This window comes from Telluria sp. PB2R4 (assembly GCF_059685695.1).
On the sequence record NZ_JCASIC010000004.1, the window covers coordinates 1 to 230686 of the forward strand.

At 65.8% G+C, this 230686-nt stretch carries 198 protein-coding genes, 1 tRNA gene and 1 pseudogene (1 of these 200 cut by a window edge); 111 read left to right on the top strand and 89 right to left on the bottom strand.

Features of this window, described 5'->3' with window-relative positions; translation table 11 throughout:
* Positions 1-544 (top strand): transposase (locus tag AC56LU_RS08430; RefSeq protein WP_497175143.1); only part of this gene is annotated, 544 nt, incomplete at its 5' end.
* A gap of 25 nt (positions 545-569) precedes the next feature.
* Here AC56LU_RS08430 and AC56LU_RS08435 read toward each other — a convergent pair.
* Genes AC56LU_RS08435 through AC56LU_RS08445 form a run of 3 tightly spaced genes read right to left on the bottom strand, consistent with a single transcriptional unit; the run spans position 570 to position 2861 of the window.
* The gene (locus tag AC56LU_RS08435) at positions 570-1217 is read right to left on the bottom strand and encodes a response regulator (RefSeq protein ID WP_497175144.1); all 648 of its coding nucleotides are present in this window, start codon (positions 1215-1217) and stop codon (positions 570-572) included.
* A complete protein-coding gene (locus AC56LU_RS08440) occupies positions 1210-2667 on the bottom strand; it encodes a sensor histidine kinase (protein WP_497175145.1) in 1458 nt (485 codons plus the stop codon). Before AC56LU_RS08440 ends, AC56LU_RS08435 begins: the two co-directional genes overlap by 8 nt.
* Positions 2664-2861, bottom strand: a complete 198-nt coding sequence (locus AC56LU_RS08445) for a hypothetical protein (RefSeq protein WP_497175146.1) — start codon at positions 2859-2861, stop codon at positions 2664-2666. The genes AC56LU_RS08440 and AC56LU_RS08445 overlap by 4 nt, the downstream gene beginning before the upstream one ends.
* Before the next feature lie 58 nt (positions 2862-2919).
* Here AC56LU_RS08445 and greB point away from each other — a divergent pair, with 58 nt between their 5' ends.
* The 3 genes from greB (at position 2920) to AC56LU_RS08460 (ending at position 4620) form a co-directional block, all read left to right on the top strand.
* Positions 2920-3489 (top strand): transcription elongation factor GreB, encoded by a 570-nt coding sequence (gene greB, locus AC56LU_RS08450; protein WP_497175147.1) that lies wholly within the window; start codon positions 2920-2922, stop codon positions 3487-3489.
* A gap of 7 nt (positions 3490-3496) precedes the next feature.
* Positions 3497-4093: a biliverdin-producing heme oxygenase gene (locus AC56LU_RS08455; protein WP_497175148.1), complete on the top strand. Its 597-nt coding sequence runs from the start codon at positions 3497-3499 to the stop codon at positions 4091-4093.
* Positions 4094-4194: 101 nt separating this feature from the next.
* Entirely contained in the window at positions 4195-4620 is a 426-nt protein-coding gene (locus tag AC56LU_RS08460) for a YciI family protein (protein ID WP_497175149.1), read from the top strand.
* A gap of 27 nt (positions 4621-4647) precedes the next feature.
* Here AC56LU_RS08460 and AC56LU_RS08465 read toward each other — a convergent pair whose 3' ends face one another.
* The 7 genes from AC56LU_RS08465 to AC56LU_RS08495 all read right to left on the bottom strand — a co-directional run bounded on the left by AC56LU_RS08465 (position 4648) and on the right by AC56LU_RS08495 (position 12433).
* Positions 4648-5034, bottom strand: a complete 387-nt coding sequence (locus AC56LU_RS08465; protein WP_497175150.1) for a VOC family protein — start codon at positions 5032-5034, stop codon at positions 4648-4650.
* 73 nt (positions 5035-5107) lie between these two features.
* Positions 5108-5602, bottom strand: a complete 495-nt coding sequence (locus AC56LU_RS08470; RefSeq protein WP_497175151.1) for a hypothetical protein — start codon at positions 5600-5602, stop codon at positions 5108-5110.
* A 104-nt stretch (positions 5603-5706) separates the two neighbouring features.
* Positions 5707-7920, bottom strand: coding sequence for an O-linked N-acetylglucosamine transferase, SPINDLY family protein (locus AC56LU_RS08475; RefSeq protein ID WP_497175152.1), 2214 nt, complete (start codon positions 7918-7920; stop codon positions 5707-5709).
* 241 nt (positions 7921-8161) lie between these two features.
* Positions 8162-10402 (bottom strand): RelA/SpoT family protein, encoded by a 2241-nt coding sequence (locus AC56LU_RS08480; RefSeq protein WP_497175153.1) that lies wholly within the window; start codon positions 10400-10402, stop codon positions 8162-8164.
* A 65-nt stretch (positions 10403-10467) separates the two neighbouring features.
* Positions 10468-10671 carry a DNA-directed RNA polymerase subunit omega gene (gene rpoZ / locus AC56LU_RS08485; RefSeq protein ID WP_193688750.1) on the bottom strand — a complete coding sequence of 68 codons (204 nt, stop codon included), beginning with the start codon at positions 10669-10671 and terminating at the stop codon, positions 10468-10470.
* A 69-nt stretch (positions 10672-10740) separates the two neighbouring features.
* Entirely contained in the window at positions 10741-11385 is a 645-nt protein-coding gene (gmk, locus tag AC56LU_RS08490; RefSeq protein ID WP_497175154.1) for a guanylate kinase, read from the bottom strand.
* Positions 11386-11545: 160 nt separating this feature from the next.
* Positions 11546-12433, bottom strand: a complete 888-nt coding sequence (locus tag AC56LU_RS08495; RefSeq protein WP_497175437.1) for a YicC/YloC family endoribonuclease — start codon at positions 12431-12433, stop codon at positions 11546-11548.
* An 89-nt stretch (positions 12434-12522) separates the two neighbouring features.
* Here AC56LU_RS08495 and AC56LU_RS08500 point away from each other — a divergent pair, with 89 nt between their 5' ends.
* From AC56LU_RS08500 to hemW, 5 genes are all read left to right on the top strand, one after another.
* Positions 12523-13500 carry a serine/threonine protein kinase gene (locus AC56LU_RS08500; RefSeq protein WP_497175155.1) on the top strand — a complete coding sequence of 326 codons (978 nt, stop codon included), beginning with the start codon at positions 12523-12525 and terminating at the stop codon, positions 13498-13500.
* An 8-nt stretch (positions 13501-13508) separates the two neighbouring features.
* Positions 13509-14447 carry a PP2C family protein-serine/threonine phosphatase gene (locus tag AC56LU_RS08505; protein WP_497175156.1) on the top strand — a complete coding sequence of 313 codons (939 nt, stop codon included), beginning with the start codon at positions 13509-13511 and terminating at the stop codon, positions 14445-14447.
* An 11-nt stretch (positions 14448-14458) separates the two neighbouring features.
* The gene (gene rph / locus AC56LU_RS08510) at positions 14459-15193 is read left to right on the top strand and encodes a ribonuclease PH (RefSeq protein ID WP_497175157.1); all 735 of its coding nucleotides are present in this window, start codon (positions 14459-14461) and stop codon (positions 15191-15193) included.
* Positions 15194-15280: 87 nt separating this feature from the next.
* Complete coding sequence (gene rdgB / locus AC56LU_RS08515; protein WP_497175158.1) at positions 15281-15865, top strand: RdgB/HAM1 family non-canonical purine NTP pyrophosphatase; 585 nt, start codon at positions 15281-15283, stop codon at positions 15863-15865.
* Positions 15866-15875: 10 nt separating this feature from the next.
* The gene (gene hemW / locus AC56LU_RS08520; protein ID WP_497175159.1) at positions 15876-17123 is read left to right on the top strand and encodes a radical SAM family heme chaperone HemW; all 1248 of its coding nucleotides are present in this window, start codon (positions 15876-15878) and stop codon (positions 17121-17123) included.
* 158 nt (positions 17124-17281) lie between these two features.
* On the opposite strand, the gene AC56LU_RS08525 is transcribed toward hemW, so the two are convergent.
* The 4 genes from AC56LU_RS08525 to AC56LU_RS08540 form a co-directional block, all read right to left on the bottom strand.
* Positions 17282-18079, bottom strand: a complete 798-nt coding sequence (locus AC56LU_RS08525; RefSeq protein WP_497175160.1) for a M28 family peptidase — start codon at positions 18077-18079, stop codon at positions 17282-17284.
* 151 nt (positions 18080-18230) lie between these two features.
* Positions 18231-19670 carry an efflux transporter outer membrane subunit gene (locus tag AC56LU_RS08530; RefSeq protein WP_497175161.1) on the bottom strand — a complete coding sequence of 480 codons (1440 nt, stop codon included), beginning with the start codon at positions 19668-19670 and terminating at the stop codon, positions 18231-18233.
* The gene (locus tag AC56LU_RS08535; protein WP_497175162.1) at positions 19667-22828 is read right to left on the bottom strand and encodes an efflux RND transporter permease subunit; all 3162 of its coding nucleotides are present in this window, start codon (positions 22826-22828) and stop codon (positions 19667-19669) included. Before AC56LU_RS08535 ends, AC56LU_RS08530 begins: the two co-directional genes overlap by 4 nt.
* Positions 22829-22868: 40 nt before the next feature.
* On the bottom strand, positions 22869-24089 hold the full coding sequence (locus tag AC56LU_RS08540; protein ID WP_497175163.1) for an efflux RND transporter periplasmic adaptor subunit: 1221 nt from the start codon (positions 24087-24089) through the stop codon (positions 22869-22871).
* Positions 24090-24240: 151 nt separating this feature from the next.
* Between AC56LU_RS08540 and AC56LU_RS08545 the strand changes: the two genes are divergently transcribed.
* The gene (locus AC56LU_RS08545; RefSeq protein ID WP_497175164.1) at positions 24241-24861 is read left to right on the top strand and encodes a TetR family transcriptional regulator; all 621 of its coding nucleotides are present in this window, start codon (positions 24241-24243) and stop codon (positions 24859-24861) included.
* Positions 24862-24895: 34 nt separating this feature from the next.
* On the opposite strand, the gene tal is transcribed toward AC56LU_RS08545, so the two are convergent.
* From tal to pgi, 6 genes are all read right to left on the bottom strand, one after another.
* A complete protein-coding gene (gene tal / locus AC56LU_RS08550) occupies positions 24896-25837 on the bottom strand; it encodes a transaldolase (protein ID WP_497175165.1) in 942 nt (313 codons plus the stop codon).
* Between the two features lie 131 nt (positions 25838-25968).
* Positions 25969-26469, bottom strand: a complete 501-nt coding sequence (locus AC56LU_RS08555; protein ID WP_497175166.1) for a GAF domain-containing protein — start codon at positions 26467-26469, stop codon at positions 25969-25971.
* 66 nt (positions 26470-26535) lie between these two features.
* Complete coding sequence (locus tag AC56LU_RS08560) at positions 26536-27390, bottom strand: SIS domain-containing protein (RefSeq protein WP_497175167.1); 855 nt, start codon at positions 27388-27390, stop codon at positions 26536-26538.
* 15 nt (positions 27391-27405) lie between these two features.
* Positions 27406-28875 carry a glucose-6-phosphate dehydrogenase gene (gene zwf, locus AC56LU_RS08565; RefSeq protein WP_497175168.1) on the bottom strand — a complete coding sequence of 490 codons (1470 nt, stop codon included), beginning with the start codon at positions 28873-28875 and terminating at the stop codon, positions 27406-27408.
* Between the two features lie 138 nt (positions 28876-29013).
* Complete coding sequence (locus tag AC56LU_RS08570; protein ID WP_497175169.1) at positions 29014-29916, bottom strand: SMP-30/gluconolactonase/LRE family protein; 903 nt, start codon at positions 29914-29916, stop codon at positions 29014-29016.
* An 18-nt stretch (positions 29917-29934) separates the two neighbouring features.
* The gene (gene pgi, locus AC56LU_RS08575) at positions 29935-31578 is read right to left on the bottom strand and encodes a glucose-6-phosphate isomerase (RefSeq protein ID WP_497175170.1); all 1644 of its coding nucleotides are present in this window, start codon (positions 31576-31578) and stop codon (positions 29935-29937) included.
* A gap of 306 nt (positions 31579-31884) precedes the next feature.
* On the opposite strand from pgi, the gene edd reads away from it, so the two are divergent.
* The 3 genes from edd (at position 31885) to AC56LU_RS08590 (ending at position 35001) form a co-directional block, all read left to right on the top strand.
* A complete protein-coding gene (gene edd / locus AC56LU_RS08580; protein WP_497175171.1) occupies positions 31885-33804 on the top strand; it encodes a phosphogluconate dehydratase in 1920 nt (639 codons plus the stop codon).
* A complete protein-coding gene (eda, locus tag AC56LU_RS08585) occupies positions 33801-34424 on the top strand; it encodes a bifunctional 4-hydroxy-2-oxoglutarate aldolase/2-dehydro-3-deoxy-phosphogluconate aldolase (RefSeq protein ID WP_497175172.1) in 624 nt (207 codons plus the stop codon). Before edd ends, eda begins: the two co-directional genes overlap by 4 nt.
* 64 nt (positions 34425-34488) lie before the next feature.
* On the top strand, positions 34489-35001 hold the full coding sequence (locus tag AC56LU_RS08590) for a Rhs element Vgr protein (protein WP_497175173.1): 513 nt from the start codon (positions 34489-34491) through the stop codon (positions 34999-35001).
* Between the two features lie 41 nt (positions 35002-35042).
* On the opposite strand, the gene AC56LU_RS08595 is transcribed toward AC56LU_RS08590, so the two are convergent.
* Genes AC56LU_RS08595 through AC56LU_RS08615 form a run of 5 tightly spaced genes read right to left on the bottom strand, consistent with a single transcriptional unit; the run spans position 35043 to position 39438 of the window.
* Positions 35043-35825 (bottom strand): hypothetical protein, encoded by a 783-nt coding sequence (locus AC56LU_RS08595; RefSeq protein ID WP_497175174.1) that lies wholly within the window; start codon positions 35823-35825, stop codon positions 35043-35045.
* Complete coding sequence (locus AC56LU_RS08600; protein ID WP_497175175.1) at positions 35822-36277, bottom strand: GNAT family N-acetyltransferase; 456 nt, start codon at positions 36275-36277, stop codon at positions 35822-35824. The genes AC56LU_RS08595 and AC56LU_RS08600 overlap by 4 nt, the downstream gene beginning before the upstream one ends.
* The gene (locus AC56LU_RS08605; RefSeq protein WP_497175176.1) at positions 36270-37493 is read right to left on the bottom strand and encodes an ABC transporter permease; all 1224 of its coding nucleotides are present in this window, start codon (positions 37491-37493) and stop codon (positions 36270-36272) included. Before AC56LU_RS08605 ends, AC56LU_RS08600 begins: the two co-directional genes overlap by 8 nt.
* The gene (locus AC56LU_RS08610; protein WP_497175177.1) at positions 37490-38224 is read right to left on the bottom strand and encodes an ABC transporter ATP-binding protein; all 735 of its coding nucleotides are present in this window, start codon (positions 38222-38224) and stop codon (positions 37490-37492) included. Before AC56LU_RS08610 ends, AC56LU_RS08605 begins: the two co-directional genes overlap by 4 nt.
* Entirely contained in the window at positions 38221-39438 is a 1218-nt protein-coding gene (locus tag AC56LU_RS08615) for an efflux RND transporter periplasmic adaptor subunit (RefSeq protein WP_497175178.1), read from the bottom strand. Before AC56LU_RS08615 ends, AC56LU_RS08610 begins: the two co-directional genes overlap by 4 nt.
* 166 nt (positions 39439-39604) lie before the next feature.
* On the opposite strand from AC56LU_RS08615, the gene rpiA reads away from it, so the two are divergent.
* Positions 39605-40282 carry a ribose-5-phosphate isomerase RpiA gene (gene rpiA, locus AC56LU_RS08620; RefSeq protein WP_497175438.1) on the top strand — a complete coding sequence of 226 codons (678 nt, stop codon included), beginning with the start codon at positions 39605-39607 and terminating at the stop codon, positions 40280-40282.
* A gap of 11 nt (positions 40283-40293) precedes the next feature.
* Positions 40294-40641: a hypothetical protein gene (locus tag AC56LU_RS08625; RefSeq protein ID WP_497175179.1), complete on the top strand. Its 348-nt coding sequence runs from the start codon at positions 40294-40296 to the stop codon at positions 40639-40641.
* A 191-nt stretch (positions 40642-40832) separates the two neighbouring features.
* Here the strand turns inward: AC56LU_RS08625 and AC56LU_RS08630 are convergent, their stop codons facing one another.
* Together AC56LU_RS08630 and argA are read right to left on the bottom strand one after the other, a co-directional pair.
* Positions 40833-41108 (bottom strand): oxidative damage protection protein, encoded by a 276-nt coding sequence (locus AC56LU_RS08630; RefSeq protein ID WP_497175180.1) that lies wholly within the window; start codon positions 41106-41108, stop codon positions 40833-40835.
* A gap of 64 nt (positions 41109-41172) precedes the next feature.
* Complete coding sequence (argA, locus tag AC56LU_RS08635; RefSeq protein WP_497175181.1) at positions 41173-42486, bottom strand: amino-acid N-acetyltransferase; 1314 nt, start codon at positions 42484-42486, stop codon at positions 41173-41175.
* 55 nt (positions 42487-42541) lie between these two features.
* On the opposite strand from argA, the gene hrpA reads away from it, so the two are divergent.
* Positions 42542-46543, top strand: a complete 4002-nt coding sequence (hrpA, locus tag AC56LU_RS08640; protein WP_497175182.1) for an ATP-dependent RNA helicase HrpA — start codon at positions 42542-42544, stop codon at positions 46541-46543.
* A gap of 118 nt (positions 46544-46661) precedes the next feature.
* On the opposite strand, the gene AC56LU_RS08645 is transcribed toward hrpA, so the two are convergent.
* Positions 46662-47336 (bottom strand): PRC-barrel domain-containing protein, encoded by a 675-nt coding sequence (locus AC56LU_RS08645; protein WP_497175183.1) that lies wholly within the window; start codon positions 47334-47336, stop codon positions 46662-46664.
* 378 nt (positions 47337-47714) lie between these two features.
* Positions 47715-48134, bottom strand: a pseudogene (locus AC56LU_RS08650) (SDR family oxidoreductase); the annotation flags it as partial.
* Between the two features lie 71 nt (positions 48135-48205).
* Here AC56LU_RS08650 and AC56LU_RS08655 point away from each other — a divergent pair.
* Positions 48206-48820 (top strand): TetR/AcrR family transcriptional regulator, encoded by a 615-nt coding sequence (locus AC56LU_RS08655; protein ID WP_497175184.1) that lies wholly within the window; start codon positions 48206-48208, stop codon positions 48818-48820.
* A 223-nt stretch (positions 48821-49043) separates the two neighbouring features.
* On the opposite strand, the gene AC56LU_RS08660 is transcribed toward AC56LU_RS08655, so the two are convergent.
* From AC56LU_RS08660 to AC56LU_RS08670, 3 genes are read right to left on the bottom strand one after another with little or no spacing between them, the layout of a single operon-like run.
* Entirely contained in the window at positions 49044-51899 is a 2856-nt protein-coding gene (locus tag AC56LU_RS08660; RefSeq protein WP_497175185.1) for an Hsp70 family protein, read from the bottom strand.
* 15 nt (positions 51900-51914) lie between these two features.
* Positions 51915-53771, bottom strand: a complete 1857-nt coding sequence (locus AC56LU_RS08665) for an Hsp70 family protein (RefSeq protein WP_497175186.1) — start codon at positions 53769-53771, stop codon at positions 51915-51917.
* Positions 53768-54175, bottom strand: coding sequence for a DUF2760 domain-containing protein (locus AC56LU_RS08670; protein WP_497175439.1), 408 nt, complete (start codon positions 54173-54175; stop codon positions 53768-53770). Before AC56LU_RS08670 ends, AC56LU_RS08665 begins: the two co-directional genes overlap by 4 nt.
* Between AC56LU_RS08670 and AC56LU_RS08675 the strand changes: the two genes are divergently transcribed.
* Positions 54090-54392: a hypothetical protein gene (locus AC56LU_RS08675; protein ID WP_497175440.1), complete on the top strand. Its 303-nt coding sequence runs from the start codon at positions 54090-54092 to the stop codon at positions 54390-54392. The two genes, AC56LU_RS08670 and AC56LU_RS08675, sit on opposite strands and share 86 nt — an antisense overlap.
* A gap of 108 nt (positions 54393-54500) precedes the next feature.
* Here the strand turns inward: AC56LU_RS08675 and AC56LU_RS08680 are convergent, their stop codons facing one another.
* Positions 54501-56018 carry a BCCT family transporter gene (locus AC56LU_RS08680; RefSeq protein ID WP_497175187.1) on the bottom strand — a complete coding sequence of 506 codons (1518 nt, stop codon included), beginning with the start codon at positions 56016-56018 and terminating at the stop codon, positions 54501-54503.
* A gap of 330 nt (positions 56019-56348) precedes the next feature.
* On the opposite strand from AC56LU_RS08680, the gene AC56LU_RS08685 reads away from it, so the two are divergent.
* Positions 56349-56513: a hypothetical protein gene (locus AC56LU_RS08685; RefSeq protein WP_497175188.1), complete on the top strand. Its 165-nt coding sequence runs from the start codon at positions 56349-56351 to the stop codon at positions 56511-56513.
* Positions 56514-56642: 129 nt separating this feature from the next.
* Positions 56643-57035 (top strand): VOC family protein, encoded by a 393-nt coding sequence (locus AC56LU_RS08690; RefSeq protein ID WP_497175189.1) that lies wholly within the window; start codon positions 56643-56645, stop codon positions 57033-57035.
* Between the two features lie 15 nt (positions 57036-57050).
* On the opposite strand, the gene AC56LU_RS08695 is transcribed toward AC56LU_RS08690, so the two are convergent.
* The 3 genes from AC56LU_RS08695 to AC56LU_RS08705 form a co-directional block, all read right to left on the bottom strand.
* Complete coding sequence (locus tag AC56LU_RS08695) at positions 57051-57950, bottom strand: DUF2145 domain-containing protein (protein WP_497175190.1); 900 nt, start codon at positions 57948-57950, stop codon at positions 57051-57053.
* Positions 57951-57961: 11 nt separating this feature from the next.
* Positions 57962-58426: a hypothetical protein gene (locus AC56LU_RS08700; RefSeq protein WP_497175191.1), complete on the bottom strand. Its 465-nt coding sequence runs from the start codon at positions 58424-58426 to the stop codon at positions 57962-57964.
* A 296-nt stretch (positions 58427-58722) separates the two neighbouring features.
* Positions 58723-58884 (bottom strand): hypothetical protein, encoded by a 162-nt coding sequence (locus tag AC56LU_RS08705; RefSeq protein ID WP_497175192.1) that lies wholly within the window; start codon positions 58882-58884, stop codon positions 58723-58725.
* A gap of 215 nt (positions 58885-59099) precedes the next feature.
* Here AC56LU_RS08705 and AC56LU_RS08710 point away from each other — a divergent pair, with 215 nt between their 5' ends.
* A complete protein-coding gene (locus AC56LU_RS08710) occupies positions 59100-60239 on the top strand; it encodes an endonuclease/exonuclease/phosphatase family protein (protein WP_497175193.1) in 1140 nt (379 codons plus the stop codon).
* Here the strand turns inward: AC56LU_RS08710 and hepT are convergent.
* Positions 60200-60616: a type VII toxin-antitoxin system HepT family RNase toxin gene (hepT, locus tag AC56LU_RS08715; RefSeq protein WP_497175194.1), complete on the bottom strand. Its 417-nt coding sequence runs from the start codon at positions 60614-60616 to the stop codon at positions 60200-60202. The genes AC56LU_RS08710 and hepT overlap by 40 nt on opposite strands.
* A 13-nt stretch (positions 60617-60629) precedes the next feature.
* Positions 60630-61868 (bottom strand): putative Na+/H+ antiporter, encoded by a 1239-nt coding sequence (locus AC56LU_RS08720; protein ID WP_497175195.1) that lies wholly within the window; start codon positions 61866-61868, stop codon positions 60630-60632.
* 230 nt (positions 61869-62098) lie between these two features.
* Here AC56LU_RS08720 and imuA point away from each other — a divergent pair, with 230 nt between their 5' ends.
* The 3 genes from imuA (at position 62099) to AC56LU_RS08735 (ending at position 64984) form a co-directional block, all read left to right on the top strand.
* Positions 62099-62848 (top strand): translesion DNA synthesis-associated protein ImuA, encoded by a 750-nt coding sequence (imuA, locus tag AC56LU_RS08725; RefSeq protein ID WP_497175196.1) that lies wholly within the window; start codon positions 62099-62101, stop codon positions 62846-62848.
* Positions 62778-64304: a Y-family DNA polymerase gene (locus tag AC56LU_RS08730; RefSeq protein WP_497175197.1), complete on the top strand. Its 1527-nt coding sequence runs from the start codon at positions 62778-62780 to the stop codon at positions 64302-64304. Before imuA ends, AC56LU_RS08730 begins: the two co-directional genes overlap by 71 nt.
* Before the next feature lie 227 nt (positions 64305-64531).
* Positions 64532-64984 carry a response regulator gene (locus tag AC56LU_RS08735; protein ID WP_497175198.1) on the top strand — a complete coding sequence of 151 codons (453 nt, stop codon included), beginning with the start codon at positions 64532-64534 and terminating at the stop codon, positions 64982-64984.
* Between the two features lie 13 nt (positions 64985-64997).
* On the opposite strand, the gene AC56LU_RS08740 is transcribed toward AC56LU_RS08735, so the two are convergent.
* Both AC56LU_RS08740 and arfB read right to left on the bottom strand, forming a co-directional pair.
* A complete protein-coding gene (locus AC56LU_RS08740; RefSeq protein WP_497175199.1) occupies positions 64998-65714 on the bottom strand; it encodes a GNAT family N-acetyltransferase in 717 nt (238 codons plus the stop codon).
* A gap of 15 nt (positions 65715-65729) precedes the next feature.
* The gene (arfB, locus tag AC56LU_RS08745; RefSeq protein ID WP_497175200.1) at positions 65730-66125 is read right to left on the bottom strand and encodes an alternative ribosome rescue aminoacyl-tRNA hydrolase ArfB; all 396 of its coding nucleotides are present in this window, start codon (positions 66123-66125) and stop codon (positions 65730-65732) included.
* Between the two features lie 179 nt (positions 66126-66304).
* Between arfB and AC56LU_RS08750 the strand changes: the two genes are divergently transcribed.
* The gene (locus tag AC56LU_RS08750; protein ID WP_497175201.1) at positions 66305-68689 is read left to right on the top strand and encodes a sensor domain-containing protein; all 2385 of its coding nucleotides are present in this window, start codon (positions 66305-66307) and stop codon (positions 68687-68689) included.
* An 8-nt stretch (positions 68690-68697) separates the two neighbouring features.
* On the opposite strand, the gene AC56LU_RS08755 is transcribed toward AC56LU_RS08750, so the two are convergent.
* Positions 68698-69807 carry a metallophosphoesterase gene (locus AC56LU_RS08755; protein ID WP_497175202.1) on the bottom strand — a complete coding sequence of 370 codons (1110 nt, stop codon included), beginning with the start codon at positions 69805-69807 and terminating at the stop codon, positions 68698-68700.
* A 213-nt stretch (positions 69808-70020) separates the two neighbouring features.
* On the opposite strand from AC56LU_RS08755, the gene AC56LU_RS08760 reads away from it, so the two are divergent.
* The 4 genes from AC56LU_RS08760 (at position 70021) to AC56LU_RS08775 (ending at position 74266) form a co-directional block, all read left to right on the top strand.
* Positions 70021-70476, top strand: coding sequence for an Hsp20 family protein (locus AC56LU_RS08760; protein ID WP_497175203.1), 456 nt, complete (start codon positions 70021-70023; stop codon positions 70474-70476).
* 184 nt (positions 70477-70660) lie between these two features.
* Complete coding sequence (locus AC56LU_RS08765) at positions 70661-72193, top strand: Do family serine endopeptidase (protein WP_497175204.1); 1533 nt, start codon at positions 70661-70663, stop codon at positions 72191-72193.
* A 46-nt stretch (positions 72194-72239) separates the two neighbouring features.
* Positions 72240-72902 (top strand): response regulator, encoded by a 663-nt coding sequence (locus tag AC56LU_RS08770; protein WP_497175205.1) that lies wholly within the window; start codon positions 72240-72242, stop codon positions 72900-72902.
* Positions 72899-74266 (top strand): ATP-binding protein, encoded by a 1368-nt coding sequence (locus AC56LU_RS08775; RefSeq protein ID WP_497175206.1) that lies wholly within the window; start codon positions 72899-72901, stop codon positions 74264-74266. Before AC56LU_RS08770 ends, AC56LU_RS08775 begins: the two co-directional genes overlap by 4 nt.
* Here AC56LU_RS08775 and AC56LU_RS08780 read toward each other — a convergent pair.
* Together AC56LU_RS08780 and AC56LU_RS08785 are read right to left on the bottom strand one after the other, a co-directional pair.
* Positions 74256-75044: a LytR/AlgR family response regulator transcription factor gene (locus AC56LU_RS08780; RefSeq protein ID WP_497175207.1), complete on the bottom strand. Its 789-nt coding sequence runs from the start codon at positions 75042-75044 to the stop codon at positions 74256-74258. The genes AC56LU_RS08775 and AC56LU_RS08780 overlap by 11 nt on opposite strands.
* Before the next feature lie 2 nt (positions 75045-75046).
* Positions 75047-76168, bottom strand: a complete 1122-nt coding sequence (locus AC56LU_RS08785; RefSeq protein WP_497175208.1) for a sensor histidine kinase — start codon at positions 76166-76168, stop codon at positions 75047-75049.
* A gap of 123 nt (positions 76169-76291) precedes the next feature.
* On the opposite strand from AC56LU_RS08785, the gene dacB reads away from it, so the two are divergent.
* The 5 genes from dacB to AC56LU_RS08810 all read left to right on the top strand — a co-directional run bounded on the left by dacB (position 76292) and on the right by AC56LU_RS08810 (position 82097).
* Positions 76292-77776 (top strand): D-alanyl-D-alanine carboxypeptidase/D-alanyl-D-alanine endopeptidase, encoded by a 1485-nt coding sequence (gene dacB / locus AC56LU_RS08790; RefSeq protein ID WP_497175209.1) that lies wholly within the window; start codon positions 76292-76294, stop codon positions 77774-77776.
* Positions 77773-78462, top strand: coding sequence for a transglycosylase domain-containing protein (locus AC56LU_RS08795; protein WP_497175210.1), 690 nt, complete (start codon positions 77773-77775; stop codon positions 78460-78462). Before dacB ends, AC56LU_RS08795 begins: the two co-directional genes overlap by 4 nt.
* 19 nt (positions 78463-78481) lie before the next feature.
* Positions 78482-80641, top strand: a complete 2160-nt coding sequence (locus tag AC56LU_RS08800; protein WP_497175211.1) for a TonB-dependent receptor plug domain-containing protein — start codon at positions 78482-78484, stop codon at positions 80639-80641.
* Positions 80642-80705: 64 nt separating this feature from the next.
* Positions 80706-81833, top strand: coding sequence for a branched-chain amino acid ABC transporter substrate-binding protein (locus tag AC56LU_RS08805; protein WP_497175212.1), 1128 nt, complete (start codon positions 80706-80708; stop codon positions 81831-81833).
* 12 nt (positions 81834-81845) lie between these two features.
* Positions 81846-82097 (top strand): antitoxin Xre/MbcA/ParS toxin-binding domain-containing protein, encoded by a 252-nt coding sequence (locus AC56LU_RS08810; RefSeq protein ID WP_497175213.1) that lies wholly within the window; start codon positions 81846-81848, stop codon positions 82095-82097.
* Positions 82098-82204: 107 nt separating this feature from the next.
* On the opposite strand, the gene AC56LU_RS08815 is transcribed toward AC56LU_RS08810, so the two are convergent.
* The 8 genes from AC56LU_RS08815 to AC56LU_RS08850 form a co-directional block, all read right to left on the bottom strand.
* Positions 82205-82369 carry a hypothetical protein gene (locus tag AC56LU_RS08815; RefSeq protein ID WP_497175214.1) on the bottom strand — a complete coding sequence of 55 codons (165 nt, stop codon included), beginning with the start codon at positions 82367-82369 and terminating at the stop codon, positions 82205-82207.
* Positions 82370-82458: 89 nt separating this feature from the next.
* Entirely contained in the window at positions 82459-84186 is a 1728-nt protein-coding gene (locus AC56LU_RS08820; protein ID WP_497175215.1) for a response regulator, read from the bottom strand.
* Complete coding sequence (locus AC56LU_RS08825; protein WP_497175216.1) at positions 84173-85663, bottom strand: ATPase domain-containing protein; 1491 nt, start codon at positions 85661-85663, stop codon at positions 84173-84175. Before AC56LU_RS08825 ends, AC56LU_RS08820 begins: the two co-directional genes overlap by 14 nt.
* Before the next feature lie 162 nt (positions 85664-85825).
* A complete protein-coding gene (locus tag AC56LU_RS08830; protein WP_497175217.1) occupies positions 85826-88258 on the bottom strand; it encodes a TonB-dependent receptor plug domain-containing protein in 2433 nt (810 codons plus the stop codon).
* 113 nt (positions 88259-88371) lie between these two features.
* Complete coding sequence (locus AC56LU_RS08835; RefSeq protein ID WP_497175218.1) at positions 88372-88899, bottom strand: PH domain-containing protein; 528 nt, start codon at positions 88897-88899, stop codon at positions 88372-88374.
* Positions 88900-89032: 133 nt separating this feature from the next.
* Positions 89033-90862 carry a M61 family metallopeptidase gene (locus AC56LU_RS08840; protein ID WP_497175219.1) on the bottom strand — a complete coding sequence of 610 codons (1830 nt, stop codon included), beginning with the start codon at positions 90860-90862 and terminating at the stop codon, positions 89033-89035.
* 182 nt (positions 90863-91044) lie between these two features.
* On the bottom strand, positions 91045-91509 hold the full coding sequence (locus AC56LU_RS08845) for an RcnB family protein (protein ID WP_497175220.1): 465 nt from the start codon (positions 91507-91509) through the stop codon (positions 91045-91047).
* 102 nt (positions 91510-91611) lie between these two features.
* Complete coding sequence (locus AC56LU_RS08850; protein ID WP_497175221.1) at positions 91612-92394, bottom strand: PhzF family phenazine biosynthesis protein; 783 nt, start codon at positions 92392-92394, stop codon at positions 91612-91614.
* A 98-nt stretch (positions 92395-92492) separates the two neighbouring features.
* Between AC56LU_RS08850 and AC56LU_RS08855 the strand changes: the two genes are divergently transcribed.
* From AC56LU_RS08855 to AC56LU_RS08870, 4 genes are all read left to right on the top strand, one after another.
* Positions 92493-95675 (top strand): error-prone DNA polymerase, encoded by a 3183-nt coding sequence (locus AC56LU_RS08855; protein WP_497175222.1) that lies wholly within the window; start codon positions 92493-92495, stop codon positions 95673-95675.
* 79 nt (positions 95676-95754) lie between these two features.
* The gene (locus tag AC56LU_RS08860; RefSeq protein WP_497175223.1) at positions 95755-96129 is read left to right on the top strand and encodes a COG4315 family predicted lipoprotein; all 375 of its coding nucleotides are present in this window, start codon (positions 95755-95757) and stop codon (positions 96127-96129) included.
* Positions 96130-96241: 112 nt separating this feature from the next.
* Entirely contained in the window at positions 96242-97840 is a 1599-nt protein-coding gene (locus tag AC56LU_RS08865; protein WP_497175224.1) for a DUF4139 domain-containing protein, read from the top strand.
* A gap of 113 nt (positions 97841-97953) precedes the next feature.
* Positions 97954-98505, top strand: a complete 552-nt coding sequence (locus tag AC56LU_RS08870) for a cytochrome C (protein ID WP_497175225.1) — start codon at positions 97954-97956, stop codon at positions 98503-98505.
* A 51-nt stretch (positions 98506-98556) separates the two neighbouring features.
* On the opposite strand, the gene AC56LU_RS08875 is transcribed toward AC56LU_RS08870, so the two are convergent.
* Both AC56LU_RS08875 and AC56LU_RS08880 read right to left on the bottom strand, forming a co-directional pair.
* Positions 98557-100830, bottom strand: a complete 2274-nt coding sequence (locus tag AC56LU_RS08875) for a penicillin-binding protein 1A (RefSeq protein ID WP_497175226.1) — start codon at positions 100828-100830, stop codon at positions 98557-98559.
* A gap of 214 nt (positions 100831-101044) precedes the next feature.
* Positions 101045-102742 carry a methyl-accepting chemotaxis protein gene (locus AC56LU_RS08880; protein ID WP_497175227.1) on the bottom strand — a complete coding sequence of 566 codons (1698 nt, stop codon included), beginning with the start codon at positions 102740-102742 and terminating at the stop codon, positions 101045-101047.
* 253 nt (positions 102743-102995) lie between these two features.
* On the opposite strand from AC56LU_RS08880, the gene pyrG reads away from it, so the two are divergent.
* From pyrG to ftsB, 4 genes are all read left to right on the top strand, one after another.
* A complete protein-coding gene (gene pyrG, locus AC56LU_RS08885; protein ID WP_497175228.1) occupies positions 102996-104699 on the top strand; it encodes a CTP synthase in 1704 nt (567 codons plus the stop codon).
* Entirely contained in the window at positions 104696-105550 is an 855-nt protein-coding gene (gene kdsA, locus AC56LU_RS08890; RefSeq protein ID WP_497175229.1) for a 3-deoxy-8-phosphooctulonate synthase, read from the top strand. Before pyrG ends, kdsA begins: the two co-directional genes overlap by 4 nt.
* A 76-nt stretch (positions 105551-105626) precedes the next feature.
* A complete protein-coding gene (gene eno / locus AC56LU_RS08895; protein WP_497175230.1) occupies positions 105627-106913 on the top strand; it encodes a phosphopyruvate hydratase in 1287 nt (428 codons plus the stop codon).
* 49 nt (positions 106914-106962) lie between these two features.
* Positions 106963-107304: a cell division protein FtsB gene (gene ftsB, locus AC56LU_RS08900; RefSeq protein ID WP_497175231.1), complete on the top strand. Its 342-nt coding sequence runs from the start codon at positions 106963-106965 to the stop codon at positions 107302-107304.
* Between the two features lie 67 nt (positions 107305-107371).
* On the opposite strand, the gene AC56LU_RS08905 is transcribed toward ftsB, so the two are convergent.
* Positions 107372-107794: a PAAR domain-containing protein gene (locus AC56LU_RS08905; protein WP_497175232.1), complete on the bottom strand. Its 423-nt coding sequence runs from the start codon at positions 107792-107794 to the stop codon at positions 107372-107374.
* 260 nt (positions 107795-108054) lie between these two features.
* Here AC56LU_RS08905 and AC56LU_RS08910 point away from each other — a divergent pair, with 260 nt between their 5' ends.
* Positions 108055-108327: a hypothetical protein gene (locus tag AC56LU_RS08910; protein ID WP_497175233.1), complete on the top strand. Its 273-nt coding sequence runs from the start codon at positions 108055-108057 to the stop codon at positions 108325-108327.
* Between the two features lie 49 nt (positions 108328-108376).
* On the opposite strand, the gene AC56LU_RS08915 is transcribed toward AC56LU_RS08910, so the two are convergent.
* The gene (locus AC56LU_RS08915) at positions 108377-108883 is read right to left on the bottom strand and encodes a Dps family protein (protein ID WP_497175234.1); all 507 of its coding nucleotides are present in this window, start codon (positions 108881-108883) and stop codon (positions 108377-108379) included.
* Between the two features lie 192 nt (positions 108884-109075).
* Here AC56LU_RS08915 and AC56LU_RS08920 point away from each other — a divergent pair, with 192 nt between their 5' ends.
* The gene (locus AC56LU_RS08920) at positions 109076-109804 is read left to right on the top strand and encodes a hypothetical protein (protein WP_497175235.1); all 729 of its coding nucleotides are present in this window, start codon (positions 109076-109078) and stop codon (positions 109802-109804) included.
* A gap of 37 nt (positions 109805-109841) precedes the next feature.
* Here AC56LU_RS08920 and hslO read toward each other — a convergent pair whose 3' ends face one another.
* The gene (hslO, locus tag AC56LU_RS08925; RefSeq protein ID WP_497175236.1) at positions 109842-110807 is read right to left on the bottom strand and encodes an Hsp33 family molecular chaperone HslO; all 966 of its coding nucleotides are present in this window, start codon (positions 110805-110807) and stop codon (positions 109842-109844) included.
* A 3-nt stretch (positions 110808-110810) separates the two neighbouring features.
* The gene (locus AC56LU_RS08930; RefSeq protein ID WP_497175237.1) at positions 110811-111335 is read right to left on the bottom strand and encodes a gamma carbonic anhydrase family protein; all 525 of its coding nucleotides are present in this window, start codon (positions 111333-111335) and stop codon (positions 110811-110813) included.
* A 163-nt stretch (positions 111336-111498) separates the two neighbouring features.
* Here AC56LU_RS08930 and AC56LU_RS08935 point away from each other — a divergent pair, with 163 nt between their 5' ends.
* The 8 genes from AC56LU_RS08935 to bamC all read left to right on the top strand — a co-directional run bounded on the left by AC56LU_RS08935 (position 111499) and on the right by bamC (position 118433).
* The gene (locus tag AC56LU_RS08935; protein ID WP_497175238.1) at positions 111499-112392 is read left to right on the top strand and encodes an alpha/beta fold hydrolase; all 894 of its coding nucleotides are present in this window, start codon (positions 111499-111501) and stop codon (positions 112390-112392) included.
* A 26-nt stretch (positions 112393-112418) separates the two neighbouring features.
* Positions 112419-113246 carry a 3',5'-nucleoside bisphosphate phosphatase gene (locus tag AC56LU_RS08940; protein WP_497175239.1) on the top strand — a complete coding sequence of 276 codons (828 nt, stop codon included), beginning with the start codon at positions 112419-112421 and terminating at the stop codon, positions 113244-113246.
* A 215-nt stretch (positions 113247-113461) separates the two neighbouring features.
* Positions 113462-114337, top strand: coding sequence for a protease HtpX (htpX, locus tag AC56LU_RS08945; RefSeq protein WP_497175240.1), 876 nt, complete (start codon positions 113462-113464; stop codon positions 114335-114337).
* Positions 114338-114357: 20 nt separating this feature from the next.
* Positions 114358-114981 (top strand): L-threonylcarbamoyladenylate synthase, encoded by a 624-nt coding sequence (locus AC56LU_RS08950; protein ID WP_497175241.1) that lies wholly within the window; start codon positions 114358-114360, stop codon positions 114979-114981.
* A 90-nt stretch (positions 114982-115071) separates the two neighbouring features.
* Entirely contained in the window at positions 115072-115725 is a 654-nt protein-coding gene (locus AC56LU_RS08955) for a site-2 protease family protein (protein ID WP_497175242.1), read from the top strand.
* A 2-nt stretch (positions 115726-115727) separates the two neighbouring features.
* On the top strand, positions 115728-116297 hold the full coding sequence (locus AC56LU_RS08960; RefSeq protein WP_497175243.1) for a class I SAM-dependent methyltransferase: 570 nt from the start codon (positions 115728-115730) through the stop codon (positions 116295-116297).
* 57 nt (positions 116298-116354) lie between these two features.
* Entirely contained in the window at positions 116355-117236 is an 882-nt protein-coding gene (gene dapA, locus AC56LU_RS08965) for a 4-hydroxy-tetrahydrodipicolinate synthase (RefSeq protein ID WP_497175244.1), read from the top strand.
* Positions 117237-117278: 42 nt separating this feature from the next.
* On the top strand, positions 117279-118433 hold the full coding sequence (bamC, locus tag AC56LU_RS08970; protein ID WP_497175245.1) for an NlpB/DapX family lipoprotein: 1155 nt from the start codon (positions 117279-117281) through the stop codon (positions 118431-118433).
* A 154-nt stretch (positions 118434-118587) separates the two neighbouring features.
* Here the strand turns inward: bamC and AC56LU_RS08975 are convergent, their stop codons facing one another.
* The 3 genes from AC56LU_RS08975 to AC56LU_RS08985 form a co-directional block, all read right to left on the bottom strand.
* Positions 118588-118872 (bottom strand): hypothetical protein, encoded by a 285-nt coding sequence (locus AC56LU_RS08975; protein ID WP_497175246.1) that lies wholly within the window; start codon positions 118870-118872, stop codon positions 118588-118590.
* A gap of 270 nt (positions 118873-119142) precedes the next feature.
* Positions 119143-119634, bottom strand: a complete 492-nt coding sequence (locus AC56LU_RS08980; protein WP_497175247.1) for a DUF7931 domain-containing protein — start codon at positions 119632-119634, stop codon at positions 119143-119145.
* Between the two features lie 12 nt (positions 119635-119646).
* Positions 119647-120768 carry a JmjC domain-containing protein gene (locus tag AC56LU_RS08985; protein ID WP_497175248.1) on the bottom strand — a complete coding sequence of 374 codons (1122 nt, stop codon included), beginning with the start codon at positions 120766-120768 and terminating at the stop codon, positions 119647-119649.
* Between the two features lie 92 nt (positions 120769-120860).
* Between AC56LU_RS08985 and AC56LU_RS08990 the strand changes: the two genes are divergently transcribed.
* Positions 120861-121397 carry an FKBP-type peptidyl-prolyl cis-trans isomerase gene (locus AC56LU_RS08990; protein ID WP_497175249.1) on the top strand — a complete coding sequence of 179 codons (537 nt, stop codon included), beginning with the start codon at positions 120861-120863 and terminating at the stop codon, positions 121395-121397.
* A gap of 17 nt (positions 121398-121414) precedes the next feature.
* Here AC56LU_RS08990 and AC56LU_RS08995 read toward each other — a convergent pair whose 3' ends face one another.
* Both AC56LU_RS08995 and mutS read right to left on the bottom strand, forming a co-directional pair.
* Complete coding sequence (locus AC56LU_RS08995) at positions 121415-122386, bottom strand: hypothetical protein (protein WP_497175250.1); 972 nt, start codon at positions 122384-122386, stop codon at positions 121415-121417.
* Complete coding sequence (gene mutS, locus AC56LU_RS09000; RefSeq protein ID WP_497175251.1) at positions 122386-125049, bottom strand: DNA mismatch repair protein MutS; 2664 nt, start codon at positions 125047-125049, stop codon at positions 122386-122388. The genes AC56LU_RS08995 and mutS overlap by 1 nt, the downstream gene beginning before the upstream one ends.
* Before the next feature lie 229 nt (positions 125050-125278).
* Between mutS and AC56LU_RS09005 the strand changes: the two genes are divergently transcribed.
* Positions 125279-125992, top strand: a complete 714-nt coding sequence (locus AC56LU_RS09005) for a hypothetical protein (RefSeq protein WP_497175252.1) — start codon at positions 125279-125281, stop codon at positions 125990-125992.
* A 35-nt stretch (positions 125993-126027) separates the two neighbouring features.
* On the opposite strand, the gene AC56LU_RS09010 is transcribed toward AC56LU_RS09005, so the two are convergent.
* The 4 genes from AC56LU_RS09010 to AC56LU_RS09025 are packed head-to-tail and all read right to left on the bottom strand — an operon-like array spanning position 126028 to position 132265.
* Entirely contained in the window at positions 126028-126603 is a 576-nt protein-coding gene (locus AC56LU_RS09010) for a DUF3617 domain-containing protein (RefSeq protein ID WP_497175253.1), read from the bottom strand.
* 40 nt (positions 126604-126643) lie between these two features.
* Positions 126644-127501, bottom strand: a complete 858-nt coding sequence (locus tag AC56LU_RS09015; RefSeq protein ID WP_497175254.1) for a MaoC/PaaZ C-terminal domain-containing protein — start codon at positions 127499-127501, stop codon at positions 126644-126646.
* Positions 127501-130071, bottom strand: coding sequence for a cyanophycin synthetase (gene cphA / locus AC56LU_RS09020; protein ID WP_497175255.1), 2571 nt, complete (start codon positions 130069-130071; stop codon positions 127501-127503). The genes AC56LU_RS09015 and cphA overlap by 1 nt, the downstream gene beginning before the upstream one ends.
* Positions 130072-130087: 16 nt before the next feature.
* Positions 130088-132265, bottom strand: coding sequence for a cyanophycin synthetase (locus AC56LU_RS09025; protein ID WP_497175256.1), 2178 nt, complete (start codon positions 132263-132265; stop codon positions 130088-130090).
* A 280-nt stretch (positions 132266-132545) separates the two neighbouring features.
* Here AC56LU_RS09025 and AC56LU_RS09030 point away from each other — a divergent pair, with 280 nt between their 5' ends.
* From AC56LU_RS09030 to ahpF, 12 genes are all read left to right on the top strand, one after another.
* Positions 132546-134825 (top strand): cyanophycin metabolism-associated ABC transporter, encoded by a 2280-nt coding sequence (locus AC56LU_RS09030; protein ID WP_497175257.1) that lies wholly within the window; start codon positions 132546-132548, stop codon positions 134823-134825.
* Entirely contained in the window at positions 134826-135293 is a 468-nt protein-coding gene (locus AC56LU_RS09035; RefSeq protein ID WP_497175258.1) for a cyanophycin metabolism-associated DUF1854 family protein, read from the top strand.
* A gap of 57 nt (positions 135294-135350) precedes the next feature.
* Positions 135351-136418: an SDR family oxidoreductase gene (locus AC56LU_RS09040; RefSeq protein ID WP_497175259.1), complete on the top strand. Its 1068-nt coding sequence runs from the start codon at positions 135351-135353 to the stop codon at positions 136416-136418.
* Between the two features lie 105 nt (positions 136419-136523).
* Positions 136524-137060 (top strand): pyridoxamine 5'-phosphate oxidase family protein, encoded by a 537-nt coding sequence (locus tag AC56LU_RS09045; RefSeq protein WP_497175260.1) that lies wholly within the window; start codon positions 136524-136526, stop codon positions 137058-137060.
* A gap of 8 nt (positions 137061-137068) precedes the next feature.
* Complete coding sequence (locus AC56LU_RS09050; RefSeq protein ID WP_497175261.1) at positions 137069-138316, top strand: glycosyltransferase; 1248 nt, start codon at positions 137069-137071, stop codon at positions 138314-138316.
* A gap of 76 nt (positions 138317-138392) precedes the next feature.
* Complete coding sequence (locus AC56LU_RS09055; protein WP_497175262.1) at positions 138393-140960, top strand: excinuclease ABC subunit UvrA; 2568 nt, start codon at positions 138393-138395, stop codon at positions 140958-140960.
* A 136-nt stretch (positions 140961-141096) separates the two neighbouring features.
* Complete coding sequence (locus tag AC56LU_RS09060; RefSeq protein ID WP_497175263.1) at positions 141097-144594, top strand: response regulator; 3498 nt, start codon at positions 141097-141099, stop codon at positions 144592-144594.
* A gap of 50 nt (positions 144595-144644) precedes the next feature.
* Complete coding sequence (locus AC56LU_RS09065; protein WP_497175441.1) at positions 144645-145436, top strand: CheR family methyltransferase; 792 nt, start codon at positions 144645-144647, stop codon at positions 145434-145436.
* Between the two features lie 26 nt (positions 145437-145462).
* Positions 145463-146050: a chemotaxis protein CheB gene (locus AC56LU_RS09070; protein WP_497175442.1), complete on the top strand. Its 588-nt coding sequence runs from the start codon at positions 145463-145465 to the stop codon at positions 146048-146050.
* A complete protein-coding gene (locus AC56LU_RS09075) occupies positions 146047-147261 on the top strand; it encodes a hybrid sensor histidine kinase/response regulator (RefSeq protein WP_497175264.1) in 1215 nt (404 codons plus the stop codon). The genes AC56LU_RS09070 and AC56LU_RS09075 overlap by 4 nt, the downstream gene beginning before the upstream one ends.
* Before the next feature lie 338 nt (positions 147262-147599).
* On the top strand, positions 147600-148163 hold the full coding sequence (gene ahpC / locus AC56LU_RS09080) for an alkyl hydroperoxide reductase subunit C (RefSeq protein ID WP_497175265.1): 564 nt from the start codon (positions 147600-147602) through the stop codon (positions 148161-148163).
* 88 nt (positions 148164-148251) lie between these two features.
* Entirely contained in the window at positions 148252-149835 is a 1584-nt protein-coding gene (ahpF, locus tag AC56LU_RS09085) for an alkyl hydroperoxide reductase subunit F (protein ID WP_497175266.1), read from the top strand.
* A gap of 89 nt (positions 149836-149924) precedes the next feature.
* Here the strand turns inward: ahpF and AC56LU_RS09090 are convergent, their stop codons facing one another.
* A complete protein-coding gene (locus tag AC56LU_RS09090) occupies positions 149925-150836 on the bottom strand; it encodes an SMP-30/gluconolactonase/LRE family protein (RefSeq protein WP_497175267.1) in 912 nt (303 codons plus the stop codon).
* 455 nt (positions 150837-151291) lie between these two features.
* Here AC56LU_RS09090 and AC56LU_RS09095 point away from each other — a divergent pair, with 455 nt between their 5' ends.
* From AC56LU_RS09095 to AC56LU_RS09115, 5 genes are all read left to right on the top strand, one after another.
* Positions 151292-151960 (top strand): class I SAM-dependent DNA methyltransferase, encoded by a 669-nt coding sequence (locus tag AC56LU_RS09095; RefSeq protein ID WP_497175268.1) that lies wholly within the window; start codon positions 151292-151294, stop codon positions 151958-151960.
* A complete protein-coding gene (locus AC56LU_RS09100) occupies positions 151957-152502 on the top strand; it encodes a GNAT family N-acetyltransferase (RefSeq protein WP_497175269.1) in 546 nt (181 codons plus the stop codon). The genes AC56LU_RS09095 and AC56LU_RS09100 overlap by 4 nt, the downstream gene beginning before the upstream one ends.
* Before the next feature lie 343 nt (positions 152503-152845).
* The gene (locus tag AC56LU_RS09105; protein ID WP_497175270.1) at positions 152846-154552 is read left to right on the top strand and encodes a RecQ family ATP-dependent DNA helicase; all 1707 of its coding nucleotides are present in this window, start codon (positions 152846-152848) and stop codon (positions 154550-154552) included.
* A gap of 14 nt (positions 154553-154566) precedes the next feature.
* Positions 154567-155643, top strand: a complete 1077-nt coding sequence (locus tag AC56LU_RS09110) for a ligase-associated DNA damage response exonuclease (protein WP_497175271.1) — start codon at positions 154567-154569, stop codon at positions 155641-155643.
* Positions 155636-157273: an ATP-dependent DNA ligase gene (locus AC56LU_RS09115; protein ID WP_497175272.1), complete on the top strand. Its 1638-nt coding sequence runs from the start codon at positions 155636-155638 to the stop codon at positions 157271-157273. Before AC56LU_RS09110 ends, AC56LU_RS09115 begins: the two co-directional genes overlap by 8 nt.
* On the opposite strand, the gene AC56LU_RS09120 is transcribed toward AC56LU_RS09115, so the two are convergent.
* Positions 157260-157496, bottom strand: coding sequence for a hypothetical protein (locus AC56LU_RS09120; RefSeq protein ID WP_497175273.1), 237 nt, complete (start codon positions 157494-157496; stop codon positions 157260-157262). The genes AC56LU_RS09115 and AC56LU_RS09120 overlap by 14 nt on opposite strands.
* A gap of 276 nt (positions 157497-157772) precedes the next feature.
* Between AC56LU_RS09120 and AC56LU_RS09125 the strand changes: the two genes are divergently transcribed.
* From AC56LU_RS09125 to AC56LU_RS09135, 3 genes are all read left to right on the top strand, one after another.
* A complete protein-coding gene (locus AC56LU_RS09125) occupies positions 157773-160244 on the top strand; it encodes a ligase-associated DNA damage response DEXH box helicase (protein ID WP_497175274.1) in 2472 nt (823 codons plus the stop codon).
* The gene (gene pdeM / locus AC56LU_RS09130) at positions 160241-160906 is read left to right on the top strand and encodes a ligase-associated DNA damage response endonuclease PdeM (RefSeq protein ID WP_497175275.1); all 666 of its coding nucleotides are present in this window, start codon (positions 160241-160243) and stop codon (positions 160904-160906) included. The genes AC56LU_RS09125 and pdeM overlap by 4 nt, the downstream gene beginning before the upstream one ends.
* Positions 160907-160993: 87 nt before the next feature.
* Positions 160994-162082: an outer membrane lipoprotein gene (locus tag AC56LU_RS09135; protein WP_497175276.1), complete on the top strand. Its 1089-nt coding sequence runs from the start codon at positions 160994-160996 to the stop codon at positions 162080-162082.
* 150 nt (positions 162083-162232) lie between these two features.
* On the opposite strand, the gene AC56LU_RS09140 is transcribed toward AC56LU_RS09135, so the two are convergent.
* The 3 genes from AC56LU_RS09140 to AC56LU_RS09150 form a co-directional block, all read right to left on the bottom strand.
* Positions 162233-163027: a Crp/Fnr family transcriptional regulator gene (locus tag AC56LU_RS09140; protein WP_231057377.1), complete on the bottom strand. Its 795-nt coding sequence runs from the start codon at positions 163025-163027 to the stop codon at positions 162233-162235.
* Between the two features lie 425 nt (positions 163028-163452).
* The gene (locus AC56LU_RS09145) at positions 163453-164097 is read right to left on the bottom strand and encodes a response regulator (protein WP_497175277.1); all 645 of its coding nucleotides are present in this window, start codon (positions 164095-164097) and stop codon (positions 163453-163455) included.
* A gap of 79 nt (positions 164098-164176) precedes the next feature.
* Complete coding sequence (locus tag AC56LU_RS09150; protein WP_497175278.1) at positions 164177-164644, bottom strand: universal stress protein; 468 nt, start codon at positions 164642-164644, stop codon at positions 164177-164179.
* Positions 164645-165012: 368 nt separating this feature from the next.
* Here AC56LU_RS09150 and AC56LU_RS09155 point away from each other — a divergent pair, with 368 nt between their 5' ends.
* The 20 genes from AC56LU_RS09155 to AC56LU_RS09250 all read left to right on the top strand — a co-directional run bounded on the left by AC56LU_RS09155 (position 165013) and on the right by AC56LU_RS09250 (position 187791).
* Positions 165013-165870 carry a protein phosphatase CheZ gene (locus AC56LU_RS09155; RefSeq protein ID WP_497175279.1) on the top strand — a complete coding sequence of 286 codons (858 nt, stop codon included), beginning with the start codon at positions 165013-165015 and terminating at the stop codon, positions 165868-165870.
* A complete protein-coding gene (locus AC56LU_RS09160; protein ID WP_497175280.1) occupies positions 165870-167750 on the top strand; it encodes a chemotaxis protein CheA in 1881 nt (626 codons plus the stop codon). The genes AC56LU_RS09155 and AC56LU_RS09160 overlap by 1 nt, the downstream gene beginning before the upstream one ends.
* A gap of 257 nt (positions 167751-168007) precedes the next feature.
* A complete protein-coding gene (gene leuC / locus AC56LU_RS09165) occupies positions 168008-169408 on the top strand; it encodes a 3-isopropylmalate dehydratase large subunit (RefSeq protein WP_497175281.1) in 1401 nt (466 codons plus the stop codon).
* 43 nt (positions 169409-169451) lie between these two features.
* Positions 169452-169586 (top strand): hypothetical protein, encoded by a 135-nt coding sequence (locus tag AC56LU_RS09170; RefSeq protein ID WP_497175282.1) that lies wholly within the window; start codon positions 169452-169454, stop codon positions 169584-169586.
* A 33-nt stretch (positions 169587-169619) separates the two neighbouring features.
* Complete coding sequence (gene leuD / locus AC56LU_RS09175) at positions 169620-170267, top strand: 3-isopropylmalate dehydratase small subunit (RefSeq protein WP_497175283.1); 648 nt, start codon at positions 169620-169622, stop codon at positions 170265-170267.
* 21 nt (positions 170268-170288) lie between these two features.
* A complete protein-coding gene (gene leuB, locus AC56LU_RS09180) occupies positions 170289-171359 on the top strand; it encodes a 3-isopropylmalate dehydrogenase (RefSeq protein WP_497175284.1) in 1071 nt (356 codons plus the stop codon).
* Between the two features lie 23 nt (positions 171360-171382).
* Positions 171383-172513: an aspartate-semialdehyde dehydrogenase gene (gene asd / locus AC56LU_RS09185; RefSeq protein ID WP_497175443.1), complete on the top strand. Its 1131-nt coding sequence runs from the start codon at positions 171383-171385 to the stop codon at positions 172511-172513.
* A gap of 288 nt (positions 172514-172801) precedes the next feature.
* On the top strand, positions 172802-175990 hold the full coding sequence (locus AC56LU_RS09190) for a motility hub landmark protein FimV (protein WP_497175285.1): 3189 nt from the start codon (positions 172802-172804) through the stop codon (positions 175988-175990).
* On the top strand, positions 175987-176787 hold the full coding sequence (gene truA, locus AC56LU_RS09195) for a tRNA pseudouridine(38-40) synthase TruA (RefSeq protein ID WP_497175286.1): 801 nt from the start codon (positions 175987-175989) through the stop codon (positions 176785-176787). The genes AC56LU_RS09190 and truA overlap by 4 nt, the downstream gene beginning before the upstream one ends.
* Before the next feature lie 8 nt (positions 176788-176795).
* Positions 176796-177488 (top strand): phosphoribosylanthranilate isomerase, encoded by a 693-nt coding sequence (locus AC56LU_RS09200; protein WP_497175287.1) that lies wholly within the window; start codon positions 176796-176798, stop codon positions 177486-177488.
* Positions 177472-178713, top strand: coding sequence for a tryptophan synthase subunit beta (gene trpB / locus AC56LU_RS09205; protein ID WP_497175288.1), 1242 nt, complete (start codon positions 177472-177474; stop codon positions 178711-178713). Before AC56LU_RS09200 ends, trpB begins: the two co-directional genes overlap by 17 nt.
* A 53-nt stretch (positions 178714-178766) precedes the next feature.
* Positions 178767-179564 carry a tryptophan synthase subunit alpha gene (gene trpA, locus AC56LU_RS09210; RefSeq protein WP_497175289.1) on the top strand — a complete coding sequence of 266 codons (798 nt, stop codon included), beginning with the start codon at positions 178767-178769 and terminating at the stop codon, positions 179562-179564.
* A gap of 111 nt (positions 179565-179675) precedes the next feature.
* On the top strand, positions 179676-179975 hold the full coding sequence (locus AC56LU_RS09215) for a hypothetical protein (protein ID WP_497175290.1): 300 nt from the start codon (positions 179676-179678) through the stop codon (positions 179973-179975).
* A 285-nt stretch (positions 179976-180260) separates the two neighbouring features.
* Positions 180261-181133 carry an acetyl-CoA carboxylase, carboxyltransferase subunit beta gene (gene accD, locus AC56LU_RS09220; RefSeq protein ID WP_497175291.1) on the top strand — a complete coding sequence of 291 codons (873 nt, stop codon included), beginning with the start codon at positions 180261-180263 and terminating at the stop codon, positions 181131-181133.
* Positions 181134-181213: 80 nt separating this feature from the next.
* Positions 181214-182512 carry a bifunctional tetrahydrofolate synthase/dihydrofolate synthase gene (gene folC, locus AC56LU_RS09225; protein WP_497175292.1) on the top strand — a complete coding sequence of 433 codons (1299 nt, stop codon included), beginning with the start codon at positions 181214-181216 and terminating at the stop codon, positions 182510-182512.
* A 14-nt stretch (positions 182513-182526) separates the two neighbouring features.
* Positions 182527-183429: an SPOR domain-containing protein gene (locus AC56LU_RS09230; RefSeq protein WP_497175293.1), complete on the top strand. Its 903-nt coding sequence runs from the start codon at positions 182527-182529 to the stop codon at positions 183427-183429.
* A gap of 28 nt (positions 183430-183457) precedes the next feature.
* Positions 183458-183946 carry a CvpA family protein gene (locus AC56LU_RS09235; RefSeq protein ID WP_497175294.1) on the top strand — a complete coding sequence of 163 codons (489 nt, stop codon included), beginning with the start codon at positions 183458-183460 and terminating at the stop codon, positions 183944-183946.
* Positions 183947-183994: 48 nt separating this feature from the next.
* On the top strand, positions 183995-185518 hold the full coding sequence (gene purF / locus AC56LU_RS09240; RefSeq protein ID WP_497175295.1) for an amidophosphoribosyltransferase: 1524 nt from the start codon (positions 183995-183997) through the stop codon (positions 185516-185518).
* A 10-nt stretch (positions 185519-185528) separates the two neighbouring features.
* Positions 185529-186767 (top strand): cystathionine gamma-synthase family protein, encoded by a 1239-nt coding sequence (locus tag AC56LU_RS09245; RefSeq protein WP_497175296.1) that lies wholly within the window; start codon positions 185529-185531, stop codon positions 186765-186767.
* A gap of 256 nt (positions 186768-187023) precedes the next feature.
* On the top strand, positions 187024-187791 hold the full coding sequence (locus AC56LU_RS09250) for a tetratricopeptide repeat protein (RefSeq protein WP_497175297.1): 768 nt from the start codon (positions 187024-187026) through the stop codon (positions 187789-187791).
* Between the two features lie 61 nt (positions 187792-187852).
* Here AC56LU_RS09250 and lexA read toward each other — a convergent pair whose 3' ends face one another.
* On the bottom strand, positions 187853-188485 hold the full coding sequence (gene lexA / locus AC56LU_RS09255; protein WP_497175298.1) for a transcriptional repressor LexA: 633 nt from the start codon (positions 188483-188485) through the stop codon (positions 187853-187855).
* A gap of 217 nt (positions 188486-188702) precedes the next feature.
* On the opposite strand from lexA, the gene rpsF reads away from it, so the two are divergent.
* The 7 genes from rpsF to AC56LU_RS09290 all read left to right on the top strand — a co-directional run bounded on the left by rpsF (position 188703) and on the right by AC56LU_RS09290 (position 193604).
* Positions 188703-189098, top strand: a complete 396-nt coding sequence (rpsF, locus tag AC56LU_RS09260; RefSeq protein ID WP_497175299.1) for a 30S ribosomal protein S6 — start codon at positions 188703-188705, stop codon at positions 189096-189098.
* 35 nt (positions 189099-189133) lie between these two features.
* Positions 189134-189424, top strand: a complete 291-nt coding sequence (gene priB / locus AC56LU_RS09265) for a primosomal replication protein N (RefSeq protein ID WP_497175300.1) — start codon at positions 189134-189136, stop codon at positions 189422-189424.
* Between the two features lie 37 nt (positions 189425-189461).
* A complete protein-coding gene (gene rpsR, locus AC56LU_RS09270) occupies positions 189462-189752 on the top strand; it encodes a 30S ribosomal protein S18 (RefSeq protein ID WP_091874943.1) in 291 nt (96 codons plus the stop codon).
* A 36-nt stretch (positions 189753-189788) separates the two neighbouring features.
* Entirely contained in the window at positions 189789-190241 is a 453-nt protein-coding gene (rplI, locus tag AC56LU_RS09275) for a 50S ribosomal protein L9 (protein WP_497175301.1), read from the top strand.
* A gap of 217 nt (positions 190242-190458) precedes the next feature.
* Entirely contained in the window at positions 190459-191844 is a 1386-nt protein-coding gene (locus AC56LU_RS09280; protein ID WP_497175444.1) for a replicative DNA helicase, read from the top strand.
* An 87-nt stretch (positions 191845-191931) separates the two neighbouring features.
* Positions 191932-192558, top strand: a complete 627-nt coding sequence (locus tag AC56LU_RS09285; RefSeq protein WP_497175302.1) for a DUF47 domain-containing protein — start codon at positions 191932-191934, stop codon at positions 192556-192558.
* Between the two features lie 35 nt (positions 192559-192593).
* Positions 192594-193604 carry an inorganic phosphate transporter gene (locus AC56LU_RS09290; protein WP_497175303.1) on the top strand — a complete coding sequence of 337 codons (1011 nt, stop codon included), beginning with the start codon at positions 192594-192596 and terminating at the stop codon, positions 193602-193604.
* A gap of 92 nt (positions 193605-193696) precedes the next feature.
* On the opposite strand, the gene AC56LU_RS09295 is transcribed toward AC56LU_RS09290, so the two are convergent.
* Complete coding sequence (locus tag AC56LU_RS09295; protein ID WP_497175304.1) at positions 193697-194737, bottom strand: collagen-binding domain-containing protein; 1041 nt, start codon at positions 194735-194737, stop codon at positions 193697-193699.
* Between the two features lie 422 nt (positions 194738-195159).
* Here AC56LU_RS09295 and pulA point away from each other — a divergent pair, with 422 nt between their 5' ends.
* Complete coding sequence (gene pulA, locus AC56LU_RS09300; protein WP_497175305.1) at positions 195160-198279, top strand: pullulanase-type alpha-1,6-glucosidase; 3120 nt, start codon at positions 195160-195162, stop codon at positions 198277-198279.
* 57 nt (positions 198280-198336) lie between these two features.
* Here pulA and AC56LU_RS09305 read toward each other — a convergent pair whose 3' ends face one another.
* Both AC56LU_RS09305 and AC56LU_RS09310 read right to left on the bottom strand, forming a co-directional pair.
* Positions 198337-200715: a GspE/PulE family protein gene (locus AC56LU_RS09305; RefSeq protein ID WP_497175306.1), complete on the bottom strand. Its 2379-nt coding sequence runs from the start codon at positions 200713-200715 to the stop codon at positions 198337-198339.
* Positions 200712-201644: an MBL fold metallo-hydrolase gene (locus tag AC56LU_RS09310; RefSeq protein ID WP_497175307.1), complete on the bottom strand. Its 933-nt coding sequence runs from the start codon at positions 201642-201644 to the stop codon at positions 200712-200714. Before AC56LU_RS09310 ends, AC56LU_RS09305 begins: the two co-directional genes overlap by 4 nt.
* Positions 201645-201855: 211 nt before the next feature.
* On the opposite strand from AC56LU_RS09310, the gene AC56LU_RS09315 reads away from it, so the two are divergent.
* From AC56LU_RS09315 to AC56LU_RS09335, 5 genes are all read left to right on the top strand, one after another.
* Positions 201856-203487 (top strand): GAF and HD-GYP domain-containing protein, encoded by a 1632-nt coding sequence (locus AC56LU_RS09315; protein WP_497175308.1) that lies wholly within the window; start codon positions 201856-201858, stop codon positions 203485-203487.
* Between the two features lie 14 nt (positions 203488-203501).
* On the top strand, positions 203502-205769 hold the full coding sequence (locus AC56LU_RS09320) for a CHASE2 domain-containing protein (protein ID WP_497175309.1): 2268 nt from the start codon (positions 203502-203504) through the stop codon (positions 205767-205769).
* Between the two features lie 199 nt (positions 205770-205968).
* On the top strand, positions 205969-207588 hold the full coding sequence (locus tag AC56LU_RS09325; RefSeq protein ID WP_497175310.1) for a ShlB/FhaC/HecB family hemolysin secretion/activation protein: 1620 nt from the start codon (positions 205969-205971) through the stop codon (positions 207586-207588).
* A gap of 10 nt (positions 207589-207598) precedes the next feature.
* A complete protein-coding gene (locus AC56LU_RS09330) occupies positions 207599-212206 on the top strand; it encodes a two-partner secretion domain-containing protein (RefSeq protein WP_497175311.1) in 4608 nt (1535 codons plus the stop codon).
* The gene (locus tag AC56LU_RS09335) at positions 212172-212966 is read left to right on the top strand and encodes a FecR family protein (RefSeq protein WP_497175312.1); all 795 of its coding nucleotides are present in this window, start codon (positions 212172-212174) and stop codon (positions 212964-212966) included. Before AC56LU_RS09330 ends, AC56LU_RS09335 begins: the two co-directional genes overlap by 35 nt.
* 54 nt (positions 212967-213020) lie before the next feature.
* On the opposite strand, the gene AC56LU_RS09340 is transcribed toward AC56LU_RS09335, so the two are convergent.
* The 9 genes from AC56LU_RS09340 to AC56LU_RS09380 all read right to left on the bottom strand — a co-directional run bounded on the left by AC56LU_RS09340 (position 213021) and on the right by AC56LU_RS09380 (position 220005).
* Positions 213021-214304 carry an RNA polymerase sigma factor gene (locus AC56LU_RS09340; RefSeq protein WP_497175313.1) on the bottom strand — a complete coding sequence of 428 codons (1284 nt, stop codon included), beginning with the start codon at positions 214302-214304 and terminating at the stop codon, positions 213021-213023.
* Positions 214304-214738, bottom strand: a complete 435-nt coding sequence (locus tag AC56LU_RS09345; RefSeq protein WP_497175314.1) for a VOC family protein — start codon at positions 214736-214738, stop codon at positions 214304-214306. Before AC56LU_RS09345 ends, AC56LU_RS09340 begins: the two co-directional genes overlap by 1 nt.
* A gap of 35 nt (positions 214739-214773) precedes the next feature.
* The gene (locus AC56LU_RS09350; protein WP_497175315.1) at positions 214774-215142 is read right to left on the bottom strand and encodes a YciI family protein; all 369 of its coding nucleotides are present in this window, start codon (positions 215140-215142) and stop codon (positions 214774-214776) included.
* A gap of 103 nt (positions 215143-215245) precedes the next feature.
* On the bottom strand, positions 215246-215602 hold the full coding sequence (locus AC56LU_RS09355; protein ID WP_497175316.1) for a YciI family protein: 357 nt from the start codon (positions 215600-215602) through the stop codon (positions 215246-215248).
* Between the two features lie 33 nt (positions 215603-215635).
* A complete protein-coding gene (locus tag AC56LU_RS09360; protein ID WP_497175317.1) occupies positions 215636-216421 on the bottom strand; it encodes a hypothetical protein in 786 nt (261 codons plus the stop codon).
* 78 nt (positions 216422-216499) lie between these two features.
* On the bottom strand, positions 216500-218308 hold the full coding sequence (locus tag AC56LU_RS09365) for a PhoH family protein (RefSeq protein WP_497175318.1): 1809 nt from the start codon (positions 218306-218308) through the stop codon (positions 216500-216502).
* Between the two features lie 230 nt (positions 218309-218538).
* The gene (locus AC56LU_RS09370) at positions 218539-219009 is read right to left on the bottom strand and encodes a peroxiredoxin (RefSeq protein WP_497175319.1); all 471 of its coding nucleotides are present in this window, start codon (positions 219007-219009) and stop codon (positions 218539-218541) included.
* A 165-nt stretch (positions 219010-219174) separates the two neighbouring features.
* Positions 219175-219549, bottom strand: a complete 375-nt coding sequence (locus AC56LU_RS09375; protein WP_497175445.1) for an SMR family transporter — start codon at positions 219547-219549, stop codon at positions 219175-219177.
* A gap of 72 nt (positions 219550-219621) precedes the next feature.
* Positions 219622-220005: an Mth938-like domain-containing protein gene (locus AC56LU_RS09380; RefSeq protein WP_497175320.1), complete on the bottom strand. Its 384-nt coding sequence runs from the start codon at positions 220003-220005 to the stop codon at positions 219622-219624.
* A 189-nt stretch (positions 220006-220194) separates the two neighbouring features.
* On the opposite strand from AC56LU_RS09380, the gene AC56LU_RS09385 reads away from it, so the two are divergent.
* The 3 genes from AC56LU_RS09385 to AC56LU_RS09395 all read left to right on the top strand — a co-directional run bounded on the left by AC56LU_RS09385 (position 220195) and on the right by AC56LU_RS09395 (position 225747).
* Positions 220195-223002, top strand: coding sequence for a DUF4214 domain-containing protein (locus tag AC56LU_RS09385; RefSeq protein ID WP_497175321.1), 2808 nt, complete (start codon positions 220195-220197; stop codon positions 223000-223002).
* 160 nt (positions 223003-223162) lie between these two features.
* Positions 223163-224389: a pyridoxal phosphate-dependent aminotransferase gene (locus AC56LU_RS09390; protein WP_497175322.1), complete on the top strand. Its 1227-nt coding sequence runs from the start codon at positions 223163-223165 to the stop codon at positions 224387-224389.
* Between the two features lie 38 nt (positions 224390-224427).
* Positions 224428-225747 (top strand): homoserine dehydrogenase, encoded by a 1320-nt coding sequence (locus AC56LU_RS09395; RefSeq protein ID WP_497175323.1) that lies wholly within the window; start codon positions 224428-224430, stop codon positions 225745-225747.
* A gap of 123 nt (positions 225748-225870) precedes the next feature.
* Here AC56LU_RS09395 and AC56LU_RS09400 read toward each other — a convergent pair whose 3' ends face one another.
* Complete coding sequence (locus AC56LU_RS09400) at positions 225871-226053, bottom strand: hypothetical protein (RefSeq protein WP_497175324.1); 183 nt, start codon at positions 226051-226053, stop codon at positions 225871-225873.
* A 267-nt stretch (positions 226054-226320) separates the two neighbouring features.
* Between AC56LU_RS09400 and AC56LU_RS09405 the strand changes: the two genes are divergently transcribed.
* The gene (locus tag AC56LU_RS09405; RefSeq protein WP_497175325.1) at positions 226321-228216 is read left to right on the top strand and encodes an MFS transporter; all 1896 of its coding nucleotides are present in this window, start codon (positions 226321-226323) and stop codon (positions 228214-228216) included.
* Positions 228217-228276: 60 nt separating this feature from the next.
* On the opposite strand, the gene AC56LU_RS09410 is transcribed toward AC56LU_RS09405, so the two are convergent.
* The 4 genes from AC56LU_RS09410 to AC56LU_RS09425 form a co-directional block, all read right to left on the bottom strand.
* Positions 228277-228353, bottom strand: a tRNA-Pro gene (locus AC56LU_RS09410).
* Positions 228354-228474: 121 nt separating this feature from the next.
* The gene (locus tag AC56LU_RS09415) at positions 228475-229647 is read right to left on the bottom strand and encodes a glycosyltransferase family 9 protein (RefSeq protein WP_497175326.1); all 1173 of its coding nucleotides are present in this window, start codon (positions 229645-229647) and stop codon (positions 228475-228477) included.
* A complete protein-coding gene (locus AC56LU_RS09420; RefSeq protein WP_497175327.1) occupies positions 229644-230207 on the bottom strand; it encodes a D-glycero-alpha-D-manno-heptose-1,7-bisphosphate 7-phosphatase in 564 nt (187 codons plus the stop codon). The genes AC56LU_RS09415 and AC56LU_RS09420 overlap by 4 nt, the downstream gene beginning before the upstream one ends.
* 58 nt (positions 230208-230265) lie before the next feature.
* Positions 230266-230686, bottom strand: the final stretch of a protein-coding gene (locus AC56LU_RS09425) for a glycosyltransferase (RefSeq protein ID WP_497175328.1). Its footprint extends 971 nt past the window's final position; only the last 421 of its 1392 coding nucleotides appear in the window; its start codon lies beyond the right edge, outside the window; it ends in the stop codon at positions 230266-230268.

The window sequence follows — 230686 nt, forward strand, 5'->3', positions numbered from 1 at the left end:
GCAGAACCGCAGGGAGAAATCTGTCATCGGTCGAGCGCCAAGCGATGTGCTCGTGTCGATTGATGAAACGATTGAATTTCTCAACATCCAGTTAAAAGCGATCCGGAAGAAGATCAAGGCACATATCGACCGCCATCCCGATCTCAAAGACGACATGAAGCTCTTGACCAGCATTCCTGGCGTCGGATCGGAAACAGGGCACCATATGCTGTCAGTAATGCATACGCATCAATTTCGCTCAGCCGAACAACTAGCTGCCTATCTTGGCTTGGTGCCCGTGGAGCGCCAATCGGGTACTAGCCTTCACGCTCGACCCAAACTCTCCAAGGCCGGACCAAAGACAATACGCGCCGCCCTGTACATGCCCGCTATTACGGCCTTGAAGTGGAATCCACATATACGAGCACTCAAGGAGCGGTTGACCGCCAAAGGCAAGACGCCGATGGCGATCGTCGGTGCCGCTATGCGCAAGCTTGTACACCTCTGCTTCGGTGTGGTGAAGACGAGAACGAGGTATACCCCGGATCACGCCCAGGCTGCTTGACACCCGAGACGGTATCTACAAACGATCACCCCACGAGCTGGTTGCGGATCGCGTAATGCGTCAGTTCCGCGCTGTTCTTGAGCTTCATCTTGGCCAGCAGCCGCGCCCGGTATTCGCTCACCGTCTTCACCGACAGCGACAGTTCGCGCGCGATGTCGCTGACCGACATCCCGGAGGCGATCATGGTCAGGGTCTGGTATTCGCGGTCGGACAAGGCGTCGTGCGGCGGCGCCTCGTGGTCTTCGCCGACCTGGGCCGCCAGGGTCTGGGCCAGTGCGGCGCTGACGTACTTCTGGCCGGCCGCCACCTGGCGGATCGCGGTCACGAGTTCGCGCGGGGCGCTCTGCTTGGTCATGTAGCCGGCCGCGCCGGCCTTCAGCGAACGGATCGCGTACTGGTCTTCGCGGTGCATCGACAGCATCAGCACCGCCAGGTCCGGCTTGTCCTTCTTGATCTGCTTGAGTACCTCGATGCCATTGCGGTCGGGCAGGGAGATGTCGAGCAGCATTACGTGCGGCCGCGCCTTGCCGACCAGCTTGACGGCATCGATGCCGGTCTCGGCTTCGCCCGCGACGATGATGTCGCGCTGCTCGGCCAGGATCTGCTTCAGGCCCTCGCGCACGATCGCATGGTCGTCGGCGATGAATACCCGGATTGTTGCTTTGTCACTCATTCTGGTCTGGTTTGGCAGGGTGTGCCAGCCTGGTCTTGATGGTCACCATCGTGCCACCTCCGGGCGCGGACGACAAGGCCAGCGTTCCGCCGAGCGCCTTGGCGCGCTCGCTCATGCCGCGCAGGCCGAACGAGTGCGGCTTGAGGCGGTCGCCCGGAACGATGCCGCGCCCGTTGTCGCAGATGTTCAGGGTCAGGTGGGCGCGCTGGCGCCGCAATGCCACCGTGACCCGGGTGGCGCCGGCGTGCTTGGCGATATTGGTCAGCGCTTCCTGGAAGATGCGGAACAGGGCGGTGGCATGGTCGTCGTCGAGCACGATGTCGGTCTCTGGACAGCGGAAGATGCAGGCAATGCCCATCTGCTTCTCGAATTCCCTGGCCTGCCATTCGAGCGCCGCCACGATGCCGAGGTCGAGCATGGTCGGGCGCAGGTCGAGCGAGATGCGGTGCACCGCCTCGATCGTGCGGTCGACCAGGTCGTCGAGATAATGCGCCTTTTCCAGCACGGCCGGCTGGCTGTCCGGCAGGCGCGCGGCCAGCATGGCGAGGGCCATCTTGATGGCCGTGAGGTTGCCGCCGAGGTCGTCGTGGATCTCGCGCGCGATGCGCGCCCGTTCCTGTTCCTTGACCTGTTCGATGTGGTCGGTCAGCTCGGCCAGGCGCGCGCGCGAGCGCACCACTTCCTGCTGCTCGCCCTTGCTGGCGGTGATGTTGGTCATGATGCCGTCCCACTGCACCGCGCCGCCGTCGATGGGGTGCGGGGTGGCGCGCAGGTTGATCCACTTGACGTCCTTCCAGGCGTCGATCCAGATCCGGCCTTCCCAGTTCCAGCCCGACATGGCGGCGCGCGACGCCGCCATCGATTCCAGGTAGCCCTTGCGGTCCTCCGGCAGGATCAGGCGCTCGAACAGGGTGGCGTCATGCTGCAGCTCCAGGACCGACAGCCCGAGCAGCGCCGAGCAGCCTTCGCTCAGCCAGGGAAAATCCGACTGCCCGTCGGGGTGCAGCACGAATTGGTACACCAGCCCGGGGGTATTGCGCACGATGGCGTCGAAGCGCGCCTGCGACTGGGCCAGCGCCTGCGCCGAGGCTTGTTCCAGGCTGAGATCGTCGGCGATCGCCAGCAGCAGCGAACGCCCGTCGCGCACGATGCGCAGGAAACACAGCCGCACCGGATAGCTGCTGCCGTCGGCGCGCCGCAGGCGGGTGCGCAGGCTGACCTGGGCGCCGATGTCGTCGCCCAGCCCGTCCAGCAGGCCGGCCAGCGCCGCGCGGTCGAGGCTGGGTGCGAGGACATGGATGTCCATTGCCGCAAGCTGGACGGCATCCATGCCGAGGTTCAGGCGCGCAGCCTGGTTGGCGTCGATCACCGCCAGGGTGGCGCCATCCAGCAAATAGATTTCCGAAGCGGCCGCCTGCATTTCGGCGGCCAGGAAAGGTGTCGGGCTCATGGGTTTTCTGTTTCAGACTGGCCCTGGCGGCGCGCCCGCGAGCGTATCGTGAGCCGTCCGAGCACGCGGACCAGGTGGCCGGGCTGGCGCCCCAGGCGGCGCAGCAGCACGCGCAGGCCGCGGCGCCCGGACGCGAAGGCGGCGCGCAGCGCGCGCACCAGGATCGGGGGGATTGGCGGATTTGCTCGGCTCATGCTGAGCATGATACGGCAAGCGATGCGATGGGGGCGCCGCTGCCGTTACAATAGGGGCATGAACAAGGCATTCGTTAAAGAATCGGACAATGACGACGACGACGCGGAGGCGTTGGCGCTGGCCCAGGCCATTCCCGCCGGCGCCAAGAACTACATCACGCCCGCCGGCTACAAGGCCATCAAGGACGAGCTGCTGCAGCTGATCGACGTCGACCGCCCCGAGGTCGTGAAAGTGGTGCACTGGGCCGCCTCGAACGGCGACCGTTCGGAAAACGGCGACTATATCTACGGCAAGCGCCGCCTGCGCGAGATCGACCGCCGCATCCGCTTTCTCACCAAGCGCATGGATTCGGCCTTCGTGGTCGATCCGAGCGTGCATTACGGCAACGACCAGGTCTTCTTCGGCGCCACCGTGGCCTACCTCAACAAGGCGGGCGAGGAACATACCGTGACCATCGTCGGCATCGACGAGCTCGACCCGCTGCGCGGCAAGATCAGCTGGGTCTCGCCGGTGGCGCGCGCCCTGACCAAGGGGCGCGAAGGGGATGTCATCAGCTTGCAGACCCCGCTCGGTACGGACGAGCTGGAGATACTGTCCGTCGATTATCCGGAACCCATCACGGACTAATGCCTTCATGAACCGTTCCAACGACGCAGTGCGCGACACCGATGTCCTGGCCGCGCTGCGGACTGCCACTGCCTCGCGGCACGAGCGGCTCGACAGCGGCCTGCCCTTGTCCGCAGCCCATCCTTCCCTCGACGATTACGCCGCGCACCTGGTCATGCTGCGCGACTGGCTGGCGCCGCTCGAGCGCTGGCAGGCCGGTTTCACCGACGGCCCCCAGGCCGAGCCCACGCTGCCGGCCACGGCGCGCCTGGGCCTGATTCAGGCCGACCTTGCCGAGCCCGGCATGCCGGAGCCGGCGCCCCTGCGTCCTGCGGTCGACTGGCCGCTGGAAGCCAGCGCCGCCTACCGCTGGGGCGTCGCCTACGTGATCGAAGGTTCGCAGCTGGGCGGTGCCGTCCTGTACGCCAGGCTTTCCACGCCGCTGGCGCCGCACCCGCTGCGCTACCTGCACGGCGAGGAGGGCGGCCCGGGCCCGCGCTGGCGCGCCTTCATGCTGGCCTTGCGCGAGCGCGTCACCACCCCGCAGGAGATCGCCGAGGCCTGCGCCGGGGCCTGCGCGGCGTTCGACGCCATTTTGCTGTCCGCACCGCTGAAAAAACATTAAAAAAAGCCGGCGCGCGGTGTCGATTCCACCTTGCGCCGATCGTCGTCGTATCAAACGGCGGCACACGCTGCCATTCCTGACCACACACCACGGAGGATGCAATGCGATTCATGATTTTGCTGAAAGCGGACAAACACAGTGAAGCCGGCGAGATGCCCGACGAAAAGCTGCTCACGGACATGGGCAAATTCAATGACGAGCTGATCAAGGCCGGCGTGATGGTGTCGGGCGAGGGCCTGCATCCCTCCTCACGCGGCGCGCGCGTGCACTTCGGCAAGGACGGCGCGGTGCGCGTGGTCGACGGCCCCTTCGCCGAGACCAAGGAACTGCTGGCCGGCTTCTGGATCTGGCAGGTGGCATCGAAGGAAGAGGCGATCGACTGGGTCAAGCGGGTGCCGATGCCGATGCTCGGCGGCGAAGCCGAGATCGAGATCCGCCAGATCTTCGACTTGGAAGACTTCGGCGACGCATTGAGCCCGGAACTGCGCGAGCAGGAAGAGCGCCAGCGCGCGGCGCTGGCAGGCTGAGCGTTTGCGCTTCGCGCCCGCAGCGGCTCACTGCCCCGCGGGCGGCTCCCACAGCTCGACCTTGTTGCCCTCGGGGTCGATTACCCAGCCGAACTTGCCGAATTCGGAATCGTCGGCTTTCTCCAGCACATGGCAGCCTTCATCGCGCAAGGCCTGCAGCAGGGCGTCCAGGTCGGCGACCCGGTAGTTGATCATGAAGTTCGCCGTGCCCGGGGAAAAGTGCCCGTTGCCGGCCTGGCCGATCGACCAGACGGTGACGCCCCCATCCGGCTTGCGCGCCTCGTCCGACCACGTGAGTGCGGCGCCGCCCCAGTCCTGCACGTCGACGCCGAGGTGGCGCGCATACCAGGCGCGCAGCGACACCGGGTCTTGCGCGTGGAAGAAGATGCCGCCGATGCCAGTGACCCGTTTCATGATGTTCTCCGATCTGTAGAGAACGGCAACATTATCATTGGGTGCTTCCTGTTGGCAAACCCGAATGTGCCGCTTACTCGAAATAGGTAATTTTTCCGTTTAATTTGATCGTGCCGGCACCAGTTGCCATGTCCTCGCCGCCGGTAAAGCCGCCGCCGCCCGACGCCCTGAAATAGCGTCCGGTGCCGCCGGTGATCTGGAAGCTCGCATTACTGAACACGTATTTGGTTCCTTCGCCAGTGGGCACAAACTGTCCGGCGTAGTTTGCGAAGATAAGTTCACCAGTCTTGGTGACGATGGTGATGCGACCGTCGGTAAAGTTGAACAGCGGGCCGCTGGGCGTGATGCAATCGGTACCGATGAAGACAACGGGTCCAATCGCCGGATCGCCGCCGTGCCCGGTGATCGTGCCGCCCATCTTTGAGGCGCAGCGTAGCGATGGGCCGACCACCTCCTGCACGACGCCGGCGATGACCAGGGGTTTCGTAACGAAGGATTTGGCCGACGCGGAGAACGATGCGCCCAGCATCAGCGAGGCAGCGGCGAGGCGGAGGAACGATTTGTTCATGTGACGCTTTCTTGGGTAAGTAACATCTGCATCGTAATATGGACAAAAAGATAAGCGCGCACGAATGGATGAGCCGGCCCTTGTCCAAGGGCCGCTACCAGGTCTTAGGAGGATGCCGGTGGCGCGCCCGAGGGAGGCGCTGTCGCTGGCATGAGGTCGAGCGCCGCGGCCGGCAGACCAGCGCACCAGCGCTCCCACATCAGGCGCAGCGCGTGCTCGAGACCATCGACGATGCGCGGCACGGTGTCCGCCTGCCACAGCGGCGAACTGGTGCGCAGTCCGGCGCGCAGCTCGGCCAGCGCTGCCAGGTCCCGGCTCGCCGCGATGCCTTTGCGGACGAAGTCGTCGCCATCCTCGGCGACAAATTGCGCCAGGCCGCTGTGCTCGAGGACGGATACAGTCTGCCGTCCGACCATCGTATTGCCGGCCAGCGTCAGCGTGGGCACGCCCATGTACAGTGCGTGGATGCTGGTGGTGCCGCCTGAATACGGGAAGGTGTCGAGGCACAGGTCGATCGCGTTGTACATGGCGAGGTAGTCGCCCATCCCGGCGCGAGGATGAAAGCGGACGCGGTCCATGTCGACGCCTTCGTCCCGCAGCCAGCCGCGCAGTCGTTCGTGCCCGCTGCCGCCCTCGGGCATGCCGGCCAGGATCAGGCGCGCATCGGGCAGCGCGCGCAACAGCCTCCCCCACACGGCGACGACTTCAGGGCTGAACTTGCTGAGCCGGTTGAAGCTGCCGAAAGTCATGAAACCGTTCTTCAGCGCGGGCGGCGGCACGGGCGCGGGCGCGTTCGGGGCTGGTCCGAACGCAAACGCCATGGGCAGTGACACCAGCTTTTCCGTGAACTGCTCGTCGAAGCGTCCAGGCGGCGCCAGGTGCCGGTCGGTCAGCAGGTAATCCATCGTGGCCAGGCCGGTCGTGCCCGGGTAGCCGATCCAGGTGGCCTGCAGCGGCGCCGCCCTTCGTGCGAATACCGGCAGGCGGTTGAAAGCGGTCGGACCGGACAGGTCGATCAGGATATCGATGCCGTCGGCGCGGATCAGGCGCTCGACCGCGATGTCGTCGAGCTCGGCGATGTCGCGCCATTGCGGCACCAGGGCGCGCAGCTGCGCCGTGATGTGGTCGTGCGCCGGAAAATTATAGTAGGCGTACAGGCTCAGTCCCGGGCGCCCGGCAAGCTGCTCGAGTACGGGCTTGATGAAGCTGGCCACTGCGTGGTGGCGGAAGTCACCCGACACGAAGCCGATCCGCAGGCAGCGTCCAGCCTCCCGCGGATTGGCCCACGCTGGCGGAACGCCCAGGGTGGCGGCCTGCGCCTCCAGCAGTTGGCCGTAACGGCGGTGTTCATGGAACAGCTCCGCAGGCGGGACGCCCACCGTATGGCTCAGGCAGAACAACAGGTTGCAGCGTGTGTCGAGATGATCAGGTTTCCTCGCCAGTACGCGGCGGTAGGTGGCGACCGCCTCGTCGGTCTTGCCTTCCAGTTCATAAATCACGGCAAGCAAGTGCCACGCGTCGAGCGAGTCCGGGCTGAGTTCCAGCGCTGTCCTGATGCTGGCATGCGCCTCGTCCAGCAGCCCGAGGTCGGCCAGGGTGCCGGCGAGGCGGGTGTGCGCATCGGCGTTCTCCGGAAGCAGCGCGATCGACTGTTCCAGCACGCTCTTCGCTTCCTGGTACTGCCCGGAGCGCTTGAGCAGCAGGCCGAAGTTGCACAGCGTTTCAGCATCGTCCGGCGCATAGTGCACCGCCCGTCGCATCGCCTGCATGGCATCGTCCAGGTCGCGCTTCTTGTACAGCACGGCGGCAAGCAGCTTCCAGCCGAAACCGTGCTGGGGAAAGCGTTCGGTCAGTGCGCGCGCCGCGTCGCCGGCCGCTTCCAGTTGTCCTTGCGCATACAGGGCAGCGGCGGCCTCGACTTCGCCAGGATCCGGCTCGCCGCCGGCGTCGAGCTGGCGCTCCAAGGCGTCGATCTCCGGGCCTTCCAGTCCGTGCTGGCGGCCGAGCCCGATCAGTTCGGCCGCGGTGCCGAACTGGCGTGCTTCCATCAAGGTGTCGATGTAGGCCAGCCAGTAAGCGGCTTCGCCGGGCGCCGCCTGCAGTGCACTGGCGAAATGGGGGATCGCCGCGCCCGCGTCGCCGGCCCGGCGTTCGAGCAGGCCCAGCCCGAAATGGGCCTGGGCACTTTCCGGTTGGAGGGCGAGGACTGCACGGTACAGCTCGCCCGCCTGGGCGGGCCGGTCGGCATCCGCTTCGTGCAGCGCGGCTTGCAGCGCTTCGTTGGCGAGCCTCTGGATTTCGTCGTTCGACGCTGACATTCTTGGTTCCCGCACGGAAGGCTGGCGACAATGGCTCGGGTTTCTGGCCGTTAAGATAGTCCATGCCCCTGCCACCGTCAAGAATGGGGCTTGGCTTGCATCCTGGTGTCAGGCGCCGCGCTGCCGGGAGAGGAGCACGTTATGGCTTGCAACGAGCGCACGAATGGGTGAGTAGTGCCTTGGGCGTGCAGGCTGCGTGCGGGCCCGGGCGAGGTTCCCGGCCGCCGCTGCCCTTTCACAATCAGGAGCGTTCGCGCTCGACCCGGTTGACCCCCGCCACCCTGCGCAGGTTGCGGATCAGCTGCGCCAGGTGCACCCGGTCTTTCACCTGGATGGTGAAGCGCAGCTGGGTCATCATGTGTTCGTCGTCCTCGTCCATGCCGACGTAGGTGATGTTGGCGTCGGACTCGCCAATCTCGGCCGCCACGCGCGCCAGGATGCCCTTCTCGTTGTTGATGAGCAGGCGGATGCGGCAGTCGAAGCGGCGGTTCAGTTCTTCGCCCCACTGGACGGCGATCCAGCGGTCCGGTTCCTTGGCGCGCACGCGCTTGGCCGGCAGGCAGTCGCCGGTATGCACCACCAGGCCCTGGTCGCGGCGCAGCTGGCCCAGGATCTGGTCGCCCGGGATCGGCAGGCAGCACGGCGCCAACTGCACCGACACGCCTTCGCTGCCGTAGATCGTGACCGGGTCGATGTCGGCGGCGGGCAGGGGCAGGCTGGATGGCTTGTGATCGGGATCGGCGTCCATCAGGCCGAAGATGTGGCGCGCCACCAGTTGCGGCATACGCTTGCCGATGCCGATGTCGGCATACAGCTCTTCCATCGACTTGGCGGACGACTCGGCCAGCAGCTTCTCGACCGTCGCTGGCGGCAGCTCCGGATTGATGTTGCGCGCGGCCAGGGCGCCGGCCAGCAGTTCCTGGCCCAGCTCGACCGATTCGTTGACGTTCACCGTGCGCAGGTAGTGGCGGATCGCGGAGCGCGCCTTGCCGGTGCGGACATAGCTCAGCCAGGTGGGGCTCGGGCGCGATTCCGGATCGGTGACGATCTCGACGATGTCGCCGTTGTGCAGCTCGTTGCGCAGCTGGGCGGGCTCGTTGTTGATCTTGACCGAGACCGTATGGTCGCCAATCCCGGTGTGGATCGAATAGGCGAAGTCGAGCGCGGTGGCGCCGCGCGGCAGCGCGATGATTTTCGATTTCGGCGTGAACACGTAGACCGAATCCGGGAACAGGTCGACCTTGACGTGCTCGAGGAATTCGGCCGAGTCGCCGGTTTGTTGCTGGATGTCGAGCAAGGACTGCAGCCACGCGTGGGTGCGTTGCTGCAGGTCCGACATGTTCGAATCGCCGGTCTTGTACAGCCAGTGCGCCGCCACGCCGGACTCCGCCGTGCGGTGCATCTCCTGGGTGCGGATCTGGAACTCGACCGGCGTGCCATAGGGGCCGATCAGGGTGGTATGCAGCGACTGGTAGCCATTGATCTTGCGGATCGCGATGTAGTCCTTGAACTTGCCGGGCATCGGCTTGTACAGCGCGTGCAGGGTGCCGAGCGCCACGTAACAGTTCGGGACGGTGTCGACCACCACGCGGAAGCCGTACACGTCCAGCACCTGCGAGAACGACAGGTGCTTGTTGCGCATCTTCTTGTAGATGCCGTACAGGGTCTTCTCGCGGCCGTAGACTTCGGCCGTGATGCCGCTGGCGGAGAGCTGGTTCTTGACCGACTCGAGGATCTTCTTGACCACCTCGCGCCGGTTGCCGCGCGCCGCCTTGACGGCCTTGGCCAGCGTGAAGTAGCGCAGCGGGTACAGGTGCGCGAACGACAGGTCCTGCAGTTCGCGGTAGATGCCGTTCAGGCCGAGGCGGTGCGCGATCGGGACGTAGACTTCCATGGTCTCGCGCGAGATGCGGCGGCGCTTGGCCGGCACCATCACGCCCATGGTGCGCATATTGTGCAGGCGGTCGGCGAGCTTGATCAGGATCACACGCACGTCCGAGGCCATGGCCAGCAGCATCTTGCGGAAGTTCTCGGCCTGGGCCTCGACCTGGCTCTGGAATTCGATCTTTTCCAGCTTGGACAGGCCGTCGACCATGTTGGCGACCTGGGCGCCGAAGCGCTCGATCAGCTCGTCTTTCTTGACGTCCTGGTCTTCGATCACGTCGTGCAGCAGCGCGGCCATGATGGCCTGGGCGTCGAGCTTCCACTCGGCACAGATTTCCGCGACGGCGATCGGATGGGAGATGTAGGGCTCGCCCGACTTGCGGACCTGGCCGAGGTGCATCTCGTCGGAGAAGCGGTAGGCTTCCTTGACTTTCTTGAGTTCGGCGGGGGTGAGGTAGTCGGACAGCTTGTTGATGAGCTGCGTGACCGAGGCGACACCCGGAGCGGGCGCCGGTGCCTCGGCTTCTTGCGGTTTGCCCGGGCGCTTGGTCCGGGCAGGGGTGGCTGCGTGGGGCGAGTCCGGGGAAGACAATTTCATACGTTCTATCGATCAGCCAGTGTAGGCACAGAATAACAGAATAACGAAACCCGCCACCCCGGGTATTACATCGGCACCTTCTTCAGCATTTCGACGCCGACTTTACCGGCGGCGATCTCGCGCAGCGCGACGACGGTCGGCTTGTCCTTGGCTTCGACCTTCGGGGTGTGGCCCTGGAGCAGCTGGCGCGCGCGATAGGTCGCGGCCAGGGTCAGCTGGAAGCGGTTAGGGATGTTCTTGAGGCAATCTTCGATGGTGATACGGGCCATGGGGTCACTCCTAAATAGACTAGATCGCGGCAAACCTTGCGGCGCCGCGCCGATATTGCATTCGCTTGCTTAAGTTGCTTGTAGCGCGTGGATTCCCAGCTGGGCAAACAGGTCGGCGTTGCGCGCCGCCTGTTGGGCGAAACGGCAACGTGTCGCTATGACGATCGCCTGCAGTTGCGAGAGGGCGACGTTGAACTCTTCGTTGATGATAGCATACTCGAACTCCGGAGCGTGAGCGATCTCCCCCCCGGCGGCCAGCAGGCGGCGGGTAATGATGTGGGGCTCGTCGGTGCCGCGCTTGTGCAGGCGCTCTTCCAGGGCCTCGATCGACGGCGGCAAAATGAAGATGCCGGCGGCGTCGGGAAACTGCTTCTTCACCTGGCGCGCACCCTGCCAGTCGATCTCCAGCAGGATGTCGGTGCCGTTTCTCATTTCCTGTTCCACGCTCAGGCGGCTGGTGCCGTAGTAGTTGCCGTGGACTTCCGCCCATTCCAGAAACTCGCCGCGGTCGGCGCGCGACACGAAGTCTTCCGCCGTCGTGAAATGGTACTCGCGGCCGTCCTGCTCGCCCGGACGCGGCGGGCGGGTCGTGGTCGAGATCGATAGCTTGATGCCCGGTTCCAGCTTCAGCAGGGCGTTGACCAGGGTCGATTTGCCGGCGCCGCTGGGGGCGGCGACGACGAACAGGCTGCCGGAGAGGGCGGGAGTGATCATATGTGGTTCCTTGTTCTGGTACGAGTGTTCATCATAACGTTGAACGCGTGGGCAAGAAACTTGCCCACCCTACGAAAGCGGTTCGCCGTTCGTAGGGTGGGCGGGTCTCCCGCCCACGCGTTCAAATATCGCCCGCGTATCGTTGCGCGGCGACAACAAATTATTCGAGGTTCTGCACCTGCTCGCGCATCTGCTCGATCAGCAGCTTCAGCTCCATCGACGCATCGGCCAGCTCCTTCACCGACGCCTTGGCGCCCAGCGTGTTCGCCTCGCGGTTCAGTTCCTGCATCATGAAGTCGAGGCGCTTGCCGACCTGGCCGCCCTTCTTCAGGATATGGCGCGTCTCGTTCAGGTGGGCCGACAGGCGCGACAGCTCTTCGGACACGTCGATGCGGATGCCGTACAGCGTCACTTCCTGGCGGATGCGCTCCAGTACCTCCTGGCGCGTCAGGGTCGACGGGTTGCCGTGGCCGGCCAGGCCCAGCGCGTCCTGCATGCGCTCGATGGCCTTCTGCTGGAACTGCGAGATCACCTGCGGAATCAGGGGCGTGATGCGCTTGACGATCGCGTCCATGGAGTCGATACGCGACAGCAGCATCGCTTCCAGCGCCGCGCCTTCGCGCTTGCGGCTGTCGACGAAAGCGGCGACGGTGGTGGCGGTGAGGGCGGCGACATCGCCCTGCAGCGACTCCTGGCCCACGGTCGATTCTTCGATCACGCCGGGCCAGCGCAGCAGTTCGGCCACCGTCATCTGCGGCGCTTGCGCGAAGTGCTTCGTCACTTCAGCCTGCAGGCGCGCGAGGTCGGACAGCAGTTCCGCATTGAGCGCCTGCGAACCGCCGGACGTTTTACGGCCGAACGACAGGCGCACCTCGACCTTGCCGCGCGTGATCGCGGCCATGATTGCGGCGCGCAGGTCGGGTTCGAGTGCGCGCAGGTCGTCGTTGATGCGGAACTGGAGATCGAGGAAGCGTGAATTGACGCTCTTGATCTCGATGGTGAGGGTGCCGGCAGCGCCTTCGCTGGTGGCTACCGCATAACCCGTCATGCTAGAAATGCTCAATGAAGTCCCCGTTCTTATTCTTTACAAAGGCGACATTTATCCCACACAATTGCTGTGTTAAGCAAGGAACACGAATGGCCGCACAGAATAACGCCCCACTGCCTGATGGCCTGGAAATTGCCGGATATCGCATTGTAAAGAAAATTGCGTCCGGTGGGTTCAGTATTGTTTATCTGGCATATGACGCCGAAGGCAACGCGGTCGCCATCAAGGAATACCTGCCCAGCCAGCTCGCCCTGCGCGCGCCGGGCGAGCTCGCGCCCAGCGTGTCCAAGCCCAACCTGCCGGTGTTCCGCATCGGCCTGAAGTGCTTCTTCGAAGAGGGACGGGCGCTGGCGCGCATCGTCCATCCGAACGTGGTGCGGGTGGTGAACTTCTTTCGCGCCCACGAGACGGTGTACATGGTGATGGCCTACGAATCCGGCCACACGCTGCAGGACCACATCGCGCGCCTGCATGCCAAGGGCAGCCGCATGGGCGAAGCCTCGATCCGCCAGCTGTTCAACGGCGTCTGTGCCGGCGTGCGCGAAGTCCACGCCAACAAGCTGCTGCACCTCGACCTGAAACCTGCGAATATCTACCTGCGCAGCGACGGCTCGCCGCTGCTGCTCGACTTCGGTGCGGCGCGCCAGACCATCAACATCGATGCGCCGATGCTGGCGCCGATGTATACCCCGGGCTTCGCGGCGCCCGAGCTGTACAGCAAGGCGGCCGCGCTCGGCCCCTGGACCGACATCTACAGCATCGGCGCGGCCATGTATGCCTGCATGACGCGCACGATGCCGCCGCCGGTCGAAGCGCGCAGGGTCGACGACAAGACCGAAGCCGCGCTGGCAAGACTGGAGGGCAGCTATTCGCCCGAGCTGATCGACATGGTCCGCTCCTGCATGGCGCCCGATCCGCTGGCGCGCCTGCAGAGCGTGTTCGCGATGCAGAAGGTGCTGCAGGCCGCCCCCACGATCGCGCCACAGGCCGAGGAGGACGAGCAGGAAGCGCCGGCAGCCGGCTGGCGCGGCCTCGCCGGGCGCCTGGGATTCAAGCGTAAAGCCTAGGAGAGAACATGCAGTTTTCCGTCTACCAGCAGACCCACATCGGCGGGCGCAAGGTCAACCAGGACCGCATGGGCTACAGCTTCACGCGCGACGCGCTGCTGCTGGTGCTGGCCGACGGCATGGGCGGGCACCTGGCCGGCGAGGTCGCCGCGACCATCGCGCTGCAGACCCTGTCGATGATGTTCCGCATGCAGGCCAAACCCTACGTCAAGAAGCCCGAGCGTTTCCTGGAAGAGGCCTTGACCCAGGCCCACTGGGACATCCTGGCCTATGCCGAAACCCACAAGCTGCCCGAGACGCCGCGCACCACCGTGGTGGCCTGCCTGGTGCAGCACAACTGCGCCGTGTGGGCGCACTGCGGCGACTCGCGCCTGTACTGGGTGCGCCGCAACCAGGTGCTGGCGCGCACGCGCGACCACTCGCACCTCGAACACCTGATCGAGCGCGGCAGGGCGACGGAAGCCGACCGCAATACCCATCCCGACCGCAACAAGCTATGGAACTGCCTCGGCGCCAGCCAGGCGCCCAGGATCGACATCTCGCGCCAGGCCAGCCTCGAACCGGGCGATACCCTGCTGCTGTGTTCCGATGGCCTGTGGGGTATGCTGCCCGAGGCCGAGATCGTGCACCGGCTGTCCACCTCGACCATCGTGCAGGCGGTGCCGGACATGGTGACCATGGCCGCCGCGATCGGCGGCGCGCGCGCCGACAACACGACCGCGCTGGCGATCACCTGGCAGGGCGCGGACGCCAATGGCGCCGTCTCGCCCGGCGTGATCTCGACCCAGATGCTTCCCGAGGACGAGGTCAGCTCGACGATCACCGCCGGCCAGCCGCTCCCCCCGGGCGCCGCCGCCGCAGCCGATGCGTTCGATGAGGCCGAAATCGAAAAAGCGATTGCCGAGATCCGCGAGGCGATCGAAAAATCTTCCCAGTTACTCAAATAAAAAGGCCAATCATGACGTTTGCACAACGCCCGAGCGGGCGCGCGGTCGACCAGCTGCGCAGCATCCGCATCACCCGCCAGTACACGAAGCACGCCGAAGGGTCGGTCCTGATCGAGTGCGGCGACACCAAGGTGATCTGCACCGCCAGCATCGAAGAGAAGGTGCCGGGCTTCCTGAAGGGGAAGGGACAGGGCTGGCTGACGGCCGAATATGGCATGCTGCCGCGTTCGACGCACACCCGCATGGACCGCGAAGCCGCGCGCGGCAAGCAGACCGGCCGCACGCAGGAAATCCAGCGCCTGATCGGCCGCTCGCTGCGCGCCGCCTTCGCACTGGAAGCGTTCGGCGAGCGCACCCTGCACCTGGACTGCGACGTCATCCAGGCCGACGGCGGCACCCGCACCGCCGCGATCACCGGCGCGATGGTGGCGGCCTACGACGCCTTCAATGCGCTGGTGGGGCAGGGCGTGCTGGGGGCGGTGCCGGTGAAGCACTTCGTGGCCGCAATCTCGGTAGGCGTATACCAGGGTACGCCGGTGCTGGACCTGGATTATCTCGAGGATTCGGCTTGCGATACCGACATGAATGTCGTGATGAACGACCAGGGGCATTTCATCGAGGTGCAGGGCACGGCGGAAGGGGCGGCCTTCGATCGCGCCGGGATGAATCGCCTGCTCGACCTGGGGCAGCTGGGGATTACTGAACTCATCACCTTGCAGAAGCAGTCCTTGGGGCTGGCTGCATAAGGAACGGTCTGCATAAGCGCGCCATGGTCCGAAGCGGTAAAATAACCCCCCCCGTTTTATTCACCTGCTGCTGACCACCTGAGCGCCATGACCCAACGCCTGATCCTCGCCTCCAACAACGCCGGCAAACTGAAGGAATTCGCCCAGCTGCTCGAACCGATCGGTTTCGCGCTGCATCCGCAGGGCGAATTCGATGTGCCGGAAGCGGAGGAGCCCTTCGGCACCTTCGTGGAAAACGCATTGGCGAAAGCGCGCCACGCATCGCGCCTGACCGGCCTGCCGGCACTGGCGGACGACTCGGGCGTGTGCGTCAACGCGCTCGGCGGCGCGCCTGGGGTGTATTCGGCCCGCTTCGCCGGCGAACCCAAATCCGACGCCCGCAACAACGAGAAGCTGGTCGCCGACCTGGCCCGGCACGCCGACAAGTCGGCGTATTACTACTGCGTGCTGGTCTATGTGCGCCACGCCGACGATCCACAGCCGGTCATCGCCGACGGCCAGTGGCATGGCGAGATCATCGACACGCCGCGTGGCGCCAATGGTTTCGGCTACGACCCCTACTTCCTGATTCCGTCGCTGGGCAAGACCACCGCCGAACTCGAGCCAGGCGTGAAGAACGCCCATTCGCACCGCGGCCAGGCGTTGCGTGCACTGGTAGAGAAACTGAAATGATTCCGCGCATATGATACCTATTAAAGTCGCCGGCCCGGACACTGGCAAAAGCGCGAGCGAACCGCGCTCCCCGGCCACGACGGCCCTGCAATACCTGCAGCCCGGCGCCCTGAACCTGGCGGCCCTGCCGCCGCTGTCGCTCTACATCCACTTTCCGTGGTGCGTGCGCAAGTGCCCCTACTGCGACTTCAATTCGCACGAGGCCAAGGGCGAGCTGCCGGAAAAAGACTACCTCGACGCCGTGCGCCTCGACCTGGAGCAGTCGCTGCCGATGATCTGGGGCCGCAAGATCCACACGGTCTTCATCGGCGGCGGCACCCCGAGCCTGATGTCGGCCGCCGGCCTGGATCGCCTGCTGTCCGACGTGCGCACCCTGTTGCCGCTGGAGATCGGCGCCGAGATCACCATGGAGGCCAACCCCGGCACCTTCGAGGCCGAGCGCTTCAAGTCCTACCGCGACAGCGGCGTGAACCGCCTGTCGATCGGCATCCAGAGCTTCAACGGCGCCCACCTGAAGGCCCTGGGCCGCATCCACGACGAGGCCGAGGCCCTGCGTGCGGTGGAGATCGCGCGCTCTACTTTCGACAACTTCAATCTCGACCTGATGTTCGCGCTGCCGGGGCAGACACTCGAGCAGGCCCGGCACGACCTGGACACCGCGCTGTCCTTCGCGCCGCCGCACCTGTCGATGTACCACCTGACGATGGAACCGAACACGGTGTTCGCGAAGTATCCGCCGGCACTGCCGGACGACGACCTGAGCGCCGACATGCAGGACATGATTCTCGAGGCCACCGCCGGCGCGGGCTACCGGCACTACGAGGTCTCGGCCTACGCCAGGGAAGGCCGCCAGGCGAAACACAACCTGAACTACTGGGGTTTCGGCGACTACCTGGGCATCGGCGCCGGCGCGCATTCGAAGATCTCGTTCCCGCACCGCGTGCTGCGCCAGGCGCGCTACAAGCAGCCGGGCTCCTTCATCGAGGCCGCCAGGCGCGGCAACCCGGTGCAGGAAGAGCACGAGATCGGACGCGCCGACATGGGCTTCGAGTTCATGCTCAACGCGCTGCGCCTGGTCGACGGCTTCGATCCGAATCTGTTCGGCGAGCGCACCGGCATGAACATCAGCGCCATCGGCAAGGCCCTGAACGAGGCGGAAGGCAAGGGCTTGCTCTACCGGGATCACAAGCTCATCAAGCCGACCGAACTGGGCCAGCGCTTCCTGAACGACCTGCAGGAGATGTTTCTGACCTCGTAGGGGTGATCTGGTCCAGTGGACCGGATCACGCGCATGCCGACCGCGCGTTCAAGCACACCGTGAAGTACCGCGGTGCGTCTGTTCCCTGACAGTTGAACGCGCGGGCGGGGGACCCGCCCACCCTACGACAACCAGACCACGCTCGTCGTCCCATGACGTCAGATTTGTGCCGCACCCGCCAGCGACTCGATGGTGCGCGCCAGTCCCTTGACGACGCGCGCCATGCCCGCGTAATCGGGCTTGTCCGGCGTATCATCGAGCGTGTGGTAGTAGGGATAGCGCAGGAAGGCGGTATCGGTGAGCATCAGGGCAGGGTAGCCGTGCCGGTTGTAGGCGCTGTGGTCCGACAGGGTCACGCCCATCGCGTGGGCCGGCGCCGCCAGGCCCTCGGCCGGGAAATCCGGCCCTGCCTTGAAGGCCGCCAGCGCCTGCCGCACCAGGGCCGAGGATTCGAGCGTGCCCACGAAGGCGATAAAATTGCCGCTGCCCATCTCGTCGCCGGACAACCAGGCTGCTTCCTCGTCGACGAGAAAGACGAACTTCACTTCGGTACCGCGGCCCGGCTGCATGGTCTTGAGCAGGCGCGCCAGTTCCAGCACGGCGGCGGTGCCGCTGCCATTGTCCTTGGCGCCGACGATGAAAATGCGCTCGGGCCTGGCGCCCGGCGCCGTGTTGGATACCGAGACCTCGATGTTGCGCACCTGCTGGCCGCCGGCCTTGTATTCGTGGCTGCGCGGTGCGTAGCCGTAGCCCTGCAGCATGGTCTCGATGTGGCGCGCGGCGCTGCCGTGTCTGGTCGAGGCGATGGCCTCGACATGCGTGCGCAAGCGGACCGACAGGTCGGGGCCGGTGCCGGAGGCGGGCGCGGAATCGGTTTCCAGGGTCAGCGTCGCCAGCACGACCGCAAGCAGGATCGCGATGATGATCTTCCAGTGTGAGCGGGCGAATTTGCGCATGGCAGTCGATGAGGGGGGCCAAGCACGCGCCCCCAAGCGTGCATGCATCCAGTGTAGCCAGCTTGCGAAATCGGCATCGGTTCGATTCCGCGTTTCAATTCAAAAAAAATCGGGCCACGAAGGGCCCGATTTCAAGGGAGCAGACGACAGCTCAGCGCACCGCCACCGGCGTGACGGGCTCGGTCCAGCCGCCGCCCAGCACGCTGTACAGCGTCACCTGGTTCTGCAGGCGCTGCAGGTTGGCGTTCACCGCCAGCAGCTGGGACTGGAACAGGGTGCGCTGGGCGTCCAGCAGTTCGAGATAGTCGGACACGCCATTACGGTAGCGCAGGTCGGCCAGGTTGAAGCGGTCCGCCTCGGCCTCGGCCACCGCGCGCTGCGCACGCAGTTGCTCGCTGAGGGTCGACTGCCCCGCCAGCGCATCCGCCACTTCGCGGAACGCGGTCTGGATCGCGCGTTCGTACTGCGCCACCGCGATGTCGCGCCCGGCGCGGGCCGAGCCCAGCACGGCGGTGTTGCGGCCGTAGTCGAAGATCGGCAGGATCGCCTGTGGTGCGAAGGTCCAGCCGTACGAGCCGCTGTTGAACAGGCCGGAGAGCTCGGTGCTGGCGCTGCCCACGCTGCCCGTCAGGGTGATGCGCGGGAAGAAGTTGGCGCGTGCCGCACCGATGTTGGCGTTGGCCGCGATCAGCTGCTGCTCGGCCGCGCGGATGTCCGGGCGGCTGGCCAGTAGATCCGAAGGAAGTCCGGCCGGCAGGTCGGGCAGCTCGGTGGTCGCCAGCGTGGCGCCGGCAATCGCGGTCGGCGCCACCGGGGCGCCTACCAGCAGGGTCAGCAGGTTGAGATCCTGCGCGCGCTGGCGCTGCTGGGACGCGAGCGTGGCCAGTGCGGTTTCCACCAGCGAACGCGCCTGCTGCACCTCGATGCGCGAGGCCACGCCGTTGTCGAAGCGCAGCTGGATCAGGCGCAGCGATTCCTGGCGTGTGCCCAGGGTCTGCCGGGTGATCGCCAGCAGCTCTTCGTCGGCCAGTACCTGCAGGTAGACATTGGCCACCGACGAGACCAGGCTGATCTGCGCCGACTTGCGCGCTTCTTCGGTCGCCAGGTACTGCGACAATGCGGCTTGCGACAGGTTGCGCACGCGGCCGAACAGGTCCAGCTCGAAGCTTGAAACCGACAGGCCGGCCTGGTAGACGCTGTTGATCGGCTGGTCCTCGCCGGTGGTCTGGCGCGAGCCGCTGACGCCCAGGCCCACCGTCGGCAGGCGGTCGGCGCGGGTGATGCGGTATTGCGCCCGCGCCTGCTCGATGTTGGCGATCGAGACGCGCAGGTCGCGGTTATTGACCAGCGCCTGCTCGATCAGGCCGCGCAGGCGCGCGTCCGGGAAGAAGCGCTGCCAGGCGATCGTGGACGGCGCCTCGTTGGCCACCTGGGCGGCCGGTGCGCTGGCCGCCTTGGCCAGTTCGGGAAATGCGTCGGCCACCGGCGCTTGCGGGCGCTCGTACTTCGGCGCCAGCGACATGCAGCCTGCCAGCGTCAGCGCCAGTGCCAGGGGTGTCAACCGGGTCAGTGTATTCATCGTCTCAATCATGGTTTCGTTCCTTCGACTGCCGGTTCAACAATGACTTCATGCGCGTGCTCGTGCGGTTGAGGCTTGCGGCCCTTGAACAGCTTGCGGACCACCACGAAGAACATCGGCACGAACAGCACGCCCAGCGTGGAAGCCGTAATCATACCGCCCATCACGCCCGTACCGATCGCGCGCTGCGAAGCAGAGCCGGCGCCGCCCGCGATCACCAGCGGCAGCACGCCGAGGATGAAGGCCAGCGAGGTCATGATGATCGGGCGGAAGCGCAGGTGCGCCGCCTCGATCGCCGCGTCCATCGGCGACTTGCCCTGCGCCTGCAGGTCCTTCGCGAATTCGATGATCAGGACCGCGTTCTTCGCCGCCAGACCGACGATGGTCACCAGGCCGATCTTGAAGTACACGTCGTTCGGATAGCCGCGCATCAGCGCCGCCAGCACCGCACCGAGGATACCAAACGGCACCACCAGCAGCACCGACACCGGAATGGTCCAGCTTTCATACAACGCCGCCAGGGCCAGGAAAATCGCCAGCAGCGAGAAGGCCATCAGGATGCCCATGGTGCCGCCCGAGAGCTGTTCTTCGCGCGACTGGCCGGTCCATTCGAAGGCGAAGCCGGCCGGCAGCTGGCCCGCCAGCTTCTCCATCTCGGCCAGCGCGTCGCCGGTCGAATAACCCGGCTTGGCGTCGCCCGAGATGCTCATCGCCGGATAGCCGTTGTAGCGCAGCGTCTGCATTGGGCCGGTGACCCATTTGGTCGACGCGAACGAGGACAGCGGCACCGGCTGGCCCTGGGCATTGAGGGCGTTCAGGCGCAGCAGGTCGTCCGGCTGCATGCGGTCTTTCGCATCGGCCTGCACCACCACGCGCTGCAGGCGGCCGGCGTTCGGGAAATCGTTCACGTAGCTCGAGCCGAGCGAGGTCGAGATCGCGGTGTTGATCGCATCGAAGCTCACGCCCAGCGCCTGCGCCTTGTCGCGGTCGATGTCGAGCATGACCTGCGGCGCGTCTTCCAGGCCTTCCGGACGCACGCCGGCCAGGACCGGGCTTTGCGCCGCCATGCCGAGCAGCTGGTTGCGTGCCGCCAGCAGGGCGTTGTGACCGTTGCCGCCGCGGTCCTGCAGGCGGAAGCTGAAACCGGTGCCGCGTCCCAGTTCGGGAATCGGCGGCGGCGACAGCGCGAAGATGAAGGCATCGCGCACGCCGGACAGGCCGCCGATGATGCGATTGGCCACCGAGCCGGCGTCCGAACCCTCGGCCTTGCGCTCGCTCCAGTCCTTCAGCGGGATGAAGGCCAGCGCCATGTTCTGGCCGGCGCCCGAGAACGAGAAGCCCAGTACGCTGACCATGTTGGCCACTTCCGGCTGCTTCATGATGAAGGCTTCGGCGGTGCGCATCACTTCGTTGGTGCGCTCCAGCGTGGCGCCCGGCGGCAGCTGCACGTTGGCGATCACGTAGCCCTGGTCTTCGTTCGGCAGGAACGAGCTCGGCATGCGGGTGAAGAACAGCGCGACCAGGCCGCAGACCAGCACGAAGGCCACCAGCGCACGGCCGGAATGGCGAATCAACTTGCCGACCCAGCCTTCGTAGCCCTTGGCGGTCTTGCCGAAGCGGCGGTTGAACCAGCCGAAGAAGCCGCGCTTCTCGTGGTGGTGACCGGCTTCGACCGGCTTCAGGAAGTGCGCGCACAGCGCCGGCGTCAGCGACAGCGCCAGGAAGGCCGAGAAGGCGATCGACGACACCATGACCACCGAGAACTGGCGGTAGATGTTACCCACCGCGCCGCCGAAGAAGGCCAGCGGCACGAACACCGACATCAGCACCACGGTCACGCCGATGATGGCGCCCGAGATCTGGCCCATGGCCTTGCGGGTCGCCTGCAGCGGCGGCAGGCCTTCCTCGCTCATGATGCGCTCGACGTTCTCGACGACCACGATCGCATCGTCGACCACGATACCGATCACCAGCACCATGCCGAACATGGTCAGCACGTTGATCGAATAGCCCAGCGCCAGCAGCGTGCCCAGTGAGCCGAGCAGCGCCACCGGGACCACGATGGTCGGGATGATCGTGTAGCGGAAGTTCTGCAGGAACAGGTACATCACCAGGAACACCAGCACCAGCGCCTCGACCAGGGTATGCAGCACCTGCTCGATCGAGATGTCGATGAATTTCGAGCTGTCGAACGGCACGGTGGCCTTGACGCCGGCCGGGAAGAACTTCGACAGTTCATCCATGCGCTCGCGCACCAGGCGCGCCGTTTCCAGCGCGTTGCCCGATGGCGCGAGCTGCACGCCGATACCGGTGGACGGCTTGCCGTTCAGGCGCGCCGAGGTGCCGTAGCCCTGGGCGCCGATCTCGATGCGGGCCACGTCCTTCAGGCGGACGGTCGAGCCGTCCGGGTTCGCGCGCAGCACGATGTTGCCGAACTGCTCGACGGTGGAGAGCTGGCCGGTCACCACCACGGTCGCGGTGATTTCCTGGCCCTGGGCCAGCGGCAGTTCGCCGATGGTGCCCGAGGCCACCTGGGCGTTCTGGCTGCGGATCGCGTTGTTCACATCCGCCGGCGACAGGCGCAGGCCCACCAGCTTGGCCGGGTCGATCCAGACGCGCATGGCGCGCTCGGTGCCGAACAGCTGCGCGGTACCCACGCCCTTGATGCGCTGGATCTCGGGCAGCACGGTGCGCGAGGCGTAGTCGCCCAGCGCGATCGGGTCCCACTTCGGATCGTCGGACGAGAGGATGGTAAACAGCAGGAAGTTGGCGCGCACCTTGTCGACGCGCACGCCCTGCTGGTTCACCGCCGCCGGCAGGCGCGGGGACGCGCGCGACAGGCGGTTCTGGACGTCCACCTGGGCGAGCTCGGGGTTGGTGCCGGTTTCAAAGGTCAGGGTGATCGAGCCGCTGCCGTTGGCGGTGCTGCTCGATTCCATGTAGACGAGCCCCGGCGAGCCGTTCATCTCGCGTTCGATGACGGAGATGACCGAGTCTTCCAGGGTCTGTGCCGAGGCGCCCGGATAGGCGGCGTTGATCACGATCGATGGCGGAGCCACGTTCGGATACTGGGCGATCGGCAGCTGGGTGATCGAAACCGCGCCGATCACCATGATGAACAGCGCGATCACCCAGGCAAAAATGGGGCGGTCAATAAAAAAACGTGCCATTGAAGTATTCCTGTTCTTTTCTTGCGGCGCTTAGCGGCGCTTATCGGCCACTGGTGCCTGCGGCAGGGGCGGCGGCGGTGGCAGGCGCCTGCGTGCCCGCTGCCGTCGAAGTCCATGGCACGGCCTTCACCGGGGTACCCGGCGGCAGCATCTGCAGCTTCTGGAAGCCGTCGACCATCACGCGTTCGCCTTCCTTCAGGCCTTCGGTGACGATCCAGCTGGAACCTTGCTGCGAGCCGATCTTGACGGTGCGCTGGGCCGGCTTGTTGTCCGCGCCGACGACCATCAGGGTATCGCCCTGCGGGCCGCCACGGGTGACTGCCTGCTGCGGCACCACGATCCCGTTCGGGATCTCGGCCTGCGCCAGGCGCACGCGCACGTACTGGCCCGGCAGCAGGGCGTTGTCGGGATTCGGCACCGTGGCGCGCAGGGTGACCTGGCCGGTGCCCGGGTCGACGGTGATGTCCGAGAACTGCAGGCTGCCGCGGGCGGCCATTTCGGTGCCGTCGTCCAGGATCACGCTGACCGGGGCGTTCTTGCCGCCGCCGCCGGCCTGCTTGCGCAGGCGCTGCAGTTCGCTGGCGGACTGCGTGATGTTCAGGTACATCGGGTTGGTCTGCTGGATCAGCGCCATTTCGGTGGCCTGGGTGCTCGATACCAGCGCGCCTTCGGTCACCAGCGCGCGGCCGATGCGGCCCGAGATCGGCGCATACACGTTGGCATAACCGGTATTGATCTGGGCAATGCGCACCTGGGCCTTGGCAGCCGCCACGGCGGCTTCCGCCTGCTTCTGCGCGGCCACGGCGTTGGTGTATTCCTGCTTGCTGATGGCGTTCGCTTCCACCAGCGGCTTGTAGCGCTCGGCCTGGGACGTGGCCTGGTTCAGGGTCGCCTGGGCGCTGCCGACGTCGGCCTGGGCTGCGGCGAGGCGCGCCTGGTACGGGGCCGGATCGATCTGGAACAGGGACTGGCCCTGCTTGACTTCGCTGCCTTCGGTGAACAGGCGCTTGAGCACCACGCCGTCCACGCGCGCACGGACCTGGGCGGTACGGACCGGCTCGGCGCGCGCCGGCAGTTCGGTCAGCAGCGCGACCGGTTCGTACTTGGTGGTGATGACGCCGACTTCCGGCGCCGGCATGCCGCCGCCCGGCGCGCCGGCGGCCGGGGCATCTTTCTTGCCACAGCCCGACAGCAGGGCGATCGCAACCAGGGTGCCGGCGGCGATGCGAGTCAGGGACAGGGAGGAGTGTTCTGAGCGCATTACGTATGCTTCCTTCTCATTGTTGTTTCAATATTCGCCGCAGCTTCGGCCGCACACGAATTGTTACTGGCTTTTGGGGACAGTTTTATATACTATCACGGCTGTATGTTTATTGCTGGAGCGCCCCTTCAAATGGGAGAGCACGAAAAAAATGGCACGTAAAACCAAGGCGGAGGCTGCGGCGACCCGCGACAGCATCCTGGACGCTGCAGAAAAATTGTTCGCGGAACAAGGGGTTTCGAGAACAACTTTACAACATATTGCGAGCGCTGCGGGCGTGACGCGCGGTGCAATCTATTGGCATTTCCTGGACAAGGGCGCGCTGTTCAACGCCATGTTCGACCGTGCCAAGATGCCGATGGACGAGGCGATGCAGCAGCTCGACAGCCAGCGCGACGTCAAGGACCCCTTGCTGTGCCTGCGCGACGACATGATGACGGTGCTGCGCATCGTGGTGGAAGACGACAAGGCGCGCCGCGTGTTCGAGATTGCCACCCTGAAGACGGAATTCATCGACGAGGTGGATTCGGTGCGCGCGCGCCGGCGCGAATCGATCGGCCTGTGGCAGGACCGCATGGAAGCGCACCTGAAGCAGGCGCAGGAGAAGGGCATGCTGCGCCCGGGCGTGACCACGCTGGCGGCCGCCCAGGGCGGCTGGATCATGATCGATGGGCTGATCCGCAACTGGATCTTCGAGCCGACCTGGTTTGACCTGCAGGAGCTGGGCGGGACGGTGATCGATACCTACCTGGACGGCTTGCGGGCCGCCTGATATGAAAAACGCGCCTCGAAGGCGCGTTTTCTTTTTACTTCTTCATCTCTTCGATCATCTTCTTCAGCTTGATCGAGTCGGCCACGAAGGCGCGGATGCCTTCGGCCAGCTTCTCCGTGCCCATCGCGTCTTCATTGAGCATGAAGCGGAAGGTCTTTTCGTCGATGGCGATCTTCTGGATATCGGCGTTCGCCGCATTCGCGTCCGCGCTCAGCTTGCGCTCCAGCGGCGCGTCGCTGTCGGCCAGCTTCTGCAGCAGGTCCGGCGAGATGGTCAAGAGGTCGCAGCCGGCCAGTTCCTGGATCTGCGAGGTATTGCGGAAGCTCGCGCCCATCACTTCGGTCTTGTAGCCGAACTTGCGGTAGTACTGGTAGATGCGCTTGACCGACTGCACGCCCGGATCGTCGGCGCCCTGGTACTCAAGACCGCTCGATTTCTTGTACCAGTCGTAGATGCGGCCGACGAAAGGCGAGATCAGCTGCACGCCGGCTTCGGCGCAGGCGATGGCCTGGCACAGCGAGAACAGCAGGGTCAGGTTGCAGTGGATGCCGTCCTTTTCCAGGATCTCGGCGGCACGGATGCCTTCCCAGGTCGACGCGATCTTGATCAGGACGCGCTCGCGCGACACGCCCGCCTTTTCGTACAGGGCGATCAGCTCGCGGCCTTTCGCGACCGTTGCTTCGGTGTCGAAGGAGAGGGCGGCATCGATCTCGGTCGAGACGCGGCCCGGCACGTACTTCAGGATTTCGACGCCGAAACCGATCAGCAGGTTGTCGACGATTTCATCGACCGTCGCGTGCGGCGCGTCGGCAATGGCTTTTTCCAGCAGCGGGCGGTATTCCGGCTTCTGCACGGCCTTCAGGATCAGCGACGGGTTGGTGGTCGCATCCTGCGGCGCGTAGGCCTTGATCGACTGGAAGTCGCCGGTGTCGGCGACCACGGTGGTGTACTGCTTGAGCTGTTCGAGTTGGTTCATGGCGAGAAATCCAGAGGAAAAGTTGGTTTCGTAGGGTGGGCGGGTTTCCTGCCCACGCGTTCAACCGGCTTTTGTGCGACCGCGCACGCTGCAGTTGAACGCGTGGGCAAGGGACTTGCCCACCCTACGAATTACGAAAAATCGGTGCCGTCGATGAAGGCGGCGAGCATGTCTTCCAGGCCGGCGCGGTCTTCATCCGAGAAGCGGCCAGGTACGGGGCTGTCGATGTCGAACACGCCCAGCAGTTCGCCATCCTTGATCACCGGAATCACGATTTCGGACGCGGACGCCGAATCGCAGGCGATGTGGCCCGGGAAGGCGTGCACGTCCGGCACGACGATGGTCTTGCGCTCGACCGCGCTGGTCCCGCAGACGCCGCGCCCGAAGGGAATGCGGGCGCAGGCCGGCTTGCCCTGGAAGGCGCCGACCAGCAGGTCCTGGCCGTCGCCCTTGCGGGCCGGGACGGTGAAGTAGAAGCCGGCCCAGTTCAGGTCGGCGAGGGTGTCATAGACGAGGGCGGAGAACTGCGCGGCATTCGCCATCAGGTTGCGTTCGCCTTCGAGGACGCTCTCGACCTGGCGCACCAGCAGGGCGTAGTCGGGGCGGGAGCTGCGTTCGGGATTGATGTGCATTGCGGTACCCGGGAGTGCTATGGAAACCGGGTATTTTACACCTGTGGCGGGTTGGGGGCGTCCGCCCTAGCCAATGAAGGAATCGAACTGCATGTCGAATTCCTGCAGCGCCTTCTGCGCGTTCTGCATTTTCTTGCGGAACTCCGGCCCGCGCTGCAGCGCCAGCCCTACCGCCAGCACGTCGATCACCACCAGGTAGGCCAGCCGCGCCGAGATCGGGGTATAGGGGTCGATCGCAAACACCAGGTCGATCGGGATGAACAGCGTGGCGATTTCCGCCAGCGGCGTACCCGAGGGCGCCAGCACGATCACGTCGGCCCCGCCGCGGCGCGCCAGCTTGGCCGAGCGGGTGAGCGCCGGATTGTTGCCGCGCTGCGAAATCGCCACCACCGCGTCGCCCTGGCGCAGCAGCGCCGCCGCGATCGAATGGATCGCCGGGTCGGTATACGCCACTGTCGGCACGCCCGAGCGGAAGAACTTGTGCTGGGCGTCGCAGGCGACAAAACCCGACGAGCCCTGGCCGTAGAACTCGATCTTGTTGGCGCGCGACAGGATGTCGAGCGCCTTCTGCACCAGTTCGGGCTTGAGGTTGTTGCGCAGGTCGAGCAGGGTGTTGATCGAGCGGCTGCAGATCTTGTTCACCAGGTCGGCCGCCAGGTCGTCCGGCGCCGGTTGCTCGTTCGCGCCCGGCAGCGCCAGCGCCAGGCCCTGCGCCAGCTTGAGCTTGAACTCGTGCCAGCCGTCGTAGCCGAGCGTGCGGCAGAAGCGCACCACGGTCGGCTCGGACACCTGGGCGTTCTTCGCCAGGGCCGTGATGTTCTGGCTGACCACGCTGGATGGCGCGGCCAGTACGGCGAGCGCCACCTTGCGCTCGGATTTCGAGAGCGAATCGAGCTGGGTGCGGATGGAGTCGAGCAGCATGATCGTAATGGACGCTTAATCTTCGGGGAGGACTTCTTCGCGCCACTGCAGCCCGTCGCGCCCGATCAGCGCGCTCGAGGCGGCAGGGCCCCAGGTACCCGACGTGTAGGGTACCGGCGCGCTGTCGTCCTGTTCCCAATGCGCCAGGATCGGCTCGACCCATTCCCACGCGGCTTCGAGCTCGTCGCCGCGCATGAACAGGGTCAGCTGGCCGCGCAGCACGTCGACCAGCAGGCGCTCGTAGGCTTCCATGCGCGGGCTGGTGAACTGTTCGCGGAAATCGAGCTCGAGCTCGGCCTGCTTCAGGCGCATCGAGTCGCCCGGGGTCTTGGCCATCAGGTTCATCGACAGGCCTTCGTCCGGCTGCAGGCGGATCACCAGGCTGTTGGGCTGGAAGCTGTTGGTCGGCTGGTTGAAGATCGAATGCGGAATCGGCTTGAAGCGCACCACGATCTCGGCCAGGCGGTCGGCCATGCGCTTGCCGGTGCGCAGGTAGAAGGGCACGCCGGCCCAGCGCCAGGTGTCGATCTCGGCCTTCATGGCAACAAAAGTCTCGGTCTTCGAGCCTTTTGGCGCCTCCGGTTCGTCGCGGTAGCCCGGCACCTGCTGGCCGTCGATGTGGCCGGCGCGGTACTGGCCGCGCACGATGTTCTGCGACAGCGTGGTCGGGGTAAACCGCTTCAGCGACCGCAGTACCTGCAGCTTGGCGTCGCGCACGGCGTCCGGCGCGATCGAGGTGGGCGGCTCCATCGCCACGATGCACAGCAGCTGCAGCAGGTGGTTCTGGAGCATGTCGCGCAGCGCGCCCGAGGTGTCGTAGTAGCCGAGGCGGTTGCCGACGCCGATCTTCTCGGCGATGGTGATCTGTACGTCCGAGATCCACTCGCGGCGCCACAGCGGCTCGAACAGGATGTTCCCGAAGCGCAGGGCCAGCAGGTTCTGCACGGTCTCCTTGCCAAGATAGTGGTCGATCCGGTAGATCTGCGTTTCAAGGAACACCTTGCCGACATCCAGGTTGATCTGCTTGGCCGACGCAAGGTCGCGCCCCAAGGGCTTTTCCAGCACCACGCGCGAGTTGGGCGTGACCAGGCTGGTTTCGGCCAGGTTGTCGCAGATAGTCGCGAACAGATGCGGCGGCGTCGCGAGGTAGTAGACGCGGGTCAGGCCCTCGTCCTTGCGCAGGGCCTCGACCAGCGGGCCGAAAGTCGTGACGTCGGTGGCGTTCAGGGCCACGTAGACGATGCGCTTGAGGAAGCGTGCCCAGGTCGCCTCGACCGGCGTTTCCTTGATGTGCGGTTTCGAGTTCTTTTCGATGAAGCGCAGGAAGTCTTCCTGCGAAAAATCGTCGCGGCCGACGCAAACGATGCGCGCCGTGTCGGGCAGGTCGTGGCAGACGTCGCGCGCGTACATCGCGGGGAGCAGCTTGCGCATCGCAAGGTCGCCGCTGCCGCCAAAGAAAACGAGATCGAAATCGGAAAGAGCCATGGGATATCTGAAAGGAGAAGGATAAGCGTTCGTGTAAATTTACTACACGATTATTCGCTTTGCAAGAAAATATACTACGTAATTGCCCGGTTGCTGCCCAGTTGTGAAACGGGCCGGCAGTGCCGGCCCGGTGCAACGTCAGCCGTGATGAAGGTATTCCGGCTCCTCGCGGCCGGCGACGTCGAGACGGATCGACAGCACCTTGCCGCTGAGCGGATACTGGGCAAGCTCTTGCGCCGAGCGGCCGTGGCTGGCGCTGGTGATGTAGAGCGTGCGCAGGTCCGAGCCGCCGAAGGCCAGCGAGGTGGGGCAGCGCAGCGGCAGCGCGATCTCGCGCAGGATCTCGCCCGACGGCGCGATGCGCAGCACGCGCCCGCCTTCGAACATCGCCACCCAGTAGGCGCCTTCGCTGTCGATGGTCGCGCCGTCCGGACGGCCGCCATAGTCCGGCGCTGACTTATCGGTGGGGAAGGTCAGCAGATTGCGCCCGTTCGACTGCACGCCGGTCGCCGGGTCGAAATCGTAGCAGTCGATCCGGTGCGTGGTGGTATCGGCATGGAACATGGTGCGGCCGTCCAGGCTCCAGGCCAGGCCGTTCGAGTTGGTCATGCCGCCGGCCCAGGCACGGCGCAGCTTTCCGCGTTCGAGCACGTACATCTCGGCCGCCGGCTTGTCGCGCGGTTCGTACATGGTGCCGATCCAGAAGCGGCCCGCCGGGTCCACGCGGCCATCGTTGAAGCGGACGATGGCGGTGTCGTAGGGCGCGTCCGCGACCGGCGTTTCCTTGCCGCTGGTGGTGTTCAGGCAGATCAGGCCGGTGCGCGTCGATACGATCAGGTTGTTGTCGCCGTCGATGGCCAGCGCCGACGGCTCCGAACCCATCTTCCAGTACGAATACTTGCCGCTTGCGGGGTGCACCCGGTTGACGGTGAGGCCGTTGATGTCCACCCAGTACAGCGCCGACTCGACCTCGTGCCAGGTTGCTGCTTCGCCGACGAGCATCGGCGCGTCGTGCACCACTTCAAATTTATCCGTTGCCATGTAATAGAGATGTCAGGTTCAGACGGCGGCCTTTGCGCGGGCGATCAGGCCGTTCGTGGAGCTGTCGTGATTAGCCGGTTGCGGCTCGCCCGCCAGCTCGGCTTCGATTTTTTTCGCCAGCACCTTACCAAGTTCAACGCCCCACTGGTCGAAACTGTTGACATTCCAGATCACACCCTGCACGAAGGTCTTGTGCTCGTAGAGGGCGATCAGGGCGCCCAGGGTGGACGGCGTCAGGCGTTCCATCAGGATGGTGTTGCTCGGGCGGTTGCCCGGGAAGGTCTTGTGCGGCGCCAGGCGCTCGACTTCTTCCGGCGCCAGGCCTTGTGCTCCCAGGTCGGCGCGCACTTCGTCGATGGTCTTGCCCGTCATGAAGGCTTCCGACTGGGCGAAGCAATTCGCCAGCAGGGCCGTATGGTGGTGTTCCATCTCGTGAGCGGGACGCAGCGCGGCGATGAAGTCGATCGGCGTCAGGTCGGTGCCCTGGTGCAGCAGCTGGAAGTAGGCGTGCTGGCCGTTGGTGCCGGGTTCGCCCCAGATCGCCGGGCAGGTCGGAGTGTCGACCGGCTCGCCGTCGCGCGTGACGCATTTGCCGTTGCTCTCCATGTCGAGCTGTTGCAGGTAGGCCGGGAAACGGTTCAGGTCCTGGTGGTAGGGCGCGATGGTGACCGAGTGGGCGTCCAGGAACTCGCGGTTCCAGAAGCCGACCAGGGCCAGGATCATCGGCATGTTCTGCTCGAGCGGGGCCGTACGGAAGTGCTCGTCCATCTCGTGGGCGCCGGCGAGGAAATCGGAGAAGTAACCAAAGCCCACCGCCAGCGCGACCGACAGGCCGATCGCCGACCACACGGAGTATCGGCCGCCGACCCAGTCCCAGAACGGGAACATGTTGGCCGGGTCGATGCCGAAGGTCTTGATGGCCTCGGTATTTGTCGACACTGCGACAAAGTGCTTCGCCAACGCCTCTTCCGGAGCGCGCTCGAGGAACCAGCTGCGCGCGGTCTGCGCGTTCATCATGGTCTCGGCCGTGGTGAAGGTTTTCGAGGCGACGATGAATAGTGTGGTTTCCGGATCGACCTGGGACAGGGCGGCGTCCATGTCGTGGCCGTCCACGTTGGAGACGAAATGCATGCGCAGCCGCGGATGGGCGTAGTGGCGCAGGGCCAGCACGACCATCTTGGGGCCCAGGTCCGAGCCGCCGATGCCGATGTTGACGATGTCCGTGATCGGCTTGCCGCTGTGGCCGAGCCACTCGCCGCTGCGCACCGCATCGGTGAAGGTCTTGATACGGTCGAGCACCGCGTGAACATCGAGGTTCACGTCCTGGCCGTCGACCACCAGCTTGCTGCCGCGCGGCGCGCGCAGGGCGGTGTGCAGGACGGCGCGGTTCTCGGTATTGTTGATGCGTTCGCCGGCAAACATCGCATCGCGCCGCGCCTCGACGCCGCGCTCGCGCGCAAGCGCCGCCAGCAGTTCAAGCGTGCGCCCGTCGAGGCGATTTTTTGAATAGTCTAGGAACAGCTCCGCGCCTTCGACTGACAGACGCTCGAAGCGCTGCGGATCGGCGGCGAACAGGCGGCGCATGTCCCAGTCCTCGGCCTCGATGGCGTGGTTTTCAAGAGCCTGGAAGCTGGCGGTGCTGGTCAAGGTTGGCGTACGCATGGGGTCAATGTTAATGGCACAATGTTGTCAATAGCAGATTAGCGAATAATACAGGATGCGTGCGTAAATTCACTACATAAAAATGTAGGGTGGGCGGGTCTCCCGCCCACGCGTTCAACGAACCCATGCGTAATTGATATGTCTCTTCGGGAGCGCGGTCGTCATTTGGACGCGTGGGCGGGGAACCCGCCCACCCTACGACAGCCCCTGCGTTTGCAAGAGGCGGCCTCGCGGCGGAACCCCATTTCTGCATCCCATACAAATCTGTAGTAAAATTTCATCTACTAAATTTACGAAGGAACGATCATGGCGCTGCACCCCGTAGTCGAACAGGTAACGAACCGGATCATCAAGCGAAGCCGTCCATCGCGCGCGGCCTACCTCGCGCATATGGAAGCAGCGCGCGTGCAGGGCGTGCAGCGCGGCTCGCTGTCGTGCACCAACCTCGCGCACGGTTTCGCCGCCTTCCCCGCCAACGACAAGCTCAAGCTGAAGGAATACAAGAAGCCGTCGGTGGCCATCGTTTCGTCGTATAACGACATGCTGTCGGCCCACCAGCCTTTCGAAACCTTCCCGCAGCTGATCAAGGAAGCCGTGCGCGAAGTCGATGCCGTGGCCCAGTTCGCGGGCGGCGTGCCGGCCATGTGCGACGGCGTGACCCAGGGCCAGCCGGGCATGGAGCTGTCGCTGTTCTCGCGCGACACCATCGCCATGGCGACCGCTGTCGCGATGTCGCACAACATGTTCGACTCGGCCCTGTACCTGGGCATCTGCGACAAGATCGTGCCGGGCCTGCTCATCGGCGCGCTGCACTTCGGCCACATCCCGGGCATCTTCGTGCCGGGCGGCCCGATGACCACCGGTATCTCGAACAAGCAGAAAGCCGCGATCCGCCAGCGCTACGCCAAAGGCGAAGCCACCCGCGAGGAACTGCTCGAAGGCGAATCGGCCTCCTACCACGGCGCCGGCACCTGCACCTTCTACGGCACCGCCAACAGCAACCAGATGCTGATGGAGATGATGGGCCTGCACATGCCGGGTTCCGCGTTCATCACGCCGGGCACGCCGCTGCGCGACGCCCTGACCCGCGCCGCTTCGCACCAGGCGGTCGCGATTTCCCAGCAGGGCAGCCAGTACATGCCGATCGGTCACATCGTCGACGAGAAAAGCATCGTCAACGCCATCGTCGCGCTGCACGCGACCGGCGGCTCGACCAACCACACCCTGCACATCATCGCGATCGCGCGCGCCGCGGGCATCGTGGTCGACTGGAACGACTTCGACGAGCTCTCGAAAGTGGTGCCATCGCTCACCCGCATCTATCCGAACGGCGAAGCCGACGTCAACCACTTCCAGGCCGCCGGCGGCCCGGGCTTCGTGATCCGCGAACTGCTCGATGCCGGCCTGGCCCACGAGGACGTCAACACCATCCTCGGCCGCGGCCTGCGCGCGCACTGCAAGGAGCCTTTCCTGGGCGAAGACGGCAAGGTCGTGTTCCGCGACGCGCCGGCGCAAAGCGGCGACGAAGCCGTGCTGCGCCCGGCCAGCAATCCCTTCTCCAACAACGGCGGCATGGTGCTGGTGCAGGGCAACCTGGGCCGCGCAGTGATGAAGATATCGGCAGTCAAGTCGGAGTACCATGTGATCGAGGCCCCGGCCCTGACCTTCGACTCGCAGGAAGACTTCATGCAGCGCTACAAGGACGGCCTCCTGAATCGCGATTTCGTGGCCGTGATCCGCTTCCAGGGCCCGCGCGCCAACGGCATGCCGGAACTGCACGCGCTGACCCCGGCCCTGGCGAACCTGCAGGACGCCGGCTTCAAGGTGGCGATGGTGACCGACGGCCGCATGTCGGGCGCTTCCGGCAAGGTGCCGGCGGCGATCCACGTGTCGCCCGAGATCCTGGCCGGCGGCCCGCTCGGCCTGGTGCGCGAAGGCGACATCATCCGCGTCGACGCCACGACCGGCTCGCTCGAAGCGCTGGTGCCTGGCGACGTGTGGGCAGCGCGCAGCATGGCGACCGCCGACATGTCCAAGAGCCATATCGGCATGGGCCGCGAACTGTTCGCGATGTTCCGTACCCACTCCAGCCCGGCCGAAGAGGGCGCGGCGACCTTCCCGCTGCCCTCGCCGATCGACACCACCGTACCGCTGCACGACGGCATCCAGACCGACGAAGTGCAGCCCGGTTCCGACGAAGACTATCTCTTTAGGACGCAGAAATGACTTTACTTGAAATCATGCGCTCGGCGAGCGTGATCCCTGTCATCGCCATCGACGACCCGGCCCACGCCGTTCCACTGGCGAAGGCCCTGGTGGCGGGCGGCATCCGCGTGCTGGAAGTCACGCTGCGCACCGAGCACGGCCTGCAGGCGATCCGCGACATGAGCGCCGTCGAAGGCGCGATCGTCGGCGTCGGCACCCTGACCCAGCCCGAGGAATTCGCAGCCTCGCGCGATGCGGGTGCGGTGTTCGGCGTGTCGCCGGGCCTGACCCCTGCCTTGATCGAAGCCGCGAAGAAGAGCGGCCTGCCGCTGCTGCCGGGCGTGATGACCCCATCCGAAGTGATGGCGGCGCGCGAGCAGGGCTTCAAGCAGTTGAAGCTGTTCCCGGCGGTGCCGGCGGGCGGCGTCGGCATGCTCAACGCGATCGGCGGCCCGCTGCCGGACGTGACCTTCTGCCCGACCGGCGGCATCTCGATCGAGACCGCGCCGAAGTTCCTGGCCTGTAAGAACGTGGCCTGCGTCGGCGGCTCGTGGCTGACGCCGAAAGACCTGATCGCTAGCGGCGACTGGGCCGGCATCACCGAACTGGCAAAAGCGGCGGCCGCGCTGCGTGCTGGCTGAGCGTTCCATCGAGCGTTTTATGAAGCGCCCTCGCTCTCGAGCTCTCACCGAGAACGAGATCGCGATGGCGTCGCTGCTGTTCCGCGACGCCATCGACTACAGCCGCGTCCGTATTCACGGCCGGCGCTACATGCCCTTCCAGCCGAAGAACTGCTGCATGACGCCGAACGGCAGCATGTACTTTCACCGGTCCTGTTTTCTTCCCGATTATTCGCGTGGGGATCCAACGGCGATCCACTGGTTCATGCATGAGATGGTGCATGTGTGGCAGCATCAGTTGGGGTATCCGGTGAGGTTGCGGGGAGCGCTTCGGCTTGGGCTGCCTTATGGCTATACCCTCCGCGAAGATGCTACGCTGGCCGACTACAACATGGAGGCGCAGGGGGACTTGCTGGCGGATTACTTCGTGTTGAAGTTCCTGAGAAAGCCCAGCGCCATGCGCCAGCAGCAGTACCGCGACAGCCTGGGTTTGTACGAGCGGGTGCTCGGGCGGTTTCTCGAGCATCCAGAAAGCCTGGCCAACTTGCGGCGCGGGCCTGCCCGTTGGCTTGCGTATCGAGGCATGCGTCCTGCCTGATGTATGGGCGAGCGGCTTGGGACGCTCACATTGTTATTGCATCAGGTATCGATTTCATGGAGCGTCACGATGTCGAGCGAGCCGACGAAGGCAATCCTGGCGTTTCCCGTCACCGCTACGGCCGGGTCGAACCTGAGCACCTGGCACGATCCCAGGCTGGTCGTGACGGCAGGCGCGCCGTCTATCTCGATGCGGCCTTCGCCCGGGTGGAAGCAGGCCTTCAGTCCGTCAAAGCGGGCAAGCCGCTCATCGCGCATGCCAATCCGGTACCAGGGGATTTTCTTCTGCACGGTGGCTACCTGCTCGAATGCTTTCGCAAAATCCGCATAGGCAAGGGTCTGTCCTTCTGCAATGCGGAATTTCCACGCGACGTTGAGGTAACTCTTGCGCGTCCGGGTATTGAACATGACGGTGGCTTTTTCCTTCTCCGCCAGCTCCAGTTCCGGCAGCAGGAAGTATCCGCCGCGCTCTACTGGAATCGTGTGATCGACCGTGTCCCCGACGATGGCGATCGACCACGTATCCGGCACGTACTCGTCGCGCGCCGGTCCGGTAATCCCGGTAAAGGAGAGGCGGTAGCGCATTTCAATGACATGCGGCTCGGCAGGCAGGAAGGACTGGAGCAGGGCTTGGCTATTCTTGAAATAAACGTAGGGCAGGTCGCCGGGATTCTTCGCCCGGTTGATCGTGATCGGCGCAAGCTCCTTGACCGTTTCTGGGGTCACGTTGCCGGCCAGCGCGCTGGATATCGGAAAGGCTGCGAGAACGGCCAGGGCCGCGAATGCGGCGCAGCGTGGTGTCGATGGATGAAGCGTGTTATTCATGTCCGTTCGTGCAGGCTGACTCTATCGTAGTTCTCGAGCATGTACTCGACCTCGGCGCCCTGGCCCGGCATTCTCGTCCAGCCCAGCGTCTGGTAAAAGCGGTCTGCCCTGCTGCCGGGAGCCGTACGTAGCCTGATGCGCGTGTGGCCGAGTTCGAGCAGCCAGTTCACGGCAAGCGAAAGCAGCGCCTTTCCGAGTCCCTGTCCCTCATGCGGCGGGCTGACGAACAGCGCCCAGATCGAGGCATTGTTTCGGTCGGCATAACTGAAGGCAACAATCACGCCGTTCAGCTCCGCAACCCACCCTCGTCCATCCTTGTCGAGATAATCCTCGTACATCTGCAAGGTCACGCGGGCCGGGTCCGACAGCACGTTCTCGCGTACGGACAGGCGAATCGCCGACATCGCAGGAATGTCGGCGCTGCCGGCCCGCCGCAGGCACACCTCACTCATAGCGCAGGCAATCCACCGGCAACAGTCGCGACGCCCGCCGCGCCGGATAAAACCCGAAGAACACCCCCACCGCCGTAGAGAAGCCGCAGGCCACCAGCACGCCCTGGAATGTCAGGAACACGTCGAACTTGCCGGTCGAAGTAATCGCCGCCGCGCCGCCCGCCGCGATCGCCACGCCGACCAGGCCGCCCGCCACGCAAATCACCACGGACTCCGCCAGGAACTGCAGCAGCACCGCCCGCGGCCTTGCACCGATGGCCATGCGGATGCCGATCTCGCGCGTCCGCTCGGTGACCGACACCAGCATGATGTTCATGATGCCGATGCCGCCCACGAGCAGGGAAATCGCACCGATCAGGCCCAGCAGCATGGCGACGCCGGCGCTGATCGTCTCCGCGGTCTCCGCGAACGAAGCGATGTTCTCCACCCGGAAGTCGTCCGGATCGTCGGGGCGGATGCGGTGGCGCACGCGCAGGGTTTCCTTGATGTCTTCCACCGCTTCGTCGAGTGACATGCCGGGCTTGCCCTGCGCCGCGATGTAATGCGCATTCTGGGGGAAGGGCGTGCGGATCAGGTTCGCGCTGGCCGCCGTGCCCGGCACCAGCACCATGTCCGCGATGTTCCCGCCGTCGATCTGCTTGCCTTCGCCGGCCAGCACGCCGATCACCTGGAAGGCCACGTTCTCGATGCGGATGTATTTGCCGAGCGGATCGGTCCGGTAGAAGAACTGGTCCGCCACCTTTTGCCCGATGATCACCATGCGCGCCGACGAACGCATGTCGGCTTCGCTGAAGATGGTGCCCACGTCGAGTTTCCAGTTGCGGATCTTGAACATGGCCGGCGTGATGCCATGTACGGTGCTGTTCGCGGTCTCGTTGCCGGCGCTGAGCTTGAAACCGCCCTGCAGGGCCGGGGCCGCGCCGACCAGGCTTGGCAGCTGGTTCAGCGCCTCCGCATCGGCAAGGGTGATCGACTGGATCGCCCCGGCGCGCGCGCGGCGCTCGGAGGTGCGGTCGCCGCCCGGGAACACGTAGATCATGTTGGTGCCCAGCTGCTGCAGCTCCTTGCCGATGAAGCGCTGCATGCTGTCGCCGATGGCCAGCAGCAGGACCACCGACGCGATGCCGATGACGATGCCGAGCATGGTCAGCGCGGTGCGCAGGCGGTTGGCCGCCATCGAACGGAAAGATTCGATCAAAACCTGGAGGAAGTTCATGCGGTGACCTCAGCGTGCGCAGTGTTCAGCTGGCCCAATCCTTCCGCGGCCGGCCCGTCGTACAGCACCCGGCCGTCCTTCAGGCGCACCAGGCGGCGGCTGTAGGCCGCCACGTCGGGTTCGTGGGTGACCAGCACGATGGTGATGCCGCGCTCCTTGTTCAGTTGCTGGAAGCTGGACATGATGTCGTCGCTGGTTTGCGTGTCGAGGTTACCGGTCGGTTCGTCCGCCAGCAGCAGCGGCGGGTCGGTGGCCAGGGCGCGCGCGATCGCCACGCGCTGCTGCTGGCCGCCGGACAGCTGGCTCGGGGTACGCTTGGCCAGGCCGTCCAGGCCGACGCGCTCGAGTTCCTGCAATGCGCGCGCATGCGCCTTGGCGCGGCTGGCGCCGCCGTAGATCAGCGGCAGCGCCACGTTCTCGGCCACGCTCATCCGCTTGATGAGGTTAAAGCTCTGGAACACGAAGCCGATGCTGCGGTTGCGGATATCGGCCAGCTGGGCGCGCGACAGCGACAGCGTGTCGACGCCATCGAGCAGGTAGGTACCGCCGGTGGCCTGGTCGAGGCAGCCGAGGATGTTCATCAGGGTCGATTTGCCGGACCCCGACTGCCCCATGATCGAGACGAAGTCGCCGCGCGCCACCTGCAGGTCGATCCCGTGCAGCACGCGGGTCTCGACGCTGCCGCTGAGGTAGCTCTTGGTGACGCCGCGGATGTCGATCAGCGCGCTCATTGGTCTTCCGCAGGTTTTGCCAGCGTGCGCGTGACGACCAGGTCGCCCGCCTTCAGGCCGCCAGCCAGCACTTCGGTGTACCGGAAGTTCGACAGGCCGGCGCGGATGTCGACCGGCTGCGGCTGGTTCTTCGCGTCCAGGCGGTAGACCTTGAACATGCGCGCCGTCTCGTTGGCGGTGCGGAAGGCCACGTCATCGTCCGGCGCCGGCTTGAGCGCCACCTGCTGAACCTTGCCGTCCTTGCTTGCCTGCGCTTCCTTCTTGCGCAGCTTTTCCTGCTCTTCTTCCGGCAGCTGGAAGCGCAGGGCGGTGGTCGGGATGCGCAGCACGTTGGGGCGGTTGGCCACCACCAGGCGCACCTGGGCCGTCATGCCGGGCTTGAGCATCTCGTCCTTGTTGTCGACGTCGAGCACCACGTTGTAGGTGACGACGTTCTGCACCACGTTGGCGGCCAGGCGGAACTGGCGCATGGTGGCGTGGAATTCGCGTTCCGGGTAGGCGTCGACCACGAAGCGGGCCGGCAGGCCGTCCTTCAGGGCGCCGACGTCGGCTTCCGACACGCTGGTATCGATCTGCATCTTGGTCAGGTCGCGCGCGATCTGGAACAGGTTCGGCGTGTTGAACGAGGCCGCCACGGTCTGGCCCAGGTCGATGGTGCGCTTGATGATCACGCCGTCGATCGGCGAGCGGATCACGCTGTTGTTCAGGTCAGCCCGGGCCCGGTCGAGCTGGGCCTGCGACAGCTGCACGTTGGCGCGCGCGACGTCCATCTCGCGGCGGCTCTGGTCGAGCGCCACGCTGGAGACGAAGTTCTGCGTGACCAGCTTCTCGTTGCGCTGGTAGTTGGCCTCGGCCAGCTTCAGGTTGGCGATGGCCGATGCGCGGCTGGCCTCGAACTGGCGGATCTGGGCGTTGAAGATGGTCGGGTCGAGCTTGAGCAGTACCTGGCCCTTGGTGACGCGGTCGTTGAAGTCCGCATTCAGCTCGACCACCGTGCCGGACACCTGCGAGCCGACGTTCACCAGTGCGACCGGGTTGATGGTGCCGGTGGCGGTGACGGTCTGGTTGATGGCGCCCATGTCGACGGCCGCGGTGCGGTATTTCGACGGCGGGATCTTCGGCTCGCCTTTCGGGGCCAGCCATGCGGCGGCGGCGCCGCCGACCACGATCAACGCGGCGGCAATCGCCACCCGCTTCTTGGTAAAGAGTTTCATGATGTTCTCTGTATGCCTACGGAAAGATCCAGTGTGCTGTACAGATATCTACTTGGCAATGCTTGATGCATCGACAGTCGAAACCGTGCGACGAAGCGTCGTTTTTGAGGGGTGAACGGAACGATCCGCTAGAATGGCGGCTTCTTTTATCTACTCCAACAGCATCATGACCCAGGACGAACTCAAGCAAGCCGTGGCGCGCGCCGCGATCGATTACGTGGTGGACGGCGAAATCATCGGCGTCGGCACCGGCTCGACGGCCAATTTCTTCATCGACGAGCTGGCCAGGATCAAGGACCGCATCAAGGGCACCGTCGCTTCGTCGGAAGCGACGGCAAGCCGCCTGCGCGGCCATGGCATCCCGGTGTTCGACCTCAACGACGTGAGCTCGATGGCGGTCTACATCGACGGCGCCGACGAGATCACCGACACCGGCGCGATGATCAAGGGCGGCGGCGCGGCACTGACGCGCGAAAAGATCGTGGCGTCCGTGGCGAGGAAATTCGTCTGCATCGCGGACGGCTCGAAGCTGGTCGAGACCCTCGGCAAATTCCCGCTGCCGGTCGAAGTGATTCCGATGGCGCGTGCGTCGGTGATGCGCCAACTGGCGGCGCTGGGCGGCCAGCCGCGCCTGCGCCTGAAACCGGGCAGCGATGAAGCCTTCATCACCGACAACGGCGGGGAGCTCATCGACGTGGTCGGCCTGTCGATCCTTGACCCGGTCGCGCTGGAAGAGCAAATCAACCAGATGGTCGGCGTGATCGCCGTCGGCCTGTTCGCCAAGGCGGGCGCGAATGTCTGCCTGCTGGGTACGTCCGAAGGCGTGAAAACCCTGACTTTCTGAGCGAGGAACGCATGAAGCATGCACTGGCGCCTGTTGCTGTCCTGATGGCCGTCCTGCTGGGCGGCTGCACGCTGTACAAGAGCAGGATGGCGCCGGCGCCGGCGGCGCCTGTCGCAGCCGCCAGGCCGGCGGCTCCCGCATTGCTTGATGCGAACGGCACCCCGATCGAGCGCGTACCGTTCAGGATGGGCGTGTCGTCGGCAACGGTCGAGAAAATGGCGAAGGGGCAGGGCTGCACGAGCGGGCAGGGCGCCGGGCTGGTGACGGAAGCGGGGCCGGTGGAGGTTTACCGGATGCGCTGCGAGGACGGGAAGGTATTCATGGCGCGGTGCGAGTTGCGCCAGTGTGTGAAGATGTAGTTAGCTGCGGTGCTGGACGTAGGGTGGGCGGCTCCGCCGCCCACGCGTTCAACAATCATCGGAACTGCCACGACATATCAGACCGCAGCTCAACAATCATCGGAACTGCCACGACATATCAGACCGCAGCTATCACCGCGTGGGCGGGAAACCCGCCCACCCTACAAAGGCGAGGTGCAAGCGTTCCGGGGTTAAGCCGGCGGCGGCACGTAGCCCTGTGCCTGGTCCGCAGCGCCGTCACCAAAGAAATGACGTTCCATCTGCGTCGCCAGGTACTTGCGCGCGCGGTCGTCCGCCAGGTTCAGGCGGTTTTCGTTGATCAGCATGGTCTGGTGCTTCAGCCATGCCTGCCAGGCCTCTTTCGAGACCGACAGGTAGAGCTTCTTGCCCATTTCGCCTGGTACCGGCGGGAAGTCCAGTCCTTCGGCTTCCTTGTTCAGTTTGATGCATTGGACGGTGCGGGCCATGGTGTACTCCTGTAATCCTGTTAATCAAGCCGTGCGGGCAGGCCGACACGCAGTAAGAGCTCTATTATAGGGTCTTGATGAAAACCTGTGACCGGCGCTGCCAGTTATACATGTGCTGGCGGTCCTTTGGCAGGTCGTCCACCGTGGCCGGCACGAAGCCGCGCTTCTTGAACCAGTGCGCGGTGCGCGTGGTCAGCACGAACAGCTTGGTCAGGCCGGCTGCGCGGGCGCGGTTCTCGATGTGCTTCAGGATGCGCTCGCCGTCGCCCTGGGTCTGGGCGTCCGGGCTCACCGTCAGGCAGGCCATCTCGCCCATCTTCGCTTCCGGGAACGGATACAGCGCCGCGCAGCCGAAGATCACGCCGTCGTGGTCGATGATCGAGAACTGGTCGATCTCGCGTTCGATCAGCTCGCGGCCGCGGTAAACCAGGGTGCCGTCGGCTTCCAGTGGCTCGATGAGCTTGATAATTCCGCCGACGTCCTCAATTGTGGCCTGGCGCAGGCTCTCCAGGTTCTCGTGGCTGATCATGGTGCCGACGCCGTCGTGCGTGAACAGCTCGAGCAGCGCGGAGCCGTCCATCTCGAAAGGCACGATGTGGGCGCGGTCCACGCCGCTGTTGCAGGCCTTGATGGCGTGCCGCAGGTAGAAGGCGGCATCCGGCGGCAGGAAGCCCGCCTGCAGCACGGCCTCGGCCTGGTGCGAGGACAGTTCGCGGATTTCCGTGCCTGCGGCGTCGGACATCATTGCGGTCTCGGTGATGTAGATCAGCTTGTCGGCGTGCAGGGCGATCGCAGCCGAGGCGGCCACGTCTTCCATCGTCAGGTTGAAGATCTCGCCGGTCGGCGAGAAGCCCAGCGGCGACAGCAGCACCAGGCTGTCCTCGGTCTGCAGGATCGGCTGGATCTTCTCGGCGGCGATCTTGCGGGTCACGCCGGTGAGCTCGAAGTCCACGCCGTCGATCACGCCCAGCGGACGCGCCACCACGAAATTGCCGGAAACGATGCTGATCTGGGCATGCGACATCGGCGTGTTCGGCAGGCCCTGGCTGAAGGCGGCTTCGATGTCGAGACGCAGTTCGCCGGCGGCTTCCTTCGCGCATTCGAGCGCGGCGGGGTCGGTGATCCGGATACCGTTATGGAAACGGCCTTCGACGTTACGCAGGGCCAGCTGCTCCGCCACCTGCGGGCGCGAGCCGTGCACCAGCACCAGGCGAATGCCGAGGCCGAGCAGCAGGGACAGGTCCTGGGCCAGCACCGGCAGGGCGCCGGCGGCGACCAGTTCGCCCGGAAAGGCGACGACGAAGGTCTTGCCGCCGAAGGTGTGGATATATGGCGCGACAGAGCGCAGCCACTGGACGAATTGGGTAGGGTTTTCCATTTGCCGCATTATAATTCGCTGCGCGTTGTGCGCACCAAATACCTCGCAAAAATCAATGTCTGATCAGAGTAACAATCCTTCGCCGCAACCGGCGCGCCCCGCTTCCGCAAAAGAGCGCAAGCCGGATGGCCGGACCCCGCGCGCCGACGACCGCAGCCCGCCGTTCCGGAATCCGCTCCCGCCGATCACCTTCCCCGAAGACCTGCCGGTGTCAGGCCGCCGTGCGGAGATCGCCAAGGCGATCCAGGAGAACCAGGTGGTCATCGTCTCGGGCGAAACCGGCTCCGGTAAAACCACCCAGTTGCCGAAGATCTGCCTGGAGCTGGGCCGCGGCCAGAAGGGCCTGATCGGCCACACCCAGCCGCGCCGTATCGCCGCGTCGAGCACCGCCAAGCGCATTGCGCAGGAAATCGGCTCGCCGCTGGGCGAGCACGTGGGCTTCAAGGTGCGTTTCAACGACACGCTGCACAAGGGCGCGTCGGTCAAGCTGATGACCGACGGTATCCTGCTGGCCGAAACCCAGACCGACCCGCTGCTGCGCGGCTACGACACGATCATCATCGACGAGGCGCACGAGCGCAGCCTGAACATCGACTTCCTGCTCGGCTACCTGAAGCAGTTGCTGCCGCGCCGGCCGGACCTGAAGATCATCATCACCTCGGCGACCATCGATGCGGAGCGCTTCTCGCGCCATTTCGGCACGCCGGGCAAACCGGCGCCGGTCATCGAGGTATCGGGCCGCCTGTACAAGGTCGAGGTGCGTTACCGCCCGGTGGACCGCGACCCGGTAACAAGCGCCAATGCCAAGCCGGGCGATCCTCCTCCGAAGGCGCAAGCGGCGCGCGACAAGCGCGACCTGATGGAGGCCGTGGTCGATGCCGTGGATGAACTGTGCCGCATCGGTTCGGGCGACGTGCTGGTATTCCTGCCGGGCGAGCGCGAGATCCGCGACTGCGCCGAGGCGCTGCGCAAGCACCATCCGCCGCACGTCGAGATCCTGCCACTGTTCGCCCGCCTGTCGGTCGAAGAGCAGGACCGCGTGTTCAAGACGACCAACGCGCGCCGCATCGTGCTGGCCACCAACGTGGCCGAGACCTCGCTGACCGTGCCGGGCATCCGCTACGTGGTCGATACGGGTCTGGCGCGCGTAAAACGCTACAGCTTCCGCAACAAGGTCGAGCAGCTGCAGATCGAGCCGGTGGCGCAGTCGTCCGCCAACCAGCGCGCCGGCCGTTGCGGCCGCGTGGCCGACGGCGTCTGCATCCGCCTCTTTGAGGAAGACGATTACAACAAGCGTCCGAAGTTCGCGGACCCGGAAATCCTGCGTTCCTCGCTGGCCGCGGTCATCCTGCGCATGAAGTCGCTGCAGCTCACCGACGTCGAGACCTTCCCCTTCATCGAGCCGCCGCAGGGCCGCGCGATCGCCGACGGCTACCAGCTGCTGCAGGAAGTCGGCGCGGTCGACGACGCCAACGATCTCACCCCGCTGGGCCGCAAGCTGGCCAAGCTGCCGCTCGACCCGCGCGTGGGCCGGATGATCCTGGCCGCGGTCGACAACGACTGCCTCACCGAGATGCTCATCGTGGCCTCGGCGCTGTCCACGCAAGACCCGCGTGACCGCCCGATCGAGTACCAGCAGCAGGCCGACGAGAAGCACAAGAAGTTCGCCGACGAGAAATCCGAGTTCCTCAGCTACCTCAAGATCTGGGCCTGGTTCGAGGACGCGATCGAGCACAAGAAGTCGAACCGCCAGCTGCAGGAGAACTGCCGCGCCAACTTCCTGTCGCAGCTGCGCCTGCGCGAGTGGCGCGACGTGCATTCGCAGCTGCTGACGGTGGCGCGCGAGCAGGGATGGCGCCTGAACGCGGCCCCGGCCACCTACGACCAGCTGCACATGGCGCTGCTCACCGGCCTGCTGGGGAACATCGGCTTCAAGGCCGAAGACGAGCCGGTGTTCCTGGGCGCCCGCGGCATCAAGTTCCACATCTGGCCGGGTTCCTACCTTGCCAAGAAGCCGGGGCGCTGGGTGATGGCGGCCGAGCTGGTCGAAACCACGCGCCTGTACGCGCGCACCATCGCCCAGATCCAGCCGGAGTGGGTGGAAAAGATCGGCGCCCACCTGCTGAAGAAGTCCTGGGGCGAGCCGCGCTGGGAAAAGCGCCAGGCGCAAGTGACGGCGACCGAGCGCGCGACCCTGTACGGCATCGTCGTGTACAGCAACCGCCGCATCAACTACAGCCAGCACAACCCGCAAGAGGCGCGCGAGATTTTCATTCGCGACGCGCTGGTCGCGGGCGACTACGAGACCCGTGCGCCGTTCTACGCGCACAACCATAAACTGGTGAAGGAAATCGAGAACCTCGAACACAAGTCGCGCCGCCTGGACGTGCTGGTGGACGAGCAGCTGATCGCCGCCTTCTACGACAAGGAAATCCCGCACACGGTGGTGAACGGCGCCGGCTTCGAGAAGTGGTACAAGGACGCCGCGCGCGACAATCCGAAGCTGCTGTACCTGGTCCGCGAAGAGCTGATGCGGCACGAGGCGGCCGGCGTCACCACCGAGCTGTTCCCGAAGACGATGAACGTCACCGGCATCGAGATGGGGCTGAGCTACCACTTCGAGCCGGGCAGCGCGCGCGATGGCGTGACCCTGGGGGTGCCGCTGTTCGCGCTGAACCAGATTCCCCTGGAGCGCGCCGGCTGGCTGGTGCCGGGCATGCTGAAGGAGAAAGTGCACCTGCTGCTGAAATCCCTGCCGCAGAAGCTGCGACGTCATTGCGTGCCGCTGCCGGACTACGCGGCGAACTTCTACGAGCGCCACCAGGACCCGCTGCGTTTTGCCAGGGGCGACCTGATCGACGCCCTGATCGACGACATCCACAAGCACACCAGCGCGCGCGTGCTCACCACCGACTTCAAGCTGGAAACCCTGCCGGCCCACCTGTCCATGAACTTCAAGGTGATCGACGAGCACGGGCGCCAGCTCGAGATGGGGCGCAACCTGGCGACGCTGCAGGCGGAGCTGGGCGGGCAGGCGCGCCAGAGCTTCCAGAAGATGGCGGAAGCGACGCCGACGGCCGCGCCGGCTAAGCTGCAGGCGGCTGCACCGTCCGTGCCTGCGCCATCGAGAGGGAAGGGCAATGCGCCGGTGACGAAGCCTGGCGCCCCGGCCGCGTCGGCTGCGCCGGCGCCAAAGGCAGGCGCGGTCCAGCATACCGGATTGACTACCTGGAGCTTCGGCGAACTGCCGGAACTGCTCGAGATCACCCAGGGCAAGCTGACCCTGATCGGCTTCCCGGCGCTGGTGGACAAGGGCACGCACTGCGACCTGGAAGTCTTCGACGACCCGAACGTTGCCGCGCGCACCCACCGCGTCGGCCTGCGCCGCCTGTTCATGCTGCAGCTGAAGGACCAGCTGAAATTCGCCGAGAAGAATATTCCCGGCCTGCAGGGCATGGGCATGCAGTTCATGAGCGTGGGCACGCAGGAAGAGCTGCGCGACCAGATCATCGCCAAGGCGATCGACATCGCCTGCCTGCAGGATCCGCTGCCGATCAACTCGGGAGAGTTCAACAAGCGCAAGGACGAAGGCAAGGGGCGCATCGGCCTGTTGATCAACGAGATCGCGCGCCTGGTGGGCTCGGTGCTGGCGGAGTTCCACGGCATGCCCAAGCGCATCCAGAGCCTGCCGCAGGTGGTGCAGGCGGATATCCAGGGCCAGCTGCAGGGCCTGATCCACAAGCGCTTCATCGCCGACAACGAGTACAGCCAGCTGGCGCACTTCCCGCGCTACCTGAAGGCGATCAACGTGCGCCTGGAGAAGTTGCGCGGCAACCCGTCGCGCGACGCGCAGCTGATGGCGGAATGGCAGAACGCGGCCAGCCAGTTCCAGCGTACGCTCAAGAACCAGGCCGGCAAGAACAACGATCCGCGCATGCTGGAGTTCCGCTGGATGCTGGAGGAGTTGCGGGTGTCGCTGTTCGCGCAGGAGCTGCGCACGCCGATGCCGGTGTCGGCCAAGCGCTTGCAGAAGGTGTGGGAGTCGATGATTCGCTGATGTTCGTAGGGTGGGCGGGTCTCCCGCCCGCGCGTTCAAATCACGTTCGTATTCTCGCGGCGTGATCATTCACCTTGTGGTTGAACGCGTGGGCGGCAAAGCCGCCCACCCTACAAAGTCAGCCGATGTTACTGCCGCGGATGCGGCTCAGGTCCTTGTCGCTGCCCTCGTGGCTCGGCCGCGGATCGGCACTGCCGCCGACGCCATACGAGTCGCCGTGGGCACTCCCCGACCCGACGCTGACGCCCAGGCTGCTGCCCGCGCCACCGGCGTCGCCAGCCGACCCGGCACCCATGCTCGAGCCCATGCCGCTGCCCATCGCCGAACCGGAGCCCACGCCACCAGACATGCCACCCATGGTCGACCCCGGCCCCATGGTCGGGGCGCCCGAGCGTTGCGGATCGGTGCCGTAGAAGCTGTGGATGCCGCCGGCCCAGCTCACGTCGCTCATGTCGGGCCAGGCGTCCTTGGCGAAGCCCGGAGCGGTTTTCAGGCGCTCCTTGTCCACGTTGAGTACCATGCGCTTGTTCGCGGTATCCAGGTGCAGCGCCTGCCAGGGCACGGCGAACAGCTTTTCGCCCAGGCCGAGGAAGCCGCCGAAGGCCAGCACGGCATACGCCACCTGGCCGGTCTGCATGTCGAGCATGATTTCCTTGATGTCGCCGAGGTCTTCCTCTTGCGCATTGACGACGCTGTCGCCGATCAGCGTCTCGGCACCCATCAGCGCCGGTCCCGGACCAGTGCTGCGCGTGTTCTTGTACATGCCATATCTGTCACGATCTGCGTAGCTCATTGCGTACCTCCATGATCGTCGTTGAGAGGCAAAGCCTTCGGGCCTACCCGTCGTGGGTAAAGCGCAGCCTTGCTGGCCGCATGATATGACGCATTTGCCACAAGGCGCGCGCGAAAGAAGCTTTCCGTGCGCGCTATGCGAGTTGGCGCACAGAACAGTATTTGCGCCGTGGTTAATGTGCTAAGTAATGTTTCGGAGAGAAAAGAAATGACTGTCAATTCGCGCTGCAACTACACCGGCCTGTTCAGCAAACGCATCCCGACGCGCTCGGTCACTACCGCAATCAGTTCCGTTTTCGCCCGCCTGAGCTGGTTCGGCCGCCGCTGAACCGGGGCGCAGCGCGCGGGCCGGCCCCGGCCCGCGCGCCAGTCTCAGACCTCAGGTCCCCCCTCCGCCGGACACGCCATAGACGTGCCCGGTGGTGAAGCTCGCTTCGTCCGAGGCCAGCGTGACATACGCAGAGGCCAGTTCTGCCGGCTGCCCCGAACGCTTCATCGGCGTATCGGCGCCAAAATTCTTCAGGTTTTCCTGCGTCTGTCCGCCCGACACCTGCAGTGGCGTCCACACCGGTCCCGGCGCCACCGCGTTTACCCGGATTCCCTTTGATGCCAGCTGCTTGGCCAGCGACTTGGTCAGCGAGACTTCGGCCGCCTCGCTCATGGCGTAATCGACCAGGTTTTCAGACGGATCGCAGGCCTGCTGCGAAGCCGTGTTGATGATGCAGCTGCCGGGCTTCAGATGCGGTAGTGCCGCCTTGGTAATCCAGAACATCGCATACACATTGGTCTTGATGGTCCACCCCGCTATTGTTCGTCCAATTAGGGATAAATGGCGCTTGATATTTCGCACACCTGTGCTAAAGTAAGTGCATGAACAGCACCGCCAAAAGCGAAACCACCTACGCCATTATCCTCGATGCCGCCGTCGACATGGCGGCAAGCGAGGGCATCGGCAAGGTGTCACTGGGTGAAGTATCCAAGCGCACCGGCATCAGCAAGAGCGGGGTGTTTTCCCGCGTCGGCTCGCTGGAAAGCCTGCAGGCCGCCGTGCTCGACGAGTACGATCGCCGCTTTTCCATCGAAGTGTTCCTGCCGGCGCTGCAGGCGCCAAAGGGCTTGCCGCGGCTGGTCATGCAGGTGGAGCTGTGGCTCAGGAAGATCGGTAACGAAACATCGCGCGGCGGTTGCCTGTATACGGCCGGCGCCTTCGAGTTCGACGACGTGCCCGGTCCCTTGCGCGACCGGATCGAAGAAGGCGTCATGCGCTGGCGCGCCTCGCTGCGCAAGACCGTGCTGCAGGCGATGGAGGCAGGGCACCTGCGGCCGGACACCGAGCCTGAGCAGCTGGTGTTCGAGATCTACAGCCTGGCCATCGGGGTGATGCACGACGCGCGTTTCCTGCGCTCGGGGGCGGTGCCGCGCAGGGCGCAACGGGCCTTCAACCGCCTGATATCGACATACAAGAGTTTCAACGATGTGGAGTAGGGATGTCCGAACCGGGGCGGCTGACGCTGTCCCTTTTTTTGAACCCATTTCGCACGTGTGTGCGAAATGAGCTGTGCTGAAGGAGTCGATCATGTCTGCGTTCTGGTTGCTGCTGGTTCCCGTTGCCGGGTTTGTGTGGATCAGCCTGCGCGGTGTCGTGTGCGCGCTGCCGAAGTCGAATGAGGATTTTGTGTTTTGCTGACGCCGCCGCGAGCGGTAGCCTTCAGCGCAACAGCTTGAGCCCCGGCGGCAGCGCGTCGCCCAGCATGCGGGTCTCGACGGCCTGGTCGAGTTCGACCACCTCGCGCACCATGGCCGGCCAGCTAGGGGGGGCGCCGGTGGCGGACAGGCGGCGCAGCACGTCGTCGCGCATGGCCTGGCCGATGTCGCGCGAGCGGTCGCCGGTCATGCGCGCGATGTGGGCGGCGGCAAAGCCGGCCGGCTCGATCTTCTTCCAGTCGAGCCGCAGGAGCTGGCCGAGCCAGCTTTCGGCTGAAGCGCTGGGGGCCACTTCGTGTGCGGCGCCGTGGAAGGACTGGCGCGCGCCGACGCGGCCCAGGGCCCACAGGTAGCGCGCGTAGCGTGCCGCGGCGCGGGCGTCGATCCTGGCCCCGGCCGGCATGTCCATGATCTGGCCCATCAACCAATCGCCGATCTCGGCCTTGTAGGCGGACGGGATGCGTTCGAGCGAGGCGCCGACGCGCAGCATGTCGTCCTCGGTGCCGTCCACCAGCGTGACGGGGCGGCGTCCGCGTTCCGCCGCGTCGGCCTGCAGGTTGAAGGCGAAGTCGTCGAGCAGGCGCAATTGGGCTTCGGTAGAGAGGCCGCCGGCCACGCGGCGCCACAGGGTCCACCATTCGGCGCGCACCTGGCCGTCCTTGTGATATTGCACGCCAGTGTCGAACATCGCCCACAGCTGCTCGATGCGCCATTCGTCGAGCGGATGGCCGAAGCCGGGGCGCAGGCAGTAGCCGGCCAGGTTCAGCCACACGCGCTCGTGCTCGCTGGACCTGCGCCGGCCCTTGGCGCGCGCCAGCAGGGCGTCGAACAGGCGGCGCAGCAGCGGCGTGGTCCAGCGCTCGCGTGACCCGAGCAGGAATTCCAGCGAGGCGCGCAGCTGGCGCACTTCGCGTGGGTCGACCTGCTGCGAACGGTTGCCGAAGATGCGGTCGATGCGGGCGATGGCCTCGTCCAGCGCGGGCGGCAGTGCGGCGTCGTCGACCGGTTCCTCATCTTGCGCGCGCAGCTGGAATTCGAGGCGCCAGCGTTGGGAAGCATCCTCTTCGGCGACGCAGGACACCTCCAGCGTGCCGACCTCAAGCAGCACGGTGGCCAGCTGCACCGGGATGTCGGTGCTGCGGCTGCTGCGCAGGACCGTCGAGATGGCGGGCAGGCGCACGATGTCGGCGGCCGGCAGGTCCAGCAGGTCGCCGGGCCGAGGCAGCACGCCGCCAGGATCCGCGGTCGACGAGACCAGGTGGAAGCGCACCGGCCGCCCCAGGCGCAGGGCGAAGCTGCGGCCCTCCAGGCGGACCTCCTCGCCGGCCGGGGCGCCGCGCGGCAGCAGGCAGACCGCGCGCACGCCGTTGCTTCCACCATCGCCGGACTGTTGCGCGTCCAGCAGCAGGTAGTAGTTGCGCGCCGAGCCGCTTTCGATGGACGGCGCCTGGCCGGTACGGGCCAGCGAATAGGCGACGCCGCCGCGCGCGACGGCCACGTCCGGGTCCTCGTTGTGCAGCACGTGGACGGGCGCCCCGCGCCAGTTCGACAGCACGTCGGCCAGGCGCTGCGCCAGCGCCGCGCCGCGGAATACGCCGCCGTTGAGCAGCACCGCATCCGGTACAGGCACAGGAAGGGTGGCGTCGTCCTCCGCTTCTACCACCATCCCGAGCGCCTCGCGCGCCGCTCGCGCGTGCTGGCGCAGGAAACCGGCGAGGTGGCGCGTGATGGCCGGATCGCTCGCATAGGGCAGGCCGAATTCGACGATGCCGGCGCGGGCGCGCTTGGCCGGCTCCTGCGCCTCGTTGGGCGGGAAGAAGCCGTCGAGGACGATGCGCCGCACGTCCTCGCGCGTGATCGTCGCGGAGCGGCTGGCGCCGATCAGGCGCGAACCGGCGCCGAGCAGGGTGACGCTGACCTGCTCCGGCGCATCCGGGGCCAGCAGCTGCTCTTTCGCGGCGCGGCAGCGCTCGCTGAGCTGTGCGAGACGGCCGGCGGACAGGCGTTCGGACGCATTTTCTCCCCCGGCCAAACGCGATTCGGCCAGGTGCGCCAGCGCCAGGTCCATGTTGTCGCCGCCGAGGATCAGGTGATTTCCGACGCCGATGCGGGTCAGCTTCGGCTGGCCGTCCTTGTCCAGTTCCGCTTTCACCAGGCTGAAGTCGGTGGTGCCGCCGCCGACGTCGGCCACCAGCACCAGGCGCGTGCCCGCCAGGTCCCGGGCCAGGGTGGCGCGGTGGCGGTACAGCCAGTCGTAGAGGGCGGCCTGGGGTTCTTCCAGCAGGCGCAGGTCCGGGAGGCCGGCCATGCGCGCGGCCTCCAGCGTGAGCGCACGCGCGCCTTCGTCGAACGAGGCGGGCACGGTGAGGACGATCTGCTGGCGCGCCAAAGGGGCGCCGGGGAAGCGCGCATGCCAGGCCGCTGCCAGGTGTGCCAGGTAGCTGGCGCTGGCCGCCACCGGCGACACTTTCTCGACGTCGGCATCGTCGGCGCCCCAGGGCAGGATGGCCGCCATGCGGTCGACGCCGGCATGCGAGAGCCAGCTCTTGGCGCTGGCCACCAGGCGGCCAGGCGCCTGCGCGCCGAGCACGCGCGCCAGCCGGCCGACGGCGACGCGTTCGACTCCCGCCGGGTCTTGCTGCACCCACGGCAGCTGGAGTTCGCCGGGAGCGAGTTCTCCTGGCGCCGGGTGGTAGCGCATCGAGGGCAGCAGCGGCGCGCTAGCGACTTCGCCGGGCGCCACCAGCTGGTCGATGGCCAGCAGCTCGACCTCCGCCGTGCCGGGCGAGGCCGATGCGGCATACGCGAGCACCGTGTTGGTGGTGCCCAGGTCGATACTGACGAGGTACTGGGTCGCCACGCGTTTACTGCCGCATCACTGCTGGCGAACGTCGAACTCGATCTTCCAGCGCTGGCCTTCGCGCGACACCGCGGCCAGTTCCAGCGTGCCGGCCTCCGTGGCAAGCGCGTGCAGCTTGACCTGTACCACGTCGCCCGCCACGCGTCCATCAGCCGGAAGAGTTGCCTGGATTTCGTTCATCTCCTGCAGCTCGTCCGGGCCCCAGGACTCGAGCACTTCGCCGATGCGGTCCTGGCGGCGCGTGGTGGAACCGAAGAAGCGGAAGGTGACCGGCTCGCCCACCACCAGGCCGAATTCCTGACCCGGCAGTTCGAGTTCGCTGCCTTCTTCCATGCCGAAGGGCGCCACGCACAGCGCCTCGGTCGGCGGCTCCATGCCTGGAATCGCCGGCATCGACGACTCCACGCCGACGTAGTAGGAACGGGCCGTGCCGCCGCGGATGCGTACGCCGCCGCCGCGCCGCGCATAGCTGAAGTAGGCGGCGCCGCGCGCCACCGCCAGGTCGAGGTCGGCACCCTCCAGCATGCGCGCCGCTTCCGCACCTTCCATGTAGAGCCAGTCGTTGATGGTGTCCATCACGCGCTGGGCCAGGATGCTCGACTTGAACACGCCCCCATTGAACAGCACTGCGCTCGGGTGAAGGAAGGTGTGTCCTTCGTTCACACGGCCCTCAAAACCTTCCAGCCCGGCGGTGGCGCCGGCCTGGCGCGCCAGGAAGGCGGCAAGGTGCCTGGTAATGGCGGCGTCCTGCGCATACGGCAGGCCGACCTGGGTCAGGCCGGCGCGTGTGCGCGTGGCCGGACGGGCAGTGGCCTCCACGCGCGGGAAGAAGCCGTCGGTGATGAAGGCGGTGACTTCGTCGCGCGTCAGTTCGGTGCGGATCGAGCCGCCGATGAGTTTCGAGCCGCGGCTCGGCACCACGATCGGCCACACGGTGGCGGCAGGGTCGGCCAGCAGGTGCTCCTTGGCGCCGCGGCAGCCATAGGTGAGGGCGCGCATCTGCCAGGAGTCGAGCTGGGTGCCGTTGGCGGCAAGCTTGCGCGCCACGAAGTGCGCCAGCGCCAGGTCCATGTTGTCGCCCCCCAGCAGGATGTGGTCGCCCACGGCCACGCGGTGCGGTTCGAGCTTGCCGTCGCGCTCCAGGATGGCGATCAGCGAGAAGTCGCTGGTGCCGCCGCCCACGTCCACCACCAGCACGATGTCGCCGGCCTTGACCTGCTTGCGCCAGCTGCCGCGGCTGCTCTGGATCCAGCTGTACAGGGCCGCCTGCGGTTCTTCCAGCAGGTTCGGGGCGAAGCCGGCGTTGCGCGCTGCTTCGGCAGTCAGTTCGCGCGCGCCCGGATCGAACGAGGCCGGGATGGTGACGGTGACCTGTTGCTGCTCGAAGGGCGCATCCGGATGGGCGGCATTCCAGGCCTGGCGCAGGTGCGCCAGGTAGCGGGTCGACGCCTCCAGCGGCGAGACCCGCGTGACTTCTTCCGGCGCGTCGTGCGGCAAAATTGCCGCGCGGCGGTCCACGCTCGGGTGGCTCAGCCAGCTCTTGGCCGAGGACACCAGGCGGATCGGGGTGGTGGCGCCGCGGCTGCGCGCCATCTCACCGGCGATGAAGCCTTCGCCCCCGGGGCTCCAGGGCAGCGCGGTGTCGCCCGGCGCCAGTTCGTCGGGGTGCGGCAGGTAGAGGAAGGAGGGCAGCAGCGGCAGCGCCTCGACCGTGCCCGGGCCGCTCAGCTGCGGGACCGGCAGCACGCCGTCGACGGTCTGTTCGCCGTCGCTGGTTTGCAGGTCGACATACGACAGGGCGCTGTGGGTGGTGCCCAGGTCGATGCCGATGGCAAAACGAGCCGACTGCGCGTGGTCTTGTTGATCGCTCACAGTTCCACCTCCGCCGGCGCCAGCACGCGCGCGTCGTGCTTCTCGGCCAGCTGCGGCAGCTGGACCCTGGCGGCGCGCCAGCCGCGGTGCGACAGGGTGCCCTTGAACGGGGCCTGGCCGACCACGTTGCCGGTCAGGCGTATGCTGGCGGCGTCGAAGCCTTCTTCCAGCGTGACGCGCGCGCCTTCAGGCTCCGCGCGCACCGGCTCGATCGTGAAGTGCTCGCGCAGCACACGCGCGCAGCCTTCGTGCACGACGCGCGCGGCGGCGCCGATGTCGGCATCGGAATAGGCGCTCAGGTCTTCCTGGGTAAAGTCGATCAGGCGGGCTTCGCGCTGGAACAGGCTCAGCAGTTGCAGGGCCGATTCGGCGGCCGGGGCGCGCAGCGGTGCAGTCGTTGGCAAAGGGGTCGGCGCCGGCGTCGGTGCGGTGGTGGGAGCGGCGGTCGGCGCCATGGTCGGGGCGGGCGTCGGCATCGTGACCGGGCCTACCGCGTCATCGCGCACGCGCGCGGCAAATTCGGCATCGCCCAGCGATTTGAAGAAGCTGCCGAAGGCGATCGAGAGCCGGCTGAAGAAGCCCGGCAGTGGGGTCGGTGTATTCATTCTTGATGTTCTGTAGGGTAAGGGACGGGCGAGCTGTCAGACAGCGTCCAGGCCACGGTCCGGAAAACGCGCATGATACCATTTTGGCTACAGCCGAGGCACGCGCGTCCCTTCCACGCGGCGGCTAGCGTGCCGCCATCTCGCGCACCCGGCGCCGCAGCTCGCGCTCGCGGCGCGCCTCTTCCTGCCAGTCCTCGCGCAAGCCCCGCCACAGTGCGATCACCATCAGCACGATGACCAGCGCGAAGGGCAGGGCAAACAGGATGGTGGCGGTTTGCACCGCATCGAGCCCGCCTGCCAGCAGCAGGCTGATAGCGATACCAGCAATCAAGGTGCCCCAGATAATCTTGGTGCGGGCGGAAGGATTCGGGTTGCCGCCCTGGCTCATCATGCCCAGCACCAGCACGGCCGAGTCGCCGGAGGTGACGAAGAAGACCACCACCAGCAGCGTGGCCACCACCGACATGACCTGGCCGAAGGGCATGGCGTCGAACATCGCGAACAGGGCAGTGGCCAGGTCGGCCTTGACCGCCTCGGCCAGCGGCACCTGCTGCCAGATCTCCAGGTAGAGCGCGGTGCCGCCGAAGATCGAGAACCAGACGAAGGCCGCCAGCGAAGGCGCCAGCACGGTGCCGAGGATGAATTCGCGGATGGTGCGTCCGCGTGAGACGCGTGCGATGAACAGGCCGACGAACGGCGACCATGAGATCCACCAGGCCCAGTAGAAGATGGTCCAGTTGCCCACCCAGGTGCTGTCGCGGAAGGGCGTGGAACGCAGGCTCATCCGCACGAACTCGCTGGCATAGCTGCCCAGCGTATTGGTGAAGGTGTCGATGATCGCCACCGTGGGGCCGAGCAGGAACACGGCAAGGGCGAGCAGGGCCGCCACGATCATGTTGGTATTCGACAGGAGCTTGATGCCCTTCGTAACGCCGCTCACGGCCGAGGTGAGGTACATGGCGGCGGTCACGACAATGATCCCGACCTGCGATGCGGGGCTGATCTCGAGTCCGAACACGGCGTTCAGGCCGCTGTTGATCTGCAGCGCACCGACGCCGAGCGAAGCGGCGACACCGAAGGCCGTGGCGACGATCGCCAGGACGTTGAACAGGCTCGATGCGGCGCGCACCGGGCGCCAGGGCAGGGAACTGGTCACGGTACTGATCAGGGGGCTACCGGCGCGCCGGTACTGGAAGAAGGCGATCGCCAGCGCGACCACGCTGTACACGGCCCAGGGATGCAGGCCCCAGTGGAAGAACACGTAGCGCATGGCGGCGTTGGCCGCTTCCGGCGTGCCGGGGGCGACCCCGGGCGGCGCGGTGACGTAGTGCGAGACCGGCTCGGCCACGCCCCAGAACACCAGGCCTATGCCCATGCCGGCGGCGAACAGCATCGCGAACCAGCTGCCGACCGTGAATTCCGGTTCGTCCTCCTCACTGCCGAGCTTGAGACTGCCGTAGCGGCTGAAGGCGACAAAGGCGGCGAACAGGACCAGGGCAAGCACCACCCACAGGTAGAACCAGCCGAAGTTGCGGGTCAGCGCGGCCAGCATGGTCGCGAAGACGGACGCCATGTTGTCGGGAGCGATGATGCCCCATAACACGATCAGAAAGATAAAGCCCGCAGAGCAGAGCAGTTGCATGAGTTTTCCTTGTTGTGGCGTGCGGGTGCCGGGCGCCACGAGGACGGGCGAGGCCGCAGGCAAGGTCGCTTGCATGACAGGCGTTCAGTATGAGCCGATCGTTTGCGAACTGTCGCACCGTGTCGCGCTTACTGGATGAGGAGTGTGACGCTGGGCTGGCCAGCGGTCCGTAGTGTAACACATAATGCATTTGCACAAATGTGTGAGCAAAAGGCTTCCACTATCAAGATAGTTGAATGGTGAATGACGATCATTATGGATCGCAATTTGATTTGTATCTCGGAGGGCGCATACTGGAGTCATCCCAAAGCGATCTCAGGAAATAACATCATGTCCACTACCTTCGATTTCATCCTCAGCCTGTTCCGCCAGCCGGCGCCTGCTGCCGCTCGCAACGATGCCGGTGACCTGCGCACCCTTTACCAGCTGAGCCGCGGCCGCGACTCGGTGTCGCCGGCCGTCCTGCGCAAGCTGGCCGAGGCTGCGGCCAGGTAAACCGCTGCACGAGCGGCACCCGTATCGAACCCTGCCGCGCGCAGGGTTTTTTGTTGTTGCGTCGGATATCGGCGCGCCGGGGGCGATCCAAGTGCTGTAGTCTTCGTGGACTAAACTCGGGAGATCATCATGCTGGCAAATGCAGACGCAGTTGCAACGGTGGGTGTACGCGACATCGCGGCGGCGCGCGAGTTTTACGGGAAGGTGTTGGGCTTGCGCGAAGGCGATCCCGGCGACTGCAAGATGGCCGAGATCCTGTTCTTCGAGAGCGGCCGCTCGCGGATCCAGGTCTACCGTTCGGAGTACGCGGGGACGAACCAGGCCACCGCCATCACCTGGGACGTCGGCGACCGGATCGGGGAAGTTGCCGCCGCCCTCAAATCCAGAGGGGTGCGCTTCGAGCACTACGACTTGCCCGGCGCGCGGCTGGAAGGCGACATCCATGTCATGGAAGACATGGGCATGAAGGCGATGTGGCTGAAGGACCCGGACGGGAATATCCTGAACATCAACGGCCGCTGAGCGCGGCCTTCACGTTCAAGGCGCGAGCGCGATCACCTCGTCGCCTGCCGCCGGTTCGCAGGCGGCGCCCAGCGGTTCCCAGCCGCGGCGTATGACGATACGCTCCTGCGTATGGCACAGCTCGACGCGGCGCGCCTGCGGCGCCCGGCGCCGCACGAACGCTTCGATCGAGGCCGGCACGTTCACCTGCAACGCGAGCGCGTGGATATCTTCCACGGGGTGGTCGTTCATATGTACCAGCGGCACGAACTGCCCGGCAAACATCATCCAGTGCGACGGAATCCGGACCGGGCCGGCGGTATATCCTTGCGCGCGCAGCCACCCTTGCGCGTCCTCGCGTGCATGCCCGCTCGCGCTTCCATCCGCGCGCGCCCAGGCGCTGGCGAGCAGCTCGGCCACCCAGCCGTTGCAGTTCTGGTAGCGGGTGCCGTAGGCATAGGCGTTGGCGCTGTATTCCCCGCCCAGCAGGGCCAGGGCCAGGCGCCGGTCGAGCGCCGCGTTCTCGAGCAGGGCGGCATCGTCATCAAGCGGGAACACCAGCGAGATGTGGCCGCGCGTGGGCGCGTCGGCGCCGAGCGCGAAGCCGGCGACGCCCTGGTCGAACAGGCGCGGACGCGATTCGTCGCAGGCATAGTAGAGCTGGCGCACGGCCCAGGGACCGCCGGAATTGTCGCGCAGGGCGACACCGGCATGCGAGTACAGCTGGCCGAAGCGGCTCAGGTCGAGGCCGGCGCGCGAGATGAGGGCGACGCGCGCCCCGGATCGCTCCAACTCGGTTTTGACCACGCCGGCAAAGCGCAGCACGCGGTCCTGTTCGGCGGCCCCGATGTCGATCGACTGCTGGCAGAAAGCCGGCAGCCCCGCCTGCGCGGCCGCGCTCGCGCCCAGCAGGAGCGCAGCAGCGGCGAACTTCATGAGCATCCGGATCAGATGGTGACTTTGCGCGACGCCAGGTCGCGGTACCAGTCGTCCTGCAGCGCCAGGAAGAAGGAGCGCCTGGTGTCGGCGTGGGCGAACTCGTAGCCGTACACGCGTTCGCTGACCTGCACCAGTTCGCCCTTGTTGACGCCGCGCTCGGCCAGCGCCCGGTTGGGCACGTCGAGCGTGAACTCGCGCGCCGCGCCGGCGGCGGTCGCGCGCAGGGTCATGCGGGTGGTGTCGGGCTTGGCCGGGGCCTGGGCGATGTCGATCACGCGGTAGTCGCCCGCGGCCACCCGGTCGTCGCCGCCCGAACTATTGCTGGAGGCGCCGATCGAATCGGAAATGCTGCCAGACGAGGCCGAGCCCGCGCTGGACGCGGACGAGGTAAAGCTGGTGGCGTGGGTCGGAGCGGCGCAGGCGGCGGCGAAGGCGGCCAGGCACAGTGCGCGGGTCAGGGTGGTGAGGGTCATGGTGCTTTTCTTTGAAGAGTGATGAAGCCGGAATGAGGGCTATGGTACAAGCGCCGCGAACTGTTGAGAAGTCGGCTCGTGGAGAATTCTGTAAGTTCTTGTAATCGTGTCCACCAGTGTGTTGGCTTCATGTCAGCGACATCGAAGCAGGGAGTGCTTCGCAGCATAGTTACCGAAACGATGTAGCGTGTTTTTTCATTAACACGCCAGGAGGATGCCCATGCTGACGGGCTGACGGACAAGGAAATCGTGGAGTTCGGCCGGGATGACGCGGACCGTTGATCCAGAGCGCGCGCTCAGTCGCAGAGCAGGAAGTAGAGGCCGCCGTAGGTCAGCACGGCCAGGGCAATGGCCAGCAGGACGCCCAGCAGGGGATAAGCGTTGAACCTCGACCGGGACCTCTCTGGCTCGGGTCGGGCGACGCTGTCTGCACTTGCTGCTCGTTTGCTGAGGTTCATACCGGCTTCCCGCTTGTCCAGCACTAAACATAGGTCCGGGCCTGGGGGTTTTCAAGCGGTTGGCGCAAACCCGGGGCAGCTTGCTCCGCCTTTCCTTCGTTCTGCCCGCAAGAATCTTGCCGCTTGTGCACGCTAGCGTACAGACGCTTTTGTCCGGAACAGCGCATACTCCAGCTATCGTATTTGATGAGCCATTGATCGCTTTCGAGATTGCCATGCTGCCGACCTTCGTTACCCTGGTTGCCGTGATCGTTCTCGCGACGCTGCTTCCCTTGTTGCGATGCACGGGGTGGTGGATTCGCGACCTGGATTTCCCACGTCTGCAACTGGCCATCCTGTCGCTCCTGGTCCTGGCCGGACAATTCATGTTGCTGGACTGGCGCGACAGCCACTTCCACCTGCTGCTGGTGGCCAATGCCGCCTGCCTGGTCTATCAGGCCTGGTGGATCATTCCGTATACCAAGGCCTATCCGCATGAAGTAAAGGTCGCCGTTACCGGCGGCGCGAACCGCCAGTTCCGTATCCTGACGGCGAATGTGCTGATGCCGAACCGGAATACCGAGGGGCTGATCGCCCTGATCCGAAAGCACGATCCCGATATCTTCGTCACACTGGAAACGGATTCATGGTGGCAGGAGCGGCTGGATGTGCTCGAAAAGGACTATCCGCATGCGCTCAAGTGTCCGCTCGACAATCTGTACGGCATGCACGTGTATTCACGGCTCCCGCTGGAAGACAGCGCCATCCAGTTCCTGGTCGAGGACGACATCCCGTCGATGCATACCCTGGTGGTCCTGCCTTCAGGACACAAGGTGCGCATGCATTTCCTGCATCCGACACCGCCCAGCCCGACGGAGCACATGGAATCGACCCAGCGCGATGCCGAACTGCTGGTGGTCGCCAAGAGCGTGGCCGAGGCCGGCCTGGAAACCCCGGTGATCGTCGCGGGCGACCTGAACGACGTGGCGTGGTCGACGACCACCCGGCTGTTCCGCAAGATCAGCGGCCTGCTCGATCCGCGCATCGGGCGCGGCATGTTCAATACCTTCCACGCCGGCTACTGGTTTGCCCGCTGGCCGCTCGACCACCTGTTCCACAGCGAGCATTTCACCCTGTCCCACATCGAGCGCCTGCCGTCCTTCGGCTCGGACCATTTCCCGATGCTGGTCGAGCTCACCTATGACAGCGCGCGCGGCGCTGGCCAGGAGGGCCTGGTGGCGGACGAGGATGACCACGCGCTGGCGGAAGAGAAGATCGCCGCGGAGGATGTGGATGTCGACGATGTGCATGAGCCCGACCCGGAGGGCGGGGCGCGTCAGACTGTCGCGGCGCCTGCCACCAATGCCTCGGCATAGACCGTGAAGTCGTCCAGCCCACGCTTGACGATCGTCACCAGGGCCGGCAGCGGCGCTTCCTGGTAATCCCATTCGGCGCGGCAGAATTCGCCGGTGCGCTTGAGGTCCTCGGCAAGCAGGGGGGCGATCCAGCCGTGTTCGGCCAGCAGGGTGATGACTTCGCGCTCGTCCTGCGGCAGGCCGAGCCTGGCGTTGCCGATCACGTAGTCGCCCATCTCGATCGCGGCTTCCCATGCGCGGATCACGTTGAGGGTGGCCGCATCCTGGCGCGTGAGGTCGGTAACAAACGTGGTCGGGTCCTTTTCGTATTCCTCGCGTGCGCGCCGGCAGCAGCGTTCGATGGTGCCGGATTTCTGTACCAGGATGTCGTCGTCCATACTCGTTACTCCATCAAATCAGGAACAGCACCGCCGCCACGCAGGTCGGCCCCAGCGCCCCCAGGAACAACCCGCCCATGCCGATCGAGCCCTCGTTGAAGCCGTCGCGCAGCAGCGCGGCGCCGGCCGGGTTGGGCGCGTTCGCGATCACGGTCAGCCCGCCGCCGCCGACCGCGCCGGCCACCAGCATGTACTTGGCGTGATCGGACAGGCCCTCGATCAGGGAACCGAGGTAGGTCAGAGCTGCATTATCGGTGATTGCCGTGAGGGCCAGCGCGCCGAAGAACAGCGCGGTGGGCTCCAGGCTGGACACCAGCGGCTGCAGCCACCACTGCTGCATGCCGCCCAGGATGACCAGGCCGGCCAGGAAGAATCCCACCAGCAGGCCTTCCTTCAGGATCAGCGGCGACTGGTGCTTCGGGTAGGCCTGGGTATAGCCGAGGAAGAGCAGGAACAGGCCGATGAACAGCACCGGGTGGTGGGCCAGCAGCACGACGCCGGCCAGCAGGGCCAGGTGGACGGCCGATACGATCCAGGGCATGCGCACGTCCTCGACCATTTTCCCGGGAGCCAAGTGGCGGCGCAGCATCCAGGTGATGACGCTGGCGTTGAAGATCACCGCCAGCGCGGCGCGCCAGCCGAAGGTGGAAGCCATGAAGGCGCTGTCCCAGCCCCAGGTGGCGGCCACCATCAGCACCGGCGGCGCGGCATAGGAGGTGAGGGTGCCGCCGATCGAGACGTTGACGAACAGGACGCCGATCGCGCCGTACTTGAGCCATTCGGGAATACCGTGCCGGAACACCTGCGGCGCCAGCATCAGGGCGGCCAGCGTCATCGCGGCCGGCTCGGTGATCAGGGAACCGCCCAGGGGCACCAGAGCCAGGCCGAGCCAGCACAGCGCCACCTCGGTGCGAACAGGCGCCAGCCTGGCCAGCAGCACCAGCAGGTCGCGCACGGCATCCAGCACCGGCCTCGATGCCGCGATCACCATCACCACGAATACGAACAACGGCTCGGTGTAGTGGCGCGACTCGGCATAGGCGATGGCCTCGGTCCCGCTTGCCAGCAGGGCCATGGCGAGCACCAGTACGAAGGCCCAGAAGCCGAACACCACCTCGACTTCGCCCAGCAGGTGGAACAGCCCGGCATGGCGCGGGTGGCGTTTTCCCAGTGAGTGAAACATCTTGGTGGAAAAGGTGTGGACGAGGGCGATGGCGAACAGGATGGCGCCGGTGAGCTGGAGCGTATTCACGGACGGGCTCCGTGGCTTGCATGAGACAGGTTGGTCATTGTCTGAAGATAAATGGACAAGCCAACATTATTCCACGATTCGGCGCGCCGTCCCGGTTTTGCAGGAAGAGCACACGTTTAGCTTCTGTCAATACCAATCGTCTGACTGGTATGTCCAAAATGAATACGTCTTGCCAAATCCAGGCTCAGCGAGTACTGTACGTTTATACAGTACTTTGTTTGCAAGCTATCATGAACATCTCATCCACAGCGGCAGCCTCGCCCCCGGCCACAGCCTCCCCGCTGGCGCCCGAAGCCCTGCATCCCTCGCTCTGGCGCGCCTCGCAGCTGGCACGCTCGGGCACGCGCTGCGTCGACACCGGGCATGCGGTCCTGTCCTCGCAGCTGCCCGGCGGCGGCTGGCCCGCCGGCACGCTGGTCGAGCTGTTGCAGCAGCAGCCCGGCATCGGCGAAATGCGCCTGCTGCGTCCGGCCCTGCAAGCCTGCGCCGAGCGCCGCATCGTCCTGCTGCAGCCGCCCCATCCACCGCAAGCCCTGGCGCTGGCCGCGCTGGGCCTGCCGCCCTCGCAACTGCTGTGGCTGCGCACCAGCCGCAGCGCCGACGCGCTGTGGGCGGCCGAGCAGGTGCTGCGCAGCGGCAGTTGCGGCGCGCTGCTGTTCTGGGCCAACCACGCGCGCGGCGAAAGCCTGCGCCGCCTGCACCTGGCGGCCCAGGCCGGCGAAACCCTGTTCTTCATGCTGCGCCCGCTGGCCGCGGCGCAAGATGCCTCTCCCGCGCCCTTGCGCCTGGCGCTGCGGCCGGCGGCCGGCGGCATGCACATCGACTTCGTCAAGCGCCGGGGGCCGCAGCGCGATGCGCCGCTGTTCCTGCCGCTTGGTCTCCCTCTCACTTCTTCTCTCTTGCAACGACATGCGTTTGTGGATCGGTCTCTCGCTACCCCAGCTGGCGCTCGAAATCTTCAGCCCCAACTGGTCCAGTGACCCGGGCTGCGTGGTGCTGGAGCAGGAGCGCGTGCTGGCGGTCTCGCCCGTGGCACGCGCAGCCGGCGTGCGGCGCGGCATGCGCCGCGGCGGCGTGCTCATGCTCATGCCCGAGGCCCGCCTGCTCGAGCGCAGCACCGTGCGCGAAGCCGAGGCGCTGGACGCGGTCGCGCTGGCGATGCTGCAATACACGCCCCAGGTCGCCCTGGCCGAAGAAGCGACGCTGCTGCTCGACATCGGCGCCAGCCTGCGCCTGTTCGGCGGCATCCGCGCCCTGTGCGCGCGTGTGCGCGCCAGCCTGCGCGCGCTCGGCTTCACCGCCTCGGTGAGCTGCGCGCCGACGGCGCGCGCGGCCTGGCTGCTGGCGCGTGCCGCTGCCCATGGCGGCGGGCAGGGGGGCGGGCGGGGGCAGGTCCGTGTTCACGCACGTTCGTTACGGATGGCTTCGCTCGAACGCCGCCTCGAACACTTGCCGGTGGCGCTGCTGCCGCCGGCCCGGCCGTATATGTCCTGGTTCGAGGGCATCGGCTGCGAGGCCCTGGGCCAGTTGCGGCGCCTGCCGCGTCCGGGCCTGCAGCGCCGCTGCGGACGCGAACTGCTCGACATGCTCGACGCCGCCTACGGCATGTGTCCCGAACTGTTCGATTGGGTCGCGCCACCCGAGAGTTTCCGGGCCAGGCTGGAACTGTTCGACCGCATCGAGCAGGCGGACCTGCTGCTGGCCGGCGCCCACCACCTGGTGCTGCAGTTGGTCGGCTGGCTGTGCGCGCGCCAGCTCGCGGTGGAGCGCATCACGCTGCTGATGGAGCACGAGCGCGGGCGGGTGGCGATGCCACCGACGGCGCTCGAGATCATCCTGGCCGAGCCGGCCTGGCGCGACGAGCACCTGGTGCGCCTCTTGAGGGAACGGCTGGCCCGGCAGGAATTGCCGGCGCCGGTGATCGGGCTTGGCCTGGAAGCGCTGCAGGTGAGGGCGATGGCGCCGCCGACCGAATCGCTGTTCCCCGAGCCGGGCGGCAGCGAGGAAGACCGCCTGCGCATGCTCGAGCTGCTGGTGGCGCGGCTGGGACCGGAGAACGTGCTGCAGGCGCTGCCGCAGGCCGACTACCGGCCCGAGGTGGCCAACGAGTGGGTGCCGGTGCAGCAGCAGGAGCGTGCCTCACGGGCCGGCGCGCGCTTGCCGCCCGACGTGACAAGCCTGCCGCGCCCGAGCTGGCTGCTGGCCAAGCCAATCGCGCTGCTGATGCGCAACCACCGGCCCTTCTATGGTTCGCCGCTGAAGGTGGCCTCGACCCCCGAGCGCATCGAGGCCGGTTGGTGGAGCGACACCCAGACCCGCGACTACTTCATCGCCGAAGGGCAGGACCATACGCTGTACTGGATCTACCGCGAGCGCATCGTCGGCGCCAGCGAAGATGCCGAACCGCGCTGGTATCTGCATGGGCTGTTCGGATAAGCGCCCCCAAACACGGGGGATTGTCATCGCTAAGCGAGGTGCCAGACTTGTCCATGGGAGAACTTCTGTAATAATGCACGGGTAGGTAAAAGAAATTTCCAGCCGGCTCGTCGATCACGTGCGGTGCTAACCGGGCGCTTCCATCGGACGACTTGCGCGATACTCGGAGTTTGCGCGGCCCGATCGGGCAGCGCTGGTACTCAACAATTTCACTCGATGGAGGCGGCGTGTCTGGCTTGATGAACAGCCGCTGGTGCAGCGACAAAGGACGGCCAGGATTCCCACCCGCCGGTGCGCGGGCATTCGGACAGGATGTGGGAACGCCGGTGGAAGGCGTGCGCAAAGTGCTGGTCGTCGACGACGAGGCCGACGTTGCCGACTTGGCCGAGATGCTGCTATCGGCCCACGGCCTCGACACCGTGGTGGCTTATTCGGCCGCTGCGGCCCTCGACATCCTGGCCGCCGATCCCGACATCGACGCCGTCATTTCCGATGTCATGATGCCCGGCATGAACGGCCTCGAACTGGCCGAGCGGATCGCCGGGTGCTACCCGACGGTCAAGATCGTCCTGGCGTCCGGCTACATGGCGCCGTCCATGTCCAATGGCAAGCCGCTGAAGCAGCTGTTCATTGCCAAGCCCTACCGGATCGACCAGCTGCTGCGGCTGCTGCGCACCTGACACCAGCAACACGTCAAGCCGGCGCCACCCGCGTCAGGCACAACTGGCGGCGCACCACGTAGCCCAGCGATTCGTACAGGGCAATCGCACCCACGTTGCTGGGATAGACATGCAGGAAGGGTTGCGCACCCTGCGCCATGATGCGGCGCGTGCGCTCGGCCAGCAGGTGGCGGGCATAGGCCTTGCCGCGGTGCTCGGGATGCACGCACACCGCGCTCACCTCGACCGCGCCATGCGGGCGCATCCGTTCCCCCGCCATCGCCGCCAGCCGGCCACCTTCGCGGATGCCAAGGAACTCGCCCAGCTCATGGGTACGCTGCGCGAACGGCCCCGGATTGGTCAGCCCGGCCAGCGCGCGCATCTCTTCGGCATCTGTCTCGCCAAGCACTGAAAGCGGCAGCGTGGCCGGCGCCGGCAAGCGCGTGGCGACCATCTGCAACACCGGATCGAGCGGCGTCACCGTGAAGCCGGGCATCTGCCGCGGCGCGTCCGGCGTGACCAGCATGACGGCTTCGCCGGGCAGCAGCAGCGCCGCCAGCGCCGGCCAGGCCGCGTGACTGTCATCGGCGATTGCTTCTTCGGCCACTGCCGCGAATGGCCCGATCTCGCGCGGATAGCGCTGCGCCAGCGGGCCGCCGAGGGCAAGGTGGCGGTGGCCGCCCGCGAGGGCCGAACGGACCGGGTGGTCGAGGGCGGCCTTCAGGGTGGAATCAGGGGGCAAGTTCTTCATCCTCTCATTCGCCAATCAATCGTCGACCTTGCCGCGCAAGGCCTTGACCCGTCCGCTGCGCGTCTTGGCGTCGAGCCGGCGCAGCTGCGACCCGCGTGTCGGCCGGGTAGGGCGGCGCACCAGGGGCACGACGCAGGCCTGGTCCACCAGCGCCTGCAGGCGCTGCAGCGCTTCCAGCTTGTTCTGCTCGAGGCTGCGCGACGCCTGGGCCTTGAGGATGACCACGCCGTCGCGCGTGATGCGGGCGTCGCGCAGCGCCAGCAGGCGTTCCTTGACGGCTGCCGGCAGCGACGAGGCCGCCACGTCGAAACGCGCGTGCACCGCACACGACACCTTGTTCACGTTCTGCCCGCCCGGACCCTGGGCCCGGATCGCGCTGAATTCGACTTCCGCCGGATCGATGACCACCATTCTCCACCTAACGCTTCACCGCGGCCACAGTCGGCCGCCTGGCGCATTGTAAGCCTGGTCAAATCTTGCCGCACGACATAAACAGTCCCGTGCGGCCCGCTGCTGCTTGCTGCGTTATCATGTATTTACGTGTTCGCTGCGTGCCGCGCACCTGCACGAGCGGCCATCCAGGAGGAGCTTTGAACCTGTCGCCCTTGCCACTTGCCGTGTTCGTTGTCGATGCCGCAGGCATTGTAACGAGCTGGAACAAGGCGTGCGAAAAACTGGCCGGCTACACTGCTGCCGACATCCAGGGCATGACGCTGGAGCGCATCGTCGAGTTCGACGATGCGCCGGGCCCTAAACCGTGCATGGCCGCGCGCGCCGACGCCGAGAGCGAAGGCGTGCTCAAATGCGTTGACGGCCGGCGCCTGCCAGTGCGCATCACGGTGGCGCCGCAGTCCTTCGACACCGAGCTGCCGGGCACCTTCAGCGTCATCGTTATTCCGCGCACCGGGCAGTTTCCGCCGCGCTACGCCCTGATCCAGGACCTGCCGGTGGCCGACATCATCGAGGCGCTGCCCTGCGTGTTCTACGTCATCGACCAGAGCGGCCACCTGCTGCTGTGGAACCACCAGCTCGAAGACGCGCTCGAGATGGATGCCGAGGACTTGCCCACCTCCAACGTCAAGTTTTTCTTCGACGAACACGAGCGGCCCCTGATCATCGAGAAGATCCTTGCCGCCTTCGAAAGCGGCTGCTCCTCCCACGAGGCGGAACTGGTCGGCAAACACGGCAAGCGCACGCCCTTCCTGTTCCAGTGCTCGCGCAGCAGCCTGGGCAACGTCCCGGTGGTGTTCGGCACCGGCCTGGACATCACGGCGCGCAAGCAGGCCGAAGGCGGCCTGCGGGTGCGCGAGCGCGCCATCTACTCGAGCCTGAACGCCATCGTCATCACCCGCTGCGAAGAGGGCGAGCACCGGATCGAGTACGTCAATCCGGCCTTCGAGCGGATCACCGGCTTCACGCTGGCCGAGATCCGGGGGCAGGACCCGCGCTTCATGAAGATCGCCGGCTGCGACGAGGACGAGCGCCAGCGCATCCGCGAAGCGCTCAAGCGCAAGGAAGGCGTGCGCGTGGTGCTGCGCAACAAGCGCAAGAACGGCGAGGTCTTCTGGAACGACCTGCGCATCGACCCGGTGTCGGCCTCCGACGGCGAGATCACCCATTTTGTCGGGATCATCAACGACATCACCGAGGCCCGCCACTACGAGCGCCGCCTGCACCACCTGGCCCACCACGACCCGCTCACCGGGCTGGCCAACCGCACCCTGCTGCAAGAGCGCCTGCGCCACGCCATCGAGCAGGCCACGCGGGGCAACTTCATGGTGGCGCTGGCTTTCCTGGACCTCGACAACTTCAAGCACATCAACGACAATTTCGGCCATGAGGCCGGGGACACGGTGCTGCGCGAAGTCGCCCAGCGCCTGCGCGACAACATGCGCGAAGACGACACCGTTGCCCGCATGGGGGGCGACGAATTCGTCCTCATCATCTGCAATCCGGCCAGCCACGAGCAGGTGGCCGAGCTGGTCGAACGCGTTCGCCGCAGCATCACGGCGAAAGTCGAGGTGAACGGCAAGGACATCCTGCCCGGCACCAGTATCGGCGTCAGCATGTTTCCCCACGACGGCGACAGTCCCGAGAAGATCATGCGCGCCGCCGATGCCGCCATGTACCATGCGAAAACCGTCGGCAAGAACAACTTCCAGTTCTATTCCGCCGACCTGAACCAGATCGTGCACGAGCACCTGATGCTGGAGGCGAACCTGAGCCGCGCGATCCGCAACAACGAGCTGGTGCTGGACTACCAGCCAAAGGTCGACCTGCGCAGCGGCAAGGTGGTAGGGGCCGAGGCGCTGGTGCGCTGGCGCCATCCGGTCGAAGGCCTGATTCCGCCCGACCGCTTCATTCCGGTGGCCGAAGAAACCGGGCTGATCGTGCCGCTGGGCGAATGGGTCATCAACGAAGCCTGCGGGGCGCTCAAGGCCATGGCGGCGCTCGGCATCGAGGACTTCGTCATCGCCGTCAACCTGTCGGCGCGCCAGCTGCGCCAGCGCCAGTTCGCCGAACGGCTCGGCCAGACCCTGCACCGCCACGGCATCGACCCGGCCCGCCTCGAGCTCGAGGTGACCGAAAGCCACCTGATGGACCATCCGGAAGAAGCGCTGGAGGCGCTGGGCCAGCTCAAGGCCCTCGGCGTGCGCCTGTCGATCGACGACTTCGGCACCGGCTATTCGAGCCTGAGCCACCTGCAGAAATTCCCGGTCGACTACATCAAGATCGACCGCTCCTTCCTGGGCGACGTCGGCCACAATGGCCACCTCGTGATCACCCGCGCCATCATCGCGCTCGGCCACAACCTCAAGCTCAAGGTGGTCGCCGAGGGTGTCGAGACGCGCGAGCAGATCGCCTTCCTGCGCAAGCACGATTGCGACCAGATGCAGGGCTATTATTTCAGCCCGGCGCTGTCCCAGGCGACGCTGCAGGAGATGGTCACCAGCGACGCGCGCCTGCCCGACTGAGTCGCACCTTACTGCGGAGCGCGCAAGGTCAGCCGGATGATTTCTCCCGACTTCCACAGGCGCATGCGCGGCCCCCAGCTACCGGCGCCGCGGGTCACGTACAACAGCATTCCGTCGACGTCGTAGGCGCCGGCGTACTTCGCGAAGCGCTGCTCCACCGCATAGCTGAAGGGCCAGATCTGGCCGCCGTGGGTATGCCCGGACAGCATCAGGTCGACGCCGCGCGCGCTGGCTTCTTCGATGATGGCGGCGGCCGGGATGTGCGACATCAGGATCGTCGCGGCATTGCTTGGGGCAGGGATGGTGCGCGCCAGTCCGCCCGTGAGTTCGGCGTCGATGCGCATGCGGCGGCCGATGTCCTCGATCCCGGCCAGCACCAGGCCCGGGGCCAGCTCCACCTGGCGGTCGCGCAGCCAGCGCACGCCGCCTTCCTCGAACTCGCGCACGGTGGCTTCAAGGTCGCCGTAGAACTCGTGGTTGCCGGTCACCGCCCACACGCCCCACGGCGCTTCCAGGGCCCGCAGGGTCGGCGCGAGCTGCGGCTCGCCGATCGGATCGTCCTCGACCAGGTCGCCCAGCATCAGCACCGCGGCGGGCTTGAGCGCATTGATCTGGGCCACCCGCGCCGCCAGCCATTCGGAGCGGCGCTGGGCGCCGAGGTGGATGTCGCTGACGGCCACGACGACGGTGCCGTCCAGCGCCTGCGGCAAGCCGCGCATCACCACTTCCTGGTCGACGACGACCGGCGCGCGCATGCCCTGGAACAGGGCGAAGGCCGCCAGCAGCACGCCGGCGCTCGCACCCACCGCGCGCAGTTTCTGGGTGTGGGCGCGCCACCAGAAACCGAAACCGCTCGCGAGATCTGCCGCCAGCAGGCATAGCGACATGACGAAGGTGATGCCGAGCCAGGTCAGTGCGAACTGTCCCGGCCACCAGCGCCAGTCGAGCGCTTCGTCGCCGATGCGCACGCCGGCGAAATACACCAGCCAGACGAGCAGGGCGCCGACCCACCATACGCGACGCGGAATGCGGCTGCGCACCGCATCGAGCGAGTACAGGCGGGTGGCGACGTAGAGATGGAACAGGGTGCCGGCGATGTTGAGGACGATCGAGAACATGAATGCGGATGCGGGTGGCTGAGGCGGGGCGAGTGTAGCACGCAGGGCAAATTCTTCGTTTCAAACGTACTGCAAATAATATTTGCAATATTGATTAAAAATCCGTATTTCGTATGCCTTGAAACCGGCTGCACATGGCACTAGATTGGACTCACCGGATGCTCACGATGAGGTCCGGCAACATATCGCTTAACTTTGACAAGGATATCCATCATGCGTACTTTCGACCTGACTCCCCTGTACCGTTCCGCCATCGGTTTCGATCGCCTGGCCAGCCTGCTCGAGCAGCGTGGCGAGCCGAGCTACCCGCCGTACAACATCGAACTGGTGAGCGAAGATAACTACCGCATCGTGATGGCCCTGGCCGGCTTCACCCGCGACGAAGTGGAAATCGTGACCGAGCGTGACACCCTGCACGTCACCGGCCGCAAGCAGAAGGACGACGCCCAGCGCACCTTCCTGCACCGCGGCATCGCCGCCCGCGATTTCGAGCAGCGCTTCCAGCTGGCGAACCACGTGAAGGTCACCGCTGCGTCGTTCGACAACGGCATGCTCACCATCGAACTGGTGCGCGAAGTGCCGGAAGCGTTCAAGCCGCGCAAGATCTCCATCGCGGACGCCAACGGCAACACCAACAACGTGCAGGCGCTGGAACAGCGCGCCGCATAAGGTATAGAGAAGCAGCTTGAGAGAGGGCGTCCCGCGGGGCGCCCTTTTTGACGATGGGCCACGGGTTAAGACGAGGCTAAGGCTGGAAGTTGCCAGCTTAAGCATGGTCTAAGCCAGCTTTGGGAAGATACACCCATCGATAAGACACATCATCGGTCAACCAATTTTCATCAGGAGCACATACATGCGTAACGAAGGTGCCGTCACAGCCATCACTGCCAAACGCCTCACGCTGGCCCTGGGTGCCGCGGGCGTCATCGGCGGAGCGGTCGGTGCGCTTGCCGTCAACCACAACAACGTGGCTGCCGAAACCGCCGCCGCTGCCGCCCCGGCGCCTGTCGCCGCAGTGGCGCCCGCACCGGCCGCCGTGGCCCCCGTGCCGGCGGCCGCCGTCAGCCTGCCCGATTTCACCCGCATCGCGGCCACCAACGGCAAGGCGGTGGTGAACATCCGCGTCGTCGGCAGCACCAAGACCGCGGCCCGCGGCAACGTGCCGCAGGTCCCGCCGGGGCACCCGCTCTATGATTTCTTCCGACAGTTCCAGGACCCGCGCTACGGTGGTGGCGGCGGCCGTGGAGCGCCCGTTTCCGGCGCCGGATCGGGCTTCATCGTAAGCCCGGACGGCGTCATCCTGACCAACGCCCACGTCGTGCAAGGCGCCGACGAAGTCACCGTCAAGCTGCACGACCGCCGCGAATTCCGCGCCAAGGTCGTGGGCTCCGACCCGCGCACCGACGTGGCCGTGCTGAAGATCGACGCCAGGAACCTGCCGGTGGCGTCGCTCGGCAAATCGCGCAACCTGGCGCCCGGCGAGTGGGTACTGGCCATCGGTTCGCCGTATGGCCTGGAAAGCACCGTCACCGCCGGCGTGGTCAGCGCCACCGGCCGCGACCTGCGCGACGGCCAGATGCCCTTCATCCAGACCGACGTGGCGATCAACCCCGGCAACTCGGGCGGCCCGCTGATCAACACCCGCGGCGAAGTGGTGGGCATCAATTCGCAGATCTACAGCCAGACCGGCGGCTACCAGGGCCTGGCCTTCTCGATCCCGATCGACATCGCGGTCAAGATCAAGGACCAGATCATGGCCACCGGTAAGGTGCAGCATGCGAAGCTGGGTGTGAGCGTGCAGGAAATCGGCCAGGACTTCGCCGACTCCTTCCGCCTCGAGTCGCCTGAAGGCGCCCTGATCTCGAGCGTCGAGCGCGGCGGCCCGGCCGAGCGCGCGGGCCTGAAGGCGGGCGACGTGGTGCGGCGCCTGAACGGCCAGCCGATCGTGTCGCCGACCGACCTGTCCAGCAACGTCTCGCTGTCCAAGCCCGGCGAGCGGGTGGCGCTGGACGTCTGGCGCGACGGCAAGCTGGTGCGCATCGATGCGGTCCTCGGCGACGCCAGCGAGAAGGGCAGGCGCGGCGAGCCCGAAGAGATGGCGTCGAGCGGCCCCGACAAGGGTGCCAAGCTGGGCCTGGTCCTGCGTCCGCTGGAGCCGATCGAGCGCCGCCAGAGCGGCATCGCATCGGGCCTGCTGATCGAAGACGCGCGGGGTGCGGCGGCGATGGCCGGCATCGAACCGGGCGATGTGCTTGTGTCAGTCAACGGCCGGGCGGTCAATTCGCTCGACCAGGTCCGCGACGTGGTGGCGAAAGCCAGCAAGTCGGTGGCCTTGCTGATCCAGCGCGGGAGTGACAGAATCTTCATTCCAGTGCGGATTGGTTAAGGAGGCGTAGCGTCCGCCACCAGCTGGTTTCAAGAACGGGGAATTCATGCGGCTATTGCTGGTAGAAGACGATACGATGATCGGCGAAGTAGTGCTCGACCTGTTACGGGCCGAGCACTACGCCGTCGACTGGGTCAAGGACGGCGAAATGGCCGACACGGCCCTGCTGCAGAACCAGAACTATGACCTGGTCCTGCTCGACCTTGGCCTGCCGCGCAAGGACGGGCTGGAAGTGCTGCGCTCGATGCGCACGCGCAAGGACCGCACACCGGTGCTGGTGGCCACCGCGCGCGACTCGGTGGCCCAGCGCATCGCCGGGCTCGACGCCGGCGCCGACGACTACGTCCTCAAACCCTACGACCTCGACGAGCTGCTGGCACGCATCCGCGCGCTGCTGCGCCGCGCCGCCGGGCGCGCCGAACCGATCTTCGAGTACAAGAACATCACCATCAACCCGGCCACCCGCGAAGTGCTGGTCGACGGCACCCAGGTCGCGCTCTCGGCGCGCGAATGGGCGGTGCTGGAAGCCCTGGTGGCGCGGCCCGGCGCCGTGCTGTCGCGCGCCCAGCTGGAAGAAAAGCTGTACAGCTGGCGCGACGAAGTCTCCAGCAACGCGGTCGAGGTCTACATCCACGGCCTGCGCAAGAAGCTGGGCAGTGACCTGATCCAGAACGTGCGCGGCGTCGGCTACATGGTGCCGAAGGCATGAGTTTGAGGTCGAAATTCAGGCCCAAGGTCACGCACTCGCTGCGTGGGCGCCTGCTGTGGTACCTGCTGGCGGCGATCACCATCGCCGCGCTGGCGCAGGCCTCGATCGCCTACCGCACCGCGCTGCACGACGCCGACCAGATCTTCGACTACCACATGCAGCAGATGGCGCTGTCGCTGCGCTCGGGCACGCCGCTGTCGAACACCGAGGCGCGCGAGCGGCTCGAGGCGCGCGCCGAGAGCGGCGGGAACGACGACATGGTGGTGCAGATGTGGTCCCCGGACGGCGTGCAGGTGTTCCACAGCGTCTCGCGCGCCAAGCTGCCGCAGCGCGCGGTGCTTGGCTTCTCCAACGTCAAGGCCAACGGCACCGTGTACCGGGTGTTCTCGATCCAGGCCGAGAACCAGACCGTGCAGGTGGCGCAAGACCTGGCCGTGCGCCGCAACATGGCCGGCAACCTCGCGCTGCGCACGCTCGGGCCGATCGCGGTGATGATGCCGATCCTGATGCTGGTCGTGTGGTGGGTGGTGAGCGGCTCGCTCGACCCGGTGTCGCGGGTGCGCAAGCAGGTGGCGTCGCGCCAGGCCGACGACCTGTCGCCGGTGTCCGAAGCCGGCCTGCCGGACGAGGTGCGCCCGCTCGTGCAGGAACTGAACCTGCTGTTCGGGCGCGTGAAGACCGCGTTCGACGCCCAGCAGACCTTTGTGGCCGATGCCGCGCACGAGCTGCGCACGCCGCTGGCGGCGCTGCGCCTGCAGGCCCAGAGCCTGGAGCGCGCCGAGACGCTCGATGCGCGCAAGCTCGCCGTATCGCGCCTGACCGCCGGCATCGACCGCGCCACCCGCCTGGTCGAACAACTCCTGGTGCTGGCGCGCCAGGAAGCGACCGCCGCCGCCGGCACCGCATCCAGGCCGGTCGACCTGGCCGACCTGGCGCGGCGCACCGTGGCCGACCTGGCCGGGGTGGCCGCGGCCAAGGGCGTCGACGTGGGCGTGCACCAGGCCGAGCCGGCCACCGTGGAAGGGCAGCCGGACGCGCTGCACATCCTGCTGCGCAACCTGGTGGACAACGCCATCAAGTATACGCCGGCGGGCGGCACGGCCGACATCTCGGTGCGGAGTGGCGGTGGAAAAAACGGCGACACGGTCAGCGTCACCGTCGAGGACAGCGGCCCGGGCATCCCGCCCGACGAACGCGAACGCGTGTTCGACCGCTTCTACCGCGTGGCCGGCAGCGAGGCCGCGGGCAGCGGGCTGGGGCTGGCGATCATCAAGGCGATCGCCGAGCGCCACGGCGCCACCCTGACGCTCGGCGAGTCGGAACGCCTGGGCGGCCTGTCGGCCACGGTCAGTTTCAGGTCCTGAACCGGGGCCCGGGAGGCTTGCTTGCTGACAGGGCCAGTTTCAGTGCACCCGCGTAGCGCTCGCTGACCGCCACCGCCTGTCCTCCGCGCGTGGTCAGCCAGTAGCTGCCATCGCCGCGCGTTTCCAGGCTGGCGATCTGGCTGCGCCGCACCAGGGTGCCGCGGTGCACCCGCACGAACGTCCCCGGCACCAGCAGGCCCTCGAGCCGGCTGAGCGTCATCCGGTGCAGCACGGTGCGCCCCGCCAGGTGCAGCTCGACATAGTTGCCCGCCGCTTCGATCCGCAGGATGTCGCTCACGCTCACCTGCTCGATGCGGCCGACCGAGCGCACGCTGATCATCTCCGGATATGGGGTGCTGTCCGCATCGACATAGCGGCGCAGCGCCGCGCCATAGGCCTCGCGCTGGCGCTGGCGCAGCATGCTTGCCGCGCGCTCGACGGCCAGGGCCAGGCGCGCGTCGTCGATCGGTTTCAGCAGGTAGTCGAGGGCATGCACGTCGAAGGCCTCGACGGCATGCTCGCTGTAGGCGGTGACGAAGACGATCAAGGGCGGCTCTTTTAATCGACTGAGCTCGCGCGCCAGTGCCAGGCCGCACTGTCCGGGCATCTGGATGTCGAGGAACAGCAGGTCAATGTCATGTTCGGCCAGCGCGGCGCGCGCCCCCGCGACCCCGCCGCACTCCGCCACCAGCTGCCACCCCGGATGGGCTTCCATTGCCAGGCGCAGGTTCACCCGGCCTGGCATTTCATCGTCGACGAGAAGAAAGCGGATCGCCATGTTCAATGCTGGCTTGCCAGCGGCAGCCGGACTTCGGCGACGAAGCGATCGCCCTGCAATCCCGCACGCAGCGACGCGTCCGGGTGCATCAGCCGCAGGCGGTCCTGGGTGTTGGCCAGCCCGAGGCCGGCGCCCGGGTTGGCCGGCCTGCCGTCACGCGCCGGATTGGTGACCCGCACCAGCAGGGCCTGCGCTTCTTCGATGAAGGACAGGTGGATGTCGCTCGGCCCCTCGCTGCAATCGAGGTCGTGGCGCAGCGCGTTCTCGACCAGCGGCTGCAGCAGCAGCGGCGGGCAGGCGACCTCGTGCAACAGCTCGCCCGCGCCGTCGATGTGCATGCGCAGCCGGTCGCCGTAGCGCAGGCGCTGCAGGTCCAGGTAGTCCTGCACGAAACGCAGCTCGGCCGCAACGGTGGTCGCGGCCTTGGCCGCGCTGTTCGTGCCTGCGGCGCTGGCCGACAGCACGTAGCGCAGCAGTTCGCTCAAGAGGCCGATGCCGTGCAGCGCCAGCGGCTTGTCGCCGCTGCGCACCAGGGCGCTGATCGCGTTCAGGGCGTTGAACAGGAAATGCGGTTCGAGCTGGGCGCGCAGGGCCAGCATGCGCTGCTCTTCCAGGGCCAGGCGCAGGTTGAGCATGTCGGTCTGCGAGCGCTGCCACGCCAGTTCGCGCTCGCGCGACTGGCGCGAGTAGAAGAAGGCAAGGATGGCGGCAAAGGTGCCGGTGGTCGAAAACCAGCCGACCAGCAGCATCTTCAGCAGCAGCTGCCAGGCGTCCTCCGGGCTGGCGATGTCGAGCATCCCGCGCTGCCAGGCCATCCAGGTCCACTGGGCCGGCTGGAACAGCAGCACCAGGCCGGCGAACATCGCCACCACGTTGCGCGGGCGCGCGAGCAGCGCCGGCCAGCGGCGCAAGGCCATGCTCAAGCCGCAGCTCAGGACGATGAGCGGCAGCGCGTATTCGACGAACCAGGTCGCCAGCAGCGCCGGATAGTGGCTGGAGACCCCGGCGCGCAGGTTGTCGCTGTAGGTCTGGAGCGCGCCGAGGACACTGATGGCGGTCCACAGGCAGACCACCGTCAGCACGATCCTGGCGTAGGGCTTGATACGATGGAGGGAAGACTTCATCGGCAAAAGTATAGCAGCGCGCCACCCCTCCCAAACCGGCGGCCGGGCGAGGCCGTCACACGGAACCGGCGTTTCATCACATTTGTGCCGGCAGCCTGCCGGATGCTGCGCACAATAGGCGTCATGCCTATTCCCGCTTACCAGATCATCCGCATCGCAAGCGCACTCTGTACCGTGCTTGTCCTGGCAACGGCAAACGCCGCCGACACCGTGCCGTCCATCGTCCGGCAGGAACTGGCGCGCCAGGGCATTCCTCTCGATGCACTGAGCTACCAGGTGGAACCCCTGGACGGAAAGGCACCAGGATACGCGCAGGGTGCGCACCGTACGGTCAACCCCGCGTCGGCGATGAAGCTGGTGACGACCCTGGCCGCTCTCGACATGCTGGGGCCGGCCCACCGCTGGACCACCTCGATGTTGTCCGAGGCGGCGCCGGCAGACGGCGCCTTGACGGGCAACCTGTACCTGCTGGGCGGCGGCGAGCCCAACCTGACCTGGGAACGGATCGGCGCCATGCTGCGCACGCTGCGCAACAGCGGCGTCAATGCCATCGGCGGCGACCTGGTGCTGGACCGGTCCCTGTTCCGGCCGGCCCGGTCCGACCTCGGGGCGCCGCCCTTCGACGACACGCCGGACGCCGCGTATAACGTGATTCCCGACGCCTTGAGCGTGTCCGATTACCTGATCAGCTACACGCTGTCATCGGATGCTTCCAGCGTGGCGGTGCGCACCGCGCCGCCGCTGTCCGGGGTGAGCGTGGTGAACGGCCTGGTGCTGGATGATCGGCCATGCAGCGCGTGGCAGGACGCATGGCGGCAACCGGCCGTGCAGCGCGAGCCTGGGGCCGGCGGCGGCGTACGCATCGTGCTGGCCGGCGCCTTTCCGCGCCATTGCAAGGTGGAGGTCGACCTGAGCACCCTGGAGCGCGACCTGTACCTGGAACGCCTGGTACGCGCCCTCTGGCAGGAGTTGGGCGGGCGGTGGAGCGGCCGGGTGCGCGAAGGCATGGTCCCGGCGGGGGCGGTGAAGCTGGTCGAGCGCCAGTTCGACACCCTGGGCGAGACTGTCCGCCCGGTCAACAAGTCCTCGCATGCGGTCAAGGCGCGCATGCTGTACCTGACCCTGGGTACCACATCGGATAGCGACGCCGGACAGCCCACGCTCGAGCGCGCGCGCCGGCGTGTGCTCGACTGGATCGCCGGGCAGGGCGTGGACGCCGCCGGCATCGTCATCGACAACGGCGCCGGGCTGTCGCGCGACGAGCGGCTCAGTGCTGCACAGCTGGCGGCGCTCCTGAAGGCGGCGGCCGCCAGCCGCTGGTACCCGGAGTTCGCCGCCAGCCTGCCGATCGTGGCGCTGGACGGCACCATGAAGAGCCGCATGAAAGGCACCGTCGCCGCGGGCAATGCGCGCCTGAAGACCGGAACGCTGCGCGATGTCGCGGCGCTGGCTGGCTATGTGCGCGACGTGCGCGGACAGGACTGGATCGTGACGGCATTCGTCAACGACCCGCAGGCCGAGCGGGGCAGGGCGGTGCTGGACCAGCTGGTGACCTGGGTTGCCGCGGGCGGCGCCGCAGCGGCAAGGCCGGAAGGACAGCACCGATGAGGCCTCCAGGCGACCGTAGCCTGCTGTTCGCGCTGCCGGCTTGCGTGCTGCTCTATCTCCTGATCGTCGGCTGCTGGGCCTGGGCCACCTTCGACCAGGCCATGGCCGGTGCACGCCTCCTGCCGGAGGCACACCTGACGGCGAGGCAGACACGCATCCTGACGCTGGTCGAAGACCCCGGCTTCTTCGCGCATCGCGGCGTCAGCCTGGGCCGGGGCCAGGGTTTCGCCACGATTTCCGGCGCCGTCGCGCGCGATGTCTACCTCGATGGCGTGGATATGGAAGGGCCGGCAGGCGCACTCCAGCAGCTCTACCGCGCGGTATTCGCCTGCTGCAAGAGGGTCGATCTCGGCCGCGACCTGATGGCGGTGGTGCTGAACGCCAGGCTGTCCAAGGAGCGGCAGCTGGCCGTGTACGTGTCCCAGGTGTATATGGGAACCCACGGTGGCCGCCAGGTTCGCGGATTGCCTCAGGCCGCCCACGGCTATTTCGGCAAAAGGCTGGGCGAGACCACGGACGACGAATTCATTCGCCTGGTCGCCATGATCAAGGCGCCCAACGGTTTTCATCCCGCCAGGAACCCGGATGCGCACGCTACACGTTCTGCACGCGTTCGCGCCCTCGTCGCCGGCCAATGCCGGCCCGGCGGATGGTTCGATACCGCACTCGAAGGCTGCGGCCACTAACCCCTACCGGCTACACACCATGCGAATCACTCGAAACGGCAGCGCCGGCGCGTTGCTGCTGGCGGCGCACGTCTGCGCCCTTGCCCAAACCTCCGACCAGACTGCCCCGCAACCCATGCAGCAGGTGCTCGTCAGCGCCGGCGTGGCAAGCGTCCGCGCGGAATCGACCACCACCGCCGTCGTCGTCAAGCGCGACGAAATCCTGCGCCACGGCGATGCCAGCCTGGCCGAGGTGCTGAAACGCCAGCCCGGCATCACGCTCGACGGCAGCCCCGGCAAGGAAGCCACGATCCGCATGCGCGGGATGGGCGGGGGCCATGTGGCGATCCTGCTTAACGGCCTGCCCGCTCCGGGCGGATTCTCGCTCGAATCGATCAGCCCGGAGCTCATCGAACGCATCGAGATCGGGCGCGCACCCACAGCCGAGACCAGCAGCCAGGCCATGGCCGGCACCATCAACGTGGTCATGCGGCGCGCGGGCCCACCGAAGAACGGCACGGCCAACGAGGTCAAGGTGGGCAGCGCCTTCCAGCGGGGGCACGCGGCTCCGCAACTGCTGGCCCAGCACAGCGGCCGCGCCGGCACGCTTGCGTACACGCTGGCCGCCACCTTCAAGCGCAACCTGAATCCGATCGCCGCCCTCACCACCGAGCGGGGATCGGATCCGGCGCTGCTGCGCCGCACGTCCTGGACCGACGAGCAGGTCGAGGACGTGCTGGAACTGGCGCCGCGCCTGGCCTGGCAGCCGACCGCGCTGGATAGCATCACTTCGCACAGCTATGTGCGCCGGCGCCACATCGACAACCGCAAGCGCGAAAGCGAGACCACAGACATCGGCAGGCCGACCGCGTTCCCGCACGCGACCCAGCGCTTCGAGACGCGTCCCCTGCATGCCTATGCCGACCTGGCCTGGACGCGCAGGTTCGCCTCCGGCGCGCGCCTGAGCGCCAAGCTCTCCGGCTTCGCCATGACGCGCGAGGCCGATTTCGTCTTCCGCGGCATGGACCTGGACGACCGGCTGCGCGAATCCCATTTCGTTGCCTCCGGCGCGGACGAACGCGAATGGATTTTCAACGGCAGCTGGCGCCGCCCGCTATGGGGCAGCCACGCGCTGGCCGCCGGCTGGGAGTTCGGCCGCAAGCGGCGCAGCGACGACCGGCGCGAACGGCATGCCGACCCGCAGGATGTCCAGCTGCTCACCAGCATCGAAGCCTACCGCGCCAGCGTGTCGCGCAGCGCCTTCTTCATCCAGGACGAGTGGGACATCGGCGCGGCATGGTCCGCCTATGCCGGCCTGCGCCGCGAAGACTTGCGCACCACCGGCGAAGGCAATGCGGCGGCGCCGGTCGATGTCGATGCGGGCGCCTGGAGCCCGGTCCTGCAGGTGCTGTTCAAGCCGGGCCAGGGGGAGGGCGAGGGCACAGCCGGAGCGCGCGACAATCTGCGCTTCGCCGTCAGCCGCACCTACAAGGCGCCGAGCATCGTCCAGCTGATGCCGCGCAGGTACACCGTCGACAACAACAACAGCGCCACCAACCCCGACCAGCAGGGCAATCCGCGCCTGCGGCCCGAACTGGCCCGGTCGGTCGACCTGGCCTGGGAGCGTCATTTCGGGACCGGTGGCATGGTCGGCATCAGCATGTTCCACAAGCGCATCCGCGACATCACGCTGGTGCGCATTGTCGACAGTGGCGGCGTGTGGACCGCCATGCCGGAGAACGGCGGTAGCGCGACCGTGCGCGGCATCGAGTTCGAAGGCAAGACCACGCGCGGGCCGTTGTCGGCGCGCATCAACCTGGCGCGCAACTGGTCGCGCCTGGACAGCGTGCCCGGGCCGGACAACCGCATCGAGGACCAGCCGCCGTACAGCGGCAACCTCGGGCTCGACTACGTTGCGCCGGCCGGACGGTTTGAGGCGGGCGGCACCTGGACCCGGCGCGGGCCGCTGGTCAGCCGGTCGAGCGCGCTGATTTACAGCGCCGACGGCAGCAAGCGCCAGCTCGACCTGTATGCGGTATGGAAGCGCGACGCCGCAGCGCGGCTGCGGCTGTCGGTGACGGGCCTCGGACAACGCAACTACCGCGAAGACCTGCGGTACGAAGCGCGCAGCTCGCTCTTGCGGTCCACCGTCTACCAGCTGCGCCCGAGCTTGCGCCTGGTGTGGGAACAGTCGATGTAAGCGTCCGGCAGGCGCGGCGCCGTAAAAGGTAGAATGGCCGTTTTCCCTGATGAAGAAGCAATCGATGAAGAAGCTAGCATTCGCCTTGGCCGCGCTGTCGGTAACTGGCGCCGTATCGGCACAGGAAGTCGTGAAGATCGGCCATGCGGCCGCCGTGACCGGCCCGGTGGCCTACTTCGGCAAGGACACCGAGAACGGTGCGCGCATGGCGATCGAGGCGCTCAACGCCAGGGGCACGCTCATCGGCGGCAAGAAGGTCCGCTTCGTGCTGGCCGCCGAAGACGACGGCGGCGACCCGAAGCAGGCCACCGCGGTGGCGCAGAAACTGGTCGACGCGAAGATTCACGGCATGGTCGGCCACGAGACCTCTGGCACCACCATCCCGGCGTCGAAGATCTACCATACCGCCGGCATTCCGCAGATTTCGCCCTCGTCCACCTCGCCGCAATACACCCGGCAGGGCTTCAATACCGCCTTCCGGGTGGTGGCCAACGACGTGCAGCTGGGCCAGGCGCTGGGCCGCTATGCAGTCGGCAACATGCAGGCCAGGCGCGTCGCCGTGGTCGATGACCGTACCGCCTACGGCCAGGGACTGGTCACCGAGTTCTCGCGCAGCCTGCAGAAACAGGGCGCCAGCGTGGTCGCGCGCGAGTTCACCAACGACAAGGCGACCGACTTCAGCGCCATCATCACGCGCATTCGCGCAACCAAGCCCGACCTGGTCTTCTTCGGCGGCATGAGCGCGACCGCCGGCCCGATGCTGCGCCAGATGAAGCAGCTCGGCATGAACGTGCGCATGATGGGCGGCGACGGCATCTGCTCGGACGAGATCCACAAGCTCTCGGGCGGCACCATGCTCGATGGCCAGGTAGTGTGCGCGGAAGCGGGCGGCGTGCAGGGCGAAGCCCGTGCCGCCATGGACCGCTTCCGCGCCGATTACAAGAAGCGTTTCGGCATCGACGTCCAGATCAATGCCCCATACGCCTACGATGCGGTGATGACCATGGCCGCGGCGATGCAGAAGGCCGGCTCCAGCCAGCCGGCGGCCTACCTGCCGGTGCTGGCCAGGATCCAGTACAAGGGCGTGACCGGGCCGATCGCATTCGATGCGCGCGGCGACATCCGCGACGGCACCATCACGCTGTATTCGTTCAAGGGCGGCAAGCGCTCGCTCTTGAACGTTACCAAGTAAGGAGATCGCACCATGGCGAGTAACGAGGCGCTCAATTCCGAAGCTTTCGCGGCGCTGCAGGCGCGCGTCAAGCAGCAGTCGCGCAAGGCGCAGGCCTATTACACGGTAATGCACGAAGTGCGCGGCATCGTGGATGGCGACGAAGCGGCCAGCGCCTGGATGAATGAAGCCGTGCAGGCGCTGGGCGGCAAGACCCCCGCCGAAGCGGTGGGCGAGGGACGCGAGGAAGAGGTGCTGGCCTACGTCCGCTCGCTGAAGAAGTAAGCGCGCCTTAAAACACGCCGAAAAGCAGGAGCACGATCAGCGTCAGCACGATCGAGACGGCGATGGAGCCGAGGCAGCCGAGTTTGTTCGAGAAAAAAACGAACATCTCAGTCCCCCGGTCCTTCGCCGGGCATGGTGTCGGCCATCAGCCTTAGCTCTTCCGGCGTCAGCTCTTCAGGCTTCTTGTTTGCGAGGCCGTCAACGTCGTTTATAGCCGACACGTCTTTCTGCTGGTCCTGTTGCTGCTCCTGCGATTTCTGTTCATTGTTCATGATGCGCTCCCTGAATGCCATGCCCATGCGGGTAATGAGCAAAGTGTGGCACAGAGTCGCTTTCGGCGGCGCGTGCCGCAACTGCGGAGTTACTGCTTCAGTGCCGGCGCAGGGGCGCGGCCGAGCGCGCGATCGACGCTGCGCGCCAGTTCGGACAGCTGGAAGGGCTTGCGCAGCAGGATGTCGTCGCCCAGCACCGCGTCGATCGCATGCATGTCGGCGTAGCCGGTGGCGATGATCATCGGGATGCCCGGGTACACCTCGCGCGCGCGCGTCATCAGTTCCGTGCCGGTGATCCCGGGCATCAGGTAATCGGTGATGATCAGGTCCGGGCGCCCTCCCTGCAGCGCGCGCAGGGCGGCTTCGCCGTCGGCGGCCTGGGTGACCGCATGTCCGAATGCCTCGAGCGACGAGACCATGGATTCTCGTACGATCTGATCGTCCTCGACCACCAGGATGCGCGAGCCGGCCCGCGCATCCTGGACGGCTGCCGGCATCAGAGGCAGCTCGGCGCCGGCGGCGGCGCCGTCCCAGGCGCGCAGCCAGATCTCGACCGTGGTGCCGGCTCCCGGCTGGCTCAGGATGCGCGCGGCGCCGCCCGACTGGCGCGCCATGCCATACACCTGGCTCAGTCCCAGGCCGGTGCCCTTGCCGACCGCCTTGGTGGTGAAGAACGGCTCGAACACCTTGGCGATGAGCTCGGGCTGCATGCCCGGGCCGCTGTCGGTAACCGCGATGCGGACGTAATCGCCGGGCGGCAGCAGCCCCTCCGGCGGCTGCGCTGCCGCGGCATGGAAGACCAGTTCGCCGCTTTCTTCCATCGCGTCGCGGGCATTGATGGCCAGGTTGAGCAGGGCCATTTCCATCTGGTTGGCATCCGCCACGACCTTCGGGCAGGCCGGGTCGACCTCGAAGCGCAGGCGGATCCGCGAGCCCACCGACGCCGCCACCAGCTCGCGCACGCCGTCGAACAGGGCGCCTGCCTCGGCCTGGCGCAGGTCGAGGTTCTGGTTGCGGGCGAAGGCCAGCAGCTGGCTGGTCAGCTTGCCGCCACGCTGGCAGGCGCGGCGCGCGATCTCGGCGCGCTGTCGCGCCACCTCGTCCTTCGACAGCAGCAGGATCAGGTCCATGCTGCCCTGGACCACGTTGAGCAGGTTGTTGAAGTCGTGCGCGATGCCGCCGGTGAGGCGGCCGACCGCTTCCATTTTCTGGAACTGCACCATCGCCTGCTGCACCCGTTCGCGCTCGATCACCTCGTTCATCAGGCGGTCGTTGGCCTGGGCCAGGGCGCGGGTGCGTTCCTCGATGCGCGACTCGAGGGTCTCGTTGAGCGAGAGCAGGGCCTGGCGGCTCTCCTGCAGCGAGGCGGCGGTACGTTCGCGCTCGGCCAGCAGGTCGCGCGCCTGGTACTGGCGGCGCCGCGCGCGCAGCGCGGAGCTGGCCGCGCTGCGCAGCGTCTGGGCATTGAGCGGCCGTTCGAGCAGGATGATGTTGCCGAGCTCTTCCAGCCGGGCACGGGCGCCGTCGGGCTGCAGGCCGATCATTTTTGCCAGCAGGATCACGAACGGAAAGTCCGACCACGGTTCCTGGCGCGCCAGCCAGCCGTACAAGGGCGCGAGGTTCACTTCGTGCAGCGCTTCCTCGGCGATGATCGCCGTGCCGGCTCCCTGCGTGATGGCCTCGGCCAGTTCGGTGAAGTTGTGGACGATGTCGCAGGCGCCGCCGGTCCGTCCCAGGACGCCGCACATGACTTCGGCATCGCGTCCACGCGGCGCCAGCAGCAAGATACGCTCGTCGTTTGTATCAGATGTCTGCATGCGTCTCGTTGGACATCATCGGCGTCGTGCCGCGGTAGCTGGGCAGGCCGGTGAGCACGCCTTCGAAACCGATCAGGGCGTTGCCGACGCGCACGCCGTCGCTGCTCAGCTGCATTTCATGGATGGTGAGTGCATGCTCGGCGGCGCGGCTCTTGATGACGGTCAGGGCGCGGCGCAGCCGGCCCTCCGACTCGAAGAAGCGCATCAGGATCGTGCTGTCGCTCAGGTAGCTCAGGTCGACATCGGATTTCACTTCGCCGATGATGCCGTGCTGGCCCAGTACCAGCAGCGTGGTCACGCCCTGCTGGTTCAGGTAAGACAGCAGTTCGTGCATCTGGAGCAGCAGGTACTGCTCGCCGGGCATGGCCTGCAGGTAGGCATTCAGGCTGTCGATCACGATAAAGCCGACCCGTTCGCCCTCGACCGCGTCGCGCAGCATCTGGGCGAACTGGCCCGGCGACAGCTCGGCCGGGTCGATATGGTGGAGCTTGAGCTGGCCCCGGGTGACAAAGGGACGCAGGTCCATGCCGAGCGCCACGCCGCGTGCGAAGAAGGTGCCGAGACCTTCGTCGAACAGGTAGCACGCGGCATTTTCGCCGCGCTCGAGCGCGGACAGCAGGCAGCGCATCGACAGGGTGGTCTTGCCGATGCCGGACGGACCGACCATCAGGGTATTGGTGCCGCGCACCAGGCCGCCGCCGAGCAGCGCATCGAGGCCGCTGGAGCCGGTTGAGCGGACGGCCGCGACGAAATCGGCGTTATGTTCGGCCGCCACCAGGCGCGGAAACATGGTGATGCCGCCGGTGTTGAGCACGTAGTCGTGGTAGCCGCCGCGGAAGCGCACGCCGCGCATCTTGATGATGTTCACGCGCCGGCGTTCGGTGCCGAATTCCTTGGCGATCTGCTCCAGGCTGATCACGCCGTGCGCGATGCTGTGCAGGTGCTGGTCGGACATGCCGGTCTTGTCGTCGAGGAGCAGGACGGTACAGGCGCGGGCCGAGAAGAACTGCTTCAGGGCCAGGATCTGGCGCCGGTAGCGCAGCGGGTTCTGCGCCAGCAGGCGCATTTCCGACAGGCTGTCGAACACCACGCGGACCGGCTTGACCGCATCGACCTGGTTCATGATATTGCGGGTGGTTTCGCCCAGCTCGACTTCCGACGGATGGAATACCGACTGCTGCGCGTCCAGATCGAGTTCGGTGTCGCCAGCCAGTTCGAAGATCGACAGCGCATCGATGTTCCAGCCGTGGCTGGCCGCGACCGCCTTCAGCTCGTAGGTGGTCTCGGACAGCGTGATGTAAAGCCCCTTTTCGTCCGCCGCCAGCCCTTCGAGCAGGAACTGGAGCCCGAGCGTGGTCTTGCCGGCGCCGGGCGAGCCTTCCACGAGGTAGACCCGTTGCGGCGTGAGGCCGCCGCCCAGGATGTCGTCGAGTCCGGCGATACCGGTGGAAACGCGGGTATGTACAGTGCTGTTCATCATACTGCCTGTCGGTGCCGCTTGGAAGCGGCAGGAATGTCGAAGTTAACATTCATTATACGCACTGAATCCCGCGTTTCCGTGCCCTCGCGCACACCGCTCATCCATATATGAAAAGGGGCGCCATGGCGGCGCCCCTTCGGATGGCCATCGGATCGCGAATCAGAACCTGTGCGACAGGCGCGCGAACCAGGCCGCGCCGTTCAGGCCGAACTGCACGCTCTCGTACTTGAAGCCGTTGTCGGTCTCGTTAGGATCCTGCACGCTCGGCTTGACGTCGAAGATGTTGGTGCCCCCGACAGTGAACTTGGTTTTCGCGTTCAAAGCCCAGGTAAAGGACAGGTCGGCCGAGGTCTTCGCTTCGTAGTACTGGTTCGGCACCGGCGGGCCCGAGAAGGTGCCGAGGGTCTGCGGGCCGAAGTGCACGATGCGCAGCGCGGATTCAAACTTGCCCTGGGTGTAGTCGAAGCCCAGGGTCGCCTTGCGGCGCGGCGCGCCTTCCTCGATGAACAGGCGTTCGCGTTCGGACAGCAGCACGTCCTCGAAGCCCTGCAGTGCGCTCGGCGCGTGCACGCCGGTCACTTCGGTCTTGCCGAAGTTCATCGCCAGGAATGTGTTCAGCTTGCCGGCGCCCAGATCCGAGCGGTGCGACAGTGTCACGTCCAGGCCTTGGGTCCTGGTGTCCACCGAGTTGACGAAGAACTGGGCCTGGCCCACGCCCAGCTGCTGCAGGGTGGCGCCAAGGGCAGGGTAGTTGTCGGCGTCGAAGCGGCCCGACAGCACGATGCGGTCGTCGATGCTGATGCGGTACAGGTCGGCGGTAAGCGACGTTACCCCGTTCGGCGTCCAGGTCAGGCCAAGGGTGTAGCTCTTCGATTCCTCTTCCTTGAGCTGAGGGATGCCGGCGGCATTCGCCACCGGGCCGCCGTTCGGCGCCAGCACCACGTCGAGCGGCTGGCCGCTGACGAAGTCGGTGAAGGTCGAGGAGAAGTACACCTGCTGCAGCGAGGGCGCGCGGAAGCCCGTGCTGGCCGAGCCGCGCAGCAGCACTGCCGGGTTGATCCGGTAGGCGCCGGCCAGCTTGCCGGTGGTGGTAGCGCCGAAGTCCGAATAGCGCTCGTGGCGCAGCGCGGCCTGCAGCTTGAAGCGCTCCGTGACGTCGGTCTCGATGTCGAGGTAGGCGGCGTTCGAGTGGCGGTCGCTGTCGGTCACGTCGCCCGGCTGGAAGCCGGGGAAGCCCTGGCTACCCGCATTGCCGCCGATGCCGACGCCGTCGGCGTCGATGTACGAACCCGGCTCGCCCGCCGCGATCTTGTAGTTCTCGCGGCGGTGCTCGAAGCCGAAGGCCACGTTCATGCCGTTGCCGATACCCTCGTAGAAGCGCGAGAAATCCAGGTTGGTGGTCGCCTGCTTGAACGAGAAGCCGCCGGCGTCGAACATGCTCGCGCTCCTGCCCGGCCCGCCGCCCAGCAGGTCGAGGTTGGCGATCGACGCGTTGAGCGTGTTCGCGATGGTGTAGCGCATGCGGTTGTGGCCGAAGGTCTGCGACAGGTCGGTGTTCCACTCGCCCAGGCGGAAGCGGTAGCCGGCGGTGCCCCAGTGGTCGTTGATGTCGCCGTTAATGAAGGGAACGAAGCCGTTCGGGTACATCGCGGCCGAGTTACGCGAGGGGATGTCTTCCGAACCCAGGCCTTCGCGCGCCCAGGCGGCCGAGGACGCGTCGCGGTTCTGCGCGCCGGCGGTGACGTACAGCTTGCCCGGGCCAACCGGGAATTCGCCGTTCAGGTACACGGTGCTGTTCTGCGACTTGGTGTCGCCGATGATGCGCGGGTTGCCTTCCTCGGCGCGGTTGGAGCGGCCGCGGTCGTAGTACTCGCCTGTGATGCCCAGCACGCCGCCGCCCACGGCCAGGCCGCAGTAGGCCGAGGCCAGGTAGTTGTCGCCGTCGCCCTCGGTGTACTGGCCGAAGCCGGTGACCATCTCGCAGCCCAGGCTCTTTTTCATCTCGATGTTGATCACGCCGGCGATCGCGTCCGAGCCGTACTGCGCGGCGGCGCCGTCGCGCAGCACCTGCACGTTACGGATGGCCATCACGGGAATCGCGTTCATGTCGGTGCCGGTGTTGCCGCGGTTGCGCGCGCCGAACAGGTTGACCAGCGCGGTGGTGTGGCGGCGCTTGCCGTTCATCAGTACCAGGGTCTGGTCGGAACCCAGGCCGCGCAGGGCGGCGGAGTCGACCAGGTCGGCGCCGTCGGCGCCGGTCTGGCGCGTCGAGTTGAACGAGGGGGACACGTTGTTCAGCACCTGGGCCAGGTCGAACTGGCCACCCTGTTCGGTGGCCTTGGCCATCGGGATGAGGTCCACCGGCACCGGCGAGTCGACATCGGACAGGTTGCCGACGCGGCGCGAGCCGACGATGTTGATGCTCTGGATGCCGCCACCGCTTTCGGTGCCGGCGGCCGCCGGCGTCCCTGCAGCAACAGGCGTCGTGGGCGCCGTGCCCTGGGCGTGGGCGGCCGGGTTCAGGACAGCGAATGCGGCCCCGCCATACAGGGCGAGCAGGATCGACTGGGGAAGGCGTTTGAGTGTGAGCACTGGTTTCTCCGGGAAAATTGAATACTAAACAATCCCACGGCTGAGCACCAAGGCGCTGTATCATTAACGCAACGTTGTCAATATATAACTATGCCTTATGGGTTGAGAGCACGCTACTGCCTGGCGCGCAGCAGTCCCGCGATGTCGTCCAGTTTCGCTTCGATCGAGCGCAGCACGACGAGCTGGGCATCGGTCGCGCCATCCTGGGGCGCATGGCGCAGGGCTTCGCGCGCGCGCATGATCTGCGTCCGGAATGCCTGGGCATCGATGATGCCGGTCAGGTGCATGTCCGACGCCTGGCCCGCGCTATGGCCGGCGGTTTCGAACTTCAGGGTACTCAGGTTGAAACGCCGCAGGATCGGACCTTCGATGAAGGTCACGTCCTGGATGTTCTCGAGCGGGATGGTCTTTTCGGTGGTGACCAGGATGCCTTTCCGGTAGCGCAGGCTGCGCTCGCCCAGGTGGCACTCGAGGCGGTCGAAATAATGCCGTGCCCACCAGCGGCCCACGCCCAGGAACCAGACCAGCGCCAGCGGAATGCCGACGACGGTGCCGATCATGATGACCCCGATCTTCAGCACCAGGAAGGGCTTGATCAGGGGATTGAACTGGGCGTGGACGCCGGTATCGTCTTTGCTCATGGCAGGCTGGATCGACTGGTTGGGTGATGGCGCATTCTATGCCGCAAAGCGGCTGAGCATGAAAAAACCGCGGCGCCGATCTTGCCGGGGCCGCGGTTGCATGGCGGGCGCCGCAGCGCCGCTCAGTCCGTGATCAAGGCTTCTTCGGCGCTGCCGGTTCTTCTTTGGGCCATGCCACGCCGAGCCAGGACGCATTCAGCGCCTTCTGCGCGGCGGTCGCCTTGTCCGCAGCCTTCACCTTGGCCTTGCCTTTCGGCTGCTGCAGCGGCGAGAGCGGCACTTCCACCAGTTCGTCGCGGCGGAACAGGTGCAGCTTGAACGGGCCGGAGGGTGCGAGCGCCATCTTGTCGCCGATGTCCTTGCTCGACACGCGCAGGCCGTTGACCGCCACCAGCGTGTCGCCGGAGACCACGCCGGCCTTCCACGCCGGGCTGTCGCGCTCGACGACCGTCACCACCGCCGGGTCGCTGCCTTCGCGCAGGCTCCAGCCGGCCCACCATTCGGTCTTCTGCTCCTGGTCCTTCGGCACGTCGACCAGCTTCTGCAGGCCGACCTGGGCCAGCAGGGTGTCGAACGGGATCTCGGCGGTGCCGTCCACGTACTGGGCCCACCAGCCGCTCCAATCCTGGCCGCTGACGCTGCGCAGCGCGGCCAGCACCGCCGCCACGTCGTAGCCGCCCTGGGCGGTCGGGTGCTTCTCGAACAGGATGCGGTGCATGTCTTCGAGGCCGCGCTTGCCGCCGGTCTGGCGGCGCAGCTCGATGTCCATCATCAGTGCCAGCACCTGGCCTTTTGAGTAGATGTTGACCGAGGCGTTGCGGGCGCGCTCGCCGCCGCCGGCGATCCACTCGTCGAAGCTGGCGTCGGCCGCGCTTTGCTGGAAGCGGCCCGGCTGGTGCAGGTAGTCGTCGATCAGCTTGGCGTAGTTCTCCAGGAATTCCTCGCGCTTCTGCAGGCCGGCGCGCAGCAGGATCAGCTCGTCGTAGTAGGAGGTGTGGCCCTCGGCGATCCACAGCAGGCGGTTGTAGTTTTCGTTCTGGTAGTCGTAGGGCACCATCTCCTTGGGACGGTAGGCCTTGACGTTCCAGGTGTGATAGAACTCGTGGGCGGCGACGCCCAGGAAGCCCAGGTAGGCCTTGCGCGGCGCGAAGGTCCAGCGCGGTTTCTGGATCACGGTGGAATTGGCATGCTCGGTGGCGCCGCCGGCGCCGTCGGTGGCGTGGACGATGAACAGGTAGCGCTGGAACGGATACTTGTTACCGTAGAGTTTCGCGGTCTCGGCCACGATCTTCTTCAGGTCGGTCATCATCTGCTTGCCGTCGTGGTTGCCGCGGCCCCAGAGCGCCAGCTCGATGGTGCGGCCGTCCACCTTGTCGGTGTAGAACTCGTGGATGCCGGTCTCGATCGGCGCGTCGATCAGCACGTCGTAGTTCGGCGCCACGAAGCAGTGACCGCAGGCGCCGGCATCCATGCCGGAGCGCGACTGCCAGCCCTGCGGCACATCCAGCTTGACCTTGACCGGCTCCTTGCGGAAGGGCGCGGCGTAGACGAACACGCCGCTGGCATCGAGGTAGGCGTGGGTATCGTCGATGTGGCGGGTGCGCTCGCCCAGCATGTTGGCGTACAGCTCGTACTGCACCGTCACCGCGTCGCCCGGTTTCGTGCGGACCTGCCAGGTGCCCTTGTCGGTCTTGGCGACCGCCAGCGGCTGGCCCTTGGCGTCGAAGGCCTTGAACAGGCGCACGCCATTGGCCAGGTTGAGCATGTTGTAGCGGCCGGTGCGCCAGTTCGGCATTTGCACGTCCAGCGTGGTGCCGGTGGTCGCGGGGAAGGTGGCGCGTACTTCGGCCAGGTGCTGTGCCGCATTGGTAATGCGCAGCTGGTAATCGACATCGGCGCGCGCGGTAGCGCTGGCGCCGAGCAGGATCACGGGGAGGGCGTAGGCAAGGAAGGGTGGTTTCATGTCCGCGGTAGGGAATGAGCCCGGGATGAGCTCTTTATTGTGCGCGAAAGTGTATACCAGCTTGCCGTGCGAGAACAGCGCCGGATGCCTGTATGTACGGGCGCCGGCCTGCAAGCGAACAGGCCACCCAAAAAAAGAACCGCGCCGTTTTCCGTGGCGCGGTTCGTGTCGGGAGGTGCTGCTTAGTTGCTCAGCAGGACCTGTGCGATCAGGCCGGTGGCGATGGCGGCCAGTACGTAGTCGTTGCCGGCGCGGACCCAGTGATGGCCGCGCGGCGGCGCGCTCAGATGGCGTTGACGCCAGTCGGTGACGACGTAGCGGCTCCCACGGTACTCGGTGCCCAGGCGGTGGCCGCGGCGCAAGTCGTGACGCGGTCCGGCGCCGCGCCGGTCGTCGCGGTGGTATTGACGGGCGTCGTAATAGCGGTCGTTGTTGCGGTAATCGTTGCCGTGCGCGCCGTTACGGCGGTCGTTGTCGTAACGGCCGCGGTCACGACGATCGTTGTCATAACGGCGGCTGTCCTGCCCGTAGGCGTTGCCGTTGCGGTGGTCACGTTCGTAGCCATGGTCGCCGCGTTGGGCGAAGGCGCTGCTGCTGGTAGCCATGGTCAGCGCCATCAGTGCCGATGCGATCAAAGTCGATTTCATTTTTCTCTCCTGGTGACGCGGTGTGCTTTCGCGATGTGTCCATTACACCGCGAACCCGACCGGACAGGTGAAGCGAACCAGTAAGGAGTGCTACCAAACGTATCAGCCTCGATCGAAGGAGCTGACCACGGCAGCTGGCGCTGCGCGGCCGCCGACGAGGATGGCGTCGTGTTCCACCCGCGTGCGAATCAGGCAGGACTGGCCGGCGGCACGTCCCTGCAACAGTGTGATGCCCTGGCCGAGCAAGACGGTGAGCGCGCCCGCAGCCACGCCGGTGGCGCTGTCTTCCAGCGCCGGGTCGAGATGGTTGAAGTTGCGGCCTTCAAAACAGCCATCCGGCAGGCGGCACCAGGCGTAGATGCCGTTGATGCCGGCTTCCTTGCCCCAGGCGGTAATCGACTCGAGGTCCGGACGCAATCCGTGCAGCGTCGCTGCGTCGGCGACTTCGACCAGCAGTTTCGGGCTGCCGACCGACGCAACGCGCGGTGGTGACAGCGGTACCAGGCCGGATGCTGTGAGCAGGTCGGGTGGAATGACTGGCTGCGCCACCTCCTGTGGCCGCAGACGGATGTAGAAGGCATCGTCGCCGCGCAGCAGTTCCAGCCGCTGTCCACGCATCGCCGTCGTCAACGAAAGCAGGCCGGCATCGGGCTGGCGCGCGAACAGTACGTGGGCCACGGCCAGCGTGGCGTGCAGGCACAGGGGACTGCGCATGTGCGGATAGTAGAAATCGACCACGTCGCCATCGAGGTAGACACACGTGGTGTGGCGGGATTGTGCGAGCGCGCGCCGCGTCTCTTCGCCGGTGGCTGCGCCTTCGATGACGAGGGCAGGGTTGCCATCCCCGGTGTGCTCGCCAAAACACTTCAGTGCACGGATCTGCATGAGAATCCTTGTCGATCGGGTCGTCTCGGTTATACTGTGTTTTTATACAGTATTACTGGTTTGACTAGCATTGTATCCCCATTGCCTAGCGCCCGCCGATGACCGATCCGCTTTCCACCCCACCCCAGGCGTTGCCTCCCTACGCGGAGCTGTTCTGCCTGTCGAACTTCTCCTTCCTCGAAGGCGCCTCGCATGCGGAGGAACTGGTGGCGCGCGCGGTGCAGCTCGACTATTTTGCGCTGGCGCTGACCGACGAATGTTCATTGGCCGGCGTGGTGCGCGCCCATGCCGAGGCGAAGAAGGCCGGCATGCCCCTGGTGATCGGCGCCCACTTCCACCTGAAGAACGCGGATGGCAGCCCGGCGCTGTCGCTCATCCTGCTGGCCAAGAACCGCAACGGCTACGGCAACCTGGCCGAGTTCATCACCCTCGGCCGCACGCGCGCCGAAAAGGGCACGTACTTCCTCACGCCGGACGACCTGGCCCGGCCCGCGCCCGCCTACGCCCACCTGAAGCACATGCCCGACTGCCTGGCGATCCTGCTGCCGCACTATCCGTCGCACGAAGCGCTGGATGTCGACCGCCTGCACACGCAGGCCGCCTGGATGGCTACCACCTTCCCGGGCCGCGCCTGGCTCGGCCTGGTGCTGCTGCACCGCGCTTTCGATGAGCCGCACCGCGAGACGCTGGAAGAAGTGGGCTGGCAGCACGGCTTGCCGATCACGGCGCTGGGCCACGTGGTGATGCACGTCCGCTCGCGCAAGCCCCTGCAGGACACGCTCACCGCCACCCGTTTGAAGAAGCCGGTGGCCGAATGCGGCTACGGCCTGGCGCAGAACGCCGAGCAGCACCTGCGCTCGCGCCTGCGCCTGTCGAACGTTTACGGGCGCGATGCGCTGGCCGAAACGGTGCGCATCGCGCGCCTGTGCACCTTCTCGCTGGATGAGCTGCGCTACGAATACCCGGATGAAGTGGTGCCGCCCGGCATTGACGTCAGCAGCTACCTGCGCCAGCAGACCTATATCGGCGCGCACCGGCGCTTCCGCGACGGCATCCCGGCCAAGGTGCAGGCCCAGGTCGAGCACGAGCTGGCGCTGATCGCCGAGATGAAGTACGAGCACTACTTCCTGACCGTGTACGACATCGTGCGCTTCGCGCGCTCGCAACACATCCTGTGCCAGGGCCGCGGTTCGGCCGCCAACTCGGCGGTGTGCTACTGCCTCGGCATCACCGAGGTCGACCCGGCGCGCGCCAGCCTGCTGTTCGAACGCTTCATCTCCAGGGAGCGCAACGAGCCGCCCGATATCGACGTCGACTTCGAGCACCAGCGCCGCGAAGAAGTCATCCAGTACATCTACCAGAAATACGGGCGCGAGCGGGCGGCGCTGGCGGCGGTGGTGATCAGCTACCGTCCCAAGAGCGCGCTGCGCGACAGCGGGCGCGCGCTCGGCATCGACCTGGCCATCGTCGAGAAGGTGGCCAAGACCCACCACTGGTTCGACAGCCGCGCCGATTTGCTGGGACGCCTGGCCGAAGCCGGACTGGACCCGGAATCGCGCCTTGCGCAGCAGTGGGCCACGCTGGCCGACAAGCTGCTGAACTTCCCGCGCCATTTGTCGCAGCACCCGGGCGGCTTCGTGATCGCGCGCGGCAAGCTGTCGCGCCTGGTGCCGATCGAAAACGCGACCATGGCCGACCGCAGCGTCATCCAGTGGGACAAGAACGACCTGGAAGAACTCGGCCTCATGAAAGTGGACGTGCTGGCGCTGGGCATGCTGTCGATGCTGCGCCGCGGCCTCGAACTGGTGGGCCAGCGCTACGGCAACCTGTTCGAGATGCAGGACATACCGCCCGACGACACCGCCACCTACGACATGATCTGCGCGGCCGACACCGTGGGCGTGTTCCAGATCGAGTCGCGCGCGCAGATGAGCATGCTGCCGCGCATGCGGCCGCGCCGCTTCTACGACCTGGTCATCGAGGTGGCGGTGGTGCGGCCGGGCCCGATCCAGGGCGGCATGGTGCACCCGTATCTGCGGCGGCGCCAGGGCTTCGAGAAGGTGGTGTACCCGAGCCCGGAGATGAAGGTGGCGCTCGAGCGCACCCTGGGCGTGCCGATCTTCCAGGAGCAGGTGATGCAGGTGGCGATCCTCGGCGCCGGCTTCACGCCCGGCGAAGCCGACCAGCTGCGCCGCGCGATGGCGGCCTGGAAGCGCAAGGGCGGGCTGGAGAAATACTACGACCGCATCGTGCGCGGCATGCTGGAGCGCGGCTACACGCTGGAATTCGCCGAGGCGATCTTCAGCCAGATCCAGGGCTTCGGCGAATACGGCTTCCCGGAATCGCACGCGGCCAGCTTCGCGCTGCTGGCCTATGCCAGTTCCTGGCTCAAGTGCCACGAGCCGGCGGCGTTTCTCTGCGCGCTGCTCAACAGCCAGCCGATGGGTTTCTACAGCCCGTCGCAGCTGGTGCAGGACGCGCGCCGCCATGGCATCGAGGTGCGCCCTGGCGACGTCGCCATCAGCGGCTGGGATTCGGCGCTGGAAGAACTCGACCCGCATGACCGTACGCGCCAGCCCGCGGTACGCCTGGGTCTTTCGCTGCTGCGCGGCTTGAAACAGGAAGTGGCGCTGCGCATCGAGATGGCGCGCGCGGTGCGTCCTTTCGACAGCGTGGCCGACCTGGCGCGGCGCGCCGGGCTGGATCGCGGCGATCTGCAGGTGCTGGCCGGCGCCAACGCGCTGCAGTCGCTGGCCGGGCACCGGCGCGAGGCGCTGTGGCAGGCGGTGGGCGCGGTGCCCGACAAGGATTTGCTGCGTCCGACCACGCCGCAGGAGGAGATGCCGGAACTCGCGGCGCCCTCGGAGGCCGACGAGATCGTGGGGGACTACCGCGCACAAGGTCTCACGCTGGGCCGCCATCCGTTGGCGCTGCTGCGCGAAGGACTGCTGGCCAAGCGCTTCATGCCGGCCTCCACGCTGGCCGGTTATGCGGACGGCCAGCTGGCGCGCGCCTGCGGCCTGGTGACGGTGCGCCAGCGCCCGGGCACCGCGAAAGGCGTGCTGTTCATGACGCTGGAAGACGAGACCGGGAACATCAACGTGATCGTCTGGCCGACGCTGGTGGAGCAGCAGCGGCGCGAAGTGCTGAACGCGCCTTTACTGGGCGTGTACGGCGTCTGGCAGAAGCAGGGTGAGGTGCGCCACCTGGTGGCCAAGCGGCTGGTGGACATGTCGCATTTACTCGGAAAGCTGCGCGCGCCGAGCCGCGACTTTTGCTGAGGGTGGTCGGCGCTGCCGGCCGCGCTTCCCGATATCCGTCCTATACTGGACATGCACAGTCGATTTCCGGGAGGTCGTCATGAACACCATGTATTCCGTATGTGCGGCGCTGGGCGCCGTGTGCGTGCTGTCCTCGGCCGGCGCCATCGCGCAGCCCGTCAATGTGGCTGATGGCGTGCTGGTCAATGGCGCCGGCATGACCATCTATACCTTCGACAAGGACGTCGCCGGCTCCGGCAAAAGCAACTGCAATGACGGGTGCGCGAAGATGTGGCCGCCGGTCCCCCTTACCGTGGAGTGGATCGAATCGCCGTACTCGATCGTCACGCGCGATGACGGCACGAAGCAGCTTGCCTACAAGGGCAAGCCGCTGTATGTGTACGCCAGGGATGCCAAGCCCGGCGACCGCAAGGGCGACAAGATGAACGGTGTCTGGCACGTGGTCACCAATTAAAACGGCCTGAAACGTCTCGTTACACAAGAGAAGCCATTTGGTGGATTTGTGTGTTTTTCCTATGTTGGCGATCTGCTACTCTCATGGAATCATTCTATTTTGAAAGATTCCGATGGCGATCCAACAGCAATGGTCCGTGGTCCTGGCGCTCGTCGCCTCCAGCGCATCGGCCATCGACGCCCCGATCCAGAGCGTCACCCTGTATCCCGGCAGCGCCACGGTGGAACGCGTGGTCCAGGTGGCGCCGGGCATGACCCAGGTCGAGATCACCGGCCTGCTGGCCAACTTCAACACCGACACCGTGCGTCTGCAGGCCGACCCGGGCATCCAGGTCGGTCAGGTCGTCACGCGCGACCAGCGCGGCGTCGACAGCCCCAGCCCGCGCGAGGCGGAACTGGAAGCGAAGGTCCAGGCGCTGCAGGACCAGGTCGCGGCGATCGATGCCGAGATCAAATCGGCGCAGCTGGTCCAGGGCTACCTCGAACGCCTGGGCGGCGGCGAGCATGGCGCGGGCGCGCCGCGCGACGCCAATGCCTTGCTGGGCACCCTGGAGGCGATCCGCAAGGGCGGCAGCGATGCCCTGGCCCGCATGCACAATGCCGAAGTCAGGAAGCGCTCGCTGACGAAGCAGCTCGACGTCCTCAAGCGCGACCTGGCCAAGGTCCAGGCCAGCACCCGCGAAAGCCGCAGCATGACGGTGGCGGTCGCGGTGCGGCAGCCGGGCAAAATCCTGCTGAGCTACCAGGTCAACCGTGCCGGCTGGAAACCGGCCTACCGCGCCTCGCTCGATTCGAACGCGTCCACCGTCGAGCTGGAGCGGATGGCGGCGATCTCGCAAAAGACCGGCGAGGACTGGAGCCGTGTCAAGCTGCGCCTGTCGACCGGCCAGCCGAACCTGAGCGTCCAGGCGCCCGATCCTTCGCCGTGGCTGTTGACCTGGCAGCCGCCGCAGGTGGCCCAGGAAATGATCCAGTACAACTACCGGGCGCGCTCGATCGCGCCGCCGGCGCCGCCGGCGCCCGTGATGGTGAGCGGCTCGCGCGTCGCCCAGGCCGACGACTACATCGCCCCGGTCATCGAAACGCAAGGCGCCTTCACCACCGAGTTCGAGGTGCCGGCCCAGGTCGACCTGGCGTCGGACGGCCGCGAGATCTCGGTCGCGCTGTCGACCCAGAAGCTGCCGGTCAAACAGCAGGTGCGCATCGCGCCGCGCGACAACAAGGATGTGGCGGTGCTGACCATCGATGCCGCGCGCCCTGACGGCGACTGGCTGCCGGGCCAGGTGCAGCTGCGCCGCGACGGTTCCTATGTCGGCGTACTGTATTGGAACCCGCGGGCCAGCGAGCGCCTCGGCATGGCTTTCGGCCGCGATCCGCTGGTGCGGGTGGCGATCGAGCGCCGCAACGAGAAGTCGGGTGAGGTCGGCCTGTTCAACCGCGAAAACCAGAAACGCATCGCCGATACCTACGTGGTAACGAGCTTCCACCGCCAGCCGGTCGATATCCTGGTGCTGGAGCCGACCCCGGTCAGCCAGTCGGACAAGATCGGCGCCAAGGTCAGCCTGAGCCCGGAACCGACCATCAGGGATTGGCAGCAGCGGCGCGGGCTGGTCGGCTGGGAACGCACCCTCAAGCCGAACGAGACGGCGCGCTTCCATGTCGACTACGTGATCGACTATCCGAAAGAGGGGACGGTGCAGGGCCTGCCGTAAGGCGGGTGGCGGGGGGGGGCGTGTCCGCACATCCCCCCCGGCGTGGGGCTGCCATTGGCGGCGAACGCCCGGTATCTTGTGGCGAATCGACAAGACCACCAGGAACGACCACCATGATCAAGCTTCTGTACAAGGCCCAGCGGGCCGTCATCCATGTGGGGATGCACGCCGCCGTGCAGGCCACCTTGCTGCTGGCCTTCGGCATACCGGCCCACGCCGCCCAGAACGGCATCCACCCGCCGGCAAATGCCTCGGCGCAAGGGAAGTACATCGAGCGCGGCCGCTACCTGGTGAAGGTGGGCGGCTGCAACGACTGCCACACCGCGGGCTACGGCATGAGCGCCGGCAAGGTCGCGGAAAAGGACTGGCTCCAGGGCGACCAGCTGGGCTGGCGCGGTCCCTGGGGCACGACCTACCCGACCAACCTGCGCCTGTCGATGAACGCGATGAGCGAGAACGACTGGATCAAGATGGCGCAGACCTTCCAGGCGCGCCCGCCGATGCCGTACTTTAATCTGCACGCGATGGACAAGGAAGACCTGCGCGCGATTTACCGCTTCGTGCGCCACCTCGGTCCGGCCGGCAAGCCGGCGCCAGGCTGGGTGCCCCCGGACCGCACGCCCCCGGGCCCCGTCATCCAGTTCCCGGGCCCGCCTGCGAAGTAAACGATCACACGGCAGTGTGCAGGACACAGTGTCCGGCACCCGCCCTGCCTCTCACGGTGACTGCTGCGCTACGGGTGCAGCAGCACCTTCCTCCACCGCCGGCGCCGGTTCGGCGAACTCCGCATACACCCAGTCGCCGCCGGCGCGCACCACGCCCTCGGGCGGCGTGCGCTCGCGCTGCGGCGTCCTGGCGAGTGCCACCCGCATATAGTCGACCCAGACCGGCAGCGCCAGCGTGGAGCCGAATTCGCGGCTGCCCAGCGAGCGCGGTTCGTCGTAACCCATCCATGCCACCGCCACCACATTGCCGCCATAGCCCGCGAACCAGCCGTCGATGGCGTTGCTGGTGGTTCCGGTCTTGCCCGCGAGGTCGGTGCGACTCAAGAGGCGCGAGGCCTGCGCCCCGGTGCCGAAGCGGGCCACGTCGCGCAGCATCGAATCGAGGATGAAGGCGTTGCGCGCATCCAGCACGCGCGCTCCTTCTTGTGGCGGACGCGGCTTGCCGCTTTCGAACATCACCCGGCCGTCACGGTCCTGGATCGACATCGACAGCACCGGCTCGACCCGGTAGCCGCCGTTCGCCAGCACCGCATAGGCGCCGGCCAGCTGCAGCGGCGTCACCGCGCCGGTGCCGAGCGCCAGCGTCAGGTTGCTCGGGTGGCGCGCCATGTCGAAGCCGAAGCGCCCCAGGTGATCGCGCGCATAATCGACCTCGAGCGCGCGCAGCATGCGCACCGCCGGCACATTGCGCGAATGCGTGAGCGTGTGGCGGATCGTCACCGGGCCCTCGAACAGATTGTCGTCGTTGCGCGGCGCCCAGTTGGCATAGGCCTTCTCGTCGGAGAAATCGAGCGGCTCGTCGAGAATGGTGGTGCCGGGGAAGAAGCCGCGCTCCAGCGCCGCCGAATACACGAAGGGCTTGATGCTCGATCCCGGCTGGCGCCATGCCTGGGTGGCGTGGTTGAGTTTCTGCAGCTGGTAGTCGAAGCCGCCGACCATGGCGCGCACGCTGCCGGTCTGGGCGTCGATCGCCACGAAGGCCGACGCCACCTGGGGCAGCTGGGTAATGACCCATCCATCCTTGCCGGACTGGGAAAGACGTACCACGGCGCCCGGCGCCAGCTTGATGCCGGCCTTGGCCGCCGGCGCCAGGGCAGGGGCGGCAAAGGCCAGTCCCGCGCCCTTGATCTCGATCGTCTCGCCATCGCGGGTCGCGACCCGCACCCGCTTGGGCGAGGCCGACAGCACCACGGCCGGCGTGAACCCGCCCACCGCGGGGCGCTTCGAGAGCGCCTCCGCAATCGCCTCCTCGCGCTCCTCGCCAGCCTTCGGCAGCACGATGCGTGCTTCCGGGCCACGGTAGCCGTGGCGGCGGTCGTAGGCGATGGCGTTGCGGCGCACCGCCTCCCAGGCGGCCGTTTGTTCCGCCGCATGGATGCTGGTGGTGACCGTGTAGCCGTGCTCGTAGGCGGCTTGCCCGAAGCGCGCATGGGCAGCCTGGCGCGCCAGTTCGGCGACGTATTCCGCGCCGGCGCCCGGGCCGCCGCCGTCGCGCCGTACGCGCAGCGGTTCGGCCAGTGCGCGGCGGTACTGGGATTCGCCGATCTTCCCCAGCTCGAACATGCGCCTCAAGACCACGCGCTGGCGTTGTTGCGCACGTTCCGGGTTGGCGACCGGATTGTGGCGCGAGGGGTTTTGCGGCAGCCCCGCGAGCATCGCGGTCTCCGCCAGGCTCAGGCTCGCCAGGGGCTTGCCGAAATAAGTGCGCGCCGCGCTGGCGAAGCCGTAGGAACGCTGCCCCAGGTAGATCTGGTTCATGTAGACCTCGAGGATCTGGTCCTTGGACAGCGCCTGCTCGATCTTGTAGGCCAGCGCGACCTCGGTCAGCTTGCGCGGCAGGGTCTTGTCGCGCGACAGGAAGAAGTTGCGCGCCACCTGCATGGTGATAGTCGAGCCGCCCTGGCGATAGCCGCCGCCCAGTGCGGCCAGGTTGGCCTTGGCGGCGCCCAGCGCGCGGATCCAGTCGATGCCGCCATGGTCATAAAAGCGCGAATCCTCGATCGACAGCACGGCCGCCTTCATCAGGGGCGGGATCTTTGCGATCGGCACGAAGTCGCGCCGCTCGGCGCCGAACTCGCCGATCAGGACCTTGTCGGCCGAGTACACCCGCAGCGGGATCTTGGGGCGGTAGTCGGTGACGGCGCCGATGTCCGGCAGCGGCACTTCGTCCAGCACGCCGGCGGCGGTGGGCGCGCATGCGGCGGACAGCACGGTGGCAAGCAGGACGGAGGGGGCGTTCAGGCGCGGCAGGTTGAGCAGGTGCATGGAATTCAATCAGGATGGCTGGGTTGGATGCGGCGCCGATAGTACCGCCATCGCGCCCCGGCTGCAGCCCCGACCGGCAAGGTAGCACCAGATGCCTTGGATGGGCTCGCTTGGCGCTACCGCGCGCCCGGGCCCCTCGTGCCTGCGATCCGGCACCGATCAACGACAACGCCCGGCACGATGGCCGGGCGTTGTCGTCAGCTTAGCGCAAAGCTCAGAAGGTTTCCCATTCCTCGGCATCGGCGCGCGTCGACCGGCGTGCGCTTGCCGGCGCCGGTTTCGCCACCCGCGCGGCCGGCTTGGCCTGCAGCGCCAGGGCGCGTGACGGTGCGGCCGCGGCCGGCGCCGCGGTGGCCGGGGCATTGGCGCCCAGCTTGAACACGCCGACCACCTGGGCCAGGCGGGCCGCCTGCTCCTGCATCGATGCGGCTGCCGCCGCCGACTCTTCGACCAGGGCGGCATTCTGCTGGGTGACCTGGTCCATCTGGCCGATGGCCTGGTTGACCTGCTCGATGCCGCCGGTCTGTTCCTGGCTGGCCGACGCGATCTCGGCCATGATGTCGGTGACGCGACGGATCGAGGTGACCACCTGTTCCATGGTGTCGCCGGTCCGGTCCACCAGCCTGGTGCCGGCTTCGACCTGTTCGACCGAGTCGCCGATCAGGGTCTTGATCTCCTTGGCGGCAGCGGCCGAGCGCTGGGCCAGGGTGCGCACTTCCGACGCGACCACCGCGAAGCCGCGGCCCTGCTCGCCGGCGCGCGCCGCTTCCACCGCGGCGTTGAGCGCCAGGATGTTGGTCTGGAAAGCAATGCCGTCGATGACGCCGATGATGTCGACGATCTTGCGCGAGGAATCGTTGATCGACCCCATGGTGGTGATGACCTGGCTCACCACGCTGCCTGCCTCGAGCGCCACGCTGGAGGCGGTGATCGCCAGCTGATTGGCCTGGCGCGCGTTGTCGGCGTTCTGGCGGACGGTGCTGGTCAGTTCTTCCATCGAGGCGGCGGTTTCTTCCAGCGCGCTGGCCTGCTGCTCGGTACGGCTTGATAAGTCGAAGTTGCCGGCCGAGATTTCGGCTGAGCCGGTGGCGATGGTGTCGGTGCCGCTGCGCACTTCGCTGACGATCTTGACCAGGCTGTCGTTCATGTTGCGCAGGGCGCGCAGCAGGGCGCCGGTCTCGTCCTTCGAGGCGGCTTCGATGCGGCTGCTCAGGTCACCGGCGGCGACGGTTTCGGCGGCTTGCACTGCCGCGCGAATCGGGCGCGTGATGCCGCGCGTGAGCATCCACGAGAACAGCGCGCCGATCAGCACAGCGGCCCCGGTCAGGCCCGTGATCACGATCTCGCCGCGCCTTGCGGTGGCGTCGATGCCGGCGGCGGTGGCGGCGATGTGCGCGCGCTGCATCGCGACCAGTTCATGAATCGATTCCTGGTAGGCCTTCGCCGTCGGGGTGAAGGCCTGATCGAGAATCTGGTCCGCCAGTTCCTGGTTGCCCTCGGCCTTGGCCTTGACCGCATTGTCGCGCGCGGCGCCGTACTGCTTGCGCTGCTCCAAGATGCGCCGGAACAGGGCGGTTTCGCTTTCCCCGCCGATGAGCGGCTCGATCTGCTTGACGAGATCGGCCGCTGCCTTTGCGGTCATGGCGGCGTCGTCCTTGAAGTAGGCGGTCAGCGACGGGTCGCTGCTCTTGACGATGGCGGCGGTGCGGCGCACGGCCGCGAAGATCTGGGTGTACCACTCGGCGATCAGGCGCTCCTTCGCCAGCGGGGTGGCCAGGGTGTCGCGGGTGGCGCTGGAGACCTGCTCGAGGCGCCACATGCCGGTAGCGGCGATCAGGACCGCCATCAGGAGAGTCAGGATAAAGCCGGCGGCAAGGCGTGTGCCGATGCCGAGGTTATTGAAAGCGCGCATAGGGTCGGTGGTGGGGTGGCGCGCAGGTCGCTGCCACGTCATGCAAATGGAAAGCAAGAATTATTGCCCAACTGAAACATCAGTGCAGCTTTTATCGCTTCTCGTATGAACGATTTACAACGCCGGACGCTCCTTGCCGCCCGGCTCGGCCTTGCGCCGAGGCCGGCCGAGGCCACCGGCATCTCATGCACCTGGCAGGGTTTAAGGTATAATTTCTATTTCCCGCGCGTGCCATTCGGCACCTTCAGTACAAATGACCAAATTCGTATTCGTCACTGGCGGCGTCGTATCTTCCCTGGGCAAGGGAATCGCGGCCGCCTCCCTCGCCGCGATTCTCGAATCGCGCGGCCTCAAAGTCACCATGCTCAAGCTCGACCCGTACATCAACGTGGACCCGGGTACCATGAGCCCCACCCAGCACGGCGAAGTGTTCGTCACCGACGACGGCGCCGAGACCGACCTCGACCTGGGCCATTACGAGCGCTTTATCAGCACCCGCATGAAGAAGGTGAACAACTTCACCACCGGCCAGATCTACGAATCGGTGATTCGTAAAGAGCGCCGCGGCGAATACCTCGGCAAGACCGTGCAGGTGATCCCCCACATCACCAACGAAATCCAGGACTACATCCGCCGCGGCGCCGAAGGCGTCGACGTGGCGCTGGTGGAAATCGGCGGTACCGTCGGCGACATCGAGTCGCTGCCCTTCCTGGAAGCCGCGCGCCAGCTGTCGCTGCGCTCCGGCCGCAAGGGCGCGGCCTTCGTGCACCTGACCCTGGTTCCCTACATTGCATCGGCCGGCGAGCTCAAGACCAAGCCGACCCAGCACTCGGTGCAGAAGCTGCGCGAGATCGGCATCTCGCCGAACGCGCTGCTGTGCCGCGCCGACCGCCGCATCCCGGACGACGAGCGCGCCAAGATCTCGCTGTTCGCCAACGTGGAAGAGCAGGCCGTGATCTCGGTGTGGGACGTGGACACCATCTACAAGGTCCCGCAGGTGCTGCACGACCAGGGCCTGGACGACATCATCCTCGAAGCCATCGGCCTGGAGGCGCCAAAGGCCGACCTGTCGATGTGGACCAAACTGATCCACACCCTGGAAAACCCGAAGCGCGAAGTCACCATCGGCATGGTGGGCAAGTACGTCGACCTGATCGAATCGTACAAGTCCCTGACCGAGGCGCTGCGCCACGCCGGCATCCACACCGAAAGCCGCGTCAACATCGAATACCTGGACTCGGAAGAGATCGAAAAGGACGGGTGTGAGCATTTAGCCAAGTACGACGCGATTCTCGTGCCGGGCGGCTTCGGCAAGCGCGGCGTGGAAGGCAAGATCATGGCCGCCCGCTATGCCCGCGAAAACAAGATCCCTTACCTCGGCATCTGCCTGGGCATGCAGGTCGCGCTGATCGAATACGCGCGCCACATGGCCGGCCTGCCGAACGCGAACTCCACCGAGTTCGATCCGGAAACCGACCAGCCGGTGGTCGCCTTGATCACCGAATGGCAGAACCATGACGGCAAGGTCGAGAAGCGCGACACCAACTCCGACCTGGGCGGCACCATGCGCCTGGGCGCGCAGACCTGCGCCGTGAACCCGGGTACGCTGGCCGCCGAAATCTACGGCAACGTCGTGACCGAGCGCCACCGCCACCGCTACGAAGGCAACAACTTCTACCTGCCGCGCATCGAAGCGGCCGGCCTGGTGGTGTCGGCGCGTACCCCGAACGAAGACCTGCTCGAGATCATGGAACTGCCGCGCAGTGGCGACAACGGTCATCCGTTCTACATCGGCGTGCAGTTCCACCCGGAGTTCAAGTCGACCCCGCGTAACGGCCACCCGCTGTTCAGCGCGTTCATCAAGGCGGCGCTGGACCACCAGGCAGCCAACACCAACGTGGCGGCGAACAATTCGTCGGCACATGCATCGGTCTCACTACAAGGAGATGCAGCATGAAACTCGCCGGTTTCGACGTCGGCCTCGACCATCCGATTTTCCTGATCGCGGGTACCTGCGTGATCGAATCGCGCCAGATGGCGCTCGACACCGCGGGCACGCTGAAGGAAATCACGAGCGCGCTGGGCATTCCGTTCATCTACAAGTCCTCGTTCGACAAGGCCAACCGCTCGTCGGGCAAGACCTTCCGTGGCCCCGGCATCGACAAGGGCCTGGACATCCTGGCCGACGTGCGCAAGCAGATCGGCGTGCCGGTCCTGACCGACGTCCACGACGAAGAGATGATCCCGCAGGTGGCGAGCGTGGTCGACGTGCTGCAGACCCCGGCTTTTCTCTGCCGCCAGACCGACTTCATCAACGCCTGCGCGCGTTCGGGCAAGCCGGTCAACATCAAGAAGGGCCAGTTCCTGGCGCCGGGCGACATGAAGAACGTGATCGACAAGGCACGCGCGGCGGCACGCGAAGCCGGCCTGCCTGAAGATAACTTCATGGCCTGCGAACGCGGCGCCTCGTTCGGCTACAACAACCTGGTCTCGGACATGCGGTCGCTGGCCATCATGCGCGAATCGAACTGCCCGGTGGTGTTCGACGCGACCCATTCGGTGCAGCTGCCGGGCGGCCAGGGCACCTCGTCCGGCGGGCAGCGCGAACACGTGCCGGTGCTGTCGCGCGCGGCGGTTGCCGCCGGCGTCGCCGGCCTGTTCATGGAGACCCACCCGGATCCGGCGAACGCGATGTCGGACGGCCCGAATGCCGTGCCGCTCGGCCGCATGAAGGAACTCCTGGGCACCCTGGTCGAGATCGACCGCATCGTCAAGAAGACCGGCTTCATCGAAGCCGACTTCAAGTAAAACCTGCAGCGCGCCCGGCGGCTGGGCGCGCGTACCGACCACACTGAATTTTCTACTCTTCCGGAGACTGTAAAACATGAGTGCTATCGTTGATATCATCGGCCGCGAAATCATTGACTCGCGCGGCAATCCGACCGTGGAATGCGACGTCCTGCTGGAATCGGGCGTGATGGGCCGCGCCGCCGTGCCCTCGGGCGCCTCGACCGGTTCGCGCGAAGCGATCGAACTGCGCGACGGCGACCCGAAGCGTTACTTCGGCAAGGGCGTGCTGCAGGCCTGCGAAAATATCAACACCGAGATCTCCGAAGCGATCATGGGCCTGGACGCCAATGAGCAGGCCTTCCTGGACCGTACCCTGATCGATCTCGACGGCACCGAAAACAAGAGCCGCCTGGGCGCCAACGCCATGTTGGCCGTGTCGATGGCCGTCGCCAAGGCCGCGGCCGAAGAAGCCGGCCTGCCGCTGTACCGCTACTTCGGCGGTTCGGGCGCGATGCAGATGCCGGTCCCGATGATGAACGTCATCAACGGCGGCGCTCACGCCGACAACAACCTGGACATCCAGGAATTCATGATCATCCCGGTCGGCGCACCGTCGTTCAAGGAAGCGATGCGCTGGGGCGCCGAGGTGTTCCATACCCTCAAGAAAATCCTGCACTCGAAGGGCCTGAACACGGCGGTCGGCGACGAGGGCGGTTTCGCCCCGTCGGTGGCCAACCATGAAGAAGCGATCAAGCTGATCATGCAGGCGATCGAGCAGGCCGGCTACGTGGCCGGCAGCCAGATCGCGCTGGGCCTGGATTGCGCCGCCAGCGAATTCCACAAGGACGGCCGCTACGTGCTCGAAGGCGAAGGCGGCCTGTCGCTGTCGGCAGCCGACTTCACCAACATGCTGGCCACCTGGTGCGACAAGTACCCGATCATCTCGATCGAGGACGCGATGGCCGAAGGCGACTGGGACGGCTGGGCCACCCTGACCGCCGCACTGGGCAAGAAGGTGCAGCTGGTCGGCGACGACCTGTTCGTCACCAACACCAAGATCCTGAAAGAGGGCATCCAGAAGGGCATCGCCAACTCGATCCTCATCAAGATCAACCAGATCGGCACCCTGACCGAGACCTTCGCGGCCATCGAAATGGCCAAGCGCGCCGGCTACACCGCCGTGATCTCGCACCGTTCGGGCGAGACCGAGGATTCGACCATCGCGGACATCGCGGTTGGCCTGAACGCCCTGCAGATCAAGACCGGCTCGATGTCGCGTTCGGACCGCATGGCCAAGTACAACCAGCTGCTGCGCATCGAAGAAGACCTGGGCGACGTCGCCAGCTACCCGGGCCGTGACGCCTTTTACAATCTGAAGTAAACCACATGGGCCGGACCGCCTCGAAAGCGGTCCGGCCCGTGCATGCCCCATGCGACTCATTACCATCGCGCTTGCCATCCTGCTGCTGCTGATCCAGTACCCGTTGTGGCTGGGGAAGGGCGGCTGGCTCGCCGTCGCCGACATGCGCGACCAGGTCGGCACCACCCGCCACAAGACCGAGCTGCTCGAGGCGCGCAACGCCAAGCTCGAATCGGAAGTGCGCGACCTGCGCGACGGTACCGGCGCGGTCGAAGAGCGCGCCCGCTACGAGCTGGGCATGATCAAGCAGAATGAAATCTTCGTGCAGGTGCTGCGCAAGGACGAGCAGCCAGTGGTCTCGATGACCGTGCCGCCGCCCCCGCCCGAACCGAAGGAAAAGCGCGACCGCTGATATATCGAAACTGCGCGCAACTGCGCGCAACTGCGCGCAACTGCGAGCAGCCGCGAGGCCGCCTGCTTCAGGTTTCGCAGCCTCCGCGCGGCGGCATGTACCCCGGCTGCAGCAATCCTGCGATCGGCGCGTCGCCTTCGAACAGCACCAGCTCGCCCATGTTCTGGTGGCTCCACGTAATACGGTCGCCGTTTTCGACATGGCTGCCGACCAGCGCGATCGGGCGGTCGCCGAAGGTGGAGGCGTTGCCCGCTCCCGACACGATGATGCTCTCGCTGCCGTCCGGATAGCGGACCCGGTCGCCGACGCAAGCGACGCGGAAACCGTCGTCATGCGCTTCATGATTGGACACGACAACCTTCCCGCCACGTAAGGTCGACGACCCGACGGTGGCGATCGGGTACCGGGCCGTCACTTTCCTGAACGCCGGCAGCGGCGCTCCCGCTTCGTGATCGATCGACGATACCTTGGCTGCGGACATGCGCTTCATTCGAACTCCTTTGGGTGTAATCGGTAAAATAATCCCGCGCTCATGCGAAGATTTCTCTGTGCAACATTGCTTTTCGCAAACTACGAGCACATTTGACGCTTTCGTGGTCGGACCATTCCTGATTAATATCAATATGACTTCCATGTGGGATCACGCCTACAAAGAAGTTACCGGAAGTGGATGGTCTGCCAGCGGCGACGGGCCGGAATGCATGCCCCATCGAGTAGAATGCGGGCTTCATTCAAGAACAGGAAGCAGGCATGACCCAGCCAACACCGCCGAATCCGGCGCAGCTCGATTCGCTCGACGCCATTGCCGACTGCCTGGCCGATGCATTCGAGGAGGGCGATGGCGCGGCCATCGCTGCCGCCATGAAGGCCGTGGCCCAGGCGCCGGGCCTGGGCGCGCTGGCAGCTGCCGTCGGCATGCCGCGCGACGCGCTGTACACCGGGCTGGTGGCGGAAGAATTCAACCTCGATCTCACCCTGGAGATCATGAAGGTGGTCGACCTCCACATGTCGGGCAAGGCATAAAACAAAAACGCGCCTTCCGGCGCGTTTTTGTTCTGCAGGTATGCGGGGTTTACTCCGACGAAGCCTCACCCTGCATCGAACCGGCGCCCTGTTCCAGGAAGGAGCGCAGCATCCAGGCGTTCTTCTCGTGCACTTCCATGCGGGTGGTCAGCATGTCGGCGGTCGGATAATCGTCCAGCTCGTCGGCAACCTTCACGCCTTCGCGCAGGGTGCGGATCAGGATCTCGTTGCCGTCGACCAGTTGGCGGATCATTTCTTTCGACGACAGCACTTCCGGCTCTTCCTTGATGCTCGACAGTTCGACATAACGCTTCGAAGTGGCTGGCGCGAAATGGCCCAAGGCGCGAATGCGTTCGGCGATCTCGTCGAGCGCATTCCACTGCTCGGTGTACTGCTCTTCGAACAACACGTGCAGAGTCGAGAACATCGGCCCGGTAACGTTCCAGTGGAAGTTGTGGGTCTTCAGGTACAGCATGAAGGCGTCCGACAAGATCGTCGACAGCGATTCGACGATCTTGGCGCGGTCTTCGGTGTTAATTCCGGTATCCATGTGCATCGTTTTTCTCCTGTGGGTAAGCGCAGTGTTCGTAAGGAAATGACAACACTGTCGAAGATGCATCAGCTTAGCACCGCTTGAAAAAATGCGTATTTTGCGTGTCCCGGTTCATTCGCGGTGCGTGAGAATGTGCGCATCTTTGCGAGAACGCCGTCTTTACAATCGATGCACCAACACCAATCGAGGACGTGCATGAAACGACATTCCATCATCGCCGCGCTGCTGGCCGTGGCAGCTCCATCGTTCGCACAAGAGGGCATGCCGGCGCCGGACAGCGCAGGAACGGTCCAGGTCAGCAGCATCAAGGATCCGGCCTTGCAGCCGTACGGCCGCATGCTGCGTGGACTCGATGCATGGGAAGAAAAGCGCGCGCTGGCGCCAAACGCCAGCCTGCGCTTCGAGCTGTTGACGCTGGACGGCAAGGCGGCGGCGCACGATGGCCTGCAACTGCGCCTGGCCGGCGACAAGGTCGATATCGCGCTCCCCATCGACGCCGACGCCACGTTCGTGCTGCCGCGCAGCCAGGACGCCCTGGACGATAAGGCCGACCTCGTGCTCAACCGCAAGAAGGACCAGATGCGCTGGCGGCCGCGCGTACGAACGCCGGGTGTACCCGACAACGCGCGACGGCTGGGCGACCTGCGGCTCGAGTGCGAGGTGCAGCAAGCCGTGCGCAAGGAGGACATCCCCTTGCTGTACCGCGCCGGCGCGGTGGCGGCGGGGGGCATCTGCAATCTGCCGATGGTGGGCTACGTGTTCCGGGCGCCCAAGCGTCTGGCCTCGGCCACGGTGGTGTCGGGCGAGCGCAGGGCCAGGCTGGCGCTGCATACCGGCGGAGCCGGCTACATGGCGCCGCTGCGGGACAAGAGCTGGGAGGACGACGCGCTGGTCGTGTATGAATTCGCCGAGGAGACGAAGTAGGTGGCCGGCAGCGCCGGCCACCCGACAGGATAGCTGATCAGTTGATGCTGCCGCTCGGCGGCATCATGGTCTCGACCGGCGTGTCGCTGGCGAACAGTTGGGCGCAATCCACCTTGTCGAAGGCGTAGTGCTTGCCGCAGAAGTCGCAATTGATGCCCAGCTCGCCCAGGTCGGCCAGCGCCGAATCGACTTCTTCCTGGCCCAGCATCTTGAGCATGTTGCCGACCTTTTCGCGCGTGCAGCTGCAGTGGAACTGCGGATACTGCGGCTCGAAGACGCGGATCGTCTCTTCCCAGAACAGGCGCTTGAGCAGGGTCTCGATGCCGGTACTGAGCAACTCCTCGCGCTTCAGGGTCTGGCCCAGCATGACGGCGCGGTTCCAGGTTTCCAGGTCTTCGGCTTCCGAGGCTTGCTGCAGCTGGTCGTCCTTGCCGCTGTGGCGCGGGAGCTTTTGCAGCAGCAGCCCGCGCGAGACCTGGTCGTCGGCTGCCAGCCACAGGCGCGTGTCCATCTGCTCGGAGCGCAGCATGTAGTTCTCGATGACGGTCGCCATGGTGTCGCCTGTCAAGGGCACCACGCCCTGGTAGGGTTGCTGGCCCGGCATCTTGTCGGTCGGGTCGAGGGTGATGACGAAGCGCCCTTTGCCGTGGACGTTGAACATCTGCTCGAGGGTGGTGTCTTCCGCGATGTCGGCGTCCGGCGCCAGCTTGGCGGTGGCGCGGATGCGCAGGTCGGCGTCGCACTCGACCACCAGCAGGCGTACCGGGCCGTCACCGAAGATCTGCATCACGATGGCGCCATTGAACTTCAGGTTGGCCGACAGCAGGGCGCTGGCCGCCACCATCTCGCCAAGCGCGGTGCGCACCGCTTTCGGGTAGGCGTGACGGGCCTGGATCTCGCGCCAGGTATCGGAAATCTCGATCAGCTCGCCGCGCACGGCAGCGTTGTCGAAGATAAATTTTTGCAGGGTGTCGCGCTTTTCGGTCATCACGTCGTTCGTCATTCTTTATCCAATCTGCTTGAGCTGCGCCTTGAACAGCTGGCCGCGCGCTACATAGCTCGCGGCGCTGGCCTGCAGGCGCAGCATGTCTTCTTCCGTCAGGCTACGCACGACCTTGGCAGGCGAGCCGAGGATCAGTGAGCCGTCCGGGAATTCCTTGCCCTCGGTAACCAGCGCGCCGGCACCCACCAGGCAGCCCTTGCCGATCCGGGCGCCGTTCAGGATTACCGCCTGGATGCCGATCAGCGAGCCGTCACCGACCGTGCAGCCATGCAGCATGGCCTGGTGGCCGACGGTGACGTTCTTGCCCAGCGTAAGGGGGAAACCCATATCGGTGTGCATCACCGTGCCCTCTTGCACGTTGCTGTTCTCGCCGATGGTGATGCGTTCGTTGTCGCCGCGCAGCGTCGCGCCATACCACACCGAAGCATTCGCCTCGAGCGTGACCTTGCCGATCAGGGTTGCCGAATCGGCCACGAAGCTTGAGGCGTCGATCTCGGGCGCATGCTCGCCCAGCTGGTAAATCGCCATGGATGTGCTCGCGGAGGGTTGAAATGCCGCTATTGTAAACCCTGTCTCCGCGATCGTCCGGTCGCTCGAAGGTGGGGGTGCTCAGCGCAATATCAAGCACACGGCTATAATGCGAACGACCGTACTATTTTTAGCTGTGCTTGCCACCCTTATCCTGATTTCCATGAATCCCTCCCGATCCGAGTTTCTCACCATCCGCGGCCTGCGCACCCACGTGCGCCACTGGGGCCGTGCCGGCGCCCCGACAATCTTCATGCAGCATGGCTGGATGGACGTGTCGGCCTCGTTCCAGTTCGTGGTCGACGCCCTCAAGGGCGACTGGCACGTGATCGCCTTCGACTGGCGCGGCTTCGGGCTGAGCGAACGCGCGCCTTCGGACACCTACTGGTTCCCGGACTACCTGGCCGACCTGGAAGCGGTGCTCGACCATTATGCGCCGGGCGAGGCAGTGAACCTGCTTGGCCACAGCATGGGCGGCAACATCGCCAGCCTGTATGCGGGCGTGCGGCCGCAGCGCATCGCGAAGCTGGTCAACCTGGAGGGCTTCGGCCTGCCTGAAACCCGTCCGTCGCAGGCGCCTGGCCGTTTCGCCAAGTGGCTCGACGAGTTGCGCGCCAGGCCCGAGATGCGCGGCTATGCCAGCCGGGAAGAAGTGGCGGCGCGGCTGCAAAAGACGAATCCGCGCTTGTCCGACGAGCGCGCCGCCTTCCTGGCCGGCCACTGGTCGGCCCAGGATCCGGACGGCCAGTGGCGCATCCTGGGCGACCCGGCGCACAAGATGACCGGGCCGCTGCTGTACCACGCCGATGAAGTGCTGGCCTGCTGGACCCAGATCACGGCGCCGGTACTGTGGATCGAGGCGGAAGAGACCGAGATGTGGCGCTGGATGGGGCCGAAGGAGCAGGCCAGGGCCGAGATCGACCGCCGCCGCGCGCACCTGGCGGACGTGACGGCACGCACGATGCCGGCGGCAGGGCATATGCTCCACCACGACCAGCCGGAGATGCTGGCTGCCATGCTCGAGGCCTTCCTGGCCGGCGCCGACGTTCCCGGCTGACCGATTGCCGCGTACAATGTTCGGCTATGAAAGCCGATCTCCACTGCCATTCCAGGGTCTCCGACGGTGTGCTCGCGCCCGCCGCCGTCGCCGCCTATGCGCGCAAGGGCGGCGTCGACCTCTGGGCGCTGACCGACCATGACGAAGTCAAAGGGATCAAGGCCGCACGCCAGGCGGCCGGCGAGCTCGGGATGCGTTTCGTGGCCGGCGTCGAGATCTCGGTCACCTGGGCCAACGAGACCGTGCACATCGTCGGCCTGCAGGTCGACGAGGACAACCGGGCCCTGGTCGACGGCCTGGCCGCCACCCGCAACGGCCGCCAGGCACGCGCGCACGAGATATCGGCCCAGCTGGCGAGCGCCGGCTTTCCGGGCGCCTACGATGGCGCGCTGCACTACGTGGGCAATCCGGACCTGATTTCGCGCACCCACTTCGCCCGCTACCTGGTCGAAGTCGGCGCCTGCGGCTCGACCGCCGAGGTGTTCCGCAAATACCTCACCGAGGGCAAGCCTGGCTATGTGCCGCACCGCTGGGCGACGCTGGCGGACGCGGTCGGCTGGATCCGCGGCGCCGGCGGCGTCCCCGTGATCGCCCACCCGGGCCGCTATCCGTTCAGCGACACGGCCGAAGGCGCGCTGTTCGACGAATTCCGCCAGCTCGGCGGCAACGCCATCGAAGTGGTGACCGGCAGCCATACGCCGGACCAGTACCAGACCTATGCCGAGCTGGCGCGGCGCTACGGTTTCCTGGCTTCGCGCGGGACCGACTTCCATGCCCCGGGCGAGTCGCGCGTGGAGTTTGCCGAATTGCCGCCGCTACCGGCCGGGCTCAAGCCGGTGTGGCACGACTGGTAGGGTGGCGGCTCGTAATCCGGTCCACTGGACCAGATTACCCCACGCGTTCAACCGGCAGATAAACAGCCGAGCGGGCAGCATTGCCGTGATTTGAACGCGTGGGCGTAATTCCGGGCACTGCCCGAAATTACCCTGCCCACCCTACGACTTGAAAAAACTACTGGACAGCCCAATCTTGGCAGCCTGACATCGTCATGCTACCCGGAGGCCTGTTCATGAAACGTATCGTGCTGTTCCTTGCCACCAACCTGGCCGTCGTGCTGGTGGTGTCGCTCGTGCTCAACCTGCTCGGGGTGGGACGTGCCGTCACGGGGCAGGGGATCGACATCGGCTCCCTGGCGGTGTTCTCGCTGGTAGTGGGCTTCACCGGTTCCTTCATCTCGCTCCTGATGAGCAAACCGATGGCCAAGTGGTCGACCGGCGCGCGCGTCATCGGGCAGCCCGCCAACGGCACCGAGCGCTGGCTGATCGATACCGTGCGCAAGCTGTCCGAACGCGCCGGCATCAAGATGCCCGAGGTCGCCGTCTACGATGGCGAGCCGAACGCCTTCGCCACCGGCGCCTTCAAGAATTCGGCGCTAGTGGCGGTGTCCACCGGCCTGCTGGCCAGCATGGACCAGGACGAAGTCGAGGCCGTGCTCGGGCACGAGGTGGCCCACATCGCCAATGGCGACATGGTCACGCTGACCCTGATCCAGGGCGTGGTCAATACCTTCGTGGTATTCCTGGCTCGGGTGGTCGGCTTCTTCGTCGACAAGTTGCTGTTCCGCAGCGACGACCGCGGCCCCGGCATCGGCTACATGATCACGGTGTTCGTGTGCGAGATTTTGTTCGGCATCCTGGCCTCGATCATCGTGGCCTGGTTCTCGCGCAGGCGCGAGTTCCGCGCCGACGCCGGCGCCGCCAAGCTGATGGGCACCCCGGTGCCGATGCAGCACGCGCTGGCCCGCCTCGGCGGCCTGGCGCCGGGCGCGCTGCCCTCGTCGATGGCCGCTTCCGGCATCTCGGGCAGCGGCGGCGGCTGGGGCGCGCTGTTCTCGACCCACCCGCCAATGGAACAGCGCATCGCGGCGCTGCAGGCGCTCCGCTAACAATAGAAAGGCAGCCGCCGATGGCCCAATACTTCGAGATCCACCCCGAGAACCCGCAGGCGCGCCTTCTCAAGCAGGCGGCGCAGATCATCGCCTCCGGCGGCATCGTGGCCGCGCCGACCGACTCGGCCTATGCGCTGGTGTGCCGCCTGGACGACAAGGCCGCGGTCGAGAAGCTGCGCCGCATCCGCGGTGTCGACGACAAGCACCACCTGACCTTGCTGGTGCGCGACCTGTCGGCGATCGCCCACTTCGCGCGGGTCGACAATACCCAGTACCGCCTGCTCAAGGCCACCATGCCGGGGCCCTACACCGTGATCCTGGAAGCCACGCGCGAGGTGCCGCGGCGCCTGTCGCACCCCTCGCGCAAGACCATCGGCGTGCGCGTCCCCGAGAACCACATCATGCTGGCGCTGATCGAGGAACTGGGCGAGCCGCTGATCGGCACCACCTTGCAGTTGCCCGGCGACGACCACATGTTGTCCGATCCTGATGAAGTGCTGGAGCGCCTGGGCAAGCAGATCGAGCTGGTGATCGACGGCGGCGCCGGCACGCTTGAAGCGACCACGGTCATCGACCTGACCGGGCCGACCCCCGCGCTGGTGCGCGAGGGCAGGGGCGATCCCGCGGCATTCGGGTTGTAAGGTCCGGCTCGCCGGCCTTCAGCATCGCGTTAGGCGATGCTTCAGCATCCCCTAACTGCCGGGCTGCGCGCCTCTGATAGAATCGCGCACATGGATGAACTCATACGCAACATCGCTGTCTACGCGCTGCCCGTTCTTTTTGCGATTACCCTGCACGAAGCCGCCCACGCCTACGTCGCCCGCTACTTCGGCGACAACACCGCCTACGCCGCCGGGCGCATGACCCTGAACCCGCTGGTGCACATCGACATCTTCGGCACCATCGTCATTCCCATCGCCCTGTACCTGACCACCGGGTTCGTGTTCGGCTACGCCAAGCCGGTGCCGGTCGATTTCGCGCGCCTGCGCAATCCGAAGCGCGACATGGCCTGGGTGGCGCTGGCCGGGCCGGCCGCGAACTTCATCATGGCCTTCCTGTGGCTGGTGCTGGCGGTGCTGCTGGTGGCGTTCAACGTGAACGAGCAATTCCCGCACAAGGTGGCGCAGGCCGGCCTGTTCGCGAACCTCTTGATGTTCGCCTTCAACCTGCTGCCGATCCCGCCGCTGGACGGCGGCCGCGTGCTCACCAGCATGCTGCCGAATAAGCTCGCGTATCAATTCGCGCGGATCGAACCGTATGGCTTCTTCATCGTGTTGGGGCTGATCTTCTTCAACCTGCTGGCCTTCTGGGTGATGCCGGTGATGACGCTGGGCCGCGTGCTGCTGCAGCTGATCGCTTCGCCCCTGACGCTGCTGCTGACGTGAACATGATGAAGCTGCCGGTGTCGCCGTGGGTGGCGCGTTTCGCGCCGCTGGCCAAGGCCGGCGAGGCGCTCGACCTGGCCTGCGGCAGCGGTCGCCACACACGCATGCTGGCGGAGCGCGGCATGGCAGTGACCGCGCTCGACCGCAACCCCGAGCTGCTGGCTCCCCTCGCCGGTCCGAATGTCGCCACCCTGGTGCACGACCTGGAAGCCGAGCACGCCGTCTGGCCTTTCGCGCCGGGCCGGTTCGCGCTGATCGTCGTCACCAATTACCTGCACCGGCCGCTGTTTGCGCAGCTGGCCGCCAGCCTGTGCCCGGACGGCATCCTGATTTACGAAACTTTTGCGCACGGAAACCAGATCTACGGAAAGCCGTCGAACCCGGACTTCCTGCTGGCGCCGGAAGAACTGCTCGGCCTGGCCCGCCAGGGCGGGTTGCAGGTGCTGGCCTACGAGGATGGCCACGTCGATCGCCCCCACCCGGCACAGGTACAGCGCCTGTGCGCGGCGGGGCCGGCCTTTGCCAAAACCGAAGCCAGGCTCGACCATTATGTCGTCACGAATGAACCATAGAGGCGGGCGATCCGCTACAATCAGACTTTTATTTACTTTCCGGCACCGTCAACGCATATGATTAAGGGCAGCATCGTAGCAATCGTCACCCCGATGTTCGAGGACGGCAGTCTTGACCGCGATTCCTTGCGCAAGCTGATCGACTGGCACATCGCGGAAGGCACCGACGGTATCGTCATCGTCGGCACCACGGGTGAATCGGCCACCGTCTCCCCCGAGGAGCACGCCGAACTGATCAAGATTGCGGTGGAACACGCCGCCGGCCGCGTTCCCGTCATCGCCGGCGCTGGCGGCAATTCGACCGTCGAAGCCATCGCACTGACCCGGCATGCCAAGGACGTCGGCGCCGACGCCACGCTGCAGGTGGTTCCTTACTACAACCGTCCGACCCAGGAAGGCATGTACCGCCACTTCAAGGCGATCGCGGAAGCGGTCGACCTGCCGGTGATCCTGTACAACGTCCCGGGCCGCACGGTTGCCGACATGAGCAACGAGACGGTGGCGCGCCTGGCGCCGATCGACAACATCGTCGGCATCAAGGATGCGACCGGCAACATCGGCCGTGGCATCGAACTGCTGCGCATGGTCGACAAGTCCTTCGGCGTCTATTCGGGCGACGACCCGACCGCGATGGCCCTGATGTTCTGCGGCGCTGCCGGCAACATCTCGGTTACCGCCAACGTCGCGCCGCGCGCCATGCACGAGCTGTGCGTGGCCGCGATGGCCGGCGACGTGGCGCGCGCGGTCGAGATCAACAATCGCGTGCTCGACCTGCACGCCAAGCTGTTCGTCGAACCGAACCCGGTGCCGGTCAAGTGGGCCCTGGCCGAGATGGGCAAGATCCCGTCCGGCCTGCGCCTGCCGCTCGCGCCGCTGGGCTCGTCCTTCCACGCCACCGTACGTGACGCACTGGCCCAGGCGGGCCTTCTCTCTGCCTGAACCCGCAAGGGTTCCGGTTTCCAGTACCTGATATCGAAAGCCATGACTAACCGCACCAACAAGACTCCTGCCGCCGCGCGCGTGCTGACGCTGACCGCGATCGCGTTGAGCGTCTCGGCCTGCACTACCATCTTCGAATCGGACAAGGTCGACTACCGTGGCGCCAAGAAGGCCGCCAACCTCGAAGTCCCGCCCGACCTGACCGCGCTGCAGCGCGACAACCGCTACGCCGTCCCCGACGGCAAGGGCGTGGCAACCGCCTCCGGCTTCCAGCAGCAGATGGGGGCGCAGAACGCGCCCGTTGGCACGGTACCTATGGCCGGTTCGATGCAGGCGATCGGTCCGGTCTCCACCGACGCCGTCAGCGTCCAGCGCAACGGCGACCAGCGCTGGCTGGTGGTCAAGCAGACCCCGGAACAGCTGTGGCCGCAACTGCGCCAGTTCTGGGAAAACCAGGGCTTCGCCGTCGAGACCGAATCGACCACGACCGGCACCATGGAAACCAACTGGGTCGAGAACCGCTCGAAGATCCCGCAGGACTTCATCCGCCGCTCGATCGGCAGGGTGTTCGACAGCGCCTACTCGACCGGCGAGCGCGACAAGTTCCGTACCCGCCTGGAGCGCCTGCCGGACGGTTCGACCGAGGTCTACATCAGCCACCGCGGCGCCGAAGAAGTGCTGCAGGGCGCGCAAAAGGAAACCACGATCTGGACCGTGCGTCCGAACGATCCTGGCCTGGAAGCGCAGTTCCTGGGCCGCCTGGTGGCGCAACTGACCGGCGTCAAGGAAACCAAGCAGGCCGAGACCATGGTCGCGAGCACGCCGGTGGCGCCGCAGCAGGCCAAGCTGGTGGGCAATACCGTGGAACTGAACGAGGGCTACGACCGTGCATGGCGCCGCGTCGGCCTGGCGCTCGACCGCGTCGGCTTCACCGTCGAAGACCGCGACCGCGTGCAGGGCGTGTACTTCGTCCGCTACGTCGATCCGGATGCGGCCAACAAGGACGGCTTCTTCAAGAAGCTGTTCACCTTCGGCTCGGACGACAAGGCCAAGGAAGCGCAGCGTTACCGCGTGATCGTCAAGGCCGAGCAGGGCGCGTCAAGCAGCCAGGTGTCGGTGCAGACCAATGACGGCAAATCGGATACCGGCGAGACCGGGGCGAAGATCCTGAAGCTGCTGACGGACGAGTTGAAATAAATCGGGCGCTTCGGTGCTTGATGAGAAACCGGCCCGCGTGGCCGGTTTTTTTATGCGGCGACGGTTTAAGCGGGAGGTGTTTCCGGAAGCTTCGTCCGACATACGGACGTAAAAAAACCGGCCCGCAGGCCGGTTCTGAATCAGAAAAATCTGATTACTTCTTAGCAGCAGCGTCAGCAGCGCCAGCAGCCTGGTTTGCGGTTGCAGCGGCGTCGGTTGCGGTTGCAGCAGCGTCGGTTGCGGTTGCAGCGGCAGCAGCAGCGTCAGCAGCTGGAGCAGCGGTGGTTGCGTCGGTAGCGGCTGGGGTGGTGACAGCAGCGTCGGTGGTAGCAGCAGGTGCTTCAACAGCAGCTGGAGCGACTGGAGCAGCTTCTTCTTTCTTGCTGCAAGCAGCCAGAGCAACAGCCATCAGGGAAACGATCAGCAGGGATTTTTTCATGATTTTCCTTAATATTTCAAAAGTAAGTACTGCTTGTTTGAATAATAATTACCGGTAATTATTGCTCAGTGGAATTCTCGTGCTTTCGATAAAAGCAAACCTGTCAGACAGGCAACGGAACCTTCCTGACCTGATATTATAGCCAAATTTACTGAATCGCAATAGCGAACTCATGCTTGCATGAAAGTATTTTATGCTCCAACAAGCTTTATCTTGTTACAAGATGCAACTCGTAGAATCCTTCGACAAGCATTGGCCCCCTTATAACGTTCACAAGCCCGTATTGGTTGACAATAAAGTGGGCCGCGATTCATCCCAGAGCGCATCGAATCGGTGACGCGGCAAGTCGACGGCGCCGGGTGAGCCGAAAATCGCTTCCCCCCGCATGTGGTCGCTATGGACGCGCCGTACCACATGCGCGTCGTCCGCGATGCAGAAGGAATCCGTCAGCCCATGCAGTGTCTTGGGCGTCAGGCGGCATTCGGCGGCGTGGCTGTAGTCGCGCAGCAGGCGCAGAAAGCGTGGATAGTAGCGTTCCGCGTGCCGGGGCGAATGCAGCGCCAGACGCAGCACGCCGCCATGCTGGAGAAAGCTGCGCAGCGCCGCATCCACATCGCTCGTCCCGAGCGGAAATACCGCAAAGTCGGGATCGAACACATCGAGGCGGGTGCGGGCAGCGGCCAGGCAGGCGCGGAACTGGGCTTCGAATCCGGCCCGGGTGTCGAAACGAACGAGCGCTTCCCCGCTGATCGGCTCCCCCATGGCGTTCTCCATTCAGCCCAGTTCCACCCATCCATCCTGGTACCAGGTGTACAGGGCTTCGAGCACGTCGTCGGTGGCCTTGGCCAGCAGCCCGCCGCCGATGCGCCGCTCGTTGGCCAGCACGTCCAGCACGGCCTTGTCGGCACGGCCGACGGCGAAGGATTCGCCGTTGATGAAGACGTTCTTGCCGCGGTAGAGCATCAGGCTCTTGCTCGACAGCTTCAGCCCCTTCTTGCCCGCCGTCTCCATGAAGCGGCCCATGGTCAGCGGCTTGGCCGGCCCGGTGAAGAATACGTTGTGCTTCGGCTCGGACAGGTGTTCGCCCAGGAAGATGGTGACGTCTTCCTCGTCCCAGCGCACCTTGTTGAGTTCTTCGGTGATGGTCGACAGCATCTCGCGCGGGATCTCGGCCGGGTTCTTCGGCTCTTGCAGCTCCGGGTCGGCATAGCGGCCGGGCAGGTCGATCGAGTCGGCCATGAACTGCAGGAAGGCTTCGCCGAGTTCCTGGAACGAGGGCGAACGGAAGCCGATCGAGTAGGTCATGCATTCGCCCTCGGCCACGCCGTCGTGGGCGTAGTGGGGCGGGAGGTAGAGCATGTCGCCCGGCTCGAGTACGAACTCCTGTTCTGCTTCAAAATTGGCCAGGATCTTGAGCGGCAAGCCTTCCACCAGGGACAGGTCTTGCTGCGCGCTGATGCGCCAGCGGCGCTTGCCCTGCGCCTGCAGCAGGAATACGTCATACGAATCGAAATGCGGGCCCACGCCGCCGCCGTCGGTGGCGTAGCTCACCATCAGGTCGTCGAGGCGCGCGTCGGGCACGAAGCGGAACTGGCGCAGCAGTTCGTCGGCGCGCTCGTCGACCAGGTTGACGCCCTGGACCAGCATGGTCCATTCGCGTTCGTCGCGCGCGGGCAGCTCGGTGAGCGGGCCGTGCTGCATGTCCCACTGGCCGTCACGCAGGCTTACCAGGCGCGATTCGACGTGGTTCTGGCGGGCCAGTTCGGCCAGCTGGTCGAACTTGAGCAGGGGCTTGAAGCCCGGGATCGCGCCGCGGATCAGCAAGGGTTTCTTGTGCCAGTAATCGCGCAGGAACTGAGCGGGAGTAATATTCCCGAGAAGCTGTAATTTTTTCATGCGCCATTATAACCAGCCTACAAGGTAAGCTTGGCAAAGATACCCTGGCTCGGTGAGGGTATAATCCGGGGCTTACAACGAAAGGATCTGCGATGAAGATTGCCAAGAATACGGTCGTGTCGGTCAACTACAAGCTGTCGGACGCCCAGAACAACGTGATCGAAGAGGGCAACCAGCCGATGGTGTACCTGCACGGCGGTTACGAAAACACCCTGCCGAAGATCGAAGAAGAGCTCGACGGCAAGGAAACCGGCTACGCGTCGACGATCCAGGTCGAGCCGGAAGATGCATTCGGCGACTACGATCCGGAACTGGTCAAGGTCGAAGACCGCAAGCGCCTGCCGGAGCCGCTCGAAGTCGGCATGCAGTTCGAAGGCGTGGCCGAAGGCGTGGACGACGAGCCGACCATCTTCACCGTCACCGACATCGCGGACGACAAGGTGGTCCTGGACGGCAACCATCCGCTGGCCGGCATGGCGCTGCGCTTCGACCTGTCGGTGATCGACGTGCGCGAAGCCACCGCCGAAGAAATCGCGCACGGCCACGTGCACGGCGCGCATGGCCATCATCACGAAGAGATGGACGACAGCGAACAGGGCGACCATTTCCGTAGCCAGCCGCTGAACTGATTGGCAGGCGGGCGAGGCTAGCGCAAGGCCTCGCCCAGGCTGAACACATTCTCTCCCTTGTCGGTCACCCGCACCTCCACCGCGTGCGCGCCGACCGACAGGTGCCCCAGGTTGGCGCGCCACGCGATCGCCGGCCGCGCATCCTTGGGCAGCCCCGCGCTGTCCACGACCAGCACCTGTCCCTTGAAGGTGGCTGCACGCAGCTGCACCTGGCGGCGCGTCGCGGCAAAGCCGTCGTGCATGACCGGCGCCCGCTGCAGCAGGGCGCGCAGCCCATTGGCCGGCTGCAGCAAGGGCTGCATATTCCCTTCCGAAAACAGCACCAACGCATCGACCTTGTCCTGCTTGGCGATCGCGAACAGCCGGTTGAGCCAGAAGCGGTTGGCCACCGTCCGGTCTTCGTATTCGCTGTTGCGTCCCGCCGCCGGCAGGTAATGGTTGTTGGCCGCGGGCAGGTTGATGGTGGCGTACAGCACCTTGCCGACTTGCCAGTGGACGTTCTCGGCATAGCTGCGAAAACGCGGGCTGCTCGACAGGCGCGTCACGGGCAGCTTGTCCTTGCCGAGCGATTCGGCTTCGCCATAGAACAGTTCGCGCAGCCGGTTCAGGCGTTCGATGGCATTTGAGCGGCCCGCCGAGTTGCGGCAGCCGGTCCAGTCGTTGCCGCTCAGGGAAACGATCACGGGACGCCTGGCCTTGTCGAACAGCTCGCGCCGCTTCGTGTAGAGGCGGTCGCCGCAGCCTTCCTGTGCTCCCTTGATGCCGGTGACGACCAGGAAGGCGAGGTCCTCGTCCCGTGCGCCCTGCAGCACGTCTTTCAGGGCCTCCTCGCCGCCTTCGGCCGCGCGGTGCCCCACCACGGCGAATCCGTGGACATTCGGGTCCTTCGGCTTGTCCGCCTCCTTCTTTTTGTCACGCGCCAGGGCCGGCGCCGTGATGGCGGCAGCCGCAAGCAGGGCAGCGAGGAGGAGGGGGCGGCGCGCCGGCATTACGCGGCGAGCCTCTTCAGCTCATAGAGCCGTTCGAGCGCTTCACGCGGGCTCAAGGCATCCGGATCGATGGCGGCGAGCGCTTTCTGCAATTCGTCCTGGGCGCCATCGTCCGTGATCGCAGGCGGCGCCGGCGCATTGTCGGCTTCGTCGCAAGGCGCCGCGAACAGGTCCAGCTGCGGCGTCGCATCCAGCGCCTGCGACTCGAGGCGCGCCAGGTGCTTGCGCGCGGCGCGGATCACGGCGGGCGGCACGCCGGCCAGCTGCGCCACCTGCAGGCCGTAGCTCTGCGAGGCCGGGCCGTCCTGCACCGCATGCAGGAACACGATGCTGTCCTTGTGCTCGACCGCCGACAGGTGCACGTTCACTGCGCTCGGGTGGTTCTCCGGCAGCTGGGTCAGTTCGAAGTAGTGCGTGGCGAACAGCGTGAAGCTGCGGCTGTTCTCGATCAGGTGGCGCGCGATGGCCCAGGCCAGCGCCAGGCCGTCGAACGTGGAAGTGCCGCGGCCCACTTCGTCCATCAGCACCAGCGACTGCTCGGTGGCGCCGTTGAGGATGGCCGCCGACTCGGTCATCTCGACCATGAAGGTCGAGCGCCCGTTGGCCAGGTCGTCGCTGGCGCCGATGCGGGTGAAGATGCGGTCGATCGGGCCAATGACTGCTTGGCTAGCCGGCACGTAGCTGCCGACGTAGGCGAGCAGGGTGATCAAGGCCACCTGGCGCATGAAGGTCGACTTACCACCCATGTTCGGGCCGGTGATCAGGAGCATGCGGCGGTCGTTCGACAAGGCGCAGTCGTTGGCGATGAAGCGCTCGATCTGGTTTTCCACCACCGGGTGGCGGCCTTCGACGATGGTGAGGCAGGGCTCGTCTACCAAATGCGGCGCACACCAGTTGTTGCGCAGCGCGTGGCTGGTGAGGGCCACCAGCGTGTCGAGCTGCGCCAGGCCGACGGCGATCGACTGCAGGGCGCCGATGAACGGCGCCAGCTCGCCCAGCAGCACGTCGTACAGCATCTTCTCGCGGGCGAGGGCGCGGTCTTGCGCCGACAGGGCCTTGTCTTCGAAGGCCTTGAGTTCCGGCGTGATGTAGCGCTCGCAGTTCTTGAGGGTCTGGCGGCGGCGGTAGTCTTCCGGCACCTTGTCGGCCTGGCCGTTGGTGACTTCGATGTAGAAGCCGTGCACCCGGTTGTATTCGACGCGCAGGTTGGCGATGCCGGTGCGGGCGCGCTCGCGCGTCTCCAGGTCGACCAGGAACTGGCCGGCGTTCTCGGACAGCGCGCGCAGTTCGTCCAGCTCGGCGTCGAAGCCGCGCGCGAACACGCCGCCGTCGCGCACCATCACGCTCGGCTCGTCCATGATCGCGCGGCTGAGCAGGTCGACGCAGGCCTCGGGCGGGGCCAGCAGGTCGTGGATCTCGCGCAGCAGGCAGGTGTCGCCCGGGATAAAGCAGCGCGCCACCTGGTCACGAAGTGCCGGCAGCTGCTTGAGGCCATCGCGCAGGCAGGACAGGTCGCGCGGGCGCGCCGACAGCAGGGCGATGCGGGTCGTGATGCGTTCGATGTCGGGCACGTTGGCCAGGATGGCGGACAGCCCCGGCGTTGCATCCGCTTGCGCAAGCGCTTCGATCGCCTCGTGGCGCGAGCGCGCCACGCGCTGGTTGCGGCGCGCATGGTGCAGCCAGTGGCGCAGCATGCGCGAACCCATCGCGGTGCGGCAGCCGTCGAGCAGCGAGAACAGGGTCGGCGCTTCCTGGCCGCGGATGGTCTCGGTCAGTTCCAGGTTGCGGCGCGTGGCGGCGTCGAGCCCGATGTATTCGTTCTCCTGTTCGCAGGCCAGGCTCTTGACGTGCTGGAGGCCGCGGCCCTGGGTCGACTGCGCATAGCGCAGCAGCGCGCCGGCCGCGCCGAACGCCGCGCCCAGCCCGTCCGCGCCGAAGCCGGTGAGGGTGGCCACGCCCAGCTGCTCCAACAGCGCCTGGTGGCCCTTGAGGACGTCGAAGTGCCACTCCGGCACGCGGTTGGTATGGGCCACCGGCTCGGCGTCGAACAGGTCGGCGCCATCTGCGCGCAGGATCTCGGCCGGCGCGATGCGTTCGAGTTCCTGCGCCAGGCGCGCTTCGGCGGCGCGCGCGTCGCCAGAGAACTCCATCAGGCGCAGCACGCCGCTGGCGAGCGACAGCCAGGCCAGGCCGACGGTCACCTGCTTGCGTTGCGCCAGCATGCACATGGCCAGCAGCGGGCGGTCGGCCTTTTCGGGCAGCAGGTCGCTGTCGGTCAGGGTGCCTGGCGTAACCACGCGCACCACCTTGCGCTCGACCGGGCCTTTGGACAGGGCAGGGTCTCCGATCTGCTCGCAGATGGCGCAGGATTCGCCAATCCTGACCAGCTTGGCCAGGTAGCCGTCCAGCGAGTGGAAGGGCACGCCGCACATCTTGATCGGCTGGCCGTTCGCGCTGCCGCGCGCCGTCAGCGTGATGCCGAGGATGCGCGCCGCTTTTTCGGCGTCGTCGTGGAACAGCTCGTAGAAATCGCCCATGCGGTAGAACACCAGCATGGTGGGGTAATCGGCCTTGATGCGCAGGTATTGCTGCATCATGGGGGTGACTTTTTCGGCCGGGCTGCCCTTGAGGGCGGCGGCGTTGATTTCGTTGGGAGCGTTCATGTGGTCGTGTTTCGGTACGGCGGGGCAGGTGCTGAGCCAGAGCTTGTCATTTTACCGCGATCGGATCGGCGGGCGCTGTAAAACAGGCAACCCGGCGGGCGAATGTTGCTCCTGTGCGAAGTATCTCCAAAGTTTGCGGCGCTCTACAAATCTTGGACAAATGTCGGCTACTTCCTGACACGAGGCTGACCTATCCTCGGCTTTCTCATCCATACATACAGGAACGCCGATGTCCATTCAAAGAACAATCGTCCTGGGCATGATCAGCTCTGCCTGCCTCCTTGCCGCATGCGGTGGCGACAGCATCGATGCCCCCACGCCGCAAATTGCCACGACCTTCACCGCCTCGGCCGATGGCTGGCAGGGCGGCTTCGCCGACTACCATGCCGAGACCGCGCCGACCGACGTCGTGTGGGAAGCACGCGCCCTGCCGGCGCCCCTGTCGGGCCAGGCCTACTACACAGGCGGTACGAATCGCAGCGACGACCTGTTTATCTACAATAAGAAGAAATTCAGCGGCTATGCGCCGTCCACTTCCTACTTGTTGAGCTTTGAAATCGAGATCGCCACCAACCAGTCCTCCGGCTGCGTGGGTGTCGGCGGCGCGCCGGGCGAAAGTGTCTACGTCGTCGCGGGCGCGGCGCCGACCGAACCGCGCACCGTGCAGACCAACGGCGAATACACCGTCAACCTCGACCGCGGCAACCAGGCAACGCCGGGCCCCGCATCGCAGGTGCTCGGCAACGTCGCCAACGCGGTCCCGGACTGCGGCCCCCAGGTCTACCAGACCAAGCTGCTCAAGAGCACGGCGCCGCTGGCGGTCACCAGCAATGCAAACGGTGAGATCTGGGTCTTCTTCGGGATCGATTCCGGTTTCGAGGCAAAGAGCGCCGTGTTCTACAAGTCGATCAAGGTCGCGGTCGAGCCGGGGCGCAAACCCTGACTGGCGTCGGGCGCTCTTTCGAGGGCGCCAGGCGCTTACTGGTTCGCCGATGCCGGCGCAATACTGCCGCAATCGCTGCCCAGCCATTTTCCGGTACCGCTGGTTTGATGGGTCGTCGGCTTGCCGTCAGGCCCTGTCACAGTTGCAGTCGACTCGAAGGTATAGGCTTTGTCGCCTTGATACGTCATGCTGGCATCGACTTTCATCTGGGCGCGCGTGCAGCGCATGCTCACATTCATCCCGCCCGGCTTGGGTGTCGCCTGCTTGGTGCAGGACTCCATTCCCTTCTTGCCGAGGAAGTCGAAATCCGCGAGGTTCTGCTTCGTTATGCACTGTTTCGTACGTAAGCCGTCACCCGTGAATTCGGTGCCTCTTGCTTCGAGCTGGGCCAGCGCCGATTCGATCTTCTTGCGCTGCTCGGGCGGCATCGAGGCCATCTGGGCCTTCATCTGCTCGACATAGCCCGCCATGGCGGGCCCCGTTTGCTGGCCTGGCAAGCGCATGTCCAGCTGCCACAGCCCCGGCTTGATGTTGACCTGTTGCGCGTCGGCGTCGGATGCGCAGGCGGCAGCGAGCGTCAACAGAGGTATTGCGATCAGCTTGATGTTCATGACGTCTCCAAAAAGGGAATCGACCGGTCTGTCCACCACGTTAGCACGCCGGCATCCAGGTCCCTGTCACCGCTGGTTTTCCAGCGGCTTCAACGACGAATTCACCGCTGCCGGGCTGCATGCGCAGCGTCGCGGTGCTGCCAAGGGTAACAGGAGCGCGGAAGCGGCACGCGATCCCGGTGGTCGCACGGCCACTGTTGTGTTCGAGCGCGGCGCACACCTTGGCAAGCGAATGCATGCCATGAATGATCGGTGTTCGCATGCCCATCAGCCGGGCGCTCCAGCTATATAAATGGATTGGGTTCCAGTCGCCGGACAGGCGGGCATAGCGACGGCCTGCCACCGGATCGAGCTGCCATTGCGCCAGGATCGGGGCGGACAGGTCGGGAACGGCGTCGGGCTGCCTGGCGCCGCCAGCTTGGCCGCGCCGGATCAGGTAGGTACTGGTGCAGCTGAATATCGGCGCGCCATCCGCACTGCCCGTCGTCTCCAGCACGCAACGCAGGGCGCCGCTGGAAGAGGGCGGCAGCAGGCGCAGCACCGTCCGCACGATGAGCGACTGGCCAGCGGCGACAGTTCCGAGCTCTTCGAGGGTGTTCTCCATGTGGACGAGTCCCACGATCCTGAATGGGAAACGTGAATCGAGCATCGTTGCCAGATGGGCGCGCTGGGCCAGCAGATACCACCAGGTCAGCGGAACGCGGTCACCCGCGAAGCCGAAGGCCGCGCGGTAGCGCGCAATGTCGTCCAGCGGTAGCTGGTCGAGGCCGAATTCGGTGACAAGATCCGGCATCGATGCCGGAAAGGGACGCTGCGGACGCTTGAGCAGCGCCCGTAACAGCGTGACAACACCCATGGCCGGCAGGGCCGGCACATGGGAAATCGAAGCAGCAGGCATCAGCCTTCGGCGACGCGCTGCTTGATGTGCGCCAGCGCCGCGTCCACCTGGTCGATCAGGATCAGGCACAGGTCGCCGTGTTCCAGGCGCGACAGCGCGCGGTCGATGGCGACAAACTCGCCATTGATTTCCTCGACGTGGCTGGTGCGGGTGGCGCCCTCCAGGCCACGGCGCAGCAGCGCCACCACTTCGCCGTCGGCGCGGCCGCGCTGGCACTGGTCCTGGTACAGCAGCACGTCGTCAAACGCCTTGCCGAGGATTTCGGTTTGCTGGGAGATGTCCTGGTCGCGGCGGTCGCCGGCGCCGCTGATCACCACCGAGCGGCGCTTGCCCGGCATGCCTTCCACGGCGTTGACCAGTGCGGCGATCGCGTCCGGATTGTGGCCGTAGTCGGCGATGACGGTGGCGCCGCGGTAGTCGAACACATTGAAGCGGCCCGGCGCATTGTCGCTCTCGCCCACGAAGGTCTTCAGGCCGAGGCGGATCTTGTCCCAGTCGATGCCGACGGCCCAGGCGGCGGCCACCGAAGCCATCACGTTCTCCACCTGGAAGCCGACTGCGCCGTTGCGCGTGATGGGCACTTCGGCCAGGGGCACGCGGTGCTCGATCTTGCCCTGCGCCGCAACCAGCTGGCCGTCTTCGACGAAGACGACGCGGCGGCCCTGGGCGCGGTGCATGGCCATGACCGGATTGAAGACATCCAGCGCGAAAAAGGTAACGTCGCCGCGGGTGGTTTCCGCCATCGCGGCCACCACCGGGTCGGCCGCGTTCAGCACGGCCATGCCGCCATCCGCCACGTTCTGGACGATGACGCGCTTGAGCACGGCCAGGTCTTCGAGCGTGGTGATGTAGTTCAGGCCGAGGTGGTCGCCGGCGCCGATGTTGGTGACCACCGCCACCTGGCAGCGGTCGAAGGCCAGGCCTTCGCGCAGCAGGCCGCCGCGCGCGGTTTCGAAGACGGCGGCGTCGACGTCCGGGTGCAGCAGCACGTTGCGCGCGCTGCGCGGGCCCGAGCAGTCGCCGCTGTCGATGCGGCGTCCTTCGATGTAGACGCCGTCGGTGTTGGTCATGCCGGTGCGCAGGCTGGAAGCGGTGAGCAGGTGGGCGATCAGGCGCACGGTGGTGGTCTTGCCGTTGGTGCCGGTCACGGCCACCACCGGGATGCGGCCATCGTCGCCGTCCTGGAACAGGGTGTCCACGATCGCTTCGCCGATCGGGCGGGGCTTGCCGAACGAGGGCGACAGGTGCATGCGCAGGCCGGGCGCGGCATTGACTTCGACGATGCCGCCGTTCTGCTCTTCGATGGGCTTGAGCACGCTGTCGCACACCAGGTCGACGCCGCAGATGTCCAGGCCCACCATGTGGGCGGCGGCGATGCAGCGCTCCGCCACTTCCGGATGGACGTCGTCGGTGACGTCGGTGGCGGTGCCTCCGGTCGACAGGTTGGCGTTATTGCGCAGTACCACGCGCTGCCCCTTGTCCGGCACCGAATCGGCATCCAGGCCGCGGGCGGCCAGCGTCGCCAGGGCGATATCGTCGAAACGGATCTTGGTCAGCGAGGTCGAATGGCCTTCGCCGCGGCGCGGGTCGAGGTTGACCTGCTCGACCAGCTCGCGCACGCTGTGCACGCCGTCGCCCAGCACGAAAGGCGGGTCGCGGCGCGCAGCAGCCACCAGCTTGTCGCCGATCACCAGGATGCGGAAGTCGTGGCCCGGCAGGTAACGCTCGACCAGGATGTCGTCGCGGAACTCCGCGGCGGTGTGGAAGCCGGCGGTGAGTTGTTCCCTGGTCGTGACGTTGACGGTCACGCCCTTGCCCTGGTTGCCGTCCTTCGGCTTGATCACGACCGGCAGGCCGATCTCCTGGGCCGCAAGCCAGGCGTCTTCCGGATCGCTCACGCTGCGGCCCATCGGTACCGGCACGCCGGCGGCATCGAGCAGCCGCTTGCTGAGTTCCTTGTCCTGGGCGATGGTTTCGGCGATGGCGCCGGTGGCGTCGATTTCGGCGGCCTGGATGCGGCGCTGGCGGCTGCCCCAGCCGAACTGCACCAGGCTGCCTTCGGTCAGGCGGCGGAAGGGGATGTTACGGGCGACGGCGGCCTGCACGATTGCACCCGTCGACGGGCCGAGGCGCACGTCTTCGTCGACTTCGCGCAGGCGCGCGAGCGCGCCTTCCAGGTCGAAGGGCTGGTCGGTGCGGGCGGCGTCCACCAGCTGCTCGGCCAGGGCCAGGGCCAGGCGGCCGACGGCTTCCTCGCTGTATTCGACCACGACCTGGTAGATGCCGCGCTCGACGGTGGCGGTGGTGCGGCTGAAGGTGACGGGGCAACCGGCTTCGGCCTGCAGCGCCAGCGCCGCGCGTTCCAGCACCTGGGCCAGCGGCACGGTGTCGTCATGGCCGTAGGGCTGCAGTTGGCCGACTTGCGGAAAGCGCGCGCGCAGGCGCGTCTCGAAGCCGGCCAGCTCGCGGATCGATTCTTCCTGCGGCGTGCACGAGACGATCGCCTCCACCGAGGTGTGATGGCTCCAGAGGTTGGGACCACGCAGGGCCCTGACGCGAGATACTTCCATAAACCTTCAATCTTATTTAGTGAATCGTTTTCTTGGGGGTGGCATCGAAGGCGCGCAGGCCCCCGCAGATCAGGTCGGAGGGCACGCCCAGCGCCCAGGCCGCCGCTACCGCCGCCAGCACGCTGGCCGGATGCTTCACCGTGGCCGGCGGGATCTTCGCCAGGTCGAGCAGCACGTCCTCGAGGTCGAAGCCCTCGGCCAGCACGATGCGATTGTCGCGCACGAACACCACGCGTTCGCCTTGGGCGCGATGGCTTGCCACCACCTCGTTGTTCTCGTCGAGCGCGTAGAAGATCACGCGGCCGTCCGACAGCTCCGCCAGCGCCGCCACCGAATCGATGTCCGCGTTCAGCACCGCCGTCCCTTCGGACAGGATCACGTCCACCTGGCTGCGGATCACGTTGCGCAGGCCGTCCTGGTCTGCAATGTGGAATTCGGTGACGTCCTGCAGGCCTTCCATGTCGGTGACGACGCCGACCAGGCAGCGGTCGTAGGGCAGGCCCCCGGACAGGATCGAGCGCGCGTTCGATTCGAATACGGCGGTCTGCACGGTGCGGTTGATCAGGAGGCGCTGGCCGGCCTCGAAGCCGGTGGAGTCGCGCTTGCTCACTTCGCGCGCGTCGAGGTACAGGCCTTCGCCATTGGCGACGCCCACGTGCTTGCCGGTGATGTGGACCAGGCAGCCCACCAGGCGCGCGATCAGGCTGGTGCCGAGCGTGCCGGTGACGCCGACCACCGGGATGCGGCCGCTTTCGCCTTCGTCGAACAGGTGCTCGATGACGGCCTTGCCGACATTGCGCGGCGTGCCGCTGGCCGGCTTGATGTGGGCCAGCAGGCCCGGGCTCGAATTGACTTCGATGATCGCGCCGCGCTGTTCTTCCAGCGGACGCGAAATGTCTTCGCATACCAGGTCGATGCCGGCGATGTCCAGGCCGACGATGCGCGCGGCCAGCGCCGCGACATGCGCGACCGACGGGTGGACCTGGTCGGTGACGTCGTCGGCGACGTTGCCGTTCACCTGGATCAGCACCTTCTGCCCAAGCTGCGGTACCGATTCCGGCGTGAGGCCCTGGCGCTTCAGGTCCAGCATGATTTCGCTGTCCTGCGGGGTGACGCGCCCTAAGGGATGTTCTTCGTTCTCGCCGCGGCGCGGGTCGGTGTTGATCTGGCTGTCGCACAGTTCGATGACGTTCGACCTGCCGTCGCCCGTCACCCACAGCGATTCGCCTTTGGCGGCGGCCACCACCTGCCTGCCCACGACCAGCAGGCGGTGTTCGTTACCGGGGATGAAACGCTCGACCAGGACGGCGCTGCTATCGCCGGCTTCCGCGGCGATCGCATAGGCGGCGGTCACGTCGGCCTGGCTCATCAGGTTCAGGGTCACGCCGCGTCCGTGGTTGCCGTCGACCGGCTTGACCACCACCGGGAGGCCGATGTCCTGCGCTTCTTCCCAGGCTTCTTCCGCGCTGCGAACGAGGGCGCCTTCCGGCACCGGCACGCCGCAGGAGGAGAGCAGGGTCTTGGTCAGGTCCTTGTCGCTCGCGATGCCTTCGCCGATGGCGCTGGTGCGGTCGGTCTCGGCGGTCCAGATGCGGCGTTGTGCCGCGCCGTGGCCGAGCTGCACCAGGTTGCCCTCGGTGAGGCGGATCGACGGGATGCGGCGCTCGGTGGCGGCGTCGACGATGTGGGCGGTCGACGGCCCCAGGCACCAGCGGTCGACCAGGTCGGTCAGGCGCTGCACCGTGGCCGCCATGTCGAACGGGGTGTCGTTGATGGCCGCCATGATCAGGTCGTGGCCCGCTGCCAGGGCGGCGCGGCCGACGATCTCGTCGCGGGTGCGGAAGGCCATCTTGTAAACACCGCGCTGGTCGGTGGAGCGGGTCTTGCCGAAGCCGGTCTTCATGCCCGCCATGTTCTGCAGCTCGAGCACGATGTGCTCGAGAATGTGCCCGGCCCAGGTGCCGTCGCGCAGGCGCTCCAGGAAGCCGCCACGGTTGCCGACGCCGCAACGGTGTTCGACCAGGCCCGGCAACCAGGCGGTCAGGCGCTCCGTAAAGCCGGGTAGCGTGTTCGAAGGGAAGTCTTCGAGTTCGCCGATGTCGAGCCAGGTCTCGATGACCGGCCGGTAGGTCCAGATGTTCGGGCCGCGCAGGTGGGTCACGCGGAGGAACTTGATGTCGTTCTTCTTGTTCATGAAAAAATGTCTTCGCCGGTTGCGGGCTTCCTGCGCGCCAGCGTCTTTACCTTTGGTTGCCTGCCTGTTGCTACGGTACCGGAAGACGCCGCTACGTAGCGCACATCCGCAGACCATCCTTTTACTTGCCGGCCCGAAGCTTACCGGGCCGCATCCTTTTTTGCCAATTCACTGATTGACATACTGTTTCCTGTCATCCAAAGGATGCGCAGAAACGTTACATCCGTTTAGCCCCTTGCACTCCGCACTAGAACCACATGCCTGATCTCAGGCGCAATACATGACAACTCAACAACTTGCTATTCCGTCGTCCCTGGCGGTATCCGCTAATGGCTTGCCTGACCATTGGCAAAATGACGTTGCGAAACAGCTTGCACCAGGGGAAAACGTTTTAACCGGCGTCGAGGTTGACCTCGATGTGAAATTACGTTTCACGAAGGGAATGTTGGTGGTCACCAGCCGCCGGCTGTTGGCCAAGGCTCCCGGCGAGGATGCCTGGCGCGAGTGGGCCTACCGCCCCGGCCTGGCGTTGCGCCACCACGACCACGCTGGCGTCGGTCACCTCGAACTGGTCGATACCGAAGGCCTCCTGGGGGCCTGGCGCTTCACGCTGGGCCAGAATCTGAACGCGATCCGCGTGGTCGACCATTTCGCCGAACAGCTCAAGAGCGCCATCACCAGCGTGCCGGTGACGCTGCCCGACCAGCACACCTGCCCGAGCTGCAAGGCGCCGCTCGAGGCCGACGACGCCGAGTGCGCGGTGTGCGCCAAGGTGCTGCACACCCCGCCCTCCACCTGGACCCTGTTCCGCCTGTGGCGCTTTGCCCGGCCCTACAAGGGCCAGCTGCTGCTGGGTTTCCTGCTGATGGTCGGCTCGACCGGGGCGCACATGATCCCGCCCTACCTGACCAAGCCGCTGATGGACAATGTCCTGATTCCGTACCAGAACGGCCAGAGCATTGACGACTCGCTGGTCTATCTCTATATGGGCGGCCTGTTCGGGGCGGCGCTGCTGGCCTGGGCGCTGGGCTGGGGCAAGACCTACGTGCTGGCGCTGGCGTCCGAGCGCATCAGCGCCGACCTGCGCTCGACCACCTATGAACACCTGCTGCGCCTGTCGCTGGAATACTTCGGCGGCAAACGCACCGGCGACCTGATGTCGCGCATCGGCAGCGGTTCGGACCGGATCAGCGTCTTCCTGTCGCTGCACCTGCTCGACTTCCTGTCGGACGTCCTCCTGATCATCATGACGGGCGTGATCCTGTTCAGCATGAACCCCTGGCTGGCGCTGGTCACGCTGGTGCCGCTGCCCTTCATCGCCTGGATGATCCACGTGGTGCGCGACCGGCTGCGCACCGGCTTCGAGAAGATCGACCGGGTATGGGGCGAGGTCACCAACGTGCTGGCCGATACCATTCCCGGCATCCGCGTGGTCAAGGCCTTTGCCCAGGAAAAGCGCGAAGCGGCGCGTTTCCGCGAAGCCAACAAGCACAACCTGGCCGTCAACGACAAATTGAACAAGGTCTGGTCGCTGTTCTCGCCGACCGTCTCGCTGCTGACCGAGATGGGCTTGCTGGTGATCTGGATCTTCGGTATCTGGCAGGTGTCGCGCGGCGAGATCACGGTGGGCACGCTGACGGCCTTCATCGCCTACAGCGGCCGTTTCTACGTGAAGCTCGATTCGATGAGCCGCATCGTGTCGGTGACCCAGAAGTCGGCGTCGGCGGCCAAGCGCATCTTCGACATCCTGGATCATGTGTCGAGCGTGCCGGACCCGGTCAACCCGGTCAAGGTCGACAAGGTGGCAGGGAATATCGAGCTGCGCGAAGTCGGTTTCCGCTACGGCAACCGCGCGGTCAACCGCGGCATTTCGCTCAACATCCGCGCCGGCGAGATGGTGGGCCTGGTCGGCCATTCGGGCTCGGGCAAGAGTACGCTGGTCAACCTGATCTGCCGTTTCTACGACGTGGCCGAAGGCGCTATCCTGCTGGACGGCCGCGACATCCGCACCTTTGCCGTGGCCGACTACCGCCGCCACATCGGCCTGGTGCTGCAGGAGCCTTTCCTGTTCTTCGGCACGATTGCCGAGAACATCGCCTACGGCAAACCGCACGCGACCCGCGAAGAAATCATCGCGTCGGCGCGCGCGGCCCATGCCCACGAGTTCATCCTGCGCCTGCCGCAGGGCTACGACTCGATGGTGGGCGAGCGCGGCCAGGGCCTGTCGGGCGGCGAGCGCCAGCGCATCTCGATCGCGCGCGCACTGCTGATCGACCCGCCGATCCTGATCCTGGACGAAGCGACGTCCTCGGTGGACTCGGAAACCGAGAAGGAAATCCAGAAGGCGCTCGACAACCTGGTGCAGGGCCGCACCACCATCGCCATCGCGCACCGCCTGTCCACGCTGCACCGGGCCGACCGCCTGGTGGTGCTGGATCGCGGCGTGGTGGTGGAAGAGGGCAACCACGACGAGCTGATGGCGCGCGAAGGCGCCTACCACCGCCTCTACGAAGCGCAGGCGCGCAACGTGGATGGGGATCCGGATGACGAGGACAACTAAATGAGCAGCACGTTTCAACTCCGCCGCGACAGCTTCGGCAAACTGGTGCTCACCACCCTGGATGGCGAAGAACACGTCGGCGTGATCCCGGTGCGCGCCTTCCCGATCCAGGCGCCGACGCGCGGCATTTCGCTGGTGCGCGAGGGCGGCAAGGAAGTCGCCTGGATCGACGACCTGGCCGAGGTGTCCGGCGAGATCCGCGAACTGGTGCAGGCCGAGATCGAAGGGCGCGAATTCATCCCCGAAATCGAGCACATCAAACAGGTGTCGAGCTTTGCCACGCCCTGCACCTGGTATGTGAAAACCGACCGCGGCGACACCGAATTCGTGCTCAAGGTGGACGAGGACATCCGCCGCGTGGGCGAAACCTCGCTGCTGATCGCGGATAACCATGGCATCAACTACCTGGTGCGCGACATGTTTCATATCGACAAGCACAGTCGCAAGATCCTGGATCGCTTCCTCTAGGACGCGTCGCAGGCGGCATCCGTGCTACCGTCTTCCCTCGACATGATGGAGACGGCAATGCAACGGACAGCACTGGTAGTAGGCGTCAGCGGTATCGGGGGGAACACGACGGCGCGCGCGCTGGTGGCGGACGGCTGGCAGGTCTACGGACTGGCGCGCCGTCCCGGCAACGGCATCCCCGGCGTGACCCCGGTCGCGGCCGACCTGCTCGACGAAGCGGGCCTGGCCGCCGCGCTGGCGGACGTTTCGCCGACCCACGTCTTCATCACCACCTGGATGCGCCAGGCCACCGAGGCCGAGAACATCCGCGTCAATGCGGCGATGGTGCGCAACCTGCTGTCCGCCTTATCGAGCAGGAAGACGCTGCGCCACGTCGCCCTGGTCACCGGCCTCAAGCACTACCTCGGTCCGTTCGAGGCTTATGCGGCTTCCGGCACCTTGCCGGACACGCCGCTGCGCGAAAGCCAGCCGCGCCTGCCCGTCGAGAACTTCTACTATGCCCAGGAAGACGAGGTGTATGCGGCGGCCGAGCGCGACCGCTTCACCTGGACCGTCCACCGCCCGCACTCGATCGTCGGCATGGCGGTCGGCAATGCGATGAACCTCGGCACCACGCTGGCGGTGTACGCCACCATCTGCAAGGAAACCGGACGGCCCTTCCAGTTTCCAGGTTCAGGCGCGCAGTGGAACGGCCTGTCCGACGTCACCGATGCGCGCATGCTGGCCAGGCAGCTGGTCTGGGCGGCGAACAACGACGCGGCGCGCAACGAGGCATTCAACATCGTCAACGGCGACCTGTTCCGCTGGAGCTGGCTATGGGGCCGCATCGCCGACTGGTTCGGCGTCCAGCCCGCGGGCTTCAACGGCACTGTCCAGCCGCTGGAGGCGGCGATGGCGAAGGACCACGCCGTGTGGCGCGACATCGCCGCGCGCCACGGGCTGCAGGAGGCCGATCTCGACCGCCTGGCCTCGCCCTGGCACACCGACCTCGATCTCGGCCGCCCGATCGAAGTCATGACCGACATGGCGCGCAGCCGCAAGCTCGGCTTCGCGGCCTACCAGGCTACCGACGATTCCTTCTTCGACCTGTTCGGCCAGTTGCGCGCGGAGAAGCTGATTCCTTAGTTGGTGCTTGCGGCCGTTTTGACCGCCAGTGTACGCGCGCCCACATACCCGCAGGCCCGGCGCGGGTAGAGTCGACCCATTCGCCAACGCAGACCGGGAGACTCCATGGATTCGATCAACCGCAACCAGCCGGAACCAAACCGCCTCGACCTCAGCGGCCCGGAGGCCGTGCAGTGCCTGAAAGAGATGGCGAAGGACGCCGACAGCTGCTTCTTCGTGACCCAGGGCGGGATCGGGCCGAGCCGGGGCGTGCGGCCGATGAGCGTGCGCGAAGTCGACGACGCCGGCCAGCTATGGTTCCTGAGCGCCGCCGACAGTCACAAGAATGCGGAGCTGGCGGCGCACCCGGGTGTCAAGCTGTATTTCCAGCAGGGCGCGCACTCGGGCTTCCTGGAGGTTGACGGCTATGCCGAGGTCATCACCGACCGCGGGCGCATCAAGGACTTGTGGAACTTCATGCTCAAGACCTGGTTCACCGAAGGCGAGGATGACCCGCGCATCACGGCCATCCGCGTCATCCCGCGCCAGGGCTACTACTGGGACAACAAGCACGGCGACGCGGTGGCCGGCGCGAAGATCGTGGTCGGCGCGGTGCTCGGCAAGACCCTGGACGATTCCATCGAAGGCACGCTCAGCTTCTGAGCCGTACGATGTCCGCGCCGCATTTCGTGGTCGTCACCATCGGCTCGGCGGGCGACCTGTTCCCGTTCATGCGCGTGGCGCTGGCCTTGCGCGAGCACGGCCACCGGGTCACGATGCTCGGCCCGTCCCAGCACGGGCCCTACGTGGCGCCGACGGGCTTGGACTTTCACGGCTTGCCGGCCGACGAGGCAGTGCTCGACCATCCCGACCTGTGGCACCCGACGCGTGGCCTGGCCGTGGTCTGGCGCGCCACGCGCCCGGCGATGGCGCAGGTGCCGGCCTTCGTGGCCGCGCTGCCACCTGGCGAACGGGTCGTGTTGCTGGTCCACCCGCTGGCCTTGCCAGAGGCCGACCTGTGCCGCGCGCGCCGCCCCGGCCTGAAGGTGGCGGCGGCTTGGCTGGCGCCCTCGAACCTGCCGACCGTACACGATCCGCTGCTGCTGGGCCCCTGGCCGGTGCCGCGCTGGGTGCCGCTGGCGGCGCGCCGCTGGCTGTGGCGGCGCCTTGGCCAAGCCCTGATCAATCCGGTGGCGCTGCCCGACGTGAATGCGGCGCGCGCGGCGCACGGGCTGGCGCCGGTCGCCGACCTGATCGACCACATCGTCACGGTGCCGGATCTGTCGGTGACCCTGTTCCCGGCCTGGTTTGCCCACACCCAGCCCGACTGGCCCCAGCCCCTGGAGCGTGCCGGCTTTCCGTTGTACGACCCGTCACCCCAGGCCGCGCTGTCGCCGGAAGTGGCGCGCTTCCTGGAAGGCGGCGCCAGGCCGGTGGTGTTCACGCCGGGCACCGGCAACCGCCAGGCGCTGGATTACTTCCTGTGCGCGCTCGACGCCTGCGCGCGGCTGGGCCAGCGCGCCATCCTGTTGACGCCGCACCGCGCGCAGTTGCCGGCCCACCTGCCCACGCCGGTGCTGTGGCAGGAGTATGTGCCGCTGCGCGCGCTGTTGCCGCATGTGGCCGCGCTGGTGCACCACGGCGGGATCGGCACGACGGCGGAAGCCCTGCGCGCCGGCACGCTGCAGCTGGTGGTGCCGCTGGCGCATGACCAGTTCGACAATGCGGCCCGGGTGAGGGCCTTGGGGGTGGGCGACAGCCTGCGCGCGGGCCGCCTCACGCCTGCAAGGCTGCGGCAGCGCCTGGCAGGAATTGTCGGCAATCAAGAAATGGCCGATGCCTGCCGCCGGGTGGCCGCCATCAGCAGTCCCGCCGACCTGGCGCCGCTGTGCGAGCGGCTGGCAAGCTTTGTCCCGTGAATTGTTGGCAAGCGCACGGTAAATTTCTCGCGCATGGGATGAAATACGATATCCACCTTACGATGCCGGGGAATTCATGCGCGACAAGCACGCCGACCGCAAGCAAACCGAGCTGCCCGCTGCCGGCGAAGGCCGCGCAGGCTATGTCCGGGTACGCGGCGCCCGCGAGCACAACCTGAAGAACGTCGACGTCGACATCCCGCGCGGGGCGCTGGTGGTGTTCACCGGCGTTTCCGGTTCGGGCAAGTCCTCGCTCGCCTTCGGCACCCTGTATGCGGAGGCCCAGCGGCGCTACCTGGAATCGGTGTCGCCCTATGCGCGCCGCCTGTTCCACCAGATGCCGGTGCCGGAAGTCGACGAAATCGACGGCCTGCCGCCGGCGGTCGCCCTGCAGCAGCAGCGCGGCTCGCCCACCGCGCGTTCGTCGGTCGGCAGCGTCAGCACGCTGTCGAATTCCCTGCGCATGCTGTATTCGCGCGCCGGCGACTATCCGCCGGGGCAGGAGTTGCTGTACGCGGAGTCCTTCTCGCCGAACACGCCGGAGGGCGCCTGCCCGCAGTGCTCGGGCCTGGGCCGGGTCTATGAAGTAACCGAACAGTCGCTGGTGCCGGACGACACGCTCACCATCCGCGAACGCGCGGTGGCGGCCTGGCCGCCGGCCTGGCACGGCCAGAACCTGCGCGACATCCTGGTCACGATGGGCTTTGATGTCGACACGCCGTGGCGCGAGTTGCCGAAGAAAGACCGCGACTGGATCCTGTTCACCGACGAGACCCCGACCGTGCCGGTCTATGCCGGCCTCACCCCCAAGGAAACCAGGGCGGCGCTCCGGCGCAAGGAGACGCCCAGCTACCAGGGCACCTTCACCGGGGCGCGCCGCTACGTGCTGCAGACGTTTGCGAATACCGAGAGCGCATCGATGAAGAAGCGGGTGGCGCGCTATATGGTGAGTACCGAGTGCCCGATGTGCCGCGGCAAGCGCCTGCGCCGGGAGGCGCTGTCGGTGACCTTTGCCGGCATCGACATCATGGAGCTGTCGCGCCTGCCTCTGGCGAAGCTTGGCGAACTGCTCGCGCCCTATGCGGCCGGCACTGCCAAGGCGGACAAGAAGCGCGCGAAGGAACATCCCGAGCAGATGATCGTCACCCAGCGCATCGCGCAAGACCTGTGCGCGCGCCTGGGCGTGCTGCTCGACCTGGGCCTGGGCTACCTGGCGCTGGAGCGCAGCACGCCGACGCTGTCGCCGGGCGAACTGCAGCGCCTGCGCCTGGCCACCCAGGTGCGCTCGAACCTGTTCGGCGTGGTCTACGTGCTGGACGAACCCTCGGCCGGCCTGCATCCGGCCGACACCGAGGCCCTGCTCGACGCGCTGGCGCAGCTGAAGGCGGCCGGCAACTCGCTGTTCGTGGTCGAGCACGCGCTCGACGTGATCCGCCAGGCCGACTGGATCGTCGACGTCGGGCCGCAAGCGGGCGAGAAGGGCGGGCAGGTGCTGTACAGCGGTGAGCCCGGCGGCCTGAAAAAGGTCGCCGCATCGCAGACGCGCCGCTACCTGTTCAACGAAGCGCCTTTGGCGCGACGCAGCCCGCGCCAGCCCACCGGCTGGCTGCGGCTGGAGGGCGTGCGCCGCAACAACCTGGACGGCATCGATGCGGCATTCCCGCTGGGCGTCCTGAGCGCCGTGACCGGCGTCTCCGGCTCGGGCAAGTCCAGCCTGGTCAGCCAGGTGCTGGTGGAGCTGGTCAGCGCCGCCCTCGGCCAGGCGGCGCCCGATGCGGACGCGCCGGAAGGTGAGGAGCCGGGCCTCGAGCAGGAAGCGGCCCTGCCGCTGGAAGGCCGCATCGTCGCCGGCATGGAGGGCGTCCGGCGCATGGTGCGGGTTGACCAGAAACCGATCGGCCGCACCCCGCGTTCCAACCTGGCCACCTATACCGGCCTGTTCGACGGGGTGCGCAAGCTGTTCGCCGCCACCCCGGGCGCGAAGAAGCGCCGCTTCGACGCCGGCCGCTTCTCCTTCAACGTGGCCAAGGGCCGCTGCGAGCACTGCGCGGGCGAGGGCTTCGTCATGGTCGAGCTGCTGTTCCTGCCGAGCGTCTACGCGCCATGCCCCACCTGCGAGGGTGCGCGCTATAACGCCAGGACGCTGGAGGTGACTTATCGTGGGAAGAACATTGCCGAGGTGCTGGGCATGACGGTAGGGGAGGCGATCGACTTCTTCGAGGGCGAAGCGGCGGTCGAACGCGCGCTCGAGGTATTGCGCGAGGTGGGGCTGGAGTACCTGCGCCTGGGCCAGCCCGCCACCGAACTGTCGGGCGGCGAAGCCCAGCGCATCAAGCTGGCGTCCGAGCTGCAACGCGCCGGACGCGGCAACACGCTCTATGTGCTGGACGAGCCGACCACCGGCCTGCATCCGCTCGACGCCGACCGCCTGGTGGCCCAACTGAACCGGCTGGTCGATGCCGGCAACACGGTGATCGTGGTCGAGCACACCATGCGCGTGGTGGCGGGCTGCGACTGGGTGATCGACGTCGGTCCGGGTGCGGGCGACGAGGGCGGCAAGCTGATCTGCGCGGGGCCGCCGCAGGAAGTCGCAGCGTGCAAGGCGAGCCGTACGGCCCCCTATCTGGCGGTCCACCTGAAGTAAGTGAATTTGTCGAAATGTAATTTCCTGTTTAACAATTGACATGTCTTGTAGCCATCCAATTGTGTGACGGGAAAGCGACTTCATGCGTTACACTTAGGATATTTTTTTCCTAACATTTCTTATTTTCTCGTCACGCATGGCCGGCCCATCCATCGATAATTCCCAATTCCGCCGCATCCTGACCCGCAATGTGGCCCTGCCATTGGGCATGAGCGTCGTCACCGCGATCGTCTTCGTCGGCATCATCGCTTACCTGATCAATGTCCTGAATCGCGTCGAGCACTCGGAGCGGGTGATTGGCAATGCCCAGGAAGTGAGCAAGCTGGCGGCCGACATGGAAACCGGCATGCGCGGCTATCTGCTGGCCGGCGACGAGTCCTTCCTGTCGCCTTACCTGCTGGCGCTACAGCGCGTGCAGAGCGGTCTGCAAGGGGTGAGCGAGATGGTGGCCGATAATCCGGCCCAGGTCGACCGCATCAAGCGGATCCAGGCTGCGCAGACGCAGTGGAAAGCCTTCGCGACCGAGATGATCGAGCGCCGCCGCCGTAACGATCCCGCCTATCTCGACGCCGTGCGCAGCGGCCGCGGCAAGATCCTGACCGACGAGATCCGCCGCACCTTCGACGATTTCCTCGACCTGGAGCGCCGCCTGCTGCGCGAGCGTAACGAAGAGGCGCGCCGCGTCACGACCTGGTCGGTGGTCTCTTTCCTGCTCCTGAGCCTGCTGGTGGGCGCCGGCCTGGCGCTGTTCGGCCGCCGCCAGCTGGTCACGCTGTCGAATTCCTACCACGAGACGCTGGAACACGAGGCCGAGCATAATGCACAGCTGCGCCACCAGGACTGGCTGCGCTCGGGCCAGACCGAACTGTCGGCCCTGAGCGCCGGCATCCATTCGCTGGAGCCGCTGGCCGAAGCGGTGCTGGGCTACGTGACGCGCTACCTGGACGGCGCGGTGGCGGCCATGTATGTGTACGGCGAAGACGGCGTCCTGCGCCGCATCGGCGCCTATGGATTCGCTTTCGACGGTGACGACGACGCACAGGTGATCATGCCGGGCGATTCGCTGGCCAGCCGCGCCGCCGTCGAGAAGCGCATCGTGGTGCTGCATGACCTGCCGGCCGGTTATATCAAGGTGGGCTCCGCGTTGGGCGAGGCCGCGCCGCGCGAACTCCTGATCGCGCCGGTCCACAACCACGGCAAGATCAAGGGCGTGATCGAGATCGGCTTCCTGCATCCTGTAAGTGCGCGCGACCGCGAATTCATGGAGCTGATCGCGCCGAGCGTCGGCGCCGCGATGGCGGCGGTGCTGTACCGCCTGCGCCTGCAGCACGCGCTGGAAGAAACCCAGACCCTGAACGAGGAACTGCAGGTGCAGCAGGAAGAGCTGCGCACCGCCAACGAGGAGCTGGAAGAGCAGTCGCGCGCGCTGGAAGAATCACAGACCGCGCTGGAAAACCAGCAGTCGGAACTGCGCGCCACCAACGACCAGCTGGCCGAGCAGGCCTTGAGCCTCGACATGAAGAACGCCGCCCTGACCGGCGCCCAGGAACAGCTGCGCCAGCGCGCGCTGGAACTGGAACGCGCGAGCCGCTACAAGTCCGAATTCCTGGCCAATATGTCGCACGAGCTGCGCACGCCGCTCAACAGCTCGCTGATCCTGGCCAAGCTGTTGGCCGATAACGCCGCCGGCAACCTGAACGACGAGCAGGTGCGCTTCGCCCAGACCATCTACTCGGCCGGCAACGACCTGCTGCACCTGATCAACGACATCCTCGACATCTCGAAGGTCGAGGCGGGCAAGCTCGAGCTGGTGCCGGAAGAAGTGCCGCTGCGCCGCATGGTCGAGGGCATGGCGCGCAGCTTCGAGCCGCTGGCGCGCCAGAAAGCGCTCGACTTCAGCATCGCCATCGATCCGGACGTGCCGGCCTCGATCCTCACCGACCGCCAGCGCGTCGAGCAGATCCTCAAGAACCTGCTGTCCAACGCAATCAAGTTCACCGACAGCGGCAAGGTCGCGATGAGCGTCAGCGTGACCCCGGAAGGATGGGTCCAGTTCGGCGTGCGCGATTCCGGCATCGGCATCGCGCCCGAGCAGCAGGACAAGATCTTCGACGCCTTCCACCAGGCCGACGGCACCACCAGCCGCCGCTACGGCGGCACCGGCCTGGGCCTGTCGATCTCGCGCGACCTGACCAGCCTGCTGGGCGGTACCCTGAACGTGGCCAGCCAGCCTGGCGAAGGCAGCCTGTTCACCCTGAGCCTGCCGCGCAGCGGTGCGGTGGCGGCGACGCCGCCGGCGGCGCCCACGCTGGCGCCGGTCCATGCCGCGAGCGTGGCCGCCGCGCCGGCGCCGGCCGCGCAAGCCCCGGCACCGGTCCAGTCCCAGACCGAGCCGCTGGCCAGCTTCCCGGACGACCGCGACGAGCCGGCCGCCGTGTCCGGAGCAAGATCGCGCACCGTGCTGGTCATCGAGGACGAGCCCGAATTCGCGCGCATCCTGTTCGACCTGGCGCATGAACTCGACTACCGCTGCCTGGTGGCGCACAGCGCCGGCGAGGGGCTGGCGCTGGCCGCCAGCCAGAAGCCGGACGCCGTGCTGCTCGACATCCGCCTGCCCGACAGCTCGGGCCTGTCGGTGCTGCAGCAGCTCAAGGACAACCCGGCCACCCGCCACATCCCGGTGCACGTTGTCTCGAGCATCGAGAACGGCGGCGAAGCCCTGCACCTGGGCGCGATCGGCTATGCGCTCAAGCCGACCAGCCGCGAGCAGCTGGAAGAGGTGTTCCACAAGCTGCAGGAAAAATCGAGCCAGAAGATCAAGCGCGTGCTGCTGGTCGAGGACGACGAGCGCCAGCGCGATAGCGTGGTCCAGCTGATCGCCGACGCCGACGTCGAGATCGCGGCGGTCGGTACCGCGGGCGAAGCCCTGTCCCTGCTGAAAGCGCAGATCTTCGACTGCATGATCATCGACCTCAAGCTGCCGGACATGCAGGGCAGGGAGCTGCTCGAGCGCATGTCGGCCGAGGAACTGTGCTCCTTCCCGCCGGTGATCGTGTACACCGGCCGCAACCTGACGCGCGACGAAGAGGCCGAGCTGCTCAAGTATTCGCGCTCGATCATCATCAAGGGCGCGCGCTCGCCCGAACGCCTGCTGGACGAGGTGACGCTGTTCCTGCACAAGGTCGAGAGCGAGCTGTCGTCGGAACGCCAGACCATGCTCAAGGCGGTGCGCGGCCGCGACCGCGTGTTCGAAGGGCGCACCATCCTGCTGGTGGACGACGACGTGCGCAACGTGTTCGCGCTGACCAGCGCGCTGGAATCGCGCGGCGCCAAGGTGGAAGTCGGCCGAAACGGGTACGAAGCATTGGACAAGATGGACGCGGTCCCAGGGATCGACCTGGTGCTGATGGACGTGATGATGCCGGGGATGGACGGACTGGAAGCAACCCGCCGCATCCGCGCCGACGGCCGCTTCGACCGCCTGCCGATCATCGCGATCACGGCCAAGGCCATGAAGGACGACCAGGAGCAGTGCCTGGCCGCCGGCGCCAACGACTACCTGGCCAAGCCGATCGACCTGAGCCGCCTGTACTCGCTGCTGCGGGTGTGGATGCCGGCACTGGAGCGCATTTGAACATCCCGAGCCTGGTGGAGCCGCCGGACGACTTCGACATCGAGCTGAAGATGCTCGTGGAGGCGGTCTACCTGAAGTACAACTACGACTTCCGCGACTACACCGGCGCCTCGCAGAAGCGCCGCATCCTGGTGGCCATGCGCGAGATGGATTGCGATACGGTGTCCGCCCTGCAGGCCAGGGTGATGCACGAGCCGGACGGCTTCGCCCAGCTGCTGCAATACCTGACGATTCCGGTGACCGAGATGTTCCGCGACCCGGAATACTGGCTGGCGCTGCGCGAGCAGGTCGTGCCTTTCCTGAGGACCTACCCCTCGCTGAAAATCTGGGTGGCAGGCTGCAGCACCGGCGAAGAAGTGTATTCGATGGCGATCATGCTCAAGGAAGAGGGCCTGCTCGAACGCAGCATCATCTACGCGACCGACATCAACCCGGAATCGCTGGAGGCGGCGCGGCGCGGCGTGTTCTCGCTCGAGCGCATGCGCACCTATACCGAAAACTACCAGCGCGCGGGCGGGCGCAGCGCGTTTTCCGATTACTACACCGCCGCCTACGACGGCGCCCTGTTCGACCGCGCGCTGCTGGAAAACGTGACCTTCGCCGACCACAGCCTGGCCACCGACAGCGTGTTCTCGGAAACCCACTTCGTCAGCTGTCGTAACGTGCTGATCTACTTCAACCGGCGCCTGCAGGACCGCGTGCTCGGCCTGTTCCACGAGTCGCTGTGCTACCGCGGCTTCCTCGGCCTGGGCAGCAAGGAAAGCATCGACTTCTCGGCCTATGCCGACCGCTTCGACCCGGTGGCGCGGCGTGAGCGGATCTTTCGCAAGGGGATTGCGTGACCGCCGCTGTACAGAAAACGCAGGAAATGCAGGAGGCCCTGGCCGGCCGCCGCATCGAGCTGGTGGTGATCGGCGGCTCGGCCGGCGGCGTGGACGCGCTCATCGGCTTGCTGCCGGCGCTACCGCCGGGCTACCGGCCCGCCGTCGCCTGCATCCTGCACGTGCCGGCCGACCGCGAGAGCCGGCTGGCCGAGCTGTTCGCCGCGCGCAGCGCGCTGCCGGTGCGCGAGGCGCGCGACAAGGAGCCGGTCGAGCCGGGCGTGATCTATTTTGCCGGCGCAGGGTATCATCTGTCGATCGAGCGCGACCGCACGTTCTCGCTCAGCTGCGAGCCGCCGGTGCATTTCGCGCGCCCGGCGATCGACGTACTGATGGAATCGGGCGCCGACGCCTATGGCGCGGCGCTGGCCGGCATCCTGCTCACCGGCGCCAACATGGATGGCGCCGAGGGCATGCGCTGCATTCGCGAACGCGGCGGGCTGACCGTGGTGCAGGACCCGCTTGAAGCGCAGGCCAGCACCATGCCTGCCGAGGCCATCCGGCGCTGCGCGCCGCACCTCGTGTTGCCCCTGTCCGGAATCCGGACATTGCTGCCCCAGTTGGAGAACCCATGAGCGTCCAGGACCCAAGCAAACTTCTCATCGTCGACGACCTGCCGGAAAACCTGCGCGCGCTCGACGCCCTGATCCGCGGCGAAGGACGCCTGGTCTACCAGGCTTCGTCAGGCGACGAAGCGCTGGCGCTGATGCTCCAGCACGAGTTCGCGCTCGCCATCCTCGACGTGCAGATGCCGGGCATGGACGGCTTCGAACTGGCCGAACTGATGCGCGGCACTGAGCGTACCCGCAACATCCCGATCGTGTTCGTGTCCGCCGCAGGGCGCGAGCTGAACTACGCCTTCAAGGGCTACGAGAGCGGCGCCGTCGACTTCCTGTACAAGCCGCTCGATTCCGACGCGGTGCGCAGCAAGGTGAACGTGTTCGTCACGCTCGACCAGCAGCGCCGCCAGATGCAGCGCCAGATGGCCGCCCTCGAGCGCAGCCGCCAGGAGCAGGAAACCCTGCTGCGCGAGCTGAACCAGACCCAGGAAGAACTGCAGCGTTCGCTGCGCATGCGCGACGAATTCATGTCGCTGGTCGCGCACGAACTGCGCACGCCGCTCAACACGCTGTTCCTGGAAACCCAGATGCGCACCCTGCAGCTCAAGCGCGGTACGCTGGGCTCGATCAATCCGGACCAGTTCGAGACCATGATCCGGCGCGACGAACGCCAGATCAAGGCGATGATCCGCCTGATCGACGACATGCTCGACGTCTCGCGCATGCGCAGCGGCCAGCTGTCGATCCGCCCGGGCCAGGTCCAGCTGATGGACCTGCTCGAGCGCGTGGTCAGCGATCTGTCGCTGCAGGCCACGGCCACCGGCTGCAAGATGTCGCTCCATCCGCACCCGCCGGTGGAAGGCTGCTGGGACGAATTCCGCATCGAGCAGGTGGTGGTCAACCTCTTGACCAACGCACTGCGCTACGGCGGCGGGCAGCCGGTCGAAGTCAGCGTGCAGTATGCGGACGACACGGTGAGCATCCACGTGCGCGACGAGGGCAAGGGCATCGCCCCGAGCGACCTGGAACGCATCTTCGAACCCTACGAGCGCGGCGCCCGCAATGGCGAGCCGAAGGGGCTGGGCCTGGGGCTGTACATCTCGCGCCAGCTGGCGATTTCGCATGGCGGAGAATTGCGCGTGACCAGCAAGCCGGGCGAAGGCTCGACGTTCACCCTGATCCTGCCGACCTGCGAGCGGACGGTGGGGGCGGTTACTGCCGCGTAGGGTGGGCGGGTCTCCCGCCCACGCGTTCAAATTACGGTTGAACTGACGCTGCGGCTTTTGATCGGATAGTTGAACGCGTGGGCGGCAAAGCCGCCCACCCTACGAACATCCTCCCCTTGGCACCAATCGAAGCACGGGTTGCACACTGCTGTCGTTTCGTCCACACTTCACGGATCGCGCCGGCTTGCCGTCGCGGTATACCCTCAATAGGGGAAAGCAATGCTTGTTCGATAGTTAAAATCAATCGGCAGTATCGCATCAATCAATTTCACAAAAGACGACCAGCTCGGTACACTGGCGTCTATCAACTCTTCAACAACCCGAAAACAGGAGAATACATGTCCCTCATCAACACCCAGATCAAGCCGTTCAAGGCAACCGCTTACAGCAACGGCAAGTTCATCGATCTGACGGAAGAGAACTTCAAGGGCACCTGGTCGGTTCTGATGTTCTACCCGGCTGACTTCACCTTCGTCTGCCCGACCGAACTGGAAGACCTGGCTGCCTTCCAGCCTGAATTCGAAAAGATGGGCGTCAACGTCTACGGCGTGTCGACCGACAGCCACTTTGCCCACAAGGCATGGCACGACACCTCGGACGCCATCAAGAAAGTGAACTACCCGCTGATCGGCGACCCGACCGGCACCCTGTCGCGCAACTTCGAAGTCATGATCGAAGAAGAAGGCATGGCGCTGCGCGGCACCTTCGTGATCAATCCGGAAGGCCAGATCAAGCTGATGGAAGTGCACGACAACGGCATCGGCCGCGACGCATCGGAACTGATGCGCAAGGTGAAGGCTGCCCAGTACGTCGCATCGCACCCGGGCGAAGTGTGCCCGGCCAAGTGGACCGAAGGCGCTGAAACCCTGACCCCGTCGCTGGACCTGGTCGGCAAGATCTAAGTAGCAGTGCAGTAGTACTGACCCGGGCCGCCGTGGCGGCCCGGTTCGTTTCTGGAACCCGAATAACGTCATCGTCAAGGAAACCATCATGCTGGACGCAACCCTCAAGAAGCAGTTGCAAGCCTATCTGGAAAAAGTGGTGCAGCCGATTGAGCTCGTTGCATCGCTGGATGATTCGCCGAAGGCGCGCGAAATGGATGAACTGCTCCGCGAAATCGCCGCGTTGAGCGACAAGATCACCGTGCGCAACGACGGCGACAATGCCCGCAAGCCTTCCTTCTCGATCAAGCGCGTGGGCACCGATATCGGCGTCGATTTCGCCGGCATCCCGCTCGGCCACGAATTCAGCTCGCTGGTGCTGGCGCTGCTGCAGGTAGGCGGCCACCCGATCAAGCTCGACGCCTCGGTCATCGAGCAGATCAAGAACCTGGAAGGCGACTACGTCTTCGAAACCTTTATCTCGCTGAGCTGCCATAACTGCCCGGAAGTGGTGCAGGCGCTCAATTCGATGTCGGTGATTAACCCGCGCATCAAGGTTGTCGCCGTCGACGGCGGCGTGTTCAAGAGCGAAGTCGAAGCGCGCCAGATCATGGCGGTACCGATGATGTTCCTGAACGGCCAGCACTTCGGCCAGGGCCGCACCAGCGTGGAAGAGATCCTGGCCAAGATCGACACCGGCGCCGGCGCCCGCAAGGCGCTCGAGCTGAACAAGAAAGACCCGTTCGACGTGCTGATCGTCGGCGGCGGTCCTGCCGGCGCGGCTGCGGCGATCTATGCCGCGCGCAAGGGCATCCGTACCGGCGTGCTGGCCGACCGCTTCGGCGGCCAGGTGCTGGACACGCTCGCCATCGAGAACTTCGTCTCGATGAAGGAAACCGACGGCCCGAAATTCGCCGTCGCCCTGGAAGAGCACGTCAAGCACTACGACGTCGACATCATGAATACCCAGCGCGCCAACAAGCTGGTCGAAGGCAAGCTGATCGAAGTGCACACCGAGACCGGTGCGGTATTGAAGAGCAAGTCGGTGATCATCGCCACCGGCGCCCGCTGGCGCGAAATCAACGTGCCGGGCGAGAAGGAATACCGCAACCACGGCGTGGCGTATTGCCCGCACTGCGACGGTCCGCTGTTCAAGGGCAAGCGCGTGGCCGTGATCGGCGGCGGCAACTCGGGTGTCGAGGCGGCGATCGACCTGGCGGGCATCGTCAAGGAAGTGACCCTGGTCGAGTTTGGCGCCGAGCTGCGTGCCGATGCGGTCCTGCAGCGCAAGCTGTACTCGCTGAAGAACGTCACCGTGATCAAGTCGGCGCAGACCACCGAGATCCACGGCGACGGCAAGATCGTCAACGGCTTGAGCTACAAGGACCGCAACAGCGGCGACATGAAGCGGGTCGACCTGGAAGGCGTGTTCGTGCAGATCGGCCTGGTGCCGAATGCTGAATGGCTCAAGGGCACGATGGACCTGTCGGCGCATGGCGAAATCGAAGTCGACGCCAAGGGCCAGACCTCGATCCCGGGCGTGTTCGCCGCGGGCGACGTGACCACGGTGCCGTTCAAGCAGATCGTGATCGCGGTGGGCGAGGGCGCCAAGGCCTCGCTGGCGGCCTTCGATTACCTGATGCGCCTGCCGGTGGAAGAAGAGAGCGTCGTCGAGGAAGCCAAGGCGGCATGATGTGAGGATGGGATGCGAGGGCAGGCCGCAAGGCTTGCGTGGCCCATCGAGCAAGAACGCCATTCCGTCATCGGGATGGCGTTTTTTTTTTAATACGGCATACCGCTCACGTCCAGCGCCAGCTGCCACAGCGCGCCCGCGCCGGTGATGTACAAGGTCTTGCCGTCGGCGCCGCCGAAGGCCGCATTGGTGACGTTGGCGTCCACCCGGATGGTCGCCAGCCCCTTGCCCTGGGGCGAAAACACGCGCACCCGTTTCGCGCCATGCTCGGTCACGTACAGGTTGCCGTGGCAATCGAGCGTCATGCCGTCCGCTCCCTCGAGCCCGCTCACCAGCGCGCGCCCAGCCTGCGGCACGCCCTTGACGATGGGATAGGCCACCAGCAGGCCATCGCTGGCGTTCACGTACAGGGCGTCTCCGGCAGGCGACAGCGCGATCCCGTTGGGATTGGCGCGCGTGCCGTCCACCAGGGTCACTGCGCCGTCCGTGCCGACGCGGTAGATGCCGGTCACGGGCTGTCCGCCGGGCGCAGCCGCCTTTTGCCAGTCGGGATCCGTAAAGTAGATCGTGCCGTCACGTGCGAGGGCCATGTCGTTGGGCGAGTTGAAGACGTTTCCCTTGAAGCTGCCGGCAAGCCGTACCTGCTTGCCTTCCCGGGTATGGCGCACCAGCGCCTTGTCCTTGTGGCTCGCGGCGACCAGGTTGCCGCCTGCGTCCACGGCCAGGCCGTTGCTGCCGCTGTCCTCGATCGCGGTGCCGACCGTCCCATCCGGCGCCAGCTTGCGCACGCGCGAGGGAAAGCCCTTGGCAAAGCTGAAGTCGGAGAAGTAGAGTGCGTCGCGGATCCACACCGGCCCTTCATACAAGCCTGGTTCGGCACGCGAGGCCGCGACGGCGGCGACGCGCTCGGCCTTCAATTCGCCGGAGGGCGGCGCGCCGCAGGATGCGGCCAGGGCGTTCGTCGCCACCAGTGCCAACGTGGTGCAGGCGAGGGGTATCAAGCGCTTTGGAGAATAGTGCCGCCCATTCAAGGCTCGTGATTGCTGTAGAAACGCGGGATTAGGTCCGGCAAATGATTTTCTTGGTTGAGTAGGCATGTAAATATCATACTCGATGCTCGGGTCAGGCTTTTAGAATTTCATTCGAGGCGGACCTATCTTGCGTGATGGGGGGCGATTTATGAGCCGTGGGAAGTGCTATGCTAAGTTCAACGGCTGTTCAAGACGCTCTACGAAATCCAGGAATTTGCCACCTACTGGCTGTGGACCTACAATCACGCCCGGCCTAATATGGCACTCGGCGGTATTACGCCAAAAAAGAAATTGGCATTGGCCGCTTAACCTCTAATTTTCGTGTGCTCTAAAAACGGGGGGGGTACCGGAGAAAAGGCATATACCAGAATTCGAATCTATATTGCCAGATGAAAGTACAGTAGCACTGACAAAGAGGAGCCCTGATGCAAGCTTTGCCTATCGCTTCCGCCTACAATCTACTGGCGGAGCGTTGGCTGGACGATCAGTTTAACCAGGCCAACGGCATCGAGCAGCACCAACGCGCGTTGGCTTTCTTAGCGGACGCTCAAGACGATGGACCAGGCGCTTGGGCACTCAACGTCGGTTGCGGATGCAATACGCGCTTCAATCCGCTCCTGCACGCGCGCAAACTGCGCATCGAGGGCATCGATATCTCGGAACGCATGTTGGCATTGGCCAAGGAAGCGGATCCGTCGGTCACCTTGCACCATGCCGACGCCGTCACCTGGCAACCGGAACGCGAATATCGATTTATTTCCGCTTGGGACAGCATCTGGCATGTCCAGCTTGCGGACCAGGCGGTCCTGCTGCACAAACTCATGCGTACACTGACTCCCGGCGGAGTGTTCATCTTCTCGATCGGGGGGCTGGATGCGCCGTCCGAGCACGTCGATTCGTACATGGGGCCGGAGGTTTATTACGCCAGCCTTGGCATACCTGGGCTGCTCGGGGTGATTGGGGAAGCAGGATGTGTGTGCAGGCACCTGGAATTCGACCAGTACCCGCAGAAGCACCTCTACATCATCGTCCAGCGCGTTGGCTCCCAGCGTCCCTTACCGCTACCAAAGCCAAACATGGAATCCAGTTCATGAATAGCGAGTTCACCACTTCTGTTCCCTACCTTCATACGGAGCGACTCATGCTTCGTGAATATCGACGCGAGGACTTTGACGCATTCGCAGCGCATTGCGCCGACCCGGTAAGCTCGGCCCATTTGGTCCCGGCCGACCGCCAGGCTGCATGGCGCATCTTCTGTTCACAGGCAGGACTATGGCTCATCCATGGCGCCGGATGGTGGGCTGTCGAGGAAAAGGAGACGGGCCGGGTCGTCGGGAATGTCGGCGCATTCTTTCGCGAGGACGCCACCGTGATGGAGCTTGGCTGGAATACCTATCACGCCTTTTGGGGCCAGGGATTCGCGAATGAAGCGGCGGCGGCAGCCTTGAATCATGCGCTCGAGAACCGACGCGAACCAAAAGTGCGGGCTCTCATCGCTCCGGCCAATGAATCGTCGCTGCGCGTTGCCAGGCGTCTTGGCATGGCTTATGAATCGGAAACCGAGATATACGGCAAGGCGGTCGGCGTATATACGCGAGGGCTGACCCACGCGCGCGCCGACCTGCCGGATCAGTGAAACGCGACCAGCAGCGCGCCGGTGAGGGCCTCGGTCTCGAGCAGCAGCCATGTCGCCGCGCTGGCCAGTGCCAGGTGCAGTGCGGTCCAGGTCTTTGGATGATGGCGTGCCATGATGAGACTCCCCGTTCGGTGGATGTGTAGTTATGATGATTCCATCTTATCCACTCCATCTGCCTGTTGCCATCGGCAAAAACACCGCCGAGTTGTAGGAGTAAACCTTGTGACATTGTCACCACGTTTTTGAGTTGCCGGAATAGCGTGTCTATCGCTGAGCTCCTACGGGAGAGCTAGGCCGCGTCCTATAGTCCGGGCCATTCGGCGGGCATAGAGTAGCCTCCATCATGACCCGACACGAACCCACACTCCTGCACCGCGGCCTGCTCGCCGTGCGCCGCAACACCATCCGCCGCCTGCTGCGTTCCACCTTTGGAATCGAACAGCTGCGCGAAGGCCAGCAACACGTGATCGACAGCGTCCTCGACGGCAAGGACACGCTGGCGATCATGCCCACCGGCGGCGGGAAGTCGCTGTGCTACCAGATTCCCGCCAAGATGCTCGAGGGGATCACCATCGTCGTCTCGCCCCTGATCTCGCTGATGAAGGACCAACTCGAGAAGCTGGAGGAGCTCGGCATCCGCTCGGTCCAGGTCAACAGCAGCCTCAGCGCCGAGGAGGAAGCGGCCGCCATCGAAGCGATCGCGAGCGAAGCCTGCGAGATCGTGTTCTGCACCCCGGAACGCCTGGTCTCGCCCGAATTCATCGCGGTGCTCAAGGCGGTCACGCTCGACATCGTCGTCATCGACGAGGCCCACTGCATCTCGCAGTGGGGGCACGACTTCCGCCCGGCCTACATCGGGCTGTCGGCCGCCATCGACGCCCTCGGCAAGCCGCCGGTGCTGGCGCTGACGGCGACCGCGACCGAGGAGGTCGTAGCCGACATCGGCAAGCAGCTGGGCCGCAAGCTCACCGTCATCAATACCGGTATCTACCGGCCCAACCTGCACTATGGCGTGGTGCAGGTAACCAATGCGCAGGAAAAGCTGTCCCAGGCCCTGAAGCTGGTGCAGGAGACACCGGGCGTCGGCATCGTCTACGCCGCTACTGTCAAGGTGGCCGAGGAAATGCTGGCCGTGCTGGAAGAGGCCGGCGAGTCGGTCACGATCTACCACGGCAAGCTGGCGGCAGGCGAACGCAAGCTGAACCAGGACATGTTCATGAACGGCGAGCGGCGCGTGATGGTGGCCACCAACGCCTTCGGCATGGGCATCGACAAGAGCGACACCCGCTTCGTGATCCACCTGCAGATCCCGGCCAACCTGGAGTCGTATTACCAGGAGTCGGGCCGCGCCGGGCGCGACGGGCTGGATGCGCAATGCACGCTGCTGTTCCTGCAGGACGACAAGCGCATCCAGCAGTTTTTCCTGGTCAAGCACTATCCGGGCGAAGCCGAGCTGCGGACTGTCTATGCGGTGGTGCGCGAGCTGGCCGAGGAAGGCGCCGTGATCGCCGGGCGCCTGGAAGCGGCGCTGGAAGAGGCGGGCGAAGCCAAGCTCAAGGTCTGCCTGAAACTGCTCAAGGACGGCAAACTGCTGCGCCAGAACCGCAAGCTCGAGTTCATCCCGGCCAAGGGGGACCCTGAACCGCATGTGTTTCGCAAACTGGCCGAGGTCTATGTTCAGAAGGCTGAACGTGACCGCGAGGCGCTGAATCAAATGGTAGGCTATGCAGTAAGCGGTTTTTGCCGCTGGAAGCTGTTGCTGGACTATTTCGGCGACGCGGTCGACGGCTTCGAGAAGTGCTGCAAGTGCGACAACTGCCTGAACCCGCCGGCGGCGCTGCTGGAGGACATCGAGATCCGCGACGACGAATTCGACCGCGAGCAGGCGCCCATGCCTTCCGGACCGCAGTTCGAGGTCGGCGGCCGCGCCAGGGCGCCGAAATACGGCGAGGGCACCGTCGTCGCGGTGGCCGGCGACCAGGTGACACTGACATTCCCAGACCAGGAAGAGCCGCGCACCTTCCTGGCCGAATTTCTCGCGCCTGCGTAAAAAGAAAGGACTGCATGGGAGACATGGTCGTCGTCCGCAAGGAAGGCCTGTATTGTGTGCCGGGTGGGTTCTACATCGACCCGTGGCGCCCGGTGGACCGGGCCATCATCACGCACGCCCACGGCGACCATGCGCGCTACGGTCACGGCCATTACCTGTCGGCGGCGCCGGGCGTCAACGTGCTCAAGTCCCGGCTGGGCGAGATCAATGTCCAGGGGCTGGAATACGGCGAAAGCATCACGCATAACGGCGTGGCGATCTCGCTGCATCCGGCCGGCCACGTGCTCGGCTCGGCGCAGATCCGCATGGAGTGCGGCGGCGAGGTCTGGGTCGCATCCGGCGACTACAAGGTCGAGCCCGATAAAACCTGCGCGCCCTTCGAGCCCGTGCGCTGCGATACCTTCATCACCGAATCGACCTTCGGCCTGCCGATCTACCGCTGGGAGCCGGAGCAGCAGACCATCGACGAGATCAATACGTGGTGGCGCCGCAATGCCGAGGCGGGGCGCTGCAGCGTGGTGTTCGCCTACGCCTTTGGCAAGGCCCAGCGCATCCTTTCGCGCCTGGATGCGTCCATCGGCCCGATCGTCTGCCACGGCGCGGTGGAACCGCTCAATCGCGTGTACCGCGCCGGTGGGGTGGCCTTGCCCGAAACGGTCATGGTCAGCGAGATCGACAAGGCGGCCCTGCGCCGCGCGATCGTGATCGCGCCCCAGTCGGCCAGCGGCTCGCCCTGGATGAAGCGCTTCGGCGACTACAGCGATTCCTTCGCCAGCGGCTGGATGCTGCTGCGCGGCGCACGCCGGCGTCGCGGCGTCGACCGCGGCTTTGTGCTGTCCGACCATGCCGACTGGCCCGGCCTGATGAGCGCCATCAAGGCCACCGAGGCGCAGCAGGTCATCGTGACCCACGGCTCGATTCCGACCATGGTGCGCTGGCTGTGCCAGAACGGGCTGGATGCCAAGGGCTTCGATACCGAATACGGCGACGAGGAAGAGGACGAGGCGCTGCCGCCGGCCGGCGCCGGGGTGGCGAAAGAAGCGGCTGCGGAGGCGCCGGCGGAGGCAACGGAGGAAGCGCGCGATGCGTGAATTCGCCCGCCTGTACGCCGAACTCGACGAAACCACGTCCACTACCCGCAAGCTCGACGCCCTGCAGTCGTATTTTTCCCAGGCCGCGCCCGAGAACGCGGCCTGGGCGGTCTACTTCCTGGCCGGCGGCAAGCCGCGCCAGGCGGTGCCGACCAAACTGCTGCGCCAGTACGCGATCGAATACGCAGGGCTGGACGAATGGCTGTTCGACGAGTCCTACCATGCGGTGGGCGACATGGCCGAGACCATCGCCCATATCCTGCCGGCGCCGACGCGGCAGAGCAGCGTCGGGCTGGCCGAGTGGATGGAGACCCGGATCGGCCCGCTGCGCGGCGCCGACCCCGGCACCATCCGCGACGCCCTGTTCGCGGCCTGGGATGAACTCGACTGGCGCGAACGCTTCCTGTTCGTCAAACTCATCGGCGGCGGTTTCCGCGTCGGCGTGTCGCGCCTGCTCGTCACGCGCGCGCTGGCGGCGATTGCCGCCGTCGACAGCAAGCTGATCGCCCAGCGCCTGATGGGCTGGACCGACAATTCGGTACGGCCCACCGCCACCAGCTTCCTGCAGCTGATCGCCGCCCAGTCGGACGACGAACACAAGCTGCGCGGCGGCCAGCCTTACCCCTTCTTCCTGGCGCACCAGCTCCAGGGCGAGCCTGCTGCCTTGGGCGAAGTCGACGACTGGCAGGTGGAGTGGAAGTACGACGGCATCCGCGCCCAGCTGGTGCGCCGCGGCGGCCAGAATTTCCTGTGGTCGCGCGGCGAAGACCTGATCACCGAGCGCTTCCCGGAGCTGGCGAATGTGCGCCTCCCGGAAGGCACGGTGCTGGACGGCGAAGTGCTGATCTGGCAGCCGGGCTGCGCCGCGCCCGCGCCCTTCGCCGACCTGCAGAAGCGCATCGGCCGCAAGACCTTGAGCAGCAAGCTGCTGGGGGAACTGCCGGCCGTGCTGTGCTGCTACGATCTGCTTGAATTCGGCGGCGTCGACCTGCGCGCGCTGCCCCAGCACGAACGGCGCGCGCTGATGGAGACGGAAGTGGAGGCGATCGACGTGCCGCAGCTGCGCCTGTCGCCGGTGGTGCAGGCCGACAGCTGGGACGCGCTGGCGCTGCTGCGCGCCGAATCGCGTCAACGCGGCGTCGAAGGCATGATGCTCAAGGCGCGCAGCGCCCAGTATGGCGTGGGCCGCACCAAGGACGTCGGCACCTGGTGGAAATGGAAGATCGACCCCTACACGGTGGACGCGGTGCTGATCTACGCCCAGGCCGGCAGCGGCCGGCGTGCCTCGCTCTACACCGATTACACGTTTGCCGTGTGGGACGGGGAGGGCGACGAGCGCAAGCTCGTGCCCTTCGCCAAAGCCTATTCGGGCCTGACCGATGCCGAGATCGCCCAGGTCGACAATGTCGTGCGCAAGACCACCGTCGAGAAGTTCGGACCGGTGCGCTCGGTGAAGCCCACCATGGTGTTCGAACTGGGCTTCGAGGGCATCGCCCTGTCGACCCGGCACAAGGCCGGGGTCGCGGTGCGCTTCCCGCGCATCCTGCGGCGGCGCCTCGACAAGCCGGTGGAAGAAGCCGATACCCTCGATACGCTCAAGGGGCTGCTGGCCGCCGCTACTCGTCCGTAGGGCCAGGAGGAAAGGGCGTGATCGCTTCCGACCTCAGTTGCTCGGCGCTGGGCACGCGCCGCAAGCAGGGGCGGTCCAGCACCCGGTCGATGACATCCGGCGGAACATGCTTGTATTCCATGTAGTGACGTGCCACCGAGCGGCCGCGCACAAACAGGATATTCACCCCGCGCGTGACCACGTTTGCCGTATCGATATCAGTCCGTTTCTGACGCTCGCTCATTCCATGACCTCGACCGTTCCGGAACCCGGACAGTCGTTCTGATGCAAACAACAACCATACACCCAAACCATCCACCACAAGCGCTATTTCGTGACGACGTACCTCTTGGAAATATTCTTTCTGAAGCTTGCCTTAGCGGGCGCGGCGGACCCGCCACCGGCTTGGCCTGCGCCAGCCGGAAATGCCCGGTGCTAGACTTCCGGACATGAGCCCGACACCCATCCGTTTCAGCAGCATGCGCGCCATTTCGTCCAGGCCGACGGCCGTCACGGCTGCATGAGCGGCCCCTCGCCGACCGTCGTCAAGGATTGGTTCTCGGCGCGCGGCTGGACGGTGTTTCCGTTCCAGCGCGCAGTCTGGAAGGCTGCGCTCGCCGGGCAATCCGGTCTGCTGCATGCCAATACCGGTGCGGGCAAGACCTTCGCCGTCTGGTTCGCCGCCCTGCAGCGCGGCGCGCTCGTCAAGGGCAAGAAGCCGGCAGGCTTGCGGGTGCTGTGGATCACGCCGATGCGCGCGCTCGCCGCCGACACCCAGCGCGCGCTGGAGGCGTCGGCGGCCGAGCTGGCGCCCGGCTGGACGATCGGCGCACGGACCGGCGACACCGGCTCGGCCGAGCGCGCGCGCCAGTCGCGCAGCTGGCCGACCGCCCTCGTCACCACCCCGGAAAGCCTGTCGCTGATGCTCAGCCACGCCGCCGCCGCCGAGCAGTTCAGGCACCTGGACATGATCGTCATCGACGAATGGCACGAACTGATGGGCAGCAAGCGCGGCGTGCAGGTGCAACTGGCGCTGGCCCGGCTGCGCCGGTGGCGTCCGGAGCTGCTGGTCTGGGGCGTGTCCGCCACCATGGGCAACCTCGACCTGGCGCGCCAGGTGCTGCTGGGCGCGGCGCCTCCCGACAATCCTGGCGTGCTGGTGGAGGGCGACCTGCGCAAGAAGATCGCGGTCGACTGCCTGATCCCCGAGAACGTGGCGCGCTTCCCCTGGGGCGGGCACATGGGCCTGCAGATGCTGGGACCGGTGATCCGCGAAATCGAGCAGCACGAGGCGACGCTGGTGTTCACCAACACCCGCGCGCAGTCCGAGATCTGGTACCAGAACATCATCGACGAGCGCCCCGACTGGGCCGGCCTGGTCGCGCTGCACCATGGCTCGCTCGACCGCGAGGTGCGCGAGTGGGTCGAGATGGGACTGAAAAAAGGCCAGCTGAAGGCGGTCATCTGCACCGCCAGCCTGGACCTGGGCGTGGATTTCCTGCCGGTCGAGCGCGTGCTGCAGGTGGGCAGCGCCAAGGGCATCGCGCGCCTGCTGCAGCGCGCCGGCCGCAGTGGCCATGCGCCGGGCCGGGTGTCGCGCGTGACCCTGGTACCGACCAACAGCCTGGAGCTGCTGGAAGCGGCCGGCGCCAGGAAGGCGGTGGCGGCGCGCCGCATCGAAGGCCGCTACGTGCCGAACAAGCCCTTCGACGTGCTGGTGCAGCACCTGGTCACGGTGGCGCTGGGCGGCGGCTTCCGCTCCGCGGAGTTGTACGAGGAGGTCAAGCGCGCCTGGTCCTATCGCAACCTGGACGAGGAAGAGTGGCAGTGGGCGATCGACTTCGTGGCGCGCGGCGGCCAGAGCCTGCTGGCCTACCCGGAATACCGGCGCGTGCTGCCGGACGAAGAGGGCGTCTACCGGGTGCCGGATACGGCCATCGGGCGGCGCCACCGGATGGGCATCGGCACCATCGTGTCCGATTCCACCATCTCGGTGAAGTACATGAGCGGCGGGCGCATCGGCAGCGTCGAGGAATCCTTCATTTCGCGCATGAAGCCGGGCGACCACTTCCTGTTCGGCGGGCGCATTCTCGAGTTCGTGCGCGTGCACGAGATGACGGCATTCGTGAAGCGCGCCACCAGCAACCGCGGCGCGATTGCGCGCTGGAGCGGCGCCAAGATGCCGATGTCCTCGGAACTCGCCCACGCGGCGCTGGAAGAGCTGCGCCTGGCTGCGCAAGGCATCTATGACGGCCCGGAGATGGAGGCGATCCGCCCGCTGATCGAGATCCAGTGCCGCTGGTCGGCGCTGCCGACCAGCGAGACCCTGGTCATCGAGAGCATGAAGAGCCGCGAAGGCTGGCACCTGTTCGTCTATCCCTTCGCTGGGCGTTCGGTGCACATGGGGCTGGCTTCGCTGTTCGCCTACCGGCTCGGGCGCATGCAGCCCGCGACCTTTTCGATCGCGATCAACGATTACGGTTTCGAGCTGCTCACACCCGAACCGGTCGCGTGGGACCGCATCTTCGAAGCCGGAACGGGCGCCGAGGTGGACCTGTTCACGACCGACTGCCTGCTGGAGGACGTGCTGGGCAGCCTGAACGCGACCCAGTTGTCGCAGCAGCGTTTCCGCGAAGTGGCGCGCATCGCCGGGCTGGTGTTCCAGGGCTATCCGGGCCAGCCCAAGTCGAACCGCCAGCTGCAGGCTTCGTCGTCGCTGTTCTTCGAGGTGTTCCGCAAACACGATGCCGGCAACCTGCTGCTCACCCAGGCGCAGCGCGAGGTGCTGGAGCAGGAGCTGGAGCTCACGCGCCTGCGCGAGACCTTGATCGAGTTGCACGGGCGGCGCGTCGCCTTCCGCGAAGTCAAGCGCGCCACGCCCTTCGGCTTCGCCCTGATGGTCGAGCGCTTCCGCGAAAAGGTCAGCACCGAGAAGCTGTCCGACCGCGTGGCGCGCATGGTGCGCGAACTCGAAAAGGCAGCCGCGGCATGAGCGGCAGTGTGGCGGTCCGGGTGGCCGGCGAGTCGCTGCTGCTGCTGCCCGAGAAGGCGCTGTACTGGCCGCTCGAGAAGATGCTGGTCGTCGCCGACATCCACTTCGGCAAGGCCGCCGCCTTTCGTGCGCTCGGGGTGCCGGTGCCGCGCGGGACGACCACCGAGAACCTGCTCGGACTCGACGCCCTGGTCGACGCGCACGGGGCCCGCCACATCGTCTTCCTCGGCGACTTTCTGCATGCGCGCGCGGCCCACGCCAGCGCCACCCAGATGGCGATGCTGGCCTGGCGCGAGCGCCACCGCGACCTGGCGCTCACGCTGGTGCGCGGCAACCACGACCGCCATGCCGGCGACCCGGCCGCGGCGCTCGGCATCGACATGGTGGACGAGCCGCACGCGCTCGGGCCGTTCGCGTTCTGCCACCACCCCGACCTGGCCATGGGAGAGGGAGAAGCAGGCTATGCCCTGGCGGGCCACATCCATCCCGTCTACGTGCTGGCCACCCGTTTCGACGCGCTGCGCCTGCCGTGCTTCGTGGTCGGACAGGACCGCATGATCCTGCCCTCGTTCGGTTCCTTCACCGGCGGCCACGCGATCCGGCCGGAGCCGGGCGACAGCATCTATGTCACCTCTGGCGAGGCCGTGCACTGCGTACGATAACGTACCGACCCCCTGTCGTGCTGCAGAGTAAATTCTTCTCAGCTAAAGAGGTGATTCAGTATCGCCAACGAAAAGGGGGGAGAAACCATGTATTTCAGCAAGCTGATGCAGGCGGCATTCACGGCCGCGATCATGCTGGGACCAGTCCTGACGGGCAGCATCACCGCCCAGGCCCAGCAATACCAGAACAACCGCGCCTACGGGCCGGTGATCAACGGATTCAATGTGGAAGAGGTACGCCGCCTGACGCCGGGCGTGGAGCTGCATTTCGACCTGTACGGCAGCCCGGGCGGCACCGGAACCCTGCGCATCGACGGCGCCACCCGTAACGTGAACCTGACCGAAGTCGAGCCCGGCCAGTACAGCGGCACCTACACCATCGGCACCCACGACCGCATCCGTCCGGAAAGCGGCGTGACTGCCAACCTGCGCCTGGGCAACCAGGTCGCGACTAGCCTGCTGAGCGAATCCCTGTTGCAGCCGAACGCGCCGCGCGGCCAGCGCCGCGGCGAACTGGCGGCGGCGCCGGCGATCCAGCGCTTCGAGGTGCAGGGCAGCCCCGACCTGAGCCCGGGCAACGAGCTGCGCTTCACCGTCTTCGGCACCCCGGGCGGCCGGGTGGAAGTGGCCCTCACGGGGGCGCGCGGCGTGTTCTTCCTGCCGGAAGTGCGGCCGGGCGAATACGACGCCGTCTACAGGATCCGCAACGCGGACCGGATTGCCCCGGACAGCCGCGTGACCGCCACCATTCGCGCCAATGGCCGCTACACCACCTCGGTGCTGGGCCGGCCGCTGCTGGCTGGCGCGCGCGTGAGCGAGCCGCGCCAGGCGCGTTACTGCACCAACTGCGCGACCGTCGAGGCGGTCAATGTGATCGAAGTGTCGGGTAATGGCAACTACCTGGGCACGGCGGGCGGCGCCGTCATCGGCGGCCTGCTCGGCAGCCAGGTCGGCAGCGGCAGCGGCCGCACCGCCGCGACGGTGGCCGGGGCCGTGGCCGGCGGCGTGGCCGGACGCAACGTCCAGCGCAATATGAACCGCGAGCAGCGCTATGAAGTGCTGGTGCGCTATACCAATAGCGGCGCGACCCAGACGCTGCAGTACGAGAACGATCCGGGTTTCCGCCAGGGCGATCGGGTGCGGGTGAACAAGGGCGTGTTGTCGCGCGACCAGTAAGGCACGCGTTATCTACACGTAGCGTGGGCGGCTTTGCCGCCCACGCGTTCAAACCCTCTCAGCTCAGAGGCAAATCCTTTTGCTACTCATGCACTGCTTGAACGCGTGGGCGGGAGACCCGCCCACCCTACATATATCCAGATAGTCGAATCAGGCAGTTGCCAAGACCTGATCGTCACCCGGCTGTTCGCTCTCGGCCTTCTGCTTGGCCGCACCCTTGGTACGCGAGCGCGAGGGCGGCAGGCGGCGCAGGGTCTTGAGCGCTTCGGCATCCTTGATGCCGATGGTGCGCTGGTCGACGGTGATCAGGCCGATTTCATTAAAGGCCGACAGGGTGCGGCTGACCGTTTCCAGCGTCAGGCCGAGGTAGCTGCCGATCTCGTGGCGGGTCATGCGCAGGTTGAACAGCTTGCTCGAGTAACCCATGGCGGCGAAGCGGTCGGCCAGCGAAACCAGGAAGCGGGCCACCCTGGCTTCGGCGGAGAGGGCGCCGAGCATGCCGATCATGGTCTGCTCGCGCACCAGTTCGCGGCTCATGACGCCGTACATCATGTTCTCGAGCTCTGCGTGGACGCGGCCGAGGGCGGTGAGCTTCTTGAAGGGCAGCAGGATCAGGTCGCAGTCGGACAGGGCCACGGCCTCGGAGGCGTAGTGGCGGGTGTGGATGCCGTCCACGCCCAGCATGTCGCCCTTCATTGGGAAGCTCAGCACCTGCTCGTTGCCGAACTCGTCAATGAGTACGGTCTTGAGGAAGCCGGAGTTGACGATGTACAGGGTGTCGAAGGCCTGGCCGATGGTGTGGACACGCTGGCCGGTCTTGAACTGGACATGCTGGAACAGTAATTCTTCGGAAGTCACCGAGACGCTGGCCGGGATGCGGAGCAGGTCGCAGACTTCCTTGAGATTGGACCAGAGACGTCCCTGACGCTGGCGGCCAGCTTCCATGGGGGTATGCAGGGTCGGCTGAGTGACGTTGCGTTGTTCTGACGTTGGCTGGGACTGCATGCTCATCTCCAGGTAAAAAACTCAGGGTTTCAGGCGGCGACCACATTGGCGGAGCTCGAAACCGGCGCCGTGGGACGCATCGCGCCGCAGGCTGGCTCACGCTGGGACTTGGATCGCAAGCAAGTCGAAACGCTGAATTCAGTATGCCAACACGAGTTCGGTACGGATATCAGCGATGGCTGAATATGTAGGTAGGAAGGATGACGCCTTTGTAGGAATATTCTGACCCTCAAGCATCGATTAGAGAGAGAGAGGGCAGGCCGGCGGTGGTGGGAAGAGGCAGGGCGGGGACAGCGAAAGCGTCCCCCAGGAGGGGGCAAACAGCGGCACAAAATCACTAATAGTGTGTCTAAAACGCCTTAGTCCTAGGCTTTCATCGGCGACAACAAGCGGTGCGCCACGGCGTACTGGACCATTTCGGACAGCGAGGCCATGCCCATCTTTTGCATGATGCGGGTCTTGTGGGTACTGACGGTCTTGACCGACAGGTGCAGGCTGTTGGCGATCTCGGTGATCGATTTCCCGCCGACGAGGTGCGAAAATACCTCGAATTCGCGGTCGGATAGCTGTTTATGCAACAGTTGTTCGTTCGGCGCCATGATGTTCAGCGCCAGCTGCTCGGCCACTTCGGTACTGATATAAGGACGGCCCGACGCGACCTTGCGGATTGCGCCGACCAGCTGGGTGCCCGCGCTCTCTTTGGTGAGGTAACCCTGGGCGCCGGCGCGGATCGCCCGCACCGCGTACTGTTCTTCCTCGTGCATGGTCAGGATCAGGATCGACAGCTTGGGCGCTTCGCTGCGTACCTGGCGGATCAGGTCGACGCCGCTGCGGCCCGGCATCGACAGGTCGAGCAGCAGCAGGTCGAAACCGCCCTGGCGCACATGGGCCAGCACTTCGAAGCCATTGGTGGCTTCGCCGGCGATCTCGATATCCGGCGCACCATCGAGAATACGCTTGAGTCCTTCGCGCATGATCGTATGGTCGTCGGCTATTACGATGCGAATCATAGAGACATCCTTCAGGGTGAAAGCGACGGTGACCAGGGCAGGCTAGCACAGGATCGCACGGTCATTTGTCGTGCTTTCGTCATGCGGGCGCCGGTTCGCTGATCAGGCGGTGCACCAGCACCGGCTTGGTCGTGTGCGACAGCACCTTGTTGGTGACGCTGCCCAGCAGCAGCTGGCCCCAGCCGCTGCGGCCGTGCGATCCCATGAAGATCAGGTCGCAGCCTTCGTGCTCGGCGACGTCGACGATCTTCAGGGCCGCGTTGTCGGCAAACGCGGTCGTGCAGGCGTGCTTCAGGCCGGCGCCGGCGCAGGAGTGCATGATTTTCCCCATGTACTCTTCGCCCAGGCGGCGCATCTGCGCCATGTATTCTTCTTCGCTCGGGTAGGACGGCGGAATGATTTCCACGTAGACCGGATACTGATAGTCGGGCGCGACGAACAGCGCCAGCACCTCGGCGCCCATCTGTTGCGCAAACTTGACGCCGGCGCAGGCCGTATGCTGCGACACGGCCGAGCCGTCGGTGGTGATCAGGATTTTGCGGTACATGATGACTCCTCCAATGGCCACGCCATTCTGCGGTGTAGCAGGCGCGGCGGCGATTGCAAGAACGCAAACTGTTGAGCTCGATCAATCTTTGCCCGTTTATTTCGGGAAAACAACAACGTCGTGCCGAGCAAGGCCGTCGCGTTACGAAAAACAACACCTCTCTTGTGTAAACAGTCAGGAACCACGTCATTTGATTGTCGCGGAATTAAGTTTAACTGTCCATTTCGTTGCGTGTCCGTCGCCGAGATTTACCTACGGCAACCACGCTGCTACACTCCCATGCAGATTTGGACCATCCCCGATGGCCGCATTAAATACACTGACGCAACGCGTATTGCGAACTTATACACCATGGAGAAGCAGGGATTATGACTGACGCCGCTGACGATTTCGACGCATTATTCGAGGAAGTGGCTGCACAGCGCGCCAGCGCCCCCGCTGCCGCCCCGGCACCGGCGGCCGCGCCCGCGCCGGCCGCTGCCGCGGACGAGGACGACCTCGAGTCCCTGTTCGACCAGGTCGCCGCGTCGAGCGCGCCGGCAGTGGCCGAATCGGCCGCCGTGGCCGCTCCGGTCGCGGCCTCGGCTCCGGCTGTTTCGGGTGGCGCCGAGGGCGAGCACGGCATGTTCGAACGCCTCGGCGGCATCGTGCGCCTGCTGCACGATTCGCTGCGCGAGCTCGGCTACGACAAGGCGCTGACCGAGGCTTCCTCGGCCATCGTCGACGCCCAGGACCGCCTGGAATACGTCGCCACGCTGACCGAACAGGCCGCCAACAAGGTGCTGAACACCCTGGACGACGGCATGCCGGCCCAGGACCTGCTGTCGAAGCAGGCCAAGGACATGGAAAACCGCTGGGCCGATCTGTTCTCGGGCAAGCTGAGCCTGGACGAGTTCAAGGCCCTCGCCGGCGACTCGCGCCAGTTCGCGGCAAGCGTGAACGAAGCGACCGAAGCCGAAAAGGCGCGCCTGCTCGAGATCATGATGGCGCAGGACTTCCAGGACATTACCGGCCAGCTGATCAAGAAGGTGGTCAAGATCACCCAGACGGTGGAGTCGGAACTGGCGCAGCTGCTGCGCGACCACGCGCCGGCCGACCTGAAGGAAAAGCTGGCGAAGAAGGAAGTTCCGCCGCCGCCTGCGCCGCTGATGTCGGGCCCGTCGGTGCCGGATTCGGCGCTGAACCAGGACAACGTTGACGATCTTCTGGCCGATCTGGGGTTCTAATGGACGATATGCTCAAGGACTTCGTCGTCGAGGCGATGGACCTTGCGGTAAATGTTGAAGAACATTTACTGCGCCTCGAACGCGATCCGGACAACAAGGAAACGCTCAATGCCGTGTTCCGCTCCTTCCACACGATCAAGGGCGGCGCCGGCTTCATGGGCCTGCCCGCGCTGGTCGCGGCCTGCCACCTGACCGAGAACCTGTTCGACGCCCTGCGCACCGGACAGGCGCCGGTGACCCCGCTGGCGATCGAAGCGGCGCTCGAAGCCTCGGGCTTCGTGGCCGACCAGCTCAATGACCTGAACAACGGTACCCCGCCGGAAGGCCTGGCGCAGATGCCGGCAGCCCTCGAGCGTATCCTGACGGACGCGATCGAAGGCAAGGGCGCTGCCGCTGCCGCGCCGGCGCCTGCCGCCGCCCCCGCACCCGTCGCAGCCGCCCCGGTTGTCTCCGCAGCCCCGGCTGCCGTGCCGGCTGCCGCGGATAACGATGGTCTGGACTGGGTCGGCATGTACAACGCCGTGGTGCCGGCCGGCGCTGCGATCGCGGCTGCTGTGCCTGTCTCTGCGCCTGCCGCTGCAAGCGCCGCACCCGCGGCCGCCGAATCCGTGCCGGCCGGGAAGCCATCTGGCTGGGACGGCGTCGACCGCCGCCAGCACGACAAGGTGGCCGATGCGCGCGCCGCCGCCGCTCCGGCCAAGGACGAGAGCATCCGTATCGATGCGGTCAAGCTGGACGCGCTGCTGGAAGTGGCGGGCGAATCGGTGCAGGCCGCCAACCAGGCTGCCGTGCTGCTCGAGCGCCTGCAGCAGTTCAAGTTCGAAGGTCCGGCCGCAGCCCTGATGGCAACGCTGACTGAGACCCTGGAGCGCGCCTCGCGCTACTCGGCCGAACTGCAGCGCGCCACGCTGGCGACCCGCATGCAGCCGGTGGGCCGCCTGTTCCAGAAATTCCCGCGCCTGGTGCGCGAACTGGCCAAGGACCTCGGCAAGGACGTCGAGCTGACCATCGAAGGCGCCGAGACCGAAGTCGACCGCGTCGTGGTGGACAGCCTGTACGACCCGCTGGTGCACATGCTGCGCAATGCGCTCGACCACGGTGTCGAGTCGCCGGAAGAGCGTGTCGCCGCCGGCAAGCCGGCCAAGGCGTTCATTTTGCTGAAAGCCTGGCAGGAAGCGAACAGCGTCATGATCGTGCTGCAGGACGACGGCAAGGGCATGGATCCGGTCCGGCTGCGTCGCAAGGCGATCGACAAGGGCCTGATCGGCGAGAACGGCGCGCCGAACGACGACGACGCCTACCAGCTGGTGTTCCTGCCGGGCTTCTCGACCAAGGAAGTGGCTTCCTCGGTCTCGGGCCGCGGCGTGGGCATGGACGTGGTCAAGACCGCGGTCGAGAAGAACCGCGGCGCGATCCGCATCGACTCCTCGTTAGGGCACGGCACCAAGTTCGCCATCCGGCTGCCGATCGAACTGTCGATCGTCCCGACCATGCTGGTGTCGACCTCCAGCGCCTCGCTGGCGCTGCCGATGGCCGTCGTCGAGCGCGTGGTCGAGCTGCCGGAAGAGTTCCAGTGCGTGGGCGGCGCCCCGGTGCTGAAAGACCAGGGCCGCCCGCTGCCGGTGCGCTCGCTGGCGCTGGCGCTGGGCTACGAAGCCTGCTCGGAACGCGTCGGCATCGTCATCAACGCGCCCCAGCCCTATATCCTGGCGGTGGAAGCGGTGGACGGCACGGCCGATCTGGTGATCAAGCCGATGACCGCGCTGTCGGTCGAGGGCATCACCGGTACCGCGCGTTCGGCCGAGGGTGAACTGGTGCTGGTGGTGGGGCTGTCCTTCCTGATGGATGGGTGCCGCAGCAACGTGCGTTTGGCCGCATAAGTAGTTACCGCAGTGCGCAAAGCGGGGATTGTTTCCGCTCTGTGACAAAAGCGCATACAAAAGCCTGAGCAAGCCTGCTCAGGCTTTTTTTATTTGCATCTGAGCTTGTCTATACAAATATTATTTGCACATTTTCCGATTGATTAGCAGAAAAATGCGTTGCCCCGGCTTGGTGCGGCAGTGCACAATTATGGCATAATCAAAAACCGTCCCTGCGCAGTCAGCCATTCCTGGGGGGCGCCTTCACCGGATAGACCATGCAAAAAACGCTCTACGACAAACTGTGGGATTCCCATGTCGTGCGTGCCGACGCCGATGGCACCACAGTCCTCTACATCGACCGCCACCTGGTGCACGAAGTCACCAGCCCGCAAGCCTTCGAGGCGCTGCGCGAAGCCGGCCGCGGACTATGGCGCACCTCCGCCAACCTGGCGGTGGCCGACCACAATGTGCCGACCACCGACCGTGCCCACGGCATCGCCGACCCCACCTCGCGCCTGCAGGTCGAAACGCTGGACGCGAACGCGAAAAGCTTCGGCCTGACCTACTTCGACATGAACGACAAGCGCCAGGGCATCGTGCACGTGATCGGCCCGGAGCAGGGCGCGACCTTGCCCGGCATGACCGTGGTCTGCGGCGATTCGCACACGTCCACCCACGGTGCATTCGGCTGCCTGGCGCACGGCATCGGCACCTCGGAAGTCGAGCACGTGCTGGCCACCCAGACGCTGCTGGCCAAGAAATCGAAGTCGATGCTGGTGCAGGTCGACGGCGACCTGCCGCCGGGCGTGACCGCCAAGGACATCGTGCTGGCCGTGATCGGCAGAATCGGCACCGCCGGCGGCACCGGCTACGCCATCGAATTCGGCGGTTCGACCATCCGCGCGCTGTCGATGGAAGGCCGGATGACGGTCTGTAACATGGCGATCGAAGCGGGCGCACGCGCCGGCATGGTCGCGGTGGACGACACCACCATCGATTACGTCAAGGGCCGTCCGTTCTCGCCCAGGGGCGAACAATGGGAGCAGGCGGTCGGCTACTGGCGCACCCTGCATACCGACGACGGCGCGCAGTTCGACACCGTCGTGAGATTGGACGCATCCGAGATCCGCCCGCAGGTCACCTGGGGCACCTCGCCCGAGATGGTGACCTCGGTCGACGGCCGCGTGCCGGATCCTCGCCTCGAGACCGACGCGGTGCGCCGCGGCGCCATCGAAAAGGCGCTGGCCTACATGGACCTGGCGCCCAACACCCCGATCGACCAGATCCGGATCGACAAGGTCTTCATCGGCTCCTGCACCAACTCGCGCATCGAAGACCTGCGCGCCGCCGCCGATGTGGTGCGCGGCCGCCAGCGCGCAGCCAACGTCAAGCTGGCGATGGTGGTGCCGGGCTCGGGCCTGGTCAAGGAGCAGGCCGAGCGCGAAGGCCTCGACCTCATCTTCAAGGAAGCCGGCTTCGAATGGCGCGAGCCGGGCTGCTCGATGTGCCTGGCAATGAACGCCGACCGCCTCGAGCCGGGTGAGCGCTGCGCCTCGACCTCGAACCGCAATTTCGAAGGACGCCAGGGACAGGGCGGCCGCACCCACCTGGTGTCGCCCGCCATGGCGGCGGCGGCGGGCATCGCCGGCCACTTTGTCGACGTACGCGCACTCTGATGCGTTAATGCAGATTTAACCCGTAACACCGAAACAGGAAATCATGAAAAAAGTAATCGCTCAAGTCGTTGTCACCTCGCTCGTCGCTCTCACCCTGGCAGGCTGCAACACCATCTCCGGCATCGGCCGCGACGTGCAGAAGGTCGGCCAGGTCGTTACCGGCGCCGGCGGCAAATAATAGTTAAATACCTTACAAGGAGCCGGAGCGAGCATGGATAAATTCACCGTACACGAAGGCGTGGTGGCGCCGCTGGATCGCGCCAACGTCGATACCGACGCCATCATTCCGAAACAGTTCCTGAAATCGATCCGCCGCACCGGCTTCGGCCCGAATCTATTCGACGAGTGGCGCTACCTGGACCATGGCGAGCCGGGCCAGGACTGCAGCGGCCGCCCCGTGAACCCGGACTTCGTGCTGAACCAGCCGCGCTACGCCGGCGCCTCGATTCTTCTGGCTCGCAAGAACTTCGGCTGCGGCTCCTCGCGCGAGCACGCGCCCTGGGCGCTGCAGCAGTATGGCTTTCGCGCCATCGTGGCGCCGAGCTTCGCCGACATCTTCTTCAACAACTGCTACAAGAGCGGCCTGCTGCCGATCGTGCTGGACGAAGAAGCGGTGGACGGCCTGTTCAAGACGGTGGAGGCGAACCCCGGCTTCAAGCTGGTGGTGGACCTGGAGCAGCAGCGCATCGGCAGCGCGGACGGCAGCATCTCGCATGCGTTCGCCATCGACGACTTCCGCAAGTACTGCCTGCTCAATGGCCTGGACGACATCGGCCTGACCCTGCGCCACGCCGACGACATCCGCACGTTCGAACAACGCCACCTGGCCGCCCAGCCGTGGCTGGCGAATACCATCTAGAAAATTTAAAAGAGAGACCGCATGAAAATCGCAATCCTGCCGGGTGACGGCATCGGCCCGGAGATCATCGACCAGGCGGTCAAGGTCCTGAACGCGCTGGGCGAACCGATCGAGATGGAAACGGCGCAAGTAGGCGGCGCCGGCTACGCGGTCCACGGCCATCCGCTGCCCGAGGGCACCCTGAAGCTGGCCAAGCAAGCCGACGCGGTGCTGTTCGGCGCCGTCGGCGACTACCAGTACGACGCGCTAGAGCGCGCGCTGCGCCCCGAACAGGCCATCCTCGGCCTGCGCAAGGAACTGGGCCTGTTCGCCAACCTGCGTCCGGCCATCCTGTACCCGGAACTGGCCGGCGCCTCGACGCTCAAGCCGGAAGTGGTGTCGGGGCTGGACATCCTGATCATCCGCGAGCTCACCGGCGACATCTATTTCGGCAAGCCGCGCGGTGTGCGCGAATGCCCGGACGGCCCGTTCGCCGGCCAGCGCGAGGGCTTCGATACCATGCGCTATGCCGAAGGCGAAATCCGCCGCATCGCCCACGTGGCCTTCCAGGCCGCGCGCAAGCGCGACCGCCGCGTGACCAGCGTCGACAAGGCCAATGTGCTGGAAACCTTCCAGTTCTGGCGCGACATCGTCACCGAGGTGCACAAGGAATACCAGGACGTCGAGCTCGAGCACATGTACGTCGATAACGCCGCCATGCAGCTGGTGCGCGCGCCGAAGAAGTTCGACGTCATCGTCACCGGCAACATGTTCGGCGACATCCTGTCGGACGCCGCGGCCATGCTGACCGGCTCGATCGGCATGCTGCCATCGGCCTCGCTCGACGCCAACAACAAGGGCCTGTACGAGCCGTCGCACGGCTCGGCGCCGGACATCGCCGGCAAGGGCGTGGCGAATCCGTTGGCCACGATTTTGTCCGCCGCGATGATGCTGCGCTTTACCTTTGGCCGTACCGAGCAGGCCGACCGCATCGAGAACGCGGTCAAGCGCGTGCTGGCCAAGGGGCTGCGCACTCCGGACATTTTCGAAGCAGGTACCAGCAAGGTGGGTACCGAAGAAATGGGTAACGCGGTGGTCTCCGCACTTCAATAAATTTTTATACCTGAGAGAAGATGATGAAACTAGTAGGCCTGGTAGGCTGGCGCGGCATGGTGGGCTCGGTCCTGATGCAGCGCATGCAGGAAGAGGGCGATTTCGACCACATCGAGCCGGTGTTCTTCACCACCTCGAACCCGGGTGGCGCCGCGCCGAAGATGGCGAAGAACGAAACCACCCTGAAAAGCGCGAGCGACATCCTTGAATTGTCGAAATGCGAGATCATCATCTCGTGCCAGGGCGGCGACTACACGTCCGAGGTGTTCCCGAAGCTGCGCGCCAGCGGCTGGAACGGCTACTGGATCGACGCCGCATCGACCCTGCGCATGAACGACGACGCCGTCATCGTGCTCGACCCGGTCAACAAGGACGTCATCAAGAACGCCATGTCGCGCGGCGTGAAGAACTACATCGGCGGTAACTGCACCGTGTCGTGCATGCTGATCGGCCTGGGCGGCCTGTTCGAGCAGGGCCTGGTCGAGTGGATGACGTCCATGACCTACCAGGCGGCATCGGGCGGCGGCGCGCAGCACATGCGCGAACTCCTGACCCAGTTCGGCACTATCAACGGCGCCGTCAAGCCGCTGCTGGACGACCCGGCTTCGGCCATCCTCGAGATCGACCGCACCGTGCTGGCAACCCAGCATGGCCTGAGCGCGGAGGAAACCAGGCAGTTCGGCGTGCCGCTGGCCGGCAACCTGATCCCGTGGATCGACAAGGACCTGGGCAACGGCCAGTCGAAGGAAGAATGGAAGGCCGGCGCCGAGACCAACAAGATCCTGGGTCGTGGCGAAGGTTTCGCTGGTACCAGGGCCATCCCGGTGGACGGCCTGTGCGTGCGCATCGGCGCCATGCGCTGCCACTCGCAGGCGCTGACCATCAAGCTCACCAAGGATGTGCCGCTGGACGAGATCAACGACATCATCGCCTCGCACAACCAGTGGGTGAAGGTGGTGCCGAACACCCGCGAAGCCTCGATGCGCGAGCTGTCGCCGGCCGCCGTCACCGGCGGGCTGGGCATCCCGGTCGGCCGCCTGCGCAAGATGTCGATGGGTAATGATTACCTGTCGGCCTTCACCGTCGGCGACCAGCTGCTGTGGGGCGCGGCCGAGCCGCTGCGCCGCATGCTGCGTATCGTCCTCGACAAGTAATTGCAGGTGGGCGGGCGGCCTTGGCGTCCGCCCACCATCCCCTGTTGGCACCCTTGCCACACCTCCTGTAAAATTGCTAAGCGCTTGTAATCAAACGCTATCGATTTCACTCCGCATCGGTCATTCTGGCCACACATCCACCGTCGCTGCGCCTTCCTTGTGCGCGGGAAGCTTGCATGCTCTAAAGCATGATGATATGTTGAGACTCCCGGGAATTGTCTTTCCCCTGGCCAACTTTCTGGATAACGTCCTCTGCCAATTATGCATTTTCCACACCGTCCTCCGCTCATGGCATTTGCGCTGAAAACAGTCACCGCGGCCGTGGCCAGCGCCGTGTTCCTGTCGCCTGCCGCTCACGCTGCCGGCCTCGGGAAGCTGACGGTGTTGTCGGCACTTGGCCAGCCCCTGCGCGCCGAGATCGAACTGACGACGACCGCCGGCGAGGATGCGTCCAGCCTGGCAGTGAAGCTGGCGTCGCCGGAAGCCTTCCGCGCCGCCAACATCGAATTCAACCCGGCCCTGCTGTCGCTGCGCTTCAACGTCGAGCAGCGCGGCGGGCGCCAGTTCATCCGCCTGAGCTCGACCCAGCCGCTGAACGAGCCCTTCGTGGATATGTTGCTCGAGCTGTCGTGGAATAGCGGCCGCCTGGTGCGCGAATACACCTTCCTGCTCGACCCGGCCGAACTGCGCAATACGCAGCCGGCCCAGGTGGCGGCCGACACCCGCCCGGCAGCGACCCAGCCGCGCCCGGCGGCGGCGCAAGCGGCCGCGCCGGTGGCGCAGCAGCCGCAGCAAGAGCAGCCGCGCCGTGAAGCTCCGGCGCCGGCACCACGCGCCGCCGCGGCCGATGCAGGCGCGGGTGCTGCCGCATCGAGCTACCGCGTGCGCCCGGGCGATACCCTGGGCAAGATCGCGACCAAGCTGAAACCGGCCGACATCTCGCTCGACATGATGCTGGTGGCGCTGTACCGCGCCAATCCCGACGCTTTCATCGGCAACAACATGAACCGCCTGAAGTCGGGCCAGATCCTGTCGGTGCCCGACTCCGGCGCCATGCGCGGTAATGGCGGCGGCGACGCCGAGGCGCGCGGCGTCGTGATCGCGCACGCGGCCGATTTCAACGCCTACCGCAACAAGCTGGCCGGCCAGGTTGCCAACGCCGCCCCTCAGCGCATCCCTCAGGCCGGCCAGAGCGCCGCCGGCAAGATCACCGCCAAGGTCGAGGAACGCCCGACCGCCGCCAACGAATCGCAAGACCAGCTGCGCCTGTCGAAGGCCACGCACGCTGCCGCCGGCGCACAGGGAGCAAGCGGTGCGGCCACGGCGAGCGCCGAAGACAGCATCGCCCGCGAGCGCGAACTGGAGCAGGCCCAGGCTAGAGTGAGGGAACTCGAAAAGAACGTCAACGAGCTCGAGAACCTGATGACGGTGAAGAGCCGTTCCGGCAGCGAAGCGCAGAATGCCGCCGGCGTGACCGCAGGCAGCGCGGCCGGCGCCCTTGCAGGCAAGGCCGCCCAAGTCCCCGCCAATCAGCCGGCAAGCCCGGCAAGCAAGCCTGCCGCGAAAGCCAGGCCGGTGCCTGCCAAACAGGAAGAGAAAAGCTTCGCCGACACGCTGATGGACAACATCAACTACGTCGCCGCCGGCGCCGCCATCCTGCTGCTGGGCGCGCTCGGCATCTCGCAGCGCCGCAGGAAGAAGGGCGCGGGCGCCAAGGACCTGGTGGTCGAACCGTCGGTGCTGGGCGTGCCGACCCAGGGCGCGCACGCGCTGTTCGCGGAAGCGGGCGGCCAGAGCGTCGACACCAGCAACAGCGTGTTCAATTCCAGCTTTGCGCCTTCGGCCTCGCAGCTCGACACCAATGAAGTCGATCCGGTCGCGGAAGCCGACGTCTACATCGCCTACGGCCGCGATGCCCAGGCCGAAGAGATCCTGAAGGAAGCGCTGCGCCTTCAACCGGAACGCCATCCGGTGCGCCTGAAGCTGCTCGAGATCTACGCGGCCCGCAAGGACCTGCGCGCCTTCGAAACCCAGGCCGGCGAGCTGTATGGCCTCACGCGCGGGCATGGTGACGAATGGGCCCACGCGGCCGCGCTCGGCCACAGCATCGACCCAGGCAATCCGCTGTATGCCGGCGCCACCGGCGCCGCGCCGTTCGCCTCGAACCCGAGCCAGCAGGAGCGCGACCAGCAGTCGCTGCTGTCGCAGCAGCTCGAAGCCTCGTTCCGCTCTGGTAGCCCGGCAGGCGCGCAAGCTGCCGCGCTTGGCGCAGGCGCCGTGGCCGGCGCCGCCTACGCCGCCATGGACCATGACGAGCAGGATGCGACGGCCGTGCCGGTTGCCGAAGGGCGCACCGACGACCACTCGCTCGATTTCGACCTCGGCGGCCTGAGCTTCGAACCAGTCGCCAGCGGCGAAGCGATCGCCATGGCCGGCCCTGGCGACGACGCGGTGCTCGACGAAACCGCCGTGCCCGACCTCGACTTCGCACTCGATCCGCTCAGTGATTCCATCACTTCGCCCCCGGCCGACCTCACGGCCGCGCCCGCATCCGCGAGCGAAGAGCCGTTCGACCTCGCTTTCGACATGAGTTTCGGCGAACCGGAAACCGAGGCAGGCGCCGAATCCAGCGCCGCAACAGTGGACCACGACATGGCCGGCCTGGCTGCCGAATTCGACCTGCCGCCGCTGCCCGCGCTGACCGAAGACGAGGTGCCGGCGCTGGCCACCGCGGCCGCCGCAGCCGCGCCGGCGGCACTTGCCGCCTCCAGCGCCGAACACGATCCGCTGTTCGACCTCGACACCATGGACTTCGGCCTGCCGGCCACCCCGGCGCTGCCGTCCGCCGTGGCCGAGGCGACCCCGTTCCACGAAGAAGTGCCCGCCGTCGTCGGCGCTCCGGCTGGCGCGCTCGGCGCGGACGATCCGCTGTTCGACCTCGATACCATGGATTTCGGCAGCCCGGCCGAGTCGGTCGAGCCGCTTGCCGCGCCACACCTGGCCCAGCCGGCGGTCGAGCCGTTTGAATTTGACGCGCCGGCCGTCGCCGCGCCTGGCGCCGCCGCGCCGGCACCAATGGACGACGCGCTGGCCTTCGACCTGCCGGCCGCCGACGACGACCCGTTCGCACTGGACGACATCGCGGCGACCACGCCGGACGGCGCTACCGCATCCTTTGCCCCGGCCCCGGGTGCGCCGATGGAGCCGTCCTTCGACCTGGCCGACATCGATCTCGACCTGCCGTCCTTCGAACAGCCGGCAAGCGCCGATGCCGATCTGCCGGTGCCTGGCGAGGCTCTCGAGCCGGCCGCGCTGTCGCCGGAACACATGGAAATGGAAACCAAGCTCGACCTCGCGATCGCCTACCAGGAAATCGGCGACAAGGAAGGCGCACGCGAGCTGCTCGACGAAGTCATCAAGGGTGGCAGCAGCGAACAGGTGAGCAAGGCCAGCGCGATGCGCTCCCTGCTCGCGTGAGGCGCGTTGTACTGGGTGTCCAATACGTAGGCACCGCCTGGAACGGCTACCAGAAGCAGCCGTCGCGTAACACCGTCCAGGACCAGCTCGAGATCGCGCTCGAGAAGTTCGCCTGCACGCCCCTTGGCACCACCTGCGCCGGCCGCACCGACGCCGGCGTGCACGGCATCGAGCAGGTGGTCCACTTCGATACCGAACTCGCGCGCCCGGTGCAGAGCTGGGTGCGCGGCGTCAACGCCTTCCTGCCCGAGTCGATCGTGGTGCGCTGGGCGCACGAGGTGGCGCCGGACCCGGAAGGTCAGGAATTCCATGCCCGCTTCTCGGCGCGCTCGCGCACCTATCACTACGTGCTCTACAACCACGCGAACCCGTCCTCGCTGCTGGCCGGCCGGGCCGGGTGGACCTTCCGTCCGCTGGATGTGGAACGCATGATGGAAGCCGGCCAGCACCTGCTCGGCGAGCACGACTTCTCGGCCTTCCGCGCCTCGGGTTGCCAGGCGAATACCCCGGTCAAGCTGATGCACGAGGTGAGCATCCGGCGCTACGGCGACGTGATCGTGTTCACGGTGCGCGCCAGCGCTTTCCTGCACCACATGGTGCGCAACATCGTCGGCTCGCTCATCTACGTGGGAATCGGGCGCAACGAACCGGGCTGGATGAAAGAGGTGCTCGAGAGCCGCTCGCGCGACGTGGCGGCGCCGACTTTCATGCCGGACGGCCTGTACCTGGCCAAAATCGATTACGATCCAAAGTGGGGATTGCCGCAAGAGCCGGCATCGCCCTTACCCTGGCTGTAAGGATCGTCATGCAACGCACCCGTATCAAGATTTGCGGCATCACGCGCGAGGAAGACCTGCGCGTTGCTGTGCAATCCGGCGCCGACGCGCTGGGTTTCGTGTTCTATGCAAAAAGCCCGCGCTACGTCACGCTAGAGGCGGCGGGACGCCTGTGCGCCGCGCTGCCGCCGTATGTGAGCGCGGTGGCGCTGTTCGTCAACGCGACGGTGGACGAGGTGAGGGCGGTGGCCGAACGTGCGCCGCTGTCGCTGATCCAGTTCCATGGCGATGAAACGATGGACGAGTGCGCGCGGCTGGCCGCGGCCGTGTCGCGCCCCTTTGTGCGTGCCTTCCGCGTCCGGCCGGACACAAGCCCGAATGAGCTGCTAGAATATGAGCGTGCATACCGCGCTGCCAGTCCCTGGTTCTCCGGCCTGTTGCTGGATACCTGGGTCGACGCCTACGGCGGCGCAGGAAAGGTTTTCGATTGGTCTCTAGTCCCAAAAGAGCTCGCGCCTCGGGTCGTTTTGAGTGGTGGCTTGAACGTACAAAACGCGACTGACGCGATCGTACGTGTTCGCCCGTTCGCGGTCGACGTCAGCAGTGGCGTCGAAGCGCAGAAGGGCATCAAGGATGCCCGCAGGATCGCCGACTTCGTCGGCGCCGTGCGGGCCGCCGACGCCATCATTTCTAGTGAGAACCATCATGAAAGATCGTCCTAGCGGAAGCACTCCGCTGTTCAAGACCCTTGAATACCAACTGCCCGACCAGAGCGGGCACTTCGGCCCCTACGGCGGCAGCTTCGTCGCCGAGACCCTGTCGCACGCCCTGGCCGAGCTGAACGAAGCCTACGCGCGCTACTCCAACGACCCTGAATTCCTCGAAGAATTCCGCTACGAGCTGGCGCACTTCGTCGGCCGCCCGTCGCCGGTCTACCACGCCAGGCGCTGGTCGGAACAGGCCGGCGGCGCCCAGATCTTCTTCAAGCGCGAAGACCTGAACCACACCGGCGCCCACAAGATCAACAACGTGATCGGCCAGGCCCTGCTGGCGCGCCGCATGGGCAAGAAGCGCATCATCGCCGAAACCGGCGCCGGCCAGCACGGCGTGGCCACCGCCACCATCTGCGCGCGTTTCGGCATGGAGTGCGTGGTCTACATGGGCAGTGAAGACGTCAAGCGCCAGGCGCAGAACGTCTACCGCATGAAGCTGCTGGGCGCGACCGTGGTGCCGGTGGAATCGGGCAGCAAGACCCTGAAGGACGCGCTCAACGAAGCGATGCGCGACTGGGTCACCAACATTGAAAACACCTTCTACATCATCGGCACGGTGGCGGGCCCGCATCCGTATCCGATGATGGTGCGCGACTTCCAGTCGGTGATCGGCGAGGAATGCCGGGTGCAGATGCCGGCCATGACGGGCCGCCAGCCGGACTACGTGCTGGCCTGCGTCGGCGGCGGTTCGAACGCGATGGGTATCTTCTACCCTTACATCGACGAGCCGGGCGTGAAGCTGGTCGGCGTCGAGCCGGCGGGGGAGGGCATCGAGACCGGCAAGCATGCGGCATCGCTCAGCGCCGGTATCCCGGGCGTCCTGCACGGCAACCGCACCTACCTGCTGCAGGATGCGAACGGGCAGATCATCGAGACGCATTCGGTGTCGGCCGGCCTGGATTACCCGGGTGTGGGGCCGGAGCACGCGTGGCTGAAGGACATCAAGCGCGCCGAGTACGTGTCGATCACGGACGACGAAGCCTTGCAGGCCTTCCACGACTGCTGCCGCATCGAAGGAATCATCCCGGCGCTCGAATCGTCGCACGCGATCGCCTACGCGGTGAAGCTGGCAGGCACGCTGCCGAAGGACCAGCTCATCCTGGTCAACCTGTCGGGCCGCGGTGACAAGGACATGCACACGGTGGCGCAGAGGATGGGGCTGGATTTCAGCTAAGGCTGAGCAGCCGTCCTTTCCATCATCCCGTGAATTCTTCTAGAAAGAACAGCATGTCCCGTATCGCTTCGACCTTTGCGTCCCTGAAGGCGCACAACAAGACCGGCCTCGTCACCTTCATCACCGCCGGCGACCCCGGCCCCGAGCTGACCGTGCCCCTGATGCACGCCCTGGTGGAGGGCGGCGCCGACGTCCTGGAACTGGGCGTCCCGTTTTCCGACCCGATGGCCGAAGGCCCGGTCATCCAGCGCGCCTGCGAACGGGCGCTCAAATTCAACATCGGCTTGAAGGATGTCTTCGGGTTCGTCCGTGAATTCCGCCAGACCAACACCACAACGCCGGTGGTCCTGATGGGCTACGCCAACCCGATCGAACGCATCGGCCCCGACAACTTCATTCGCTGCGCGAAGGAAGCGGGCGCCGACGGCGCGATCGTGGTCGACTATCCGCCGGAGGAGTGCGCGGCCTTCGCCGAAGCCATGCGCGCCAACGACCTCGACCTGATCTTCCTGCTGGCGCCGACGTCGACCACGCAACGCGTGCAGCAGGTGGCGCAGTACGGCAGCGGCTTCAGCTACTACGTCTCGCTCAAGGGCGTGACCGGCTCCGGCAGCATCGACACGGCGGATGTGGCGCGTCGCGTGGCGGCGATCCGCGAGCACGTGAAGCTGCCGATCGGCGTGGGCTTCGGCATCCGCGATGGCGCCACGGCCCGGGCGGTGGCGGAAGTGGCGGATGCAGTGGTGATCGGCAGCCGCATCATCCAGGAGATCGAATCGGTGCCGGTGGAGCAGGCGGTGGAGGCGGTGCGCAGCTTCACCTCCGGTATCCGCAGCGCGCTCGACAGCTGAACAAAGATTGCCTTCACGCAAGACGCGGTTTGCGCTGCCGCGTTTTGCCCTGGTGACCATCGCAGTACATTGGACTCGGTATTTCCGATAAACAATCCTTTGGATCCCGCGATGAAAATACAGATTACCAATGTTTCAGTAGGCCAGTCGGCCAAAGTCCTGGCTGTGCTGTACACAGTCATGTCACTGCCTATCATGCTGTTCGTGACAGCCGCCAGCTTCGTCGGCGGCGGCCTTGGCATTGGCATTGGGGTAGCCATCCTGATGTTGCTAATTGCCCCACTTGGATACGGCCTCATTACCTTCCTTTGCACCGGCCTGGTAGCCTGGCTTTACAACGTCGTAGCCCGCCGGGTTGGCGGCCTCGAGTACAGTGTCGCTGACATATCGGACGCTGCCGTCAAGAGTTAAAGGCTCATGAAAATTGGGGGGCAGAGTCGAATTGCCAAGCAATTGTCAAAAGTTGTCAAACAATTCGACTCTGACCCCAATTGCTGGGTAGTACCCGTGCTCCGCAGCAAATAGGGTCAAAGTCGAATTGCAGGAAATTCTGGGGAATTGCCCAACAATTTGACTCTGACCCCAGAGTTGCCCCAGAGTTGAAAGGATGATAATTGGCAGGGCGACATCATTCGACAAGCGAGGCGCTTGCGGCTACACTACCGCCACTTCGAAGACTTGCCGCAAGGAGAAAAGATGAGTTGGCTAGAAAAACTGCTGCCCCCACGGATCCAGCGCTCCGATGCCGCCAAAAGCAAGACCATGCCCGAGGGCCTGTGGGTCAAGTGCCCGTCGTGCGAATCGGTCCTGTACCGCGCCGACCTCGAATCGAACCAGCACGTCTGCCCCAAGTGCGACCACCACATGCGCATTCGCGCCCGCGAGCGCCTCGATGCGCTGCTCGACGAAGGCGGCCGCTATGACATCGGCCAGGAAGCCCTGCCGGTCGACACCCTGAAGTTCAAGGACAGCAAGAAGTATCCGGACCGCCTCAAGCAGGCCATGGACGCCACCGGCGAAACCGATGCGCTCATCGTGCAGGGGGGCTCGATCATGAGCCTGCCGGTCGTGGTCGCCTGCTTCGAATTCGAATTCATGGGCGGCTCGATGGGTTCGGTCGTCGGCGAGCGCTTCGTGCGCGGCGCCCAGGTGGCGCTGGAGCAGAAGCTGCCCTTCATCTGCATCACCGCCACCGGCGGCGCCCGCATGCAGGAAGGCCTGCTGTCGCTGCTGCAGATGGCCAAGACCACCGCCATGCTGACCAAGCTGTCCGAGAAAAAGCTGCCGTTCATCAGCGTGCTGACCGACCCGACCATGGGCGGCGTCTCGGCCTCGTTCGCCTTCATGGGCGACGTCGTCATCGCCGAGCCGAAAGCCCTGATCGGTTTCGCCGGCCCGCGCGTGATCGAGAACACCGTGCGCGAAAAGCTGCCGGAAGGCTTCCAGCGGGCCGAGTTCCTGGTGCAGAAGGGCGCCGTCGACATGATCGTCGACCGCCGCAAGATGCGCGAAGAAATCGCCCGCCTGCTGGCGCTGCTGCAAAACCAGGCCGCCGACGCGCTGGCCTGAGTCAAAAGCTTAACCTTCACCCTGGTGCGGGCCCATGCGTCCGCACCAGCGCCCCGCGCGCATTCACCGAAGTCCATCCAATGTCTCTTCTTCCGACCACCTTGCCCGACTGGCTGGCGCTGCTCGAGTCACGCCACGCCGAAACCCACATCGACATGGGCCTGGACCGCGTGCGCGCCGTCAAGGAACGCATGGGGCTCGCCTTCAGCTGCCCGGTGATCATGGTGGCCGGCACCAACGGCAAGGGCTCGACCTGCGCCATGCTCGAAGCCGTGCTGCTGCAGTCCGGCTACCGCGTCGGCCTCTACATCAAGCCGCACTTCCTCGACTTTAACGAGCGCGCCCGCATCAACGGCGAGATGGCGTCCGATGCGGCGCTGGTCCAGGCCTTCGATGCGGTGGAAAGTGTGCGCGGCGACGTGTCGCTGACCTACTTCGAGTTCACCACGTTGGCGATCATGCACCTGATTTCGCAGGCCGGCGTCGACGTCGCGATCCTCGAAGTCGGGCTGGGCGGACGGCTCGACGCGGTCAACGTGGTCGACGCCGACGTCGCGATCGTCACCAGCGTCGACATCGACCATACCGACTACCTGGGCGACACCCGCGAAAAGATCGGCTTCGAAAAGGCCGGCATTTTCCGCCCGGGGAAGCCCGCGATCTGCAGCGACCCGGTGCCGCCCCAAGCGCTCATCGACCACGCGGAAAGCATCGGCGCCGACCTGTGGCTGCTGGGTCGCGATTTCAACTACCAGGGCGACCAGCAGCAGTGGGGCTACGCCGGCCGCGGACAGCGCCGCAATGCGCTGGCCTATCCGGCGCTGCGCGGCGCCAACCAGCTGCTCAACGCCTCGGCCGCGCTGGCCGCGCTCGAGGTGTTGCGCATGCAACTGCCCTGCGGTGCGCAGGAAGTGCGCGCCGGCCTGGCCATGGTCGAGCTGCCGGGGCGCTTCCAGGTGCTGCCCGGACGGCCGACCCAGGTGCTGGACGTGGCCCACAACCCGCATGCCGCGGCGGCCCTCGCGCACAACCTCGGCAACATGGGCTTCCACCGCTACACTTATGCGGTGTTCGGTATCATGGAAGACAAGGATATCGAGGCCGTGATCGCGCCCCTGAAGGGCATCGTCGACCACTGGTGCGTCACCGCGCTGCCGTCGCCGCGCTCCGCGCAACCCGAACAATTGGCCGAAAAGCTCGCTGCATTGCAGCCAGCCGGCGCAAAAGCCGACGATTTCTCGGTCACGCCATTTGCCACCCCGGCCGAAGCCTATGCAAACGCCGTGAGCCGCGCAGGGGAGAATGATAGAATTGTGGTCTTTGGCTCGTTCTACACGGTCGCCGGCGTGATGGCGGCCCGCAAACACTCTCTTCACTGATCATCTAGATACGCATGGGCTTGTTCTCGTTCGGTAGCAAAAACAAGCAAGACACTGTCCAGGACAGCGGCCACTTCGTCAAGGATGACGACGCCGCCTATGGCGAACGTGCCCGCACCAAGCGCGCCTCCCACGCCGGCGAAGGCGCCGCCCGTGGACGCGCACGCGGCGGCGCCGATCCGATCCTGCCCGAGAAGAAACGCGCGCGCCGCCGCCTGGTAGGCGCCATCGCGCTGGCCCTGGCGGCCGCGGTCGGCCTGCCGATGCTGCTCGATTCCGAGCCCAAGCCGCTCGGCGCCGACATTGCCATCAACATCCCGTCCAAGGACAAGGCCGCGCCGCTGCCGGTGCCCGCCGCGGCCACCGTGGACAGCGGCGAGGAAATCGTCGAGCCGACCGATGACCCCATGCCGGCTGTGGCGCAGCCGGCAGGCCAGGTCGCGGCCCTTCCGGCCGACCCGCCGGCAGTGCGCACCCTGGACACCGCGCCTGCCGCGCCGAAGGTCGAACCCAGGCAGGAGCCGACGCGCAAGCCGGAAGCGGAACTGCACCCGAAGGTCGTCGACCTCGAACCGAAGAGGTTGGAAAAGCCCGTCGACAAGCCCGCCGTCAAGGCGCCGGAGACGAAGCCGCCCCAGGATGACGCCGCACGTGCCATCGCCATCCTCGAGGGCAAGCCGGCCGTCAAAGCTGCCGGCCCGTCGCAGAAATACGTGGTGCAGGTCGCTGCGCTGGCAACCCAGCAGAAGGTCGACGAGCTGCAGGGCCGCCTGCGTGCGGCCGGCGTCTCCTCGTTCACCGAGAAGTCCGGTGAGCTGATCCGCGTGCGCGTGGGTCCGTACACCAGGGAAGAGGGCGAGAAGATCCGCTCCAAGCTGATCAGCATGGGCCTGTCGGGCAGCATGGTGCCGCTCTGATGCGGCACCGTACCAGGGTGTTGGCGGCGTGACCATTTTCGATTACCTCGTCTTGTTCGTACTGGGTTCGTCCGTCGTCATTTCCACCCTGCGCGGGCTGGTGAAGGAGATCCTGTCGCTGCTGGGCTGGATCGTGGCCTTCGTGGTGGCGAACGCCTACGGCGCCCAGTTGGCGCCAATGCTGCCACAATTGGTGCCCGGCGAGACCGCGCGCCTGATCATGGCCTTCGTGCTGCTCTTCCTCGGCGTGCGCATCCTGATGGGCCTGTTGTCGCTGGCGATCGGGGCGCTGATCACGGCCACCGGCCTGAGCCTCGCGGACCGCGGGCTGGGCGGATTGTTTGGATTGGCGCGCGGCATTGTAATCGTGCTGGCCGCCGTCATATTGTGTGGGATGACGTCCATCCCGCAGCAGGATTTCTGGAGAAACGCGCTGCTCTCGCCGATGGCGGAAACCGGAGCGCGCACCGTCAAACCCTTTCTCCCTGCCGCACTCGGGCAGCACATCAGGTTCTGAATTCGGTTTCATTTTTGTAATCAGGCAGTCCAGTTTTAGGAGCGCACCATGTGTGGCATCGTCGGCGTCGTCTCGAACAATCCCGTTAACCAGCTTCTCTATGACGCATTGCTGCTCCTGCAGCACCGCGGCCAGGACGCGGCGGGCATTGCAACCAATCACAGCAGCATGTTCTCGATGTACAAGGCCAACGGCCTGGTACGCGACGTGTTCCGCACCCGTAACATGCGTTCGCTGCAGGGCAATACCGGTATCGGCCACTGCCGCTACCCGACCGCCGGCTCGTCGAGCGAGGAAGAAGCCCAGCCGTTTTACGTGAACGCGCCCTTCGGCATTACCCTGGCCCACAACGGCAACCTGACCAACCAGGCCGCGCTCAAGGAAGAGCTGTTCCGTAACGACCGCCGCCACATCAACACCGATTCCGACTCGGAAGTGCTGCTGAACGTGCTGGCCCACGAGATCCAGGAAGCGGCCGACGGCTACAACCTGGATAAAGACGCCGTGTTCAAGGCAGTCGCCGCGGTGCACCGCCGCGTGCGCGGCGCCTATGCGGTGGTGTCGCAGATCGCCGGCCACGGCATGCTGGCCTTCCGCGATCCGTTCGGCATCCGTCCGCTGTGCCTCGGCATGAACGAGAGCGAGCATGGCACCGAATACCTGGTGGCGAGCGAATCGGTGGCGCTCGAAGGCCTGGGCTTCCGCTTCGTGCGCGACATCGCGCCGGGCGAGGCCATCTTCATCGACAACGACGGCAACATGTACGAGCAGCAGTGCGCCGAGAACCCGTCGCTGAACCCCTGCGCCTTCGAATACGTCTACCTGGCCCGTCCGGACTCGGTGATCGACGGCGCTTCGGTGTACGCGACCCGCCTGCGCATGGGCGAATACCTGGCCGACAAGATCCGCCAGGAGATTCCGGTCGACGAGATCGACGTGGTCATGCCGATCCCCGACTCCTCCCGTCCGGCAGCGATCCAGCTGGCCCTGAAACTGGGCGTCGAGTACCGCGAAGGCTTCATCAAGAACCGCTACATCGGCCGCACCTTCATCATGCCTGGGCAAGGGATGCGCAAGAAATCGGTGCGCCAGAAGCTCAACGCGATCGCCTCCGAGTTCAAGGACAAGAACGTGCTGCTGGTCGACGACTCGATCGTGCGCGGCACCACCAGCCGCGAGATCGTGCAGATGGCGCGCGATGCAGGCGCTCGAAAAGTGTTCTTCGCCTCGGCCGCGCCGCCGGTGCTGTACCCGAACGTGTACGGCATCGACATGCCGACCCGCGACGAGCTGATCGCCCACGGCCGCACCGTCGAGGAAGTCTGCGCCGAGATCACCGCCGACCGCCTGGTCTACCAGGATGTCGACGCGCTCAAGCGCGCGATCTCCGACGTCAATCCGGCGCTGAAGAACTTCGAGGCGTCCTGCTTCGACGGCGTGTACGTGACCGGCGACGTGACCCCGGAATACCTCGACCGCCAGGAAACCGCGCGCCATAACCCGAAGAAAAACCAGGTCGAGGATCCGGTGCGCACCCAGCTGAACCTGAACACGCCGGCAGCCGCCGAGTAAGGTTGTGGGCATGAGCGAGAAAACCTACGGTTTCACGACCACCATCCTGCACAACGACCGCCGCAAGACGATCGAGCAGGGCTCGCTGCACAAGCCGGTGCATACTTCGGTGGCCTTCGGCTACGGCGACGCACGCCAGCTGGCATCGGTATTCCAGGGCAAGGAGCCGGGCTTCCGCTATGGCCGCCAGGGCAACCCGACCGTGAGCGCGCTCGAGGACAAGATCAGCAAGATGGAAGACGGCGTCGGCACCCTGTGCTTTGCCACCGGCATGGGCGCCATCGGCGCGCTGTTCCAGGCGCTGCTCAAGGCCGGCGACCACGTCGTCTCGTCCTCCTTCCTGTTCGGGAACACCAACAGCCTGTGGCAGACGGTGGCGGGGCAGGGCGTGGGCGTGGACTTCGTCGACGCCACCGACGTCGCCAATGTCGAAGCGGCCCTCAAGCCGGAGACGCGCATGGTCTTTGTAGAGACCATCGCCAATCCGCGCACCCAGGTGGCCGACCTGGCCCGTATCGGCCGGTTGTGCCGCGAACGGGGCATCCTGTACGTGGTGGATAACACCATGACCACGCCCTGGCTGTTCCGTCCGAAGGCGGTGGGCGCGGGCCTGGTGGTCAATTCGCTGACCAAGTCGATCGGCGGCCACGGCAACGCCCTCGGCGGCGCCCTCACCGACACCGGCCTGTTCGACTGGAGCGCCTATCCGAACATCGCGGCCAACTTCCGCAAGCAGCCGGCAAGCGCACAGGGCCTGGCCCAGCTGCGCGCCAAGGCCTTGCGCGACTTCGGCGCCGCACTCGGGCCGGAAGCGGCGCACCACATCGCGGTGGGCGCCGAGACGCTGGCGCTGCGCATGGAACGCACGAGCAGCAACGCGCTGGCGCTGGCGCAGATGCTGGAAGCCGATCCGCGGGTGTCGGCGGTCCACTACCCGGGTCTGGCGTCGCATCCACAGCACCGCATCACCGGGGAACTGTTCCGTTCCGGCGGCTCCCTGATGAGCTTTGAGCTGCGCGAGGATATCGACCCCTTCGACTACCTGAACCGCCTGAAGCTCGGCATCCCGGCCAGCAACCTGGGCGACACCCGCACCCTGGTGATTCCGGTGGCGCACACGATCTTCTTCGAGATGGGCGCCGAGCGGCGCGCCAGCATGGGCATCGCCGAGTCGCTGATCCGCGTATCGGTCGGCATCGAGGATACCGACGACCTGCTGGCGGACTTCCGCCAGGCGCTCGACGCGTAGCAAAACGGCAACCCTCGGGTTGCCGTTTCTCGTAGGGTGGGCGGCTCCCCCGCACTGCCGGATCAGCGCCACCGTGGGCGCCGCCCACGCGTTCAAACAGTCTGTGCGTTGCGGCGGCTCTACTCGACGGGGATTTGAACGCGTGGGCGGCAAATACGGTGTGGATGCATCGACGCATCAGGTGGAGCCGCCCACCCTACGGGGTCCTGCAGCATTTTGTTTCAGCGGTTGAGCAAGGCAGCACATTGCCGCTATCATGGGATTCCTGTTCCCCATCCATTATCTGCCCATGAAGACCAAGCTGTTCCTTGCATCCCTGCTGCTGTGCGGCGCCGCCTTTGCCGGCGAGCTGGAAGACGCCAACGCCCTGTTCGAGAAGAAGGACTACGCGGGCGCGCTGAAGATCTATACCAAGCTGGCCAATGCCGGCAATCCGGCGGCGCAGCAGGCGCTGGGCCAGATGTACTGGTATGGCGAAGCGGGGCAGGTGGACGAAGCGAAGGCCGAAGCGCTGTTCAAGAAGGCGGCGGCCAAGGGCGACAAGGTGGCGATCGCCTCGCTGGAGCTGATGGACCAGCGCGTCAAGCGGCGCAAGGACATCGACTACTGGATCAAGGGCTACGATGGCGAAGACCTGAAAGCGGGCGAGTACCGCTGCGTCGCGCCACGCATTCCCGCGATGTCGAAGGTCAATGCCGATATCGACCGTATCAGCGCGGCCGTGCTGGCGTGGCAGGAATGCTACAACAAGTACGTCACCAACCTGAATGCCTCGATGCCGCTGACCAAGCGTGTCCCGGACGAGGTCCGAAAACTGATGAACAAGGAAGAGCTTGAAAAATCGAACGCCCACCTGGTCCAGCTGGGGGAGAACCTGAGCGAAGAGGCGAAGGTGAGTTCGAAGCTGGTGCTGGCGGACTACGCCGCCTGGCGCTCCGCGACCGAGGCCTTTGTGGCCCAGCACAACCAGATCGTGAAGTCGGCCCCGAAGGACTCGCACTGGGCGGACAAGAAGATTCAGTAAGGCAGGCGACCGGCGACCGGCGCCCGCGTTCGTGGATGAACGCGGGGCTGCGGCGCAGGAATCAATGCCAGCTGCGCATCAGGCCGACGGCCAGGCCCTCCAGTGCGAACTCGTCTTCCGGCGACACCTGGATGACCTTGAAGTCCGGATTCTCCGGCAGCAGCTCGACCAGGTTGCCGGTCTTGCGGTAGCGCTTGACCGTCACTTCTTCGCCGAGACGGGCGACCACGATCTGGCCGTTCTTGGCGCTGTCGATCTTCTTGACCGCCAGGAAGTCGCCGTCGCAGATGCCGGCGTCGCGCATCGACCAGCCCTTGACCTTCAGCAGGAAGTCGGGACGGGCCGAGAACATGGCGGCGTCGACGGAGTAGGTGGCTTCGACGTGTTCCTGGGCCAGGATCGGCGAGCCGGCGGCGACGCGGCCGACCAGCGGCAGCGACATCATGAGGGCCGGCGGAACCAGCGGGATCTGCTCGACCGAGGCGCCGATGAGGCGGATGCCGCGCGAGGTGCCCGGCGAAATCTCGATGGCGCCCTTGCGCGCCAGCGCCTGCAGGTGCTCCTCGGCCGCATTGGCCGACTTGAAGCCCAGCTCGGCCGCGATTTCGGCGCGGGTCGGCGGGAAACCGGTATTCTCGATCGCTTCCTTGATCAGGTTGAGGATCTGTTCTTGCCTTGCAGTGAGCTTGAGCATGGGTGTTATACGGCAATGGGTTGTAAGAGCAGACTGTATTTTTGTACAGTATTCCCGGATGCGCAAGGGAAAACACGGGAAAAGTGCAAAAAAATTGTGCGCCACAGCCAGGCTTCCCATCCCCCCATTTCTCGGGCTATAATAGCCGGCTTACCCTTCCCACACTCGTCTTGACGCCGAGGTGGGCATTTGTTTAAACGTCCTTAAGGAGTGTTGCATGCGTCATTATGAAATCGTTTTTATCGTCCACCCGGACCAGAGCGAGCAAGTTCCGGCGATGATCGAGCGTTACAAGGCCAGCGTGACCGCGCGCGGCGGTAACATCCATCGCGTGGAAGACTGGGGCCGTCGCCAGATGGCTTACCAGATCCAGAAGCTGCCGAAAGCCCACTACATCTGCATGAACATCGAGTGCGACAATGAGACCCTGGTCGAGCTGGAAACCGCATTCAAGTTCAATGATGCCGTCCTGCGTCACCTGACCGTCAAGATGAAGAAGGCTGAAACCGCACCGTCGCCGATGATGAAGTCGGTCCAGCGCGAAGACGCAGCCAAGAGCCACCGTGCAGAAGCAGCCGCTCCGGCAGCTGCCCCAGCCGCAGCAGCTGCCTAAGTTTTTCCCAGGGAATCCAGTAGCAAGACAGCGCAGTGAATCAGTTCCAGCTCATCGCGACCATCGCGGAGCGTGACGTACTGCGTTTCACCCCGGCCGGCGTCCCCATCGTGGGCGCGATCCTGAGGCACGATTCGCAGCAGGTGGAAGCCGGAGTGGCAAGGCAGGTCGCGTTTGAAATCCCTGCGCTCGGCGCGGGCGAGATTTCAGGCAGGCTGCAAAGCGCAGAACTCGGCGCCGCCTACCGCTTCGAAGGATTCCTCGCACGGAAGAACCGCAACAGCAAAGCCTTGGTATTTCACATCATTGATTTCAGTGCCGCCTAAAACTCGGCGCAATTTAGATTAGATACAGGAGCCTAAAATGGCATTCGGTAAAAAGTTCGACAAAAACAAAGCTAAAGAGAAACTCAAGCGCAAACAGCAGAACCCGCTGTTCAAGCGTAAGAAGTTCTGCCGCTTCACCGCAGCAAACGTGGAACAGGTCGATTACAAAGACGTCGACACCCTGAAGGACTTCGTCCAGGAAAACGGCAAGATCATGCCGGCACGTCTGACCGGCACCAAGGCGCACTACCAGCGCCAGGTCGACACCGCCATCAAGCGCGCCCGTTACCTCGCGCTGCTGCCGTACACCGACCTGCACCACGGTTAATTCCCGTCGTACAGATCAGATCTTCTGGAGAAAAATATGCAAATTATCCTTTTGGAAAAAGTTGTTAACGTCGGCAACCTGGGCGACGTCGTCAAGGTCAAGGACGGTTACGCACGTAACTTCCTGATCCCGCAAAAAATGGCACGCCGTGCTACCGCCGCTGCCGTGGCCGAGTTCGAAGTCAAGCGCGCCGAGCTGGAAAAAGCTGCTGGCGAAAAGCTGTCGGCTGCCCAGGCACAAGGCGACAAGCTGAGCGGCATGACCGTCACCATCGCCCAGAAGGCGGGCGTGGACGGCCGTCTGTTCGGTTCGGTCACCAACTTCGACATCGCAGAAGCCCTGAGCAAGCAAGGCTTCCCGGTCGAGAAGTCGCAGGTTCGCCTGCCGACCGGCCCGCTGAAGACCACTGGTGAATTCCCGGTTGCCGTCGCGCTGCACACCGACGTCGTCACCGAGATCACCATCGCCGTCGTCGGCGAAGCTGCCTAAGAGCCTAACAATTCCTCCATGGCGGCGTTGCACCGCCTCGCCGTACTAGCGTACTGTCTTCGGCGCTGCGCCTTGCCCTGGAGGTTTGTTAGACTCTTAAATAGCACCAAGTTTTTGTTGCATAAATGAAAAAGCCGGGCTCGCCCGGCTTTTTTTACGTCCTGAAAAACTCGGCAATTATGACAGCCGTATGACAGGAGAAGGTATAATGCCCGCCATGAATTCCCCAGCCGATCCGCAAGTCGATTCCCTGCGCATCCCACCGCATTCCATCGAAGCAGAGCAGTCCGTCATCGGCGGCCTCCTGCGCGATAACGCGGCGTGGGACCGTATTGCCGACTTCATGAACGCGGACGATTTCTACCGCTACGACCACCGCATCATCTTCGAACAGATGGTTCGCCTGATCAACGCCGGCAAGCCGGCCGACGTGATCACGGTCTATGAAGCCTGCAACAACCTCGGCAAGGCCGAGGACGTCGGCGGGCTGCAGTACCTGAATGCGATGGCGCAGAACACGCCGTCGGCGGCCAACATCCGCCGCTATGCCGAGATCGTGCGCGACCGCGGCATCCTGCGCAAGCTCATCACCGTCGCCGACGAAATCTCGGGCAATGCGTTTAATCCGCAGGGCAAGGAAGTCAAGCAGATGCTCGACGAGGCCGAATCGAAGATCTTCGCGATCGCCGAAACCGGCTCGCGCGGCCAGCAGGGCTGGAACCCGATCCAGCCGCTGCTGACGCAAGTCGTCGAGCGCATCGACGAACTGTATTCGCGCGAAAACCAGGGCGAGATCACCGGCGTGCCGACCGGCTTCATCGACCTCGACCGCATGACCTCGGGCCTGCAGCCGGGCGACCTGGTGATCGTCGCCGGCCGTCCGTCGATGGGCAAGACCGCGTTCTCGGTCAACATCGGCGAGAACGTCGCGATCGAAGCCGGCCTGCCGGTGGCCGTGTTCTCGATGGAGATGGGCGGCGCCCAGCTGGCCATGCGTATGCTCGGCTCGGTCGGCCAGCTCGACCAGCACCGCCTGCGTACCGGCCGCCTCAACGACGAGGATTGGCCGCGCCTGACGCACGCCATCCAGAAGATGAACGACGCCCAGCTCTACATCGACGAGACGCCGGCGCTGAACCCGATCGAGATGCGCGCACGGGCACGACGCCTGGCGCGCCAGTGCGGCAAGCTGGGCCTGATCATCGTCGACTACCTGCAGCTGATGCAGGGCAGCCAGCCGGGCGACAACCGCGCGGCCGAGATCTCCGAGATCTCGCGAAGCCTGAAAGGCCTGGCCAAGGAGCTGCATTGCCCGGTCATTGCACTGTCCCAGCTGAACCGCTCGCTGGAACAACGCCCCAATAAACGTCCCGTCATGTCCGACCTGCGCGAATCGGGCGCTATCGAACAGGATGCCGACGTGATCATCTTCCTGTATCGCGACGAGGTCTACAACCCCGACTCGCCCGATAAAGGAACTGCCGAGATCATCATCGGTAAGCAGCGTAACGGCCCGATCGGGGCAATTCGCCTTACCTGGATCGGCCAGTACACCAAGTTCGGCAATTACAGCGGCAACCTGAGCGTCTACCAGGGCGACTAGGTTTCAAAGCCGCGCATTCACACCATGTTCCGCTGCCAGCCGTGGCGGCGGTTTCGAAGTCCCAAGAGATTCACAACGGAGAATAATATGTTTGGACGCCTGATGCCCCAGGAGGGCAAGTTTTTTGACCTGTTCAACCAGCACGCAGCCCTGTGCGTGAAGGGCGCGCAGGAGATGGTCGGCCTGATGACCAACTTCGACGACCTGGAAAATCGCACCCACGCCGTCGAGAGCATCGAGAAGCAGGCCGACAAGATCACCTACGCCACGGTCGACATGCTGCACAAGACCTTCATCACCCCGATCGACCGCGACGACATCCACAAGCTGATCACCAGCATGGACGACATCCTCGACATGATGGAAGACGCGGCCCAGACCGTCTCGCTGTACGACCTGCATGCGGTGACCCCGGAAGCCGCGCGCCTGGCCGAGCTGTGCCTGTCGTGCTGCCTGAAGGTGCAGGAAGCCGTCGGCCTGCTGCACGACATGGGCAACGCCCAGAAGATCGTCGCCATCTGCGAAGAGATCGACCGCTTCGAGTCGGACGCCGACCACGTGATGCGCGCCGCCATGTCGAAACTGTTCCGCGACGAGCCTGACGTGCGCAACCTGATCAAGATGAAGGCCATCTACGAGATCCTCGAGACGGTCACCGACCGCTGCGAAGACGTGGCCAATATCGTCGAAGGCATCATCGTCGAGAACGCGTAAGCGTCAACAGCGCTGCGCGCATAACAAGAACAGACATGGATACTCTCAACATCAGCATTTACGTGCTGGGCTTCCTGGTGCTGCTGGCACTGGTATTCGACTTCATGAACGGCTTCCACGATTCGGCGAACTCGATCGCCACCGTGGTCTCGACCGGCGTCCTGAAGCCCCAGCATGCGGTGGCAATGGCGGCCTTCTTCAACTTCATCGCGATCTTCGTGGTCAGCATGAAGGTGGCGCAGACCATCGGCAAGGGCACCATCGACCCGCACGTGGTCGACCATTACGTGATCTTCGGCGCCCTGGTCGGGGCGATCACTTGGAACATCATCACCTGGTACTACGGCATTCCGTCCTCGTCCTCGCACGCCCTGATCGGCGGCCTGGTGGGCGCCGCGGTGGCCAAGTCGGGCACCGGCGCGCTGATCGCCGGCGGCTTGATCAAGACCGTGGTGTTCATCGTGGTGGCGCCGATGCTGGGCTTTATCCTCGGCTCGACCATCATGCTGCTGGTCTCGTGGATTTTCGTGAAATCCACTCCGCGCAAAGTGGACGTCTGGTTCCGCCGCCTGCAGCTGGTCTCGGCGGCAGGCTATTCGCTCGGCCACGGCGGCAACGACGCCCAGAAGACCATGGGCATCATCTGGATGCTCCTGATCGCGGCCGGCGTCACCAATGCGAACGACGCCTATCCGCCAGCCTGGGTCATCATCTCGTGCTATGCCGCGATTGCTTTCGGTACGCTGTTCGGCGGCTGGCGCATCGTCAAGACCATGGGCCAGAAGATCACCAAGCTCAAACCGGTGGGCGGCTTCTGCGCCGAAACCGGCGGCGCCATGACCCTCTTGATGGCGAGTTTCTTCGGCATCCCGGTCTCGACCACCCACACCATCACCGGCGCCATCGTCGGCGTGGGCGCCTCGCAGAAGATGTCGGCGGTGCGCTGGGGCGTGGCCGGCAACATCGTCTGGGCCTGGATCTTCACCATTCCGGCATCGGCCTTCATGGCCGCGATCGCCTGGTGGATCGGCACCCTCATCATGTAAAGCAGTTTTGCTTTATCGAGGCCCGGTATGGTGCCCGAAAAAAACGCCAGTCAGCTTTTGCTGACTGGCGTTTTTTTTGGTGCCGGCGGCGCTTATGCTGCCGCGCTTGCCTTTTCCGTCATCACGGTCTTGCGCCGCCGGCCCATGAAGCCAATCATCCCCATGCCCGTCAGCAGCAAGCCAAGGCTTGCCGGTTCGGGCACCGACACCGACTCCGGCGTTTGCAAAGGAAGCGATCCGGTAAACGCTTGCGTGTGGATCTCGCCATATTGATTCAGGTTCTTGGCGAATACGCCGCCCTCGACGTTCGCGCCCCCCTTGTTGCTGAACGTGCCGTCCGCCACCAGTACCTGGCCGCCGAAGCTGCGGCCGACGGTGACGCTATTGGCGCCTGCGAAATTCCAGATCAGCGAACTGCCCAGGCTGCGCGCCTCGTCGAAGTTCGCTGTGAGATCAAGCGTCTTGTCGTCGGTGTTGAAAACGACCGTGCTGGCACCGTTCAGCTTGAAACTGAAGTCGGTAGTCTTGGACGAGAAGATATTGCTGTCGAGTGTAGTGAGGTCGAACACCAACAGGCCGTCGATCGCGGCGCCGGTGAACGTGACCCGCTGGTTATTGTTGCTGAATAGGACCGAGGTGCCGGCGGTGGCCTGCATTGCCGACAATTGCGTGGACAGGCCGGTCATCACCGACGAGAAATCGGTGGAAGTCGAGGCTGCCAGCGTACTGTCCATCGTGGCGGTGGCCGTGTTCAGCACCTTGCCATTCAGGTTGATGCCGCTATAGCTGGCTGCGTGGATGTTCTGGCCGAAGTTCACGTTGGAAGCGGCGCCGGCGACCCAGACATTGCCATTAAAGCTTGAGTTCGATGCTGCACCGCCGACATAGGTTTCGCCTGAGTTGACGTTGGCGCCGCTGACGCTGCCGCCGACGACGGCCCCCAGGCCGTTGACCTTCACGTTTCCGCCGACAGTGCCGCCCACGGTCAGGCCTGCATAGCTGGACTTCGCTGTCTTGCTCGCATGCTGCACATAATCGCCGCCGTTCACATTGCCACCCGCATAGGTACGGCCATCGACGTGCGAGGTCGAGTGCAGGTTGCCGCTGACGACGACATTGAACTGCTGCAGCATCTCGGTGGCAGAAATAGGCGTCGCGTTTGCCTGGCTGGCGCAACACAACATGGCAGTGGGCAAGAGCGATGGAAGTACGAGCGGTCATGGCAGGCCGGATAAAAGGGGGGGGGGCGGATGGTGCTGAATTCAATATTAGCAACGTTTGTTTCTTATGGGATATTAAGGTTTAGTACTAAATTACGCAATTAATTTATCGGAATTGATGCTGCGAAAGCGACATTCCAGCATGTGGCGCAGTTCCCCGTCATTGCCGCTTCTGAGCCACACACGCCGGAATTTCTGCGTGTTCCTTTACATGTTTACTAACGCTGGTAGTAATATTACACAGTGGCGCCCGCCACTGCTGCCGCCTGCGGCGTCGCTGCCCGAGGTCGTTACTTAGGTGCGTCAGCGTTTAAAACAATGACAAAGGGGACACAATGCGCAACAGACGTAGTTTGACTTCACGGCTGCGCGGCTGCCTGGCCGTTTGCGGCGTGCTGACCGCGGCGGCCACGGCCACGCTCGGTTTGCCGGCAAAGGCCTTCGCCCAGCAGCCGCCTGCAAGCTCGGCCGCCACTGCCGCGGCAGTCGCGCCGGGCACGATCCGCATCCACTTCCGGCGGGTGCAGAACGATACTGCCCAGTGGGGCGTGTATTCGTGGGACGGCCCGGCCAATCCAAGCTCGGCCTGGATCACCGACCGCTTCATGTTCACCTCGACCGACGCCTTCGGCGGCTACGTCGACATCCCCCTGGCCAGCGGCAAGACCGCGCTGTGGTTCCTCGTCACCGATGGCAGCGGCACCAAGAATTGCGGCGCCGACCAGGGGGCGCAGCTGCCCGCCGATGTGGCGACGAAAGGTCACGAGATCTGGCTGCTCGAGGGCGACTGCAGCATCTACACCGCGCCGCCCGCGCTCAGCTTCGGCAGCTTGGCGCAAGCCAGCGCCCACTGGCTGGCGGCGGGAACCCTGGCCTGGCCGGGCGTGCCCGCGAACGGCAGTTACAAGCTGTTCTACGCGGCCAGCGGCGGACTAGGCTCCGGCGCGGCGGGTGTGACGGGCGCCGACGGCAGCATGGACCTCAGCGTCGCGCCGCTGCCGGATGCGGTGCGCGCCAGGTTCCCGCACCTGTCCGGGGCCACCGGCCTGTCGCTGGCCGCTGGCGACGCCGCGCGCGTGGCGGCGCTGGCCAGCGCGCAGTTCGCGATCGCCCAGTTCGATGCCGCCGGCAGGCTGGTGCAAGTCACCTCGCTGCAGACCGCCGGCATGCTCGACGACGTGTTCGGCCAGCGCGCGGCCAAGGCCACGCTTGGCGTCAGCTTCAACGGCGCCGGCGTGCCGACCTTCCGCCTGTGGGCGCCGACCGCCAAGTCGGTCGCGCTCGATATCTACCCGGATGCGAACGCACCCGCCAGCATGACGGTTGCGATGCGCCCGGATGCCGCCACCGGCGTGTGGAGCTATACGGCGCCGAACGCCGGGTGGACCAACCGCGCGTATTACACCTATACCGTCCAGGTGCTGTCGCGCTGGGCCAACAACACGCTGGTGACCAACACGGTCACCGACCCGTATTCGGTAAGCCTGAACGCCAACAGCGCCCGCAGCTACCTGGCCAACCTGGACAGCGAGCAGATGAAGCCGCGCGGCTGGGACCGGCACCGTATCCCGACGCTCGCGCACCCGGCCGACATCACGCTGTACGAGCTGCACGTACGCGACTTTTCCGTCAACGACGACTCGGTGCCGGCCGCCAGCCGCGGCAAGTACCTGGCCTTTGCCGAACGTAACTCGCGCGGCATGCGCCACCTGAAATCGCTGGAAAAGGCGGGGTTGAACCACGTGCACCTGCTGCCGGTCTTCGACCTTGCCAGCATCAACGAGGCCGGCTGCGTCACACCGAGCATCCCGGATGCCGGGCCGGCATCGAGCGCCCAGCAGGCCGCGATCGAGGCGGTGCGCGACGCCGACTGCTTCAACTGGGGCTACGATCCGGTGCACTACAACGCGCCGGAAGGCAGCTATGCGTCGGATGCGAACGACGGCGTCGCGCGCGTGCGCGAGTTCCGCACGATGGTGCAGGAATTGCACGAAGCGGGCCTGCGGGTCGCCATGGACGTGGTCTACAACCACACCGCCGCTTCGCAGCAGGGACCGCTGTCCACCCTCGACAAGATCGTGCCGACCTACTACTACCGCCTGAACGACAAGGGCGCCAACCTGAACGACAGCTGCTGCGCCGACACCGCCGCCGAGCACACGATGATGGCCAAGCTGATGCTTGATTCGGTAGCGCTGTGGGCCAGCCAGTACAAGGTCGACAGCTTCCGCTTCGACATCATGAGCTTTGCCCCGCTCGCGGTAATGAAGGACCTGCAGGCGCGCGTCAACCGCGCTGCGGGCCGCGAGATCTACCTGTACGGCGAGGGCTGGAACTTCGGCGCGGTCGCCAACGACGCGCGCTTCGTAACGGCGCGCCAGGCCAACCTGTTCGGCACCGGCATCGGCTCCTTCAACGACCGCCTGCGCGATACCGTGCGTGGCGGCGGCTGCTGCGACGGGGGCGAGAATCTGGTGAGCCAGCAGGGCTTCATCAACGGCGTGTGGTACGACCCGAACCACCTGGCGAACCAGTCGCGCGACGATGCGCTGCGCCTGGCCGACCTGGTGCGGGTGGGCCTGTCCGGCACCCTGCGCGACTACCGCTTCACCGATCGTTTCGGTTCGCTGCGCAGCAATGCCGACATCGATTATTTCGGCCAGCGCGCCGGCTACACCGCCAGCCCGGTCGAGACCATCAACTACGTCGAGAAGCACGACAACCAGACCCTGTTCGACATCAACGCCTTCCGTTTGCCGCAATCGACCTCGCCGGCGGACCGGGTGCGGGTGCAGAACCTGGGTGCGGCCATCGTGCTGCTGTCGCAGGGCATCCCCTTCATCCATGCGGGGCAGGAGATCCTGCGTTCGAAGTCGCTCGACCGCGACAGCTATAACGCCGGCGACTGGTTCAACCGCCTGGACTACAGCTATGCGACGAACAACTTCGCCGTCGGCCTGCCGTCGAGTGACAAGAACCGCGACAACTGGGGCCTGATGACGCCGGTGCTGGAGAATCCGCTGATCAAACCGGATACCAAAGCGATCCTGTCGGCGAACGCCGCTTTTGAAGACCTGCTGGCGATCCGCATGGACAGCAGCCTGTTCCGACTGCGCAGCGCGAATGATGTGCAAGAGCGCCTGCGCTTCTACAACACCGGCCCGGACCAGCTCCCCGGACTGGTGGTGATGCACATCGACGGCGAGCAGCCGCGTGCCTACCCGGACGCGCGCTACCGCAGCGTGGCGGTGCTGTTCAACGTGGACAAGGAAGCGAAGACCATCGCCATTCCGGAGCTGAAGGGGCGCAGGTTCAAGCTGCACCAGGTGCAGGTCAGTTCGGATGATCCGGTGGTGAAGACGTCCAGCTTCGGCGACGCGGACGGCCGCTTCACGATTCCGGCGCGCACGACGGCGGTGTTCGTGGAGAAGGGGGCGAACCGCGGCGAGGATTGAGGAGTAGGTGAACGCGTGGGCGAGAAAACAGTCCACAGGACTGTTTTCTCGCCCACCCTACCGGATACAGACCGCCCGCACCATCTTGATGTCGGTGAACCCGCCCAGCACCTTCTCGATCCCATCCATCTTCAAGGTCAGCATGCCGTCGTCGAGCGCCGCGCCGAGCAGGTTTGAAACGCGGCTGTGCTCGACCAGCAGGCGCTTGACCGCCTCGGTGCCGAGCATCAGTTCGTGCAGGCCGATGCGGCCGCGATAGCCCTTGTTGCACTCGTCGCAGCCGACCGCGCGGTAGAGCGTGAAACGGCCACCGGCATCGCCGTGGCGAGTGCGCCACCCGTCGAGGATGCGGCTGCGCGCCGCTTCCGGGTCAGTCTTGAACGAAGCGGTGCCGCGCAGGTCTTCGCAGTATTCCGCCAGCAGCGCCTCGATTTCCGCGTCCTCCGGGTGATAGGCCTCGCGGCAGCCGGTGCACAGCCGGCGCGCCAGGCGCTGCGCCAGGATGCCGAGCAGGGCGTCGGCGAAGTTGAACGGGTCCATTCCCATGTCGAGCAGGCGCACCACCGATTCCGGCGCACTGTTGGTGTGCAGCGTGGCGAACACCAGGTGGCCGGTCAGCGAGGCTTCGATGCCGGTGCTGACGGTCTCCTTGTCGCGCATCTCGCCCACCATGATCACGTCCGGGTCGGCGCGCAGGAAGGCACGCATGACGCTGGCGAAGTCCAGCCCGGCCTTGCGGTTGACCTGCACCTGGCGCAGCCCTTTCTGCGTGATTTCGACCGGGTCTTCGGCGGTCCAGATCTTGGTCTCCGGCGTGTTCAGGTGGTGCAGGATCGAGTGCAGGGTGGTGGTCTTGCCCGAGCCGGTGGGCCCGCACACGAAGAACAGCCCGTAGGGCTTCTCGATGGCCGGCAGCAGCCGCTGCAGGTTGTAGTCGGAAATGCCGAGTTTGGCGAGCGGGATCGGCTCGCCCGCCTGCAGGATGCGCATCACCACGTCTTCGACGCCGCCGGCGGACGGAATCGTCGCCACCCGCAGCTCGATGTCGAGCGGACCGTACTTCTTGAAGCGGATCTTGCCGTCCTGCGGCTTGCAGCGCTCCGAGATGTCGAGGTCGCACATGATCTTGATGCGGGCCACCAGCGCGCTGCGGTAGCTCGACGGGATCTCGATGTAGGGCACCAGTACGCCATCCTTGCGGAAGCGGATGCCGGTCTTGCCCTTGCCCGGCTGCGGTTCGATGTGGATGTCCGACACGCCCTGGCGGTGGGCGTCGACGATGACCTTGTTCAGCAGGCGCACCAGTTCGTTCTCGACCGCTTCCGAAACGTCGGCCGAGTGCTCGCCGTCCTCGTCGTCCTCAAGCCCCGACAGCAGCTCGCCCACCGACTCACCGCCGTTGTCTCCCATGCTGGCGCTGCCGAAGAAGGCATCCAGGGTCTGGCGGAAGTCGGCGCGCGTGGTGACGCGCCACGCCACCTTCGCTTTCGGGAACAGCTGGGGCACGATGCGGCTGGCAGCGGTGCGCTCGGGGTCGACCGCCATGACGGTTATACAATTCGGGCCGCCCGGTCCTTCTTCCAGCGGCAGCCAGCCGTTTTCCTCGACGTACTGCGCCTTCAGGTTGCGCAGCAGGTCGACCGGCTTGATCCGGTCCGGGCGGAACGGCTCGTAGGGCAGCTTGAAGAAGCTCGCCAGCGCCGACCCGATGGCGGCGCGGCGCACCTGCAGTTCGCCTTCCAGCAGCCCTTCGAGCTCGGTGTTGTGTTCGCGCGCACGGCGGCTGGTCGCTTCCAGCTCGGCCTGGGTGATGACCGCTTCCTGCACCAGCGCGTCGTACTTGCCGCGCAGGCGCTGGCCGAAACCCGCACCCAGGCGCTGGCCGAGCGCCACCGACAGGGTCTCGCCCAGCTGGCGCACGGCTTCCATCGCCCGTGCGGGGAAGGGGCCGCCGCCGCGATGGTTGATGAACTGGACCACGCCCAGCAGCTCGCCGGCCTTGTCCTGCAGCGGCGCGACCAGCATCTCGCGGGTGCGGTAGCCGGTGCGCTCGTCGACCCCGCGCTGGAACTGCAGCTCGGGAGAAAGGCGGCGCAGCTCGGCCTCGTCGTAGACGTCCGCGATCTCTACCTGCTGGCGCGTGCTGGCGACGAAGCCGGCGATCGAAGAGGGACCGAGCGGCAGGCGCAGGTCGCGAAACGTCGCCAGGCCGGTCTTGACCTTGGAGACGAGGTGTTCCTTGTCAGGGGTGACTGCGTACAGCGTGAAGCGGTCGCAATCGAGCAGGTCGCAGAAGTCAAGCCCGAGGTCGAGCATGATTTCCTCGACCTTGGCGGTGGCGTGGATCCGGTTGGTGACCCGCTGGAGCTTCTGGAAGAAGGCCAGCTGCCCGGCGGCGTCGTCTTCCAGGCGGGCCGCAGTGGGGGCCTTCGTCACAGTGCGACCTCGAGTCCCTCGAAGGCGAGGTGCACCTGCAGGCCGCCGAGGCGCAGGCGCTCCTCGAAGCGCGCCATCACGCCGGCGAACACGCTTTCCAGCTCGTCGTCGCTGCGTGTCGGTTCGTGGTGCGTGCAGTACAGGGCGCGCGCGCCGACGCGCAGCGCCATGTCGATGGCGCCATCGAAGGTGCCGTGGCCCCAGCCGGCCTTGGACGGGTATTCCTCGCGGGTGTAGGAGCAGTCCACGATCAGCGCGTCCACGCCCCGCATGGCGGCGTCGATCGCGCGCTGGCGCTCGGCCAGGTGGGCCTCGAATACGTCGAAGGCCGCGTCGCCGGGCGGGTAGGGGTTGTGCCAGGGCTCGTGGTCGCCAGTGAAGAACAGCGAGCGGCCATTGCACGAAATGCGGTAGCCGAGGTTGGTGACCGGGTGGTTCATCAAGACGTTGCCGACGGTCGTGTCGCCGACCTCGATCGGGGTGCCGATGTCGAGGGTACGGTACTCGATGGTGGCGCCCATCTGGGTCTCGCTGACCGGGAAGTAGCTGTTCTGCAGCTGCACCGCCATCACGTGCTCGATGCCGTTGCCGGTCACCGGATCATGGGCGCCATGCAGGCGCACGCGGCTGCCCTTGATGAACAGCGGCGTGAAGAAGGGCAGGCCATGGATGTGGTCCCAGTGGCTGTGGGTGATGAAGATGTTGGCGCTGATGCCGTCCCGAAGAGGGGCTGCCTGCGGCGCGGCGTCGAGCTGCCGCTGCGCCAGCAGGTGCTGGGCCAGCGGAAACAGGCCGGTGCCGCCGTCGAGGATGATCAGGGTGCCGTCGTCGCTGCGCACTTCGATGCAGGTGGTGTTGCCGCCGTAGCGCGCCGTGCGTGGACCTGGGGACGGTATCGAACCACGCACCCCCCAGAAGCGGAATTTCATCGGGACTCCCAGCCGGACCGGCTTTATTGATTTGGAATAAGCGGAATGATAACGGCTTTGTTTCCAAAAGCGATCAAAAAGTGCGGTTTTTCAACACCGTGGCTGGCCTCCCATATACATGCGGTCGTAACAAAGCTACACTTCCCAGAAATTACCCATTGGCAAAAAAGTTGCTGTGTGCGCATGCATACGGCCCTGAGGCTGGATGACCATGCAAGAGCTGAATCCCACACAAATCGCGCAACGCCTGCACCAGCTCACGGAAGTCAGCGTGGCGCTCGGGGACACCCACGATACCGCGGGGCTGCTCGACCGCATCCTGCGCGTGGCCAAGCAGATGACCGACGCCGACGGCGGCACCCTGTACCGGCCGAGCGACGACCGCCGCAGCCTGTGCTTCCACATCTCGATCAATGACACCCTGGAGATCTACCAGGGCGGCGTGAGCGGCAAGCCGATCGACATCGCCCCGGTGCCGCTCTACGACGACTACGGCAACAAGAACATCGCCTCGGTGGCGGCCTACGCGGCCAACTTCAACCAGTCGGTGAACATCGAAGACGTCTACAAGGCCGACGTGTTCAACTTCTCGGGCATGCGCAGCTTCGACACCGCCTTCGGCTACCACTCGCAGTCGATCCTGACGGTGCCGATGACCGACCATGAGGGCGAGCTGGTGGGCGTGCTGCAGCTGGTTAACGCAAAAAAACCGGCCAATGACCCGGAGCCTGGAAAGATCCGCGCCTTCACGCCGACCGACCAGCGCTTCATCGAGGCGCTGTCGGCGCAGGCGGCGGTGGCGCTGACCAACCAGCTCCTGATCCAGCAACTGGAAAACCTGCTGGAAGCACTGGTCAACCTGATCAACATCGGGATCGACGAAAAATCGCCCTACACCGGCCGCCACTGCCAGTTCGTGCCCGAGCTGACCATGATGCTGGCCGAGGCGGTGCACGCCACCGCCGACGGACCGCTGGCCGCCTTCCGCATGACCGATGCCGACCGCAAGGAACTGTGGCTGGCCGGCCTGCTGCACGACTGCGGCAAGATCACCACCCCGGTGCACGTGGTCGACAAGGCGACCAAGCTGGAAACCATTTTTGATCGCATCCACCTGGTGGACACGCGCTTCGAAGTACTGTTGCGCGACTGCGAGATCCGTGCGCTGCGCGCGAAATGCGAGCCGGGCGCCAACCATGCCGCGATCGATGACCTGCTGCACTCGGAACAGGCGCGCTTGCGCGCCGACCGCGACTTCCTGCGCCGCGCCAACGTCGGCGGCGAGGGCATGTCGCCGGACGACCAGGAGCGCGTGCTGCGCATCGGCGGCCGCCGCTGGACCGGGCCGGATGGCCAGGAGCAGGCTTTCCTCAGCGAGAACGAGCTGCACAACCTGACGGTGCGCTTCGGCACCCTGACCGAGGACGAGCGCAAGATCATCAACAACCACATCGACGTCACCGTGCGCATGCTGGAATCGCTGCCCTGGCCGAAACACCTCAAGAACGTGCCGGAATACGCAGGAGGCCACCACGAGCGCATGGACGGCAAGGGCTACCCGAAGGGATTGCGGCGCGAGCAGATGTCGGTGCAGGCGCGCATCATGGCGATCGCCGACATTTTTGAAGCGCTCACCGCCTGCGACCGCCCCTACAAAAAGGGCAAGAAGCTGTCCGAGTCGCTGCACATCCTCGGCAAGTTCGCGCTCAACGGCCACATCGACCCCGACCTGTTCGACATTTTCGTGCGCAACCGCGTCTACCTGCAGTTTGCGCAGAAGAACATGGACGCGCACCAGATCGACGACGTGGACGAGTCGGCCATTCCCGGCTACCGGCCCTGAGCGGCGGCCAGGGCATGAAGCGCATCCGCCAGCTGTTTGCGCGCTACGGTGCGCGCTGGGCGCTCGGGCTGCTGCTGACGGTCGCCGCCGTGCTCTACCCGCTCGACCTCTGGACCAGCCACAGCATCGCGCGCCAGGACACGATCATCTCGGATCTGCGCATGCGCCTCGAGCCCTTCGAGCTCGACCCGGGCATCGTCATCGTCGACATCGACAGCAGGAGCCTGAACGAAGTAGGGCGCTTCCCGTGGAGCCGCAACGTGATGGCGAAGCTGGTCCAGCAGCTCACCGGCCATTACGGGGCCGGCGCGGTCGGTTTCGACGTCTCGTTCCCGGAGGCCGACACCAGTTCCGGCTACGCGGTGCTGGAGCGCCTGGCCGGGCGGGAACTGAAGGACGTGCCGGCACTGCGGCGCGAGCTCGGGCTGCTCAAGCCGACCCTCGACTACGACGGCATGTTCGCCGAGGCCTTGCGCGGCCAGCCGGTGGTGCTCGGCTTTAACGTGTCCGACGACCAGGTGCGCGGCGTGCTCCCGGAGCCCCAGTTCACCACCGAGTTCCTGAACGGACGGGAAGGCCTGGCGTATGCCTGGAAAGGCTACGAAGCGAATATCGCCCGTTTGCAGCAGGCTGCGGCAGGCGCCGGCATCTTCACGGCCATTACCGATTCCGACGGCCAGGTCCGCTCGTCCCCCATCTTGTTCCGCATCGGCGATGGCTATTACCCGTCGCTGTCGGTGGCGACCATTGCCGCTTTCCTGGAGACGCGCGCGATCAAGCCCAAGCTGGTCGGTACCGTGGACACCCTGTCCGAGAACGAGCGCCGGGCCAGCAGCTTCGACACGATCCAGATGTTCACGAACAAGGCGGGCACCGTCGAATTCCCGGTGGGCGAGGCGATGACGGCGATGGTGCAGTTCCGCGGCCAGGGCGGGCCGGCCGGTGGGGCATTCCGCTACGTGTCGGCGGTCGACGTCCTGAACGGGAAGGTGCCGAAAGAGGTGCTGGAGGGAGCGATCGTCCTGGTCGGCACGACCGCGCCCGGCCTGAACGACTTGCGGGCGACGCCGGTCAACCCGGCATACCCGGGTGTCGAAATCCACGCCAACCTGATCAAGTCTATGGTGGACGGGCGATTCAAGACCCGGCCCTGGTTCGCCCAGTCGCTCGAAGCCGTCATGACGGCCGTGCTGGGCGTGGTGCTGGCGTTTGCGCTGGCGATGCTGGCGCCGGCCTGGTCGATCCTGCTGGCTGCGGCGGCATTCGCCGCATGCGGCTGGTTTAACTATTACATGTACAGCGAACACGACGTGCTCCTGAACGTCTTCATCTGCCTGCTCCTGATCGCCACCCTGTTCGTCATGAACCTCGCCTGGGGCTACTTCTTCGAATTCCGCAAGGGCAGGGCCCTGGTCAGCCGCTTCGGCGAGTACGTGGCGCCGGAACTCGTGGCGCAGATGGCCGAGGACCCGGAAGCCTACAACATGGACGGCGAGAGCCGCGAACTCACCGTCATGTTCGTCGACGTGCGCGGCTTCACTACCATCTCGGAGGGCCTCAGCCCGAAGGCGCTGCGCGAGTACATCAACCTGTATCTCACCGCGATGTCCGAGGACATCCGTTCCAGCCACCAGGGCACGCTCGACAAGTACATCGGCGACGCCGTGATGGCCTTCTGGGGCGCGCCGGTCAGCTTCCCCGACCACGCCAGCCGCGCGGTGGCCACCTCGCTCCTGATGCAGGACAGCGCGGCGCGCCTGAACCGCGAGTTCCTGGCGCGCGGCTGGCCTGCGCTGAAGATCGGCATCGGCCTGAACTCCGGCCCCATGCACGTGGGCGACATGGGTTCGAAAATCCGCCGGGCGTACACCGTGATGGGCGACGCCGTGAACCTGGGCTCACGCCTGGAAGGCATCACCAAGGTCTACGGCGTGGGGATCGCGGTCGGCGCCGCAACCCGCCTGGCGGCGCCGGAATTCGTCTACCGCGAGCTCGACCTGGTGCGGGTGAAGGGCAAGAACGAACCGGTCGCGATCTTCGAGCCACTCGGCCGCCCGGCCGGCCTGGCGCCCGCCGTCATGGACGAGCTGGCGCAGTGGGACGCGGCGCTGGCGCTGGTGCGCACCCAGCGCTGGGATGCGGCGCAGGCGGCGATCGAAGCGCTGGCCGCCGCCCATCCCGAACGCGCCCTGTACACCCTGTACCTCGAGCGCATCCATCATTACCGTGCGCATCCGCCGGGCCCGGACTGGGATGGCGTGACCAGCTTCGATACCAAGTAAGCCAGCGCCACCTAAGCTGTGTCTGCTATGCAACGGAATGGCCCCCTCACTATGGGGGGAGTTTCCATCCTTGCTTTATTTTTTCTTCATTGCAACAAAAAGCTCGTTAAACTGCCCTTCGGGCATTGGTGGCCAAGCCGCCAGGCAGAATTATCTATAAGAAAAACTTATAAAAACAACAATTTATCAAGCTAATCCGATGAAACAACGCTTCGCACGCCTGTTCGCAGCTTCCGTGCTCGCCATGGCCGTCAACGCGGCCTGGGGGCAGGAGGCCACGCCGGCCCCTGACGATATTGTCCGGTTCGACATCAGCCGTTTCGACGTAAGCGGCAACACGCTGCTGTCCGCCGCCGAGATCGACCGCGCGGTGGCGCCGTTCACCGGCGCCGGGCGCGACTTCGGCGACGTCCAGCGCGCCCTGGAAGCGCTCGAGGCGGTGTACCACGCGCGCGGCTACAACGTGGTCACCGTGCAGTTGCCGGAACAGGCGCTGAGCGGCGGCGCGGTGCGCCTGAACGTGATGCAGACCAGGATCGGCAAGGTCAGGGTCGAGGGCAACGCGCACTTCGGCGCAGACAACATCCGCCGCAGCCTGCCGGCGCTGCGCGAGGGCGAGACGCCCAACCTGGCGCACGTCTCCGCCAACCTGAAGCTGGCCAACGAGAACCCGGCCAGGAAGCTCAAGCTGAGCCTGGGTAGCGGCGAATCGGATGGCAGCGCGCAGGAAGAGACGATCGACGCCCGCATCGAGGTGCTGGACGAGCGCCCGTGGACCGTGATGGCCAACTTCGACAACACCGGCACCAGCGAGACAGGCAAGACCCACGCCGGCCTGGTGCTGCAGCATGCGAATTTGTGGGGCCGCGACCATGTCGCCAGCCTGCAGTACACGACCACGGTCGAGGAGCCGTCGCAGGTCGCGGTCTGGGGCCTGGGCTACCACGTGCCGCTGTATGCGCAGGGCGCCGCGCTCGACCTGTACGCCAGCTATTCGGATGTGGATTCGGGCGTGGTCACCGCCGGCCTGTTCGACCTGGCCGTGAGCGGCCGCGGCGCGGTGTACGGTGCCCGCTATACCAGGGTGCTGGACAAGCGCAGCCTGGCGGGGCGCGAACTCGAAGGCCGCCTCATGGCAGGCCTGGAAGTGAAGGCCTTCAAGAACAGCGTCGTGTTCTTCAACCAGGACTTCGGCAACAACGTCACCGTGCGCCCGCTCAGCATCGGATACCAGGGCCGGATGGCGCTGGACGACGGCGAGCTGAATGTGGCGGCGACCCTGCTGCGCAACATCCCCGGCGGTTCGCGCGGTGCGCAGGAAGATTTCACGGCGGCGCGTTCGGGCGCCAAGGCGGGCTATAGCGCACTGCGCCTGGCCGGCGCATGGAGCCGCGCCATCGGGTCGACGCAATGGCTGGGCCGGGTGCTGGCCAACGGCCAGTATTCGCCGGATGCGCTGGTGCCGGGCGAGCAGTTCGGCGCCGGCGGCTCCACCAGCGTGCGCGGTTTCGACGAGCGTGCGCTGGCGGCCGATTCGGGCCTGGGCCTGAACCTGGAAGTGTATACGCCGAACCTGTGCAGCCGCGCCGGCTGGCAATGCCGCCTGCTGGGCTTCTACGACACCGCCTACGGCAAGCGCAACAAGGCGCTGCCGGGCGAACTGCGCAGCACGACGATCGCCGGCCTCGGTGCCGGCCTGCGCCTCTCGGTGGGCCGTGCGGCCAGCCTGCAGGTCGATTACGGCAATGTGGTGAAAGAAGGCGCCCTGAACGGCGCCGACAAGGACAGGCTGCACGTGCGTGTCGGCCTGGCCTACTAGGAGAGATGGGATGCAGAATCGACGTAACGGACTTATCCGGCTGAGCAGGGCGGCGCTGTGCGTCGCCGCGTGCTTCGGCGCCGCGGCCGCCCCGGCGGCACCTACGCTGCCAAAGGTGGTGGCCGGGCAGGCCACTTTCTCCCAGGACGGCAACGTGTTCTCGATCACGAACACGCCCGGCACCATCATCAACTGGCAAAGCTTCTCGGTGAATGCCGGCGAGGTCACCCGCTTCATCCAGCAGAACGCCGACAGCGCGGTGCTGAACCGCATCGTCGGGCAAGACCCGAGCCGCATCCTCGGCGCCCTGCAATCGAACGGCAAGGTCTTCCTGATCAACCCGAACGGCGTGGTGTTCGGGCGCGATGCGCGCGTGGACGTGAACGGCCTGGTGGCCTCGACGCTGAACATGAGCGATGCCGACTTCCTGGCCGGGAAGAAGAACTTCACCGCCGGCCCCACCGCAGGAAGCGTGCGCAACGACGGCGCGATCACCACCCCGAGCGGCGGCAAGGTGTTCCTGGTGGCGCCGAACGTCGAGAACAACGGCGTCATCACCGCCCCGAACGGCGAGGTGCTGCTGGCGGCCGGGCGCAGCGTGCAACTGGTCGACTCCGGCAATCCCGATCTCACCGTGGTGGTGTCGGCGCCGCTCGATCAGGCCATCAACCTGGGCCAGGTGGTCGCGAACGGCGGCCGCATCGGCATCTACGGCGCCCTGGTGAACCAGCACGGCGTGGTCAATGCCGACAGCGCGGTAGTCGGCCAGGACGGCCGGATCGTGCTGAAGGCCAGCAAGACTGCCTTGCTCGAAGCGGGCAGCGTCACCAGCGCCGCCGGTACTGCAGGCAAGGGCGGCGAGATCCAGCTGCTGGGCGAGCGCGTCAGCCTGACCGGCAACGCGCAAGTCGACGCCAGCGGCGCCGCGCAGGGCGGCACCGTGCTGGTGGGCGGTGACTATCAAGGCAGGAACGCGGCGCTGTCAAATGCGCAGCAGACGACGTTCGGCAAGGATGCGAGCATCCGCGCCGACGCCACCGGTCACGGCGACGGCGGCAAGGTCGTGCTGTGGTCGGACGGCGCAACAAACGCGGGAGGCAGGATCTCGGCGCGCGGCGCCGGCAGCGGCAAGGGCGGCCTGGTCGAAACCTCGGGCCGCACGCTCGACATCGCCGGCATCCGCGTGGACGCCGGCGCCGGCAAGCCGGGCGGACGTACCGGCACCTGGCTGATCGACCCGACCAACATCGTGGTGTCCGGCGAGACCGGGACCGCGCTCGAGACCACCTACATCAAGGCGGAATCGCTTATCGCGACGAATGCCGACATCGTCCTGCAGGCGACCAACAACCTGGATATTCTGCAGAACATCAGCACTGCGCACAGCGTGCGCGCCGAGGCGGGGAACGAGCTGACCATCGGCGCCGCCGTGACCTCGACCGAAGGCAGCATCGACCTGCGCGCCAACAACCGCATCAAGCTGCTGGCCGGCGGCGCGCTCGCCAGCCCGAACTACATCGACCTCAAATCCGACAAGATGACGCTGGCCGGCAGCATCGCCGGCGTCGGCGGCGTGCTGCCGGTCGTGTCCTTCAACACCTTCAGCAACAGCACCGGCATCGTAGTCAAGGGCGGCGATGTCACTGGCGCGCTGACGCTGGACCCGGCCCGGCTCGGGGCCTTTCAGACCTTCGAGATCAATCTCGGCAACAGCGGCCATACCGGCAACGTGCTGATCGACGAGGCGCTGAGCCTGGCCGGCAACCTGGTCATCGACACCGCCGGCAGCATCGACCTGAATGCGCCGGTGCTGCTCGATGGCGCCACCAGCCAGTTCCTGGCCAGCCTGCACGCGTCCGGCAGCGACTTCCGGCTGAGCAGCAACGGCGGAATCAACGCCACGCGCAAGATCGGCATCCTTGGCGCCGACCGCATCCACGTGGATGGCAGGCTCAATGCGGGCGAGGTCGCACTCGGCGCCGGCAGCGGCGGCATCGAGCTCACCGCGGACATCAGCGCCGACAGCCGCGTGAGCTTGCGCACGGACGGCACCATCAACCAGGGCAGCGCGATCGTCAGGAGTCCCGAACTCCTGGCCGAAGCGGGCAGCGTGACCATGCTGGGCAACAACGAAGTCGGCACGCTGGCGGGTGCTGCGAAGGGCACCAACGGCGGGGCCGGGCTGCGCTTCCGCTGGACCGGCGCGCTGCGCATCGGCAGCGTCGGCGGGAGCGCCGGGCTGGCCTCGCCGGGCGAGGTCTCGCTCACCGGCGGCGACCTCACCGTGGACGCGCTGGTCGACGCTCCCACCGTCATCCTGGTGGACGCCGCCTCGATCAAGGGCAGTGGAACGCTGAAGTCGAATGTGCTGTCGCTGCAGTCGCGCGGCGGCATCGGCGAAGCCACCCGCGCCCTGAAGACCAGCGCCAACGTGCTCCTGAGCGCGAAAAACAGCGGGACCGGCAACGCGCCGATCAATATTGTGAACGACCGCGCCCTCAGCGTCGGCAACGTGGTCCAGGAAGGCACGGGGAATGGCGGCGCGATCGCGATCGAGACCACCGGCGGCCTGACCGTCAGCCCGACCGGCGCCGAGCAGCAGGGCGTCAGGACCGGCAGCGGCAACATCAGCCTGGTGACGCACAGCCCGCTGACCATCCTGGGCAAGGTCAGCACCGACAGCGGCAACGTGACCCTGTTTGCGGACAACGGGGGCATGCTGACCATCGGTCCGAATGGCCAGGTGGCTTCGAGCTCCGGCAATGTCCGCATCACTGCCGGCCAAACGGCGATCACGCCGGGCAGCATTGTCGTGTCCAGCCCGGACAAGCTGGCGGTCACCACGACCACGCCGCCCACGAAACCGGAACCCGAGCCGCCGCGGCCGACACCACCGCTGGACACCTGCCTGAGCAATCCGGACGCGAGCGGCTGCAGCGCCGTGATCGAGGCGGCGACCCGCAGCTGCATCGCCGATCCGGATGGGCCGCGCTGCACCCAGGTGCTGCCGCAGGTCGATACCTGCCGCACCAATCCGGCCAAGCTGGGCTGCGAGGTCGTGATGCAGCGCGAGGAGATCCGCCAGTGTATCGCGACGCCGAAAGCACCTGGCTGCGGGGACATCCTGCCGCCGTACCCTGTTTGCGAGAAGTCGCCGGCGACGTTTGGCTGCGCACCGGTGATCGCCGAACGCGAAGCGATCAGCCAATGCATCGCCACGCCGAAGGCGCCGGGCTGCGGCACGCTGCTGCCGGCCTATGACATCTGCGAGAAATCGCCTGCGACCTACGGCTGCGCACCGGTGATCGCCGAACGCGAAGCGATCAGCCAATGCATCGCCACGCCGAAGGCGCCGGGCTGCGGATCGCTGCTGCCGGCCTATGACATCTGCGAGAAATCGCCGGCGACCTATGGCTGCGCACCGGTGATCGCCGAACGCGAAGCGATCAGCCAATGCATCGCCACGCCGAAGGCGCCGGGCTGCGGCACGCTGCTGCCGGCCTACGACATCTGCGAGAAATCGCCTGCGACCTATGGTTGCGCACCGGTGATCGCCGAACGCGAAGCAATCAGCCAATGCATCGCCACGCCGAAGGCGCCAGGCTGCGGCGCGCTGCTGCCGGCCTATGACATCTGCGAGAAGTCGCCGGCGACCTACGGCTGCGCACCGGTGATCGCCGAACGCGAAGCGATCAGCCAATGCATCGCCACGCCGAAGGCGCCGGGCTGCGGCACGCTGCTGCCGGCCTACGACATCTGCGAGAAATCGCCGGCGACCTATGGCTGCGCACCGGTGATCGCCGAACGCAATGCCGTCAAGGCATGCATCGCCACGCCGACGGCGCCAGGCTGCGGCGAGATCCTGCCGCCGCTGGCGAGCTGCCGCGCCGACGCCGGCGTCTACGGTTGCGCGCCGGTGCTGGCGCGTGCCGAATTCCTGGCCTGCGTGGCCAACCCGGCGGCGCCGGGCTGCGCCGCGCGGCTGCCGCTGCTGTCGGTCTGCAAGGCGACCCCGGGCATCGAAGGCTGCGCGCAGGTGATCCAGCTGACCTTCACTGCCTGTCTCGCCAACCCGGGCGACCCATCCTGCAGCGGCATCCTGCCGACCCTGTCGCAGTGCGTGAGCGACATGAGCGCGGCGGGCTGCCAGGTGGTGCTGCCAACCCTGCAGCAATGCGTCGGCAGCCCGACACTGCAAGGCTGCTCGGTGCGCCTGCCGAAGATCGAGCAGTGCGCGGTGAACCCGGGCCTGGCAGGCTGCGAGGCGGTGCTGCCGAAGCCGGACTTCTGCAGCATCAACCCGACCGACCCACGCTGCATCGTGTTCAACCCGGCGCCGAGCCAGGGCGGGAGCGAGGCGAACAAGCCGCTCGCCGAACTGGTGCAGAACACCGTGGCCCTGATCAATACCGCCACCCCGGCCCAGGAAAAGCTGCCGCCAGCTCCAGCTCCGGCCGCGGCCGCCGCCGGCAATGGCGGCGGCCAAGGCGGCGGCGAAGGCGGTGGCGCAAGCGGAGGCACGCCGGCAGAGTCGTCGGACAAACAGTCCGGCCCGGCGGCAGGTACGAACACGGGAGTAAAGAATGAAAAACCAGCCACAAAAATGTACTGCAACTAATGCAAACAGGCGGGCGCTGGGCGCGCTGCTGTTCGCGGCGCTGCTCATGACCGGCAACGCGGCGTGGGCCGCGCAGGTCGCCGGCGTGGTGGCGCGCCTGAGCGGCCCGCTGCTGGCAAAGAAGGCCGATGGCAGCGTCAAGGTGCTGGCCCTGAAGTCCGAGATCGAGAGCGGCGATACGCTGGTGTCGGAAAAGAACACCTACGCGCAGATCAAGTTCATCGACGACAGCGAGATCACGCTGCGACCCGGCACCACCTTCAAGGTCGAGAATTTCTCCTTCGACGAAGGCAAGCCGGACGCCGACAACGCGAGCTACAGCCTGGTCAAGGGCGGCCTGCGCTCGATCACCGGCCTGATGGGCAAGCGCAACAAGGAGAAGTTCTCGCTCAAGACGCCGACCGCCACCATCGGCATCCGCGGCACCACCTTCATCGCGCAGTTCGTGCCATCGCCTCCGGGCGGGGGCAAGACCCCGAGCGCCGGCGCACCGGGCATGCCGCCGCGGCTGGCCCCGGGCCTGCACCTGACCGTGACCGATGGCGCCATCATCGTGACCAACCACGGCGGCTCGCTCGGCTTCCAGGCCGGCCAGTTCGGCTACGTGCCCAACATGCAGCAGCCGCCGCTGCTCGTGCCGAACAACCCGGGCCTCCAGTTCATGCCGCCACCGAGCTTCAGTGCCGGCGCGGCTGCCGGCGGGCCGGAGGCCGGCAACAACATCGGAAAAGCGAACGAGGTCGACTGCGTGGTCCGCTGACCGGGGAACGTTCGCCGCCAGCCCCGTGCGCCGCAAGGCCCACGGGGATTTTTTTCAGGAGCGCTGGGCGCGGGCGCGTTCGAGCAGCAGTTCGCGCTCGCGGCTGTTGGCGGTCATGGCGGCGGCGCGTTCGAATTCGCGGCGCGCTTCCTCGACGCGGCCCAGCTTGGCCAGCAGGTCGGCGCGCACGCTCGGCAGCCAGTGGTAGCCGGCCAGCTTGCCGTCGCGCGCAAGCACGTCGGCCAGCGCCAGGCCGGCGGCCGGACCGTCGGCCATGCCGACCGCCACTGCGCGGTTGAGTTCGACCACCGGCGACGGCTGGACCTGCGCCAGCTCGGCATACAGCGCGGCGATGGCCTGCCAGTCGGTCTCCAGGGCCACGTGGGCGCGCGCGTGGCAGGCGGCGATCTGCGCCTGCAGCAGGTAGGGACCGCGCGGCAGGCCGGCGGGTTGACCAAGCCCTGCGGCGCGCGCCAGGGCGGCCAGGCCGCGCCGCAGCAGCACGCCGTCCCAGCGCGAGCGGTCCTGGTCGAGCAGCAGCACCGGCCGGCCCTGCGCATCGAGGCGTGCGCCCATGCGCGAGGCCTGCAGTTCCATCAACGCCACCAGGCCGTGCGCTTCCGGTTCGCCCGGCGCCAGCTCGGCCAGCATGCGCCCGAGGCGCAGGGCCTCGTCGACCAGGGCGGGGCGCATCCAGTCCTCGCCGGCGGTGGCGGTATAGCCTTCGTTGAAGATCAGGTAGACCGCTTCCAGCACGGCGCCGAGGCGCTCGCCCAGTTCGGCCGGCGGCGGCAGTTCGAACGGCACCCCGGCCTCGCCCAGGGTGCGCTTGGCGCGCACGATGCGCTGCGCCATGGTCGCTTCCGGCACCAGGAAGGCGCGCGCGATCTCCTGGGTCGACAGGCCGCCCAGCAGCTTGAGCGTGAGCGCCAGGCGCGCGTCCAGCGACAGCACCGGGTGGCAGGCGGTGAACATCAGGCGCAGCAGGTCGTCGCCTATGACGTCGTTGCGGGCGGCGTCCAGGCCATCCACGAAATCGGGCACAATGAGCGCCTCCTGGGCCTCGAGGTCGAGGCCGATCTGTTCGAGCTTCTGCTGGAGCAGGCGGTCGCGGCGCATGCGGTCGAGCGCGCCGTGCTTGGCCGTGGTCGTGAGCCAGGCGCCGGGATTGTCCGGGATGCCCTGGCGCGGCCAGTGTTCGAGGGCCGCGACCAGCGCATCCTGGGCCAGCTCCTCGGCCAGGCCGACGTCGCGCACCATGCGCGCCACGACCGCCACGATCCTGGCCGATTCGATGCGCCAGACCGCGGCGATGCTGCGTTCGACCTGCGCGTCCATCAGATCCGGGCGTCCGCGGCAGCGGCGTCTTCCGCCTGCGCCGGCATGCTTTCCATGTAAACCAGCTCCCACATGTGGCCGTCGAGGTCTTCGAAACCGTGCTGGTACATGAAACCGTGGTCCTTGGGCGGATTCGGCCAGCTGCCGCCGGTCGCCTTGGCCTTGTCGGCCATGTCGTCGACCGCGGCGCGGCTGTCGCAGGACAGGCAGAGCAGCACTTCGGTGCTCTTCTTCGCGTCCGCGATCGGTTTGTTGGTGAAGCCCTGGAAGAAAGGCTCGGTCAGCAGCATCACGTAGATGTCGTCGCTGACGATCATGCAGGCGGCGTCCTGGCTGCTGAACTGCGGGTTGAAGCCGAAGCCGAGCGCGCCGAAGAAGGCCTTGCTGCGTTCGAGGTCTTTCACTGGGAGGTTGACGTAGATCTGCTTGTTCATGGCGGTATCCTTTCGCGTTTCAATGATGGGGCGGCTCAGAAGGGCAGGTCGGAAGGCTCGTAGAGCTGGCGCACCTCGATCTCGGCGGCAGCGTGTTCGCCGTGCGGGTTGGGGAAGCGGCGCGACCATTCCATCGCTTCCTCGCGCGAACGCACCCCGATCAGGGTGTAGCCGGCGATCAGCTCCTTGGTCTCGGCGAAGGGGCCGTCGGTAACGCCCCGGCGCCCTTCGCCGTAGCCGATGCGCCAGCCATCGCGGCTGGGACGCAGGCCATTGGCGTCGAGCAGGACGCCGGCGCGCGCCAGCTCCTGGTGGTATTCGGTCATGGCGGCGAACAGCGGCTCGCCGGGCATGATGCCGGCTTCCGTGTCGGGGGTGGCCTTGACGATGATCATGAAGCGCATGGCGGTCTCCTTGTCGTGGGGATGGAAGCGTTTGTCACGCTTTCATCCCCACGACGAACAGGAACTGCGGGTTTCGACCTCCTTGGCCGAAATATTTTCTGGATCAGTCGTCGTAGCAGGGCGCCAGCGCCCTGACTTCCACCGTGGCCCATTCCGCCGCCGGGCATTCCTGCGCCAGCACGATCGCCTCTTCGCGCGTGTCGACGTTGACCAGGAAGAAGCCGCCCACCATCTCCTTGGCTTCCGCGAAGGGACCGTCGACGATGCGGGCCTTGCCCGGAGCAGTGGTGACGCGCGCTGCCTTGTCGGTCGACGCCAGCGATTCCGCGGCGAGCAGCAGGCCGCGGCTGCGCAGGTCTTCGCCCCAGCGCAGCATGCGATCGTAAGCGGCGCGGCCCTCGACGTCGTTGCGGGTGGCGCGCTGGCCGACAGGTTCATGGATCAACAGCATGTGCGGCATCGTGACTCTCCTCGGTGGATGAACGCGGCTATTCTAAGCCGCCACGCGCCGGCTGGCACGCTGCGCCGCAAGGCACTGCACGATCCACCTGACAGCCAGCTGCACCACCAGGGCGGCAGCGGTCGCAGCCAGGAAGGCAAGGCCGACCGGCTGCGTGTCCAGCAGCAGCGACAGCAGCACGCAGAAGACCGCAAAGGCGTAGTAGCCGTTGACCATTCCCCGCAGCAGCGCCACCGCGAAGCCCGGTCCGCTGGCGCGGTGCGAGAAGCCGACCAGCACCGTGCTCATCACGGGGAACATTGCGAACAGGCCGCTCAGGCGCGGACCGAGGCTAGCCGCTGCAAACGTGACGCTCAGGGACAGCAGCGCGCCGGCCAGCATGCGCCAGGGAAGATCGCCAGATGGCTTGCCGGCGGCGGACTGCGCGGGGGCCGGCTTGATGAGCCGCGGCGCCAGCAGCAGCGCGGCCAGCACGGCGACGACACCCAGCCACAGCGGCAGCGCCACCGCACGCAGCGCCAGCACGGCAAGCGCGTAGGCGAGCAGGGCAGCCGTCATCGCGCGCGGCATGCCGAGGTGGGCGCAGCGTGCGTAGGCGATGCTGAAGACCAGGATCGCCAGCACCGCCAGCAGGGTGGTGGCGCTGGCCGCCGCGGCGAAGCCGGCGCCCTGTTCGAGTGCGATCACCAGCAGGATCGGCCCGGCCACGATGGGGAAGGCGGACAGCCAGCCGGCCACCAGCGGACCCCAGCGGCGGCCGGCCAGGGTGACGAGGGCGATCAGCGAAGGAACGAGCAGCAGCTTCAAGAGAAAGATCATGCGACAGGAATACGAAGGTGGAAAAGAAAAACGCCCGCTTTTGCAAGCGAGCGTTTTTGGATGGCGCCAGGTCCAGGCTTACAGCACGTCGCTGGCGTGGTCCGCCAGGCGCGAGCGCTCGCCGCGCGCCAGGGTGACGTGGCCGCTGTGGCTCCAGCCCTTGAAGCGGTCGACCACGTAGGTCAGGCCGCTCGAGCCTTCGGTGAGGTAAGGCGTGTCGATCTGCGCGATGTTACCCAGGCACAGGATCTTGGTGCCGGGACCGGCGCGCGTGACCAGGGTCTTCATCTGCTTCGGCGTCAGGTTCTGCGCCTCGTCGATGATGAGGAACTTGTTCACGAAGGTGCGGCCACGCATGAAGTTCAGCGACTTGATCTTGATGCGCGAGCGGATCAGGTCCTGGGTCGCGGCGCGGCCCCAGTCGCCGCCGTCGCTGTCGGACTTCATCAGCACTTCGAGGTTGTCGTCGAACGCGCCCATCCACGGCGACATCTTTTCTTCCTCGGTACCCGGCAGGAAGCCGATGTCCTCGCCCACCGGCACCGTGACGCGGGTAACGATGATCTCGTTGTACTGCTTGGTTTCCAGCACTTGCGCCAGGCCGGCGGCGAGCGCCAGCAGGGTTTTACCGGTGCCGGCCTGGCCCAGCAGGGTGACGAAGTCGCACTCCGGGTTCATCAGGAGGTTCAGCGCGAAGTTCTGCTCGCGGTTGCGGGCCGTGATGCCCCACACATTGTTCTTGTTATGGCTGTAGTCGCGCAGGGTCTGGAACACCGCGGTCTTGCCGTTGATCTGTTTTACCTGACCATAGAAGGGCGCTTCGCCGTTCTGCGGCTCGATGAACACGAACTGGTTCACCAGCAGGGTCGGGATCACCGGACCGGTCACGCGGTAATACGTGGCCGAGTTGCCGTTCTTGTTCTCCTGCCAGGACTCCATGTCCTTGCCGTGCTTGTTCCAGAAATCGTCCGGCAGCTGGACAATGCCCGAGTACAGCAGGTCGGTGTCTTCCAGCACATGGTCGTTGAAATAATCCTCGGCCGGCAGGCCCAGCGCGCGCGCCTTGATGCGCATGTTGATGTCTTTCGACACCAGCACGATGGCGCGGCCGTCCATCGTGTCTTCCAGTGCGCGCACCACGCCCAGGATCTGGTTGTCGGCCTTGCCCGATGGCAGACCTTCCGGCAGCGGCGCGGCATCCAGCTTGGTCTGGAAGTAGAGGCGGCCCCTGGCGTCCTTGTTGCCGAGCTTGGCCAGCGGGATGCCGGCCTCGATCGCATCGTCGTCGACGTTGGCGATCAGGGCGTCGAGGGTGCGCGCTACCTGGCGGGCATTGCGCGCGACTTCCGACATGCCCTTCTTGTGGTTGTCGAGTTCCTCGAGCGTCATCATCGGCAGGTAGACGTCGTGTTCCTCGAAGCGGAACAGGGAGGTCGGGTCGTGCATCAGGACGTTGGTGTCGAGCACGAAGACCTTGCCGGCGCCGGCCTTGTCGGCCTTGCGGCTGGTGGAGGACTTGACGGTGACCTCGACCGGCTTGTGCTTGACCGGATGCGGCTGGCCGGCGTCGGTCTCACGAAGGCGCGCGCCGGCGCCATCCTTCGACTTGCGTGCCGGGCCCTTGGCCAGGGGCGCTTCGGCCGCCGGTGCGTCGACCGGCCTGGCGACGGCGGCGAGCGCATCGTTGGCGGCCGGTGCGGCGCCCTTGGCCTTGCGCGCCTTGCTCGCCTTCGGCGACGGCACGGCCTGGCCGCTGATCAGTTCTTCGAGGTCGGCGTCGGTCTTGGCGGACGCCGGGCGCACGGGCGATTTGCCCGGTTCAGCCTGGGGATAATCTTTTGCCAGCAGCATGGTCGCTGGCTTGGTTGGCATTTTTGGCAGTGGCATCAGGTTCTCAATGTAAAAAGGTCGGGAAGGACGCACGGGCGCAGCTCGGGGCGCGCCGCCGCACGGAAACGATGCTACTTTGGGGGTCTTGCTGAGGTATAGGCTGCAGCCGGAGGATGCCGGTCCGGCAGCAGCAGGAGGAGTGATGCGGATGAGATACTTGATGACTCAAAATAGGTGGCAATGTCCAGCTAAAGTTAAGAAACTGGGTTGCAGGAGCCATCCGGTATTCAGGGCTGGCTCTTCAGAAATTCCAGCACTTCGGCCACGTGGTCGTTGACTTTCACGCCACGCCATTCTTTCACCAATCGGCCTTGAGCGTCAATGATAAACGTACTGCGTTCAATGCCGCGCACTTGTTTGCCGTACATGTTTTTCATCTTCATGACACCGAACTGATTGCACACGGTTTCTTCCGGATCCGAGATCAGCTCGAAGGGCAGGCCCAGCTTGCTCTTGAAGCCTTCGTGCGAGCGCAGGCTGTCGCGGCTGATGCCGTAGATTTCGGCGCCGGCGGCCTGGTAATCCGGATAGGCCTCGCGGAAAGCGATGCTCTCGGTCGTGCAGCCCGGGGTGTTGTCTTTCGGATAAAAGTACAGCACGGTGTACTTCGCAGGACGGCCGTCCAGCGCGAAGGTCTGGCCTCCCGTCATGGGGGCGGAAAAATTCTCGACGGTTGCGGCGGTTTGGCTCTCGGCCACGGGGTTCTCCTGGGTGTCATGGCAACGGATACCGGCATGATAAACGGCGCCGCTGCCCCTTGCTAGTCCTGTATTGACAACAATATTGCGTCGGACCAGGTCTTAACCGCGATATGAGGCGGGCATTTCATTTCTTCAAGATGCGAAATGGAAATATTTGTCTGTTCAGCTACGCGCCAGCAAGACGACGCCCAGCACGATGACGCCGAGCGCCAGCATGCGTTGCGGCGAGATTGCTTCGCCCAGGAACATCCAGGCGCCCACGGCCCCGATCACGTAGCCGAGCGAGAGCATCGGGTAGGCGACGGTGACGTCGGTGCGCGACAGGCCGAGGATCCAGACCACCAGCGAGATGCCGTAGCACAGCATGCCGACCACGATCGGCCACTGGGTGGCAACTTTCAGGCCGGTGATCAGCCAGTTGTCGCGGGTCAGGTGGATGGCGCCGCCGAGGGCATTGGTGCCGGCCTTGAGCAGGAGCTGGGCCGCGGCATTCAGGATGACGCCGGTGATGATGAAGGCAAACGCCGATGGATTCATTGTCATTGTTGGTTGGAGTAGACGCAGCCGTACCCACCGCGCCGCTGCGCGGAGCGCGCCGCATGCGCGATATCAGGCGCCGGCGTTGTTGATGATGAGGGCCAGCGTGACCTTGCGTCCTTCGCCCATCAGCACGTTATAGGTGCGGCAGGCGGCCTGGCTGTCCATGCAGTCGACGCCGATATGCATGCTGGACAGGCTGGCCACCAGCTTCGGATGGACGAAGCGCTGGCGATCGCCGGTGCCGAGCACGACCACGTCGGGCTTGTCCTGGGCGATTTCCTCGAAATGGGCGGCGGTCAGGTCTTCGAAACGCGCGACATTCCAGGGCCGTGGCGGAACTTCCGGCATCACGGTCAGGCTGTAGTTGAAACGTTGGGCGTTGATTTCGACCCCGCTGGCGTCGTAGCCGGTGACGGTCTGGTACTGCTGGGTATTGTCGGAATGGAGCTTCATCGTGGCGCGTACGGCTGGTTGGTAGCGAAACGTCCATTGTACCCGGAGCGGCAAACCGGTTCGGATTCATTCGGCATGCATGGAAGACCTGACACCCCCCCATGTCGGGGGGTGGTCGGCACGTGCATATCCATGAGTAAATGAGGCCTGGTTTCACACACTCATTCTGCAACCTGACCGGGACTACGCATGGCTCTCTATACGACTCCAATCCAGAAACTCTACGTCGCCTATTTCAGCCGTCCCGCCGATGCCGGCGGCCTTGAATGGTGGGAAGGGATCGTCGCCGGGGCGAATGGCGATACGTCAATGATCTCGGCGGAATTTTCAGGCTCGAACGAATACAAGCAGACCTTCGCTGGCAAAAGCAACAAGGAGATCGTGGAAACCGTCTACGTCAACCTGTTCGGGCGTGAAGGCGAACGGGACGGCGTCAACTGGTGGGCGGATGCGCTGGACAAGGGCCTGATGACGATCGACGTGGCCGTGACCGAGATCGCCAAGGGCGCCCAGAACGATGACCTGAAGGCGTTCAACAACAAGGTGGCTGCGGCAACCGCGTTCACCAATGCGCTGGACACCCATCCGGAGCGCGCCGCTTACAACGGCAACGAAGCATCGGCCGCCGCCAAAGCCTTCATCAAGACCGTCACCAACGACGCCTCGCTCGCCGCCGCCATCATGCCGGACAAGCTGTCGGCCGCGGTTGCAGCCTTCGTGGAAGCGAGCCGCGCCCCGATCGAACTCACGCTCACCGCCGGCGTCGACAGCGGCGTCGCCTTCACCGGCGGCGGCGGCAATGACATCTTCCGCGCCACCGCAAGCACCCTGAGCGCGGGCGATACGCTCAAGGGCGGCGGCGGCACCGACACCCTGATCCTGAGCGATGCCAACGGCAGCGGCCTGAACGCGCTGCCCTCTGGCGTCGCCACCAGCGGCATCGAAAACTTCGCCGCCAACTCGGGCGGTGGCGTCGGCACCGCCGCCGCGGCCTACGACTTGAGCGGCCAGTCCGACCTGCGCGTGCTGTCCTTCGTCGCCAAGGGGGCGGTCAACCTCAAGATGAGCGACGCGGCGAGCGCCTCGATCGTGACCACCGCCGGCGCGGTGACGGTCGCCGGCGGCAAGGCGATCATGGTGAGCGGCAACACGGGCGTGGCCACCCTGACCGGCAATGCGATCACCACCGTGACGCTGCAGAATTCCAGCCAGAACGCCACCATCGCCAACGCCACCGCTGGCCACACGCTGAACCTGGCACTGGACGCGATCAGCGGCGGCGCCACCGTCACCGATGCAGCCGCCACCACCGTCAACCTGCAGGCCACGCTGCCGCCGGTGGCCGTGCCGATGGGTACCAGCCCCGTCCATACCGCCGGCGTCGACGTCAACCTCGACCTGGCCAAGGCGAGCGCGCTGAACATCACCAACGACGGCCCGCTCAAGCTGGTGACGACCGCGCTGGCGGCCGCCGACACGCTCCAGTCGATTACGCTGAAGGGCCATGGCGGCGGACAGTCGACCATTTCCGACATCCTGGACGGCATCGGCACCAGCATGCAGGCGGACCTGTCGGGCATCCTGCCGTTCAAGAGCCTCGATGCGAGCGACTACAGCGGCAGCACCTGGCTCAAGATCGCCAGCGCCACCAACCTGTCGGTGAAGGGCGGCAGCGGCGCCGACAGCATCGTCATCACCGGTGCGCTGGCCGGCAGCGCCAGCGTCCAGCTGGGCGGCGGCGACGACATTGTCGATTTCAGCAGCGCCGCGCAGGCGGGCGCCAAGGTCGACGGCGGCGTCGGTGGCAACGATACGATGGTGGTCAACGATTCGGTCTTGCTCGATACCGAAGGCCAGGTGTTCACCAATTTCGAGACTCTCGTGTTCTCGAGCGGCAAGGGTGAATACAATCTCGACAAGGCCGGCAGCGTGACCCGCCTGAACGCCAGCAAGGTACTGCGCGAGGACGTCGAGTTCATCAACGGCCGCGCCGACTCCAGCATCAACCTGATGGCCGAGGCTAGGAACCTTGATCTGACCGGCAAGCAGGTCGAGGACTTCGTCCCGCATTCCAACATCAAGTTCAGCCTGAAGGACGCTTCCGGCAGCAACGACGTGCTGGCGATCTCGCTGACGGCGCACGACGCGCTGGCCGATCGCGAGGCCAACGGCGTGGTCCAGGCCGCTGCGATCGAGGCCAAGGACATCGAGACCGTCAACCTGCATTCGGCAGTGAGCAAGATCGAGGGCGACAATCCGGCGACCCCGCTCAACGACCCGATCGCCGCGGCCGAGTACTTCAACGCGATTTCCTACCTGTACATCGACGGCGCCAGGACCCTGAACGTGACCGGCAACGCCAGTCTGGCCCTGACCAGCATCTACGCAAGCACGCTCACGCACTTCGACGCATCCGCTTCCACCGGCGATATCGACTTTGGCGGCATCAACAACACCAGTGAGACGGCGCTGACCCGCCTGACCTACCTGGGCAGCGCGGGCAAGGACGAGGTGCAAGGCAGCGACGTCGGTATCGTGTTCCAGGGTAACGGCGGTGGGGACCAGGTCATGCTGCACACCTACGACGAAGCCGCCGACATCATCCGCTTTACCAGGGCCAGCGATTCGTTCGTGGTGCGCGGCCAGAACGCCTCGACCGACAATATCGACACGGTCAACTTCTTCCAGGCCGGCGTGGACAAGATCGACCTGTCGGGATTGAGGCTGGCGACCGGGGCCACCCGCGAAGCCATCGCCGCTCACGAGATGTTCTCGAATAACTTCTCGGCACTGGAAAGTGTGCTCGGCAACGGCGCCGGTTTCTTCAACGATGGCGGCACCAACCGTTCGCTGGCGTTCGGCAACTTCGGCGGCAACGATGGCTACCTGATGGTGGACGTCAACGGCGACGGCAACTTCACCGACGGCACTGACCTGGTCATCCTGATGTACGGTAACACCGGCGCGTTGAAGGTGACCGACTTTATCTGGAGCTGATGCCGCAGCACGCTTGTTGGAGATCCTGCCGGCGCAATCCGGCAGTATTTTATTTGGTCCGGAAGGGGGAAGGTTGCTTAAATCGGTCGCTTTCGGCAGAATGGGTATTTTTCGCACTGCAACAAAAGCGCACGCGCGAGCCATTCTCACAGGGGACACTTTGCGACCGATCCTGAAATCCAACAAGTTGGACGATGTCTGCTACGAAATCCGCGGCCCGGCGCTGGAACAGGCGCGCCAGATGGAAGACGACGGCCAGAAGATCATCAAGCTGAACATCGGCAACCTGGCGGTGTTCGGCTTCGATCCGCCGGACGAGATCGTGCACGACATGATCCGCAACATGCACGGCGCGGCCGGCTACACCGATTCGAAGGGCATGTTCGCGCCGCGCAAGGCGGTGATGCATTACACCCAGGGCAAGGACATTGCCGGCGTGGGCATCGATGACATTTACCTCGGCAATGGCGCGTCCGAGCTGATCGTCATGGCCATGCAGGGCTTGCTCAATAACAGCGACCAGGTGCTGGTGCCCGCGCCGGATTATCCGCTGTGGACCGCGGCGGTGAGCCTGGCGGGCGGCAATCCGGTGCACTATGTGTGCGACGAGCAGAGCGGCTGGCTGCCGGACATCGAGGATATGCGCAAGAAGATCACGCCGAATACGCGCGCGATCGTCGTCATTAACCCGAACAACCCGACCGGCGCCCTGTACCACCGCGAGGTGCTGCTCGAGATCGTCGAGCTGGCGCGCCAGCACGGCCTGATCATCTACGCGGACGAAATCTACGACAAGACCCTGTACGACGGCGAGGAACACGTCTCGATCGCCTCGCTGGCCGACGACGTGCTGTTCCTGACCCTGAACGGCCTGTCGAAGAACTACCGTTCCTGCGGCTACCGCGCCGGCTGGATGGTGGTGTCGGGCGAGAAGCGCCACGCAAAGGGATATATCGAAGGCCTGAACATGCTGGCCTCGATGCGCCTGTGCGCCAACGCGCCGGGCCAGTACGCGATCCAGACCGCGCTCGGCGGCTACCAGAGCATTGCCGACCTGGTCGGCCCTGGCGGGCGCCTCTTGAAACAGCGCGACCTCGCGCACAAGCTGCTCACCGATATTCCGGGCGTGTCCTGCGTCAAGCCAAAAGCGGCGCTGTACATGTTCCCACGCCTCGACCCGAAGATGTACCCGATCGCGGACGACCAGCAGTTCATCTGCGAACTGCTGTCCGAGGAAAAAGTGCTGCTGGTGCAAGGCACCGGCTTCAACTGGATCTCCCCGGATCATTTCCGGCTGGTGTTCCTGCCCAATTCCGACGACCTGACGGACGCCTGCGGACGCATCGCGCGTTTCCTGGACGGCTACCGCCGGCGCCACGCACGCTGAGGCGGCCAAGGTCGGTCATTAACCAAGATTACGAGATCATGAAACCCATCAAAGTAGGCCTCCTGGGCATCGGCACCGTCGGCGCTGGCACCTTCAACGTTCTTCAACGCAACCAGGAGGACATCCGCCGCCGCGCCGGCCGTGGAATCGAGATTACGATGGTGGCGGCGCGCAACCTGGAAAAGGCGCGCGGCGTGGTCGGCGCCGGCGTCGAAGTGGTGGCTGACCCGTTTGCCGTGGTGAACCATCCGGACATCGATATCGTCGTCGAGCTGATCGGCGGCTACGAGCTGCCCCGCGAACTGGTCCTGAAGGCCATCGCCAACAGCAAGCACGTGGTCACCGCCAACAAGGCGCTGCTGGCGCTGCACGGCAACGAAATCTTTGCCGCGGCCCAGGACAAGGGCGTGATGGTGGCCTTCGAGGCGGCCGTCGCCGGCGGCGTGCCGATCATCAAGGCGCTGCGCGAAGGCCTGACCGCCAACCGGATCGAGTCGGTGGCCGGCATCATCAACGGCACCACCAATTTCATTCTCTCGGAGATGCGCGAGAAGGGCCTGGACTTCGCCACCGTGCTGAAGCAGGCGCAGGAACTCGGCTATGCCGAGGCCGACCCGACCTTCGACATCGAGGGCGTGGATGCGGCGCACAAGCTGACCATCATGTCGGCGATCGCCTTCGGCATTCCGGTGCAGTTCGACAAGGCCTATATCGAAGGCATCAGCCAGTTGCAGGCGGTGGACATCCGCTACGCCGAGCAGCTCGGCTACCGCATCAAGCTGCTGGGGATCACGCGCCGCACCCGCACCGAGGGTGGGGAGGGCATCGAGCTGCGCGTGCACCCGACCCTGATCCCGGCGGCGCGCCTGATCGCCAACGTCGAAGGCGCCATGAACGCGGTGCTGGTGCAGGCCGACGCGGTCGGCGCGTCGCTGTACTACGGCAGGGGCGCCGGCTCGGAACCGACCGCCTCGGCGGTGATCGCCGACCTGGTCGACGTCACCCGCCTGGCGACCGTCGACCCGTACTGCCGCGTGCCGCACCTGGCCTTCCAGCCGAACGAGATGACCGATGTCGCCATCGTGCCGATGGCCGAGATCACGACCAGCTATTACCTGCGCGTCTATGTGAAGGACCAGCTCGGCGTGATGGCCGACCTGACCCGCATCCTGGCCGACGCCGGCATCTCGATCGACGCGGTGCTGCAGAAGGAGCCGGGCAACCAGGTCAATCTCGACATCATCATGCTGACCCACCAGACCCGCGAAAAGAACATCGACGCTGCGATCGCGAAGATCGAGCAGCTGCCGGCGGTGATCGGCAAGGTCACGCGCATCCGCCTGGAAACGCTGGCCTGAGCCTGTGGTCCCCTGTCCGGCGTCAAGCGCCGGCGCGGCGAGAACATGATTCGAATTTTGCGGCAGTCGTCGCAAAATCGAATCATTTTTTTTGGCGCTCGGGCCGCGGCGGTGCGCGATGTCTCATGTGGCCGGGATGTCCTGCGGCTGCAGCGCATGGGGCGGCGGGGCATCATGCCAGGCCGGCGGTGGGGACTCATCATCGTCGATGAACGCACTGGACATGGCCAGCATATCGTGTTCGATGTGGTCGAACAGCACAGTCGTCACACTGGCGTAGCGGAGGAGGAAGTCGGAAGAAGTCATCCGCGGATTCTACCTGCGCTGCGCTGCACAATCGCGCTGGATGCTAGGTCGCTTGAGACGTTTCAATCAACTTTATCAATGCCTGCGGTTGACATGGCGCGCCGCTTGAACCGTTTGGCGGTCTATGCTTTTTACCCATCCGGTATCGCCAGCCGGCACTTTACGGATTAGTATCGGCGACGCAACGATGAGGGACGGCAATAGTCTTTGTATGCCTGTGGCGACCTGCTGTAGATTACCGATTCCAATGTTCAAGAGCAAAAACGCATGAGCCAATCGAGCCAGTTCTCCCTGCTGACCCAACGCCGCTTCGGCCCCTTTTTCTGGACCCAGTTCTTTGGCGCTTTCAATGACAACCTGTTCAAGACCGCGCTGCTGGTCGCGCTGACCTTCGACACGGCGAACTGGACCACGGCCGACCCCGGCATGCTGAACAACCTGATCGCCGGCCTGTTCATCCTGCCCTTCGTGCTGTTCTCGGCGACCGCCGGACAGGTCGCCGACAAGTTCGACAAGGCGCGCATGGCAAGGTTCGTCAAGCTGCTGGAGATCGCCATCATGCTGGTGGCCGGCATCGGCTGGCTGACGCACACGCTGTGGGTGCTGGTGGCAGCGGTGGTCGGCATGGGCCTGCATTCGACCCTGTTCGGCCCGGTGAAGTACGCCTACCTGCCGCAACACCTCAAGTCTGAAGAGCTGGTGGGCGGCAATGGCGTCATCGAAATGGGCACCTTCGTCGGCATCCTGCTGGGCGAGGTGGCCGGCACGCTGCTGGTCGGTGTGAAACCCTGGGGCATCGAACTGGTCGCTGGCGGAACGCTGCTGTGCGCGCTGCTGGGGCTGGCGGCAAGCTGGCGCATCCCGCCATCGCCGGCGCCGGCGCCGGAACTGAGAATCAGCCGCAACCCATTCGCCGAATCGATCCGCAACCTGAAGTTCTCGCGCCAGAACCGCACCGTGTTCCTGTCCATGCTGGGCAATTCCTGGTTCTGGTTCTACGGCGCGCTGCTGCTGTCGCAATTCCCGCTGTATGCCAAGGATTACCTGCACGGCGACCACAGTGTGATCATGCTGCTGCTGACCGTGTTCTCGCTCGGCATCGGCGCCGGTTCGCTGCTGTGCGAAAAGCTGTCCGGCCACAAGGTCGAGATCGGCCTGGTGCCCTTCGGCTCGATCGGCCTGTCGGTGTTCGGCATCGACCTGTATTTCGCGAGCGTGGCCTATGCGGAGGCCAACGGCGCCGCCATGGTCGATGCGCTCGCGCTGCTTGCCCTGCCGGGCGTGTGGCGCATCATGCTCGACCTGGTCCTGATCGGCGTGTTCGGCGGCCTGTTCATCGTGCCGCTGTTCGCCCTGATCCAGACGCGCTGCGACCCGAAGCACGTGTCGCGCACCATCGCCGGCATGAATATCCTGAACGCGCTGTTCATGGTGGCGGCCGCCGGCGTGGCGATCGTGCTGCTGGGGCAGGGCTTCACGATTCCCGAGATGTTCCTGGTGACGGCGCTGCTCAATGCCTGCGTGGCGGTGTACATCTTCTCGCTGGTGCCGGAATTCCTCATGCGTTTCCTGGCCTGGATGTTGATCCATACCGGTTACCGGGTGCGCACCATCGACGCCGACCGCATTCCGGAGCAGGGTCCGGCGGTGCTGGTCTGCAACCATGTGAGCTATGTCGACGCGCTGGTGATCGGCGCCGCCAGCCCGCGCCCGATCCGCTTCGTAATGGACCACCGTATCTTCAGGACGCCTTTCCTGCGCTGGATCTTCCGCGCCGCCAAGGCGATCCCGATCGCGCCCGCCAAGGAAGACCCCTTCATGATGGAGCGCGCCTTCATCGACGTCGCCCAGGCCCTGCACGAGGGTGAGCTGGTGTGTATTTTCCCAGAAGGCAAGCTCACCCATACCGGCGAGATCAACGCGTTCCGCGGTGGGGTCTCGCGGATCGTCGAGCGCAGCAAGGTGCCGGTGATCCCGATGGCGCTGCGCGGGCTGTGGGGCAGCATGTTCACGCGCGATCCGTCGAACGTGTTCGAGCGTTCGTTTGCGCGCGGGTTCCGGTCGAAGCTGGCGCTGGCGGTGGGACAGCCGGTGGCGCCGGAGGAAGCGACGCCGGAGTACCTGCAGGAGCAGGTGCTGGCGCTGCGGGGGGATTGGAAGTAGGCCGGGCGGCCACCAACGAAAAAGGCCAACCGCATGGTTGGCCTTTCGCATTGATTTAGTTGGTCGGGGCGAGAGGATTCGAACCTCCGACCCCCTGCACCCCATGCAGGTACGCTACCAGGCTGCGCTACGCCCCGACGAACTCAGAAATTATATCAGAGCTCGCCGGAATACTTGAGCTTTTGTTATAGCTTTGCACGCAGCTTTCTTGCGCTTCTGCATGGGTGGTGACGTCAATACGCATCGGCTACGCATCGGCTACGCGAAGGCGAGTGCCGCATCATCGGTGCGCGCAGGCCGCGGCGGCGCGCCTGCCAGCAGCGCGACCGCGGCCTCGAGCACCGCGCGCGGCGCCAGCGCATTGAGGCAGGCGGGGCGGCCTTGCGCGCAGCTGCTGTCCGGGCAGCCGCTGTGCAGGCAGTCGCCGCAGCTGATGTCGTGGACCGGCAAGCGCTGCGCGACCTGCGACGAGGCGGTGTGGGGATGCGTCAGCGCGTACAGGTCCACCAGCGGCGTGCCGACGGCGGCAGCGATGTGGGCCGGCGCGGCGCTGCCGGTGATGAGCAGGCTGGACGAGCGGATCAGGGCGCCCAGTTCTCCCAGGCCGAGCTTGCCGATGAAGGAATGCGCGGGGCCGATCCAGGTCTCGGGCAGCGGGTGCAAGGCGCGCAAGTCGCGGCGCTCGCCGGTGAGGATGATCGGGTAGCCGAGGCGCGTGCCGAGCATGCCGATGAGCACCAGCCAGTGCCGGACCGGGTAGCGGTGCGCTGCGGCGCCCGCGTCGGCATGCAGTACCAGGTAAGGCGCCGCCGGATCGATGCCGGCCTCCAGCAGCATGGTATCAACGCGCGCCGCGTCCGGCGGCGGGATGGCGAAGGAAAACGCGGTGTCGGCGGCCTGGCAGCCGACACGGGCGACCAGGTCGAGCTGGCGCTGCACTTCGTGGCGGCTGGCGCGTTCGCGCTCGGGCTCGGGCTCGGGCTCGGGTACGGGTTCTGGTACCCAGTGGGTGAGCAGCTGATAGGGGTCTTCGCGGCAGGAGGCCAGGCGCAAAGGGATGCCCGCCAGGTGACACAGCATCGCGGCGGGCAGGGGACTTTGCCAATACGCGGTGAAGATGACGGCGGCGTCGAAGCGTTGGCCGGCCAGCTGCGCCGCGCATTCCTGCAAGGATTCCGGGGCCGCAGTTTCCTCCTGCTTCATCCATGGCGCGGCGTAAGCGATGGCCGCGTCGAGTTCGGGAATGAAGGGCGCCGCCGCCGCACCCGAAGGCGAGGACAGCAGCGTCAGGTGGCAGCCCGGCATGCTGGCGCGCAGGGCCCGGATCGCCGGAGTGCACATGAGCACGTCGCCCGGCGAATCGAGGCGGATGCACAGGATGCGCCGTACGGCTTGCCAATCGGGATGCAACTGGTGTAACTGAGCACTCATCGCGCCTCCTCGTGGGCGGCGATCAGCACGGCTGCCGCGTACAGGTCGGGCGCCATACGGGTGGGAACGCGGCGCGGTCCGAGCCGCCATTCGGTCTCGTTGCCGTTGTCGATCAGGAGCGTGCGGCAGCCGGCACGGTTGCCGGCTTCGACGTCGTGCAGGATGTCGCCGACCATCCAGGATTCGCGCAGGTCGATGGCGTGTTCGTGGGCGGCCTTGATCAGCATGCCCGGCGAGGGCTTGCGGCAGGCGCAGACCATGGCATAGTCGCCGACGGTGCCGAGCGGGTGATGCGGGCAATAGTAAAAGCCGTCCAGCGCCAGGTTTTCGCGGAACAGCAGGTCGGCCAGGCGGTCGGCCACCGGCGCCATGGCATCTTCGCCGAAGCAGCCGTGGGCGATGCCGGACTGGTTGGTGATGACGAAGAAGCGGTAGTCGAGCCGCGCCAGCAGCCGCAGTGCGGCGCCGGCGCCGCTGACCAGGCGGATCCGGCGCGGTTCGACGTTGTAGGGCAGGTCGTCCACCAGGGTACCGTCTTTGTCGAGGAATATGGCTTTCATGTCAGGGCCGGGAAGGATGCTGCGTTGTCGTCGTGCTCGCGGGCTTCTCTGGGACGGCTCAGTTGAGATGCGTGGCGGTGTGGGCGGCAGGCGGGGTGGCGTCCAGCACGTCGGCATAGATGGCCGCCAGCTGCGTGGCGACGTGGCGCCAGGTGTAGTGTTCGCAGGCGCGGCGGCGCCCGGCTTCGCCCATCGCGCGCGCCAGTTCGGGATGGCGGACCAGGCGCGCCAGCCGGTCGGCCAGCGCCGCCGGGTCGCGCGACGGGACCAGGAAGCCGGTCACGCTGTCGTTGACCGTGCTCTTGATGCCGCCCACCTCGGCGCCGACCACCGGGCGGGCGCAGGCCATCGCTTCGACCGGGGTGATGCCGAAGGGTTCGTACCAGGGTGCGCTGGCAAACACGTTGGCGGCGCTGTAGTAGTCGCGCAGCGCGGTGCGCGGCTGCTGTCCGGTGAAGCGGACGTGCGCGGCAATGCCC

Coding starts and splice junctions, on each gene's coding strand:
- AC56LU_RS08435 (WP_497175144.1), bottom strand. CDS start 1,217: ATGAGTGACAAAGCAACAATCCGGGTATTCATCGCCGACGACCATGCG.
- AC56LU_RS08440 (WP_497175145.1), bottom strand. CDS start 2,667: ATGAGCCCGACACCTTTCCTGGCCGCCGAAATGCAGGCGGCCGCTTCG.
- AC56LU_RS08445 (WP_497175146.1), bottom strand. CDS start 2,861: ATGAGCCGAGCAAATCCGCCAATCCCCCCGATCCTGGTGCGCGCGCTG.
- greB (WP_497175147.1), top strand. CDS start 2,920: ATGAACAAGGCATTCGTTAAAGAATCGGACAATGACGACGACGACGCG.
- AC56LU_RS08455 (WP_497175148.1), top strand. CDS start 3,497: ATGAACCGTTCCAACGACGCAGTGCGCGACACCGATGTCCTGGCCGCG.
- AC56LU_RS08460 (WP_497175149.1), top strand. CDS start 4,195: ATGCGATTCATGATTTTGCTGAAAGCGGACAAACACAGTGAAGCCGGC.
- AC56LU_RS08465 (WP_497175150.1), bottom strand. CDS start 5,034: ATGAAACGGGTCACTGGCATCGGCGGCATCTTCTTCCACGCGCAAGAC.
- AC56LU_RS08470 (WP_497175151.1), bottom strand. CDS start 5,602: ATGAACAAATCGTTCCTCCGCCTCGCCGCTGCCTCGCTGATGCTGGGC.
- AC56LU_RS08475 (WP_497175152.1), bottom strand. CDS start 7,920: ATGTCAGCGTCGAACGACGAAATCCAGAGGCTCGCCAACGAAGCGCTG.
- AC56LU_RS08480 (WP_497175153.1), bottom strand. CDS start 10,402: ATGAAATTGTCTTCCCCGGACTCGCCCCACGCAGCCACCCCTGCCCGG.
- rpoZ (WP_193688750.1), bottom strand. CDS start 10,671: ATGGCCCGTATCACCATCGAAGATTGCCTCAAGAACATCCCTAACCGC.
- gmk (WP_497175154.1), bottom strand. CDS start 11,385: ATGATCACTCCCGCCCTCTCCGGCAGCCTGTTCGTCGTCGCCGCCCCC.
- AC56LU_RS08495 (WP_497175437.1), bottom strand. CDS start 12,433: ATGACGGGTTATGCGGTAGCCACCAGCGAAGGCGCTGCCGGCACCCTC.
- AC56LU_RS08500 (WP_497175155.1), top strand. CDS start 12,523: ATGGCCGCACAGAATAACGCCCCACTGCCTGATGGCCTGGAAATTGCC.
- AC56LU_RS08505 (WP_497175156.1), top strand. CDS start 13,509: ATGCAGTTTTCCGTCTACCAGCAGACCCACATCGGCGGGCGCAAGGTC.
- rph (WP_497175157.1), top strand. CDS start 14,459: ATGACGTTTGCACAACGCCCGAGCGGGCGCGCGGTCGACCAGCTGCGC.
- rdgB (WP_497175158.1), top strand. CDS start 15,281: ATGACCCAACGCCTGATCCTCGCCTCCAACAACGCCGGCAAACTGAAG.
- hemW (WP_497175159.1), top strand. CDS start 15,876: ATGATACCTATTAAAGTCGCCGGCCCGGACACTGGCAAAAGCGCGAGC.
- AC56LU_RS08525 (WP_497175160.1), bottom strand. CDS start 18,079: ATGCGCAAATTCGCCCGCTCACACTGGAAGATCATCATCGCGATCCTG.
- AC56LU_RS08530 (WP_497175161.1), bottom strand. CDS start 19,670: ATGATTGAGACGATGAATACACTGACCCGGTTGACACCCCTGGCACTG.
- AC56LU_RS08535 (WP_497175162.1), bottom strand. CDS start 22,828: ATGGCACGTTTTTTTATTGACCGCCCCATTTTTGCCTGGGTGATCGCG.
- AC56LU_RS08540 (WP_497175163.1), bottom strand. CDS start 24,089: ATGCGCTCAGAACACTCCTCCCTGTCCCTGACTCGCATCGCCGCCGGC.
- AC56LU_RS08545 (WP_497175164.1), top strand. CDS start 24,241: ATGGCACGTAAAACCAAGGCGGAGGCTGCGGCGACCCGCGACAGCATC.
- tal (WP_497175165.1), bottom strand. CDS start 25,837: ATGAACCAACTCGAACAGCTCAAGCAGTACACCACCGTGGTCGCCGAC.
- AC56LU_RS08555 (WP_497175166.1), bottom strand. CDS start 26,469: ATGCACATCAATCCCGAACGCAGCTCCCGCCCCGACTACGCCCTGCTG.
- AC56LU_RS08560 (WP_497175167.1), bottom strand. CDS start 27,390: ATGCTGCTCGACTCCATCCGCACCCAGCTCGATTCGCTCTCGAAATCC.
- zwf (WP_497175168.1), bottom strand. CDS start 28,875: ATGGCTCTTTCCGATTTCGATCTCGTTTTCTTTGGCGGCAGCGGCGAC.
- AC56LU_RS08570 (WP_497175169.1), bottom strand. CDS start 29,916: ATGGCAACGGATAAATTTGAAGTGGTGCACGACGCGCCGATGCTCGTC.
- pgi (WP_497175170.1), bottom strand. CDS start 31,578: ATGCGTACGCCAACCTTGACCAGCACCGCCAGCTTCCAGGCTCTTGAA.
- edd (WP_497175171.1), top strand. CDS start 31,885: ATGGCGCTGCACCCCGTAGTCGAACAGGTAACGAACCGGATCATCAAG.
- eda (WP_497175172.1), top strand. CDS start 33,801: ATGACTTTACTTGAAATCATGCGCTCGGCGAGCGTGATCCCTGTCATC.
- AC56LU_RS08590 (WP_497175173.1), top strand. CDS start 34,489: ATGGCGTCGCTGCTGTTCCGCGACGCCATCGACTACAGCCGCGTCCGT.
- AC56LU_RS08595 (WP_497175174.1), bottom strand. CDS start 35,825: ATGAATAACACGCTTCATCCATCGACACCACGCTGCGCCGCATTCGCG.
- AC56LU_RS08600 (WP_497175175.1), bottom strand. CDS start 36,277: ATGAGTGAGGTGTGCCTGCGGCGGGCCGGCAGCGCCGACATTCCTGCG.
- AC56LU_RS08605 (WP_497175176.1), bottom strand. CDS start 37,493: ATGAACTTCCTCCAGGTTTTGATCGAATCTTTCCGTTCGATGGCGGCC.
- AC56LU_RS08610 (WP_497175177.1), bottom strand. CDS start 38,224: ATGAGCGCGCTGATCGACATCCGCGGCGTCACCAAGAGCTACCTCAGC.
- AC56LU_RS08615 (WP_497175178.1), bottom strand. CDS start 39,438: ATGAAACTCTTTACCAAGAAGCGGGTGGCGATTGCCGCCGCGTTGATC.
- rpiA (WP_497175438.1), top strand. CDS start 39,605: ATGACCCAGGACGAACTCAAGCAAGCCGTGGCGCGCGCCGCGATCGAT.
- AC56LU_RS08625 (WP_497175179.1), top strand. CDS start 40,294: ATGAAGCATGCACTGGCGCCTGTTGCTGTCCTGATGGCCGTCCTGCTG.
- AC56LU_RS08630 (WP_497175180.1), bottom strand. CDS start 41,108: ATGGCCCGCACCGTCCAATGCATCAAACTGAACAAGGAAGCCGAAGGA.
- argA (WP_497175181.1), bottom strand. CDS start 42,486: ATGGAAAACCCTACCCAATTCGTCCAGTGGCTGCGCTCTGTCGCGCCA.
- hrpA (WP_497175182.1), top strand. CDS start 42,542: ATGTCTGATCAGAGTAACAATCCTTCGCCGCAACCGGCGCGCCCCGCT.
- AC56LU_RS08645 (WP_497175183.1), bottom strand. CDS start 47,336: ATGAGCTACGCAGATCGTGACAGATATGGCATGTACAAGAACACGCGC.
- AC56LU_RS08655 (WP_497175184.1), top strand. CDS start 48,206: ATGAACAGCACCGCCAAAAGCGAAACCACCTACGCCATTATCCTCGAT.
- AC56LU_RS08680 (WP_497175187.1), bottom strand. CDS start 56,018: ATGCAACTGCTCTGCTCTGCGGGCTTTATCTTTCTGATCGTGTTATGG.
- AC56LU_RS08685 (WP_497175188.1), top strand. CDS start 56,349: ATGTCCACTACCTTCGATTTCATCCTCAGCCTGTTCCGCCAGCCGGCG.
- AC56LU_RS08690 (WP_497175189.1), top strand. CDS start 56,643: ATGCTGGCAAATGCAGACGCAGTTGCAACGGTGGGTGTACGCGACATC.
- AC56LU_RS08695 (WP_497175190.1), bottom strand. CDS start 57,950: ATGAAGTTCGCCGCTGCTGCGCTCCTGCTGGGCGCGAGCGCGGCCGCG.
- AC56LU_RS08700 (WP_497175191.1), bottom strand. CDS start 58,426: ATGACCCTCACCACCCTGACCCGCGCACTGTGCCTGGCCGCCTTCGCC.
- AC56LU_RS08705 (WP_497175192.1), bottom strand. CDS start 58,884: ATGAACCTCAGCAAACGAGCAGCAAGTGCAGACAGCGTCGCCCGACCC.
- AC56LU_RS08710 (WP_497175193.1), top strand. CDS start 59,100: ATGCTGCCGACCTTCGTTACCCTGGTTGCCGTGATCGTTCTCGCGACG.
- hepT (WP_497175194.1), bottom strand. CDS start 60,616: ATGGACGACGACATCCTGGTACAGAAATCCGGCACCATCGAACGCTGC.
- imuA (WP_497175196.1), top strand. CDS start 62,099: ATGAACATCTCATCCACAGCGGCAGCCTCGCCCCCGGCCACAGCCTCC.
- AC56LU_RS08730 (WP_497175197.1), top strand. CDS start 62,778: ATGCGTTTGTGGATCGGTCTCTCGCTACCCCAGCTGGCGCTCGAAATC.
- AC56LU_RS08740 (WP_497175199.1), bottom strand. CDS start 65,714: ATGAAGAACTTGCCCCCTGATTCCACCCTGAAGGCCGCCCTCGACCAC.
- arfB (WP_497175200.1), bottom strand. CDS start 66,125: ATGGTGGTCATCGATCCGGCGGAAGTCGAATTCAGCGCGATCCGGGCC.
- AC56LU_RS08755 (WP_497175202.1), bottom strand. CDS start 69,807: ATGTTCTCGATCGTCCTCAACATCGCCGGCACCCTGTTCCATCTCTAC.
- AC56LU_RS08760 (WP_497175203.1), top strand. CDS start 70,021: ATGCGTACTTTCGACCTGACTCCCCTGTACCGTTCCGCCATCGGTTTC.
- AC56LU_RS08765 (WP_497175204.1), top strand. CDS start 70,661: ATGCGTAACGAAGGTGCCGTCACAGCCATCACTGCCAAACGCCTCACG.
- AC56LU_RS08770 (WP_497175205.1), top strand. CDS start 72,240: ATGCGGCTATTGCTGGTAGAAGACGATACGATGATCGGCGAAGTAGTG.
- AC56LU_RS08775 (WP_497175206.1), top strand. CDS start 72,899: ATGAGTTTGAGGTCGAAATTCAGGCCCAAGGTCACGCACTCGCTGCGT.
- AC56LU_RS08780 (WP_497175207.1), bottom strand. CDS start 75,044: ATGGCGATCCGCTTTCTTCTCGTCGACGATGAAATGCCAGGCCGGGTG.
- AC56LU_RS08785 (WP_497175208.1), bottom strand. CDS start 76,168: ATGAAGTCTTCCCTCCATCGTATCAAGCCCTACGCCAGGATCGTGCTG.
- dacB (WP_497175209.1), top strand. CDS start 76,292: ATGCCTATTCCCGCTTACCAGATCATCCGCATCGCAAGCGCACTCTGT.
- AC56LU_RS08795 (WP_497175210.1), top strand. CDS start 77,773: ATGAGGCCTCCAGGCGACCGTAGCCTGCTGTTCGCGCTGCCGGCTTGC.
- AC56LU_RS08800 (WP_497175211.1), top strand. CDS start 78,482: ATGCGAATCACTCGAAACGGCAGCGCCGGCGCGTTGCTGCTGGCGGCG.
- AC56LU_RS08805 (WP_497175212.1), top strand. CDS start 80,706: ATGAAGAAGCTAGCATTCGCCTTGGCCGCGCTGTCGGTAACTGGCGCC.
- AC56LU_RS08810 (WP_497175213.1), top strand. CDS start 81,846: ATGGCGAGTAACGAGGCGCTCAATTCCGAAGCTTTCGCGGCGCTGCAG.
- AC56LU_RS08815 (WP_497175214.1), bottom strand. CDS start 82,369: ATGAACAATGAACAGAAATCGCAGGAGCAGCAACAGGACCAGCAGAAA.
- AC56LU_RS08820 (WP_497175215.1), bottom strand. CDS start 84,186: ATGCAGACATCTGATACAAACGACGAGCGTATCTTGCTGCTGGCGCCG.
- AC56LU_RS08825 (WP_497175216.1), bottom strand. CDS start 85,663: ATGAACAGCACTGTACATACCCGCGTTTCCACCGGTATCGCCGGACTC.
- AC56LU_RS08835 (WP_497175218.1), bottom strand. CDS start 88,899: ATGAGCAAAGACGATACCGGCGTCCACGCCCAGTTCAATCCCCTGATC.
- AC56LU_RS08840 (WP_497175219.1), bottom strand. CDS start 90,862: ATGAAACCACCCTTCCTTGCCTACGCCCTCCCCGTGATCCTGCTCGGC.
- AC56LU_RS08845 (WP_497175220.1), bottom strand. CDS start 91,509: ATGAAATCGACTTTGATCGCATCGGCACTGATGGCGCTGACCATGGCT.
- AC56LU_RS08850 (WP_497175221.1), bottom strand. CDS start 92,394: ATGCAGATCCGTGCACTGAAGTGTTTTGGCGAGCACACCGGGGATGGC.
- AC56LU_RS08855 (WP_497175222.1), top strand. CDS start 92,493: ATGACCGATCCGCTTTCCACCCCACCCCAGGCGTTGCCTCCCTACGCG.
- AC56LU_RS08860 (WP_497175223.1), top strand. CDS start 95,755: ATGAACACCATGTATTCCGTATGTGCGGCGCTGGGCGCCGTGTGCGTG.
- AC56LU_RS08865 (WP_497175224.1), top strand. CDS start 96,242: ATGGCGATCCAACAGCAATGGTCCGTGGTCCTGGCGCTCGTCGCCTCC.
- AC56LU_RS08870 (WP_497175225.1), top strand. CDS start 97,954: ATGATCAAGCTTCTGTACAAGGCCCAGCGGGCCGTCATCCATGTGGGG.
- AC56LU_RS08875 (WP_497175226.1), bottom strand. CDS start 100,830: ATGCACCTGCTCAACCTGCCGCGCCTGAACGCCCCCTCCGTCCTGCTT.
- AC56LU_RS08880 (WP_497175227.1), bottom strand. CDS start 102,742: ATGCGCGCTTTCAATAACCTCGGCATCGGCACACGCCTTGCCGCCGGC.
- pyrG (WP_497175228.1), top strand. CDS start 102,996: ATGACCAAATTCGTATTCGTCACTGGCGGCGTCGTATCTTCCCTGGGC.
- kdsA (WP_497175229.1), top strand. CDS start 104,696: ATGAAACTCGCCGGTTTCGACGTCGGCCTCGACCATCCGATTTTCCTG.
- eno (WP_497175230.1), top strand. CDS start 105,627: ATGAGTGCTATCGTTGATATCATCGGCCGCGAAATCATTGACTCGCGC.
- ftsB (WP_497175231.1), top strand. CDS start 106,963: ATGCGACTCATTACCATCGCGCTTGCCATCCTGCTGCTGCTGATCCAG.
- AC56LU_RS08905 (WP_497175232.1), bottom strand. CDS start 107,794: ATGAAGCGCATGTCCGCAGCCAAGGTATCGTCGATCGATCACGAAGCG.
- AC56LU_RS08910 (WP_497175233.1), top strand. CDS start 108,055: ATGACCCAGCCAACACCGCCGAATCCGGCGCAGCTCGATTCGCTCGAC.
- AC56LU_RS08915 (WP_497175234.1), bottom strand. CDS start 108,883: ATGCACATGGATACCGGAATTAACACCGAAGACCGCGCCAAGATCGTC.
- AC56LU_RS08920 (WP_497175235.1), top strand. CDS start 109,076: ATGAAACGACATTCCATCATCGCCGCGCTGCTGGCCGTGGCAGCTCCA.
- hslO (WP_497175236.1), bottom strand. CDS start 110,807: ATGACGAACGACGTGATGACCGAAAAGCGCGACACCCTGCAAAAATTT.
- AC56LU_RS08930 (WP_497175237.1), bottom strand. CDS start 111,335: ATGGCGATTTACCAGCTGGGCGAGCATGCGCCCGAGATCGACGCCTCA.
- AC56LU_RS08935 (WP_497175238.1), top strand. CDS start 111,499: ATGAATCCCTCCCGATCCGAGTTTCTCACCATCCGCGGCCTGCGCACC.
- AC56LU_RS08940 (WP_497175239.1), top strand. CDS start 112,419: ATGAAAGCCGATCTCCACTGCCATTCCAGGGTCTCCGACGGTGTGCTC.
- htpX (WP_497175240.1), top strand. CDS start 113,462: ATGAAACGTATCGTGCTGTTCCTTGCCACCAACCTGGCCGTCGTGCTG.
- AC56LU_RS08950 (WP_497175241.1), top strand. CDS start 114,358: ATGGCCCAATACTTCGAGATCCACCCCGAGAACCCGCAGGCGCGCCTT.
- AC56LU_RS08955 (WP_497175242.1), top strand. CDS start 115,072: ATGGATGAACTCATACGCAACATCGCTGTCTACGCGCTGCCCGTTCTT.
- AC56LU_RS08960 (WP_497175243.1), top strand. CDS start 115,728: ATGATGAAGCTGCCGGTGTCGCCGTGGGTGGCGCGTTTCGCGCCGCTG.
- dapA (WP_497175244.1), top strand. CDS start 116,355: ATGATTAAGGGCAGCATCGTAGCAATCGTCACCCCGATGTTCGAGGAC.
- bamC (WP_497175245.1), top strand. CDS start 117,279: ATGACTAACCGCACCAACAAGACTCCTGCCGCCGCGCGCGTGCTGACG.
- AC56LU_RS08975 (WP_497175246.1), bottom strand. CDS start 118,872: ATGAAAAAATCCCTGCTGATCGTTTCCCTGATGGCTGTTGCTCTGGCT.
- AC56LU_RS08980 (WP_497175247.1), bottom strand. CDS start 119,634: ATGGGGGAGCCGATCAGCGGGGAAGCGCTCGTTCGTTTCGACACCCGG.
- AC56LU_RS08985 (WP_497175248.1), bottom strand. CDS start 120,768: ATGAAAAAATTACAGCTTCTCGGGAATATTACTCCCGCTCAGTTCCTG.
- AC56LU_RS08990 (WP_497175249.1), top strand. CDS start 120,861: ATGAAGATTGCCAAGAATACGGTCGTGTCGGTCAACTACAAGCTGTCG.
- AC56LU_RS08995 (WP_497175250.1), bottom strand. CDS start 122,386: ATGCCGGCGCGCCGCCCCCTCCTCCTCGCTGCCCTGCTTGCGGCTGCC.
- mutS (WP_497175251.1), bottom strand. CDS start 125,049: ATGAACGCTCCCAACGAAATCAACGCCGCCGCCCTCAAGGGCAGCCCG.
- AC56LU_RS09005 (WP_497175252.1), top strand. CDS start 125,279: ATGTCCATTCAAAGAACAATCGTCCTGGGCATGATCAGCTCTGCCTGC.
- AC56LU_RS09010 (WP_497175253.1), bottom strand. CDS start 126,603: ATGAACATCAAGCTGATCGCAATACCTCTGTTGACGCTCGCTGCCGCC.
- AC56LU_RS09015 (WP_497175254.1), bottom strand. CDS start 127,501: ATGCCTGCTGCTTCGATTTCCCATGTGCCGGCCCTGCCGGCCATGGGT.
- cphA (WP_497175255.1), bottom strand. CDS start 130,071: ATGGAAGTATCTCGCGTCAGGGCCCTGCGTGGTCCCAACCTCTGGAGC.
- AC56LU_RS09025 (WP_497175256.1), bottom strand. CDS start 132,265: ATGAACAAGAAGAACGACATCAAGTTCCTCCGCGTGACCCACCTGCGC.
- AC56LU_RS09030 (WP_497175257.1), top strand. CDS start 132,546: ATGACAACTCAACAACTTGCTATTCCGTCGTCCCTGGCGGTATCCGCT.
- AC56LU_RS09035 (WP_497175258.1), top strand. CDS start 134,826: ATGAGCAGCACGTTTCAACTCCGCCGCGACAGCTTCGGCAAACTGGTG.
- AC56LU_RS09040 (WP_497175259.1), top strand. CDS start 135,351: ATGCAACGGACAGCACTGGTAGTAGGCGTCAGCGGTATCGGGGGGAAC.
- AC56LU_RS09045 (WP_497175260.1), top strand. CDS start 136,524: ATGGATTCGATCAACCGCAACCAGCCGGAACCAAACCGCCTCGACCTC.
- AC56LU_RS09050 (WP_497175261.1), top strand. CDS start 137,069: ATGTCCGCGCCGCATTTCGTGGTCGTCACCATCGGCTCGGCGGGCGAC.
- AC56LU_RS09055 (WP_497175262.1), top strand. CDS start 138,393: ATGCGCGACAAGCACGCCGACCGCAAGCAAACCGAGCTGCCCGCTGCC.
- AC56LU_RS09060 (WP_497175263.1), top strand. CDS start 141,097: ATGGCCGGCCCATCCATCGATAATTCCCAATTCCGCCGCATCCTGACC.
- AC56LU_RS09065 (WP_497175441.1), top strand. CDS start 144,645: ATGCTCGTGGAGGCGGTCTACCTGAAGTACAACTACGACTTCCGCGAC.
- AC56LU_RS09070 (WP_497175442.1), top strand. CDS start 145,463: ATGCAGGAGGCCCTGGCCGGCCGCCGCATCGAGCTGGTGGTGATCGGC.
- AC56LU_RS09075 (WP_497175264.1), top strand. CDS start 146,047: ATGAGCGTCCAGGACCCAAGCAAACTTCTCATCGTCGACGACCTGCCG.
- ahpC (WP_497175265.1), top strand. CDS start 147,600: ATGTCCCTCATCAACACCCAGATCAAGCCGTTCAAGGCAACCGCTTAC.
- ahpF (WP_497175266.1), top strand. CDS start 148,252: ATGCTGGACGCAACCCTCAAGAAGCAGTTGCAAGCCTATCTGGAAAAA.
- AC56LU_RS09095 (WP_497175268.1), top strand. CDS start 151,292: ATGCAAGCTTTGCCTATCGCTTCCGCCTACAATCTACTGGCGGAGCGT.
- AC56LU_RS09100 (WP_497175269.1), top strand. CDS start 151,957: ATGAATAGCGAGTTCACCACTTCTGTTCCCTACCTTCATACGGAGCGA.
- AC56LU_RS09105 (WP_497175270.1), top strand. CDS start 152,846: ATGACCCGACACGAACCCACACTCCTGCACCGCGGCCTGCTCGCCGTG.
- AC56LU_RS09110 (WP_497175271.1), top strand. CDS start 154,567: ATGGGAGACATGGTCGTCGTCCGCAAGGAAGGCCTGTATTGTGTGCCG.
- AC56LU_RS09115 (WP_497175272.1), top strand. CDS start 155,636: ATGCGTGAATTCGCCCGCCTGTACGCCGAACTCGACGAAACCACGTCC.
- AC56LU_RS09120 (WP_497175273.1), bottom strand. CDS start 157,496: ATGAGCGAGCGTCAGAAACGGACTGATATCGATACGGCAAACGTGGTC.
- AC56LU_RS09125 (WP_497175274.1), top strand. CDS start 157,773: ATGAGCGGCCCCTCGCCGACCGTCGTCAAGGATTGGTTCTCGGCGCGC.
- pdeM (WP_497175275.1), top strand. CDS start 160,241: ATGAGCGGCAGTGTGGCGGTCCGGGTGGCCGGCGAGTCGCTGCTGCTG.
- AC56LU_RS09135 (WP_497175276.1), top strand. CDS start 160,994: ATGTATTTCAGCAAGCTGATGCAGGCGGCATTCACGGCCGCGATCATG.
- AC56LU_RS09140 (WP_231057377.1), bottom strand. CDS start 163,027: ATGGAAGCTGGCCGCCAGCGTCAGGGACGTCTCTGGTCCAATCTCAAG.
- AC56LU_RS09145 (WP_497175277.1), bottom strand. CDS start 164,097: ATGATTCGCATCGTAATAGCCGACGACCATACGATCATGCGCGAAGGA.
- AC56LU_RS09150 (WP_497175278.1), bottom strand. CDS start 164,644: ATGTACCGCAAAATCCTGATCACCACCGACGGCTCGGCCGTGTCGCAG.
- AC56LU_RS09155 (WP_497175279.1), top strand. CDS start 165,013: ATGACTGACGCCGCTGACGATTTCGACGCATTATTCGAGGAAGTGGCT.
- AC56LU_RS09160 (WP_497175280.1), top strand. CDS start 165,870: ATGGACGATATGCTCAAGGACTTCGTCGTCGAGGCGATGGACCTTGCG.
- leuC (WP_497175281.1), top strand. CDS start 168,008: ATGCAAAAAACGCTCTACGACAAACTGTGGGATTCCCATGTCGTGCGT.
- AC56LU_RS09170 (WP_497175282.1), top strand. CDS start 169,452: ATGAAAAAAGTAATCGCTCAAGTCGTTGTCACCTCGCTCGTCGCTCTC.
- leuD (WP_497175283.1), top strand. CDS start 169,620: ATGGATAAATTCACCGTACACGAAGGCGTGGTGGCGCCGCTGGATCGC.
- leuB (WP_497175284.1), top strand. CDS start 170,289: ATGAAAATCGCAATCCTGCCGGGTGACGGCATCGGCCCGGAGATCATC.
- asd (WP_497175443.1), top strand. CDS start 171,383: ATGAAACTAGTAGGCCTGGTAGGCTGGCGCGGCATGGTGGGCTCGGTC.
- AC56LU_RS09190 (WP_497175285.1), top strand. CDS start 172,802: ATGGCATTTGCGCTGAAAACAGTCACCGCGGCCGTGGCCAGCGCCGTG.
- AC56LU_RS09200 (WP_497175287.1), top strand. CDS start 176,796: ATGCAACGCACCCGTATCAAGATTTGCGGCATCACGCGCGAGGAAGAC.
- trpB (WP_497175288.1), top strand. CDS start 177,472: ATGAAAGATCGTCCTAGCGGAAGCACTCCGCTGTTCAAGACCCTTGAA.
- trpA (WP_497175289.1), top strand. CDS start 178,767: ATGTCCCGTATCGCTTCGACCTTTGCGTCCCTGAAGGCGCACAACAAG.
- AC56LU_RS09215 (WP_497175290.1), top strand. CDS start 179,676: ATGAAAATACAGATTACCAATGTTTCAGTAGGCCAGTCGGCCAAAGTC.
- accD (WP_497175291.1), top strand. CDS start 180,261: ATGAGTTGGCTAGAAAAACTGCTGCCCCCACGGATCCAGCGCTCCGAT.
- folC (WP_497175292.1), top strand. CDS start 181,214: ATGTCTCTTCTTCCGACCACCTTGCCCGACTGGCTGGCGCTGCTCGAG.
- AC56LU_RS09230 (WP_497175293.1), top strand. CDS start 182,527: ATGGGCTTGTTCTCGTTCGGTAGCAAAAACAAGCAAGACACTGTCCAG.
- purF (WP_497175295.1), top strand. CDS start 183,995: ATGTGTGGCATCGTCGGCGTCGTCTCGAACAATCCCGTTAACCAGCTT.
- AC56LU_RS09245 (WP_497175296.1), top strand. CDS start 185,529: ATGAGCGAGAAAACCTACGGTTTCACGACCACCATCCTGCACAACGAC.
- AC56LU_RS09250 (WP_497175297.1), top strand. CDS start 187,024: ATGGGATTCCTGTTCCCCATCCATTATCTGCCCATGAAGACCAAGCTG.
- lexA (WP_497175298.1), bottom strand. CDS start 188,485: ATGCTCAAGCTCACTGCAAGGCAAGAACAGATCCTCAACCTGATCAAG.
- rpsF (WP_497175299.1), top strand. CDS start 188,703: ATGCGTCATTATGAAATCGTTTTTATCGTCCACCCGGACCAGAGCGAG.
- rpsR (WP_091874943.1), top strand. CDS start 189,462: ATGGCATTCGGTAAAAAGTTCGACAAAAACAAAGCTAAAGAGAAACTC.
- rplI (WP_497175301.1), top strand. CDS start 189,789: ATGCAAATTATCCTTTTGGAAAAAGTTGTTAACGTCGGCAACCTGGGC.
- AC56LU_RS09280 (WP_497175444.1), top strand. CDS start 190,459: ATGAATTCCCCAGCCGATCCGCAAGTCGATTCCCTGCGCATCCCACCG.
- AC56LU_RS09285 (WP_497175302.1), top strand. CDS start 191,932: ATGTTTGGACGCCTGATGCCCCAGGAGGGCAAGTTTTTTGACCTGTTC.
- AC56LU_RS09290 (WP_497175303.1), top strand. CDS start 192,594: ATGGATACTCTCAACATCAGCATTTACGTGCTGGGCTTCCTGGTGCTG.
- AC56LU_RS09295 (WP_497175304.1), bottom strand. CDS start 194,737: ATGCTGCAGCAGTTCAATGTCGTCGTCAGCGGCAACCTGCACTCGACC.
- pulA (WP_497175305.1), top strand. CDS start 195,160: ATGCGCAACAGACGTAGTTTGACTTCACGGCTGCGCGGCTGCCTGGCC.
- AC56LU_RS09310 (WP_497175307.1), bottom strand. CDS start 201,644: ATGAAATTCCGCTTCTGGGGGGTGCGTGGTTCGATACCGTCCCCAGGT.
- AC56LU_RS09315 (WP_497175308.1), top strand. CDS start 201,856: ATGCAAGAGCTGAATCCCACACAAATCGCGCAACGCCTGCACCAGCTC.
- AC56LU_RS09320 (WP_497175309.1), top strand. CDS start 203,502: ATGAAGCGCATCCGCCAGCTGTTTGCGCGCTACGGTGCGCGCTGGGCG.
- AC56LU_RS09325 (WP_497175310.1), top strand. CDS start 205,969: ATGAAACAACGCTTCGCACGCCTGTTCGCAGCTTCCGTGCTCGCCATG.
- AC56LU_RS09330 (WP_497175311.1), top strand. CDS start 207,599: ATGCAGAATCGACGTAACGGACTTATCCGGCTGAGCAGGGCGGCGCTG.
- AC56LU_RS09335 (WP_497175312.1), top strand. CDS start 212,172: ATGAAAAACCAGCCACAAAAATGTACTGCAACTAATGCAAACAGGCGG.
- AC56LU_RS09340 (WP_497175313.1), bottom strand. CDS start 214,304: ATGGACGCGCAGGTCGAACGCAGCATCGCCGCGGTCTGGCGCATCGAA.
- AC56LU_RS09345 (WP_497175314.1), bottom strand. CDS start 214,738: ATGAACAAGCAGATCTACGTCAACCTCCCAGTGAAAGACCTCGAACGC.
- AC56LU_RS09350 (WP_497175315.1), bottom strand. CDS start 215,142: ATGCGCTTCATGATCATCGTCAAGGCCACCCCCGACACGGAAGCCGGC.
- AC56LU_RS09355 (WP_497175316.1), bottom strand. CDS start 215,602: ATGCCGCACATGCTGTTGATCCATGAACCTGTCGGCCAGCGCGCCACC.
- AC56LU_RS09360 (WP_497175317.1), bottom strand. CDS start 216,421: ATGATCTTTCTCTTGAAGCTGCTGCTCGTTCCTTCGCTGATCGCCCTC.
- AC56LU_RS09365 (WP_497175318.1), bottom strand. CDS start 218,308: ATGCCACTGCCAAAAATGCCAACCAAGCCAGCGACCATGCTGCTGGCA.
- AC56LU_RS09375 (WP_497175445.1), bottom strand. CDS start 219,549: ATGAATCCATCGGCGTTTGCCTTCATCATCACCGGCGTCATCCTGAAT.
- AC56LU_RS09380 (WP_497175320.1), bottom strand. CDS start 220,005: ATGAAGCTCCATTCCGACAATACCCAGCAGTACCAGACCGTCACCGGC.
- AC56LU_RS09385 (WP_497175321.1), top strand. CDS start 220,195: ATGGCTCTCTATACGACTCCAATCCAGAAACTCTACGTCGCCTATTTC.
- AC56LU_RS09395 (WP_497175323.1), top strand. CDS start 224,428: ATGAAACCCATCAAAGTAGGCCTCCTGGGCATCGGCACCGTCGGCGCT.
- AC56LU_RS09400 (WP_497175324.1), bottom strand. CDS start 226,053: ATGACTTCTTCCGACTTCCTCCTCCGCTACGCCAGTGTGACGACTGTG.
- AC56LU_RS09405 (WP_497175325.1), top strand. CDS start 226,321: ATGAGCCAATCGAGCCAGTTCTCCCTGCTGACCCAACGCCGCTTCGGC.
- AC56LU_RS09415 (WP_497175326.1), bottom strand. CDS start 229,647: ATGAGTGCTCAGTTACACCAGTTGCATCCCGATTGGCAAGCCGTACGG.
- AC56LU_RS09420 (WP_497175327.1), bottom strand. CDS start 230,207: ATGAAAGCCATATTCCTCGACAAAGACGGTACCCTGGTGGACGACCTG.